Source organism: Afifella sp. YEN Y35, from assembly GCF_047553465.1.
In the GTDB taxonomy this organism is placed as follows: Bacteria; Pseudomonadota; Alphaproteobacteria; order Rhizobiales; family Afifellaceae; genus Afifella; species Afifella aestuarii.
This window is the reverse complement of sequence record NZ_CP180203.1, coordinates 2,487,882-2,710,538: the sequence shown is the minus strand read 5'-3', so window position 1 is coordinate 2,710,538 and position 222,657 is coordinate 2,487,882. Positions and strand designations below refer to the sequence as shown.

The 222,657-nt window shown below is 65.2% G+C and carries 207 protein-coding genes, 3 tRNA genes, 1 pseudogene and 1 riboswitch (2 of these 212 running past the window's edge); of the genes and pseudogenes, 101 read left to right on the top strand and 110 right to left on the bottom strand.

Annotated features, from left to right (window positions below):
* Positions 1 to 1,005: the 3' portion of a nicotinate phosphoribosyltransferase gene (gene pncB / locus ACK8CP_RS12900; protein WP_414832075.1), read on the top strand. 300 nt of this gene lie to the left of the window's left edge; 1,005 of the gene's 1,305 nt are visible here — the last part of the coding sequence; its start codon lies off the left edge, out of view; the stop codon is at positions 1,003 to 1,005.
* Between the two features lie 52 nt (positions 1,006 to 1,057).
* On the opposite strand, the gene ACK8CP_RS12895 is transcribed toward pncB, so the two are convergent.
* Positions 1,058 to 1,417: an HNH endonuclease gene (locus ACK8CP_RS12895; protein ID WP_414832074.1), complete on the bottom strand. Its 360-nt coding sequence runs from the start codon at positions 1,415 to 1,417 to the stop codon at positions 1,058 to 1,060.
* A 124-nt stretch (positions 1,418 to 1,541) separates the two neighbouring features.
* On the bottom strand, positions 1,542 to 3,020 hold the full coding sequence (locus ACK8CP_RS12890; RefSeq protein WP_414834257.1) for an alanine/glycine:cation symporter family protein: 1,479 nt from the start codon (positions 3,018 to 3,020) through the stop codon (positions 1,542 to 1,544).
* 311 nt (positions 3,021 to 3,331) lie between these two features.
* Here ACK8CP_RS12890 and ACK8CP_RS12885 point away from each other — a divergent pair, with 311 nt between their 5' ends.
* Positions 3,332 to 4,012 carry an HAD family hydrolase gene (locus ACK8CP_RS12885; protein ID WP_414832073.1) on the top strand — a complete coding sequence of 227 codons (681 nt, stop codon included), beginning with the start codon at positions 3,332 to 3,334 and terminating at the stop codon, positions 4,010 to 4,012.
* 42 nt (positions 4,013 to 4,054) lie between these two features.
* On the opposite strand, the gene ACK8CP_RS12880 is transcribed toward ACK8CP_RS12885, so the two are convergent.
* The 3 genes from ACK8CP_RS12880 to ACK8CP_RS12870 form a co-directional block, all read right to left on the bottom strand.
* The gene (locus ACK8CP_RS12880; RefSeq protein ID WP_128292162.1) at positions 4,055 to 4,282 is read right to left on the bottom strand and encodes a sulfurtransferase TusA family protein; all 228 of its coding nucleotides are present in this window, start codon (positions 4,280 to 4,282) and stop codon (positions 4,055 to 4,057) included.
* Between the two features lie 210 nt (positions 4,283 to 4,492).
* A complete protein-coding gene (locus ACK8CP_RS12875) occupies positions 4,493 to 5,215 on the bottom strand; it encodes an endonuclease/exonuclease/phosphatase family protein (RefSeq protein ID WP_414832072.1) in 723 nt (240 codons plus the stop codon).
* A 111-nt stretch (positions 5,216 to 5,326) separates the two neighbouring features.
* On the bottom strand, positions 5,327 to 6,850 hold the full coding sequence (locus tag ACK8CP_RS12870; RefSeq protein ID WP_414832071.1) for a phospholipase D-like domain-containing protein: 1,524 nt from the start codon (positions 6,848 to 6,850) through the stop codon (positions 5,327 to 5,329).
* A 294-nt stretch (positions 6,851 to 7,144) separates the two neighbouring features.
* On the opposite strand from ACK8CP_RS12870, the gene ACK8CP_RS12865 reads away from it, so the two are divergent.
* The 9 genes from ACK8CP_RS12865 (at position 7,145) to ACK8CP_RS12825 (ending at position 17,620) form a co-directional block, all read left to right on the top strand.
* Entirely contained in the window at positions 7,145 to 8,716 is a 1,572-nt protein-coding gene (locus ACK8CP_RS12865) for an ABC transporter substrate-binding protein (protein ID WP_414832070.1), read from the top strand.
* A 373-nt stretch (positions 8,717 to 9,089) separates the two neighbouring features.
* The gene (locus ACK8CP_RS12860; protein WP_414832069.1) at positions 9,090 to 10,037 is read left to right on the top strand and encodes an ABC transporter permease; all 948 of its coding nucleotides are present in this window, start codon (positions 9,090 to 9,092) and stop codon (positions 10,035 to 10,037) included.
* On the top strand, positions 10,034 to 12,019 hold the full coding sequence (locus tag ACK8CP_RS12855; protein ID WP_414832068.1) for a dipeptide/oligopeptide/nickel ABC transporter permease/ATP-binding protein: 1,986 nt from the start codon (positions 10,034 to 10,036) through the stop codon (positions 12,017 to 12,019). Before ACK8CP_RS12860 ends, ACK8CP_RS12855 begins: the two co-directional genes overlap by 4 nt.
* Complete coding sequence (locus ACK8CP_RS12850; RefSeq protein ID WP_414832067.1) at positions 12,016 to 13,005, top strand: ABC transporter ATP-binding protein; 990 nt, start codon at positions 12,016 to 12,018, stop codon at positions 13,003 to 13,005. The genes ACK8CP_RS12855 and ACK8CP_RS12850 overlap by 4 nt, the downstream gene beginning before the upstream one ends.
* Before the next feature lie 222 nt (positions 13,006 to 13,227).
* Positions 13,228 to 13,539 (top strand): hypothetical protein, encoded by a 312-nt coding sequence (locus ACK8CP_RS12845; protein WP_414832066.1) that lies wholly within the window; start codon positions 13,228 to 13,230, stop codon positions 13,537 to 13,539.
* A gap of 22 nt (positions 13,540 to 13,561) precedes the next feature.
* Positions 13,562 to 14,350: a DUF4198 domain-containing protein gene (locus ACK8CP_RS12840; RefSeq protein ID WP_414832065.1), complete on the top strand. Its 789-nt coding sequence runs from the start codon at positions 13,562 to 13,564 to the stop codon at positions 14,348 to 14,350.
* A 172-nt stretch (positions 14,351 to 14,522) separates the two neighbouring features.
* On the top strand, positions 14,523 to 14,786 hold the full coding sequence (locus ACK8CP_RS12835) for a FeoA family protein (protein ID WP_414832064.1): 264 nt from the start codon (positions 14,523 to 14,525) through the stop codon (positions 14,784 to 14,786).
* Positions 14,779 to 17,334, top strand: coding sequence for a ferrous iron transport protein B (gene feoB / locus ACK8CP_RS12830; protein ID WP_414832063.1), 2,556 nt, complete (start codon positions 14,779 to 14,781; stop codon positions 17,332 to 17,334). The genes ACK8CP_RS12835 and feoB overlap by 8 nt, the downstream gene beginning before the upstream one ends.
* A 13-nt stretch (positions 17,335 to 17,347) precedes the next feature.
* Positions 17,348 to 17,620, top strand: a complete 273-nt coding sequence (locus tag ACK8CP_RS12825; protein WP_234629669.1) for a hypothetical protein — start codon at positions 17,348 to 17,350, stop codon at positions 17,618 to 17,620.
* Here the strand turns inward: ACK8CP_RS12825 and ACK8CP_RS12820 are convergent.
* The 5 genes from ACK8CP_RS12820 to ACK8CP_RS12800 form a co-directional block, all read right to left on the bottom strand.
* The gene (locus ACK8CP_RS12820) at positions 17,604 to 18,308 is read right to left on the bottom strand and encodes an SDR family oxidoreductase (RefSeq protein WP_414832062.1); all 705 of its coding nucleotides are present in this window, start codon (positions 18,306 to 18,308) and stop codon (positions 17,604 to 17,606) included. The two genes, ACK8CP_RS12825 and ACK8CP_RS12820, sit on opposite strands and share 17 nt — an antisense overlap.
* Positions 18,309 to 18,407: 99 nt before the next feature.
* The gene (locus tag ACK8CP_RS12815) at positions 18,408 to 19,979 is read right to left on the bottom strand and encodes a putative bifunctional diguanylate cyclase/phosphodiesterase (RefSeq protein WP_414832061.1); all 1,572 of its coding nucleotides are present in this window, start codon (positions 19,977 to 19,979) and stop codon (positions 18,408 to 18,410) included.
* Positions 19,980 to 20,149: 170 nt separating this feature from the next.
* Positions 20,150 to 20,935 (bottom strand): heme ABC transporter ATP-binding protein, encoded by a 786-nt coding sequence (locus ACK8CP_RS12810; protein WP_414832060.1) that lies wholly within the window; start codon positions 20,933 to 20,935, stop codon positions 20,150 to 20,152.
* A gap of 8 nt (positions 20,936 to 20,943) precedes the next feature.
* Entirely contained in the window at positions 20,944 to 22,035 is a 1,092-nt protein-coding gene (locus ACK8CP_RS12805; RefSeq protein ID WP_234629665.1) for a FecCD family ABC transporter permease, read from the bottom strand.
* 11 nt (positions 22,036 to 22,046) lie between these two features.
* A complete protein-coding gene (locus tag ACK8CP_RS12800) occupies positions 22,047 to 22,919 on the bottom strand; it encodes a heme/hemin ABC transporter substrate-binding protein (RefSeq protein ID WP_414832059.1) in 873 nt (290 codons plus the stop codon).
* On the opposite strand from ACK8CP_RS12800, the gene ACK8CP_RS12795 reads away from it, so the two are divergent.
* From ACK8CP_RS12795 to hutW, 3 genes are all read left to right on the top strand, one after another.
* Entirely contained in the window at positions 22,918 to 23,100 is a 183-nt protein-coding gene (locus ACK8CP_RS12795) for a hypothetical protein (protein WP_414832058.1), read from the top strand. The genes ACK8CP_RS12800 and ACK8CP_RS12795 overlap by 2 nt on opposite strands.
* Before the next feature lie 112 nt (positions 23,101 to 23,212).
* Positions 23,213 to 25,405: a TonB-dependent hemoglobin/transferrin/lactoferrin family receptor gene (locus tag ACK8CP_RS12790; RefSeq protein ID WP_414832057.1), complete on the top strand. Its 2,193-nt coding sequence runs from the start codon at positions 23,213 to 23,215 to the stop codon at positions 25,403 to 25,405.
* Between the two features lie 112 nt (positions 25,406 to 25,517).
* The gene (gene hutW, locus ACK8CP_RS12785; RefSeq protein ID WP_414832056.1) at positions 25,518 to 26,900 is read left to right on the top strand and encodes a heme anaerobic degradation radical SAM methyltransferase ChuW/HutW; all 1,383 of its coding nucleotides are present in this window, start codon (positions 25,518 to 25,520) and stop codon (positions 26,898 to 26,900) included.
* 30 nt (positions 26,901 to 26,930) lie between these two features.
* Here hutW and ACK8CP_RS12780 read toward each other — a convergent pair whose 3' ends face one another.
* Positions 26,931 to 28,304 (bottom strand): glutamine synthetase family protein, encoded by a 1,374-nt coding sequence (locus ACK8CP_RS12780; protein WP_414832055.1) that lies wholly within the window; start codon positions 28,302 to 28,304, stop codon positions 26,931 to 26,933.
* A 211-nt stretch (positions 28,305 to 28,515) separates the two neighbouring features.
* On the opposite strand from ACK8CP_RS12780, the gene ybaK reads away from it, so the two are divergent.
* From ybaK to ACK8CP_RS12765, 3 genes are all read left to right on the top strand, one after another.
* Positions 28,516 to 28,989 (top strand): Cys-tRNA(Pro) deacylase, encoded by a 474-nt coding sequence (gene ybaK, locus ACK8CP_RS12775; RefSeq protein ID WP_414832054.1) that lies wholly within the window; start codon positions 28,516 to 28,518, stop codon positions 28,987 to 28,989.
* Positions 28,990 to 29,076: 87 nt separating this feature from the next.
* Complete coding sequence (locus ACK8CP_RS12770) at positions 29,077 to 30,501, top strand: DUF763 domain-containing protein (RefSeq protein ID WP_414832053.1); 1,425 nt, start codon at positions 29,077 to 29,079, stop codon at positions 30,499 to 30,501.
* Positions 30,502 to 30,611: 110 nt separating this feature from the next.
* Positions 30,612 to 30,959: an ArsC family reductase gene (locus tag ACK8CP_RS12765; protein WP_414834256.1), complete on the top strand. Its 348-nt coding sequence runs from the start codon at positions 30,612 to 30,614 to the stop codon at positions 30,957 to 30,959.
* Between the two features lie 21 nt (positions 30,960 to 30,980).
* On the opposite strand, the gene ACK8CP_RS12760 is transcribed toward ACK8CP_RS12765, so the two are convergent.
* Together ACK8CP_RS12760 and ACK8CP_RS12755 are read right to left on the bottom strand one after the other, a co-directional pair.
* The gene (locus ACK8CP_RS12760; protein WP_414832052.1) at positions 30,981 to 31,379 is read right to left on the bottom strand and encodes a hypothetical protein; all 399 of its coding nucleotides are present in this window, start codon (positions 31,377 to 31,379) and stop codon (positions 30,981 to 30,983) included.
* Between the two features lie 1,064 nt (positions 31,380 to 32,443).
* Positions 32,444 to 32,519, bottom strand: a tRNA-Phe gene (locus ACK8CP_RS12755).
* 219 nt (positions 32,520 to 32,738) lie between these two features.
* On the opposite strand from ACK8CP_RS12755, the gene ACK8CP_RS12750 reads away from it, so the two are divergent.
* Both ACK8CP_RS12750 and ACK8CP_RS12745 read left to right on the top strand, forming a co-directional pair.
* The gene (locus ACK8CP_RS12750; RefSeq protein WP_414832051.1) at positions 32,739 to 32,975 is read left to right on the top strand and encodes a hypothetical protein; all 237 of its coding nucleotides are present in this window, start codon (positions 32,739 to 32,741) and stop codon (positions 32,973 to 32,975) included.
* 325 nt (positions 32,976 to 33,300) lie between these two features.
* Positions 33,301 to 33,744 (top strand): hypothetical protein, encoded by a 444-nt coding sequence (locus tag ACK8CP_RS12745; RefSeq protein ID WP_414832050.1) that lies wholly within the window; start codon positions 33,301 to 33,303, stop codon positions 33,742 to 33,744.
* Positions 33,745 to 33,808: 64 nt separating this feature from the next.
* Here ACK8CP_RS12745 and yacG read toward each other — a convergent pair whose 3' ends face one another.
* From yacG to ACK8CP_RS12700, 9 genes are all read right to left on the bottom strand, one after another.
* Positions 33,809 to 34,009: a DNA gyrase inhibitor YacG gene (yacG, locus tag ACK8CP_RS12740; RefSeq protein WP_234629655.1), complete on the bottom strand. Its 201-nt coding sequence runs from the start codon at positions 34,007 to 34,009 to the stop codon at positions 33,809 to 33,811.
* Positions 34,006 to 34,644: a Maf-like protein gene (locus ACK8CP_RS12735; RefSeq protein ID WP_128292190.1), complete on the bottom strand. Its 639-nt coding sequence runs from the start codon at positions 34,642 to 34,644 to the stop codon at positions 34,006 to 34,008. The genes yacG and ACK8CP_RS12735 overlap by 4 nt, the downstream gene beginning before the upstream one ends.
* 55 nt (positions 34,645 to 34,699) lie before the next feature.
* Complete coding sequence (infA, locus tag ACK8CP_RS12730) at positions 34,700 to 34,918, bottom strand: translation initiation factor IF-1 (protein WP_028482718.1); 219 nt, start codon at positions 34,916 to 34,918, stop codon at positions 34,700 to 34,702.
* Between the two features lie 87 nt (positions 34,919 to 35,005).
* Positions 35,006 to 35,464 (bottom strand): low molecular weight phosphatase family protein, encoded by a 459-nt coding sequence (locus ACK8CP_RS12725; RefSeq protein WP_414834255.1) that lies wholly within the window; start codon positions 35,462 to 35,464, stop codon positions 35,006 to 35,008.
* Positions 35,461 to 35,940, bottom strand: coding sequence for a UPF0262 family protein (locus tag ACK8CP_RS12720; RefSeq protein ID WP_234629653.1), 480 nt, complete (start codon positions 35,938 to 35,940; stop codon positions 35,461 to 35,463). The genes ACK8CP_RS12725 and ACK8CP_RS12720 overlap by 4 nt, the downstream gene beginning before the upstream one ends.
* A 12-nt stretch (positions 35,941 to 35,952) precedes the next feature.
* Positions 35,953 to 37,245, bottom strand: coding sequence for a histidinol dehydrogenase (gene hisD / locus ACK8CP_RS12715; protein WP_414832049.1), 1,293 nt, complete (start codon positions 37,243 to 37,245; stop codon positions 35,953 to 35,955).
* A 19-nt stretch (positions 37,246 to 37,264) separates the two neighbouring features.
* Positions 37,265 to 37,717 (bottom strand): DUF2948 family protein, encoded by a 453-nt coding sequence (locus ACK8CP_RS12710; RefSeq protein ID WP_128292194.1) that lies wholly within the window; start codon positions 37,715 to 37,717, stop codon positions 37,265 to 37,267.
* Positions 37,718 to 37,890: 173 nt separating this feature from the next.
* Complete coding sequence (gene murA, locus ACK8CP_RS12705) at positions 37,891 to 39,180, bottom strand: UDP-N-acetylglucosamine 1-carboxyvinyltransferase (protein WP_414832048.1); 1,290 nt, start codon at positions 39,178 to 39,180, stop codon at positions 37,891 to 37,893.
* A 48-nt stretch (positions 39,181 to 39,228) separates the two neighbouring features.
* Positions 39,229 to 39,432 carry a hypothetical protein gene (locus tag ACK8CP_RS12700; protein ID WP_128292196.1) on the bottom strand — a complete coding sequence of 68 codons (204 nt, stop codon included), beginning with the start codon at positions 39,430 to 39,432 and terminating at the stop codon, positions 39,229 to 39,231.
* 368 nt (positions 39,433 to 39,800) lie between these two features.
* Here ACK8CP_RS12700 and ACK8CP_RS12695 point away from each other — a divergent pair.
* A tRNA-Thr gene (locus ACK8CP_RS12695) sits at positions 39,801 to 39,875 on the top strand.
* A gap of 96 nt (positions 39,876 to 39,971) precedes the next feature.
* Here the strand turns inward: ACK8CP_RS12695 and ACK8CP_RS12690 are convergent.
* From ACK8CP_RS12690 to puuE, 3 genes are all read right to left on the bottom strand, one after another.
* Positions 39,972 to 40,265 carry a 4a-hydroxytetrahydrobiopterin dehydratase gene (locus tag ACK8CP_RS12690; RefSeq protein ID WP_414832047.1) on the bottom strand — a complete coding sequence of 98 codons (294 nt, stop codon included), beginning with the start codon at positions 40,263 to 40,265 and terminating at the stop codon, positions 39,972 to 39,974.
* A gap of 39 nt (positions 40,266 to 40,304) precedes the next feature.
* Positions 40,305 to 40,721, bottom strand: coding sequence for a dihydroneopterin aldolase (locus ACK8CP_RS12685; RefSeq protein ID WP_414832046.1), 417 nt, complete (start codon positions 40,719 to 40,721; stop codon positions 40,305 to 40,307).
* Between the two features lie 167 nt (positions 40,722 to 40,888).
* Positions 40,889 to 42,325, bottom strand: a complete 1,437-nt coding sequence (gene puuE / locus ACK8CP_RS12680; protein WP_414832045.1) for an allantoinase PuuE — start codon at positions 42,323 to 42,325, stop codon at positions 40,889 to 40,891.
* Positions 42,326 to 42,619: 294 nt separating this feature from the next.
* On the opposite strand from puuE, the gene uraH reads away from it, so the two are divergent.
* The 10 genes from uraH to guaD all read left to right on the top strand — a co-directional run bounded on the left by uraH (position 42,620) and on the right by guaD (position 55,247).
* Complete coding sequence (gene uraH / locus ACK8CP_RS12675) at positions 42,620 to 42,970, top strand: hydroxyisourate hydrolase (protein WP_414832044.1); 351 nt, start codon at positions 42,620 to 42,622, stop codon at positions 42,968 to 42,970.
* Positions 42,970 to 44,448 (top strand): xanthine dehydrogenase small subunit, encoded by a 1,479-nt coding sequence (gene xdhA, locus ACK8CP_RS12670; protein WP_414832043.1) that lies wholly within the window; start codon positions 42,970 to 42,972, stop codon positions 44,446 to 44,448. The genes uraH and xdhA overlap by 1 nt, the downstream gene beginning before the upstream one ends.
* Positions 44,448 to 46,853: a xanthine dehydrogenase molybdopterin binding subunit gene (xdhB, locus tag ACK8CP_RS12665; protein ID WP_414832042.1), complete on the top strand. Its 2,406-nt coding sequence runs from the start codon at positions 44,448 to 44,450 to the stop codon at positions 46,851 to 46,853. The genes xdhA and xdhB overlap by 1 nt, the downstream gene beginning before the upstream one ends.
* Entirely contained in the window at positions 46,850 to 47,743 is an 894-nt protein-coding gene (gene xdhC / locus ACK8CP_RS12660; protein WP_414832041.1) for a xanthine dehydrogenase accessory protein XdhC, read from the top strand. The genes xdhB and xdhC overlap by 4 nt, the downstream gene beginning before the upstream one ends.
* Entirely contained in the window at positions 47,706 to 49,298 is a 1,593-nt protein-coding gene (locus ACK8CP_RS12655; protein ID WP_414832040.1) for an ABC transporter ATP-binding protein, read from the top strand. The genes xdhC and ACK8CP_RS12655 overlap by 38 nt, the downstream gene beginning before the upstream one ends.
* A complete protein-coding gene (locus tag ACK8CP_RS12650; RefSeq protein WP_414832039.1) occupies positions 49,288 to 50,460 on the top strand; it encodes an ABC transporter permease in 1,173 nt (390 codons plus the stop codon). The genes ACK8CP_RS12655 and ACK8CP_RS12650 overlap by 11 nt, the downstream gene beginning before the upstream one ends.
* A gap of 26 nt (positions 50,461 to 50,486) precedes the next feature.
* Positions 50,487 to 51,383, top strand: a complete 897-nt coding sequence (locus tag ACK8CP_RS12645; RefSeq protein WP_092810003.1) for an ABC transporter permease — start codon at positions 50,487 to 50,489, stop codon at positions 51,381 to 51,383.
* Positions 51,384 to 51,440: 57 nt separating this feature from the next.
* Positions 51,441 to 52,511 carry a BMP family ABC transporter substrate-binding protein gene (locus ACK8CP_RS12640; RefSeq protein WP_234630342.1) on the top strand — a complete coding sequence of 357 codons (1,071 nt, stop codon included), beginning with the start codon at positions 51,441 to 51,443 and terminating at the stop codon, positions 52,509 to 52,511.
* A 175-nt stretch (positions 52,512 to 52,686) separates the two neighbouring features.
* Positions 52,687 to 53,913 (top strand): urate hydroxylase PuuD, encoded by a 1,227-nt coding sequence (locus tag ACK8CP_RS12635; RefSeq protein WP_414832038.1) that lies wholly within the window; start codon positions 52,687 to 52,689, stop codon positions 53,911 to 53,913.
* Positions 53,907 to 55,247, top strand: a complete 1,341-nt coding sequence (gene guaD, locus ACK8CP_RS12630; protein WP_414832037.1) for a guanine deaminase — start codon at positions 53,907 to 53,909, stop codon at positions 55,245 to 55,247. The genes ACK8CP_RS12635 and guaD overlap by 7 nt, the downstream gene beginning before the upstream one ends.
* Here the strand turns inward: guaD and ACK8CP_RS12625 are convergent.
* From ACK8CP_RS12625 to ACK8CP_RS12590, 8 genes are all read right to left on the bottom strand, one after another.
* The gene (locus ACK8CP_RS12625; RefSeq protein WP_414832036.1) at positions 55,244 to 55,729 is read right to left on the bottom strand and encodes a DUF4112 domain-containing protein; all 486 of its coding nucleotides are present in this window, start codon (positions 55,727 to 55,729) and stop codon (positions 55,244 to 55,246) included. The genes guaD and ACK8CP_RS12625 overlap by 4 nt on opposite strands.
* A 60-nt stretch (positions 55,730 to 55,789) precedes the next feature.
* A complete protein-coding gene (locus tag ACK8CP_RS12620; protein WP_414832035.1) occupies positions 55,790 to 57,064 on the bottom strand; it encodes an NAD(P)/FAD-dependent oxidoreductase in 1,275 nt (424 codons plus the stop codon).
* A 23-nt stretch (positions 57,065 to 57,087) separates the two neighbouring features.
* Entirely contained in the window at positions 57,088 to 58,503 is a 1,416-nt protein-coding gene (locus tag ACK8CP_RS12615) for a glutamine synthetase family protein (protein WP_128292212.1), read from the bottom strand.
* Positions 58,504 to 58,585: 82 nt separating this feature from the next.
* The gene (locus ACK8CP_RS12610; RefSeq protein WP_414832034.1) at positions 58,586 to 59,473 is read right to left on the bottom strand and encodes a MipA/OmpV family protein; all 888 of its coding nucleotides are present in this window, start codon (positions 59,471 to 59,473) and stop codon (positions 58,586 to 58,588) included.
* 122 nt (positions 59,474 to 59,595) lie between these two features.
* Positions 59,596 to 60,729, bottom strand: a complete 1,134-nt coding sequence (locus tag ACK8CP_RS12605; protein WP_414832033.1) for an ABC transporter permease — start codon at positions 60,727 to 60,729, stop codon at positions 59,596 to 59,598.
* Position 60,730: 1 nt separating this feature from the next.
* Positions 60,731 to 61,678 carry an ATP-binding cassette domain-containing protein gene (locus ACK8CP_RS12600; protein ID WP_414832032.1) on the bottom strand — a complete coding sequence of 316 codons (948 nt, stop codon included), beginning with the start codon at positions 61,676 to 61,678 and terminating at the stop codon, positions 60,731 to 60,733.
* A complete protein-coding gene (locus ACK8CP_RS12595; RefSeq protein WP_414832031.1) occupies positions 61,675 to 62,655 on the bottom strand; it encodes an HlyD family secretion protein in 981 nt (326 codons plus the stop codon). The genes ACK8CP_RS12600 and ACK8CP_RS12595 overlap by 4 nt, the downstream gene beginning before the upstream one ends.
* 1 nt (position 62,656) lies before the next feature.
* Positions 62,657 to 63,415 (bottom strand): CerR family C-terminal domain-containing protein, encoded by a 759-nt coding sequence (locus ACK8CP_RS12590; RefSeq protein WP_414832030.1) that lies wholly within the window; start codon positions 63,413 to 63,415, stop codon positions 62,657 to 62,659.
* Positions 63,416 to 63,659: 244 nt separating this feature from the next.
* Between ACK8CP_RS12590 and ACK8CP_RS12585 the strand changes: the two genes are divergently transcribed.
* Positions 63,660 to 64,025 (top strand): MmcQ/YjbR family DNA-binding protein, encoded by a 366-nt coding sequence (locus ACK8CP_RS12585; RefSeq protein WP_414832029.1) that lies wholly within the window; start codon positions 63,660 to 63,662, stop codon positions 64,023 to 64,025.
* Positions 64,026 to 64,149: 124 nt separating this feature from the next.
* Here ACK8CP_RS12585 and ACK8CP_RS12580 read toward each other — a convergent pair whose 3' ends face one another.
* Positions 64,150 to 65,172, bottom strand: a complete 1,023-nt coding sequence (locus ACK8CP_RS12580; RefSeq protein ID WP_414832028.1) for an AraC family transcriptional regulator — start codon at positions 65,170 to 65,172, stop codon at positions 64,150 to 64,152.
* A gap of 142 nt (positions 65,173 to 65,314) precedes the next feature.
* On the opposite strand from ACK8CP_RS12580, the gene ACK8CP_RS12575 reads away from it, so the two are divergent.
* Positions 65,315 to 66,130: a class I SAM-dependent methyltransferase gene (locus ACK8CP_RS12575; protein ID WP_414832027.1), complete on the top strand. Its 816-nt coding sequence runs from the start codon at positions 65,315 to 65,317 to the stop codon at positions 66,128 to 66,130.
* 216 nt (positions 66,131 to 66,346) lie between these two features.
* Here ACK8CP_RS12575 and katG read toward each other — a convergent pair whose 3' ends face one another.
* The 3 genes from katG to aceA form a co-directional block, all read right to left on the bottom strand.
* The gene (katG, locus tag ACK8CP_RS12570; protein ID WP_414832026.1) at positions 66,347 to 68,536 is read right to left on the bottom strand and encodes a catalase/peroxidase HPI; all 2,190 of its coding nucleotides are present in this window, start codon (positions 68,534 to 68,536) and stop codon (positions 66,347 to 66,349) included.
* Positions 68,537 to 68,883: 347 nt separating this feature from the next.
* Positions 68,884 to 69,117 carry a hypothetical protein gene (locus ACK8CP_RS12565; RefSeq protein WP_092809024.1) on the bottom strand — a complete coding sequence of 78 codons (234 nt, stop codon included), beginning with the start codon at positions 69,115 to 69,117 and terminating at the stop codon, positions 68,884 to 68,886.
* 117 nt (positions 69,118 to 69,234) lie between these two features.
* Positions 69,235 to 70,542 carry an isocitrate lyase gene (gene aceA / locus ACK8CP_RS12560; RefSeq protein ID WP_414832025.1) on the bottom strand — a complete coding sequence of 436 codons (1,308 nt, stop codon included), beginning with the start codon at positions 70,540 to 70,542 and terminating at the stop codon, positions 69,235 to 69,237.
* Positions 70,543 to 70,764: 222 nt separating this feature from the next.
* Between aceA and ACK8CP_RS12555 the strand changes: the two genes are divergently transcribed.
* From ACK8CP_RS12555 to ACK8CP_RS12535, 5 genes are all read left to right on the top strand, one after another.
* On the top strand, positions 70,765 to 72,180 hold the full coding sequence (locus ACK8CP_RS12555; RefSeq protein WP_234629623.1) for a short-chain fatty acyl-CoA regulator family protein: 1,416 nt from the start codon (positions 70,765 to 70,767) through the stop codon (positions 72,178 to 72,180).
* Between the two features lie 153 nt (positions 72,181 to 72,333).
* Positions 72,334 to 73,428, top strand: coding sequence for a polyamine ABC transporter substrate-binding protein (locus ACK8CP_RS12550; protein WP_234629622.1), 1,095 nt, complete (start codon positions 72,334 to 72,336; stop codon positions 73,426 to 73,428).
* A 60-nt stretch (positions 73,429 to 73,488) separates the two neighbouring features.
* The gene (locus ACK8CP_RS12545) at positions 73,489 to 74,646 is read left to right on the top strand and encodes an ABC transporter ATP-binding protein (protein WP_234629621.1); all 1,158 of its coding nucleotides are present in this window, start codon (positions 73,489 to 73,491) and stop codon (positions 74,644 to 74,646) included.
* A gap of 9 nt (positions 74,647 to 74,655) precedes the next feature.
* Positions 74,656 to 75,549, top strand: coding sequence for an ABC transporter permease subunit (locus ACK8CP_RS12540; RefSeq protein ID WP_414832024.1), 894 nt, complete (start codon positions 74,656 to 74,658; stop codon positions 75,547 to 75,549).
* A complete protein-coding gene (locus ACK8CP_RS12535; RefSeq protein ID WP_414832023.1) occupies positions 75,549 to 76,340 on the top strand; it encodes an ABC transporter permease in 792 nt (263 codons plus the stop codon). Before ACK8CP_RS12540 ends, ACK8CP_RS12535 begins: the two co-directional genes overlap by 1 nt.
* A 68-nt stretch (positions 76,341 to 76,408) precedes the next feature.
* Here ACK8CP_RS12535 and ACK8CP_RS12530 read toward each other — a convergent pair whose 3' ends face one another.
* Positions 76,409 to 78,154, bottom strand: a complete 1,746-nt coding sequence (locus ACK8CP_RS12530; protein WP_414832022.1) for an AsmA family protein — start codon at positions 78,152 to 78,154, stop codon at positions 76,409 to 76,411.
* A gap of 128 nt (positions 78,155 to 78,282) precedes the next feature.
* Between ACK8CP_RS12530 and ACK8CP_RS12525 the strand changes: the two genes are divergently transcribed.
* Positions 78,283 to 80,241 (top strand): acetoacetate--CoA ligase, encoded by a 1,959-nt coding sequence (locus ACK8CP_RS12525; RefSeq protein WP_414832021.1) that lies wholly within the window; start codon positions 78,283 to 78,285, stop codon positions 80,239 to 80,241.
* A 31-nt stretch (positions 80,242 to 80,272) separates the two neighbouring features.
* On the opposite strand, the gene ACK8CP_RS12520 is transcribed toward ACK8CP_RS12525, so the two are convergent.
* The 4 genes from ACK8CP_RS12520 to ACK8CP_RS12505 all read right to left on the bottom strand — a co-directional run bounded on the left by ACK8CP_RS12520 (position 80,273) and on the right by ACK8CP_RS12505 (position 83,557).
* The gene (locus tag ACK8CP_RS12520; protein WP_414832020.1) at positions 80,273 to 80,941 is read right to left on the bottom strand and encodes a hypothetical protein; all 669 of its coding nucleotides are present in this window, start codon (positions 80,939 to 80,941) and stop codon (positions 80,273 to 80,275) included.
* A 40-nt stretch (positions 80,942 to 80,981) separates the two neighbouring features.
* On the bottom strand, positions 80,982 to 82,388 hold the full coding sequence (locus ACK8CP_RS12515) for a radical SAM protein (protein WP_414832019.1): 1,407 nt from the start codon (positions 82,386 to 82,388) through the stop codon (positions 80,982 to 80,984).
* A gap of 104 nt (positions 82,389 to 82,492) precedes the next feature.
* Positions 82,493 to 82,678 carry a hypothetical protein gene (locus ACK8CP_RS12510; protein WP_092809035.1) on the bottom strand — a complete coding sequence of 62 codons (186 nt, stop codon included), beginning with the start codon at positions 82,676 to 82,678 and terminating at the stop codon, positions 82,493 to 82,495.
* A 285-nt stretch (positions 82,679 to 82,963) separates the two neighbouring features.
* Complete coding sequence (locus tag ACK8CP_RS12505; RefSeq protein WP_414832018.1) at positions 82,964 to 83,557, bottom strand: exopolysaccharide biosynthesis protein; 594 nt, start codon at positions 83,555 to 83,557, stop codon at positions 82,964 to 82,966.
* A gap of 241 nt (positions 83,558 to 83,798) precedes the next feature.
* Between ACK8CP_RS12505 and ACK8CP_RS12500 the strand changes: the two genes are divergently transcribed.
* The 4 genes from ACK8CP_RS12500 (at position 83,799) to ACK8CP_RS12485 (ending at position 87,788) form a co-directional block, all read left to right on the top strand.
* Positions 83,799 to 84,008 (top strand): hypothetical protein, encoded by a 210-nt coding sequence (locus ACK8CP_RS12500; protein WP_128292231.1) that lies wholly within the window; start codon positions 83,799 to 83,801, stop codon positions 84,006 to 84,008.
* Positions 84,009 to 84,219: 211 nt separating this feature from the next.
* Positions 84,220 to 85,713, top strand: a complete 1,494-nt coding sequence (gene glpK / locus ACK8CP_RS12495; protein WP_414832017.1) for a glycerol kinase GlpK — start codon at positions 84,220 to 84,222, stop codon at positions 85,711 to 85,713.
* A gap of 165 nt (positions 85,714 to 85,878) precedes the next feature.
* On the top strand, positions 85,879 to 86,313 hold the full coding sequence (locus ACK8CP_RS12490; RefSeq protein WP_414832016.1) for a hypothetical protein: 435 nt from the start codon (positions 85,879 to 85,881) through the stop codon (positions 86,311 to 86,313).
* 197 nt (positions 86,314 to 86,510) lie between these two features.
* Positions 86,511 to 87,788, top strand: a complete 1,278-nt coding sequence (locus tag ACK8CP_RS12485) for a nucleotide sugar dehydrogenase (RefSeq protein ID WP_414832015.1) — start codon at positions 86,511 to 86,513, stop codon at positions 87,786 to 87,788.
* Here ACK8CP_RS12485 and ACK8CP_RS12480 read toward each other — a convergent pair.
* A complete protein-coding gene (locus ACK8CP_RS12480) occupies positions 87,709 to 89,238 on the bottom strand; it encodes a mannose-1-phosphate guanylyltransferase/mannose-6-phosphate isomerase (protein WP_414832014.1) in 1,530 nt (509 codons plus the stop codon). The genes ACK8CP_RS12485 and ACK8CP_RS12480 overlap by 80 nt on opposite strands.
* Positions 89,239 to 89,324: 86 nt before the next feature.
* Complete coding sequence (locus ACK8CP_RS12475) at positions 89,325 to 90,473, bottom strand: diguanylate cyclase domain-containing protein (protein WP_414832013.1); 1,149 nt, start codon at positions 90,471 to 90,473, stop codon at positions 89,325 to 89,327.
* 410 nt (positions 90,474 to 90,883) lie between these two features.
* Here ACK8CP_RS12475 and ACK8CP_RS12470 point away from each other — a divergent pair, with 410 nt between their 5' ends.
* The 3 genes from ACK8CP_RS12470 to ACK8CP_RS12460 all read left to right on the top strand — a co-directional run bounded on the left by ACK8CP_RS12470 (position 90,884) and on the right by ACK8CP_RS12460 (position 94,608).
* The gene (locus tag ACK8CP_RS12470) at positions 90,884 to 91,855 is read left to right on the top strand and encodes a TAXI family TRAP transporter solute-binding subunit (protein WP_414832012.1); all 972 of its coding nucleotides are present in this window, start codon (positions 90,884 to 90,886) and stop codon (positions 91,853 to 91,855) included.
* A gap of 53 nt (positions 91,856 to 91,908) precedes the next feature.
* On the top strand, positions 91,909 to 93,678 hold the full coding sequence (locus ACK8CP_RS12465; RefSeq protein WP_414832011.1) for a TRAP transporter permease: 1,770 nt from the start codon (positions 91,909 to 91,911) through the stop codon (positions 93,676 to 93,678).
* A gap of 126 nt (positions 93,679 to 93,804) precedes the next feature.
* Complete coding sequence (locus ACK8CP_RS12460) at positions 93,805 to 94,608, top strand: DUF1206 domain-containing protein (protein WP_414832010.1); 804 nt, start codon at positions 93,805 to 93,807, stop codon at positions 94,606 to 94,608.
* 104 nt (positions 94,609 to 94,712) lie between these two features.
* Here ACK8CP_RS12460 and ACK8CP_RS12455 read toward each other — a convergent pair whose 3' ends face one another.
* The 3 genes from ACK8CP_RS12455 to ACK8CP_RS12445 form a co-directional block, all read right to left on the bottom strand.
* Positions 94,713 to 95,159: a BA14K family protein gene (locus ACK8CP_RS12455; protein WP_414832009.1), complete on the bottom strand. Its 447-nt coding sequence runs from the start codon at positions 95,157 to 95,159 to the stop codon at positions 94,713 to 94,715.
* 151 nt (positions 95,160 to 95,310) lie between these two features.
* Positions 95,311 to 96,501, bottom strand: coding sequence for an acetyl-CoA C-acyltransferase (locus tag ACK8CP_RS12450; RefSeq protein ID WP_414832008.1), 1,191 nt, complete (start codon positions 96,499 to 96,501; stop codon positions 95,311 to 95,313).
* A 116-nt stretch (positions 96,502 to 96,617) separates the two neighbouring features.
* Positions 96,618 to 98,294, bottom strand: coding sequence for an acyl-CoA synthetase (locus tag ACK8CP_RS12445; RefSeq protein WP_414832007.1), 1,677 nt, complete (start codon positions 98,292 to 98,294; stop codon positions 96,618 to 96,620).
* A gap of 149 nt (positions 98,295 to 98,443) precedes the next feature.
* Between ACK8CP_RS12445 and ACK8CP_RS12440 the strand changes: the two genes are divergently transcribed.
* The 6 genes from ACK8CP_RS12440 to ACK8CP_RS12415 all read left to right on the top strand — a co-directional run bounded on the left by ACK8CP_RS12440 (position 98,444) and on the right by ACK8CP_RS12415 (position 104,950).
* Positions 98,444 to 99,484 (top strand): AraC family transcriptional regulator, encoded by a 1,041-nt coding sequence (locus ACK8CP_RS12440; RefSeq protein ID WP_414832006.1) that lies wholly within the window; start codon positions 98,444 to 98,446, stop codon positions 99,482 to 99,484.
* Between the two features lie 226 nt (positions 99,485 to 99,710).
* A complete protein-coding gene (locus ACK8CP_RS12435; protein ID WP_414832005.1) occupies positions 99,711 to 100,619 on the top strand; it encodes an ABC transporter substrate-binding protein in 909 nt (302 codons plus the stop codon).
* A complete protein-coding gene (locus tag ACK8CP_RS12430) occupies positions 100,582 to 101,778 on the top strand; it encodes an ABC transporter permease (protein ID WP_414832004.1) in 1,197 nt (398 codons plus the stop codon). Before ACK8CP_RS12435 ends, ACK8CP_RS12430 begins: the two co-directional genes overlap by 38 nt.
* Positions 101,775 to 102,713, top strand: a complete 939-nt coding sequence (locus ACK8CP_RS12425) for an ABC transporter ATP-binding protein (protein WP_414832003.1) — start codon at positions 101,775 to 101,777, stop codon at positions 102,711 to 102,713. Before ACK8CP_RS12430 ends, ACK8CP_RS12425 begins: the two co-directional genes overlap by 4 nt.
* Positions 102,710 to 103,444 carry an ABC transporter permease gene (locus tag ACK8CP_RS12420; protein WP_234629600.1) on the top strand — a complete coding sequence of 245 codons (735 nt, stop codon included), beginning with the start codon at positions 102,710 to 102,712 and terminating at the stop codon, positions 103,442 to 103,444. Before ACK8CP_RS12425 ends, ACK8CP_RS12420 begins: the two co-directional genes overlap by 4 nt.
* 45 nt (positions 103,445 to 103,489) lie before the next feature.
* Positions 103,490 to 104,950 carry an AMP nucleosidase gene (locus ACK8CP_RS12415; protein ID WP_414832002.1) on the top strand — a complete coding sequence of 487 codons (1,461 nt, stop codon included), beginning with the start codon at positions 103,490 to 103,492 and terminating at the stop codon, positions 104,948 to 104,950.
* An 88-nt stretch (positions 104,951 to 105,038) separates the two neighbouring features.
* Here ACK8CP_RS12415 and ACK8CP_RS12410 read toward each other — a convergent pair whose 3' ends face one another.
* The 10 genes from ACK8CP_RS12410 to ACK8CP_RS12365 all read right to left on the bottom strand — a co-directional run bounded on the left by ACK8CP_RS12410 (position 105,039) and on the right by ACK8CP_RS12365 (position 116,094).
* Positions 105,039 to 105,752 (bottom strand): HAD-IA family hydrolase, encoded by a 714-nt coding sequence (locus ACK8CP_RS12410; protein ID WP_414832001.1) that lies wholly within the window; start codon positions 105,750 to 105,752, stop codon positions 105,039 to 105,041.
* 46 nt (positions 105,753 to 105,798) lie between these two features.
* Positions 105,799 to 107,865 carry an FAD-dependent oxidoreductase gene (locus ACK8CP_RS12405; RefSeq protein ID WP_414832000.1) on the bottom strand — a complete coding sequence of 689 codons (2,067 nt, stop codon included), beginning with the start codon at positions 107,863 to 107,865 and terminating at the stop codon, positions 105,799 to 105,801.
* A gap of 90 nt (positions 107,866 to 107,955) precedes the next feature.
* Complete coding sequence (locus ACK8CP_RS12400) at positions 107,956 to 108,744, bottom strand: amino acid ABC transporter ATP-binding protein (protein ID WP_128292250.1); 789 nt, start codon at positions 108,742 to 108,744, stop codon at positions 107,956 to 107,958.
* Complete coding sequence (locus ACK8CP_RS12395; RefSeq protein ID WP_414831999.1) at positions 108,728 to 109,570, bottom strand: amino acid ABC transporter permease; 843 nt, start codon at positions 109,568 to 109,570, stop codon at positions 108,728 to 108,730. Before ACK8CP_RS12395 ends, ACK8CP_RS12400 begins: the two co-directional genes overlap by 17 nt.
* Positions 109,567 to 110,313 carry an amino acid ABC transporter permease gene (locus ACK8CP_RS12390; RefSeq protein ID WP_414831998.1) on the bottom strand — a complete coding sequence of 249 codons (747 nt, stop codon included), beginning with the start codon at positions 110,311 to 110,313 and terminating at the stop codon, positions 109,567 to 109,569. The genes ACK8CP_RS12395 and ACK8CP_RS12390 overlap by 4 nt, the downstream gene beginning before the upstream one ends.
* 50 nt (positions 110,314 to 110,363) lie before the next feature.
* Positions 110,364 to 111,221 carry a transporter substrate-binding domain-containing protein gene (locus ACK8CP_RS12385; RefSeq protein WP_414831997.1) on the bottom strand — a complete coding sequence of 286 codons (858 nt, stop codon included), beginning with the start codon at positions 111,219 to 111,221 and terminating at the stop codon, positions 110,364 to 110,366.
* Positions 111,218 to 112,849 (bottom strand): FAD-dependent oxidoreductase, encoded by a 1,632-nt coding sequence (locus tag ACK8CP_RS12380; protein WP_414831996.1) that lies wholly within the window; start codon positions 112,847 to 112,849, stop codon positions 111,218 to 111,220. The genes ACK8CP_RS12385 and ACK8CP_RS12380 overlap by 4 nt, the downstream gene beginning before the upstream one ends.
* Before the next feature lie 122 nt (positions 112,850 to 112,971).
* Positions 112,972 to 113,874 (bottom strand): LysR substrate-binding domain-containing protein, encoded by a 903-nt coding sequence (locus ACK8CP_RS12375; RefSeq protein WP_234629592.1) that lies wholly within the window; start codon positions 113,872 to 113,874, stop codon positions 112,972 to 112,974.
* A 175-nt stretch (positions 113,875 to 114,049) separates the two neighbouring features.
* Complete coding sequence (locus tag ACK8CP_RS12370) at positions 114,050 to 115,438, bottom strand: sensor histidine kinase (RefSeq protein ID WP_414831995.1); 1,389 nt, start codon at positions 115,436 to 115,438, stop codon at positions 114,050 to 114,052.
* Positions 115,435 to 116,094 (bottom strand): response regulator transcription factor, encoded by a 660-nt coding sequence (locus ACK8CP_RS12365; protein WP_234629590.1) that lies wholly within the window; start codon positions 116,092 to 116,094, stop codon positions 115,435 to 115,437. The genes ACK8CP_RS12370 and ACK8CP_RS12365 overlap by 4 nt, the downstream gene beginning before the upstream one ends.
* Positions 116,095 to 116,234: 140 nt before the next feature.
* On the opposite strand from ACK8CP_RS12365, the gene ACK8CP_RS12360 reads away from it, so the two are divergent.
* Positions 116,235 to 116,735 (top strand): hypothetical protein, encoded by a 501-nt coding sequence (locus tag ACK8CP_RS12360; protein ID WP_414831994.1) that lies wholly within the window; start codon positions 116,235 to 116,237, stop codon positions 116,733 to 116,735.
* A gap of 86 nt (positions 116,736 to 116,821) precedes the next feature.
* Here ACK8CP_RS12360 and ACK8CP_RS12355 read toward each other — a convergent pair whose 3' ends face one another.
* The 6 genes from ACK8CP_RS12355 to ACK8CP_RS12330 all read right to left on the bottom strand — a co-directional run bounded on the left by ACK8CP_RS12355 (position 116,822) and on the right by ACK8CP_RS12330 (position 123,208).
* Positions 116,822 to 117,322 carry a DUF4405 domain-containing protein gene (locus tag ACK8CP_RS12355; protein ID WP_414831993.1) on the bottom strand — a complete coding sequence of 167 codons (501 nt, stop codon included), beginning with the start codon at positions 117,320 to 117,322 and terminating at the stop codon, positions 116,822 to 116,824.
* Positions 117,323 to 117,552: 230 nt separating this feature from the next.
* A complete protein-coding gene (locus ACK8CP_RS12350; protein WP_414831992.1) occupies positions 117,553 to 118,458 on the bottom strand; it encodes a DUF1289 domain-containing protein in 906 nt (301 codons plus the stop codon).
* 37 nt (positions 118,459 to 118,495) lie between these two features.
* The gene (locus ACK8CP_RS12345) at positions 118,496 to 119,383 is read right to left on the bottom strand and encodes an ABC transporter ATP-binding protein (protein ID WP_414831991.1); all 888 of its coding nucleotides are present in this window, start codon (positions 119,381 to 119,383) and stop codon (positions 118,496 to 118,498) included.
* Complete coding sequence (locus ACK8CP_RS12340; RefSeq protein WP_414831990.1) at positions 119,380 to 120,405, bottom strand: FecCD family ABC transporter permease; 1,026 nt, start codon at positions 120,403 to 120,405, stop codon at positions 119,380 to 119,382. Before ACK8CP_RS12340 ends, ACK8CP_RS12345 begins: the two co-directional genes overlap by 4 nt.
* Entirely contained in the window at positions 120,402 to 121,247 is an 846-nt protein-coding gene (locus tag ACK8CP_RS12335) for an ABC transporter substrate-binding protein (protein ID WP_414831989.1), read from the bottom strand. Before ACK8CP_RS12335 ends, ACK8CP_RS12340 begins: the two co-directional genes overlap by 4 nt.
* Entirely contained in the window at positions 121,247 to 123,208 is a 1,962-nt protein-coding gene (locus tag ACK8CP_RS12330; RefSeq protein ID WP_414831988.1) for a TonB-dependent receptor plug domain-containing protein, read from the bottom strand. The genes ACK8CP_RS12335 and ACK8CP_RS12330 overlap by 1 nt, the downstream gene beginning before the upstream one ends.
* 116 nt (positions 123,209 to 123,324) lie before the next feature.
* A riboswitch (cobalamin riboswitch) is annotated at positions 123,325 to 123,524 on the bottom strand.
* A 449-nt stretch (positions 123,525 to 123,973) separates the two neighbouring features.
* Here ACK8CP_RS12330 and ACK8CP_RS12325 point away from each other — a divergent pair.
* On the top strand, positions 123,974 to 124,768 hold the full coding sequence (locus ACK8CP_RS12325; protein WP_414831987.1) for an acyl-CoA thioesterase: 795 nt from the start codon (positions 123,974 to 123,976) through the stop codon (positions 124,766 to 124,768).
* 57 nt (positions 124,769 to 124,825) lie between these two features.
* Here the strand turns inward: ACK8CP_RS12325 and ACK8CP_RS12320 are convergent, their stop codons facing one another.
* The gene (locus tag ACK8CP_RS12320) at positions 124,826 to 125,905 is read right to left on the bottom strand and encodes a DUF2218 domain-containing protein (protein WP_414831986.1); all 1,080 of its coding nucleotides are present in this window, start codon (positions 125,903 to 125,905) and stop codon (positions 124,826 to 124,828) included.
* Positions 125,906 to 126,309: 404 nt separating this feature from the next.
* Between ACK8CP_RS12320 and nikR the strand changes: the two genes are divergently transcribed.
* The 6 genes from nikR (at position 126,310) to nikE (ending at position 132,002) form a co-directional block, all read left to right on the top strand.
* On the top strand, positions 126,310 to 126,813 hold the full coding sequence (nikR, locus tag ACK8CP_RS12315; protein ID WP_414831985.1) for a nickel-responsive transcriptional regulator NikR: 504 nt from the start codon (positions 126,310 to 126,312) through the stop codon (positions 126,811 to 126,813).
* Positions 126,814 to 127,029: 216 nt separating this feature from the next.
* On the top strand, positions 127,030 to 128,610 hold the full coding sequence (gene nikA, locus ACK8CP_RS12310; protein ID WP_414831984.1) for a nickel ABC transporter substrate-binding protein: 1,581 nt from the start codon (positions 127,030 to 127,032) through the stop codon (positions 128,608 to 128,610).
* A gap of 5 nt (positions 128,611 to 128,615) precedes the next feature.
* The gene (nikB, locus tag ACK8CP_RS12305; protein ID WP_414831983.1) at positions 128,616 to 129,560 is read left to right on the top strand and encodes a nickel ABC transporter permease subunit NikB; all 945 of its coding nucleotides are present in this window, start codon (positions 128,616 to 128,618) and stop codon (positions 129,558 to 129,560) included.
* A 5-nt stretch (positions 129,561 to 129,565) separates the two neighbouring features.
* Positions 129,566 to 130,423: a nickel ABC transporter permease subunit NikC gene (nikC, locus tag ACK8CP_RS12300; protein ID WP_414834254.1), complete on the top strand. Its 858-nt coding sequence runs from the start codon at positions 129,566 to 129,568 to the stop codon at positions 130,421 to 130,423.
* Entirely contained in the window at positions 130,420 to 131,205 is a 786-nt protein-coding gene (nikD, locus tag ACK8CP_RS12295; protein WP_414834253.1) for a nickel import ATP-binding protein NikD, read from the top strand. Before nikC ends, nikD begins: the two co-directional genes overlap by 4 nt.
* The gene (gene nikE, locus ACK8CP_RS12290; protein WP_414831982.1) at positions 131,202 to 132,002 is read left to right on the top strand and encodes a nickel import ATP-binding protein NikE; all 801 of its coding nucleotides are present in this window, start codon (positions 131,202 to 131,204) and stop codon (positions 132,000 to 132,002) included. Before nikD ends, nikE begins: the two co-directional genes overlap by 4 nt.
* A gap of 34 nt (positions 132,003 to 132,036) precedes the next feature.
* On the opposite strand, the gene ACK8CP_RS12285 is transcribed toward nikE, so the two are convergent.
* From ACK8CP_RS12285 to ACK8CP_RS12265, 5 genes are all read right to left on the bottom strand, one after another.
* Positions 132,037 to 133,170 (bottom strand): Gfo/Idh/MocA family protein, encoded by a 1,134-nt coding sequence (locus tag ACK8CP_RS12285; protein ID WP_414831981.1) that lies wholly within the window; start codon positions 133,168 to 133,170, stop codon positions 132,037 to 132,039.
* 10 nt (positions 133,171 to 133,180) lie between these two features.
* The gene (locus ACK8CP_RS12280; protein WP_414831980.1) at positions 133,181 to 134,233 is read right to left on the bottom strand and encodes a sugar phosphate isomerase/epimerase family protein; all 1,053 of its coding nucleotides are present in this window, start codon (positions 134,231 to 134,233) and stop codon (positions 133,181 to 133,183) included.
* A 107-nt stretch (positions 134,234 to 134,340) separates the two neighbouring features.
* Positions 134,341 to 135,327, bottom strand: a complete 987-nt coding sequence (locus ACK8CP_RS12275) for a substrate-binding domain-containing protein (RefSeq protein ID WP_414831979.1) — start codon at positions 135,325 to 135,327, stop codon at positions 134,341 to 134,343.
* An 84-nt stretch (positions 135,328 to 135,411) separates the two neighbouring features.
* Positions 135,412 to 136,440, bottom strand: coding sequence for an ABC transporter permease (locus tag ACK8CP_RS12270; RefSeq protein WP_414831978.1), 1,029 nt, complete (start codon positions 136,438 to 136,440; stop codon positions 135,412 to 135,414).
* The gene (locus tag ACK8CP_RS12265) at positions 136,409 to 137,908 is read right to left on the bottom strand and encodes a sugar ABC transporter ATP-binding protein (protein WP_414831977.1); all 1,500 of its coding nucleotides are present in this window, start codon (positions 137,906 to 137,908) and stop codon (positions 136,409 to 136,411) included. The genes ACK8CP_RS12270 and ACK8CP_RS12265 overlap by 32 nt, the downstream gene beginning before the upstream one ends.
* A 219-nt stretch (positions 137,909 to 138,127) precedes the next feature.
* Between ACK8CP_RS12265 and ACK8CP_RS12260 the strand changes: the two genes are divergently transcribed.
* Positions 138,128 to 139,309 carry an ROK family transcriptional regulator gene (locus ACK8CP_RS12260; RefSeq protein WP_414831976.1) on the top strand — a complete coding sequence of 394 codons (1,182 nt, stop codon included), beginning with the start codon at positions 138,128 to 138,130 and terminating at the stop codon, positions 139,307 to 139,309.
* 29 nt (positions 139,310 to 139,338) lie between these two features.
* Here the strand turns inward: ACK8CP_RS12260 and ACK8CP_RS12255 are convergent, their stop codons facing one another.
* The gene (locus ACK8CP_RS12255) at positions 139,339 to 139,953 is read right to left on the bottom strand and encodes a helix-turn-helix domain-containing protein (protein WP_414831975.1); all 615 of its coding nucleotides are present in this window, start codon (positions 139,951 to 139,953) and stop codon (positions 139,339 to 139,341) included.
* Positions 139,954 to 140,008: 55 nt separating this feature from the next.
* Here ACK8CP_RS12255 and ACK8CP_RS12250 point away from each other — a divergent pair, with 55 nt between their 5' ends.
* Positions 140,009 to 141,247, top strand: a complete 1,239-nt coding sequence (locus ACK8CP_RS12250) for a benzoate/H(+) symporter BenE family transporter (RefSeq protein WP_414831974.1) — start codon at positions 140,009 to 140,011, stop codon at positions 141,245 to 141,247.
* 283 nt (positions 141,248 to 141,530) lie between these two features.
* On the top strand, positions 141,531 to 143,168 hold the full coding sequence (locus ACK8CP_RS12245; RefSeq protein WP_414831973.1) for an alpha/beta hydrolase: 1,638 nt from the start codon (positions 141,531 to 141,533) through the stop codon (positions 143,166 to 143,168).
* A 116-nt stretch (positions 143,169 to 143,284) separates the two neighbouring features.
* Here ACK8CP_RS12245 and ACK8CP_RS12240 read toward each other — a convergent pair.
* The 5 genes and pseudogenes from ACK8CP_RS12240 to ACK8CP_RS12220 all read right to left on the bottom strand — a co-directional run.
* Positions 143,285 to 143,395, bottom strand: a pseudogene (locus ACK8CP_RS12240) (transposase); the annotation flags it as partial.
* Positions 143,396 to 143,535: 140 nt separating this feature from the next.
* Positions 143,536 to 143,612: transfer RNA gene (locus ACK8CP_RS12235), tRNA-His, on the bottom strand.
* Between the two features lie 341 nt (positions 143,613 to 143,953).
* Positions 143,954 to 144,496, bottom strand: coding sequence for a phasin family protein (locus ACK8CP_RS12230; RefSeq protein ID WP_234629568.1), 543 nt, complete (start codon positions 144,494 to 144,496; stop codon positions 143,954 to 143,956).
* A 195-nt stretch (positions 144,497 to 144,691) separates the two neighbouring features.
* A complete protein-coding gene (locus ACK8CP_RS12225; protein WP_414831972.1) occupies positions 144,692 to 145,177 on the bottom strand; it encodes a hypothetical protein in 486 nt (161 codons plus the stop codon).
* A 243-nt stretch (positions 145,178 to 145,420) separates the two neighbouring features.
* Positions 145,421 to 145,675: a hypothetical protein gene (locus tag ACK8CP_RS12220; RefSeq protein WP_414831971.1), complete on the bottom strand. Its 255-nt coding sequence runs from the start codon at positions 145,673 to 145,675 to the stop codon at positions 145,421 to 145,423.
* Between ACK8CP_RS12220 and ACK8CP_RS12215 the strand changes: the two genes are divergently transcribed.
* Positions 145,613 to 148,132, top strand: coding sequence for a histidine kinase dimerization/phospho-acceptor domain-containing protein (locus ACK8CP_RS12215; protein ID WP_414831970.1), 2,520 nt, complete (start codon positions 145,613 to 145,615; stop codon positions 148,130 to 148,132). The genes ACK8CP_RS12220 and ACK8CP_RS12215 overlap by 63 nt on opposite strands.
* Before the next feature lie 41 nt (positions 148,133 to 148,173).
* On the opposite strand, the gene ACK8CP_RS12210 is transcribed toward ACK8CP_RS12215, so the two are convergent.
* Both ACK8CP_RS12210 and ACK8CP_RS12205 read right to left on the bottom strand, forming a co-directional pair.
* A complete protein-coding gene (locus ACK8CP_RS12210) occupies positions 148,174 to 149,352 on the bottom strand; it encodes a GGDEF domain-containing protein (protein ID WP_234629566.1) in 1,179 nt (392 codons plus the stop codon).
* Between the two features lie 303 nt (positions 149,353 to 149,655).
* Positions 149,656 to 151,029 carry a glutamate--cysteine ligase gene (locus tag ACK8CP_RS12205; RefSeq protein ID WP_414831969.1) on the bottom strand — a complete coding sequence of 458 codons (1,374 nt, stop codon included), beginning with the start codon at positions 151,027 to 151,029 and terminating at the stop codon, positions 149,656 to 149,658.
* A gap of 177 nt (positions 151,030 to 151,206) precedes the next feature.
* Here ACK8CP_RS12205 and ACK8CP_RS12200 point away from each other — a divergent pair, with 177 nt between their 5' ends.
* Positions 151,207 to 151,761: a hypothetical protein gene (locus tag ACK8CP_RS12200; RefSeq protein WP_414831968.1), complete on the top strand. Its 555-nt coding sequence runs from the start codon at positions 151,207 to 151,209 to the stop codon at positions 151,759 to 151,761.
* Between the two features lie 37 nt (positions 151,762 to 151,798).
* Here the strand turns inward: ACK8CP_RS12200 and ACK8CP_RS12195 are convergent, their stop codons facing one another.
* Complete coding sequence (locus ACK8CP_RS12195) at positions 151,799 to 152,551, bottom strand: 16S rRNA (uracil(1498)-N(3))-methyltransferase (protein WP_414831967.1); 753 nt, start codon at positions 152,549 to 152,551, stop codon at positions 151,799 to 151,801.
* A gap of 68 nt (positions 152,552 to 152,619) precedes the next feature.
* Here ACK8CP_RS12195 and xseA point away from each other — a divergent pair, with 68 nt between their 5' ends.
* Positions 152,620 to 154,227, top strand: a complete 1,608-nt coding sequence (gene xseA, locus ACK8CP_RS12190; protein WP_414831966.1) for an exodeoxyribonuclease VII large subunit — start codon at positions 152,620 to 152,622, stop codon at positions 154,225 to 154,227.
* 107 nt (positions 154,228 to 154,334) lie between these two features.
* A complete protein-coding gene (locus ACK8CP_RS12185; RefSeq protein ID WP_414831965.1) occupies positions 154,335 to 154,913 on the top strand; it encodes a hypothetical protein in 579 nt (192 codons plus the stop codon).
* 11 nt (positions 154,914 to 154,924) lie between these two features.
* Here the strand turns inward: ACK8CP_RS12185 and ACK8CP_RS12180 are convergent, their stop codons facing one another.
* From ACK8CP_RS12180 to ACK8CP_RS12165, 4 genes are all read right to left on the bottom strand, one after another.
* Entirely contained in the window at positions 154,925 to 155,602 is a 678-nt protein-coding gene (locus ACK8CP_RS12180; RefSeq protein WP_414831964.1) for a LutC/YkgG family protein, read from the bottom strand.
* A gap of 19 nt (positions 155,603 to 155,621) precedes the next feature.
* Complete coding sequence (locus ACK8CP_RS12175) at positions 155,622 to 157,040, bottom strand: LutB/LldF family L-lactate oxidation iron-sulfur protein (protein WP_414831963.1); 1,419 nt, start codon at positions 157,038 to 157,040, stop codon at positions 155,622 to 155,624.
* Entirely contained in the window at positions 157,037 to 157,822 is a 786-nt protein-coding gene (locus ACK8CP_RS12170; RefSeq protein ID WP_414831962.1) for a (Fe-S)-binding protein, read from the bottom strand. Before ACK8CP_RS12170 ends, ACK8CP_RS12175 begins: the two co-directional genes overlap by 4 nt.
* Before the next feature lie 410 nt (positions 157,823 to 158,232).
* The gene (locus ACK8CP_RS12165) at positions 158,233 to 158,670 is read right to left on the bottom strand and encodes a c-type cytochrome (RefSeq protein ID WP_234629558.1); all 438 of its coding nucleotides are present in this window, start codon (positions 158,668 to 158,670) and stop codon (positions 158,233 to 158,235) included.
* A gap of 194 nt (positions 158,671 to 158,864) precedes the next feature.
* Between ACK8CP_RS12165 and ACK8CP_RS12160 the strand changes: the two genes are divergently transcribed.
* From ACK8CP_RS12160 to ACK8CP_RS12140, 5 genes are all read left to right on the top strand, one after another.
* On the top strand, positions 158,865 to 160,358 hold the full coding sequence (locus ACK8CP_RS12160; protein ID WP_234629557.1) for an FAD-linked oxidase C-terminal domain-containing protein: 1,494 nt from the start codon (positions 158,865 to 158,867) through the stop codon (positions 160,356 to 160,358).
* Positions 160,359 to 160,372: 14 nt separating this feature from the next.
* On the top strand, positions 160,373 to 161,578 hold the full coding sequence (gene glcE, locus ACK8CP_RS12155) for a glycolate oxidase subunit GlcE (RefSeq protein WP_414831961.1): 1,206 nt from the start codon (positions 160,373 to 160,375) through the stop codon (positions 161,576 to 161,578).
* Between the two features lie 3 nt (positions 161,579 to 161,581).
* Positions 161,582 to 162,955 (top strand): heterodisulfide reductase-related iron-sulfur binding cluster, encoded by a 1,374-nt coding sequence (locus ACK8CP_RS12150; protein ID WP_414831960.1) that lies wholly within the window; start codon positions 161,582 to 161,584, stop codon positions 162,953 to 162,955.
* A 22-nt stretch (positions 162,956 to 162,977) separates the two neighbouring features.
* A complete protein-coding gene (locus ACK8CP_RS12145; protein WP_414831959.1) occupies positions 162,978 to 163,505 on the top strand; it encodes a hypothetical protein in 528 nt (175 codons plus the stop codon).
* A 129-nt stretch (positions 163,506 to 163,634) separates the two neighbouring features.
* Positions 163,635 to 164,432: an SDR family NAD(P)-dependent oxidoreductase gene (locus ACK8CP_RS12140; RefSeq protein WP_414831958.1), complete on the top strand. Its 798-nt coding sequence runs from the start codon at positions 163,635 to 163,637 to the stop codon at positions 164,430 to 164,432.
* A 7-nt stretch (positions 164,433 to 164,439) separates the two neighbouring features.
* Here ACK8CP_RS12140 and ACK8CP_RS12135 read toward each other — a convergent pair whose 3' ends face one another.
* Entirely contained in the window at positions 164,440 to 164,847 is a 408-nt protein-coding gene (locus tag ACK8CP_RS12135) for a helix-turn-helix domain-containing protein (RefSeq protein WP_128292317.1), read from the bottom strand.
* A gap of 160 nt (positions 164,848 to 165,007) precedes the next feature.
* Between ACK8CP_RS12135 and ACK8CP_RS12130 the strand changes: the two genes are divergently transcribed.
* Complete coding sequence (locus ACK8CP_RS12130) at positions 165,008 to 166,072, top strand: AI-2E family transporter (RefSeq protein WP_414831957.1); 1,065 nt, start codon at positions 165,008 to 165,010, stop codon at positions 166,070 to 166,072.
* A 131-nt stretch (positions 166,073 to 166,203) separates the two neighbouring features.
* Here the strand turns inward: ACK8CP_RS12130 and ACK8CP_RS12125 are convergent, their stop codons facing one another.
* The 3 genes from ACK8CP_RS12125 to ACK8CP_RS12115 form a co-directional block, all read right to left on the bottom strand.
* Positions 166,204 to 166,833 carry a L,D-transpeptidase gene (locus ACK8CP_RS12125; RefSeq protein ID WP_414831956.1) on the bottom strand — a complete coding sequence of 210 codons (630 nt, stop codon included), beginning with the start codon at positions 166,831 to 166,833 and terminating at the stop codon, positions 166,204 to 166,206.
* Between the two features lie 144 nt (positions 166,834 to 166,977).
* Positions 166,978 to 167,595: a L,D-transpeptidase gene (locus tag ACK8CP_RS12120; protein ID WP_234629550.1), complete on the bottom strand. Its 618-nt coding sequence runs from the start codon at positions 167,593 to 167,595 to the stop codon at positions 166,978 to 166,980.
* A gap of 208 nt (positions 167,596 to 167,803) precedes the next feature.
* A complete protein-coding gene (locus tag ACK8CP_RS12115; RefSeq protein WP_414834252.1) occupies positions 167,804 to 168,658 on the bottom strand; it encodes a L,D-transpeptidase family protein in 855 nt (284 codons plus the stop codon).
* 400 nt (positions 168,659 to 169,058) lie between these two features.
* Between ACK8CP_RS12115 and ACK8CP_RS12110 the strand changes: the two genes are divergently transcribed.
* From ACK8CP_RS12110 to ACK8CP_RS12090, 5 genes are all read left to right on the top strand, one after another.
* Entirely contained in the window at positions 169,059 to 169,724 is a 666-nt protein-coding gene (locus ACK8CP_RS12110; protein ID WP_414831955.1) for a DNA-3-methyladenine glycosylase I, read from the top strand.
* A 155-nt stretch (positions 169,725 to 169,879) separates the two neighbouring features.
* Positions 169,880 to 171,499, top strand: coding sequence for a histidine--tRNA ligase (gene hisS, locus ACK8CP_RS12105; protein WP_414834251.1), 1,620 nt, complete (start codon positions 169,880 to 169,882; stop codon positions 171,497 to 171,499).
* A 73-nt stretch (positions 171,500 to 171,572) separates the two neighbouring features.
* Complete coding sequence (locus ACK8CP_RS12100) at positions 171,573 to 172,688, top strand: ATP phosphoribosyltransferase regulatory subunit (protein WP_414831954.1); 1,116 nt, start codon at positions 171,573 to 171,575, stop codon at positions 172,686 to 172,688.
* 41 nt (positions 172,689 to 172,729) lie between these two features.
* Positions 172,730 to 173,425, top strand: a complete 696-nt coding sequence (gene hisG / locus ACK8CP_RS12095; protein ID WP_414834250.1) for an ATP phosphoribosyltransferase — start codon at positions 172,730 to 172,732, stop codon at positions 173,423 to 173,425.
* A gap of 69 nt (positions 173,426 to 173,494) precedes the next feature.
* Complete coding sequence (locus ACK8CP_RS12090) at positions 173,495 to 173,869, top strand: hypothetical protein (RefSeq protein ID WP_414831953.1); 375 nt, start codon at positions 173,495 to 173,497, stop codon at positions 173,867 to 173,869.
* Positions 173,870 to 173,984: 115 nt separating this feature from the next.
* On the opposite strand, the gene groL is transcribed toward ACK8CP_RS12090, so the two are convergent.
* Entirely contained in the window at positions 173,985 to 175,631 is a 1,647-nt protein-coding gene (gene groL, locus ACK8CP_RS12085) for a chaperonin GroEL (RefSeq protein ID WP_128292325.1), read from the bottom strand.
* A 53-nt stretch (positions 175,632 to 175,684) separates the two neighbouring features.
* The gene (gene groES / locus ACK8CP_RS12080; RefSeq protein WP_092809112.1) at positions 175,685 to 175,996 is read right to left on the bottom strand and encodes a co-chaperone GroES; all 312 of its coding nucleotides are present in this window, start codon (positions 175,994 to 175,996) and stop codon (positions 175,685 to 175,687) included.
* A gap of 307 nt (positions 175,997 to 176,303) precedes the next feature.
* Between groES and wrbA the strand changes: the two genes are divergently transcribed.
* Together wrbA and ACK8CP_RS12070 are read left to right on the top strand one after the other, a co-directional pair.
* Positions 176,304 to 176,903, top strand: coding sequence for an NAD(P)H:quinone oxidoreductase (gene wrbA, locus ACK8CP_RS12075; RefSeq protein WP_414831952.1), 600 nt, complete (start codon positions 176,304 to 176,306; stop codon positions 176,901 to 176,903).
* 164 nt (positions 176,904 to 177,067) lie between these two features.
* Positions 177,068 to 177,466, top strand: coding sequence for a DUF427 domain-containing protein (locus ACK8CP_RS12070; protein ID WP_234629545.1), 399 nt, complete (start codon positions 177,068 to 177,070; stop codon positions 177,464 to 177,466).
* On the opposite strand, the gene ACK8CP_RS12065 is transcribed toward ACK8CP_RS12070, so the two are convergent.
* The 4 genes from ACK8CP_RS12065 to ACK8CP_RS12050 all read right to left on the bottom strand — a co-directional run bounded on the left by ACK8CP_RS12065 (position 177,440) and on the right by ACK8CP_RS12050 (position 181,665).
* Positions 177,440 to 178,132: an SDR family oxidoreductase gene (locus tag ACK8CP_RS12065; RefSeq protein ID WP_414831951.1), complete on the bottom strand. Its 693-nt coding sequence runs from the start codon at positions 178,130 to 178,132 to the stop codon at positions 177,440 to 177,442. The genes ACK8CP_RS12070 and ACK8CP_RS12065 overlap by 27 nt on opposite strands.
* Before the next feature lie 95 nt (positions 178,133 to 178,227).
* Positions 178,228 to 178,749 carry a hypothetical protein gene (locus ACK8CP_RS12060; RefSeq protein ID WP_414831950.1) on the bottom strand — a complete coding sequence of 174 codons (522 nt, stop codon included), beginning with the start codon at positions 178,747 to 178,749 and terminating at the stop codon, positions 178,228 to 178,230.
* A gap of 142 nt (positions 178,750 to 178,891) precedes the next feature.
* Positions 178,892 to 180,163 carry a M16 family metallopeptidase gene (locus tag ACK8CP_RS12055; RefSeq protein ID WP_414831949.1) on the bottom strand — a complete coding sequence of 424 codons (1,272 nt, stop codon included), beginning with the start codon at positions 180,161 to 180,163 and terminating at the stop codon, positions 178,892 to 178,894.
* Between the two features lie 41 nt (positions 180,164 to 180,204).
* Positions 180,205 to 181,665 carry a M16 family metallopeptidase gene (locus ACK8CP_RS12050; protein WP_414831948.1) on the bottom strand — a complete coding sequence of 487 codons (1,461 nt, stop codon included), beginning with the start codon at positions 181,663 to 181,665 and terminating at the stop codon, positions 180,205 to 180,207.
* A gap of 249 nt (positions 181,666 to 181,914) precedes the next feature.
* Between ACK8CP_RS12050 and ACK8CP_RS12045 the strand changes: the two genes are divergently transcribed.
* The 7 genes from ACK8CP_RS12045 (at position 181,915) to mutL (ending at position 191,269) form a co-directional block, all read left to right on the top strand.
* Positions 181,915 to 182,805, top strand: a complete 891-nt coding sequence (locus ACK8CP_RS12045) for a TIGR01459 family HAD-type hydrolase (protein WP_414831947.1) — start codon at positions 181,915 to 181,917, stop codon at positions 182,803 to 182,805.
* An 11-nt stretch (positions 182,806 to 182,816) separates the two neighbouring features.
* Positions 182,817 to 183,836, top strand: coding sequence for a bifunctional riboflavin kinase/FAD synthetase (locus tag ACK8CP_RS12040; RefSeq protein WP_414831946.1), 1,020 nt, complete (start codon positions 182,817 to 182,819; stop codon positions 183,834 to 183,836).
* A gap of 116 nt (positions 183,837 to 183,952) precedes the next feature.
* The gene (locus tag ACK8CP_RS12035; protein ID WP_414831945.1) at positions 183,953 to 184,813 is read left to right on the top strand and encodes a DUF2066 domain-containing protein; all 861 of its coding nucleotides are present in this window, start codon (positions 183,953 to 183,955) and stop codon (positions 184,811 to 184,813) included.
* Positions 184,814 to 185,054: 241 nt separating this feature from the next.
* On the top strand, positions 185,055 to 187,973 hold the full coding sequence (gene ileS / locus ACK8CP_RS12030; protein ID WP_414831944.1) for an isoleucine--tRNA ligase: 2,919 nt from the start codon (positions 185,055 to 185,057) through the stop codon (positions 187,971 to 187,973).
* Between the two features lie 100 nt (positions 187,974 to 188,073).
* Positions 188,074 to 188,559 (top strand): signal peptidase II, encoded by a 486-nt coding sequence (lspA, locus tag ACK8CP_RS12025; RefSeq protein ID WP_234629536.1) that lies wholly within the window; start codon positions 188,074 to 188,076, stop codon positions 188,557 to 188,559.
* A gap of 101 nt (positions 188,560 to 188,660) precedes the next feature.
* Complete coding sequence (locus ACK8CP_RS12020; protein WP_234629535.1) at positions 188,661 to 189,314, top strand: hypothetical protein; 654 nt, start codon at positions 188,661 to 188,663, stop codon at positions 189,312 to 189,314.
* An 80-nt stretch (positions 189,315 to 189,394) separates the two neighbouring features.
* Positions 189,395 to 191,269, top strand: a complete 1,875-nt coding sequence (gene mutL, locus ACK8CP_RS12015) for a DNA mismatch repair endonuclease MutL (protein WP_414831943.1) — start codon at positions 189,395 to 189,397, stop codon at positions 191,267 to 191,269.
* Between the two features lie 9 nt (positions 191,270 to 191,278).
* Here the strand turns inward: mutL and rsmD are convergent, their stop codons facing one another.
* Both rsmD and ACK8CP_RS12005 read right to left on the bottom strand, forming a co-directional pair.
* On the bottom strand, positions 191,279 to 191,863 hold the full coding sequence (rsmD, locus tag ACK8CP_RS12010) for a 16S rRNA (guanine(966)-N(2))-methyltransferase RsmD (RefSeq protein WP_414831942.1): 585 nt from the start codon (positions 191,861 to 191,863) through the stop codon (positions 191,279 to 191,281).
* Positions 191,838 to 193,127 carry a pseudouridine synthase gene (locus tag ACK8CP_RS12005; RefSeq protein WP_414831941.1) on the bottom strand — a complete coding sequence of 430 codons (1,290 nt, stop codon included), beginning with the start codon at positions 193,125 to 193,127 and terminating at the stop codon, positions 191,838 to 191,840. Before ACK8CP_RS12005 ends, rsmD begins: the two co-directional genes overlap by 26 nt.
* A 37-nt stretch (positions 193,128 to 193,164) precedes the next feature.
* On the opposite strand from ACK8CP_RS12005, the gene ACK8CP_RS12000 reads away from it, so the two are divergent.
* Positions 193,165 to 193,617, top strand: a complete 453-nt coding sequence (locus ACK8CP_RS12000) for a nucleoside deaminase (RefSeq protein WP_414831940.1) — start codon at positions 193,165 to 193,167, stop codon at positions 193,615 to 193,617.
* A 4-nt stretch (positions 193,618 to 193,621) separates the two neighbouring features.
* On the opposite strand, the gene ACK8CP_RS11995 is transcribed toward ACK8CP_RS12000, so the two are convergent.
* Together ACK8CP_RS11995 and purD are read right to left on the bottom strand one after the other, a co-directional pair.
* The gene (locus ACK8CP_RS11995; protein WP_234629531.1) at positions 193,622 to 194,518 is read right to left on the bottom strand and encodes a patatin-like phospholipase family protein; all 897 of its coding nucleotides are present in this window, start codon (positions 194,516 to 194,518) and stop codon (positions 193,622 to 193,624) included.
* Positions 194,519 to 194,756: 238 nt separating this feature from the next.
* Positions 194,757 to 196,016, bottom strand: coding sequence for a phosphoribosylamine--glycine ligase (gene purD / locus ACK8CP_RS11990; protein WP_414831939.1), 1,260 nt, complete (start codon positions 196,014 to 196,016; stop codon positions 194,757 to 194,759).
* Positions 196,017 to 196,133: 117 nt separating this feature from the next.
* On the opposite strand from purD, the gene ubiA reads away from it, so the two are divergent.
* On the top strand, positions 196,134 to 197,084 hold the full coding sequence (ubiA, locus tag ACK8CP_RS11985) for a 4-hydroxybenzoate octaprenyltransferase (RefSeq protein ID WP_414831938.1): 951 nt from the start codon (positions 196,134 to 196,136) through the stop codon (positions 197,082 to 197,084).
* Positions 197,085 to 197,160: 76 nt separating this feature from the next.
* Here ubiA and ACK8CP_RS11980 read toward each other — a convergent pair whose 3' ends face one another.
* Positions 197,161 to 197,637: a hypothetical protein gene (locus ACK8CP_RS11980; protein ID WP_414831937.1), complete on the bottom strand. Its 477-nt coding sequence runs from the start codon at positions 197,635 to 197,637 to the stop codon at positions 197,161 to 197,163.
* Between the two features lie 230 nt (positions 197,638 to 197,867).
* Here ACK8CP_RS11980 and ACK8CP_RS11975 point away from each other — a divergent pair, with 230 nt between their 5' ends.
* The 6 genes from ACK8CP_RS11975 (at position 197,868) to lpxK (ending at position 203,854) form a co-directional block, all read left to right on the top strand.
* On the top strand, positions 197,868 to 198,719 hold the full coding sequence (locus ACK8CP_RS11975) for a 3'(2'),5'-bisphosphate nucleotidase CysQ (protein WP_414831936.1): 852 nt from the start codon (positions 197,868 to 197,870) through the stop codon (positions 198,717 to 198,719).
* A gap of 13 nt (positions 198,720 to 198,732) precedes the next feature.
* A complete protein-coding gene (locus tag ACK8CP_RS11970; RefSeq protein WP_092810027.1) occupies positions 198,733 to 198,987 on the top strand; it encodes a DUF4170 domain-containing protein in 255 nt (84 codons plus the stop codon).
* Complete coding sequence (locus ACK8CP_RS11965; RefSeq protein WP_234629526.1) at positions 198,971 to 200,803, top strand: ABC transporter ATP-binding protein; 1,833 nt, start codon at positions 198,971 to 198,973, stop codon at positions 200,801 to 200,803. Before ACK8CP_RS11970 ends, ACK8CP_RS11965 begins: the two co-directional genes overlap by 17 nt.
* 32 nt (positions 200,804 to 200,835) lie before the next feature.
* The gene (locus ACK8CP_RS11960) at positions 200,836 to 201,504 is read left to right on the top strand and encodes a lysophospholipid acyltransferase family protein (protein WP_205649890.1); all 669 of its coding nucleotides are present in this window, start codon (positions 200,836 to 200,838) and stop codon (positions 201,502 to 201,504) included.
* The gene (locus ACK8CP_RS11955; RefSeq protein ID WP_414831935.1) at positions 201,497 to 202,846 is read left to right on the top strand and encodes a 3-deoxy-D-manno-octulosonic acid transferase; all 1,350 of its coding nucleotides are present in this window, start codon (positions 201,497 to 201,499) and stop codon (positions 202,844 to 202,846) included. Before ACK8CP_RS11960 ends, ACK8CP_RS11955 begins: the two co-directional genes overlap by 8 nt.
* A 99-nt stretch (positions 202,847 to 202,945) precedes the next feature.
* On the top strand, positions 202,946 to 203,854 hold the full coding sequence (gene lpxK / locus ACK8CP_RS11950) for a tetraacyldisaccharide 4'-kinase (RefSeq protein WP_414831934.1): 909 nt from the start codon (positions 202,946 to 202,948) through the stop codon (positions 203,852 to 203,854).
* A gap of 19 nt (positions 203,855 to 203,873) precedes the next feature.
* Here the strand turns inward: lpxK and ACK8CP_RS11945 are convergent, their stop codons facing one another.
* From ACK8CP_RS11945 to ACK8CP_RS11930, 4 genes are all read right to left on the bottom strand, one after another.
* Entirely contained in the window at positions 203,874 to 204,107 is a 234-nt protein-coding gene (locus ACK8CP_RS11945; protein WP_234630333.1) for a DUF2093 domain-containing protein, read from the bottom strand.
* Between the two features lie 38 nt (positions 204,108 to 204,145).
* Positions 204,146 to 206,014 (bottom strand): monovalent cation:proton antiporter-2 (CPA2) family protein, encoded by a 1,869-nt coding sequence (locus tag ACK8CP_RS11940; RefSeq protein ID WP_234629523.1) that lies wholly within the window; start codon positions 206,012 to 206,014, stop codon positions 204,146 to 204,148.
* A 257-nt stretch (positions 206,015 to 206,271) separates the two neighbouring features.
* Complete coding sequence (locus ACK8CP_RS11935) at positions 206,272 to 206,757, bottom strand: peroxiredoxin (RefSeq protein ID WP_234629522.1); 486 nt, start codon at positions 206,755 to 206,757, stop codon at positions 206,272 to 206,274.
* 123 nt (positions 206,758 to 206,880) lie between these two features.
* Entirely contained in the window at positions 206,881 to 207,711 is an 831-nt protein-coding gene (locus ACK8CP_RS11930; RefSeq protein WP_414831933.1) for a protein-disulfide reductase DsbD domain-containing protein, read from the bottom strand.
* 124 nt (positions 207,712 to 207,835) lie between these two features.
* On the opposite strand from ACK8CP_RS11930, the gene ACK8CP_RS11925 reads away from it, so the two are divergent.
* A complete protein-coding gene (locus tag ACK8CP_RS11925) occupies positions 207,836 to 208,438 on the top strand; it encodes a YqgE/AlgH family protein (RefSeq protein WP_234629520.1) in 603 nt (200 codons plus the stop codon).
* Between the two features lie 7 nt (positions 208,439 to 208,445).
* On the opposite strand, the gene ACK8CP_RS11920 is transcribed toward ACK8CP_RS11925, so the two are convergent.
* The 4 genes from ACK8CP_RS11920 to thrC all read right to left on the bottom strand — a co-directional run bounded on the left by ACK8CP_RS11920 (position 208,446) and on the right by thrC (position 214,712).
* On the bottom strand, positions 208,446 to 211,355 hold the full coding sequence (locus tag ACK8CP_RS11920) for an EAL domain-containing protein (protein ID WP_414831932.1): 2,910 nt from the start codon (positions 211,353 to 211,355) through the stop codon (positions 208,446 to 208,448).
* 91 nt (positions 211,356 to 211,446) lie between these two features.
* Entirely contained in the window at positions 211,447 to 212,025 is a 579-nt protein-coding gene (locus ACK8CP_RS11915; RefSeq protein WP_234629518.1) for a GNAT family N-acetyltransferase, read from the bottom strand.
* A gap of 12 nt (positions 212,026 to 212,037) precedes the next feature.
* The gene (locus ACK8CP_RS11910) at positions 212,038 to 213,300 is read right to left on the bottom strand and encodes a M16 family metallopeptidase (protein ID WP_414831931.1); all 1,263 of its coding nucleotides are present in this window, start codon (positions 213,298 to 213,300) and stop codon (positions 212,038 to 212,040) included.
* Between the two features lie 2 nt (positions 213,301 to 213,302).
* Entirely contained in the window at positions 213,303 to 214,712 is a 1,410-nt protein-coding gene (gene thrC, locus ACK8CP_RS11905) for a threonine synthase (protein WP_414831930.1), read from the bottom strand.
* A gap of 107 nt (positions 214,713 to 214,819) precedes the next feature.
* Between thrC and ACK8CP_RS11900 the strand changes: the two genes are divergently transcribed.
* Positions 214,820 to 215,494, top strand: a complete 675-nt coding sequence (locus ACK8CP_RS11900; RefSeq protein ID WP_234629515.1) for an HAD family hydrolase — start codon at positions 214,820 to 214,822, stop codon at positions 215,492 to 215,494.
* Positions 215,495 to 215,518: 24 nt separating this feature from the next.
* Complete coding sequence (locus tag ACK8CP_RS11895; protein ID WP_414831929.1) at positions 215,519 to 216,025, top strand: 2'-5' RNA ligase family protein; 507 nt, start codon at positions 215,519 to 215,521, stop codon at positions 216,023 to 216,025.
* 133 nt (positions 216,026 to 216,158) lie between these two features.
* On the opposite strand, the gene ACK8CP_RS11890 is transcribed toward ACK8CP_RS11895, so the two are convergent.
* The 4 genes from ACK8CP_RS11890 to ACK8CP_RS11875 all read right to left on the bottom strand — a co-directional run bounded on the left by ACK8CP_RS11890 (position 216,159) and on the right by ACK8CP_RS11875 (position 219,468).
* Positions 216,159 to 216,650: a BA14K family protein gene (locus ACK8CP_RS11890; RefSeq protein WP_414831928.1), complete on the bottom strand. Its 492-nt coding sequence runs from the start codon at positions 216,648 to 216,650 to the stop codon at positions 216,159 to 216,161.
* A 102-nt stretch (positions 216,651 to 216,752) separates the two neighbouring features.
* Positions 216,753 to 217,082: a hypothetical protein gene (locus tag ACK8CP_RS11885; protein WP_414831927.1), complete on the bottom strand. Its 330-nt coding sequence runs from the start codon at positions 217,080 to 217,082 to the stop codon at positions 216,753 to 216,755.
* Positions 217,083 to 217,279: 197 nt separating this feature from the next.
* Complete coding sequence (locus tag ACK8CP_RS11880; RefSeq protein ID WP_414831926.1) at positions 217,280 to 218,206, bottom strand: cation diffusion facilitator family transporter; 927 nt, start codon at positions 218,204 to 218,206, stop codon at positions 217,280 to 217,282.
* Positions 218,207 to 218,217: 11 nt separating this feature from the next.
* A complete protein-coding gene (locus ACK8CP_RS11875) occupies positions 218,218 to 219,468 on the bottom strand; it encodes a lytic murein transglycosylase (protein WP_414831925.1) in 1,251 nt (416 codons plus the stop codon).
* 129 nt (positions 219,469 to 219,597) lie between these two features.
* On the opposite strand from ACK8CP_RS11875, the gene ACK8CP_RS11870 reads away from it, so the two are divergent.
* From ACK8CP_RS11870 to ACK8CP_RS11860, 3 genes are all read left to right on the top strand, one after another.
* Positions 219,598 to 220,428 carry an SOUL family heme-binding protein gene (locus ACK8CP_RS11870; RefSeq protein ID WP_414831924.1) on the top strand — a complete coding sequence of 277 codons (831 nt, stop codon included), beginning with the start codon at positions 219,598 to 219,600 and terminating at the stop codon, positions 220,426 to 220,428.
* Positions 220,429 to 220,469: 41 nt separating this feature from the next.
* On the top strand, positions 220,470 to 221,105 hold the full coding sequence (locus ACK8CP_RS11865; protein WP_414831923.1) for a heme-binding protein: 636 nt from the start codon (positions 220,470 to 220,472) through the stop codon (positions 221,103 to 221,105).
* Positions 221,106 to 221,269: 164 nt separating this feature from the next.
* Positions 221,270 to 221,878 carry a cell wall hydrolase gene (locus ACK8CP_RS11860; protein ID WP_414831922.1) on the top strand — a complete coding sequence of 203 codons (609 nt, stop codon included), beginning with the start codon at positions 221,270 to 221,272 and terminating at the stop codon, positions 221,876 to 221,878.
* Positions 221,879 to 221,885: 7 nt separating this feature from the next.
* Here the strand turns inward: ACK8CP_RS11860 and pdxH are convergent, their stop codons facing one another.
* Entirely contained in the window at positions 221,886 to 222,518 is a 633-nt protein-coding gene (pdxH, locus tag ACK8CP_RS11855) for a pyridoxamine 5'-phosphate oxidase (RefSeq protein ID WP_414831921.1), read from the bottom strand.
* Positions 222,519 to 222,589: 71 nt separating this feature from the next.
* Between pdxH and ACK8CP_RS11850 the strand changes: the two genes are divergently transcribed.
* Positions 222,590 to 222,657, top strand: partial view of an RT0821/Lpp0805 family surface protein gene (locus ACK8CP_RS11850; RefSeq protein ID WP_234629505.1) — the start only. The gene runs 355 nt beyond the window's last position; 68 of the gene's 423 nt are visible here — the first part of the coding sequence; it begins with the start codon at positions 222,590 to 222,592; the stop codon falls past the right edge of the window.

The window sequence follows — 222,657 nt, the reverse complement described above, 5'->3', positions numbered from 1 at the left end:
TTCGAGCCGGAATTTCTCGCCTGGCTCGCCAAATTCCGCCTGCCGGAATACGAGCTGAAGCGCGTCGACGGGCAGTTCGAGCTCGATTTCCACGGCCCCTGGACGCACACCACGATGTGGGAGATCCCGGCGCTCGCGATCGTCAACGAGCTCCGGTCGCGCGCCGCCATGCGCCCGATGGGACGCTTCGCGCTCGATGTTCTCTATGCGCGGGCGAAGGCAAAACTCTGGGACAAGGTGGAGCGGCTGCGCCAGCTGCCGAATTTGCGGCTCTCCGATTTCGGCACGAGACGGCGGCATTCCTTTCTGTGGCAACGCTGGTGCGTGGAGGCGTTGAAGGAGGGGCTGGGCGACGCCTTCATCGGCTCCTCGAACGTGCTTCTGGCGATGGATGCGGATCTGGAGGCGATCGGCACCAACGCGCACGAGCTGCCGATGGTGGAGGCGGCGCTGTCGCCCGACGACGCGGCGCTTCGGGGCGCGCCCTACCGGGTGCTGCGCGAATGGGAGACGCTCTACGGCGGCAATCTCCTGATCGTCCTGCCCGACGCCTACGGCACGACGGCGTTCTTGAAGAACGCGCCCGACTGGGTCGCCGACTGGACCGGCTTTCGCCCCGATTCCGCCCCGCCCATTCCCGCCGGCGAGGAGATCATCGCCTGGTGGCGGTCGAAAGGGCGCGATCCCTCAGAAAAGCTTCTGATCTTCTCCGACGGCATGGACGTCGACACGATCGAGGAAACCTACCGGCATTTTTCCGGCAGGGCGCGCATGTCCTTCGGCTGGGGCACCAATCTCACCAACGATTTCCGCGGCTGCGCGCCGGAGCCCTGCGGGGCGCTCGATCCGATCTCGCTCGTCTGCAAGGTGAGCAGCGCCAACGGCCATCCGGTCGTCAAGCTCTCCGACAATCCGCGAAAGGCGAGCGGGCCGGAAGAGGAGATCGAGCGCTATCTGAAGGTCTTCGGCTCCAAGGGCCGCATCGACCGCGAGGTTTTCGTCTGAGCTTTTGTGAGACGATGCGGGTCTGCGTGGCTGACGCGCTGAGCGGGCGCAATCAGCGCCGGCGATGCGTCGGGGCGTGAAAATCCGGCGGCTTGTTGGCGATCCAGGCGAGAAATTTGGCGATCTTCGGATGGGCGGAGACGGACGTTCCCTCCGCTTCAAAGCGGGCAAGATCCGCATTCGAGAAGACGGCATGGAGCGTGCGGTGGCAGATCGGGTGGATCGGCACCGTTTCCCGCCCGCCGCGGCTTTTGGGCACCGGATGATGCCATTCGACGCGCCGCCCGAGCGGGCGCCCGCACAGCCAGCAGATGTCGGTCGAGGGATCGCTTGAGACCATGTGGCAGGCGAGATAGGCGCTCCGAGCCGCAGAATAAAGCGATCCGTGCCTCGAGACTGGGGGCGCCGACACGGATCCGACGCCCCCAGGGTGATTATGGCCGCCCAGACATGACTGCCCAGACATGGCCGGCCCAGACATGGCCGGCCCAGACATGGCCGGCCCAGACATGACCGGCCCAGATATGACCGGGTGGTCAGGCGCGGCCGGACCCGAGCTCTTGGTCGGACGGTGCCGTGTCGCGCTTGGCGAGATCGCCATGTCGCGTCCAGATCGTGCCGTCGATCTTGCCGGCGAGCTCCGGATAGAAGTCGTTGTCGAAGATCGGCTCCTGGCCCGCTTTCTTCTGCTTGAAGTAATCGTGCGTGAGCTTGGTGACCGTCCCGGACAGGGCGACGATGGCGATGAGGTTGATGGTGGCCATCAATCCCATGGACGCATCGGCCGTGTGGAAGACGGTGCGCACCGATTGCAGCGATCCCCAGATCACCATCAGGAGCGCGGCGACGCGCAGCACGGTGAGCCCTCCCTTGCCGCCGAAACCGAGGAAGGTCATGGCGTTTTCGGCATAGGAGTAATTGCCGATGATGGAGGTGAAGGCGAAGAAGAAGATCGCCACGGCGACGAAATAGACGCCCCAATCGCCGATATGGGCGGAGAGCGCGTTCTGCGTCAGCTCCGTCCCCGTCACCTCCTGGCCGGGCGTGTAGACGCCGGACAAGAGGATCATCAACGCGGTCGCCGAACAGATGAGGAGCGTGTCGATGAAGACACCGAGCGCCTGCACCATGCCCTGGCTGGAGGGATGGTGCGGGTCGGGCGTGGCGACGGCGGCGATGTTCGGCGCCGAGCCCATGCCCGCCTCGTTGGAGAAGAGGCCGCGTTTGACGCCGTTGAGCATGGCTGCGGCGATGCCACCGGTGACGCCGCCCGCCACTTCCTCGAGCCCGAAGGCGCTTTTGACGATGAGCGCGAAGACCCCCGGCAATTCGGCATAGTGCACGATGAGCACATAGAAGGCGACGATGAGATAGGCGATCGCCATGAAGGGCACGACGATCTCGGCCACCCGCGCCACCTGCCGGATGCCGCCGAAGATGACGATGCCGGACAGAAGGGCGAGGCCGAGCCCGATCCAGAGTTTCGGAACACCGAAGGCCGCCTCCACCGCATCGGCGATCGAATTCGCCTGCACGGCATTGAAGACGAGGCCGAAGGAGAGGATCAGGAAGACCGAGAAAAGCCCGCCGAGCCAGGGCAGGCGCAGGCCGCGGGCGATGTAGAAGGCGGGTCCGCCGCGATAATCGCCGTCTTCGTTGCGCACCTTGTAGAGCTGGGCGAGCGTCGATTCCGCATAGGCCGTCGCCATTCCGACGAGCGCCACCATCCACATCCAGAAAATGGCCCCCGGTCCCCCGAGGGTCAAAGCGACGGCAACGCCGGCGAGGTTGCCGGTCCCGACGCGCGAGGCGAGCGACACGGTGAGCGCCTGCAAAGGCGAAATGCCGGATTTGTCGCTGGAGCGCGAGCCGCGCACGACACGCAGAAACTCCGGAAAATGACGAAACTGAATGAAGCCGAGCCTGAGCGTGAAGAACACTCCGACGGCCAAAAGGCCGTAAATGAGGACGTAGCTCCACAAAATGTCGTTGGTGAAATCGATAACAGCGTCCAGCATCCCATCCCCTCGCTGAGTGAGCCTGTTGTCGAGCCCGAGAAATCTGCGTGACGCAAAATTTCTTAGTCCGCAAAGAAGGTAAGTTTCGACAGCGGCGTGAGTTGCTTGGAGAAAGCTATAATGATGATAAAAACTGCCGAGGCGCCGCGGACGACGGCTTTTCAAGCCCCTTCTGGCAGCCAATACTGCATAGCCAAGTGACTGATCCGCAAAGGGTCGGTCGTGGACAGTCGGCCCAAGATCCGGCGCGAGAACGGTCCCGTTCGTGAGGCCGTGAAACGGCGAAAGAATCGTCCTAGTTTGCCGCCATGTCCTACCGCATCGTTCTCATCGATTTCGACGGCACGCTCGCCGACACCCGCCGATCGGTCGTTGCCTGTATGGGCCGGACGCTCGCCGAGTCGGGCTTTGCGATGCCGGAGGAGGAGAAGATCCAAGAGGTGATCGCGGCCGGCCTGCCGCTCGATGAGGCCGTGGCGGTCCTGGTGCCGCAACTGACGCCGGAGGAGATCCCTCGCTGCGTTGAAACCTATCGCGACAGGTATCCGGCGATCGACGCCGAACATACGCAGCTTTTTGAGGGGGCGCACGAGACGCTCGCCGCCTTAGAAGAGGCGGGCATGGCGGTCGTGGTCTTGTCCAACAAGGGCGTGAGAGCCATCGAGGCGACGCTCGACCGCTTTGAGATCGAGGTGAGCGCCATCATCGCGGCCGAGCCCGGCGCGCCGATGAAGCCCGATCCGGCGGTCTTTCATGAGCGGGTCGCGCCGTGTTTCGGCGCGCGGCCCCTCGGCGATTATCTGATGGTCGGCGATACGCGGGCCGACCTCGCCTTTGCCAAAGCGGCCGGCATCGCCGCCTGTTTCGCCCGCTACGGCTATGGCGACGCGTCAGACTGCCTGGCGCTCGCGCCCGAGCATGTCATTGCAACGCTCGGCGAGCTCAAGGCGCTCGTCTGCGGTCCGCCTGCGGTGACGGAAGAGGCTTGAATGAGGTCTGCCCGCCCCGCAGGCCGTGCAAGTCAGTTCAAATCAGTTGCAGCGTTTGATGACGAAGGTGAAGACGTCGCCCTCCGTGCGCGATTCCATCAGTTCGTGACCGCTCGTCTGGCAGAAATCCTGAAAGTTTCTGACGGTGCCGGGATCCGTCGCGACGACTTCGAGCGTGCTGCCGGAGGGCAGCTCTTCCAGGACTTTCCTGGCGCGCAAGAGCGGCAGCGGGCAATTGAGCCCTTTCGCGTCGAGAACCTGATCAGCCATGTTTTCCTCCCGCCGTCCGGGCGCAATACCGGCCAGGCGCAATGCCGGCCGGGCGCTTTGCCGGTAGGAATCAAATGGCCCCCGGCAAGGGGGTTGCCGACGTGACGCAATGGCACAGCGTGCCGTTTTCGCGGCTTGGACGCGGGTGCGGCGGAGGCCCGGCAGACGGCGGAGAGCGCCGGTTTTCTTGACGTGGCGGCGCAGACGGCGTCAGGCGCGGGCGGCGGCGGCCAGATCGAGATCGGCGATCAAAGGTAGGTGATCGGAGGCGCGCCGCCCGGCGGGGTCGATGAAGCTCTTCACGATGAGGCCGGCGGGGCGCCCATAGATCCGGTCGAGCGACAGGAGCGGCAGATGCGCCGGAAAGGTTCGCTCCGGCGTGCGCTCGGGCAGGGCCTGAAGGAGAACCTGCCGCACGGCGCCGCGCCACTGCCATTCGTTGAAATCGCCGAGCATGATGGCGGCCGCCGCGTCCGGGCGGGTGAGTTCGGCGGCGAAGCGCGCCTGATGGCGCCTTTCGGCGAAGCCGAGACCGAAATGCGCGGCGACGACATGCAGCTTCCCGCCGGGCGTGTCGACAAGCGCGTCGATGACGGCCCGCCTCTCGCGGCCTTTGATGGAGATGTCATGGGTGTGGGTGCCGGCGAAGGGAAATCGGCTGATCAGCATGTGGCCGAATTCGCCGTCGGGCGCGATGATCGTCTTCGCATGCGTCGCATGGGCGCCGAGCCCTTTGCCGAGCCCGGCGCCGAGCCCATCGCTGAGGCCGGCGGCAAGGTCGTCGAAGGCGGAGATCGCCTCGGCGGCGCTGCGGCGGGAATCGACCTCCTGCAGCGCGACGATGTCGGGATCGTGCGCCGCGACGATTTCCTTGACGCGCTCGAGGTTGCGCCGGCCGCCCCAGGGGGCGCCGCCATGAATGTTCCAGGTCATGACGCGCAGCCGCGTCTTGGGCCCCGGCGTTTCTGTCGTTTCGGAAGGCTCTCGTGTCTGCACCTGGGCATACGCGGGGCCGGGCGCTGTGGTTCCGGGCGAGACTGCGGGCTAGCCGCTTTTGCGGCGCCGATGCGGACTGCCCTTGCGCCGGATGCGCCCGAAGAGAGCGATCGGGCCGCGCGGATCGAACAGGCGGGTGCCGGGCATCAGCTTCTTGGCGCCGTGCGTCGTCACCTCGGGAAAATCGATGAGGCGCTTGTTGTGGGTGTTGAGCCGGTCGATCACCTTCACCAGCGTGCCTTCTTCCGCGCTCACCTGGGCGAGCGTGTCCGGCGTGCAATCGAGATGCTCGGCAAGCAGCCGGTCGCGCAATCGGCGGATGACCTTTTGGCAATCCTCGTCGCGGGCTTCGATGGCGAGATCGCATTCCTTGTCGAGGCCGGTGGAGCGCCGGTTGAGATTGGAGGAGCCCACCCGCAGCAGCCGGTCGTCGATGATGAGAACCTTGGCATGCACCATGATTTCCAGATGCGGATCGACGGAGGCCACCGGATGGTAGATGCCGAACCGGCCATAGCGGTCGCACTGGCGCATGCGGCGGATCATGCGGTTCAGATTGCCGCCCATGAACCAGCCTTCGATCATGCCCTGATTGGCGCGCGTGATGACGGCGACGACCTCCGGCCCGTCCTTTTCGGCGAGCCGCGCTTCGAGGATATCGCCGACCTTGTCGTCTGAGAGATACTGGTTCTCGATATAGATCGTATCGCGTGCCGATTTGAGCGCGTCGAAGGTGAGGCTCTCGATTTCGCGCACCTCGCGCTCTTTCTCGATGGCGGGCACGGTGCGGGCAATGCCGATATCGATATCGCTGAAATCCGGATCGAGATCCTCCGGCCAGAGATCTTCGATGCCGCCTGCTTTGCCGTCTTCTGGCAGGTTTTCCGCCGACGGAATCGCCGCTTTCTCCTCCGTCGCCGCCTCCCAATGACCGCGGGCGAGCTCTGCGATCGAGCGGGCGACGGGGCCGTCGACCATCATCACCATGTCGTGGATCGGTTCGTAGGAATTGCCGGAGGTGGTGCGCCTGGCCGGCTCCTCCGGTCTATGGTGGCTCGTATCCCAGCGGTTGATGGTGAGGTCGATGCCGCCGACGAAGGCGAGCACGCCGTCGATGACGACGATCTTGCGGTGCTGCACGCCGTAGGCCGGGTGATGGTTGTCGAGATGCAGCGCAATGCGCGGATGCTCTTCCCAGTCGGCGCCGACGATGAGCGGCAGGGTCGCGCTCGGCGTGTGCACCGGCGACAGGTTCCAGATCAGGATCTGGACCTGAAGGTCGTCCTTTTCCTCCACCAGCGAGCGCAGCAGCGTGCCGAGCGTTTCGGAGCCTTCCTTGTCGGGGCGCAATTGCGCGCTCGCGTCGAAGTCCCAGCCGATGATGAGGATCGAGTGCTGTGCCTTGCGCAGCGCTTCGTCGAGACGGCGGAAATACGCGGCACCGTCGATGAGGAGGCTCGCGCGCCGCGCCTTGTCGATGCGCCAGCAATTGTGCCCGGGCTCCAGGATGGGTGCGAACGAGCTTGCGGACTGCCTGGCCTCGTCATCCGGAGATGGGCGGGCACGGGACATGTCGGTTTTGGTCGAGCTTTGCGGCAAAGGCATCCTCGAAAGCTTGAAAAATTGTGCTGATACGCACCTCATCTGCGGCGCCAAGAGATGAACGCAAGGGGGGCGCGGTTCGATCCTGGCGACTTTGCCGCGGTCTTGTTGGCTGCAGAAATCTCCTCGCCCTGCCGAAGCGCCTGCAATGTCTCGGCAAATTGCGGTTGCTGGGTTTTGGCCGCGAGGTTTGGAGGCGGGCGGGTTTGCTTTCCCTGTGTGCCTCATGATGGAATAGGCGAACAGAAATAGAGGAGAATGCCGATGCGAGGTCTCTGGCGAACCGCCCTGTTCGGGCTTTGCGCGCTTGCTCTGGCCGCCGGTTTCGTGCCGAGCGCCGAGGCGCAGACGCCCCCGAATGTTCTCATCGTCGGGCAGATCGCCGAGCCGAAATCGCTCGATCCGCACGCCGTTACCGCGTCGAACGATTTCCGCATTCTCGTCAATCTCTATGACGGGCTGGTGCGCACCAAGGACGGCACGCTGGAGCCCGAACCGGCGCTGGCGAAATCCTGGGAGGTGAGCGAGGACGGGCTCACCTACACCTTCCATCTGCGCGAAGGCGTGAGCTTTCACGACGGCACGCCGTTCAATGCCGAGGCGGTGAAGTTCAATTTCGAGAGGATGCTCGACGAGGACCATCCCTATCACGACACGGGACCCTTCCCGCTCGCCTTCTTCTTCTCCTCCGTCGACGAGATCTCCACGCCCGACGACATGACGGTGGTCTTCAAGCTGAAGGAGCCTTATGCGCCCTTCCTCTCCAATCTCGCCTATCCGACGGGGCTCATCGTCTCGCCCGAGGCGGTGAAGGAATACGGCAAGGATGTCGGCCGCCATCCGGTCGGCACGGGGCCCTTCAAGTTCGAGACCTGGGATTCCAACACCCGCGTCGTGCTCTCCCACAACGACGATTACTGGGACGGCGCGCCCTCGCTCGAGGCCGTCGTCTTCCGCCCGATCACGGATGCCAATACGCGCATCGCCGAGATGCTGTCGGGCGGCATCGACGTGATGGTGGAAGTGCCGCCGGACAATCTCAAGACGTTTGCCGACGATCCGACCTTCAAGGTCTATGAGCAGGCGGGGCCGCATCTCTGGTACGTCATCTTGAACACCAAAGAGGGGCCGTTTGCCGATAAGCGCGTCCGCCAGGCGGTGAATTACGCCATCAACAAGCGTTCGCTCGTCGATAATGTGCTGCAGGGGACCGCCGAGGTCGCCGCCGGCCCGGTGCCGCCGGCTTTCGCCTGGGCGCACAATGACGACGTGAAGCCCTATCCCTACGATCCGGAAAAGGCGAAGGCGCTCCTGAAGGAGGCCGGCGTGGAGAAGGCTGAGCTCACCTTCTACGTGACGGAAGGCGGCTCCGGCATGCTCGATCCCGTGCCGATGGGCACCGCCATTCAGGCCGATCTCGCGAAAGTGGGGCTCGATGCGAAGATCGAAAGCTATGAGTGGAACACGTTCCTGGCGCAGGTGAATCCGGGATTGGAAGGCAAGGCCGACATGGCCGAGATGGCCTGGATGACCAACGATCCCGATACGCTGCCTTATCTCACCTTGCGCTCCGACGCGCTGCCGGACGAGGGCGGCTTCAACTCCGGCTATTATTCCAACGAGAAGGTCGACGAGCTTCTGGAGAAGGCGCGCCGTGCCACCGATCAGGACGAACGTGCCGAGCTCTACAAGGAGGCGCAGGTGATCATCCACGACGACGCGCCGTGGATCTTCATCGCCAATTGGAAACAGAACGCCGTGACGACGGAAAGGGTCGGAGGCTTTTCGCTGCAGCCCTCCTTCCTGTTGCATCTGAAGGACGTGACGAAGCAGTGAGGCGCGTGGGAGCTCGCGGCTCGGCGTCGACATCGCCGGATCGGCCGACGGCCGGCCGGACGGGGTCGTGTGTTGCGTCGGGCGTGCTTCTTACGCCGTTCCTCTCCCCGTCGGGGAGAGGTGCCCGCGCAGCGGGCGGTGAGGGGGCGGGCTCGGAGCGTCCCAACCTCTCTCAATCTCGTCGAAACGCCGCGCCCTCACCCGCCAGCCCTCGCTCTGCTCGGTCTGCCGACCTCTCCCTGCAAGGGAGAGGAAGGACGCCGTGCCATCGGGCCGCGCCGATGCATCATGTCCTCACCGTATCCGGTAGCCGCCCGGAGCAGCCCTTCGCTCAAAGGCGAGAAGAGCGCTCGGGCAATGGGGGAGGGGGGCGATGACTGCCTATATCGGCCGGCGGCTTCTGGCCGCTATTCCCGTCCTCTTCGGCCTGTCGATCATCGTCTTTCTGATCATCGCGGCGATCCCGGGCGATCCGGCGACGGCGATCCTCGGCTCCTATGCGACGCCTGAAAATGTCGAGCGATTGAACCGTCAGCTCGGCCTCGATCGTTCGCTGCCGGAACAATATCTCGTCTGGATCGGCAATGTGCTGCAGGGCGATTTCGGGCGCTCCTATTCGCTCAACCGGCCGGTCATCGACGAGGTGCTGGAGCGCTTTCGCGCCACGCTGATCCTCGCCGGCACCTCGCTCGTTCTGTGCTCGATCTTCGGGCTTCTCGCCGGCATCGTTTCGGCCGTGCGCCAGTTCGGCTGGGCCGATCGCATCATCACCTTTCTGGTGCTGATCGGCATTTCCATTCCCTCCTTCTGGCTCGGGCTTCTTCTCATTCTCGTCTTCGCCGTCGATCTCCGCTGGCTGCCGGCAAGCGGCATGGAGGCGATCTATGGCGGCGGCGGGCCGCTCGATCTCGCCAAGCATTTGATCCTGCCGGCGACGACGCTCGCGGTCGTGGCGACGGGCGTCATCGCGCGCATGACGCGCGCCTCGATGCTGGAGGTTCTGCGCCAGGATTATATCCGCACCGCCCGCGCCAAGGGCCTGTCGGAGCGGCGGGTGATCTATCGTCACGCCTTCAAGGCGGCGCTCGTCTCCGTCATTCCGGTGATCGGCATTCAGGCGGGCTTCGTGCTCGGCGGCGCCGTCTACATCGAGACGGTGTTCCAGTGGCCGGGGATCGGCGACATGCTGGTGAAGGCGATTTCGACCCGCGACGTCCTCCTCGTCCAGGGCGGGGTGTTCGTCGTGGCGGCGAGCTACGTGCTCTTCAATCTCGCCGCCGACGTCGTGCAGGCGATGCTCGATCCGAGGCTGAAGCCATGAGCGTGGCGGAAGAGACCGGCGAAGAGGCCGAGCCCGCGGCAGCCGCACGCTCGTCCAGGCCCGCCTCCTGGCGGCTCCTCGCCAACAACCGGCTCGCGGCTCTGGGCCTCGTGCTTCTCAGCCTCGTCGTTCTGGTGGCGCTGGCGGCTCCGCTTCTGCCGCTTGCCCCGCCCGATGCGACGGCGCCGGCGGAGCGGCTGCAGCGGCCGCTCTCAGAAGGCCATCTTCTCGGCACCGACCATCTCGGCCGCGATATTCTTTCGCGCCTCGTCTGGGGGACGCGGATCTCGCTGGCCGTCGGCATCTCCGCCTCGCTGATCGCCGCCTTCTTCGGGTCTCTCATCGGGCTCGTCGCCGGCTATGCGGGCGGGCGCACCGACCATCTGATGATGCGTGGCATCGATATGCTGATGGCGTTTCCGTACATTCTCCTGGCGCTCGCGATCGTCGCGGTCCTGGGGCCGGGGCTGTTGAACGCGCTTTATGCGATCGCCGTCGTCAACATCCCCTTCTTCGCCCGCAACATTCGCGGCATCACGCTGGGGCTCGCGCGCCGCGATTTCGTCGAGGCGGCGAAGCTTTCCGGCAAGGGACCGATCCGGCTCGTCGCGACGGAGATCTTTCCGAACGTGCTGCCGACGATCGTCATCGCGCTCTCGACGACGGTCGGCTGGATGATCCTGGAGACCGCGGGGCTCTCCTTTCTGGGGCTCGGGGCGCAGCCGCCGCAGGCCGATCTCGGCTCCATGCTGGGCGAGGGAAGGAAGCTCCTCTTCACCGCGCCTTACGTGTCGATCATTCCGGGCGTGATGATCTTCATCATTGTGATGAGCATCAATCTTCTGGGCGACGGCATTCGCGACGTGCTCGATCCGCGCCTGCGCTCCGGCGCGCTCGCCCACCCTTCGGCGCGCACGCAGGTGAAGCGGCGAAACGTGCCGGAGATGCCGGCGGAGCAGGACGGTGCGCTCGATGTCGTCGGGCTTCAGACCGAGTTTTCGATCGGGCGCGACGTCTTTCGTGCCGTCGGCGGGGTCGATCTGAGGCTCGGCAAGGAGGAATGCCTGGGGCTCGTCGGCGAATCCGGCTCCGGCAAATCGGTGACGGCGCTGTCGATCGCAAGCCTCGTTCCCTCGCCGCCGGGCGCCATCGTCGGCGGACGGGTGATGCGCGAGGGACGCGACGTGCTCGAAATGCGCAACGGCGAGCTCCGGCGCCTGCGCGGCGGCGAGATCTCGATGATCTTTCAGGACCCGCTGTCGAGCCTGCATCCGCTTTTCACCGTCGGCGACCAGATCGCCGAGGCGGTGCGCGCGCACCAGCCAGTGAGCCGTGCCGAGGCCTGGGCGAAGGCGGTCGATCTTCTCGGCGCCGTGCAGATCCCGAACCCGAAAGAGCGGGCGAAGAGCTATCCGCACGAGCTGTCGGGCGGCATGCGCCAGCGTGTGGCGATCGCGATCGCCCTCGTCAACGAGCCGGAGGTCTTGATTGCCGACGAGCCGACGACGGCGCTCGATGTCACCGTGCAGGCGCAGGTTCTGAAGCTGCTCGATGATCTCCGCCACGAGAAGCACACCGCCGTGCTCTTCATCACCCATGATTTCGGTGTCGTGTCGGAGATCTGCGAGAGGGTGGCGGTGATGTATGCCGGGCGCATCGTGGAGATGGGGCGGACCGAGGACGTGCTCGACGCGCCGGCGCATCCCTATACGCGCAAACTCATCGATTGCGTGCCGCTTCTCGACGATCCCGACCGGCGGCTCGACGCGATCGAGGGCCTGCCGCCGCCGCTCAACCGGCTGCCGGAGGGCTGCGCCTTCGCACCGCGCTGCCCGCGGGCGCAACCCGACTGCCGGGCCGGCGACATCCCGCTCGGCGAGGTGGCGCCGGGGCGCATGGCGCGCTGTCTTTATCCGCTCGTCGACGATGCGGACGCCTCTGCAGACGCCCCTACGGACGCCCCTTCGGAGGCGGGGCAATGAGCGCGCTTTTGGAAATGACGGGCGTCAAGCGCTTCTTCGGGGGCGGCCGCACCCTGTTCGGCGCCGCACGCCCGCGCGTGCATGCGGTTCAGGGCGTCGATCTCACCGTGAAGGAGGGCGAAACGCTCGGCATCGTCGGCGAATCCGGCTGCGGGAAGTCGACGCTCGCGCGCATGCTCGTCGGCCTCGACCGGCCGTCGGAAGGCGAGATCACGCTCAAAGGCACGCCGCTCACCGGCTCTTTGGAGACGGCCCGCAAGATCCAGTATCTCTTCCAGGATCCGGTGGCCGCCCTCAATCCGCGCAAGACCATCCGCGCCATTCTGGAGGCGCCGATGATCCATCTTCTCGGCATGAAGAAGGAGACGCGCAAGGCGCGGATGGACGAGCTGATGGAGGCGGTCAAACTCGCCTCCGATTTCCTCGACCGCTATCCGCACGAATTCTCCGGCGGCCAGGCCCAGAGGATCGGCATCGCCCGCGCGCTCGCGGCGGAAGCGGAGATCATCGTTCTCGACGAGCCGGTCTCGGCGCTTGATGTCTCGGTGCAGGCGCAGGTGCTCAATCTTCTGGAGGATCTGAAGGGGCGGCTCGGCCTCACCTATGTCTTCATCAGCCACGACCTCTCCGTCGTCGGCAATGTCTCGGACCGGGTGGCGGTCATGTATTTCGGCCGCATCGTGGAGATCGCCGAAACCCGCGAACTCTTTCGGCGCCCACGCCACCCCTATACGAAGCTCCTCTTCGATGCCGCCCCGGTGCCGGGGCAAAGGCGCATCCGCCGCGAGGTGGAGCTGGCCGAACTGCCCGACCCTTTGAACCCGCCGCCGGGCTGTGCCTTCGCGCCTCGCTGCCCCCATGCGCAGGCGAAATGCCGGGAAGAGCGGCCGACGCTCGAGGCCGACCGGCCGTCGGAGACGCAGGCGGCAGCCTGCTTCTTTCCGATCTCCGAGACACCCGCCGAGGCGGCGCGCGAAACCGCCTGAGCGGGCGGTCTTCCGACCCAGTTTTTAACGCTTCTGCAAATGCGTGGCGAAAGCGCGCATCAGCCCTCCGTCGCATTGGAGGGCCTCTCAGATCATAATATGAGAATAAGAGTCAGGATGAGGTCGGGCGGCCGAGCTGGCCTGCGCATGCGCATCGTCAGCCTGCCGCCATCGTTGCAAAGCCCTTTCGGAAAGGACGCAATCGTGAAGGTTCGCCACGAGATGACAGTCGGAGCCGTTATCGCCGCCGCGATCGGTTTCAGTTTCACGCCGGCTCTGGCGCATACGCCGCTTTTCTCCTGCTACGACAATGGTGACGGGACCGTCCTCTGCGAGGGTGGTTTCTCCGACGGTGCCTCGGCCGCCAACGTGCCGGTCAAGGTCCAGAATGGCGACGGCGAGACCGTCAGCGAGGGCAAGATGGACGAGAACTCGGAGTTCGAGTTCGACAAGCCGGACGGCGCCTATTCCGTTCTCTTCGACGGCGGCGAGGGCCACCAGATCGAAGTCCCGGGCGACGAGATCGTCGAATAGCGAAGCAATGCGGAGAACGACGATGAAGGCGACCTTATTCGCTCTTGCCGCCTCTGCGGTTTTTTTGGCGAGCCCGGCGCTGGCGCATTTCCAGCTCGTCTACACGCCCGAGGTGAACCTGGAAAAGCCCGGAGATCTGCCGCTCAAGATGATCTTCTGGCATCCGATGGAAAACGGCCATGCCATGGATATGGGCGACCCGGAGGAGTTTTTCGTGGTCTTCAAGGGCGAGAGGCAGGACCTCGCCCCGACGCTGGAGCCGATCACCTTCCACGGTGCCGGCAACGAGGCGAAGGCCTTCGAGGCGACCGTGCCGGTGAAGCGCAACGGCGATTACATCTTCGCCCTGGTGCCGGCGCCCTATTACGAGCAGAGCGAAGACATCTACATCCAGCAGCTGACGAAATCCTTCGTCAACAAGGGCGGCATTCCGACCGGCTGGAACGAGCCGATCGGCCTGGCGACCGAGATCGTGCCCCTGAACAAGCCGACCAATATCGTCGCCGGGTCGACCTTCTCCGGCGTGCTTCTTTCCGAGGGAAAGCCGGTGCCGGGTGCGGAGATCGAGATCGAGTACATGGCGGCGGAGCCTGATATCGATGCCGACAGGCCGGGCGAGCCGACCGCTTCGCCGATGCCGGGCGGCGCCCTCGTCGCGGTGACCGATGCGGACGGCGAATTCACCTTCGGCGTTCCGAAGGCCGGCTTCTGGGGCTTCGCGGCGCTCGGTTCCGGCCCCGTCACCGAGCATGAGGGCAAGGAATTGAGCCAGGACGCGGTCATCTGGGTGCGCGCCTACGACCTCAACTGAAAATGAGGTCCTCCCCGCCGCTTTGCCGGCGGGGAGGACTGTTCTGAGGGAAAACGGGTCGAGGATCGATATGAAAGGCCAGTTCTTCGGGATGCGCCGACTGCGCCGACGCCAGCGCCGACATGGCTCCGGATTGGGCCACGGATTGGGCCAGGGGGCAGGCCGGGGCGGGATGCCCCGAGACGAGGCGCCATGCGGCCGGGACGGCTTTTGCTCGCTCAACGATCTCGTGCCCGGAACCCATTGCCGGGTCGCCCGGCTGAAAGGCTGTGGCGCCATCCGCCAGCGGCTTCTCGACCTCGGCCTCGTCAACGGCGCCGAGGTGACGGTGATCAGGGCCGCGCCCTTGAACGATCCGATCGCGATCCGCGTCGGCAATGCGGTCTTGACGGTGCGTCGCGCCGAAGCGGCGACGATCGAGGTGGAACGTGACTGAGAAATCGCCCGCCGCTGAGGGGGCCACGGGGCGGCGCCTGCGCGTGGCGCTCGCCGGACAGCAGAATGCCGGCAAATCGACGCTCTTCAATGCGCTGACCGGCGTGGCCCAGCACATCGCCAATTATCCGGGCGTCACCGTCGACAAGAAGAGCGGCTTTTATCTCGACCACGGCCGGCGGGTGGAGGTGGTGGACCTTCCCGGCACCTACAGCCTGACGTCGTTTTCTCTGGAAGAGCGCGTCGTGCGCCGCTTTCTCTACGAGGAGCGGCCCGACGTCGTGGTCAACGTGCTCGATGCCTCCAATCTGCGCCGCGGGCTTTATCTGACGGCGCAGCTCATCGAGCTCGGCCATCCGCTCATCGTCGTCGTCAACATGATGGATGTCGCCGAGCGGCGCGGCCTCAAGATCGATTTGAATGCGCTGGCGCGGAAGCTGAAGGTGCCGGTCGTGGCCTCGATCGGGCGCAAGGGCGTCGGCCGCGAGGAGCTGCGCGCCGCGATCCGCCGCATCGCCGACGAGCCGGATACCTCTCCCGCGATTTCCGATGCGCGGCTCGATTATGGCGCGCTCGAAGAGACGATCGGCTGGGTGGAGGAGCGGCTTGCCGATTCCTCCGGTCTCGATGCCGGCGCCGCCGTGCGGGGGCTCGCCGTCAAGCTCGTCGAAGGCGATGCCGAGGCGGTCCGGCTCGTGCGCGAAGATCCGCGTCAGGCCGTGTTCCTGGAGGACGTCGCCGAGGCGCGCAAGAGTTTCGAGACGGCGCATGATCTCTCGACCGGCGACCATGTCGCGGCCATCCGCGACCGCTTTGCGGGCGAGATCGTCACCGCCTCTGTGAGGGAGAGCCGCAAGGGTGCGGTCTCCGCCTCGGAGCGTGTCGATCGGCTGCTTCTGCACCGGATTCTGGCACCGATCTTCCTCGTTCTGGTCGTCTGGGGGATCTACGAGATCTCCATCGTCCAGGGCTACGAGCTCACCAAGGTGACCTGGCCGTTTCTCGCCTCCCTGCGCAATTTCGCGGCGCAATGGCTGCCGGAGGCGGGTTTCCTCTACGATCCGCAGATCCGCTCGCTCGGTCTGTGGATGGTCGATTCCGCGAACACGCTTTTGAACTATGTGCCGATCTTCCTGATCCTCTTCGCGCTGATCGCGATTTTGGAGGATTCGGGCTACATGGCGCGGATCGCCTTCATTCTCGACCGGATCCTGCACCGCTTCGGCCTGCACGGGCAATCGACGCTGCCCTTCATTTTGGCGGGCGTCTTTGCCGGCGGCTGCGCCGTGCCGGGCGTGATGGCGACGAAGGGCATCCCGGACGAGCGGGCGCGGCTTGCGACGATCCTCACCGTGCCGTTCATGAACTGTCTGGCGAAGATCCCGCTCTATACGCTTCTCATCAACATCTACTTCGTCGAGGCGAAGGGGCTCGTCCTCTTCTATCTGTCGACGATCACCATCTTTGCCGCCCTGCTCGTCGCCAAGCTCCTCTCCGTCTCCGTGCTGCGCCACAAGGAGACGGCACCCTTCGTGATGGAGCTGCCGCATTACCATCTGCCGACTTTAACGGGGGTGGTGCGCCGCTCGATCGACCGCACCTGGCTCTACATCAAGAAGGTCGGCACGGTGGTCGTCGCGGTTTCCGTCGTCGTCTATGTGCTGTTGCAGTTTCCGGGCCTCAGTGCCGACCAGGAAGCCGTCTATGAGGGGCGGGCCGAGGCCGCGATCGCCGAATTCTACGACGAGATGGCGGGCAATCCCTATCTTGCCGCCGTGCCCGATCAGGCGGCGCTCACCGGCCTCGTCAACGTCTACACCGATTACCGGACCGAGAAGCTGATGGCGCAGGGGGCGGAGGCCTCGAGGGCCGTCGATGCGCGCTACGAAACCCGTTATCCCGACTTCTATCCGTTCCTGAAACGCTCCTCCGACAAAGAGGCGCGCGCGGCGGAGCGCGCGTTGAAGACGCTTGCGACGACGCGCAAGACGCTGAGGCGCGAGATGAAGGAAGAGCGGATCGTCAATTCGCTCCTCGGCCAGGTCGGGCGCAGTCTCGAACCGGTGACGCAGTTCGCGGGCTTCGACTGGAAGATCAACGTGGCGCTGCTCTCGTCTTTCGCGGCGCGCGAGAGCTCGGTCGCGACGCTCGGCGTTCTTTTCCAGCCGTCGGATGGCGAGAACGACACGCTCGAAGAGCGCATGGGAACGGAGCAGCGCGCCGCCGGCTATTCGGCGCTCGGAGCCGTCGCGCTCATGCTCTTCTTCGCGCTCTATCCGCCCTGCCTCGCCACGACGATCATGGTGCGCGTGCAGACGCAATCCTATCGCTGGATGATCTTTTCGATCGTCTTTCCGACTTTTCTCGGCCTGAGCGTCGCGAGCGCCGTCTTCACGCTCGGCGGCATGTTTGCGCTGTCGGGGCTTGAGACGCTGACGATCACTTACTTCACGGCGTTCGCGGCGGTGATCCTCGTCGGGCTCTTCAAGCGCCCCTTCGGCCGGGTCCTGCCGCCACCGGGCTATTCGCCGCGAGGCGCCGTGTCATGAGGGGAGAGAGCCGATGAACGCCGAAACGCAGCCGGCGATCGATCTGAGCCGCGAGGCGGCGACGGGGGGCTTCGAATGGCTCGCCGTTGCAGCGATCGTGCTTCTGGCCGTCGTCTTTCTGAAGAAAAAGCTCTTCCGGCGGCGGCCGTCCTGTGTCGATTGCGTCGGCCGCGGCAGCTGCAAGGAGGCCTGTTTCGCCCCGCTTGCCGTGCCGGAGGCGGAGGCCAGTCGCGACGGCGGACATCATTCCGCGCATTCGCGCCCGGACCTCACACCGAACGGGTGATGCCGCCGTCGATGCGGATGTTCTGGCCGGTGATGTAGCCGGCCCCGTCGGAGGCGAGGAAGGCGATCGTCGCGGCGACTTCCTCCGCATGGCCGTAACGCCCCATCGGGATGCGCGCCCGCCGGTCTTCCTTTTCCGGCAGGCTGTCGATGAAGCCCGGCAGGACGTTGTTCATGCGCAGATTGTCGGCCGCATATTTGTCGGAGAAGAGCTTGGTGAAGGCGGCGAGCCCCGCCCGGAAGACGCCGGAGGTCGGAAACAGAGGATCCGGCTCGAAGACGGCGTAGGTCGAGATGTTGATGATCGTGCCGCCGCCAGATTTCAGCATGTGCGGCGTGACGAGGCGCGTCGGGCGGATGACGTTCATCAGATAGACGTCGAGGCCGGCGTGCCAGTCGTCGTCGGAGATGTCGAGGATCGGCCCCTTCGGCCCGTGCCCGGCGCTGTTGACGAGGACGTCGATGCGGCCGAAGCGCTCGATCGTGCCGGCGACGAGGCGCTCGAGATCTTTGGGCGACTGGTTGGAGCCCGTGACGCCGAAGCCGCCAAGCTCTTCTGCGAGCTTTTCGCCCTTGCCGGAGGAGGAGAGGATCGCGACGGAAAAACCGTCTTCAGCGAGCTTGCGTGCCGCCGCGGCGCCCATGCCGCTGCCGCCGGCGGTGATGATCGCGACTTTTCGCTCTGCCATGTCGGCCTCCTCGAGATTTGTCCCGCCGCTTATGGCATTGCGGCGTTGGCGACGAAACGGTGTTCGGCAGGCGGGCGCGCCGCGAGCCGATCCGGAGCTTCAGGCGCTTCGGCGGGCTTTCTCGATCGAGGCGAAGAGGTCGAGCGCCTCCTGGGCTCCGAGCGCCTCGGAATAGAAGAAGCCCTGCGCCTGGTTGCAGCCCTGCTCGGCGAGAAGAAGGCGCTGCTCTTCGGTTTCCACGCCCTCCGCCGTGACTTCGAGGCCGAGGCCTGCGCCGAGGCCGACGAGCGCTTTGACGATCGCGGCACTTTCCGGATCCGTCGCCATCGAATGGATGAAGCTGCGGTCGATCTTGATGCTGTCGAGCTTGAAATTGCGCAGGTGATAGAGGCTCGAATAGCCGGTGCCGAAATCGTCGAGCGCGATGCGCACCCCGGCCTGGCGGAGCGTTCCGAGCGTCGCCTGCGCCGCGGCGAGGTCGCGCACGAGCGCGCTCTCGGTGATCTCCAGTTCGAGCCTTTCGGCCGGAAAGCCGGTGCGGCCGAGAAGCGCGATGACCTTGATGCCGAAATTCGGATCGCGCAGGAGAAGCGGCGAGACGTTGAAGGAGAGCATGGTCTTGTCAGGCCAGGTGGCGGCGTCGCGGCAGGCCTTGCTGAGAAGGAGGTCGGTCAAGGCGGCGATGAGGCCGCTGTCTTCGGCGACGGGGATGAAACGATCCGGCCCGATCTTGCCGAGCTCGGGGTCGTCCCAACGCGCCAGGGCCTCGAAGCCTTTGACGGTGCCCGTCTTCATATCGACGAGCGGCTGATAGCTCGGCGTGATCTCCTGCTTTTGGATGGCCACGCGCAACGCCGCCTCGATGCGGCTGCGCTCGCGCACATGCTGATCCATTTCCTCTTCGAAGAAGCGCATGGCCGAATGACCCTGGCCCTTCGCGCGGTAGAGCGCGATGTCGGCCTTGCGCAAGAGTTCGGCCGGCACGCCGCCGTCCTGAGGCGTGAGGGAAATGCCGATCGCCGTGCCGACCGCGTGTTCCCCGCCGCCCGCGCGGATCGGCGGGGTGAGCGCGTCGATGATGCGCAGGGCGAGCCCGGTCGCCGCTTCGGCGCCCGAAATATGCGTGGCGAGCACGGCGAATTCGTCGCCGCCGAGACGCGCCACGAGATCGTTGCCGCGCACCGCGCGGCGCAGCCGGGCCGCCACCTGCATCAGGACTTCGTCGCCGGCCGCATGCCCGAAGACGTCGTTGACGCGCTTGAAGCTGTTGAGATCGAGCATCATCACGGCATGGCTCGCATCGCTTCCGGGCGGCGAGGCCGCGGCCTCTTTCAGCGCGGCGTCGAACTGGCGCCGGTTGGGCAGGCCGGTCAGCGCGTCATGAAAGGCGAGGCGCTGGATTTCCCGCGCCGTGCGGGCCTTTCGGGCGGCTTCCTGGCGCTCGCGGATCATGCGGCGGACGGCCCAGACGAGCCCGAGCAGGAAAACGACCGAGACGGCGATCAATTCGTCGCGCTCGATGCTCATCTCCGCCGGCGTGTTGCCCGCCGCGTTCGCAAAGATGTCGATGACGATGCCGACATAGAGCATCGCAAGCGTGGCGATCAGGACGATCGGAAAATCGATGAAGCGGAATTTATGGCGGAGCACGAAGGCGATGGTCCTCTTCACGGATGGTCCGGACATGAAAGGTTTCAACCCGCAATGTTCTTTTTCGCTCCATACGGACAATCGATGAACGGGGTCTAAAAGGCGCGCGCACCACGTGCCTTCAACGGAGCTGAACGGGAATTCTAGCCGGGAATCGCTTGTGGGGGCCTTGTCGCCCTGTGCCAGCTCGGCTAGCGCGCCGCGGATTGCGGCAGCACGAAGGGGCCGGGCGGAACGACGCCGACGCCGAGCCGGCATTCGAAGACATCTTCCAGAAGGTCGTCGGTCATGACCTCGGCCGGTGAGCCGATGGCGCGCGCCCGCCCGTCATGCATCATCACCACCTTGTCGGCGAACATGGCCGTGAGGTTGAGGTCGTGGAGAACGGCGAGGACGCCGCCGCCCGCGGCTGCGAACTGGGCGGCAAGGCGCATGATCACGAGCTGGTGGCGGATATCGAGGGAGGAGACGGGTTCGTCGAGGAAGAGCCAGCGCGGTTCGCCGTCGGCGATCGGCGCCCAAACCTGGCAGAGGACGCGGGCGAGCTGCACGCGCTGCTGCTCGCCGCCCGAGAGCTCCTGATAGAAACGCCCGGCAAAGCCTGCAAGATCGACGCGCCGCAAGGCTTCCTCCGGCAGCCGCCTGACCTCTTCGGGCGGCAGTCTGGCCGAGGCGCCGTTGAGACCGAGGCCGACGACCTCGCGCACCGTGAACGGGAAGGAAAGGGCCGTCGCCTGGGGCAGCACGCCGCGCAGGGCGGCGAGCTCGAAGGGTTTCAGGGCACGGCTGTCGCGGCCGTTGATGCGGATCGTTCCCGTCGAGGCGAGCTCGCCGGAGATGGCGCGCAAGAGCGTCGTCTTGCCCGAGCCGTTCGGCCCGACGATGACGGTCATGGCGCCGGCCGAGGCGGTGAAGCCGACATCGCTCAGGATCTGGCGCCGGCCGAGGCTGACGCAAAGCTCCTCCACTTCGATCATCTTGGCCCTCACAGATCGAGCACGCCGCGCCGGCGCAGCAGGATCCACAGGAAGAAGGGTGCGCCGACCGCGGCGGTGACGATGCCGATCGGAAATTCGGCCGGGGCCACGATGGTGCGGCTGATCGCGTCGGCGAGAAGCAGCATGACGGCGCCGAGAAGCGCCGAGGCCGGCAGCAGGTAGCGGTTGTCCGGCCCGATCAGAAGCCGCAGGAGATGCGGCACGACGATGCCGACGAAGCCGATGCCGCCGGAGACGGCGACGGAGGCGCCGGTCGCGGCCGAGACCGTGACGATGGCGATGAGTTTCATGCGCTGCACGGGAATGCCGAGATGATGGGCCGCCGCCTCGCCGAGCGCCATGGCGTTGAGCGAGCGGGCGAGAAACGGTGCGGCAAGAAGGGCCGCGACGATGATCGGGCCAGCGGCGGCGATCTTGACCCAGCTGGCGCCGGCAAGCGAGCCGAGCCCCCAGAAGGTGAGGTCGCGCAGCTGCGCGTCGTTGGCGAGAAAGACGAGGATGCCGGAGACGGCGCCGGCGAGCGCCCCGAGCGCGATACCGGCCAGGAGCATGGTGGCGATCGACGTCTGCCCGCGGCGGGTCGCCACCTGATAGAGGATCCAGGTGGTGAGGAGCCCGCCGAAGAAGGCCGCAAACGGCAGCGCGTAGATACCGAGAGGCGCAATCACCGGAGCGAGCACGCCCGAGCCGAGAACGATGATGACGATCGCTCCGAGACCGGCCCCGGCGGAGACGCCGACAAGGCCCGGATCGGCAAGAGGATTGCGGAAAAGCCCCTGCATGACGGCGCCGGAGACGGCGAGCGACGCGCCGACGAGGCTGCCGAGAACGGCGCGGGGCAGGCGGATATCGCCGATGATGAGCCGGTCGCGCGCCGACACCTCGCCGCCGCCGAAGACGAGATCGCGCAGAAGCGGCAGGGGAGAGACGTCGGAGGCGCCGGCCGTCAGGCTGAAGAGGAAAGTGGCGCCGAGAAGAAACGCCAGAAGAACGATCGTCGCCCTCGCCACGAAGGAGCGATCCCCGACGGGCAGCGACCGGCGCTTCGCCGCCGCCGGCAGAAGGATGTCGAGCGTCATGGGAGGCGCCCTCAGTTGGAGGCCGGCGCGCCGTAGAGCGCCCGGTGGAGCTCGCGGGCGGCGGATGCCGCGCGCGGACCGAAGCCGAGAAGATAGAGCCCGTCCATGCGGATGAGGTTTTTCGCCTCGCCCGCCGGTGTCGCGGCGAGGGCCGGATTGGCGAAGACCTGATCGGCGCCGATGCCGTGGCTTGCGCCTTGCGCCATCATCAAGATCGCATCGGGCGCCGCATCGAGGACGGCTTCCTCGGAGAGCGCTTTGTAGCCTTGGTAGCCGGAGATGGCGTTTTCGCCGCCGGAAAGCCGGATCATCGCGTCGGCGGCCGTGCCGGTGCCGGCCGCGAGGAGTTTTCCGCCCTGCATGGAGAGGAGGAAAAGGACGCGCTTGGGCGAGGAAACGGCGGCGGTCTCCTTTTCAAGCGCGTCGAACTCGCCGCCGACCTCATCGGAAAGCGCCTGAGCCTCTTCTTCGGCGCCGAGCGCTTTCCCCACCTCACGGATCTTGGCGAGCACGCTGTCGCGGTCATAGCCCTCGTCGATGGTGACGAAGGGCACGCCGGATTCCTTCAAGACGTGTACGGCGTCGGGCGGGCCGCTGCCTTCGATGGCGAGGATGCCGCCCGGATTGACGGAGAGAACGCCTTCCGGGGCGAGCTGGCGCATATAGCCGACATCGGGGAGGGCTTTCGCTGCCTCCGGATAGGTGCTGGTCGTGTCGCGGGCGACGAGCCTGTCCTCCTCGCCGAGCGCATAGACGATCTCGGTGATCGATCCGCCGATGGCGACGAGCGAGGCTTTTGGCGCAAAGGCTGCCTGCGTCTGTGCGCTCGCCGTATCCTCTGCCGCGGCCGGGGCGGCAAAGAGGGCGAAGCCGAGAAGCGCCATGGCAAGCGCGCGAGCTTTGACGCGTCCCGCCTTCAGTCCGCGCGCGTCCCGACCTGGCGATCCGCATCTTGGCGATCCGCGTCTTGGCGATCCGCACCTTGCCGATCCGGTCCCTGTCCTGTCCGTCATGGCCGTCCTCAATCCGTTCGATGTCGTCGGTTCGATGTTGGGGGCATCCTAACTTCCTTGCCAAAGAATGTTGACAAAAAAAATCAGACTTTCTACGCAGCTCATATATGACGTGAAAAGTCAGGTTTTAACGCGGGCGTCACCGACCGCAAGAGGAGTAGGGCATGGGCTGGGGCAGGCGTGAGGACGAGGGCGGAAGGCGCGGCTGGGGTTATCGGCCGAAATGGCATGGCGCATTGTTGGCCAGTGCCGCGTCGCTGGCGCTGTCCGCTCCGGGCTTTGCGCAGGAGGCGGCGGTCGCAGAGCGTGACGCGTCCGAGGCTGCGCAGGAGGCCCAGCCGAAGGTGACGACGCTCGACGAGATCACCGTCATCAGCCGCACCCGCGAAAGCGCCATCGAGACTATGGCATCGGTGAGCCGGCTCGGCCAGGAAGAGCTCGATCGCAAGATGGCGACGACGCCGCTCGAAATGCTGCAGGGCGTGCCGGGTGTTGCCGTCCAGGCCGATTCGAGCCGCCTGAGCTCCTCCGTCAACATTCGCGGCCTGCAGGATTTCGGCCGCGTCGCCGTCATCGTCGATGGGGCGCGCCAGGATTTCCAGCGCTCAGGACACGGCACGCAGAGCACCTTTTGGATCGACCCGATGCTGGTGAAGCAGGTCGATGTCATCCGCGGTCCCGTCGCCAACACCTATGGCTCCGGCGCGATCGGCGGCGTCGTCATGTTCGAGACCAAGGATGCGCGCGATTTTCTGAAGGAATGGGAGCGATACGCCATTTCCTTCACCGGTCAGTACGAGACCAACGGCAATGGCTGGACGATGAGCGGGACGGGGGCCGCCCGCATCAACGACAATATCGACGTTCTCGGCAATCTCGTCTGGCGCGACTATTCCGAATATGACGACGGCCATGGCGACGAGGTGTCGGGCACCGGCTTCGACGTCTTGAGCGGCATGCTGAAGACGAGCATCCGCCCGAACGATTACAGCGAGCTGCGTCTCGGCTGGATCGGCACCGACGACGGCTGGGAGGAACGATCGGGTGCCTCCGATCTCGATCTGACGCAGAACACGCTGACGGCGCGCTACGCGCTCGACGATCCGGACAATCCCTGGATCGACCTCCACATCAACGGCTCCTGGAACCAGGCGAAGCTCGACCAGGAATATCTGACGGATGTGCGCCAGTTCGACCCCGTGACGGGCGAGGTGATCAACGTTCCGGCGGGCTCCAAGACCAGCTACGATCTCGACACCTACGGGATCGATCTGTGGAACACGTCGCGCTTCGACACCGGCGCGCTGGCGCACGAGCTCACCTATGGCGGCGACTGGCTGAAAGACGAGGTGACGACATCGAGCCCGCTCGGCGGCAGCGATGTCTATACGCCCTCCGGCGATCGCAAGGTGTGGGGCGCCTATGTCCAGGACAAGCTCACCTGGCACTGGTTCGAGGTCATCGGGGCCCTGCGCTACGACAGCTATGAACTCGACGGCACGGATGTCGACAGCGACGGCGACCGGCTGTCGCCGCGCCTGACCGTCGGCGTCTCGCCCTTCGAAGGGCCGGTCCTCGGCGGGCTGCAGGTCTACGGCACCTACGCGGAAGGCTACCGCTCGCCGACGACGACGGAGACCCTGATCAGCGGTCTGCATCCTTCGGGCGTCGCCTTTCCCTTCCTGCCCAATGCCGATCTGCGCCCGGAGACCGGCAAGACCTGGGAATTCGGCGTCAATTACCGGCGCGATTCGCTCTTCGTCGCCGACGATCGGCTGCGCCTGAAGGCCGCCTATTTCAACAACGACGTCGACGATTTCATCGACGGGCAGACGCTGTCGGCCTTCGATCCGACGAGCGGCTGTCCGCTGCGGCCGGATTTGTTGGGCAGCCCGACCTATGCGCCGATCTGCTTCCAGTATCAGAACTTCGCCGAGGCGCGGCTGCACGGCTTCGAGCTCGAAGCCGCCTACGATGCCGGCTGGATTTTCGGCGGCCTGACGGCCTCCATCATCGACGGCTGGCGCAAGGCGGACGGGGTCAAGGAGGATATCGTCTCCATTCCGGCGTCGCAGCTCGGCGGGTCTCTCGGCTTTCGCCTCCTCGAACAGCGCCTCAGCTTCGGTGGCGAGGTGGAGCACAACATCGCCCCGGACGGGGCGGAATACGCCAAGGATTACACGCTCGTGAACGCTTTTGCGCGCTACGACGTGAACGAGAATTTCCGCGCCAGCCTGCGTGCGGAGAACCTTTTCGATGTGCGCTACGCCAATCCGCTCAACGCGACCACGACGTCGGTCGTCTACGAGCCCGGCTTGAGCGTGAAGCTCGGCGCCACATTGCGTTTCGGTGGCTGACTCGGACGGCCAGCCGCCGGACAGAGGAGGCCCGCGGGGACGGTGAGGCTCATCCCCGCGGGCCTTCCGCATGCGCCTTGGGAGATTTAGACGGACGAGGGGGGACCTCGATATGGAGAGCGTTCAGATCACGGCGCCGGCCGCGCGGCGCATGCAGGAATTCTTCGCCGCCGAAGACGGCACGCCGCTGCGCAACGCCTTTGGTGCAAAGCGCGTGGTGCATCCCTCCTTCGGCGCGCAGATGGTGCCGGAGGAGAGCCGGGAGGCCACGTGGCGGGAGCTCACCCGCCGGCCGCGCGCCCGCAACGGCGTCGCCTATCTGCACGTGCCGTTCTGCGAAAACCATTGCCTGTTCTGCGGCTTCTATCAGAACGCCTGGAGACCGGAGGCGGGCCCAGCCTATGTCGACGCGCTGATCGCGCATCTGAAACGCGATGCCGGTCTGCCCTATCAGGCGGAAGGCGCGCTCGACGCCGTCTATTTCGGTGGTGGCACGCCGACCGTCCTCTCGGCGCCCGATCTTGCCCGGCTCATCACGGCGGTGCGCACATATCTGCCGCTCGCGCCCGATTGCGAGATCACGGTGGAGGGGCGGCCGCGCAGCTTCGATGACGACAAGATCGCGGCGATTTTCGATGCGGGCGCCAACCGCGTCTCGCTCGGTGTCCAGACCTTCGACACGCGCCTTCGCCGCTCACTCGGCCGGCGCGCCTCGCGCGAGGAGCTGATCGCGTTTCTCGACCGGCTGGTGAAAGCCGATGGCGGCGCGATCGTCGTCGATCTCATCTACGGCCTGCCCGGTCAGACGCTCGAGGCCTTTCGCAACGACGTGGAGACGGCGATCGCCATCGGTCTCGACGGGGCGGATGTCTATTCCTTGAAGCTCATCCCGCACGCGCCGCTGCGGGCCGCGATCGACAAGGGCAAGTTCCCGCCGATGGACCGCGCCGAATTCGGCCTCTTTTATGCCGAAGCGAGCGAGGTGTTTGAACGGGCGGGCTGGCATTCGATCTCCACGACGCATTGGCGGCAGGGGGAACGCGAGCGCAACATCTACAACCACGCCGTCAAATCGGGCGCGGAATGCCTCGCGTTCGGGGCGGGCGCCGGAGGCTCTCTCGGCGGGTATTCCTATGGTATCGGCGATGATCTGCGCGCCTATCAGGAGGCGATCTCCGCGGGCCATTGCGTCGTCGGCCGGCTGACGCGGCAGCCGGAGAACCACGACCTCTTCAGTCTGATCAAGAGCGAGATGGAGCTCGGGCGGCTCAACGTCGCCTGGCTGTCGGCGCAGCTCGAACGCCGCGCCGGGCTTCAAGGCGACGTCGTGCTCGCGCCCCTCTTCGCGCAATGGCAGCGGGCGGGGCTGGTCGAGGCGGACAAGAGCCGGCTCCGCCTGACGCTCGCCGGCCGCTTCTGGCAGGTGACGTTGACGCAGAACCTGCTGGAATGGCTTCAGGCGCAATTGTGCGAGGCCGAGACGGCGGGCGGATGACGCGCCGGCCGCCGAAAGGCCGGCACGCCCTCAGGCGCGTTCGAAGCCGCGGCGGCGGTCGAAATCCGTAACGATGCGGTCGGCCTCGTGCTGCTCCCAGCGCGCGCTATGGAGGTAATGCTCGATCACCTCCTCGCCAAAAGCTTCGCGCAGCATTGTGGAGCCTTCGAGCGCGGTGATCGCCTCGCGCAGCGTCTTCGGGACGTCGCGATCCGCGCGGTCGTCGGCGCTGTAGGCGTCGCCCAGAAACACCTCTTCGAGCGGCATGTTCTTTTCGATGCCGTCGATCCCGGCGGCGATCAGGGCCGCGAAGGCGAGATGCGGGTTGAGATCGGCCCCGCCGATCCGGCATTCGATGCGGATCGCCTTGCCGTTTTCGCCGCACAGACGGTAGCCGGCCGTGCGGTTGTCGAGTGACCACAAGACCCGCGTCGGCGCGAACGTGCCGGCCGTGAAGCGCTTGTAGGAATTGACGTAGGGCGCGAGGAAATAGGTGATCTCGCGGGTATGGGCGAGGAGGCCCGCCACATAGGCGCGCATCGTCTTCGACATGCCGTGTTCGCCGTCCGGGTCGAAGAAGACCGGTTCGCCCGACAAACTCGTCAGCGATTGATGGATGTGGGAGGAATTGCCGGCATGATCGGTGTCCCATTTCGCCATGAAGGTGATGGCGCGGCCCTTCTGCCAGGCGATCTCCTTGACCGCATTCTTGATGATGGCGTGGCGGTCGGCCATCGTCAGCGCATCCGAATAGCGGACGTTGATTTCGCCCTGGCCGGCATCCGCCTCGCCCTTGGTCGCTTCCACCGGCACGTCGGTGCCGGCGAGGCCGTTGCGGATGGCGCGCATGACATCTTCCTCTTTGGAGCTCTGGAAGATGTTGTAGTCGCCGTTATAGGCGCTGAAGGTGTTGAGCTTCTGGAAGGCGGACGCTTCCGCCTCTTCATAGCTCTCCCTGAACATGAAGAATTCGAGCTCCGAGGCGGTCATGGCGCGAAGGCCCATCGCTTCCAGACGCTTCAGCTGCTTCTTCAACAGCGCGCGCGGCGAATGCGGCACCTCCTCCAAGGTTTGCGGATCGAGGACGTCGCAGATGACGAGCGCCGTCGCTTCGAGCCAGGGGACCCGCCTCAGCGTCGCGAGATCCGGCCTCATGACGTAATCGCCGTAGCCGGTCACCCAGTTCACCGACCGGTAGCCCTCGACGGTGGTCATTTCGAGATCGGTCGCCTGCAGATAGCTGCAGGAGCGGCTCTCCTTCCAGGCGTGGTCGAGGAAGAAATCGACATGAAAGCGCTTGCCCATGAGGCGCCCCTGCATGTCGATCTGCGCGGAGAGGACCGTATCGATCTCGCCGGCCGCAGCAAGGGCCCTCAATTCCTCCAAAGTGAGCCTGCCGCTCATGCCGGTTTCCTCTGTGTTATCTGTGCCGTGGCGGGAATCATCCGCCGCGCGGACCTGAAAGCGTCGCCTGTGTGCCCCGCGGGACGATTGACGATGCCGCGGACCACGCCCTATCCACCAGCCAGCCGCCTCCCGCAAGCCTTGCAGGCACGTCCCTTCGTAGGGCCTTTGCGGTGCTGGCCGGGCCGCACGAAGGAGGCAGAGAAGGCGCATGTCCAAGACCACCCAGGCGACGCTGGCTCTGAAGCGGGCGGGTGTCGCTTTCGCCGTGCATCTTTACGAGTACCATCCCGACGCGGCCCGCATCGGCCTGCAGGCGGCCGAGGCGATCGGCGCCGCGCCGGAGCGCGTGCTGAAGACGCTGATGGTGGAGGTCGATGGCAAGCCCGTCTGCACCGTCATTCCCTCCGACCGCGAGCTCAGCATGAAGAAGGTCGCGGCGGCCTTCGGCGGCAAGCATGCGGAGATGATGAAGCCGGAGGCGGCGGAGCGGCTGACCGGCTTCCATGTCGGCGGCATCAGCCCCTTCGGGCAGAAGCGCAAGGTGCCGGCCGCGATCGAAGAGGCGGCGATGGCGCATGAACAGGTCATCATCAATGGCGGCCAGCGCGGCGTCATGGTGGAGCTCGCACCGGCCGATGCGCTCAAAGCCCTCGGCGCCAAGGCGGCGGCGCTGATTGCCTGACCGCGCTCCGATTGCGGGATGAGGCGGTAGGCAGGCCGCGGCCGGCATGCTAGACAAGTTCCTCTTTCGTTCCTGACGGAGCCTTTGATGGTCCGACGCGCCGGCAGTGCCGATCTGCCGCTTCACAATGGCCGTGTCCCGGCCTGGCTCGGGCAGAGGATGACGGCGCTCGGCACGGTGATGACGGAGGCGATCGTCCACCATTACGGCCGCGACGAGTTTCTGCGCCGGCTCTCCCATCCCTTCTGGTTTCAGTCCTTCGGCGCCGTCATGGGGATGGACTGGCATTCCTCCGGCATCACCACCTCCGTCATCGGTGCCTTGAAGCGCGGGCTCGCGCCGCTTTCGGGCGAGCTCGGGCTGCATGTCTGCGGCGGGCGCGGCCGGCATTCGCGCAAGACCCCCGACGAGCTTGTGGCGATCGGTGGGCGTGTCGGCTTCGATGGGACGGCGCTTTCGCGCGCGAGCCGCCTCGTCGCCAAGGTCGACTGTGCCGCGCTACAGGACGGGTTCGACCTCTATCTGCACGGCTTCATCGTCACCGACGACGGCAAATGGGTGGTCATTCAGCAGGGGATGAACGGTGAGACGCGGCTTGCCCGCCGCTATCACTGGCTGTCGGAAGATCTGACAAGTTTCGTCGATGCGCCGCATGCGGCGATCGAAGGCCGCAATCAGGGCAGAATCGTCAATCTCGCCGACCACCGCGCGGCCGCCTCGCGCGAGCGCCAGATCGATCTTCTGCGCGATGTCGGCGTCACCGGCATCGTCCGCGAATATGCCGCCCTCGAGGGCAGGCCCGAGCCTGCGGCGGCCGAGGAAGAGGCGCCGCTTCTGCCGCATCTCATAATGCCCGCGCACCACGATGTGCGCCCGAAAGACGTGGTGAGCCGGCGGCTTCATGGGGCGCTCGCCGCCGCCGCCGAATGCGGGCCGCAGGATTTTTCCGAGCTGCTCCTGACGCCGGGCGTCGGCGCCCGCACGGTGCGCTCGCTCGCCATGGTGGCGGAGGTGGTGCATGGCGCGCCCTGCCGCTTCACCGACCCGGCCCGCTTCTCGCTCGCCCATGGCGGCAAGGACCAGCATCCCTTTCCGGTGCCCACAAAAGTCTATGACGAGACGATCCGCGTCATGCGGCGGGCCGTCGATCGGGCAAAGCTCGGCCAGGACGACAAGCTCGATGCCATCAAACGCCTCGACCGGGAGGCAAGGCGGCTCGAAACCGTGGCGGACGGCCCGACGCTTGCCGAATATACCGGCGAAGAGATGCGCCATGCGGCAGCCTATGGCGGGCGCAGCGTCTTCGGCTGGGAAAGCGAGGTGCAGGCGGCGGCGCGGCGGCCGGGGAAGGCCAGGAGCGAAGGCGCGCCCGCGGCCAAGCCCGTGCGCGGCCAAAAATCGGCGCCTCCGACGGACGATCTCTTTACGGGCGATCTTTTCTCCGCTGATTCTTCTGGGGCTGATCTTTCGAGCGCCGCGCCCGCGCGAGGCCGGCAAAGGCGCTCTGGCTGAGCGTGACCCTTGCGCGAGGGACGGAGGCTGCCGGCGCGACACCGATGCGCTATGGAACGATGCGCTATGGAACGGGGCGCTCTCAAAGGCGCAGGCAAGCGGAGAGAACGATTTTGACCACCATCTACGGCATCAAGAACTGCACGACGATGAAGAAGGCGCGCGCCTGGCTCGACGAGCATCAGGTCGATTACGCCTTCCACGATTACAAGACGGCGGGCATCGAGGAGCCGCGGCTTCAGGGCTGGGCGGATGCGGCCGGCTGGGAGAAGCTTCTGAACCGCGCCGGCACGACGTTTCGCAAGCTGCCGGACGAGAAGAAGGCGGATCTCGACCGCGACAAGGCGATCGCGCTGATGCTGGAGCAGCCCTCGATGATCAAACGCCCGGTTCTGGAGGCGCCGACAGGGCTTCTCGTCGGCTTCAAGCCGGAGGAATATGAAAAAGCGCTCGGGTGAGGCGCGAGCGCATTTGGGCGCTCATCCCTGCGGATGTGGGTGTGATTGCGGAGCGCCCCGCGTCTCGGCGGCTTGAAATCCCGTGAGATCAGGGCGGGCATGGACACTCGCCGATTGCGTATGCCGGAGCACCCAGACGCCGAAGCAGAGCGCGTAGAGATAGGCCGCGAATTCGAGCATTTCCTCCACCCCCTCGTGGTGGAAGTCCTCGCCGGCTTCGCCGATGAACAGCAGGAGCGCAGCGATGCCGAGCGGCCAGAAGGCGAGGAACCAGCGCGGCCTGATCATCTCCGCGATGTCATCGCGCCGCCAGAAGAGGCCGATGAGAGCGACGGCGGCGCCGCCGCTGAAGAGGACGGCCTTCCACGATCTTTCGATGCACGCGCCGCCATCAAAAGTGTGGCTTTCGCAGGCGGCCATTCCACAGGGCCGTTTTCGGCAAACCAGGCTGCGGCATGAGACGTCTGAGTCTCGACGAACCAGCCGATTGCGATGCCGATCACCGACAAAGCGACGCCGAAGCCGAGCCAGCGCGGAACAGAAGGATATGTTTGGGAGGGAATCATGGGACTGCGAATGTCTCATGACGGTCCGATGACAGAGTGTCAATCAAGCTGAACGGTCGCTGCGGATCGGCGTTAAGATCCTGAGCGGGTGGGGTGAGCATAGAGACGCTGCTTGCAGCGCCCACAGAGCTTCTCGTCGGCTCAAGTCGGAGGAATACGAAAAGCGCTCAGGAGCGAAATGGGGGGCTATGAGTGCCGAGGCGGAGCGCTCTCTGCAGCTTGCCTCGATCGGATCGCAATCCGAGGATTTCACGACGAAATCTATCTGTTCAAAGGTCGTTTGAAGAAGGCGCTGGAGACCACGCTCGCGGCGCTTCAGGCCAAACGTTTCGAGCGCCTTACCTGGGAGAGGGCTATGGCGATGACGGACAGGGCCGCCCCGATACGCCTGGCTGGTGGCATTGGACGGACAACGCGGCTGCGCTTCTTTTCCTCAAAACGCGTCTCGCCGAAGATCATGGTCGTCGCGAGATCCACCTGTGTTCGAGGCCTCTGGCCGATGTGTCTTCGGGGACGTTTTGCAGTTTTGACTGGGTTGTTTTGTTGAGGTTTAGTCAATCCGACAGTTGCACAGCCTAGGTCATTTGGATGCGACGGTAATGAGTAAATTTCTGCAATTTTTTATGTATTACTTGATAATAATCGTCGTTGGGGTCGTTATAGAATTAAACCTACCATTCGGTCATTGGGTTAACATGGCAATAGTAGCCGTATGTGGCTTCGCGGCGGGCGGGGGTATTGCTTGGCTTCTCCGTGCGGAAGAGTGAACCATAGAGCGCGAATTTGAGCGGTTGCGCAGTCTCAACGCGGATGCGGACCGGATCCCGCAGCCAGCCAGACATGCGATTCGTGCAGCTCACGCTACAGACATCCAGGGTCGTCTCTAGGCGAACAGTCGCGGAAAGTTCTTCGGGAGAATGGTGCCCAGGGGCGGATTCGAACCACCGACACGCGGATTTTCAGTCCGCTGCTCTACCAACTGAGCTACCTGGGCATGGCCGGCGAGGCGAAGAGCCTCCGGCGGCTCGGGCGATCAGCCCGAAGCGATCGGCCTTATAGGAGACGTCGCCGCCGCTGTCCAGCCGTCTGGCGCGTTAAGGCGTGGATCGTTGTCGCGTCGCCGTCGGCGCGCTTTTGGCGGCGCGGCGGGGGCCGCCCTTAAAGCTAATTTTACGCCGCTGCGTCCAAGGAGAGTGCGGGGGGCAGCGAAGCGATGGGCGATCTCGCAAAGCCGAAAGACGTGGGAGCCGGGGGGGCCGAGAGGGCCAACCCGATCGAGGCGAGCCGGAAGGGACCGGAGGCCGAGGCGCGAAGGCCGCAAAGCCTCCTCGTCGCTCTGCCGGGTGTCGATCTCCGTACGGTCATCGAAACCATCGCGCTTCTGCGGTCGCTCGACGGCCAGCCGGGCCTTGATCCCTTCAATCGCCGGCCGGAGCAGGCCCTGAGCTGAGCCGCGCGACCCGCGCCTCTTTTGCGGGCGGCAACGAAATTTGCGGCGATCCCCACAGAAAAATCGGGTTCGCAGGAAAATTCGTCACACCCTGTGATCGTCTGCGGGTTCCCTCCGAGGGGGCGAGCGCGGGCGCCACGGCCGAACGAGACCGTGCGCTTTTTCAACGAACTGCCCTTTGTTTCAGATCACTTCTAAGATCTGCCTGCCGCGTCCGCAGTCGCCTCTTGCGGGAGGTCAGAGAACGCTCGCGCGGCGGATGACGTTGAAATTGCCGCCAAAGCCCCGCATAACCTTAACAAATTCTTGAGCGGAAGACGGGGCAATGGCGGCGCATCTATTCGCTGTACCAAAAGAAGTTGAAGATACAGAGCGGTCCGTCTTCAGCGTCACGGCCGACGCCTTCTCCGTGAAGGTCACCGCGGATGGCGATGCGTTCTTCTTCGTCCGTCTTGAAAAGACTGGCCGCGGCGAGGTGGTGGTCTCCGACTTCTTGGGGGGATCGCAGGCGGAAGAGGATTTGATCCTCGCGCTCGACTACGCCCTCAGCGAATTGCGCGCCGAGGAGCTGGAGCGGCTGATTTTCCGCGACCTCGTGCCCTGCGGCATGGAGGACGGGCGTTTCGGCTACAAGCTGGAGCGGGCGAGCGAGCTTGCCAAACGCGCCAGCGATCGCCTCGCGAAGCGGCACGGCTGCACGGTCCGCTCCTTCGCGGTCGAACCGCGCGCCGGCAAAATGGACGCACATGTGGGCTTTGCCGCCGCCTGAGCGGCGCAACCGACCCGTTCATCCGAAAGAGCCCCGATATCGGGCCTGAGGCGAGGCCCCGGCCTCAATCCTCGTCGTCGCTGCCGCCAGGCTCCCGAACGGCCTCGCCCGGAATGCGATAGGCGCCGCCGAGCCAGCGGTTGAGATCGACCTCGCGACAGCGGGTCGAGCAGAAGGGCGCCTCCTCGGCGCTCGCCGGCTTGCCGCAGATCGGGCAGCGTTCGACGGCAGGGCCGCGACGAGGCCGCGTCGGGCGTGCGCTCATGCCGCAGGCTCCGTCCAGCGTTCGTAGACGTCGAAATGCTCGCCGGCGAGAAGGTTCATGGTTTCAAACAGCGGCAGTCCGACGACGTTGGAATAAGAGCCGATGAGTTTCACGACGAAAGCCCCGGCACGGCCCTGGATGGCGTAGCCGCCGGCCTTCCCCTGCCATTCGCCCGAAGCGAGATAGATCTCGATCTCGCTGCGCGACAGACGTTTGAAGCGCACGCGGCTTTCTACGAGCTTCTGCCGCGTCGCGCCCTTCGGCGTCAGCAGACAGATCGCCGTATAGACGCGATGCGCCCGCCCCGAGAGGAGCCTGAGGCAGGCTGCGGCTTCGTCCGTCACTTCCGGCTTCGGCAGAATCCGCCGACCGACCGCCACCACCGTATCGGCGGCGAGCACATAGGCGCCTTCGAGCGCCGGGTCGCGTCTGGCGGCCCGGGCCGCCACCTCCGCCTTGGTCCGGGCGAGCCGCCGTGCCATCGAACGCGGCAATTCCTTGCGCTCCGGCGTTTCCTCGATGCCGGCGGGGAGAAGGCGATCGGGGATGATGCCGATCTGGTCCAACAGCGCCAGGCGTCGCGGCGAGCCGGAGGCGAGCACAAGGGGGGCGGGGGGTTGCTTGTGGCGGTTCATTGGCCGTGGCGGCTTAAATCCTGCGCGCGGAGGCCCAAAGGCCGTCCGCAGCGGGCTATTTGTAGCGGTATGTGATGCGCCCCTTGGTCAGATCGTAGGGCGTCATCTCGACAAGCACCTTGTCACCGGCGAGCACGCGAATGCGGTTTTTGCGCATACGCCCGGCGGTGTGGGCAATAATCTCGTGGTCGTTTTCCAGCTTCACTCGGAAGGTGGCGTTGGGCAAAAGCTCAGTGACGACACCGGGAAATTCCAAAACCTCTTCTTTGGCCATCAATCACCTTGGGTTAGATTGGCGAGGATACGTACCCCAAACGTTTCAGCGTGTGAACCGGTTCTTAAGGGGTCGAGGCCGCTTTCGTCAGCCCTTTCGGGGCTGAACCAGCCTCTGCTCGATGTTTCGGGCAAGCCTGTCCCGCAGTTCGCGGTAGGCGGTGAGGATCTGTTCGCGGCTGCCTGTCGCCTGTGTCGGATCGGGCGTCGGCCAGTATTCGACGTCGATCGCGAGCGTGCGCGTCAGCTCCAGAGCCTGGTGATGCGCTTCCGGCGACAGCGTGATGGCAAGATCGAAATTGAGATCTTCCAGCTCCGCCAGGCTTTTCGGCCGCGACTGGCTGAGCGCCAGCCCCTTTTCGGCGAGAACGGCATCCACGAAAGGATCTCGCCTTCCGGGCATGACCCCGGCAGACGCGACATAGATATGGGGTCCGAGGGCCTCGCGTGCCAGGGTCTCCGCGATCGGCGAGCGCACCGCATTGCGTCCGCACAGAAAAAGGATCGAAGCCGGCTGTCTCGAAGCCTGCGCCGCCACGGGGGTCAGCCCCGCCAGTGCAGCACGCAGACCAGCGTGAACAGGCGGCGTGCCGTGTCGAAATCGACCTCGATCTTGCCTTTCAGGCGCTCCTGCAGGAGGCGGGAGCCTTCGTCATGCACTCCGCGACGACCCATATCGATCGCCTCGATGCGCCGCGGCGAGCCGCTCTTGATGGCGTCGTAATAGCTTTCGCAGATGACGAAATAGTCTTTGACGATCTTGCGGAACGGCGACAGCGACAGAATGTGCGTCATCACCGGCGTGTCGTCTTCCTTGCGGATGTCGAAGACGAGGCGCCGTTCGGCGATCGCCAGATTGAGCTTGTAGGGGCCTTCCTCCTTGCAGACGGGGGCGAACGAATTCTCGTCGATCAGATCGAAGATGGCGACGGCGCGCTCGTGCTCGATATCGGGCGGGCCACGCCCGATCGATTCATCCAGATGGACAGCGACGAGCCGGTTCTTCTGCCCCGCATTCGCCATCACCCGGCCGCCTCACCGATTCATTCGGATGGTGAGGGCGCGCGCATGCGCCTCCAGACCCTCCGCACGCGCCAGCGCGATCGCGGCCGGGCCGAGATCGGAAAGCGCCGAAGGCGGGCAGGAGAGGATGGAGCTGCGCTTCATGAAATCGAGCACCGACAGGCCCGAGGAGAAGCGCGCCGAGCGCCCGGTCGGCAGGACGTGGTTGGAACCGCCGACATAATCGCCGATCACTTCCGGCGTGAAGCGCCCGAGGAAGATCGCGCCGGCATGGCGGATCTTTGGCAGAAGCCGCTCCGGATCGTCGATGGCGATCTCCAGATGCTCCGCCGCGATGCGGTCGGCGAGCTCTGCCGCTTCGTCGAAATGCTTGACCGTGATGACGGCGCCGAAATCGCGCCAGCTCGCCTCGGCGATTTCGCGGCGCGGCAGGAGCGCCGCCTGGCGATCGACTTCTTTCGCGACGGCTTCGCCGAAGGCCTGATCGTCCGTGACGAGGATCGACTGCGCCACCTTGTCGTGCTCGGCCTGCGACAAAAGGTCGGCGGCGAGCCAGGCCGGATCGTTTTCGGCATCGGCGATGACGAGGATTTCGGACGGCCCGGCGATCATGTCGATGCCGACCGTGCCGAAGACACGCCTCTTGGCGGCGGCCACATAGGCATTGCCGGGGCCGACGATGATGGAGACGGGCTTGATCGTCTCCGTGCCGTAGGCAAGCGCGGCGATCGCCTGCGCCCCGCCGACGCGGTAGATTTCATCGACGCCGGCAAGCTCGGCCGCGACGAGAACGAGCGGGTTGAAGACGCCGTCGGGCGTCGGCACCGTCATGGCGAGCCGTTCGACGCCGGCGACCTTCGCCGGCACCGCGTTCATGATCACCGAGCTCGGATAGGCGGCGGTGCCGCCGGGCACGTAGAGGCCGGCGGAATCGACCGCCGTCCAGCGCGTGCCGAGCGTGACGCCCAGCGCATCTTCATGGCGCGTATCCTCCGGCATCAGCCGCTCCTGGCCGGCTTTGAGTCGGTCGCGAGCGAGCGTCAGCGCCTCGAGCACGTCTTTCGGGCAGTCCTCGACCGCGCGCTCGATCTCCGCCCGGCCGATCGCGGTGCCGCGGGCCTCGAGATCGACCTTGTCGAAGCGCGCCGTCAGCTCGGCGAGCGCGTCGTCGCCGCGGGCGCGCACATCGGCGATGATGTCGCGCACGGCCTCGTCGACCTCTGCGGCCATCTCGCGCTTGGTGGCGAGAAACGCCGCGAAGCGTGTCTCGAAATCTTCATCCGTCGTGGAAAGTCTGAGCGCCATGGATCAAGCCCCGCGATCTTCAGGATGTCATGTGACGCGGCTGGCGCGGCGTCGACCAGGCGGGGCCAAGATCGGCAAGCCGCGCTTCGCAGCATTCGACCTTGAGCTTGATGGCCGCATCTCCGGCAAAGACGAGGGTCACCTCGCCGGCCGGAGCCGCGGTCGGAGCGAATTGCACGGCAAGCAGCGACAGAACGCGTTCGCCATCGTTGCGATCGATGCCGAAGCTTTTCGCCTCTTCCACGCGCTCGAAATGCAGGACGGCGCGCCGCCGTTCGAAGACGCGCGAAAGGGCCCGCCGCTCGGGCGCCGCCTCCCAGGCAAACCGGTTCATCGGGAGGAGGAGGCGCTTTTCCTGCGGCAGCCATTTGATGTCGCCGACCTTCACCACCGCATCCTGAACATACGCGGAGATGATCTGCAGATCTTCCTCGTCCATTGCCATGAGACGCAGACGACCGCTCGAAGCCATGAACCCCTTCCCGATCTGACCTTATTGGCCGCTTCCGTTGTGGCCGCACCGATCTTGGCGAAGCCGCAGGCTCGCGCCTGCCGCTCCGCCATCGCGATACCGGCCCAAATCTCCCTTTTAGGCTCTAGGGCCTCGCCGCGGTGAGGGCAAGGCGCGAACCGGTCCAGGATGCCTCAGGCGCGGACGCGCTCGATCTCGGCGCCGCAGGCGGAGAGCTTCTCTTCGAGGCGCTCAAAGCCGCGGTCGAGATGGTAGACGCGGTTGACCGTCGTCTCGCCTTCGGCCGCAAGACCGCCGATGACGAGCGAGACGGAGGCGCGCAGATCCGTCGCCATGACCTGTGCCCCCGTCAGCTTCTCCACGCCGCGGATGGTCGCCGTCTGCCCGTCGAGACGGATATCGGCGCCGAGACGCGACAATTCCTGCACATGCATGAAGCGGTTTTCGAAGATCGTCTCGGTGATGTGGGAGGTGCCGTCCGCCCGCGCCATCAAGGCCATCAACTGCGCCTGCAGGTCGGTCGGGAAGCCGGGAAAAGGCTGGGTGGTGACTTCGACGGCCTTGAGCGGTCCGCCATTGCGCGCCACGCGGATGCCTTCGTTGGTCTCCGCGATCTCGATGCCGGCGTCGACGAGGGTGTCGAGGGCGGCACGCAGGAGATCGGGCCGCGCGCCGGTCAAGGTGACCTCGCCGCCGGTCGCCGCCACCGCCATCGCATAGGTGCCGGTTTCGATGCGGTCGGGAAGCACGGAATGCTCCGCCGCGGAGAGCGACGGCACGCCCTCGATGTGGATTTCGCGGGTGCCGGCGCCTTCGATCTGAGCGCCCATCTTCATGAGGCATTCGGCGACATCGACGACTTCCGGCTCGCGCGCGGCGTTTTCGATGACGGTTTCGCCCTTGGCGAGGGCGGCTGCCATCATCACCGTATGCGTCGCGCCGACCGAGACGCGCGGAAAGATCACGCGTCCGCCGACGAGACCTTTCGGCGCGCGCGCCTCCACATAGCCGCCTTCGACGGACAGCTCCGCACCGAGCGCCTGAAGCCCGTGCAGATAGAAATCGACCGGGCGCGTGCCGATGGCGCAGCCGCCCGGCAGCGACACGCGCGCTTCGCCCATGCGGGCCAAGAGCGGGCCGATGACCCAGAACGAGGCGCGCATACGCGACACGAGTTCATAGGGCGCCGTGGTATCGACGATCTCGCGGGCGGAAAGCTCCACCGTCTCGCCGGCCACGACCTCGTGCGTGGAGCGTTTGCCGCGCACCGTGTGATCGACGCCGTGATTGCCGAGAATGCGCTTCAGCAGGGACACGTCGGCGAGATTCGGCACATTCTTGAGCGTCAGCGTCTCCCGGGAGAGGAGGCTTGCGATCATCAAGGGCAGGGTGGCGTTCTTGGCGCCTGAAATCGGGATCGTCCCGTTCAGGCGATTGCCGCCACGAATGCGAATACAATCCATCAATGCTCCTCTTGCGGCGTCTCGCCCGGGTTCGTCCCGCTTTGCCGCTTACGTCTTGTCGGAAACCGCGTCCGCGGATCGATCCGCCGCAGACCCGTCGCTTGCCGCGCGGGCCTTTTCCTTGCGTCGTTTCAGATTCGCCCTCAGCGCCTCGGCGAGCCTTTGCTCGCGCGCCTTGCGCGCCGCGTCTCGCGCCTCGTTCTTGTCCGGTTTTGCGCCCCGCATCGATCCTTCATAGACGAGCTGCCGCATGCAAGGAAGTCCAGTTGCAATCGGGCGAAAACGAGGCTCGGGCGGGGTGGATAGAGAGGATGCGGTCCTGCGTGTCCTTGTCGCAACAGGGGGCGTGCCAGACGCCTGTAACAGGGGCAGGCGACACCGATGCTGCAGAGACGGACCCGTTGAACCGGTGCTCGGAAGGAGGAGCAGGGGGCGTTGCCTCGGGTCGAAATCGCCCAGGCAGGGCGGCTGGCCTGTGTCGAGCTTGCCTCAGGCGTGAGATTGCGCGCCTCGGCAGTTGCATGGCGCGGGCGCTTGTGGCATGGACCGGGCGCCTGAGGAACGGTTGCGCCGGTCCGGGACGCCCCGCGGGCGCCTTTTGGACGGCACGGTCACGGAAAGCCGCAGTAGCTCAGTGGTAGAGCGCACCCTTGGTAAGGGTGAGGTCGGGAGTTCAATCCTCCCCTGCGGCACCATTTTTCGGTTTTCAGAAAAGAGATGACGGTTTGGCCCCGTGCCAGCGGCCGATGGCCGCCGACACGCGTCCGCCGAGATGTCGGCGTCGAGGCAGACTACCCCATCACTCCCTCAATCTTCTCTGCGAGTGCAAAGTCTTTTTCCGTCAGGGAATCGGCGTCGTGGGTGCGCAGCGCGACGTCGAGGGTGCCGTATTTGACGGTGAGGTCCGGATGGTGGTCGGCGGCTTCGGCGAAATGGCCGATGGCGTTTGCGGCCAGCAGGCTTTTGGCGAAATTCTTGGTTTTGTAGCTGCGGCAAAGATAGCCGTCTTCGACGCGCCATTCCGGCAGACGGGTCTTGGCTTGTGCGGTGGCGTCGTGATCTGAGAAGTGGCGGGTTTCGGCCATGAAAGGCTCCCTCGGCTGGCCGCGGGGGCCCTCAGCGTCCTATGCGCCGAGCGCCTCCTTGCGGCGGATGATCGTGGTGCCGGCGCGCGCCTTTTCCAGTTCGAGCTTTTCCACCCGAAGCGCGACGATCGCGGCAAGCGGCTCTTCCAGGATCCGGGCGGCGATTTTCTCCGCCAGGGTCTCTACAAGGTCGAAATGCCCTTCGGCGACGATGGTTTCGATCGCATCCGTCAAAGCGTCATAAGAGAGAACGTCTTCGAGCTTCACCGGTTCGCCGGCAGGAGGGGCCGCGCGCGGCTGCGTCGCGACCGTCATGTCGAAGCGCACCTGTTGGGGCCCGTGCCTCTCACGCTGATAGGCGCCGATGCGCACCGGCAGAACGAATTCCGACACGAAGACGAGGTCGGCGCCTTCTTGCGCGGCAAGCCGCAACATGTCTTCGGCTTTGGCCAACATCGTCATCGGTCCTCAGGAGATTGCTGTGAGGTTGCTGCTGAGATTGCGGCGGCTGCGAGGACGCCCGCCCAGGCAGGTTTGTAACCGCTGGATGCTTGAAAGGCTCCACGGAACGCGCCGCCCGATGGCGCTGTGGACAAAGGTGGACGAGCGACCGGCGGCGATGCTCATGCCTGCCGCTCCGGCAGCATGTCCTGAAGGCGCAGAAGGGCGATCTTTTCGACCTCGTGGCAGGCGGTCGCAAATTCCGTCTCCCGGTCATGCGCGAGGCGGTCTTCGAAGGCGGTGCGGATCTCGTCCTTGTTGCGCCCCTTGACCGCCATGATGAAGGGAAAACCGAATTTCTCCCGGTAGCGCCGGTTGAGATCGCGGAAATGCTCGCGTTCTCCGGCATCGAGCTGGTCGAGCCCGGCGGATGCCTGTTCGGCGGTGGAGGCATCGGTGAGGGCATGCGCCTCGGCGAGTTTGCCGGCGAGGTCGGGATGGGCTTCGAGCACAGAGAGGCGTTTTTCTTCGCTGGCCGAACGGAAGGCGGCCGCCATTGCGCCGAAGAGACCGCGTGCCGTGTCATGCGCCGGCCCGAGCTCGCTCTTATAGGTGCGCTTGGCGACCCAGGGCGAGGATTCGAAGACGCTGCCGAAGCGCATCATGAAGGCCTCGCGGCCCATCTGGCTCGGCCGCACGAAACCATGCGGCGGGTGGTGGGCATGCCAGTGGCGGGCGATGTCGATGCGCCGTGCGATCCACACATCGTCGAGGCTCTGGATGTAGCCGAGGAAGCGCTTCAGCGCGGCGAAGCGGCCGGGGCGCCCGGCAAGGCGGCAATGCAGCCCGATCGACAGCATTTTGGGCTCGCCCGCGAGCCCTTCCGCACGCAAGGTGTCGAAGGCGTCCTTGAGATAGGTGAAGAAATCGGTGCCCGAGCCGAAGCCCTGCGCGGCGACGAAGCGCATGTCGTTGGCTTCGAGCGTGTAGGGGACGATGAGATGCGGGCCCGTCTCCCCTTCCACCCAATAGGGGAGGTCGTCGGCATAGGAATCGGAGGAATAGACGAAACCGCCTTCCTCCATCGCGAGCCGCGCCGAATGTTCAGACGAGCGGCCCGTATACCAGCCGAGGGGGCGTTCGCCGGTTGCCGCCTGATGCAGCGCGATCGCCTTTTCCATATGGGCGCGCTCGTCGGCGGCGGAGAAATCCTTGTAGTCGATCCATTTGTAGCCGTGCGAGGCGATCTCCCAATCGGCCTCCTGCATGGCGGCGACGGCTTCGGGATTGCGGGCGAGCGCGGTCGCGACACCGAAGACGGTGACCGGCACCTGGCGCTGGCTGAACAGCCGCCACAGCCGCCAGAAGCCGGCGCGCGAGCCGTATTCGTAATGCGATTCCATGTTCATGTGGCGCTGGCCGGGCCAGGGCTGTGCGCCGACGATGTCGGAGAGGAAGGCTTCCGAGGCCTCGTCGCCGTGGAGAAGCGCGTTTTCGCCGCCCTCTTCGTAATTGACCACGAACTGGACCGCGATCGCGGCCTCTTGAGGCCAGTTCGCCTTGGGGGGCGTGCGTCCGTAACCGAGGAGATCGCGAGGGTAACGGTTGGAACTGGTCATGATGTCAAATCCGTAGGCTCTTGCCTGAGATGGCCTGCCGCCGGCGAAGGGCTTGCCGCGCGGGCCTTTGCGTTTGCACCCCCGGGCGCTGGCCCGTCAATCCGCTCGCGACGGCACGTGGCGGTCGCGCGAGAGCCTGCCGCGGGGTCGAGGCGGGTTTTTCGGACCCTGCGCCTCGCCTCGGCAAGCCTCTCGCACGCGGAAACGGGCGAGGCGTTGCGCGAAGGGGTTGTGCAAAGAATGGCTGTGGCGCACCTTTGGGCAGAGGGGCAGACAAGATCGCGCGGAGTGTGCATGAGCCAAGGCCGTTTGACCACGCATGTCCTGGATACGGCCGCCGGCCGTCCCGCATCTGGTCTCAGGATCGAGCTCTTCGACGCGGCCGGCGAAAAGCTCCGCGAGGTTTCCACGAACGCCGACGGGCGCTGCGATGCGCCGCTTCTCGAAGGCTCCGATTTCAAGGCGGGGCGCTACGAGCTTCTTTTCCATGTGGGCGATTATTTTCGCGGGAGCGGCGTGGATCTGCCCGATCCGGCCTTTCTCGACGTGGTGCCCGTGCGCTTCGGCATCGCCGATCCCGGCACGCATTACCATGTGCCACTTCTCGTCTCGCCCTACGGCTATTCCACCTATCGGGGGAGCTGATGGGCAAGGCGATCTGCTTTCTTCTCGGCGACGAGCCGCGCCGCGTCACGGATCGCCCGCCGACGGAGACGATCCTCGAATATCTGCGCCGGGAGGAACGTCTGCCGGGCACCAAGGAAGGCTGCGCGGAGGGCGATTGCGGCGCCTGCACGGTGGTTCTGGGCGAACCGGACGAGACGGGTGGCATGGCCTATCGCAGCGTCAATTCCTGCATCCAGTTTCTGCCCTCTTTGCATGGGCGCCAGCTTCTCACCGTGGAACATCTGAAACGTGACGATGGCAGCCTCCATCCGGTGCAGCAGGCGATGGTCGCGCATCACGGCTCGCAATGCGGCTTCTGCACGCCGGGCTTCGTCATGCAGCTCTATGCTGGCTTTCTGACCGGTGAGGCGACGACCCGGCAGGAGGTGAAAGACTGGATCGCCGGCAATCTCTGCCGCTGCACCGGTTATGGGCCGATCATCGACGCCGGCGTCGCCGCGCTGAAGGATGGCGGGCATGGCCGCGGCGTGGGACGGCCCGAGGCGGCGGAGACGGCCGCAAAGCTCCGCGCGCTCGACAACGGCGCCATGCTGCGCATTTCGCACCGCGACGAGACGGGCCGCGAGCAGCGCTGGTTCACGCCGCGCTCCATCGAGGAACTCGCCGTCACCTATTCCGGCTATCCCGACGCCGTGCTCGTCGCCGGCGCCACCGATGTCGGGCTCTGGGTGACGAAGAAACGGCGGTTCCTGCAGACGGTGATCGACGTCACCCGCGTCGAAGAGCTCCAGGAGATTTCCGAGACCGAGGAGACGCTGTCGTTCGGCGCGGCCGTGTCGCATCGCCGGGCGGCGGAGCGGCTCGGGGTGATCCATGCGGATCTCGGCGAGCTGATGCGCCGCTTCGCTTCCGTGCAGATCCGCAATACCGGCACGGTCGGCGGTAACATCGCCAATGGTTCGCCGATCGGCGATCTGCCGCCCGCGTTGATGGCGCTTGGGAGCCATCTTCATCTGCGCCGGCGCGACGAAGAGCGGAACTTGCCGCTTGAAGATTTCTTCCTCGCCTATGGCCGCCAGGACCGCAGGCGCGGCGAATTCGTGGAAAAGGTGGTGATCGACAAGCTGCCGGAGAATGCACACTTCGGCTGCTACAAGATCTCCAAACGCTTCGACCAGGATATTTCCGCCGTGATGGGCGCCTTCCGCGTCGACCTCGACGGCGAGAAGATTTTGGCGGCAAGGCTCGCCTTCGGCGGCATGGCGGCGACACCGAAGCGGGCGGCGAAGGCCGAGGCGGCCCTCATCGGCGAGACTTTCGGCGAGGCGGCGTTCCGGAAGGCTGCGGCGGCGCTTGCGGAGGATTTCACCCCGCTCGACGATATGCGCGCCTCCGCCGCCTACCGGTTGAAAGTGGCGCAGAATTTGCTCCTTCGGTTTTCCATGGATCGAACCGATGACGGAGAGCGCGTGCACAGCGTCCTGGAGCTTGCCTGATGGATGAAAACCTCATCCAGGACCGCGGTGTCGCCGGCACCGCGCGGCAGGCGAGGCCGCATGCGGCGGCGCGGCACGAGAGCCGGGAGAGGATCGCGGGCGGCGTTGCCCGGCCCGAGCCGCATGACAGCGGCGCAAGGCATGTCTCGGGCGAGGCCCGCTACATTGACGACATGGCCGAATTGCCGGGCACGTTGCACATCTATGTGGCGATGAGCGACCGCGCCCATGCCGAGATCAAGAAGCTGGATCTTGAAAACGTGCGCGCCGCCCATGGCGTCGCCTGCGTGCTGACGGCCGCCGACATTCCGGGTGAAAACGATGCAAGCCCGGTCTTCGGCGACGATCCGGTGTTTGCCGACAAGATCGTCGAGTATCACGGCCAGTCGATTTTTGCGGTGGCGGCCGAGACGCTGGCGCTGGCGCGCGCGGCGGCCGACAGAGCGGAGATCGTCTACGAGGACCGCGATGCGGTGATCACGCTCGACGAGGCGCTCGAAGCCGGTGCCGATCTTCTGCCGCCGCACGAAATGCGGCTCGGCGATTGCGATGGGGTGCTCGCGCAAGCGCCGCACAAAGTTTCAGGCCGGGTGCGCATCGGCGGCCAGGATCATTTCTATCTCGAAGGCCAGATCGCCTATGCGCTGCCGGGCGAGGATGGCGACATCATCGTGCATTCCTCCACCCAGCATCCGAGCGAGGTGCAGCACAACGTGGCGAAGGTGCTGGGTCTGCCTGACCATGCCGTGACGATCGAGGTCCGGCGCATGGGCGGCGGCTTCGGCGGCAAGGAAAGCCAGCCCGCACTCTTTGCCGCGATCGCAGCACTCGTCGCGGCGAAGACGGGAAGGCCCGCCAAACTCCGCCTCGACCGCGACGACGACATGGTGATGACCGGCAAAAGGCACGATTTTCTCATCGATTACGAGGCGGGGTTCGACGGCGAGGGGCGCATTGCCGGCGCGGCCTTCGACCAGGCGATGCGCTGCGGCTATTCCGCGGATCTTTCAGGCGCGATTGCCGATCGGGCGATGTTTCACGCCGACAACGCCTATACCTTGAACGCGGCGCGCATCCGCTCGCGGCGCCTGAAGACGCATACGGTGTCGAACACCGCCTTTCGCGGCTTCGGCGGGCCGCAGGGCATGGTGGCGACGGAGCGCATGATCGAGAAGATCGCCTTCGCGCTCGGCAAGGACCCGCTCGATATCCGCAAGGCGAATTTCTATCCGGCGGCGGGTGGTGCGCTGACGCCCTATCATATGGAGGTGACGGACAGTGTCATCGCCGAGATGGTGGAGGAGTTGGAGATAAGCTCCGACTACCGCGCGCGGCGCGCGGCGGTCCGCGCCTTCAACGCCACGAGCCCGGTGGTGAAGAAGGGGCTCGCTCTGACGCCGGTGAAATTCGGCATTTCCTTCACGACCCGGCATCTCAATCAGGCCGGCGCCCTCGTCCATGTCTACAAGGACGGCTCCGTCATGCTCAATCACGGCGGCACGGAGATGGGGCAGGGGCTCTTCGTCAAGGTCGCGCAGGTGGTGGCGGAGGAGTTCCAGATCGACCTCGCCAGGGTGAAGATCACTTCAACGCGCACCGACAAGGTGCCGAATACCTCGGCGACGGCGGCCTCCTCCGGCTCCGACATCAACGGCATGGCGGCGCGGGCGGCGGCGCGCACCATCAAGGAGCGGCTCATTGCCTTTGCGGCCGAAGCTTACGGGGTGCCGCCCGAAAAAATCGTCTTTCGGCCGAACCGGGTTGAGATCGGCGACGAGGAGATGAGCTTCGCCGAACTCGTGGAGGAGGCCTATCTCGCCCGCATCTCGCTGTCGGCCACGGGCTTCTACGCGACGCCCGGCATCACCTATGACCGTGAGACGGCGACGGGCCATCCCTTCTTCTATTTCGCCTATGGCGCCGCCTGTTCGGAGGTCGCGATCGACACGTTGACCGGCGAGAACAAGGTCTTGCGCGTCGATATCCTTCATGAGGTCGGCCGCTCGCTCAATCCGGCCGTCGATATGGGCCAGATCGAGGGCGGCTTCATTCAAGGCATGGGCTGGCTGACGACGGAGGAGCTCTGCTGGAACGGCAAAGGCGAGCTCACCACGCATGCGCCCTCGACCTACAAGATCCCGACGGCGAACGATCGCCCGGACGATATGCGCATCAAGATCTGGGAGAAGGGCGAGAGCCAGGCGGAGACGATCTATCGCTCCAAGGCCGTCGGCGAGCCGCCCTTGATGCTGGCGATCTCCGTTTTCTCGGCGCTCGCGGACGCGGTTTCGGCGGTCTCCGATTACAAGGTCTTCCCCGATCTCGACGCGCCGGCGACGCCCGAACGCATACTCTTTGCCGTGGACGACGTGCGCCGGCAGGCGGCGGGAGAGACGGCCGCATGAGCGGTCTCGCCGCCAAGATGCGCGCCGCGCTCGACGAAGGCCGGCCGGCGATTCTCGTCGAAGTCGGCGAGGCGAAAGGCTCCACGCCGCGCGAGGCGGGGGCGGCGATGCTGGTGACGGAGACGGATTTCGCCGGCACGATCGGTGGCGGCATGCTCGAATACGAGGCGCTGGCCGAGGCCCGCCGGATGCTGGCGGGTGAGCGAAGCTCGGACGCGCGCGAGGTGCCGCTCGGCCCCGATCTCGGTCAATGCTGCGGCGGCCGTGTCGGCCTCTCCTTCCGGCGCGTCGATCGGGCGCTGGCGGCGGAGATGGAGGCCCGTGAGGCGGCCGAGCGCGAGATCTCTCCGAGCGTCGTCGTCTTCGGGGCGGGCCATGTCGGCCGGGCGCTCGCGATGGCTCTGGCACCACTCCCCTTCCGCACGACCATCGTCGATCCGCGCGCGGAAATGCTCAGCGATTTGCCGGAGGGCGTGGAGACGGTCTGGACGGCGCTGCCGGAGGCTGTCATCGCCGAGGCGGCGCCGGGTTCGGCCGCGATCATCGCCACGCACAGCCATGCGCTCGACTTCGCCGTCGCCTATGCCGCACTGAAACGCAGCGATTTTGCCTATACCGGGATGATCGGATCGAAAACGAAACGGGCACAGTTCGAGCGCTGGGCTTGCGGGGAAGGGCTCGCGCGCGCCAATGTGGACCGGCTGATCCTGCCGATCGGAAGCAGAACCTTGAAGGACAAGAGGCCGCCTGTGATTGCCGCGCTCGTCGCGGCGGAGGTGGCGGTCTGCTTGTTGGAAAAACGGCCATCCGTGCAGGCGGATGCGATAGCCACACGGACATGCAGGGAAAGACATGGCGACGGAAGGCACACCGCCACGGCTCGCGCTTGAAGGTATTACCAAGCGTTTTCCGGGCGTTCTCGCCAATGATGATGTGAGCTTCTCCGTCGCGCCGGGCGAGATCCACGCGCTTCTCGGCGAGAACGGGGCGGGCAAATCGACGCTCGTCAAGATCATCTACGGCGTCCTGCAGGCCGACGAAGGCCGGGTGCTGTGGGACGGCGAGCCGGTGTCGATCGCCAATCCGAAGGCCGCGCGGCGCCTCGGCATCGGCATGGTCTTTCAGCATTTCTCGCTGTTCGAGGCGATGACGGTTCTGGAAAACATCGCCCTCGGCCTCGACCATTCTTTCAGCTGGCGCGAGTTGCAGCAGCGCGTCGGCGACATCCTCAAGACCTACGATCTGCCGCTCGATCCGAACCGCGAGGTGCACACTCTGTCGGTGGGCGAGCGGCAGCGCATCGAGATCGTGCGCTCGCTCCTGCAATCGCCGAAACTTCTGATCATGGACGAGCCGACCTCCGTGTTGACGCCGCAGGAGGTGGAACGGCTTTTCGAGACCTTGCGCCGGCTGGCCGCGGAAGGCTGCTCGATCCTCTATATCTCGCACAAGCTCAACGAGATTCAGGCGCTCTGCGACACCGCCACGATCCTGCGGGGCGGGCAGGTCGTCGCCACCTGCGACCCGCGCGAGGAATCGGCGAGATCGATGGCCGAGATGATGATCGGCGCCTCGCTGCGCGACGTGAGCCGCAAGCCCGGCACCGACTTCGGCCCGGAACGGCTGCGCGTCACGCATCTTTCGGCGCCGGGCGAGGGGCCCTTCGGCGTGCCCCTCAAAGACATCAATCTTTCCGTGCGTGCCGGCGAGGTCGTGGGCATCGCGGGCGTCGCCGGCAACGGCCAGAACGAATTGCTGGCGGCTCTCGTCGGCGAGATCGAGGGCGCGGAAAGCGGCAACATCTTTCTCGACGGGGTGCCCTCGATCGCCGCCCATGTCGGCGACAGGCGGCGCGACGGCATGTGCTCCGTGCCGGAAGAGCGCAACGGCCATGGCGCCGTTCCGGCCTGCTCTCTCACCGACAATGCCGTGTTGACGGCGCGCCACCGCATGGAACTGGCGAGCCACGGCTTCATCCGCTATGGGGCGGCGGAGAAATACGCCGAACAGGTGATTGCGGCCTTCGACGTGAAGGCGACGGGGCCGCGCGCGCCGGCGGCGAGCCTGTCCGGCGGCAATCTGCAGAAATTCATCATGGGCCGCGAGATCCTGCAAAAGCCGGACGTCCTCATCGTCTCGCAGCCGACCTGGGGCGTCGATGCGGGCGCGGCGGCTGCCATCCACCAGGCACTCGTCGATCTTGCCGCCGCCGGTTCGGCGATTCTTCTCATCAGCCAGGATCTCGACGAGCTTCTGGCGTTGTGCGATCGCATCGCCGTCATCAATGGCGGCGTCTTGTCGGACATGCTCGACGTGGAAGGGATTTCGATCGAAAGAGTGGGCCTGTTGATGGGCGGCATGCATGGCGAGGATGCCGCCGGGAGTGGCGGCGACGGCGGCGGGCCGCGCCATGGGCCCCGCGAGGAGCAAGTTCATGCGGCTTAGGCTGGAGCCGCGCCGCGAGGCGAGCCGGACGATGCTCTACGGGACGCCGGTTCTGGCCGTCGCGCTCACCGTCCTTGCGGGTATCCTGATCTTTTCGCTCATGGGCTATGACGGGCTGGCGGCGATCTATCAGATTTTCGTCGCGCCGATCGCCGATCCCTATCGCTGGCAGGACCTCTTCGTGAAGGCGGCGCCGCTCATCACCATCGCGCTCGGGCTTGCCATCGGCTTTCGGGCCAATGTCTGGAACATCGGCGCGGAGGGCCAGTATATCGTCGGCGCGCTCGCCGGCACGGGTGTGGCGCTCGCCACCTGGGATATGGAAGGCTACTGGATCCTGCCGGCGATGGTCGCCGCGGGCATTCTCGGCGGTCTCCTCTGGGCCGCGATCCCGGCGTTTCTGAAGACGCGCTTCAACGTCAACGAGATCCTGACCAGCCTGATGCTGACCTATGTGGCGGTGCAGCTTCTCTATTATCTGATGCGCGGCCCCTGGCGCGACCCGGAAGGCTACGGCTTTCCGCAGACGCGCCTGTTCTCCGAATGGCAGACGCTGCCGACCGTCGTGCAGGGCACGCTCGTGCATCTGGGCGTCCCCGTCGCCTTCTTTCTGGCGATCGCCGTCTGGATCGTCCTGTCGCGCACGGTGACGGGCTTTCAGGTGCGCGTCGTCGGCCTTGCTCCGCAGGCGGCGCGTTATGGCGGCTTTTCCGCCCGCGGCACGGTCTGGCTGACGCTTCTCACCTCCGGCGCCTTTGCGGGTCTTGCCGGCATTTTCGAAGCGGCCGGTCCGTTTCAGCAGATGACGCCGCAGTTTTCCGTCAATTACGGCTTCACGGCGATCATCGTCGCCTTTCTCGGGCGCCTGCATCCGCTCGGCATCGTGCTTGCGGGCATGGTCCTGGCCGTGTCCTATGTGGGCGGCGAGAACGCCCAGACGGCGCTCGGCCTTCCCTATGCGGCGACCGGCATGTTTCAGGCGATGATGCTGTTCTTCCTGCTCGCGGTCGACATTCTCGTGCGCTACCGCCTGCGGGTGGTGGTGCCGGCCGATCTCAGCCGGCCGGTGGAAGCGCGCCATCCGCACATAAGGCAGGCGGACGAAGGCTCCCGGACGTCATCCACTCCCCTCGACAAGCAAAGAGAAAGTCTCAGCGCGTGACGACGGCGATCTTCATTTCGATCATCATGACGCTTGTCGGCGCGGCGACGCCGATCCTTCTGGCGGCGCTCGGCGAGCTCGTCGTGGAAAAGAGCGGCGTGCTCAATCTCGGCCTCGAAGGCATGATGCTGATCGGCGCCGTCACCGCCTTCGGCGTGACCTTTACGACCGGCAGCGCCTCGCTCGGTCTCGTCGCCGCGATGGCGGCGGGGGCCGCCGCCTCGATGATTTTCGCGTTCCTGACGCTGACCCTGACCGCCAATCAGGTGGCGACCGGGCTCGCGCTGACGATCTTCGGCATCGGTCTTTCCTCCCTCATCGGGCAGAATTTCGTCGGCCGCACGGTGAGCGGGCTCGAGCATATCTTCCCCGCCGCGCTCGCCGACGATCCGATCGGGCGCGTCGTCTTCGGCTATTCGCCGCTCGTCTATCTTTCGCTCGTCATGACGGCGTTCGTCGCCTGGTTCCTCACGCGCTCGCGCGCCGGTCTCATCCTGCGGGCGATCGGGGAAAGCGACGAGGCGGCGCATTCGATCGGCTATTCGGTCATCCGCGTGCGCTATCTCGCGGTCGCCTTCGGCGGGGCGATGGCCGGGCTCGGTGGCGCCTATTACTCGCTGGTGATGACGCCGATGTGGGCCGACCGGCTGACGGCGGGGCGCGGTTGGATCGCGCTGGCGCTCGTCGTCTTCGCCTCCTGGCGGCCGCTCCGGCTTTTGGGCGGCGCCTATCTCTTCGGCGCGGTGATGACGCTCGAGCTGCACGCCAAGGCCGCCGGCATCAATATCGTGCCGCCGGAATTTCTGGCGATGCTGCCCTATCTTGCGACCATCGTGGTCCTGACCTTGATTTCGATCGCGCCGTCCGGCCGTCGCAATGCGGCCCCGGCCTGTCTCGGCAAACCCTTCCGCGCCACCGGTTGAGCGCGGTTTTCTGATCCCGCACCTCGTGAACACCAGGGAGTTTTGTCAATGAGTAGAATGAACAGGCGCCAGATCTTGGTCGGCAGCGCCGCGACCCTCGCTCTTCCCGCTCTGATCGGCCGGGCCGCCGCCCAGGACGGGCCGCTCAATGTCGGTTTCGTCTATGTCGGGCCGATCGGCGATTACGGCTGGAGCCACGCCCATGACGAGGCGCGCAAGAAGGCGGAAGAGCATTTCGGCGACAAGATCAAGACGAACTACGTCGAGAACGTCGCCGAGGGCCCGGATGCGGAACGCGTCATCCGCCAGCTCGCGCAGCAGGGCAACAAGCTCATCTTCACGACCTCCTTCGGTTTCATGAACCCGACGATCAAGGTCGCGAAGCAGTTCCCGGACGTGCATTTCGAGCATGCGACCGGCTACAAGACGGCCGACAATGTCGGCATCTACAATGCCCGCTTCTATGAAGGCCGCGCCGTCATCGGCACGATCGCCGGCATGATGTCGAAATCCGGCAAGGCGGGCTATGTCGGCTCCGTGCCGATCCCGGAGGTGGTACGCGGCATCAACTCCTTCACGCTCGCCGCGCAGAAGATCAATCCGGACTTCACCACGCAGGTCGTGTGGGTGAACTCCTGGTACGACCCGGCCAAGGAAGCCGATGCGGCCAAGGCGCTGATCGACCAGGGCTGCGATATCATTTCCCAGCACACCGATTCCCCGGCGCCGCTGCAGGCCGCCGAGCAGCGCGGCGTCTACGCCTTCGGCCAGGCCTCCAACATGATCGACTTCGCCCCGAAGGCACATCTGACGGCGATCACCGACAATTGGGGCCCCTATTACATCGACCAGATCCAGAAGGAGCTCGACGGCGAATGGGCGCCGGGCAACATCTGGTGGGGCATCGAGAAGGGTCTCGTCGGCATCGCGCCGTACAACGACATCATGCCGGCCGATGTGAAGGAAGCCGCCGACAAGGTGAAGAACGGCATCGCCTCGGGCGAGATCCATCCCTTCTCCGGCCCGATCACCGACCAGTCCGGCGAAGTGAAGGTGCCGGAAGGCGACACGATCCCGGACGAGCAGCTCCTGGGGCTCGACTGGTACGTGAAGGGCGTTCAGAGCTAAGCGACATTGCCGGGCGGAGGCGGTTTCCGGCCGCCTTCGCCAGCAGGCGACGCCTGCAGCTTTTAAATGAGGACGGAGCGCTCTCCTGCGCTCCGTTGAGTCTCCCCCTTGGGAGGCGGTGACGGATGGGGACGGGGTTCGCATCGAGCCCATCCGTGCGCAATTGGGAGACGGAATGGGCGCGATCGTCTGGGAATGGCTGAGCCTTGCCGTGCGCTTCGTGCACGTGATCACCGGGATCGCCTGGATCGGCTCGTCGTTCTATTTCATCGCGCTCGATCTCGGCCTCAGGCGCCGTGACGGGCTGCCGGACGGCGTCACCGGCGAGGCCTGGCAGGTGCATGGCGGCGGCTTCTACCACATGCAGAAATATGCCGTGGCGCCGCATTTCATGCCGGACGAGCTCACCTGGTTCAAATGGGAGAGCTATTTCACCTTCCTCTCCGGCTTCGTGCTTCTCTTTATCGTCTATTATTTCGGCGCCGAGCTCTTCCTGATCGATCCGTCGGTCGCCGATATTCCCGAATGGGGCGCGGTTCTGATCGGCCTTGCCGGTCTCGGCTCCGGCTGGCTCGCCTATGACCGGCTCTGCCGCTCGCCGCTCGGGCGCCACGACACGCTTCTCTTTGTCGTGCTCTTCGTCTTTCTGGTCGTGGCCTTCTTCCTCTTCTGCCACGTCTTTTCCGGGCGCGGCGCCTTCATCCATTGCGGCGCGCTCATCGCCACGATCATGACGGCGAACGTCTTCTTCGTGATCATTCCGAACCAGAAGATCGTGGTCGCCGATCTGAAGGCCGGGCGGGAGCCGGCCGCGCATCTCGGCAAGGCGGCGAAGCAGCGCTCGCTGCACAACAATTATCTTACGCTGCCCGTCCTCTTCTTCATGCTGTCGAACCATTATCCGCTCGCCTTCGCGACGGAGTGGAACTGGCTGATCGCCATTCTGGTGCTGCCGACGGGCGCGCTCATCCGGCATTTCTTCAACACGATGCATCGGACGGGCCGGAAGCTCTGGTGGCCCTGGGTCGTGGTGGCCGTGCTTGTTGCTGCGATCGTGGCGCTGTCGCGCTTTCCGGGCTACGGGCCGCAGGAGGCGGCGGATGCCAGGATCGACAAGGATCCCGAGCTCGCTCTGATGGCCTCGATGCATTTCGACGACGCGCAGGCGATCGTCATGGGGCATTGCTCCATGTGCCATGCCGCCGAGCCGCTGTTTGAAGGGGTTCACACGGCGCCGAAGGGCGTGCTTCTCGACACGCCGGAAGAGGTCGCCCGCAACTGGCAGAGGATCGACATGCAGGCGGTGCGCTCGACCGCCATGCCGCCGCCGGGGGTTGCGGTGATCAGCCCCGAGGAGCGGCAGACGCTCGCCGCCTGGATCGGAAGCCGGACGACATGGTGAGCACGGAATCTCCCGCGCCGGGCCGGTTGGACGCGATCCGCGGCCGGCTTCTGTGGTTTGAGGCCGATCCCTATCTCGCCGGCGAGCGCGAGGCCGTGCGCTATCTCGAGGACGGGCTTCTCGTTCTGAAGGACGGGCGGATCGCGGCCGTGGGTGAAGCGGGCGTGCTCGCGACGACGCTGCCCGAAAATGCCGTCATTGCCGATCACCGCCCGCATCTCGTCATGCCGGGCTTCATCGACCCGCATCTCCATATGCCGCAGACGCAGGTGATCGCCTCCTACGGCGCGCATCTTCTGGAATGGCTGGAGAAATACACGTTTGTCGAGGAGCAGAAATATGCCGATCCCGGCATTTGCGCGGCGGCCTCGACCTTCCTTCTCGACGAGCTCCTGCGCTCCGGCACGACCTCGGCGGCGGTCTATGGCTCGGTGCATCCAGAATCCGCCGACGCGCTCTTCGCCGAGGCGTTCAAGCGGGACATGCGGCTTGTCGCCGGCAAGGTGATGATGGACCGGGCCGCACCGGACGCGCTCCTCGATACGCCGGAGACGGGATACGAGGATTCAAAGGCGCTGATCGAGAAATGGCACGGGCGCGGCCGGCTCTCCTATGCGATCACGCCACGCTTTGCCGTCACCTCCTCGGAGGCGCAGCTCGAGGCGGCCGGCGCGCTCGCCGCGGAATATCCTCAGATGCACATCCAGACGCATCTGTCGGAAAACACGCTGGAGATCGAAACCGTCGCCCGCGATTTTCCATGGTCTGAGGATTATACCGCCGTCTACGAACGCTACGGGCTGGTGCGGAAGAAGGCGCTGTTCGGCCATTGCATCCATCTCTCTAAGCGTGAACGCCAGGCGCTGGCGCAGGCCGGGGCCTCCGCGATCTCGTGTCCGACCTCGAACCTTTTCCTGGGCTCCGGTCTCTTCGATCTGGCGGCCATGCGCGCGGCCGAACCGGCGGTGAAGATCGGGGTCGCAACCGATATCGGCGGCGGCACCTCCTATTCGATGCTCCAGACGGTCTCGGAATTCTACAAGGTGCTGGCGCTCAAGGGGCAGAGACTGACGCCGTTCGAGGCCTTTCACATGCTGACGCTCGGCAATGCCGAGGCGCTCTGCCTCGATGACCGCATCGGCACGTTTCGGCCGGGAATGGAGGCCGATGTCGTGGTCCTCGACAGCGCCGCGACCCCGGCCATGCGCTGGCGCATGGAGACGGTGGAGACGCTGTTTGAAGAGCTCTTCGTGCTGATGATGCTGGGCGACGATCGGGCGGTCGCGGCGACCTATCTGATGGGTGCGCCCGCTTACAGTTCCGACAACGCTTAGCGGCGCTTCTTCGCCGTCGCATTCTTCGGGGTCACGTCGCGCAGGCGGGCATCGCCGGTCACATCGACCATGCCGATGCCGTGCTTTTCCCGAAGATGCTCGGTCAGAAGCCGGACATTGCGCAGATTGGCCTTGAAGTAGACGTCGCCGAGATCGCCGACGAGGGGCACGAGGCCGAGCGCGAAGTCGAAGCCGGCATTGCGCACCATCTTCGCCTTCACATCCGTGTCGGCGCCGAGCTGGTGGGCACGGTAGATGAGATAGGCGGAGATGACGCCGCCCGCCGCATCGCCGATGCCGGGGATGAGGCCGATCACGGAATCGAAGCCGAAACGGAAGCCCGGCACGCCGAAGCGCGCGTCCATGAGCCGTGCCAGCGATTCAAGCTGCTTGAGCTCGCGCTCCATCTCGACCGCGCTCCGGTTGCGCGACGAGGCGTGGTCGAAGCCGGTGTCGAAACGAGATGAAGCGGTGTGGTCCATGAAGCCGTAACGCGCTCGCCTTCTGCGTGTTCCCGCAAGCGTCTTCGCTTTGCGCCGTGCTCAGAACCGGTCGACGAGCTGGCCGTGCCAGATGGCGAGGCTCACCATGGCGCGGCGGAGCGCGGTGATGCCGGGCACGCGGCCGACCTTCAAGTCGGTGTAGAGGGCGAGTTCCTGCGGTGCGCGGCCGAGCGCCTCTTCGGCGAGGAGCTTGCCGACATAGGGCGCGAGCGCCACGCCCTGGCCGGAAAAGCCGGCGGCCGTCATGACGCCCGGCGCGATCTCGCGGATGAAGGGCATGCGCGCCGGCGTGATCGAGACGACGCCGCCCCAGCCATGGGCGATCTTGACGTCTTTCAGCTGCGGATAGACGCGCAGGAAATGCGGCCGTACGAAGCTGCCGATGTCGGAGGGGATGCGCCCGGCGCTGCTTTCGCCGCCGCCGAAGAGGAGACGACCGTCCGCCGATTTTCGCCAGTAGCAGATGACGAAATAGCTGTCGGAGGCACATTCGCCGCCGGGCAGAACGGTGTTTTCGAGATCTCCGAGCGGTTCCGTTGCCACCATGAAGCTGTTGACGCCGACGGTGCGCCCGCGGGTGACGGCCTCGAACGGACCTGAACGGCCGTTGGTGGTGACGATGAGGCGCTCTGCCGTCACCTCGCCGGACGGTGTTTGGACGCGAAACCGCCCGTTCTCTTTCCTGTGGGAGAGGGCGGGGCTGTCTTCGTAAAGGCGGGCGCCTGCGGCCTCGGTCGCGCCGGCGAGGCCGAGAAGAAAGGCGTAAGGGTCGAGATGGCCGGCGCCTGTGTCGCGACAGCCGCCGTAATAGGAGGGCGAGCCGACGGCCGCTGCCGCTTCCTCACGGCTCAAGACCTCGATGTCGGGATAATCGTAGCGCTCCCGCAGCGTCTCGACGAAATGGGCGTTTTCCTTTTCGTCGTCCGGCCGGTGGAAGACGTCGATGAGGCCGTTGGTGATCTTGCAGCCGAAGCGGGCGGCAAGGCTGCGCACGAGCGCTTTTGCCTCTTCGCCGACCTGCCAGAGTGCCTTGGCGCGCTCGAAGCCGTAATGCTTTTCGAGCCAGAGAATGTCGCGGCGCTGGCCGGAATGGATCTGTCCGCCATTGCGCCCCGACGCGCCGTAGCCGAGGCGGTCCGCCTCCAGCAGCACGACCCGCGTCCCCGCTTCGGCGAGATGCAGGGCCGCGGAAAGGCCCGCGAAGCCGCCGCCGACGATGCAGACATCGGCGTCCGTCTGCCCCGAGAGCGTCGGCCTTTCGGGGCGGTCACCTGCTGTCAGATGGTACCAGGAGGGCGGGAAAGGCCGCGGCACGGCTCGCTCGAAGGTTGGAGGGGTTAGACGCTGAGAAGGAGGTATTCACGCTCCCAGGGGCTGATCACCCCCATGAAGGTTTCGTATTCGGTTTCCTTGATGCCGCGATAGATGCTGACGAAGGGGCTGCCGAAGATTTCCACCAGTTCCGGCGTGTTCTCCAGAAGCTGGACGGCATCGAGGATGGAGCGCGGCAGGGTGAAGGGCGCGTCATAGCCCGTGCCGGCCGCAGGTTCGTCCGGCTCGAGCTTGTTGACGAGACCGAGATAGCCGCAGGCGAGTGAGGCCGCGATCGCGAGATAGGGATTGGCGTCGGAGGATGGGACACGGTTTTCCACGCGACGCGCCGCAGGATCGGAGAGGGGTACGCGCAGCCCGACGGTGCGGTTGTCGTAGCCCCAGCGCATGTTGATCGGCGCCGAGGTGTGCGGCGTGATGCGGCGATAGGAATTCACGAACGGCGCCATCATCGCCATGGCGCGCGGAATGTAGGTCTGCAGGCCGGCGATATAATAGAGGAATTCCTTGCTGGCCCCGCCGTCGGGCGTGGAGAAGATGTTGTCGCCCGTCTTAAGGCTCACCACCGAATGGTGGATGTGCATCGCCGAGCCGGGTTCGGCGGCAATCGGCTTCGCCATGAAGGTCGCGTACATCTCGTGGCGCAGCGCCGCCTCGCGGATCGTGCGTTTGAACAGAAACACCTGGTCGGCGAGTTCGACGGGATCGCCGTGGCGCAGATTGATCTCCATCTGCGCCGTCCCCGCCTCGTGGGCGAGCGTATCGATCTCGAGCCCCTGGGCTTCTGAGAATTCGTAGATGTCGTCGAAGAGGGCCTCGAACTCGTTGACCGCGGAGATCGAATAGGCCTGGCGGGCGCGCTCCGTGCGCCCGGATCGTCCGACCGGCGGCTCGAGCGGATAGTCCGGATCGAGATTGGGTTTGACGAGATAGAATTCGAGCTCGGGCGCCACCACCGGCTGGATGCCGGCGTCGTTGTAGAGCTGGATGACCTGCTGCAGCACCCGGCGCGGCGAGACTTCCACCGGGCGCCCGTCGCGGTGATAGGCGTTGTGGATGACATGCGCGGTCGGGTCGGACGCCCAGGGCACGACGGCGAGGGTGGAGAAATCCGGGCGGAAGATGAGATCGCCGTCCGTGATCGATTCGGCGTATTCCTCTTCGTCGCGGTCCGGATAATCGCCGGTGATGGTCTGGGTGAAGATCGCCGCGGGCAGCGTCATCGGCTTGTCGTCGAAGAACTTTCCGGTCGGCATCAGTTTGCCGCGGGCGACACCGGCCTGATCCGGCACGATGCATTCGATGTCTTCGATGGCCCGTTCCCGGCACCAGCGCCGGGCTTCTTCACTGTTGGCGACGCCGCGTCGGAGAGAGGTTTCCGGGTCCGTCGGCGTGGCCGTGGCTTTGTGCGATTCGGTCATGATCACCTCGCCCCCTTCATACCCGATGATGAGGCGAAGGCGAAGCTCGACGAATGGGCGGTCAAACGGCCGCCGGCGCAGCTCAGTCGAAGAGGTCGAGACCGAATTTGTAGGTGAGGCCGAGAGCCGCCGTGAACTGGTTCTCGCTGCCGACATCGGTGATCGGCGAATCCGCAGCATCGCCGACGAGGCGCTCGTAGCTGGCCTGCCCGACGACCGACCAATTCTCGGTGAAGGCGTAACGCGCTTCGAGCGAGGCTCCGACACCTTTGATGCCGCCGTCGGGATCGAAGACCGCAAGCCCCGAGGCCGCCGCCTGCTCCGGCGTGATGCCGAGATAGGTCTGCAGATATTCCGCATCGGCGAAGGAAAGCCGGGGACCGGCCGTGATTTCGAGCTTGTTGGTCGGATGCGTCACGAGATTGACGCCCGTCTCGCCGACGAAGCCGTCATGGCCCGTCACGCCGCGGCGCAGCGCGAGATAGGCTTCGAGATCGTTCCACCGGTATTTGACGGCACCGCCGAGCTCGACCGCCGTATCGACGTCGCCGATGCCGCGCAGCTTGGAATAATCGCTGTCGTCACGCTCGCGCACGACGCGGAAGGACGGGCTCACCGAAAGCCCCTGTTCCGGCTTGCCGCCGAACTCGCCGAAGACCGGCAGGCTGAGATAATGCAAGGCGACGAAGGGCTGGGGCTGGACCGTATAATCGTCCGCGCCCTCATAGGCGGGCTGGACCGAGGCGCCGGCGCCGAGCTCCAGAATGAGATCGTGGCTGCTCTTTTCGGCGGGAATGGGCGTTTCCTGCGCGGCAACGGGCGAGGTGGCCGACGAGGCGGCGATGAACGCCGCCAGGACACTGCCTGCGAACGCACGGATCGCGGCGCGCGGGTGAACCCGCCGCGTTTTCCCGGATCTGTCGGCTGGTCTGTCGGCCGAATTCTCGATGATGTCGCCAAGCTCTTGCATGGAACAATCGCTACCGGCTCCACGCTGCACAGCAAAGAAACGAATCGTCCGGCGATGGGCTTTTTCGGAAACCGTGGCGGTGCGGCCACGCCTCATGCCGCAGAGCCTGGTCGCGCCCGGGGTCAGTCGAGGGTGTTGCGGAAGCGGATGAGGGCGAGCGTGGCGATGACGCCGAGGAAGGCGAGGATCGGCCAGATTTCCGGCCAGACGAAGGAGAGGTCGCTGCCCTTCAGCATGATGCCGCGCACGACGCGCAGGAAATGCGTGAGCGGCAGGACATTGCCGAGGATCTGCGCCCATTCCGGCATGCCGCGGAAGGGGAACATGAAGCCCGAAAGAAGGATCGACGGCAGAAAGAAGAAGAACGTCATCTGCATCGCCTGGAGCTGCGTGCGGGCGAGCGTGGAGAAGGTGTAGCCGAGCGTCACATTGGCGGCGAGGAAGATGGTGACGGCGACGAGAAGGGCGAGATAATTGCCGAGCATCGGCACGTTGAAGAGCATGAGCGCAGCGGCGAGGATGACGACGACCTGGATGAGGCCGAGGCCGATATAGGGCACGATCTTGCCGATCATGATCTCCACCGGTTTGACCGGCATGGAGAGGAGGTTCTCCATCGTGCCGCGCTCGATCTCGCGGGTGAGGGCGAGCGCCGTCATCAAAGTCGTGGTCATGGTGAGGATGGTGCCGAGAAGGCCCGGTACGATGTTGTACTGGCTGATGCCCTCCGGATTGTAGAGCCGGTGGATGATGACGTCGGCGCCGCGCGCCTGTGCGCCTTTTGAACCGAGCGGGCCGCTCAGGACATGGGCGATGGCGCGGCTGACGATCTCCGGCATGGCGGCGAGCGCGTTGGCGGAGGCGGCGGGATCCGTCGCGTCGGCTTCCACGACGACTTCGGGGGAAAGCCCGCGCACGAGATCGCGCTCGAAATTCTGCGGAATGGTGAGAACGAAGGAGAGCGAGCCGTCTTCGAGGGCTGCCCGCGCGTCCGCCTCGCGAGCGAGCGGGGCGGCGATGTCGAAATAGCCGGAGGTTTCCATGCCCGCGACGATGGCGCGTGACACCGGCCCGCCGTCGAGGACGAGAACGCCCGTCGGCAGCATCTTCGGATCGGTGTTGATGGCATAGCCGAAGAGGATGAGCTGCAGGATCGGGATGCCGATGATCATCGCGAAGGTGAGCCGGTCGCGGCGCATCTGGATGACTTCTTTGAGGAGCACCGCCTTGATGCGGGAGAGCGAGATCAGGCCCATCTCACCCCTCCAGCGCCTGGGCCTGGCTCATCAGGCGGATGAAGACGTCTTCGAGTGTCGTCTCGCCCTGGCGCACGGCGATGTCGTGGTCGCTCTTGACGGCATCGATCGCGGTTTTGAGCGCTTGCGCATCGGAGCCGACGACATGCACCTCGCTGCCGAAGGGCGCCACCTGTTCGACGCCCTTTGCCCCCGTCAGCGCTTTGGCGGCCGCCGGGGCGCCTTTGCCGCTCAAGATGAAGGTGGTGAGCTTCGACTGGTCGATGATCTCTGAGACCGTGCCGCGCGCCACGATGGTACCGTAGGCGATATAGACGATGCGGTGGCAGCGCTCCGCCTCGTCCATGTAATGCGTGGAGACGAGGACGGTGAGGCCCGTTTCTGCGAGCTCGTGGATCTCGTCCCAGAATTCGCGCCGTGCCTTCGGATCGACGCCAGCCGTCGGCTCGTCGAGGAGAAGGAGCTCGGGCGTGTGCATGGTGCAGGCGGCAAGCGCGAGGCGCTGCTTCCAGCCGCCGGACAACGTGCCCGCGAGCTGGTCGCGCCTCGAGGCGAGGCCGAGACGGTCGAGCGTGTCTTTGGCCGCCTTGCGCACGTTTGTCATGCCGTAGAGGCGGGCGACGAAGACGAGATTTTCCTCGATCGTCAGGTCTTCGTAGAGCGAGAAGCGCTGCGTCATGTAGCCGACGCGCCGCTTGATCTCTTCGGCTTGGGTCAGGATGTCGTAGCCAAGGCAGGTGCCGCTGCCGCCGTCGGGATGCAAAAGCCCGCAGATCATGCGGATGGTCGTGGTCTTGCCGGAGCCGTTCGGGCCGAGAAAGCCGACGATCTCGCCGCGCGCGATCTCAAGGTCGATGTCCTTGACGACCGCCTTGCCGCCGAAGCGCTTGGTGAGATCCTCGACCTCGATGACGGGGGCGCGATCGCTTTGGCTGGTGCCCGACCTCATGATCCGGGCTCCGCAGCGACGAGGCGCACATCGACCGGCTGCCCGACGCGCAGGCGTGCCGTGTCTCCGACCGGCCGCGCCTCGGCGCGGAAGAGGAGCTTGCCGCGGCGTTTTTCCGAAAAGATCACCGGCGGGGTGAATTCCGCTTCCGCCGAGACGCGCGTCACCCGTGCCGTGAGGCCCGCCGGGCAATTGTCGCAGGAGATGGCGATTTTGGCATTGTGCGGCAGCTGCGCGAGCTGCGGTTCCGGCACGAAGAAGACGATCTTGCGCTCGCTCTCCGGCAGAAGCGAGAGCACGGGCTCGCCCGCTGCGACCACCTCGCCCGGGCGGTAATAGACATCGTCGATGAGGCCCGCCTCCGGCGCGCGAACATTCGTCTTCGCAAGCTTGGTCTTCGCCTGAGTGACGCCGGCGCGCGCCGCCTCGACCTGGCGCTCCGCCGCCTCGATCTGAGCTTTGCGGGCGGGCAGCGTGGCGACGTCCTTCTGACGCCGGGCCTCGGCAAGCTGGGCTTCGGCGACGGACAGGGTTTCGCTCGCCTGGTCGAGGCGCGCCTTGGCGATGACGCCGCGCTGGAAGAGATCCTGCTGGCGCTGAAACTCCTTTTCCGCCTGATCGCGCGAGGCGCGGGCCTTGTCGATCTGCGCCTCGATGACGGAGAGTTCGACGGGCCGCTGCCCCTCGCGGCGGTCGGCGAGCTCGGCCTCGGCGGCGGCGAGTTCCGCCTCCGACTGGCGCAACTCGGCCTCGATCGTCTGCCGGTCGAGCGTGAAGAGGAGGGCCCCGGCCTCAACCTGCGCCCCTTCCCGAACCTCTATGTCGGCGATGCGCCCGGCGATTTCCGGCGCCGCATAGACGAAGTCGCCTTCGACATAGCCTTGCAGGGACGGCGCATCGGCTTCGCCGGCACGCCCGCAGGCGGACAGGGTCGCGACAGCTGCAAGGACGACGAAAAGGGCACCGGCGACACGCATCTCATGCCTCCCCCTTCCGGCCGCGCAACTCCGTCACGACGAGATGAAGATGCGTCCGGAGCATCGCCTTGATCTCGTCGAGCAGCGATGGGGTATACCGGTCGGCCCCGAGCCGGCGCAGAACCACAGCCTCGGCGACGCGCAGAAAGATGCCCTGGCCGATGAGGAGAAAGGTTCTGAGGCGCACGGTCTCGCTGTCGGGATCGAGCCCGGTGGCGACGCCGAAATTGAGGCACACCGTGCGGTGCATGCGCTCCATCACCTGCGCGTAGATGATGTCGAAGGCCGCCGTCGGGCTCATCTGTTCGCGCAGGATGAAACGGGAGACGCGGCGCATGTCCTCGTGGCCGACGATGACGTCGACGATCGTGTCGAACGCGAGCTCCAGATGGGCAAGCGCCTCCTGCGGGTTCGCGGGCGGGGCGGCGTCGACGATCTGCGGCGCGCGTTCCGCGATCCGGCTTCCCATGATCGCGGCGACATGGCCGGCGACGGCGAGATAGAGCTCCTCCTTGCCGCCGAAATGGTAGGAGATCGCGGCGACATTGGCCTTGGCGAGCTTGGCGACATCGCGCACCGAGGCGGCATGCAGGCCGCGCTCGCCAAAAAGCTCCAGGGCCGCATCGAGAATGCGCTCGCGCGTCGTGTCGCCCGGAACGTTGGCCGGGCTCGCCGGCGCCCTGGATGCGCCGGCGGCATTCTCCGAGGATTTCGGCCGGCGAACGCCTTCCTTGGGCTGCAGCATGGGGGGCTGCAGCATGGGAGGCTGCGACACGGGGTTTCTGCTCATGGATAGGACTTTCCGGCCTTTGATCTAGGGGTAATCATCCATCAAACGATCGTTTAAGTCAAACGTTCGTTTGAATACGTCATGTCGTGGCTGCGCAGGCCCGCGGAACATGCTAGCCGGGGCCCAGGAAGGGCGGTCGCCGCCACCGGGGAGCCGGACGGCAGTGGCACCTGCGAGCAGAGACGGCGGTTGCCGCCACCAGAGGAGGCGGGATGTGACCTACGAGGAATTCAACGCCTTCTGCAGGGCGCTGCCGGCCACGACCCATGTCGTGCAATGGGGCGGGGCGGATGTCTGGAAGGTCGGCGGCAAGGTCTTTGCGATCGGCGGCTGGCACGAGGAGCGGCCGGCCTTCACCTTCAAGACGACGGAGATCTCGTTCGAGATGTTGAAGGAGGAGCCGGGACTGCGCCCGGCGCCTTATCTCGCCTCGCGCGGCCTCACCTGGATCCAGGATTTTGCGCGAGGCCTCTCCGACGAAGACCTCCGCGCCTATCTCCGCGCCTCTCACCGCCTGGTGGCCAACGGGCTTTCGAAGAAAAAGCAGAAGGAGCTCGGCCTCGATCTGCAGGAGACGTGACGGTTGGATCCCCACTCAGAGGATTGAACGCGCAGAATTTCGGGTGCGGTCGGCTGGCCGGCGAGGCCGGCGGAAATCGATCCAGAGTGCGAGCTCGGCATTTGCGGGAGGGCGGGACGGTGCATCACGCCGGGCGCTTCGACGCCTTCCGCCAATCGGCCGGTGTCGTCCCCATCACCCGCTTGAAGGCGCGGCTGAAGGCTTCCACGGAATCGTAGCCGACGTCGTAGGCGATCTGACTGATGCCAGGACGCCCCTCGCGCAGCTGCTGACAGGCGAGCTGCATGCGCCATTGCCTCTGGTAGCGCATCGGGGGGACGCCGAGGAGGTCGGTAAAACGTTCGACGAAGGTGCTGCGTGACATGCCGACGGCGCGGGCGAGATCGGCCGTCAGCCATTCGGTGCGGACATCTCGGTGAATCAGGGCGAGCGCTTGAGCGATGTGCGGATCCTGGAAGCCCCGCAGCCACCCGGCATGATCTTCGCGGCGCTCCAGGAAATGGCGCACCGCCTCCACGAACAGCACCTCGGAGAGGTGGGACATGACGCCGGAGGAGGCGAGGCGGCCCTCGACGAGCTCGGCGACCGCGAAGCGCACGGAACTCTCCACCCATTCGCGTGAGGCCGCCTGCCGGAGGTCGAGCTTGAGGGCGCGGGGCAGGAGCGCGAAGACAGGGTTGATCGCCTCCGAACTGCCGAGGAAGCCGCAAATGAGATGCGTTTCTTCGCCTCCGCCGCCATGCACGATGCGGGTCAGGCCGCCGCCTTCGGACAGGCGCATGAGGCTCTGCCCGTCGATGGGGGCAAGCCCGGGAGCGCTGGAAAGCGTATGCACGTCGTTGTGGGTGAGAAGCACGACCTCGCCGCCCTCCACCTCCAGCGGCGGTTCACCCTCGATCTGCAGGAGCATGTATCCGGCGAGGACGACGTGGAAGAAGATCAGCTGCAGCGGATCCTGCAGGATCGAGCGGCAATCCTCCGCCATCAGTGTCGTGACGACACTGTAGGGCGCCGTCAGGCGCACATCGAGAAACACGCCGCCCGTCAGCCGGACTGCACGAAGAACATCCGACAGCGGGTCCGGGGTTGGCGGCCCCTTTTGTTCGGACGGACAGTCGGAAGAGGCGGACGCGCGATCATTCTGCAACCGGGTCTCCGCATCTACCACTCCGCCCGGATCTGTCGGGCAGAGCGTACTCGGAAGAGCAGTCCATCCCTTGGCAGAAAAACTGTCAAGGGAGTGTCGAGAGGCCCGGCGGCTCCTGTTCTAGGGATGAGGAAACCAGAAAATGACAGTTCTTGCTGCGGCGTCCGATCTCGGCGCCATCAAACAGCGTCAGCAGGCCATATGGGCGACCGGCGATTATTCGGTGATCGGCACGACCTTGCAGATTGTCGGTGAAGATCTTTGCGAGGCGCTCGATCTGCGCGCCGGCGAGCGCGTGCTCGACGTGGCTGCCGGCAACGGCAACGCGACGCTCGCGGCCGCCCGCCGCTTCGCCTTGGTCACCTCCACCGACTATGTGCCGCGCCTGCTGGAGCGCGGGCGCGAGCGCGCGGAGGCGGAGCGCCAGACCGTCTCCTTCACGGAGGCCGACGCGGAGGAGCTTCCGTTCCCGGACGAAAGCTTCGACGTCGCCGTCTCCACTTTCGGTGTCATGTTTTCGCCCGATCAGGAGAAGGCGGCGCGCGAGATGCGGCGCGTCGTGCGCCGGGGCGGGCGCATCGGCCTCGCCAACTGGACGCCGGATGGCTTCATCGGCCGGCTCTTCAAGGTGATCGGCCGGCATGTGCCGCCGCCGGCGGGGCTGAGATCACCCTCCCTCTGGGGAACGGAAGAGCGGCTCGCGGAGCTCTTTCCGGCGTGTCGGATCACGGTGAAGCCGCGCATCTACACGTTCCGTTATCGCTCCGCCGAGCATTGGGTGGACGTTTTCCGCACCTGGTATGGGCCGACCAATCGCGCCTTTGCGGCGCTCGACCCCGCCGGTCAGGCGGCGCTGGCGGCGGATATCGTGACACTCCTTCAGGACCTCAACCGCGGCGGCGAGGCCGCGCTGATCGTGCCGAGCGAGTATCTGGAAGTCGTGATCGACCGCAGCTGATGCGGCCGGCGTGTGGTCTTCCGGCATGCCTGCCGTGGATGGCCCCTCTTTCGACCGTCTCCTGGAGAGAGACGATTGCTCAAGGCGGGGGCGAGACCTGTCTGTCAGGCGCAAATCAAAGGGGCACGGCCTTTCGGCCGTGCCCCAAGCTGTTTCGCTTGTCCCATGCGCCGGATTTCGGATTGGCATCCGGCGCATGCGACGCGATGGTTGGCCTCAGTGGCGCGGGGCCTGGAGGTCGAAGCGGTCGGCCTCCATCACCTTCGTCCATGCGGCGACGAAGTCCTTCACGAACTTCTCCTGGCTGTCGGCGCAGGCGTAGACCTCGGCGAGCGCACGCAGCTGCGAGTGCGAGCCGAACATGAGGTCGACGCGCGTCGCCTGCCATTTGACCTCGCCGGTCTTGCGGTCGCGCCCCTCATAGGTGCCGTCGGCAACGGGCTGCCATTGCGTCGCCATGGTGAGGAGGTTGACGAAGAAATCGTTCGTCAACGTGCCCGGCCGGTGGGTGAAGACGCCGTGCGGCGCGTTCTGATAGTTCGCGCCGAGGACGCGCATGCCGCCGAGAAGCGCCGTCATCTCCGGGGCGGTGAGCGTCAAGAGCTCCGCCCGGTCGACCATCGCTTCCTCCGGCCGCATGAACTGCCGACCGCTCAGATAATTGCGGAAGGCATCGGCGCGCGGCTCGAGGGCGCGGAAGGAATCGACGTCCGTTTCCTCCTGGCTCGCATCCATACGGCCCGGCGTGAACGGCACGGCGACATCGACGCCGGCATCCTTCGCCGCCTTTTCCACGGCTGCGGTGCCACCGAGCACGATGAGATCGGCAAGCGAGACCTTCTTGCCGCCGGTCTGGGCGGCGTTGAAGTCCGCCTGGATCGTTTCGAGTGCCTGCAGCGCCTTGGCGAGTTTTTCGGGCTCGTTCGCCTCCCAATCCTTCTGCGGGGCGAGACGCACGCGTGCGCCATTGGCACCACCGCGCTTGTCGGAGCCGCGGAAGGTCGAGGCCGAGGCCCAGGCCGTCGAGACGAGCTCGGAGACCGACAGGCCGGAGGCGAGGATTCTCGCCTTGAGATCGGTGATGTCCGCAGCATTCACCAGCTCGTGGTCGGCCGCCGGGATCGGGTCCTGCCAGAGCAGCGTTTCCTGCGGCACGAGCGGGCCGAGATAGCGGACTTTCGGGCCCATATCGCGGTGGGTGAGCTTGAACCAGGCGCGCGCGAAGGCATCGGCGAATGCGTCGAAATCCTCGTGGAAGCGCCGCGAGATCTTCTCGTAGTCCGGGTCGAAGCGGAGCGCGAGATCGGTCGTCAGCATCGTCGGCTTGCGGAAGCGGCTCGGGTCATGCGCATACGGGATTTCCGCCGGCGCATCCTTCGCCACCCATTGATAAGCACCGGCCGGGCTCTTTTCGAGCTCCCATTCGAAGCCGAAGAGATTGTCGAAGAAGTAGTTGCTCCACTTGGTCGGCGTCTGCGTCCAGGTGACCTCCGGGCCGCCGGTGATGGCATCGTCGCCGAAGCCCGTGCCGTGGCCGCTCTTCCAGCCGAGGCCCTGATCCTCGACCGCCGAGCCTTCCGGGTCCGGCCCGAGAAGCGAGGGATCGCCCGCGCCGTGCGTCTTGCCGAAGGAATGGCCGCCGGCGATGAGCGCCACGGTCTCTTCGTCGTTCATCGCCATCCGGTAGAAGGTTTCGCGGATGTCCTTCGCCGCCGCGACGGGATCGGGCTTGCCGTTCGGACCTTCCGGATTGACGTAGATGAGGCCCATCTGCACGGCCGCGAGCGGCTCTTCGAGCTGGCGCTCGCCGGAATAGCGTTCGTCGCCGAGCCAGGTGCCTTCGGGGCCCCAGTAGAGCTCTTCCGGCTCCCAGACATCGGCGCGGCCGCCGGCATAGCCGAACGTCTTGAAGCCCATGGTCTCGAGCGCGACGTTGCCCGCGAGCACCATCAGATCGGCCCAGGAGATCTTGCGGCCGTATTTCTGCTTCACCGGCCAGAGAAGCCGGCGCGCCTTGTCGAGATTGGCGTTGTCGGGCCAGGAATTCAAAGGCGCGAAGCGCTGCTGTCCTGCCCCGGCGCCGCCGCGCCCGTCGGTGATGCGGTAGGTGCCGGCCGAGTGCCAGGCCATGCGGATCATCAAGCCACCGTAATGGCCGAAATCGGCTGGCCACCACTCCTGCGAATCCGTCATGAGCTGTTTCAGGTCCTCGATGACGGCGTTGAGGTCGAGGCTCTGAAATTCTTTCGCGTAATCGAAATCCTTGTCCATCGGATCGGACAAGTCGGAGTTGCGGTGCAGCGTCGAGATGTCGAGCTGCTCGGGCCACCATTCGCTGTTGCGGGCCCCGCGTTTCCCGCCACTGAACGGGCAGCCGCCGGAACCGTCGTCTACTTTCGCATCCATGTGCGCCTCCTTGGACGTTTCTATCAGGAGCAGAAATTATCTGCCGCCGGGCGATAGGTGAAGCCTTCTTTTTATAATCGCTCTAATAAGAAACGCTGATGACGTGCGTGCGCAGCGCGCGCGTGTGGTGTTCGGGGCGGTTTTGGGGGAGCGGACGAGGACCGCATGCGGCGGCTGAGGCGTGCGCCAAAGGAAACGGCCGCCGCGGTGCGCCGCGACGGCCGTCTAAAAAAGATGGATCCGGCCGAGGGCCAGGATTGGCGTTGCGCCTTCGCCCTGTGAGGGCCCGGCCACGCCTCTCCGCAGGCTCCGGCCTGCGTGCAGAACGCGTTGCCCGAAAAGCCCGTCTAGCGCTGCTTCACCACGATCGGTACGAGCAGGTCGCCCCAGAAGCCGTCTTCGGAATGGTGGCGGGCGGTGCGCTGCAATTCGACCGAAAGGCCGGCATCGACGCAGCCGATCACGGCCTGATTCAGCCGGTGCAGTTCGTTGGCGAGCACGCGGATGGCTGCCTGCTGCGCGTCAGTCATTTCGGACGAAAGCGCTTCGGCGCGCTCCTTCACCGGCGGTTTGGTCAACATCGTCTCCACTTTCTTTGCGCGCCCAGTTCGGTCGCCGGGCTCAATTGCGACCGCGGGAGAGGATCGCTCTCCCGCGGCCTTTAGGTTGCGCGTCTTCTGACCGGAAAATCAACCCGGTCACGCCGCGCGCGTTTGGGCTTTCTCCTCCCCGGAGTGGAACTGAGCGGATTCCGTCGATTCGCCCATGGCCGTGGTCGACGACAGGCCGCCCGTGATCGCCATCGACACGGCATCGAAATAGCCGGTGCCGACTTCGCGCTGGTGGCGGGTCGCCGTGTAGCCGACGGATTCCGCCGCAAATTCGGCCTGCTGCAGCTCCGAATAGGCCGCCATCTGGCGATCCTTGTAGCCGCGGGCGAGCTCGAACATGCCGAAGTTCAGCTGGTGGAAGCCGGCGAGCGTGATGAACTGGAATTTGTAGCCCATCGCACCGAGCTCGCGCTGGAACTTGGCGATGGTCTCTTTGTCGAGATTCTTTTCCCAGTTGAACGAGGGCGAGCAATTGTAGGCGAGCATCTTGCCCGGATGCGCCTTGTGGACGCCTTCGGCGAAGCGTTTCGCCTGTTCGAGGTCGGGCTTCGACGTCTCGCACCAGATGAGGTCGCAGTAAGGGGCGTAGGCGACGGCGCGGGCGATGCAGGGCTCGAGCCCGTTCTGCACCCGGTAGAAGCCTTCCGCCGTACGTCCGGCGTCGTAATCGACGAAGGGACGATCGCGCTCGTCGATGTCGGAGGTCAGAAGCTTCGCCGCTTCCGCATCGGTGCGGGCGATGACGAGGCTCGGCACGCCGCAGACATCGGCCGCAAGACGCGCCGCCGTCAGGTTGCGGATATGGGCCGCCGTCGGGATCAGGACCTTGCCGCCGAGATGGCCGCACTTCTTTTCAGACGCGAGCTGATCTTCGAAATGCACGCCGGCCGCGCCGGCCTCGATATAGGCCTTCATGATCTCGAAGGCGTTGAGCGGGCCGCCGAAACCGGCTTCCGCGTCGGCGACGATCGGGGCGTACCAGGTGTCGACCGACTGCTTGCCTTCCGACGTCTCGATCTGGTCGGCGCGCTGGAAGGTGCGGTTGATCTTGCGGGCGAGCTCCGGGCCGGAATTGGCCGGGTAGAGCGACTGGTCGGGATACATGGCGCCGGCGACGTTGGCGTCGGCCGCGACCTGCCAGCCGGAAAGGTAGATGGCTTTCAGGCCTGCACGCACCATCTGCATGGCCTGGTTGCCGGAGAGCGCGCCGAGAGCATTGACGAAGTCGTCTTCATGGAGAAGCTTCCACAACCGGTTGGCGCCGTGCTCGGCCACCGAATACTCGATCTTCAGAGATCCGCGCAGCCGCTTCACATCTCCTGCGGTATAGGGCCGCTCGATCCCCTCGTAGCGATCGGCCGGAGCGTTCGGAAGAAGGCTCTGAAAATCGGTCATGTCAATCTCCTTACTAGACTTCTTGTGTCTGTTCCCGTCTTTGTGAGGCTCATTTACAATGCGGCGCACAAAATGCCAGGGCGAAAAGCCGGAAAATCGCGTGAAACGGGTGAACTTGTAAGTCTTGCACGCGCGTTTTTGTCGAAGTTGTAAGGAATTTACAAAGTCTCGCGGCGGCCGTAAGTTGGCAGACGTTGCAACGACGCGGTGGGGGAGGCGATCGTGGCGGAACGCAAGATATTCGCAGGTCCGCGCATCAGGCGCGTCAGAAACGGCCTCGGCCTCACCCAGGCCGACATGGCCGAAGCCCTCGGCATCTCTTCAAGCTACCTGAATCTCATCGAGCGCAACCAGCGGCCTCTGACCGTGCAGGTGCTGTTGAAGCTGCAGGCGGCGTTCAAGATCAGCGCGAGCGAGCTCAAGCTCGACGAGGAGGGGGTCGATCTCGACGCTCTCAAGGCGGTGTTCGCCGATCCGCTTCTGGCCGCGGAAGTGCCGAGCCCGTCGGAGCTGGAAGAGGTGGCGGAGGCGGCCCCCAACGTGGTGCGCGGCATCTCGCGTCTCTACGAAGCCTATATGGAAGGGGCCGGGCGGCTCTCGGAACTGTCGCAGCTTCTGGCCGAAGGCGGCGAAATCCGCACCGAGATGGGCGCGCGGCTGCCCTTCGACCGGGTCGCGACCTGGTTCGAAGAGGCGGGGCCGTGGTTTCCCGAACTGGAAGACACCGCCGCGGCTTTGGCGGAAGAGCTGACCCCGCGCGACGATCCGTTTGCGGCGCTCAAGGCGCATCTGCGCGAGCGCCATGGCATCGATCTCAGGATCCTGCCCGCTCATGCGCTGCCGGACGAGCGTGCCCGCTTCGATCGCCATTCGATGCGCTTCTTCATTGCCGAATCCGTGCCGCTCGTCGATCGCGCCTGGCTCGTCGCGCTGCAGGTCGCCTATTCCGGCCATGCGCCGCTTTTGAACAAGCTCGCGGCCCAGGCCGCGCCGAAGGATACGGAATCGCAGCGTCTCCTGCGGGCGGGCTTCGCGCGTCGTCTCGCCGACGCGATCCTGATCCCGGCCCCGCGCCTTGCCGCGGCGGCGCGCGAATTCCGCTTCGATCTCGCCGGGCTCAGCCAGCGCTTCCAGACCCGCAATGCCCGCATCATGGCGCGGCTTGCGGCCCTTGCCGGCAATCCGGAAGGCGACGTCGACGAGGCCGCTCTCGTCGTTCTCGACGGCGCCGGCACCGTGATCACCCGCATCCGAGGCGCGGGTTTTCCGTTTGCCCGGTTTGGCGCCGCCTGCGGGCGCCTGCCGATTTTCGACCGGCGGACGGAAAGCGGAGTGCTCGCGGCGCGCCTGTCCTTTCCCGACGGGGCGACCTTCTTCGCGCTCGCCATGCGGGAATCCGAAGCGCTCGCCGACAAGACGCTGCCGCCGCCTTTGCGGGCGACGCTTCTCGTCTTCCCCGAGCGTTTTGCCGAGGCGACCGTCTATGATTTCGTTCGCTCCGCCCCGGCGCGGCCCGTCGGCGTGACCTGCCGGCTGTGCGAGCGGGAAGGCTGTGCCCATCGCGCCCAGCCGCCGGCGACGCGGCCGGCGAGCCTGCACGATTACCGCATCGGCAAATCCGACCGGGAGATCCCCTGAGCGCCACGGCGCCGGCGCACCTGCGACTTTCGTTATGCCAAAACGCGGCGTTTTTGGTCTCGCGACGATTGAAGCTTGCCGCGGCTTGCCCCTATGTTGCCGGGGAATGGCCGCTATGCGTGCAGTGAAAGCCCACCAACAGGGGAGGTGCTCTTGTTCAGAGCTCTTTGTCTCGTCTCCACCCTGGCGATCGTCGCTGCCTCCGGCAGTCCGGCCTTGGCCCAGGACGAGGAGAAGGTCGTCAACGTCTACAATTGGTCGGACTATATCGACGAATCCATCCTTGAAGATTTCACCAAGGAAACCGGCATCAAGGTCGTCTACGACGTCTACGATTCCAACGAGATCCTGGAAACGAAGCTTCTCTCCGGCGGCACGGGCTATGATGTCGTCCTGCCGTCCGCCTCGCCGTTTCTCGCCCGCGAGATCCAGGCCGGCGCCATGCAGAAGCTCGACAAGTCGAAACTCCCCAACCTCAGCCATGTCTGGGACACGATTGCCGAGCGGGTATCGAAATACGATCCCGACAACGAATACTCGGTCAATTACATGTGGGGCACGACCGGCATCGGCTACAATGTCGATATGATCAACGAGCGCATGCCCGATGCGCCGGTGAAGTCCTGGGATATGGTCTTCGACCCTGACGTCATCTCGAAGTTTCAAGATTGCGGCGTCTACATGCTCGACGCGCCGACGGAGATGATCCCGGCCGCCCTCAACTATCTCGGCCTCGATCCGAATTCGACGAATCCGGACGACATCGACAAGGCGGAAGAGCTGTTGAAGTCCGTGCGCCCCTACATTCAGAAGTTCCACTCCTCCGCCTATATCGATTCTCTCGCCAACGGCGATATCTGCATGGCGGTCGGCTGGTCGGGCGATGTCTTTCAGGCGATCGATGCGGAGGCCGAAGGGATCAACGTCAAATACGTGATCCCGAAGGAGGGCGCGCAGATGTGGTTCGACCAGATGTCGATCCCGGCCGACGCCCCGCATCCCGCCAACGCTCACGCCTTCATCAACTACATCCTGCGTCCCGATGTCATCGCCAAGGCGTCGAACTATGTCTTCTATGCCAACGGCAACAAGGATTCGCAGCAATATCTCGATGAAGAGATCATCGGCGATCCGGCGATCTATCCGCCGAAGGACGTGATGGACAAGCTCTACACGGTCGACCCGTACGACCCGAAGGCGCAGCGGCTCATCACGCGCGCCTGGACGAGCGTCAAGACCGGGCAGTAAGAGGCCGCAAAATGGCCGGGCAGGCATTCTGCCCGGCCTCCAACGAGGGAAGGGTTACGTATGGCCAAAATGCTCGGGCCCGTGAGGCGCGCTTTTCAGCCGTGGAACGATCCGAGTCAGCCGCCCTTCATCGAATTCAGGAACGTCACCAAACGCTTCGGCGATTTCACCGCCGTCGACAATCAGTCGATCACCGTCTACGAGCGCGAATTCTATGCCCTGCTCGGGCCATCCGGTTGCGGCAAGACCACCTTGTTGCGGATGCTGGCCGGCTTCGAGGAGCCGAGCGAGGGCGAGATTTTTCTGGATGGCCGGCCTTTGACGGGCGTGCCGCCGCACAAGCGGCCCGTCAACATGATGTTCCAGTCCTACGCGCTCTTCCCGCATATGAACGTCGCCGACAACATCGCCTTCGGCTTGAAGCAGGAGGGGATGGCGAAGGCCGATATCGCCGTGCGCGTCGACGAGATGCTGCGCCTCGTCAAATTGCAGGATTTCGCCCGCCGCAAGCCGGCGCAATTGTCCGGCGGCCAGCAGCAGCGCGTGGCGCTCGCCCGAGCGCTCGCCAAGCGTCCGAAAGTGCTGCTTCTCGACGAGCCGCTCGGCGCGCTCGACAAGAAGCTGCGCGAGGAGACGCAGTTCGAGCTGACCGACCTGCAGGAGAGCCTGGGCCTCACCTTCCTCATCGTCACGCATGACCAGGAAGAGGCGATGACCATGGCCGACCGCATCGCCGTCATGGATCATGGCCGCGTCATCCAGGTGGCGACGCCGGCCGTCATCTATGAGGCGCCAGCCTCGCGCTACATCGCCGATTTCGTCGGCGACGTGAACATTTTCGAAGGCCGCATCGCGCATCTGGAAAACGGCGGCCTGACCATGACGACGGCGGCCGGCTTCACCGTCGAGGTGGCGGAGATGCCGCAAGGCGTGGCCCGCCCGCAGGCCGGCGAGACGATCTGGTTCGCCATCCGCCCCGAAAAGATGGTGATCAGCCACGAGCGGCCGCCAAACGCCACCACCAATCTCATCGAAGGCGAAGTCTGGGACATCGGCTACCTGGGCGATGTCTCGATCTACAACGTCAAGCTCGATTCCGGCGACGTGGTGCGCGCGACGCGCCTCAACGCCTCGCGGGAAGTGGAGCGGCCGATCACCTGGGAGGACCGGGTCTTCCTCTCCTGGCGGCCGGACGCCGGCACCGTCCTGGTACGATAGGGGGTCGGCGTGCACGCTTTGCGCATCTTTCTCGCCCGCCGCGTCGTCATCGCCATTCCGTATCTGTGGCTTGCCGTCTTTTTTCTGGCGCCGTTCCTGATCGTCCTGAAGATCTCGTTTTCGGCGACTGCGATCGCCATGCCGCCCTATACGCCGGTCTTCGACGGGCTGGCGACGCTTTGGGAGAGGGCGAAGGATCTCTCCTTCGACAATTACGTCTGGCTGACGGAGGATGCGCTTTACATCAAAGCCTATCTCTCCTCGGTCAAGATCGCGCTCATTTCGACGGCGATCACGCTCCTCATCGGCTATCCTCTGGCGCTTGCCATGGCGCGCGCGCCGGACCGCATCCGCCCGATGCTGCTGATGGCGATCATCCTGCCGTTTTGGACCTCGTTTCTGATCCGCGTCTATGCCTGGATCGGCATCCTGAAGCCCGAGGGTCTGTTGAACCAGCTGCTTCTGTCGCTCGGCGTCATCGACCAGCCCCTCACCATCATCAACACGGATTGGGCCGTCTATATCGGCATCGTCTATTCCTATCTGCCCTTCATGGTGCTGCCGCTCTACGCCACCTTGGAGAAGATGGACTACCGGCTGATCGAGGCCGCGAACGATCTCGGCGCGACGCCGCTCGGGGCTTTTTGGAAGATCACCGTGCCTTTGTCTGTGCCGGGCATTCTGGCGGGCTCGCTCCTCGTCTTCATTCCGGCCGTCGGCGAATTCGTCATCCCGGATCTTCTCGGCGGCTCCGACACGTTGATGATCGGGCGCACGCTCTGGGTCGAGTTCTTCTACAATCGCGACTGGCCGGTCGCGAGCGCGGTTGCGATCGTGCTCCTGCTACTCCTCGTCGTGCCGATCGTCATTTTCCAGAAGATGCAGCAGAGGGCGTCGAGCTGATGCGCCGCTTCACCTCTTTCAATCTGGTCGCGCTCGTCTTCGGCCTCGCCTTCCTCTATCTGCCGATCCTCATTCTGATCATCTATTCCTTCAACGCCTCGCGCATCGTCACCGTCTGGGGCGGGTTTTCGACGCGCTGGTATGTCGAGCTCATGCACAACGAGAGCATTCTCGACGCGGCCTGGGTGACCTTGCGCGTGGGGCTTTTGTCCGCGACGCTCGCCACCTTCCTCGGCACGCTCGCGGCGATCGCGCTCGTGCGCGGGGGGCGGTTTTGGGGGCGCACGCTCTTTTCCGGCATGGTCTTCGCGCCCCTCGTCATGCCGGAGGTGATCACCGGCCTGTCGCTCCTGCTTCTCTTCGTGGCGGTCAATTTCGACCGCGGCTTCTGGACGGTGACGATCGCGCATATCACCTTCTCGATGTGCTTCGTGGCCGTCGTCGTGCAGTCGCGGCTTCTCTCCTTCGACCGCTCCTTGGAAGAGGCGGCGCTCGATCTCGGGGCGACACCGGTGAAGACCTTCTTTGCCGTCACGCTGCCGTTGATTGCGCCTGCCGTCGTCGCCGGCTGGATGCTCGCCTTCTCGCTCTCGCTCGACGATCTCGTCATTGCGAGTTTCACGACGGGCCCGGGCGCCACCACCCTGCCGATGAAGATCTACAGCCAGGTCCGCCGCGGCGTGACGCCCGAGATCAACGCGGTGTGCACCATCCTCGTGGCGCTGGTGACGCTGGGCGTGCTGACGGCCTCGATCCTCGGCAAGGCCCGCTCTCCGGCGCGGGCCCCGTAGCTGCGGCAACCTTAAGCCGGGGGAAAGCGTCGTCGCGGGCAACCCATAGACGCGATCAGCGCTGCGCCTCAGTTCGAGGCGGGCGCGCTCGAGGTCAGTTCCGGGCTTGCCAGCGTGCCGATGATGTCGACCGGGATCGCCGGCTGATCCGTCTTCGGCGTGAGCGTTCCGGACAGGTCGAGGCGACGGTCATGAAGACCGATCTCTCCTGCAAGCGAGGCGGTGTAGCGCGACGTCTCCACCAGGCCGTCGGTGAGTTCACACTGCCCGTCGGCGAAGGTGAGGCCCGCCTTGAGCAGCGTGAAGGGCGTGCTTGCGGTCGCGTTGAGGAGCGGCTGTGCCCCGCCTTCAGGCGCTTTGGCTGCGGCTTCGAGGTCGAGATACGGCAGGCGGCCGTTCTTGGCGTCGACGGTCAGGCGCCCGGTCGCGGTCTGCAGCATGGCGCCGACATCTTCGCCGGAGCCGGCAAGTTCGACCATGATATCGGCCGTCCCCTCGATCGGCGCGGTGCCGAGCATGGAGGTGAGGCCCGCGGTCTTGAGCTCGTGGGCGCGCAAGGCGGTCTGCAGACGTGGCAGGCCTTCATCCACATCGAGGGTGATGTTGCCGCTGAGGCGCCCCCCATAAAGCTCCGCCTCGCCGATCGTCAGAAGGGCGTGGCCGTTCTGGACGAGAAGCGATGCCCCGACCCGCTGCAGGCGGGCCGCATCGACCCGAACTTCGCCGGCCGAGACGCGAAGATCGGCCTTGAAATCGTCGAGCCAGCCGGTGGTGAGGCGCGTCTTGAGGATCGCCGGCGCCTCGCCGTCGTCGACGCGGAAGAGATGATGCAGGACCGGCGTCGTATCGAAGGAGGGGAAGGCGAGGGTTCCGGACATGGACGGCGTGCCGGTGAAATCGAGCCGCAGGGCGCCCTTGCCCGAAACGCCGTTCAGATTGAGGGTGGCGTCGGAAAACGTCGCCATATTGCCGGCGATGTCGGCGTCACTGTCGAGGCGAATGGTTTGGAACGGCGAGGCTTCGGCAAAACGGCCGCTGAACCAGGAGAGCACTGTGGGTGCATCTTCGAGGTTGAGGGCGAGCCGGCCGAGGAGATGCGGATCGCGCGGGTCGCGCACGGTCCCGCTGAAGGAGGCGTTGAGACTTTTCGCCTGCACATCGAGATTGAGCGTCGTTTCGCCGGCCCGGATGAAGCGGTAGGGCTGCTGGGCGGAGGCGGTGATGCGCATCTCCTCGCCATGCCGCACGAAGCGGCCGGAGACTTCGATCGGCTTTCTGACGCTGTCCCATTGCAGATTGAGGTTGACCTTGGAGAAGACCTCGCGGCGTCCGCTCTGTTCGTCGCTGTAGACGATGCGCCCGTTCTGGATGACGAATGAGCCGAGGCGCACATCGCCGGCAAAGGCCAGTTGCAGCGCGGCGGCACTCGTGTCGAAATCCCAGCTCTCGGCCCCGTCGGCGGCACGGCGCAACGAAATCACGGGAGAGACGATGGTGAAATCCTCGATTTCGACCTCACCGATGAGAAGCGGCAGGAGGCGCACCGAGGCTTTGAGGAAGGCCATCTGGACGAAAGGCGTGTCGTCGCCCGGAGGTCCGGCGATCTCCACGTCCTTGAGCTTGACGCTGAGGCGCGGCAGGAGCGTGATGACGGCTTCGCCCTCGAGCGAGACTTCCCGCCCGGTCCAGGCCGATATCTGCTCGGCGACCCGACGCTTGACGTCTTCGGGCGAGACGAGTTGGCTAGCGAGGAATGCCAGCCCGCCCACGAGAACGACCAGGAGGCCGAGGGCGATAAGCAGCCGCCGCATCATGGGGACCTATCTCCGTTGTCATCGCGATAGGGGCTTTGCCGCCCGAAGGCAAGGCGCTTGGGGCTTTCTGCACGCCTTCCTTCAAGAGGCAAGACCGCCCTCACAGAACACGAGCCGAGGAAACGCTGATGAACGATACGCCTTTGTGGAAACCCGATCCGGCCAAAGCCGAGGCGACGCCCATGGCGCGCTTCCGCAAAACCGCTGCCGAGGCGGCGGCGGGCGAAGAACTCGGTGATTATCACGCTTTGCACGCCTGGTCGGTGCGTGATCCTGCCGCTTTCTGGAACGCGATCTGGGATCATTGCGGCGTCATCGGCGAAAAGGGCGAGCGGATCCTGGAAAGCGCCGAGGCGATGCCGGGGGCGGCCTTCTTCCCGGATGCGCGGCTGAATTTCGCCGAGAACCTCCTGACGCGCAAAGGCGCCGAGGATGCCCTCGTCTTCCGCGGCGAGGACAAGGTGAAGCGGCGGCTCTCCTGGGACGATCTTCGCGGCCTCGTCTCGCGCCTGCAGCAGGCGATGCGGGACGCCGGCATCGGCAAGGGCGACCCGGTGGCGGCGATGATGCCGAACATGCCGGAAACGATCGCGGCCATGCTGGCGGCAAGTTCGCTCGGAGCGATCTGGTCGTCCTGCTCGCCGGATTTCGGCGAGGGCGGCGTTCTCGACCGCTTCGGGCAAATCGAGCCGAAGCTCCTGATCGCCTGCGACGGCTATTGGTACAACGGCAAGAAGATCGAGGTGGCCGACAAGCTCGCCAAGATCGCCGAGAAACTTCCAACGGCCGCAAAGGTCGTCATCGTGCCCTATCTCGATCAGGCCGAGGAGGTGGCGAAACGTGTGCCGCGGGGCGTCGCGCTCGATGATTTCATCGCCTCGTTCGAGGCGCAGGAGCCGACCTTCGAGCGCCTGCCCTTCAACCATCCGCTCTATGTGCTCTTTTCCTCCGGCACGACGGGCATTCCGAAATGCATCGTCCACGGGGCGGGCGGCACGCTTCTGCAGCATCTGAAGGAGCATCGGCTGCATTGTTCGATCACACCGGGCGAGAAGCTTTTTTACTTCACCACCTGCGGCTGGATGATGTGGAACTGGCTCGTCTCGGGGCTCGCCTGCGAGGCGACGCTCCTGCTCTACGACGGCTCGCCCTTCTATCCCGACGGCAACGCACTCTTCGATTATGCCGCCGAAGAGAAAATGGCGATCTTCGGCACCTCGGCGAAATTCATCGATGCGGTGCGCAAGGCGGGGCTCAAGCCTGCAACCTCGCACGATCTGTCGGCCCTGCGCATGATGACCTCGACCGGCTCGCCGCTCGCGCCGGAGAATTTCGACTTCGTCTACGAGGCGATCAAAAAGGATATGCATCTCGCCTCGATTTCCGGCGGCACCGACATCGTCTCCTGCTTCGTGCTCGGCATTCCGACCGAGTCCGTCTGGCGCGGCGAGATCCAGGGGCCGGGTCTCGGCATGGCGGTCGATGTGTGGGACGAGGACGGCCAGCCCGTGACGGGAGCCAAGGGCGAACTCGTCTGCACGAAGCCCTTTCCGTCGATGCCGGTGATGTTCTGGAACGATCCCGACGGGATCAAATACCAGTCCGCCTATTTCGATCGCTTTCCGGGCGTGTGGTGCCATGGCGACTTTGCCGAATGGACCGAGCATGGCGGCATCATCATCCATGGCCGCTCCGATGCGACGCTCAATCCGGGCGGCGTCCGGATCGGCACGGCGGAGATCTACAATCAGGTCGAAAAGCTGCCGGAGATCCTGGAGGCGCTCGCCATCGGTCAGACCTATGACGACGATGTGCGCATCGTTCTCTTCGTCAGGCTCGCGGAGGGCGTCGAGCTCGATGCGGAGATGACGAAGCGCATCAAGCAGCAGATCCGCGACGGGGCCTCGCCCCGCCATGTGCCGCAGAAGATCGTCCAGGTCGCTGACATTCCGCGCACGAAATCGGGAAAGATCACCGAGCTTGCCGTGCGCGACATCGTTCACGGCCGCGACGTGAAGAACCTCGAGGCGCTCGCCAATCCCGAAGCGCTCGATCTCTTCCGCGATATCGAGGAACTTCGAAAGTAGGAGCGTTCGATAGTTCGGAAATTGGCGAACGTCAGAAGACGCGGCGCAATTCGGCGTTCGCCTTTATCATGTGCATCAACGTCTCGCCTTCGGTGCGTACCGCGCGCAGATCGGCCGTTGCCAGTTTGACCGTCTTGAAGCGGGCGTACTGCACCTTGGTGGCCGACAGCGCGGTCGCATAGGCAAGCTCGAACAGGCTCTTGCCCTTGTTGGGGCCGCTGTCAACGATTTTGCTTCCTTCCGTCGAACTCGGGCTGTCCTTGTTGAGCTGGCTGTGGCTCGGTGCGTTCGGTCCGCACAGTTTCGGCGAGCCGAGCGCCCAGGTGCCGCTGACGATAGCTGCGGGCAAGGTCGCGAGCGTCTGGTCCCAGACAGGGATCGGCGCGTCGTCCACATGCAGTTCGATCCAGTTCGAATGCGCGTAGAAGTCCTGCGTCGTATGAAGGAGCGCGCCGAAAGCGGCGAGCGCGGGATCCCCGTACTTGTCGCCGACCGTGTCGATGAGATTCCATTCATCGGCGATATGCTGGATCCCGCCTGGGAAATCGCAATTGTCGAAGTGCACGCAGCTTTGGGTCTGCAGCAGGTCTTGCGCCATATTGGCGAGAACCACGTAGCCGAGCTGTTGCTGATCGAGGACGCCGTCATTGGCCTCTTGGGTCAGCTCTGCATGATAGTTGATATCGAACTTTACGGACATGGGCTTGGCCTTTCCCGGGTGGGGGGTCCTGGAAGATTGCTCAGGAGAAAAACGGGCCGCCGCAATGCGGATCCTTGGCGTAGTAGCTGCCGGTGGCGTTGAACGAATCCACGAAACACGAGGTGCGGCAGGCATAGAGCTTGGAGCAGCGCGCGCATTCCGGATCGATCAGAGCGGGTGCCACCGTGCGCTCACGCAGCGCCGCGAACGCGTCCCCGTTCCAGATCGCTTTCAGTCCGGCCTCGAAGACGTTGCCGTAGGTGAAGTCCTTCACGCCATGCATCTTGTCGCAGACGGAGACATCGCCGGTCGGAAAGATCGACATGCCCATATTGATGCCGCCGCAGGGATACCAGTCGTCCTCGCTCCATTTGCGGCTCGTGTCCTTGGGGGGATGAATGCGGCAGAGAGCGGCGTAATCGTCGCGTTTCTTCGCCACCTTCTGGCGCACCTGCGCGAGCTCTTCGTCCGTGACGTTCGTCTCTGAATTGGCGCCGGAATGGAGGGCGCCGGTCTCCATGTAGGAGATGCCGATCTCCGCAACGCCGAGCGTGACGAGAAGGTCGATCATCGCTTCGACGCCGTGTTGTGTCCTGGGTGTGAGCACGCTCTTCACGACGACCTTGATGCCGGCGTCGGTCAGATAGTGGATGGCGTTGAGCACGCGCTGGAATTGACCGCGGGAGCGCGTCACCGCGTCGTGAAGTTCTGCCGTGGGCGCGTCGAAGGAAATCGTGATCTCCTCCATCCCCGCTTTGGCGAGACGTTGCGCGATCCTCTGATCCGAGCCGATCACCGTGCCGTTGCTGGTGATCGTCGGAATCATGCCGCGGCTGAGGCCGCGCTCGATGACCTCCAGCCAGCCCTTGAAGAGCGTGGGTTCGCCGCCCGTGAGGCCCAGGAACACGACACCCCAATCCGCCGCCTCGTCGACCACCTCCAGACACTTCGTCAGGTCCCAGCGCGGGTCTCCCTTTTGCCGGAGGTCCTGGTAGCAATAGGTGCAGTCAAAATTGCATTTGAAGGTCAGCGTGATGTTGATGCCTGCGGGCACCGGCCATTGCCCGTGCATGGCGCTCGCGATGACCGCGTCGTTTCCGGGATAGAGAAAGCTCTTCGGTTCAAAGCGCGGTCTGACGTGCAGATCAGGCCCCGGCTCTTTGACCGGCACATCATCTTCCGTCAGGAACATCCGGTTCTGCTCGATGAGCCGGAGCACCTGCGATCGCGCGTTCGCCGGAGAAAGCCCGAAGGTCTCTCCGTACAGAAAGGCGATCTCGGTGGAGGTCATCTGGCCGTGGCAGAGCGACAGAAAAAACGCGTGTGAGGGATGGATCATCCGAATGAGCGAAGGATGATAGCCATGTGCCAGCGCGTAGCCTTGCATCGGCTTCAGCCGCACATTGTCCTTCAGGACAGGAATGGAGTGTTTCGCTTCAACGCCCATTGTGGCCTCCTCCCGGCATGCGAATTGGGCCCGTCTTCGCCGCACGGAAGGCGGCGTGGCGGAGAAGATCCGGCGTCCGGGGAACGGACGCCGGACGCTTCATGTCAAAGCGGTTGCACCTGGATGCAGGTGGAAAGGACGTTCCAGCAGCCGGGATCGCACCCGACGGCTTCCTTTCCGGTCTCCAGGTTCTTGGCGCGGGCCTCCGCCCGGTCCGCTTCCTCGCGCAACTGCTTGGCGAGGCCACGCAAATAGTCGGGCTGATGCAGATGTCCGGCTTCAGTTGCCATAATGACTTCCTCCTCGTGTGCGTGACGCAACACGAGAATAACGGGCGAAATCCAAAAAAGAGTCAAGTAGAAATACTCAAGAGTAAATACTGCAAAAGAATATCACCAAGCTCTTATTGGAAATAAATGTACAATAATTCTTTATTTACATTTTTATACAAAACCAGTGTGGCGGCGGAGATGCTGATCGGCGCTGGTTTCAGTCGCGTGGATGTGTGGCTGCTATTTGGACAGCGAGATCAGGCGACCAGGCCGCCGGCCAGCACCCGTGCATGGCCGTGCCCGTTACAGGGCCGGCGTGAAGATGCTCGCCGTGACCACGAGGGCGACGGCGGCGAGGCCTGTAGCGGCGATCATCAGGGCGCCGTCGCAGACGAGGAGCGCGAGCCCGATGAGCGCGATGGCGCCCATCGGCGCGCTGCTCGCAAACGGGATGAGTTCCAGGGGCGGCACGGTCAGCGTCATCACAATGCAGATGAAGGCCGCGACCCGCACGAAGGGGCCGCTGGCGTAGCGGGTGAGCCGGCCGTGGAACAGGCGGTCGAGGCGGTGCGCGAAGGCGCGCATGGATTGTGTCGCCTCGCCCAGTTTCCTGGCGGAGACGCTTTGGCGCGAGACGAATTCCGGGATCCAGAAATGGTCGCGGCCGAGCAGCATCTGGCCTGCGAAGAGGGCAACGATGGCGGCGAGGAAGGTGGGGACGCCCGGTATCCCGCCGATCGGCGAAAGCTCGATCAAGGCGGGGACCAGGAGGAAGGGGCCGTAGCTGCGGTGGCCGAACGTGTCCATCATCTGTCCAATGGAGACGCGCTCGTGCCGGCGTGCCGTTTCGGCGAGGCGATCGACGACCTCGGTGGTGTTGCGGGGACTGGATTCCATGAACGCCGAACGGCGGAGGAGAGGGTGGGTTCCACGCCGCGCCCGACTGCGCCGGCCTGCCCGCGCCGCGCCTCGAAGCCCGGCTCAGGCGGACTTCAAAGGGGTTAACGGAATTTCCGCTATCTCCAGCCGGAGCCTCCCGAATTCGCGATGGCAGCTATCGCGTAAGGTACGTTGTGCAGTGCCGCAGGCGGGCGTAGGGCAGCGGCAAGAATAGAAGGGTCAAAGCAGGAGTGATCCGATGCGCACATCCCCCTCAACCCCCCAACCCCATCTCGCTGGAGCGCACTGGCACGACGCGCTCGCACGTCAGGGCCGTTCGTTCGCTCAGATGATGTCGACCTTCGCCACCGCCTGCGATCTCGCGGCCGAAGCGGAAGCGACCGGGCACGCCCCGGCCGACGCGTTCGAGCGTCTGTGCGGCAACAAGAAAATGGCCGCGCGCCACTGACCGCCTTTCAGCACTGACTGACCTCGCAAGATGCCGGTTCCGGGTTGTCGGGGCCGGCATATTGCATTCAGAAGATGAGGATTTCCGGGCTTTTGCCCGCCGCATCCCGCCCGAGTGCCGATTTCCTTCCCTCGATCCTGCCTTCGCCCTTGAGCATGGCGGACGCCCGCCCCAATAAGGGACGAGACGAAAAAATAAGGAAGGGTAGGATATGGGCGGTTACGTCCTCGCCATCGATCAGGGCACGACATCGACACGAGCGATCGTCTTCGACGATCGCGCCCACGTCATGGGCGTCGGGCAGCTGGAATTCCAGCAGCATTTCCCGCGTTCCGGCTGGGTGGAGCACAATCCGGAAGACCTTTGGCGCACCACGGTGGAGACCGTGCGTCGCGCCTTGGCCGAAGCCCGGCTTTCCGCGCCGGATCTTGCCGGCATCGGCATCACCAATCAGCGCGAGACGACGCTCGTCTGGGATCGCAACACAGGCGAGCCGGTCCACAACGCCATCGTCTGGCAGGATCGCCGGACGGCACGACTTTGCGAGCGCCTCATCAAAGAGGGGCATGCCGAGCCGGTCGCCGAGAAGACCGGTCTTCTGATCGACAGCTATTTCTCCGGCACCAAGGTCAACTGGATTCTCGACAATGTCGAAGGCGCGAGGGCGCGCGCGGAGGCGGGCGACCTTCTCTTCGGAACGGTCGACACCTGGCTCATCTGGAAGCTGACGGGCGGGCGCGTCCACGCGACCGACGCGACCAATGCGGCGCGGACGCTGATGTTCGACATTCGCCGCAACGAATGGGACGACGAGCTTCTCGCCATGCTCGGCGTGCCGCGCTCCATGCTGCCGGAGGTGAAGGACAGCGCCGCGGAATTCGGCGAGACGGATCCTGCGATCTTCGGCACGGCGATCCCGATCCGCGGCGTTGCCGGCGACCAGCACGCCGCCACCCTCGGCCAGGCCTGTTTCACGCCCGGCATGGTGAAGTCGACCTACGGGACCGGCTGCTTTGCCGTCCTCAATACGGGTGACGAATTCGTCCGCTCCAAGAACAAGCTTCTGACCACGATCGCCTACCGCCTCGACGGGCGCACCACTTACGCGATCGAGGGCTCGATCTTCGTCGCCGGTGCCTCCGTGCAGTGGCTGCGCGACGGGCTCAAAATGATCGACCGCGCCGAAGAATCGGGTGAGCTCGCGGGCCGCGCCGATGACGGCCAGGACGTCTATCTCGTGCCGGCCTTCACCGGCCTTGGTGCGCCCTGGTGGGATTCCGATGCGCGTGGCGCGCTGTTCGGCCTGACGCGTTCGACGGGCCCGGCGGAACTTGCCCGTGCGGCGCTCGAATCGGTGTGTTTCCAGACGGCCGATCTCGTGTCCGCCATGCAGGGCGACTGGCAGGGCGCCGACAATCCGGTTCTGCGCGTCGATGGCGGCATGGTGGCGAGCGACTGGACGATGCAGCGTCTCGCCGATCTTCTCGATGCGCCGGTCGATCGCCCGGTGGTGTTGGAGACGACCGCTCTTGGCGCGGCATGGCTCGCAGGCCGGCAGGCCGGCGTGTGGCCGCAGGAAGAGGAGTTCGCCAAGGCCTGGCGCCCCGAACGCCGCTTCACGCCGCAGATTTCCGAAGACGTGCGGACCGCCAAGCTCGCCGGCTGGCGCGATGCCGTGCGCCGCACGCTGACCCGGCAGGACTGACGCCACGATCTCTGCCAAATGATCTCTGACGAAGACGGCCGCCGCGCGACAGCGTGGCGGCCGGTCTCGTTGTGGGCGCGGCGAAGGGGCGCGGCATTCGGGCTTTACAGACCTCATCACAATCATATTCTTGAAAGTGAATGTGATGATTTGCGGAGAACCCTGATGCGCAAGATCCTTGCCCTCGCGAGCCTCGTCCTGGTTTTCGCTACGCCCGCCGTGGCGCAGGAAAAGCCGTCGCTCGTGACCGTCGTGACATCGCCCGAGCCGCAGACGCAGCTGATGGCGATGGTGCTCACCATGCAATCCGTGCAGCAGGGGGCGAAGGCGCAGGTGCTTCTGTGCGGGCCGGCGGCCGATATCGCCCTCAAGAATGCGCCGGCGAGCGCGATGGCGTTGCAGAAGCCGAAAGGCATGAGCCCGAAGGGGCTGATGCAGACCATGCTGCAAAAGACGGACACGGCCGTCGACGTCTGCGCCCTCTATCTGCCCAACAAGGGGCTGAACGAGGATGCGCTGATCGAGGGCGTCGGCGTCGCTGAGCCGCCGCAGATGGCCGAGCATCTCCTGGCGGAGAACACGCGCATTCTGAGTTTTTGAGAAGTCCCCGCGGCGCATCGTGGCGTCCCGGCGTGTCGTTCGGGTGCGCCATCTGCAACTGGGGAGGCCACAACCGAGAGCATGCCCCGCCGTTGACCGGAAAACCCGCCGCTTGTAGGCGTGTCGCGTAGCATTTGGAGGACGGTTGCCGACACATCGCCCCCGTGCCTGATCGTGACCATCGCATGAGGGGATCTTTGGATCGACATCGTCTCTCCGTCCTGGGGCTCGGATATGTCGGGCTCCCGGTCGCCGCAGCTTTTGCGCGCGCGGGCTATGAGGTGGTCGCCTTCGACATCGATGCGGCCCGCGTGGCGGAATTGCGCGCCGGGCGCGATCGCAATGCCGAGGTGACGCCGCAGGATCTCGCCTGTCCAAGGCTTCACATCACGTCCGACGCGCAAGAGCTCGCCCGGGCCGATATTCACATCGTCACGGTGCCGACACCGATCACACCGGCCCGAAGGCCGGATCTGCGGCCGCTTCAGAGCGCCTCGGTGACCGTGGGGCGCGTGCTGAAGGCGGGCGACATCGTCGTCTACGAATCCACCGTCTATCCGGGCGCCACGGAGGAAGTCTGCGTGCCGATCCTCGAAGCCGAGAGCGGCTTGAGGTTCGGGCAGGACTTTGCCGTCGGCTATTCGCCGGAGCGCATCAATCCCGGAGACGACCGCCATCGTTTCGAGACCATCGCCAAGGTGGTTTCAGGCTCCGATGAAAAGACGCTCGATCGTCTCGCCGGGCTTTACGGCTCGGTGCTCGAGGCGGAGGTGCATCGCGCGCCCTCGATCCGCGTGGCGGAAGCCGCAAAAGTGATCGAGAACACGCAGCGCGACCTCAACATCGCGTTGATGAACGAGCTTGCCCTCATCTTCGACCGCCTCGGCCTGCGCACCGCCGACGTGCTGGCGGCCGCGCGTACGAAGTGGAACTTCGTCGATTTCACGCCGGGCCTCGTCGGCGGTCACTGCATCGGCGTCGATCCCTATTATCTGACCGCCAAGGCCGAGGAGATGGGCCACCATCCGGAGGTCATTCTGGCGGGGCGCCGCACCAATGACGGGATGGGCGCCTTCATCGCGCGCAAGGCCGTCAAGTTGATGATCGGGCAGGGGCTGCGCGTGAAGGGCAGCCGAGTCGGCATTTTCGGGCTCACCTTCAAGGAGAACGTGTCCGATCTCCGCAACAGCCGCGTGCCCGACATCGTCGAGGAGCTGCGCGACTATGGCATCACGCCGCTCGTGCACGATCCGCTCGCGGAGAAGAGCGCAGCCTTTCGTGCCTATGGCATCGAGCTCAAGGCGCTCGAGGCGATCGACGATCTCGATGCGGCCATCATGGCCGTTCCGCATGCGGCCTATCTTGCCGATGCGGGGCGAGATCTTTTCGAGCGCGTCAGAGATGGCGGCGTGGTTGTGGATGTGAAGTCGCGCTTTTCGGAGTGCCCGCCGCACCTCCATTACTGGAGCCTCTGACCGGTTCGCTCGCATAGGCGCGGCGCTCCCACTCGCCGTCGCGAAGCCGGTCGTAATCGTCGTCGAGCCGCACCACATCGTCTTCGGCGAGATAGGTGCCCGATTGCACCTCGATCAGCTCGAGTGGGATCTTTCCGGGGTTTTCGAGCCGGTGCACGGCGCCGATCGGGATGAACGTCGATTCATTCTCGTAGAGGAGCTTTTCGGTGTCCCCGATCGTGACGAGAGCGGTGCCGCGGACAACGATCCAGTGCTCGGCGCGGTGAAAATGCCGTTGCAGGGAGAGCCGGCCGCCGGGCTTCACCTCGATGCGCTTGACCTGGAAACGCTCGCCGCGATCGATCGCCTGATAGCTTCCCCAAGGGCGATAGACATAGGCCGGCTCTTCGATCTGCGGCCGGCCGCTTTCCTTGAGCATGGCAACGAGCGGTTTGAGCGCCTCGGCTTTCGATCGATCGGTGACGAGCGTCGCATCCCGCGTCTGAACGACCGCGAGGCCCGAAAGGCCGACGATGGCGACGAGGTTGTCGCCGAGGACGTAATTGTCCTGCGCCTCGACGAAAAGGGCCTCGCCCCGCGCGGCATTGCCGGCGCCGTCCTTTTCGGTGAGCGACCAGAGCGCGTCCCAGGAACCGATGTCCTGCCAGCCGATGGAGACGGGAAGAACGCGTGTGGTCTTCGTTCTCTCCAAGACGGCGACATCGATGGAGGCGGGCGTCGTGCGGGCGAAACTCGTCTCTTCGAGCCGCAGGAAGCCGAACTCGCAACTCGCGCCGGCCACGGCTTCGGCGGCGGCCGTGACCGTCTCGGGATCGAAGCGAGCATATTCGGCAAGCAGCTGATCGGCGCGAAAGACGAGGTTGCCGGAGTTCCAGAGATAGCCGGCAGCGACATAATCCTGCGCCGCCGCAGCGTCCGGCTTTTCGATGAAGGCGGCGACGGCGCGGATGGCCGACGTCTCGCCGGCGCCGTCGGGGCGGATGTAGCCATAGCCGGTGGCGGCATGGTCGGGGCGCACGCCGAAGGTCACGATATGGCCGTGCTGCGCACTGGCGGCGGCCTCCTGCGCGGCCGCCTGGAAGCTTGCCACATCCTCCACCATGTGGTCGGCGGCGAGCATCATGACGACCGCCTGAGGGTCGTTCCCGGCGATGAAATGGGCTCCGGCCGCGACCGCCGGCCCGGAATCCCGACTTTCCGGTTCGAGGAGAATGGTGGCGGTCAAGCCGAGTGCCGCCAATTGCTCCGCCACCATGTGGCGATAGCGGGCGGCCGTGACGATCACCGGCGGCGCGAAGATATCCGGCGCGCTGATGCGATGGATCGTCTCTTGGAAGGTCGAGCGTTTGCCCAGGAAGTTGATGAATTGCTTTGGCGCGGATTCGCGCGAGGCCGGCCAAAGGCGCGTGCCTGATCCTCCACACAAAATGAGCGGAACGATTGCCCCCATCGGCTCATCCCCCTGAACCCCAGGTAGCGATCGCAGGTTTTCGCAACTTATGCAAGGACGGGCGCGCCGCCCTTCGTGGCCTGCGCTCAAGCGGCGCGCTGTGCGACGAACGAGCTCTCCGCATAGACGCAGATATTGGCGCGCCCCTGGCGTTTCGCCTGGTAGAGGGCCTGATCCGCCATGGTGTAGAGCTGCTTTGCGCCGAGCTCGCCGGAGACGAAGGTCGCAAGTCCGGCGCTCGCGCCGATGCGGATATCCTCGTGCCCGAGAGCGAAAGGCTGCGCGACGGCCGCGAGGATCGCTTTGCCGCGCGCGAAGGCTTCGGCGCCCCCCATGCCGACCGGCATGATGACGGCGAATTCGTCGCCGCCGATCCGCGCGGCGAAAGCCTCCAAAGGCAGAGCGGTGCGGATACGGTCCGCCGAGGCGCAAAGAAGCTGATCGCCGATGACGTGGCCGAACGTGTCGTTGACCGGCTTGAAGCCGTCGAGGTCGAGGACGATGAGCGCGAAGCCTTCGCCCCGGGCGCCCGCCTCGCAGATCGCCATCGCCATTTTCTCTTCGAAATAGGCGCGGTTCGGCAGCTTCGTGAGATGATCGTGGCGTGCGAGCAGGCTCAAGGAGCGCTCCGCCTGAAGGCGCGCGACCATGGTCTGTGAATTGTAGACGATGAGCTGTATGGCGCCGACCGCGAACATCGCCTCGATGAAGGCGAGGGCGATGTAGCTCGAGCCGCCGAGCGTCAGCGACATGGCGATCACTGGCAGCAGCACGAGGAGGAGCTGCGCGATGGCGATCCGCGGCCGTACGACCCGCACGACAATGCCGGTGAAATAGGCCATCGTGAGCGTCATCACGAGGACATCGGCCATGTGGTTCTGGAAGACGAGGGTGCGCGCCGCCAGGGCCCCGAGACAGGCGGAAAAGATCCATCCGCCGATCATGTAGGCACGCTCCCAGCGGCGCCATTCGCCGACCAGGCGGGGAGCGCTTCGGCGCCAGCGCCGGTAATGCAGGCAAATGGCGATACGTGCCAGTCCGACGACAAACCCGACGATCGTGATGGCAGCGAGGAACGGGTCGCCCGTGTCCATCGCGGCGATCGTTCCGGCAACGGCGAAGCCGATCAGGATGAGGGTGATGGAGGGCAAGGCGCCGTAAACGAGATCGAGCAGCTCGGGGAGGATCGCCTCCTCGCCATCGCTCCGCGATATGAGCATTGTCTTTGCCGTCATGGCTCCGCCCCACCTGTACGGCGAATGGGCTACAGGAGTTGAGAAGTCCTGAATCCATCCGTGAGAATGCGCTCGTCTTGAGCGGAAAGAGACGGTGGTGGATTGCGTTTCGTTTGTCCGCTCAAAGACATGCCCAGATTGTCGCAGGCGCTGGCCCGGAGAAAGCCGCCTGAGCGAGGCGCCGGTCGTCATAAAGAGGTCGGCGCTGTGCGCCCGTGGAGAACGGAGTGAGAGCACAGTGAGGGGAAGTGAGGGCAGAGGCGGATTGTCCGTTCTCTCGACCTCAAGACACGCCCGCATCGGGCTTGCGAAGCTTGCCGCGGCAGAAGGGATCGAATAGGCCTTTGCCGTCAGCCGGTTCGGCATTGTCCAGAGCCGCATCAAGGGGAATTTGAAGGGGAGGATCGGACATGAGGAACAGAGCTGGATGGCGCGCATGGGCGGCCGGCGGAGCGCTGATCGCGGCGGCCGTGATCGCTGGCGGAGCGCAGGCGGAAACGCGCATCACCTATAAATCGGCGAAGGCCGGCACCTCCTACTACCAGATGGGCGTGGAGCTCTCCGAGGCGATCAAGCAGGGCACGGACGGCGATGTGATCCTGACGGTCGAGGAGAGCCAGGGCTCGGTCCAGAACGTCATGGAAGCAGCGGTTCGTCCGGGAAGCTTCATCTTCACCACGCCGCCGGCGCTGGTGGGCCTCGCCCAGGCCGGCAAGGGCGCCTTCGAGAAACGCCCGAGCGAAAAGTTCAAGGACGTTCGCGCCCTCTTTCCTATCCCCTCGCTCACCATGCATTTCGTCATCGCCGGCGACGAGGCGGTGCTGCCTCTGAGTGCGCTTGAAGGCAAGTCGGTGCTGCTCGGCAAAGGCTCGTTCGGCGCACGCGAGGGTGAGAAATATCTCGAGCTCTTCGATCTCAAGGACAAGGTGACGATCGCCAATGCCGAGCTCGGCAATGCCGCCGATGCCCTGAAGAACGGGCAGATCGACGCCTTCGTGACCTCCGGCTCGTTTCCGGCGCCGAACGTCGTGGAAACGGCCGCGAGCGCCGATATCGGCCTCGTCTCCATGACGGATGAGGAAGTCGAGAAGACCGGCCGCACCCGCGCCGTCATTCCCGCCGGCACCTATGCGGGCGTCGATGAGGACGTGGTGACGACCTCGCTTCCGGTCATCGCCTATACGACGACGGCGATGGACGCCGACACGGCCTATCTGGTGACGAAGACGTTCTGGGAAGAGAAGGCACGCCTGTCCGAGACGGCGCCGTGGTGGAAGGCGGTGTCGCCCGAGCTTCTGTCGGAGGTCGAAGGCAAGCTCCACGAGGGCGCTGTGCGCTATTACGAGGAAGCGGGCATCGACGTGCCGGAGCAGCTGAAATAGCGGCCCGGCTGAAACTCTCTCATTTTTCCGGCGATTGACCGAAAGGCGAGCCCGTGGACGATCCGCCGGCGAAGCATTGGCCATGGGTGGCGCTCGGGCTCGTCTCGATCGCCTTCCATATCGGCCTGATCTTTTACGGACTTGCGCCGGCGCTGGCAGCGCGTCCGATCCATATGGCGCTTCTTCTGCCGTGGATGCTGATCCTGCCCGCGAAGACGCCCTGGCAGCGTTGGAGCGGCTGGGCGCTCAGCCTCTTGGGCATCGGCGGCTGTCTCTATATCGCCTTGAACGCCTCCGACATCGCCGACCAGTATGGCTTCATCGACGGGCCCTTTCAGATGGGGCTCGCCGTGCTCCTCATCGCCGTGGCGCTCGAAACAGCGCGCCGCGCCATCGGCTGGCCGCTGCCGCTCGTGGCCCTGGCGACGCTCGCCTATGGGCTCTTCGGGCAATATGTGCCGGGCGAATTCGGCCATCCCGGCCTGCCGCTCGAGAGTTTTCTGGGGACCATGACCCTTGCCGAAGGCGGCCTGTGGGGGCAGCTCACCGGCGTCTCCGTCAATGTCGTCGCGATCTTCGTCATTCTGGGTGCGGTGTTGAATGCGGGCGAGGCCGGCAAGGGTTTCATGAATGTCGCGACGGTGGTCGCGGGCCGGCTGAAGGGCGGCGCGGCAAAGGTCGCAACCTTGTCGTCCGCGCTGTTCGGTTCGATTTCCGGTTCCGCCTCCGCCAATGTCGCCTCGACGGGGGCGATCACCATTCCGGCGATGACGAAGCTCGGCTATCCGAAATCGCTCGCCGGCGCGGTGGAGGCCGTCGCCTCCTCGGGCGGCCAGATCATGCCGCCTTTGATGGGCGCGGGCGCCTTCGTCATGGTGGAGCTGACCGGCACGCCCTACACGCAGATCATGGCGGCCGCGCTGCCGCCCGCGATCCTCTATTTTCTGACCGTGTGGGTGGGCGTCGACGCCTTTGCGACGCGTTACGATCTGCGCCCGGTGGAATCTGCCGACCAGCCGGGGCGGCGCGAGGCGCTGATCACCTCGATGTTCTTCGCCGTGCCGTTTCTGGCTCTGCTGGCTGCGATTTTCGGCGCGGGCTTCACGCCGCAATATGCCGCCTCCGTCGCCATCCTGACGGCCACGATCCTGCTCTTCTTCGATGTCCGCCTGCGCTTTTCCTTCCGCCATTTCGGCGACAGGTTCGCGATTGCCGCCGTGACGGCCGGCCGCCAGGTGGCGATGATCGGCTCCATCATCATCTGCGCCTCGATCGTCATCGGGGTTCTGTCCTTGACCGGGCTCGGCGTGAAGGTGACGTCGACCATCCTCTCCGTCGCCAACGATTCCCTGTGGCCGGCGCTTCTCCTGACGGCGCTCGCCTGCCTCATCCTCGGCATGGAGGTGCCGACGACGGCGGCCTATGTCATCTGCATTTCGGTCGCCGGTCCGGCCCTTGCCGCTCTCGGGCTGAAGCCGCTCGTCGCGCATCTCTTCGTCTTCTGGTTTGCGCTGTTGTCGACGATCACGCCGCCTGTCTGCGGCGCCGTCTTCATCGCCGCCGGCATGATCGGCGAGAACTGGCTGAAGGTGGCGGGAAAGGCGATGCTGCTCGGCATCGGGCTCTACGTGATCCCGCTCGGCATGATCGCCAATCCGTCGCTTCTCGCGCTCGGGGTGAGCCCGCTTGCGGCCCTTCTCGCCTTCGTGAAGGTGGGGGTGGGGCTGTCCATGCTCTCCTATGGCATCATCGCGGCCCGCCCGCTGACGCTGCGCGCCCCTTTGGTCCTTGCGGGCGTTCTCTTCGTTTTCGTCAGCGTGTGAGGGCCAAAGGGCCGGTCGCTGCCCCTGGAAGGTCGAGATGCCCTTCTCTCGGAACCCGCCCCGCCATCTGACGTTGTCGAGGCGAAACCGAGGGGGGCGACCATCGCAGCGGAAATCTCGCAACAGTTGAAATGGGGCACGCGCGGCGGCTATGCGGCCCGTGGCGTCGTCTATCTGGTGGTCGGCATCCTGGCGGTCCTCGCGGCGGTCGGGTCCACGCAGGCGGAGAACACGCGTGGCGCGCTCCGCGAAATCCTCACGCAGCCGCTTGGAGATGTGCTGCTCGGCGTCGTCGGCATTGGCCTTGCCGCCTTCGGGCTCTGGCGTTTCGCCCAGTCGTTTGGCGATCTCGACGATCATGGCAATGATGCCAAGGGTCTGCTTCTGCGCTTTTTCCTGTTCTGCAGCGGCGTCATCCATATGGGGCTCGCCGCCTTCGTGGTGAGTCTGCTCTTTGCCATTGGCGGCGGGGGCGGTGGCTCCGGCGATCCGACGTCCGGCTGGCTGACCTGGCTTTTCGGGCAGGCCTGGGGACGCTGGGTGGCCCTTGCCCTCTGTCTCGTGCCGATCGGTATCGGCCTCGCCCATCTCTACAAGGGCTGGTGCGCCGGCTATGAAAAATACCTCGATCTCGACCGCGACAAGATGAAGATGGTGAAACCCGTCTGTTCGCTGGGGCTGATGGCGCGCGGCGTCATCTTCATCGTGATCGGCGTCCTCGCCTTCTATGCGGGCGGCATCTACGACGCCTCGAGCGCGCCGGGTCTCGAAGACGCGCTGAGCTATATTCAGGGGCTGCCCTTCGGCACCGTCCTCTTGTTGCTCGTGGCGCTCGGGCTCGTCGCCTTCGCCGGCTATTGCTTCGTGGAAGCCGCCTTCCGCCGCATCCGCATGGGCTCCGTCACCGTCTCCGACCCGATGCCGCAATAGAGCCGGCGTCGAGCACGCCGGCTTCCATCTCACATCCCGGAGGCCTGCCAGAGCGGGGTGGCACATCCGGGCGGATCAGATCCGCCCGAACCTTGCCGTTCGCCTCAGCGGCAGAGCCTGCGCGGCCCGTTATAAGGGCGGTAGGTGCCCGTGCGCGGGTCGAAGCTGCGGTATTTCGACGAACAATAGGCATACCATTCCCGCGTCCACGGGCGCGGTGCGCCGTAGCGAACCGGCGGCGGCCCGTAATAAGGCCGGCGCGGACCCCATCCCGGCGGAGGCGGTCGGCGCCAACGCGGCGGCGGGCCATAGCGCGGCGGCCCGTAACGGGGAGGGCCGTAGCGAGGCGGGCCATAAGGAGGGGGGCCATATCGAGGCGGGCCGTAGCGTGGGGGAGGCGGCGGTCCCCATTGCACCGGCTGAACGATTTGTGCGGCGTCAGGCGGCACGACCGCTGGGGCTGAAACCGATGCCGCGGAGGCCGAGGGGACGCTCCAGGCAAGGCCGATGGCAAGACAGCAAATTTTGACCGTGAGGCTCTTCAATCGCATTGTTCACTCCCAGGCCGTGGGCCGGCATTATACGCCGTCTGCCGAGAGTGTTCCCGAGGTATGTCAAAGCGAAGGCGCTTTTGCCGCGCGCGGGGCCTGCACACCATTTTTTTCTGACCCGTCGGAAAGAGGCCGATGCGGGCTGTCGCGCTCAGACTGGCCGTTCGATCGCCATCGCCGTCGCCTCGCCGCCGCCGATGCACAAGGAGGCGATGCCCCGCCTCACATCGTATTGGCGCATCGCGGCCAGAAGCGTCACCAACACCCGCGCACCGGACGCGCCGATCGGATGGCCGAGCGCGCAGGCGCCGCCATGCACGTTCACCTTCTCCTGCGGCAGATCGAGATCGCGCATCGCCGCCATCGCGACGACGGCAAAAGCTTCGTTGATCTCGAAGAGGTCGACGTCGCGCAGATTCCAGCCCGTGCGTTGGACGAGTTTTTCGATCGCGCCGATCGGGGCGGTCGGAAAGAGATTGGGCGCCTGGGCATGGGTGGCGTGCCCGGCGATCATGGCAAGTGGCGTGAGCCCGCGCCTGTCCGCTTCCGAACGCCGCATGAGAACGAGTGAGGCCGCGCCGTCTGAAATCGAGGACGAATTGGCGGCCGTCACCGTGCCGCCCTCCCGGAAGGCGGGCTTCAGGCTCGGGATCTTGTCGATCCTCGCTTTGGGCGGCTGCTCGTCCTGGCGCACGGTGTCCTCGCCCTTGCGGGTCTTCACCGTGACCGGCACGATCTCGTCTTCAAAGCTGCCGTCGGCGATCGCCTTTTGCGCTTTTTCCAGCGAGGCGATGGCAAAGGCATCCTGGGCGGCGCGGGTGAACTGATAGGCCTCGGCGCAATCCTCCGCGAAGGTGCCCATGAGCCGGCCCCTGTCATAGGCGTCTTCCAGGCCGTCGAGGAACATGTGGTCGATGACCTTCTGGTGGCCCATGCGGTAGCCGGAGCGCGCCCGGTCGAGGAGATAGGGAGCGTTCGTCATGCTCTCCATGCCGCCGGCCGCCGCCACTTCGGCGGAGCCGGCGAGGAGCGCGTCGTGGGCGAGCATCGCCGCCTTCATGCCGGAGCCGCACATCTTGTTGACGGTGGTCGCCCCGGTGGCGAGCGGCAGGCCGGCAGCGAGCGCCGCCTGGCGCGCGGGCGCCTGGCCCTGACCGGCGCTGAGGACGCAGCCGAAGATCACCTCGTCGATGGTCTCCGGCGTGACCCCGGCCCGCTCCAGAGAAGCTTTAAGGGCGGCTGCGCCGAGCTCTGGAGCCGTGGCATCCTTGAGATCGCCCTGAAAGCCGCCCATGGGCGTGCGGGCGGCACCGACGATGACGACAGGATCGGGATTTTGCATGGCATGTCTCGCTTTCTGACGCGGGCGGCAAGAATGCCGTGCGCCGAAGCGCACGGGCTGAGTTCGGACAAGAGGCCAGAAGGCCGGGAGTGGGCGGCCAGCTCGGAGCCGCTGGCTCAGGCGGCGTCGCTCTCGGTCTTCGCCTTCTCGCGGTTGCGCAGCATGAAGCGCTGCAGCTTGCCGCTCGGCGTCTTCGGCAGAGCCTCGGTGAACTCGATCTCGCGCGGATAGGCATGCGCGGAGAGCCGCTCCTTGACGTAGAGCCGCAGCTCTTCGGCGAGCTCCGTCGAGGCTTCCGTCCCCTCGCGCAGCACCACATAGGCTTTGACGATCTCGGTGCGCTCCGGATCGGGCTTGCCGATGACTGCCACCTCGATGACGGCCGGATGCTCGATGAGCGCGCTTTCCACGTCGAAGGGGCCGATGCGATAGCCCGACGAGGTGATCACGTCGTCGGCGCGTCCGACGAAGCTGATGCGCCCGTCCTCTTCCATCTCCACCGTATCGCCGGTGCGGTAATAGCCCTCGGCGATCGCCGGGGTCGGCTGCTGCCAGTAGCCGGAGAACCAGAGAAGCGGTGATTTCGCGATGTCGACGGCAAGGATGCCGGGCTTGTGCGCCGGCAGTTCGCGGCCGGCATCGTCGAGGACGGCGACGCGGTAGCCGGGCATGGCATGGCCGGCGGAGCCCGGATGCACATGGTGGCGGAGGCGGTGGTGGTTGTTCACCACCATGCCCAGTTCCGTCTGCCCGTAATGATCGTGGATCGGGGCATCGAGATGCTCGGCGAACCAGCGAATGACCTCCGGGTTGAGCGGCTCGCCGGCGCTCGAGACGGCGCGGAGCTGGCCTTTGACCTCGGCGGCGGCCTCGGGTCCGGCGGCAATCAGAAGCCGGAAGGCCGTCGGCGAGCCGGCGAGATTGGTGATGCCGTAGCGCTTGATGATGTCGTAGGTGCTCGCCGCCGTGAACGGCCCGTCATAGAAGGTGGTCGCATGGCCGAGGACGAGCGGGCCGGTGACGGCGTAATAAAGGCCGTAAGCCCAGCCCGGATCGGCGATGTTCCAGAAGACGTCGTCCGCCCGCAATTCCACGGCATCGCGCATATAGACGAGGAAGGCGGCAAGCGCCTTGAGCGGCACCGGCACGCCCTTGGGAAGACCCGTCGTGCCGGACGTCGACATCATCAGGAAGAGATCGTCGCCGCGGCGCATCACCGGCGCAAATTCCTCCGACTGGCGCGCCATGGCGCTGTCGAAGTCGATGTCGCCCGATGACGAGGCCGTGCTGTCCCCACCACCGACGAGGACGACGCGGGGAAGAGCCGCGATCCCCTCGAGCTTGCCGCGATTGGCCGTGTCGGTCACGACGAGGCGGGCGTCCGACATCTGGAGCCGGTGCTCGATCGCTTTCGGGCCGAAGGCCGTGAAGAGCGGCTGGTAGACGGCGCCTGCCCGCCAGGTTCCGAGAATGATGGCAAGGAGTGCCGGCGTGCGCGGCAGCATGCCCGCGACGACATCGCCCGGCTTGACGCCTTCCTCGGCGAGAAGATTGGCAAAGCGCGCCGAGAGCTTTTGCATCTGCGCGAAGCTGTAGGTCTCCTGACGGCCGTCGGCGCTGATATAGTGAAGCGCCGTGCCGCCGCCGGCCACATGCCGGTCGCAGCATTCGACGCAGGCGTTGATCCCAGTTTCGAGATCGCCCGAGAGAAGCTTCGTAATGTCGTCGAGACGAAAGTTCGCGATCGCGTCGGCATAATCGTCGCGGTCTTCGCTGCCAGAAGGCGCGGCCATGTCTGTCCTCCCTGAGTTCCTTATCCGCGGCGGCGGAGGAACCGTGTTCTTTTGTGAAGGCAGGTTAGCGATGAAGAGATATGGCGTGCGATGACCGAATTGCTCTAATTTCGTGATCGGTTTTGCCACTTTTTGGGGAGCGGGTTCGCTTGGAACGGCGCATGATCGCCCCGTGTTTCGTCGAAGACGCGCTCGCCTGTCTGGACCGGTGCGGCATCGCGCGCGAGCCGCTCCTGCGCCAGGCCGGCATGCCGGCCATCGTGGTGGAGCCGGTGTCGGCAGAGCAATATGGCGCGCTCTGGCTGGCGGTGGCGCTTGCGGTCGATGACGAGTTCTTCGGCGAGGCGGCAAGGCCGATGCCGCGCGGCAGTTTCACGCTTCTGTGCCATGCGATCCTGTCGGCCAAAAGCCTGGAGCAGGCCCTGCGGCGGGCGCTGCGGTTTCTGCGGGTCGTTCTGGAAGACCCGTATGGCGAGCTCTGCGTCTCAGACGGGCTTGCCGAAATCGTCCTCAAGGACAAAGCCGGCCCGCGTTCCGCCTTCGCCTACCGCACCTTTTGGATCATGGTGCACGGGCTCTCCTGCTGGCTGATCGGGCGGCGCATACCGCTCCGCCGGGTCGACTTTCGCGGACCTCCGCCACCATATGAGGCTGAATACCGCTTGTTCTTCGGCGCGCCGGTGCGTTTCGATCAGCCGGAGAGCGGGCTCGTCTTCGATGCCGATTTTCTGAAGCTTTCACCGATCCGCGACGAGCGGGCGCTGCGCGAATTTCTGCGTCAGGCACCCGCCAACATCCTGGTGCGCTACCGCCACGATGCCGGACAGGCGGCGCGGCTGCGCGAGCGCCTGCGGGCGATGCCGCCCTCGGCCTGGCCGGGCTTTGAAGAGCTTGCCGCGCAGATGCGTCTGCCCGCCTCCACCTTGCGGCGGAAGCTGCGTCTCGAAGGCCAGACCTACAACGACATCAAGGACGAGCTGCGCATGGCGGTGGCGACGCAGGAGCTTCTTCACGGCCATTCGAAGGTCGGAGAGCTTGCCGCCGATCTCGGCTTTTCCGAGCCGAGCGCCTTTCATCGCGCCTTTCGCCGATGGACCGGCAAGAGCCCGGGCGAGTTCCGCCGCGAGGCGAGAAAGCCTGAGCCCCGATCGCCCTGCGAGACAGGTTCGGCGCCGAAGAAGACGCTCTGAAGGCGCGACGAATCCGCCGCAATCGCGGCTTCCGGCACGACTTTTGGAGCTTCCATCATGGACAAGGCGTTCACCTGCGGTACCTAGCTGATGGTCGACCGTTGATCGAGCTGCGGGGGGAAAGGATGCAATCTGGGGAGCTTGCCTCGATGCTTCGGATTTTCCGGCGTTCGCACCGCGTGCCGATGGTCGCGTCACCCATCGTCGGAGATTTTGGAGATCGTCCATGAAAATTCTCATCGCCCTGGCTGTCGCGGCCGGAACGTTCGCCGCCAGTAGTGCCTCCGCCCAGGTGGTCGTCTCCTCCAAGATCGACACCGAAGGCGGCGTCATCGGCAACATCATTCTGGAAGTTCTGAACGATGCCGGCATCGAGACGGAAAACCGTCTGCAGCTCGGTGCGACGCCCGTGGTGCGCAAGGCGATCACCGCCGGCGAGATCGACATCTATCCGGAATATACCGGCAATGCGGCCTTCTTCTTCAACCGCGCCGACGAGCCGGTCTGGACGGATGCCGAGAAGGCCTACGATATGGCCAAGAAGCTCGACGGAGAGGAAAACGACATCGTCTGGCTGACGCCGGCGCCGGCCAACAACACCTGGGCCGTGGCGCTTCGAAGCGATGTGGCAGAGGAGAACGGCATCACGACGTTCTCCGAGTTCGGCAAGTGGGTGAAGGATGGCGGCGAGGTCAAGCTGGTCGCCTCCTCGGAATTCGTGAACTCCGCCGCGGCTCTGCCGGCCTTCCAGAAGGCCTATGACTTCAAGCTCAATTCCGATCAGCTCATCGTGCTCTCGGGTGGCGATACGGCGGCGACGATCCGCGCGGCGGCGCGCCAGACGAACGGCGCCAATGCGGCGATGGTCTACGGCACCGACGGCGCGATCCAGGCGGCCGGCCTGCAGGTTCTGGAAGACGACAAGGGCGTCCAGCCCGTCTATCAGCCGACGGCGATCATCAGAAAGCCCGTTCTCGACGAGCATCCGGAGATCGCCGATCTCTTGAAGCCCGTGTTTGAGGCCTTGACGCTCGAGACGCTGCAGAAGCTCAATGGCCAGGTGCAGGTCGAGGGCCAGCCGGCGGGCGATGTGGCGCATGAATTCCTCGTCTCGCACGATTTCATCGACGGCTGAGCCGGGCTTTGTGATCCCGCGTCCTGACAAGCTCGGCGCGCCCATGGGCGCGCTGCTGGCGGTTGCGCTCGCTCTGCCGCTTTCGAGTTACCGGGCGAACCGGATCGCGCTCGCCGAGGCGCGCGGGCTTTTCGAGGCGCTGCCCGCCGTCTGGGCCGCGGCGCTGCTCGCCTGCGCGGTCGCCACCATTGCGGTCGCGCTCTTCGTGCGCCCGCCGGCGATCCGGCTCGCCGCCCCGGCGCTGACCCTGCTTCTCCTCCTGATCGCGATCGGCGTGTCGGCGCGCATGCTGATGGCGGACGGAGCCGATTATGCGCGCGTGGCGCCGGGAGCGGGCTTCTGGCTCGCGGGCTTTGCGCTGTCGATCCTGATCACCGATGCGATCGTCAGGCTGAAGCCCGGGCCGCTCCTGAGGCTCGGCGTGTTTGCGCTCGCCGCGGCCGCGATCGGCGCGATCCTCATGACCGGGGAATGGGACGCCTTGTCGATCCTCGCCGAATATCGCGGGCACGCGGCGACCTTCTGGCGGGAGGGCGCGCATCATCTGCAGCTCGCCTTCGGCTCGCTCGCCGTCGCCATCGCGGCCGGTGTGCCGATCGGCATTCTGATCCATCGCTCCGAACGCTTGAAAGGCCCGGTCCTCAGCACCTTGAGCCTCATCCAGACGATCCCGTCGATCGCGCTCTTCGGCATGCTGATCGTGCCTTTGAGCTGGGTGGCGGCGAACGTGCCGGGCGCCTCCGAAATCGGCATTCGCGGCATCGGCATGGCGCCGGCCTTCGTGGCGCTGTTTCTCTATTCGCTCTTGCCGATGGTGGCCAACACGGCCGCCGGGCTTTCCGGCGTGTCGCCGAGCGTCACGGAAGCGGCCGCCGGTATGGGGCTGACGAGCCGCCAGCGGCTCATCTCCGTCGAACTCCCGCTCGCTTTGCCGGTCATTCTGACGGGCGTGCGCATCGTGCTCGTGCAGAATATCGGCCTCACCACCATCGCCGCGCTCATCGGCGGGGGCGGTTTCGGCACCTTCGTCTTCCAGGGGCTCGGCCAGACGGCGACCGACCTCATCCTTCTCGGCGCGCTGCCGACGGTGGCGCTGGCATTTGCCGCCGCCGTCGTCCTCGACGCCGTCATCGACGTTCTCCCCGGAGCAAAGGCATGATCCGCATCGAAGGCCTCACCAAGGAATATGCCGGCAATGCCGTCGTTCGCGACGTGTCGATGGAGATCGAGGCGGCGACGATCACGGTGATCGTCGGCACCTCCGGTTCGGGCAAATCGACGTTCCTGCGGATGATCAACCGGCTCGTCGAGCCGACACGGGGGCTGGTGGAGATCGACGGCACCGATACGCGGCAGATGAAGGCCTATGAGCTCCGCCGCCGCATCGGCTATGCGATCCAGGATCACGGACTTTTTCCGCATTGGACGGTCGCCCGCAACATCGCCACCGTGCCGAAGCTTCTCGGCTGGGATCGCAAGAAGATCGATGCGCGCGTGCATGAGCTTCTGGAACTCCTGCAGCTCGATCCCGACGAGATCGCGCCGCGCTATCCGCACCAGCTCTCGGGCGGTCAGGCGCAGCGCGTCGGCGTCGCCCGCGCACTTGCGGCCCGTCCCGACATGCTTCTGATGGACGAGCCCTTCGGCGCGCTCGATCCGGTCATCCGTGCGAAGGCGCAGACCGATCTCAAGAGCATCCAGGACCGCCTCGGCTCCACCATCCTGCTCGTCACCCACGATATGGCCGAGGCGATCAGGCTCGGCGACCGTATTGCCGTGATGAGCGAGGGGCGGGTGGAACAGCTCGCCCCGCCGGCCGAGATCCTGACCCATCCGGCGAGCGACAATGTCCGCAACCTCGTCGGCGACGACGACCGGCCGTTCCGCTATCTCTCGCTCATCCCGGTGAGCGAACGGACCGAGGAAGGAACCGCGGAAGGCACGCCGATTGCCGCCGATCGCTCGCTCTATGATGCGCTGGCGGAAATGATCTGGAGCGGCCGCGAGGTCCTGCCGGTGGTCGGTGCGGACGGGTCGGCGCGCGGTCTCGTGCGGCGAGGGGCGCTTCTCGATGCGGCGCGATCGGTGGCATGAGCCGGCCTTTCGTCCTTCTCCTGCGGCTTGCGCTCGTCGCGCTGGTGCTCGCCTTCCTCTTCGTCCCGGAGGCGTTCAGGCCGCTGCTCGAGCCCTTCGCACCGGTGGGCGCGCCGGCGATCTATGACCGCGCGAGCCTTCTCGACCTCACCATCTCGCATCTTCTGATCGTGGTGGCGGCGATCGTGCCGGCGACGCTCATCAGCGTGGCGCTCGCGATCCTGGTGAGCCGGCCGATCGGCGCGGAATTTCTGCCGCTGTCGCGCGCCATCGTGAATATCGGCCAGACCTTTCCGCCGGTGGCGGTGCTGGCGCTTGCCGTGCCGGTCGTGGGCTTCGGCACCTGGCCGACATTGATCGCCCTCTTTCTCTACGGGCTTTTGCCGATCTTCGAGAACACGCTGGCGGGCCTCACCGGTCTGCAGCCGGCGGTCGCCGAGGCGGCCAAGGGGACGGGAATGACGGGGCGTCAGAGGCTCTTTCAGGTGGAGCTGCCGCTCGCTCTGCCGGTGATCCTGGAAGGTGTACGCATTTCGCTCGTGATTGCGCTTTCAACGGCGACGATCGGCTCCACGGTCGCCGCCAAAGGCTTAGGCGAGGTGATCATCGCCGGGCTCAATTCCAACAATCTCGCCTTCGTGCTGCAGGGCGGTCTTTTGACGGGCGCGCTCGCCGTCATCCTTTATGACGGTCTTGGCGAGATCTCCCGCATGACGGCCGCCCGTAGCTAAACAGAGGCGTCTTGCGATATGGCCTTCCGGGCGGAAGGAAGTGTGATGAAAGACGACAGAACAACCGACATAGCCGGCGTCGAAGACGCGCTGAACCGCCTCGAACAGCTTTACGAGGCCGCCGTCCAGGAGCTGCGGGACGCCATTGCGCTCTTTGCCAAGGACGGAACGCCGCCCGATCCGGCGGCCCGCGAGGCGGGCCTTTTCTGTTATCCGGAGCTTCGCGTCAGCTGGGACGGGGCGCCGCCGCGCAGCTTCAAGCCGCGCGCCTATGGGCGTTTCACGCGGCCTGGCGGCTACACGACCACGATCACGCGGCCGGCGCTCTTTCGCAACTACCTCGCCGATCAACTCGCCATTCTGGCCGAAGATCACCGCGTGCATCTGAGCGTGCGTCCGTCGTCCCAGGAAATCCCCTTTCCCTATGTCCTCGAGGATGGGGATCTCGTGCTCGACCGGGCGACGACGCTCGAAATGATCCGGCATTTTCCGACGACGGAACTCGCTCTGATCGGCGATGAGGTTTCCGACGGGCTGTTTGCCTCCGCCCAGGAGATCCCGCTGTCGCATTTCGATGCGCTGCGCACGGATTTTTCGCTGGCGCGGCTGAAGCATTACATGGGCACGCCCGCCGACCACGTTCAGCCCTTCGTTCTCTTCACCAATTACAGCCGCTACGTCGACGAGTTCATTCGGTGGGCGTGTGAGCAGGTGCGCGATCCGGAGAGCCCCTATGAGGCGCTCTCCTGCGCCGGCGGAAGCCTGGTGACGAAGGAGACGGAGGATCCGGAGCGGGCGATTTCCGAGCTCGCCTGGAAGAAGCACCAGATGCCGGCCTATCACCTGATGGGGTCGGGTCGTTCCGGGATCACGCTCGTCAATATCGGCGTCGGGCCGTCGAATGCGAAGACGATCTGCGATCATCTGGCGGTGCTACGCCCGCATGCGTGGCTGATGATCGGCCATTGCGCCGGCGTGCGCGAAAGCCAGTCGATCGGCGATTACGTGCTCGCCCACGCCTATCTGCGCGACGACCATGTTCTCGATGCCGTCTTGCCGCCGGATATCCCGATCCCGAGCCTCGCCGAGGTGCAGCGGGCGCTTTACGACGCGACCAAGCAGGTGAGCGGCATGCATGGCGAAGAGGTGAAGCTGCGGCTGAGAACCGGCACCGTCGTCACCACGGACGACCGCAATTGGGAGCTGCGCTACACCGCCTCGGCGCATCGCCTCAATCAGAGCCGGGCCGTCGCCGTCGATATGGAGAGTGCGACGATCGCCGCGCAGGGCTACCGTTTCCGCGTGCCCTACGGCACGCTTCTCTGCGTCTCCGACAAGCCGCTGCACGGCGAGATCAAGCTGCCGGGGCAGGCGAACCGGTTCTATGAGGGGGCAATCTCAGAGCATCTGCAGATCGGCATCCGCGCCGTCGAGCTTTTGCGCCGCGAGGGCGACAGGCTGCATTCGCGCAAGCTGCGCGCCTTCGACGAGCCGCCCTTCCGCTGAGCGCCCGAGATCCGGTGAGCGCCCGAGATCTTACTGGAGACAGGCCGGCCGGAGCCGGCCTGCGGCATCGAAACGCGCGCGGCGGCCTTCAGCGGTTTGCGGCGAAATCCTCGTCGATCGCATCGGCGAGTGCGGCGAGCGTCGGGAAATGGAAGTCCGGCTTCGTCACTTCCTTCGGCACCGGCGTGCCGCCGAAGCCTTCCTGGCCCTGCCGACGCTCGATCCAGCAGACGGAATAGCCGAGTTCGCGGGCCACGCCGATGTCGTGATACTGGCTCTGCGCGACATGCAGAATTTCCTCCTGCTTGTAGCCGAAGGCCGACTGGCGGCCGCGGTTGAAGTCGAAGAAGCGCGGATCGGGCTTGGGGATGCCCACCTCGTCGACCGTCACGCCGTCATGGAAGGGATGGCCGAGCGTGTGCGCGTAGCTCGTGAAGACGACGCGGTCGGTGTTGGTCATCGCGACGAGCCGGAAACGGGTGCGCAGGCGCTTCAGTGCCTCGGCTGAATCCGGGAAGGCCGGCCAGTTCAGGACGTGTGCCTGGAACGCGGTGGCTGCGCCCTTGCTGGTGTCGAGCCCGAGCTTGCCGGCAACGTGCTGATAGACGTCTTCCATCACCTGACTGGAGCGGCCCGGATAAATGTGGCGGGCCTCGATGTAGGGGACGAAGAGGTCGTCGTCGCTCAGGTCGCGGGCCGCCGGTCCGCCGAACGAACGAAATCCGTCGAGCAGACCTTTCTCGAAATCGATGAGCGTTCCAACGACGTCGAATGTGAGAACCTTGAAGTGGGAAAATCGCATGGCGTGGCCTTTCTTGGGGGAAATTGCAGAAGCTGGTGCTGCCCGCTCAAAGCGGGCTGCAGATGCGCACCGCATCGAGCATGGCCGCGTGGATGTTGCGGCTTGAGACGGCATCGCCGATGCGGTGGACCTCGAAGCCGGCATCCTCCCGGAAGGGCTGCGCTTGCAGGCGGATGAAGGTCTCGATGTCGGTGATGCCGTTATTCTTGGAGGTCGTGCGCAGCTCTTCGAAGAGTTCGTTCATCGGGATGCTGCCCTGCTCGACGATCACCTGGTCGACGAGAACGGAGGTCTCCTCCCGCGACAGCTCGTTGAGGAGGACGGCTTCAAGGCGGTTGTCCTTGCGGGTGACGGCGACGAGGCGGGTCTCCGAAATGGGCGTGACGCCGAGGGCGAGGAAGCGCTTCTTCCAGCGCAGCCGTTCTGCATAGGTGAGCTCTTCGCAGATCGTCACATCGATCGTGGCATAGGTGACGTTCGCCCCGGCCTCTTTCGCCTTCTCGGCGGCAAGGGGCCCCGGATGGCGGCCGGTGCCGTCATAGACGAGGACGTCGCGCCCGATCGGCACCTGGCCTGAAAGGATGTCCCAGGTGCTGACGCAGAGATCGTCGCCTTCAAGAAGATCGATCTGCGGCAGGCCGCCGGTGGCGAGAATGACGACGTCGGGGGCGAGCGCCTTGATGTCGTCGGCCTCCATATAGGCGTTGGTGTGGATCTCGACGCCGAGGCGCGAAAGCTCGGCGACACGCCATTCCACGATGCCGATGAGATCGCGGCGCCAGGAGCCGGTCGAGCCGAGAAGGACCTGCCCGCCGACATCGGCGGCGGCTTCGTAGAGCGATACGTCATGGCCGCGTTCGGCCGCGATGCGCGCCGCTTCGAGCCCCGCCGGGCCGCCGCCGATGACGACGATTTTGCGTTTCGGCCCCGACGTCGGGCGGATGACATGGCTCAGCTTCGTTTCCCGGCCGGTGACGGGATTGTGCAGGCAGGAGGGGCGGTAGGGCGACTGGCAATGCGTGGCGCCGACGCAGGGGCGGACTTCCTCCTCGCGACCGGCGGCAAGCTTGGCGACGAGATGCGGATCGGCGATCTGCGCGCGCGTCATCCCGGCCATGTCGAGCTTGCCTTCGGCAACGGCAAAGCGCGCCGAAGAGATGTCTGCGATGCGGGCGGCATGGAAGACCGGGAGACCGATCTCGGCCTTGAAGGCGCCGACCGGCTCGACCCAGGGCGCGAGCTTGGAGCCCATGCCCGGCATGTTCTCTTCCGCGAGCGCGCGCGTCGTGTCCATCGTGCCGTAGATGGCGTTGAAGAAATCGACGACGCCTTCGCGCTTCAGAAGCAGCGCCGCCTCGACGCAATCGTCGAAGCTGAGGCCGCCCTTGGTCGCTTCGTCGACCACGTAGCGAATGCCGATCAGGAAATCGTCGCCGACCGCCTCGCGCATCGCCGCATGCACCATCACGGCAAAGCGGCAGCGGTTTTCCAGGCTGCCGCCGAAACGGTCGGTGCGGCGGTTGGTGAGAGGCGAGAGGAACTGGCCGATCAGATGCCCGGCGGCGAGCGTTTCGATGCCGTCGAGCCCGCCCTCCTTGCAGCGGCGCGCGGCGGCGGCATAGGCCTTCACGACACGCGCGATGTCGTGTTCGTCCATCTCCTTCGGGATGCTGCGGTGCAGGGTTTCGCGCAGCGGCGAGGGGGCGATCGTCGGCAGCCAGTCGCCGGCATAGGGATCGCCACGGCGGCCGAGATGCGTGATCTGGCACATGAGCGCCGCGCCTTCCCCGTGCATGCGTTCGCTGAAGCGCCGCAGATGCGGAATGATTGCGTCGTCGCCGACATTGAGCTGACGAAAAATGTTCGGGGAATCGCGGTCGACGTTGGACGAACCGCCGAACATGGACAGCCCGATGCCGCCCTTGGCCTTTTCCAGATGATAGAGCTGGTAGGCCTCCTGAGGCATGCCGCCGGATTCAAGCCCGCAGGCGTGGCTCGTGCTCATGATGCGGTTGCGGAATTCGACATGCTTGATGCGCAAAGGGCGCAGGAGCGGGTCCTTGTGGGCGGGATCCCCTTGCAGCGGCGTTTGGCTGAGTGCTGGTGCGGACATCGGTTTCTCTCTCTCTGACGAAGGCACGACGATCCCTTCGGCGCGACACGGGGTGTCACGCCGTTGCGACCGCGGCCGAGGGCGACGCGGCTAGACGACTTGGCTAAGGAAGCGCTGAGTGCGCTCGTCCTTGGCGCGGGTGAACAATTCTTCCGGCGGACCGTGCTCGACGATCACGCCTCGGTCGGTGAAATACACGTGGTCCGCCACCTCCCGGGCAAAGCCCATTTCGTGGGTCACGAGGATGCAGGTCATGCCTTCGGCCGCGAGCTCCTTGATGGTGAGGAGCACTTCCTTGACCGTTTCCGGATCGAGCGCCGCCGTCACTTCGTCGAAGAGCATGACGTCGGGGCGCATGGCGAGGCTGCGGGCGATCGCCACGCGCTGCTGCTGGCCACCAGAAAGATGACCGGGATAGACGTCTTCCTTGCCGCTCAGGCGCACTTTCGCGATGAGGGCGCGGGCGCGCTCCTCCACCTCTTTCTTCGGCTCTTTGAGAACCTTCACCGGCGCCATCATGACGTTTTCGAGCGCCGTCTTGTGCGGGAAGAGATTGTACTGCTGGAAGACGATGCCGACCTTCTTGCGCAGTTCCAGGAGGTTGAGGTTGGGGTCGTTGACCTCCTGGCCCTCGACCTTGATCGAGCCCTGCTGGATGTTGTTGAGGCCGTTGATGCAGCGGATCAGCGTCGACTTGCCGGAACCCGACGGGCCGATGATGCACACGACCTCGCCCTGGCGGACGTCGAAGCTGACGCCCTTCAGCACTTCGAGCTCGCCGAAGGATTTGTGAACGTCGTGCACCTCGACGAGCGGCATGTCCGGCGTCCAGGCCGGCGTATCTGCGCCAGACGCAGTTTTCTTAGGTCTCGACAGCATATTTTCGCTCGATCGCTCGGGTCCAAATCGAAATCGGGTAGATGTAGGCGAAGAAGAGAAGCAGCAGGAACAGATAGAACGGCACGAGGAGTTCCGGCCGCGCGCCCGCCGCTTCCATCGCCGCCTGCGCATTTCCGACGGCTTCGCGCACGCCGAGAATGGAGGCCATCGGCGTCGCCATGGCGAGAAGCGCGTACCAGTTCATCCACGGCGGGATCGCCCGCTTCACGCATTGCGGCAGGATGATCCAGCGCAGCGTCTGACCGCGGGTGAAGGCGAGGCTTTCCGCCGATTCCCACTGCCCGCGCGGGATGGAAACGATGGCGCCGCGCACGATCTCGCTGACATTCGCCATCACCGGCAGCGAGAAGGCGATCGTCGCCTTGATCCAGTCGGAGAGGATCAGGTTTCGCCCGCCCGGCAGCTCCACCTCGAAGGGGACGAGGAGCATGACGACGAAGAGGATGACGAGCCAGGGGGAATTGCGGAAGAGATGCGTGATGATCCAGGCCGGCGCGCGCAGGAGGCGGCTGTGGCTGAGCTGCAGCATGCCGAGCGCGATCCCGAGAACCGTCGCGATCCCCATCGCCAGGAAGCTCATGACGAGGTTGAGGACGAAGCCTTTCAGAATGAAGGGCATCCACTCGATGAGCGTGGCGATTGCCGAGGGTGTCTGCGGCGCCGCGACGCCCTGAGCCTGTGCGGCGGCGAGGCTCGCGAGAAAGATGCCGAGAAGCAGGAGGCCTTGCCAGCCTCGGATCGAGCGGCTGGGCAGGAAGGCCGAGAGCGTTTCGGCGTCGATGCGGAAGGGGCGGACTGTCTTCATTGTCCATATCCCGGCAGCGCCAGACGTTTTTCGAGCCAGTGCAGGCCGGCGGCGATCAGGCTGACGATGATGACGTAGAAGAGGAACAGGACGAGCATCATCTCCGGCACGTTGATGTTGTCCGACCAGACCTGATTGAGCGTGTAGGTCATCTCCGGAACCGAGATCACGTAGGCGAGCGAGGTCGTCTTCGCGAGGCTGACGAGGTTGTTGGTGAGCGCCGGCAGGCTGATGCGGAAGGCGAGAGGCAGGGTGACGTAGGCGTAGGTCTGCCAGCGGGAGAAGCACAGGCTTTCCGCGGCTTCCGCCGTCGATTTCGGCACCGCCTCGATGCCGGAGCGGAAGATCTCCACGTTGAAGGCGCCGCCGAAAATGCCGAGCGACAGGATCGCCCAGCTGAAGGAGGAGATGAGCGGCTCGTAATAGCCGCCCATATCGACCTGCGGCGTGAAGGCGCCGAGGCCGAAATAGAAAAACAGGAGCTGGATGAGGGGCGGCGTGTTGCGGAAGAGCTGGATGTAGCCGTTGACGACGCCCCTCAGGAGCCGTGAGCGCGAGGTTTGCACCCACGCGCCCAGAACCCCGATGACCAGGGAAAGCAGAATGGACCAGAAGATGAGCTGCAGCGAAATCGCGATTCCGGAGACGAAACGGTCGTATTCATAGCGATCGTAGAAGACGATGAAGTTGAGGCCGGTCTCGTCGTAGAGCCGCTGGAACAAAGGCGCGATGAGGCTGAACAAGCTTATGCCCTGCAATTAAAACTGACTTCCCCTGGTTTCGTTACGGGCGCTTATTGGCCGTCGAGGTAGCTTTCGTCCCATTCGAGACGCTTGTGCTGTTCGGCGAGCCAATCGGACGGCTTCACGCCCCATTTCTTTTCAAGCTCGAGGAGCTTGCCGTCGGCCTGCCAGCGATAGGCCATGCCGGTCATGAAGACGCCCCAGGGCTTGTCGAGTTCTTCGATCGGCACGGCGGAGGCCCAGGGATTGTTGAAGAGGACGGAGACGGGCATTTCGTAGCCGTCCCATTCGCCGGAGGCGAGGTCGGCCATGATGGAGGCGTCGTCATAGAGCCAGGCGACGCATTTGCCGGCTCGAAGGGCGGCCTTGCCTTCCGTATTGCCGGTGAAGGCGACGAGACGCGGCCCGTATTCGCGCTGGACCTGCTTGTTGTAATTGGCGCCCTGCTTGGCGCAGACCGGCTTGTCCTTGATGTCTTCCCAGCTCGCAATCGCGCCTTCCTTGGCCATCAAGGTCGGGCCGGAGGTCCAGTAGGCCGGCTCGATGATGCCGATGATCTTGCGGCGCTCGGCGGTGTCGTACATGCCGCCGATGATCACATCGATCTTGCCCTGCTGCAGGAACTGCATGCGGTTCGCGGAGGTCACGACGACCGGTTCGAGATCGACGCCGAGCGTATCGGCCACGCTCTTCGCGAGATCGATTTCGATGCCTTCCTGCGTGCCGTCGGTCGAAGGGAACGACCAGGGCTTGAACGCCCCGAGCACGCCGACGCGGACCGTGCCGCGATCGAGGATTTCCTGCAGGCGGCCGTCAGCCGCCTGGGCCGGGGCCGTGGCGGCGAGGAAGGTCGCGCCCGCCAATGCGGCGAGGACGGGGAGGCTTAGGACTTTCGCTATCGATTTCATGGCTGCATGTCTCCGGTTGAGGCTGGCATTGCGGTCGATCGATCGTTCGGGCGCAAACCGGTGCGAAACACCGTCCGCTGGTAGTTGAGGAAGCCCTCGACTTCTTCGGCTGTTCGTTCGGGCGTCCAATCGAGGAGATCGGCCACCGACCGGGCGGCCTCCTCCACATCTTCGCGTGCGAGATGGCGGCGCCAGGCAAGGGCCGTGCGCGTATAGAGAATGCCCTTGAGGTCGCGCGCATGTTCGTGCGTGACGGCGTGACGGAAGGCGGCGCGCCGGGCGTTGCCGGCGGGCTCCGGCTTCGAGAGCCGCGGCGACGTCTCAGAAATCCGCCAGGGCGATTGCGCCTTGCCGTTGGCGTGCGGAGCCGGGCCGAGAGCGGCTTCGGCACGTTCGCGCAGCACCCGGCCGGCGCTGCGATGCGACATCACCGGCCCCGCGGTCATGGCGAAGACGTTCGGCATGCCTTTCCGCGAAAGATCGTGGATCTCGCGCGAGCGGCGGCCCATCGGCAGCTCTTCGTCGAAGGTGAGGGGCCTGACCCCCGCCCAGGTGAAGGCGATGTCGGCACGGGTGAGGTTCAGTCCTGACAGAAGATGATTGGCTTCGCCGAGAAGGAAATCGATCTCGTCGTCGGTTGCGGCGACATCCTTGGCGTCGCCGTCGAAGGGCGTCTCCGTCGGCCCGAAATAGAAGAAATCCTCATGTGAGGGCATGGCGTAGAAGGGCATGCCCTGCCGGTGCATGGTGGCGATGCCGTAGCCTTGATACCTCTCGGGCAGGCGCACCATCATATGCGCCCCCTTGGTGCCGCGGATCAGACGCTCGGGCCCTTCGCGTGGGTCGTCATGCGTTCCCTCGTGCGAGCCGTCGCCGGCTTCCGCATTGACCTCGTCGATCCAGGTTCCCGCCATGTTGAAGACGAGGCGGGCCTTTGCCGTCGCGACCGAGCCGTCCTTGGCTTCGAGCCGCAGGATCCAGCGTTTTGCGGCATCCCGCTCGACGAGCTCCGCGCGGCAGAAGTTTTTCACGACGGCGCCCTCCGCTTCCGCCTCGAGCGCGGCATCGACGCAGAAGCGTTCCGGCCAGTCGAAGACGTATTCGCGGTAGGTCGCCACGGCCTTGAGGCGGTCGAGATCGCGCAGATCGCCGGCAAAGGGCAGGTGCCGTTCGAAATCGCCGGTGATCTTGCGGTATTCGAGAGGCGGCGCGCCGGGGCCGATCCGCTCCAGGAGCCTGAGCCCGACATCGAGATGCCAGCTCTTCACCGGACTTTCGGGATAGACCGGGAAGCACATCGTGAACGGTTTCACGCCGTCGGCCGCGGTCGCGGCGATCTCGTGGCGCGCCTCCATGCCGGCGCGCGCCATCTTCAAGGCCTGCAGAAACCGCTGCGGATGCAGACCGAAGGCCGCGACCGGGTTTTCGGCCTCGAAGTAACGCAGCCCGCAATGCAGCATCCGCGAAGAGCGGCTGCTCGCGCCGGCGGCGAAATCTTCCTTGTCGCAGAGAAGGACAGAATAACCCGCTTCGCTCAGTTCGCGGGCGGCACTTGCTCCGTTGATCCCGGCTCCGATGACGGCCACATCGCATTCCAGCCCGTCAAGGTTCGCAAGGGTGCTCGGCATATACTTCCCGGTGAGGCGACTTTCTGTCGCGACTATGTCGATAGCCTCGAAATGTTCAAAATTAAAAATACGTCGATAGTTATGCGCAAAAGGCATACCGAGAGCGGGATGCTGCGCCTGGGTCAGGACGGGACCTCGGCAAGCAATTTGTCCCGCTCCGCTTTTGCCAGTGCGAGCATGCGCTCGACCGCCGGGCTCGCCGCACGAAATTGCGGCCGAAGCAGTGCCACGCTGAAAGGAATGGCCGGGCGGAAGGGAATGAGGCGGATGCGATCGTCGTGCTGCAGGATCGCCGTGTAGGGATCGATGACGGCGATCCCGAGGCCCTGCTTCACCATCTCATAGGCGGCGCCCGAGAGGCTCGTTTCGCACAGCGCCTCCACGCGCACTCCCGAGGTGATGAGCGCCTGATCGAGAAGATGGCGCGCCGCGACGAAGGGCGTCCAGTAGATGAGAGGCCCTTTGGCGAGATCGGTCGGCCCAAGACAGGAGCGATCCGCCAGATCGTGGTCGCTCGGCACCGCCGCCACATAAGGGGAATCGGAAAAGATCTCGGTATCGAAGCCGGTTCGGCGAACCGGCATCTCGGCAAAACCGAAATCGACCTGCTGGCCGGCCGCCCATTCCTCCACGGTGGGGGACATGCGGATGGCGAGGCTGACGCGGGTGCCGGGCCGCTCCTCGCGGAATTTCGCGATGACGCGCGGCATGAAGCTGAGGCCGAGAGCGGGCAGGATGGCGAGGTTGACCTGATCGCCCTGGCCCTTGGCGAGCCGCGTTGCCAGTGCCTGGAGGGAATCGAGCGAGACATAGGCCCGCTCGACCTCGTCGAGCAGCCGGCGCGCCTGCGGCATCGGCATGATCAGGCCCTTGCGACGCTCGAAGAGGGTGAGGCCGAGATCCGCCTCCAGCCGGTCCAGCATGCGGCTCACCGCCGGCTGGCTGCGCCCCAGAACTTCGGCGGCACCGCTGACGGTGCCGGTCATCATGACGGCGCGGAACGCTGCGAGCTGTTGAAGGTTCAAGGCTGCCTCGCTTCAGGTGACGTCGATCCGGCAAAACAGGGACGCCGCAATCGTCGCATCATCGAGCCCGGTCCTCGCCCCTGTGCGCCGAGGCGGACAGTGTCGGTCGTGACTGCCCGTTTGGCCAGTCTCTTAATCAGCTAAAAGAACAATCGATACGCCGGCGCCCTGAGCCTCATGCCGCGCTGTCGGCCGCATGGGGCAGGGTGAAGCGAACCTCGAAACCCTCGGTCTTGCCGGGGATCGGCGAGGCGAAGGCGAGCTCGCCGCCGCCGCGCTCGGCGATGGTGCGCACGATGGCAAGGCCGAGACCGCTGCCATCCTTCTTGTCGTTGGCGCGCGCAAAGCGGGTCGTGAGACGGGCGAGATCCTCCTCCGCCACCGGCGGGCAGGCATTTGCGACCGTCAGGATGCCGGCCTGCGACAGCGCGATATCGACCGGTTCGCCCGGACGCCCGTGCTTCAGAGCGTTTTCGATGAGATTGCGGCAGAGAATGCCGAAGGCGTCGCGTTCCAGATCGGAGAGGACGGGTGCGTCCGGCATCTCGAGGTGCAGGCGGGGGGCCGCGCCGATACGGGCGAAATCATCCGCGACGAGCTTCAGGATCGGCCGCATGTCGGCGGGCGTGTCGGTGCGCAGCCTGGCGCCTTCCGCGCGTGCGAGCTGCATGAGTTTTTCCGACAGGAGATTGAGCCGCTTCAGCGTCGTCTCGATCTCTTTCGCGCGCTCGGCAGCACTTGCGTCCGTCGTTTCGGCGCGCAGCCTTTGGGCCTGCGCGATCGCGCCGGCGACCGGGGTGCGCAATTCATGCGCCGCGTTGGCGGCGAAACTCCGTTCCGCCTCGAAGGCGGCACGCAGTCTGTCGAGAAGCTGGTTCATGCCCTGAACGATCGGCTCGAGCTCGCTCGGCAGGCCGCGATCCGAAAGCGCTGCAAGATTGCGGGCGCCGCGTTGCGCGAGATCGGCGCGCAACCGCCGGACAGGCCGCAGGCTGGTGCGCACGGCAAAGAAGATCGCCGCAAGGCTGAGCGGGATGACGACGAGGAGCGGCAGCCCGAGCGAGAGAAGCATCTCGCGCGCCATGGAGGTTCGGTGGGAGAGGGGCTCGGCAACCGCGATCGTCAGCCCGTCGCGACCGGCCGCATCGTAGTAAAGGCGGTGCGTCGCCGTCTGTCGGAACCCCTCGCGGGTGAAGGGAGGAAAGGCCTCCTTGTCGGCATTGGCCGAGCGCAGCACCGTCTCGCCCTTCCGATCGCGCACCACCCAGGTGAAGAAGCGGTCGTCCTTGTGCAGCCGGGCGATCCGTTCCCCTCGCGCCGGTCCGCCACGGCGGTCACGACGCTCGTCCTCGCGGGATTCCTCGTCGCGCCGATGTTCGCGGCGGCTGTGCATGGCGAGCGGCAGAATGCGCTGGGCCGCGTCCCTGAGCGCCGCGTCGAAGAGCCCGTCCATTTCGTGACGGAGCTTTTCGGCCGTGAAGCTCGCCGCCGTGAGCCACAGGATCGTGACGGCGAGACCGAGCGCGAGCGCGAGGCGAAGCTGAAGGGAGCGCGGCGCGGTCATGGATGGCCGAGACGGTAGCCGAGGCCGCGTTCGGTCTCGATGATGTCGCGGCCGAGTTTCTTGCGCAGGCGGCTGACATGCACCTCGATGGCGTTGCTGTCGACCGTATCGTCGAAGGAATAAAGCCGCTCTTCCAGCTGGGCCTTGGACAGGAGCTGGCCCGGACGCTGCACAAAGGCTTCAAACAGGGCCCATTCGCGGGCCGTCAGCGCCACCGCCTTGCCGTCGCGGTGGATGCTGCGGGCGGCGAGGTCGATGTCGAGCGGCCCGAGCGTCACGATGGGATTGGGATTTCCCGAATAGCGGCGGGCGACGGAGCCGATCCGCGCGGAGAGTTCGTCGAGATCGAACGGTTTGACGATGTAATCGTCGGCGCCGGCATTGAGCCCGTCGATGCGGTCGGAAATCTGGTCGAGCGCCGTCAGGATGATGACGGGCGTGACGGCCCCGCTCGTGCGCAGGTTCTTGAGAAACGGCACGCCGCGCCCGTCCGGCAGCATGAGGTCGAGGAGGATGAGATCGAAGACGCCGGCGGAGAGCGTGTCGCGGGCGTCGTCGAGGCGTGTGACCCAGTCGACGGAATGGCCGTCGGCCTTGATCTGATCTCGCACCGCCGCCCCGAGAACCGTGTCGTCCTCGATGAGAAGGACGCGCATTCCAATCCACCTTCTGTTTTGCTTCCGACGTTCTGCGTGATCTGCCTGACAGGAAGCTGACAGCATTTTCGCTGCGCCGTCAGCGCGTGATCAGACGGCGCGCCGATCTTCATGACATCAACAACGTCATGGAGAAAGAAATGACATCCAGAAAGACCCTTCTCGCCGGCGTCCTCTTGGCCGCCACCTTGTTCGTCCCCGCGGCAAGCATGGCCGCATCGCCAGACGGCGCCTCGCCGGTCGCGATGCAGCAGACGGCCAACCGCAACGGCGACTGCAGCCCGCGTTCGGATTGGGGCCGCTCCAACCAGCAATATCGCTCCCACGCCTATCAGAAGCACGGAAAGCACGGCGGACAGGCCCGCCCGCGCAACGATGCCCGCAATGGCATGTGCGACGGCAGCGTCTGCAGCCGCAACTTCGATCGCGCGAGGCCAGGCAATTCTCAGCAGAGCATGAACGGTCGCAACAATGACCAGCGGCCCCGCTTCGATCGCCGTGATGACCGCCGCGGCGACCAGCGGCAGGGCTACGACCGCCGGGACGATCGCCGCTTCGAGCGCTGGGACGACCGCCGGCCGTCCGCTCCGCAGGCCCCGAACGGTGGCGCATCGCCGAGCAGCTATTTCGGCAAGATCTGACCCGCTTCACTGAAGGCGGATTGAAAAAGGGCCCGGCGCGGATTGCGTCGGGCCCTCATCGTTTGAGGGGTGAGGCGAAAGCGGCGTCAGCTCGCCGGCGTCAGGAGCGCGCCGATCGCCTGCATTTCGTTGGCCCCGCTCTTGGAAATCGCCTCGGCAATCGGCTGGTCGGGATCTGAGATCTCGACGCCGGCCGCGCGCAACCGGGCCGCCACGTCGTCGCCCGTCATGCCAAGGAGCGGCGCGACGGCATCGGCCGAATTCGTCAGGATCTGATGCGAAAAGGCGAAGGGCGGAGGGCCTTTGCGCGTCTCGCCGCTCGTCGGCATGAGGAAGGGCAGCGACATGAGAAGTGAGACGGCAAGGGCGATCACCATGGGCGAGCGCTTGAAGTAATTCGTCAGCGGCCGCCAGTTTTTCCAGAGGTGCAGGACGAAGGGCAGGATGAGCACCATGCTCAGCCATTCGTGCATGCCGTGAAAGCCGCTCGGGCCGACATGGAAGAAGAGGGCGATGCCTGAAACCAGGGACACGATGAAAAGGCCCGTGATGAAGGGCGTCGCGTAACGGTTGATGAGGGAGGGCATTGAAATCTCCTGACAGGACCGGGCCGGCTTGGGCCCATGTCTCTCGTTTGGGTGTCTTCGCTTCGGCGCCGCGCTGCGGTGTCCCGCGCGGGCGTCTGTCAGGAGCGATGCGCCCCCTGCCTTACGATGAGCTGACGGAGGCAGGCGGAGGCTGTCAGGAAGCGATCAGTCGGGGCGCGGCAAATTGCCGGCCATGGCAGCGCCGAGACACTCGGCGCTGACCGTGTCGCCTAGCGGGCCGGATAGAAGATGGCGCAGGGCGCATAGGCTTTCGGAAGCTCGATCTCTCCCGGCATCTCCCGCCCGCCTGCGATCGCCTCTGCCTGAAGCTCCGTGCGGGGGCCTTGCGGCTGGCGGATGTCCGACGCGGTGGAGCGAGCATAGACTTCCATGCGGCCGACCGTTGTCAGGATGATGCGGTCGGCGGAGCCTTCCCGGATCTCTTGGCCGGCCTCGGCGAGGACCCGCTGCCACGGCTCTCCTTCCAGCTCCTGAAGCCGCTTTTGCAGTGCCTGATCCTTCGTGCGGAGGAAGACGCGGGCGACGGGGCTGCCGAAACCGAGCTCGAAAGCGAGCGCGTCGCGATCGCCTTCGCGAATGGCGCCCTGGTCGGGTCCGGCGGCATTGAGCGTCACGCCCGCGGGCGGCTGCAGCCTGCCGCGGGGCAGCGCCATCACGATGGCTTTGCCTTCCTCAAAGGCGAAGGCGCGCAGTTTTTCCGGCAGCCGCAGGCGCATCGCGCCCGCCTGTGTGGCGACGGTGAGGGCGTTCTTGACCTCGGGCTGTTCGCCGGCTCCGATCGCGAATTCGCCGAAGGCGCCATCGATGCCGAAGACCCAGCGCCCCTTTCCCGGACGCAGCGTGTCGCGCATGAACCGTGCGATCTCCTCCTCGTCCCAGTCGAGACGGGCGATCCTGATGCCGAGATGGGCGCGACGCGCCGGCAGAACCGCGGTGATCTTGCGCAAGAGATCGTCGGGCGCACGGCTCCAGATGGCGATCTCGTCGCTCGTCCGCGCGCAGCCACGACAAAAGCCGCTGTCTGAATCGATCTCGCAGACCCCGGTGCACGGGCTGACCGGGCGCCGCGAGGAGGCGCTGGGTGAAAGGTCGGAAATTCCTTGAGGGTTGTTCATTCTTGTCCTTCGTCAAACGGCCTGGGGGGAATGGCCTTCAGGAATCGAGGGTCCGCCGTTGCGGTGCGCCATCGAGGGGCACGATATGGCCGTGCCCGTTGGCGATCAGGGGCGGGGCGAGGCGGTCCGTCTTCAAATCATGCGATGGGTGTGAGGCTTTCTGCCAGGGCACGATGAAACGCCCACCCGCATGGATGCCGGTCAAGGCACGCACGCCGTAGCATTGGGCGAGGATGTCGTCGGTGAGAACATCCTGCGGCGCGCCTTCGGCGGCGACCCGGCCGCGATCGAGGAGCACGAGACGGTCGCAGAACCGCGAGGCGAGGGTGAGGTCGTGCAGCACGACGACGATGCCGGTGCCGCGGTCTCTGGTTCTGCGCAGGAGCTCCATGACATTGAGCTGATGCATGGGGTCGAGCGCATCGACGGGTTCGTCGGCGAGAAGCGTCTCCGCCTCGACGGCGAGCGCGCGGGCGAGGAGAACCCGGGCGCGTTCGCCGCCGGAGAGCGTCTGCACGTTGCGCTCTGCGAACTGGGCGATGCCGGCGGTCTCCATTGCGGCGCGGGTGGCTCTGTCATCGGCGCGCCTGTCGTGCGCGGCGAAGAGGCCGGAATAGGGCAGGCGGCCGAGAGCGACGACCTTTTCGACGGAGAGAGGCCAGTCGACGGTGGCATCCTGCTTCAGATAGGCGAGGCGGCGCGCCAGGCTGCGTCGCGGCACGGATGTGGCGGGCTTGCCGTCGTAGAAGACCTGGCCGAGTTCCGGTTTGCGCAGACCGGCGATGACCTCGAGCAAGGTCGATTTGCCGGCGCCGTTCGGGCCGATGAGCCCGACCACTTCGCCGGCGCGCGCGACGAAGTCGACACTCTGCAGGATCGTCGCCTCGCCTCTTTTCACGCCGATGCCGGAGGCTGAGATGATCATCTGAGGTCTCCACGCATGCGCCAGACGAGCGAGAACAGGAAGGGTGCTCCGATAACGGCCGTGACGACGCCGAGTTTCAGTTCCGGCTGTGTTGGCAGGAGACGGACGGCGATGTCGGCGGAAAGCGTCAGGATTGCGCCGCCGAGCGCGCTTGCCGGCAGAAGCAGGCTCGGGCGGTAGGCGACGAAGGGGCGCAAGAGATGCGGCACGACGAGGCCGACGAAGCCGATCGTGCCGCTGACGGCGACGGCGCCGCCGACTGCAAGCGCGACGCCGCCGACGAGGAGGGCGCGGGTGATGCGCAGATCGAAGCCGAGGCTCGTGGCCGTATCCTCGCCGAGCGCCAGGGCATCGAGCGCGCGCGAGGTCAAGAAGAGCGCGATGCAGCCGGCGAGGATCGGCGGGAGCGCGATGGCGACATGCGTCAGGCTGCGATCGGCGAACGAGCCCATCAGCCAGAACATGATTTCGGTGGCCGCGAAGGGATTGGGCGACAGGTTGAGAACGAGCGAGACCAGGGCGCCGGCAAGACTGTTCACCGCAATGCCGGCGAGGATGAGCGTCGCCGTGTTGGCGTTCCGCCCGGCGACGGCGAAGAGGAGAAGGCCGGCGGCAAGGGCCGCCGCGATCCCGCCGATGGGCAGAAGCAGCGAGGAGACGGCCGCAAGTCCGGAATAGAAGATGACGACGGCGCCGAAGGCGGCCGCCCCCGAAATGCCGATGATGCCGGGCTCGGCGAGCGGATTGCGCAAGAACGCCTGCATCACGGCGCCGGCAAGGCCGAGCGCGAAGCCGACGAAGAGCCCGAGAAGGGCCCGCGGCAGCCGGATTTCGATGAGGACGAGGGCGCCGAGATCGTCCTTTCCGGAGAGCGCGCTGTTGAGCGCGGCACCGAAATCGAAGGGACCGTAGCCGATGGCAAGCGACAGGACGAAGGCGACGAGAAGCATGAGCGACAGGACGCCGAGAAGCCTGCGGTAACCGGCCGCCGACCCGGTGGCTTGAAGCGCGATCTCACTCATTGCCGCGCCCTCGCTTTGTCGGCCGCCTGGCGCAAGACCTCGACCGCCTTGAAGATGTCCGGTCCTCCGCACATCCACAGACGCTGCGGGACGGAGACGATCTCCATCGGCCGCGGCATGCGCGAGAGGACCGGATGGTGCAGGATCTCGTTGGCGACGGCCGGCGCGTCGCGATAATCGCCGACGACGAGCACGTCGGGCGACAGGGCCACGAGTTTTTCGAGCGGCAACCGGCTGTAGCTTTCAAGCCCTTTCTCGGCGGCGAGATTTTCAAGGCCGGCGAGCGAGATGAGGACGTTGATGATCGAGCCGGCGCCGACCGTATAGCCGTTCGGTTCGTAGACGATCGCCGACGGACGCTCGGAGGCCGGCACCTCTTCGGTCGCAAGCCGCGCCTCCATCTCCCGCACCAAGGCCTCCGCCCGCGCCTCCTGGCCGAGCTTTGCGCCGACGCGGCGGATCTGGGCTTCGACGTCGGGAAGCGAGCGGGGCACGTCGAGTTCCACGACATCGACGCCGATCCGCTTCAACAGATCGACGGTGACGCGCTTCGTGTAGCGCCCGGCAAAGACCATGTCGGGTTTGTAGCGCATCACCTCCTCGGCGAGGCCGCGATTGCGCGGAAACGCGCGCGCCTCCTCAGACAGGTTCGACATGGAGGCGTCGCGCGAGAAGTAGCTGAGCGAGGCGATCTGATCGGGATCTGCAAGCCGCATCAGAAGCTGGTCGGCACACAGATTGATCGAGACGATGTGCTGCGGCCTCGCCGCCGCCGGAGGAGCATCGGCGACGGCGAGGACTGCAACGGCTGCCAGACAATACGTGAGCCAACGCCCAGGCATTAGAATGTCAGCCGAACTCCGGCATAGGCGCTGACGCCTTCCCGGTCATAACCCCACTGATCATAGGCCTTTTCGTCGAGGAGGTTTTCGACCCGGCCGTAGATCTGGGTGTTGTCGGTGATGTCGTAGGAGGCGGCGACATCGACGAGCGTGTAGGGATCGAGGGTGATCGTTTCGCGGTTCACGTAGAAGGCGTCGGTCCACACCCAGTCCTTCTGCTCGCCGTTGTAATCGACCGAGACGTTGACGTTGGCGCGCCCCTGAAGGAACGCGTAGTTGACGACGAGGCTGGCGACGTTCTGCGGCCGGCGGATCAATTCGTCGCCGGTCGGGTCCTCGCCGTCCGTATAGGTGTAGGAGCCTGTCACCGTCAGATTGTCGATCGGCTCGACCGTCAGGGCGACTTCCACGCCATCGATCTTGGATTCTCCCGGCTGGTTGATCGAGGACTGGCCCGAGCCGGTGATGAGGTTGGAGATCTCCTGATTGAAATAGGTGACGTCGAGCGAGGCCCGGTTTGCCCAGAAGGCCTGCGCGACGCCGACGTCGAAGCCTTTCGCCTCTTCCGGCTCGAGATCCGGATTGCCGCGATAGGTGTTGGTGTAGCCGTAGAGTTCGAAGAGCGTCGGGTTCTTCACGCCGGTGCCGTAGGAGGCGTGGAGCTTGGTGCCGGTCTGGCGGAAATTGTAGGCGCCGGTCAGCCGGTAGGTTGTGGCATCCTCGAAGACGTCGTTCAGGTCGTGGCGAAGGCCCGCCGTCAGCGACAGGTCCTCAAACAGGCTCAACTGATACTGGCCGATGAAGCCCGTCGAGGTGATGGAGCGATCGAAGGACGACCAGGCGCTGTCGGAGACGGCGCTGTCTTCACCCCGCTCGACCCCAAAGGTGAGCGTATGCCCGGCATTGGCGATGGCGGGCGTATCGAACATGAAGGTCGAGCGGTAATCGAACTGCAGCCGCTCGCCTTCGTAAGTGCTGGTGACCGTGGTCGGGTCGAGATCGCGATAATCGCGGGTCTGATCGGTGTAGGAGATGCCGGCGAGCTGCTCCCAATGCCCGTCGAGGAGCGTCACCTTCGCCTGAGCGCGGGTGAAAAGCTGGTCGCCCTTCATGTCCTGATTGGAATCGAGCGGGCCGGTATGGCCGACGGAGGGCAGAAACCCTTCCGAATCGAGATCGGTGCGCAGGCGCGTGTAACGCGCGACGCCTGAAAGATTGAGCCAGTCGGTGACGTCGACGCCGCCCTTGGCGAAGAGGGTGCCGTTTTCGTAGCCGTCGTCTTCCCTGTTGCCGAGGCGTTCATCGGCGACCGAGATTCCATCCGTGCGCACGCCGGATGCGCCGGCGATGAAATCGTAGTTGGTGCCGGCCGTCCCGATCGTGGCGTTGCCGCTCAACGTCTTGTGCGAACCGGCTTCGAGGCGGCCCGTCAGATGCGTGCCGGGTTCGGCGCGCCGGGTGATGATGTTGACGACGCCGCCGATCGCATCGGAGCCGTAGAGCGCGCTCTGCGGCCCGCGCAGCACCTCGATGCGCTCGATGTTGTCGGCAAGAAGATGGGCGAAATCGAACTCCGAGCCGCGCGCCGGGTCGTTGACGGGGATGCCGTCGACGAAGATCTTGGTCTGGTTGCCTTCCGAGCCGCGGATGCGAAGCTGCGTGAACTGGCCGCGCGGGCCGGCCGCATTGACGATGACGCCCGGCACCTGGCGCAGCGCTTCCGTCGCGTCGTGGATGTTCTGCTGTTTCAGCTCTTCGCCGGTGATGACGGTCACGGCGCTGCCGACCTCCGTGAGGGGCGTCGCCGTCAGGTTCGCCGTGACGGAGAGTTCGGGGAGTTCGACGACGTCATCGTCCTGCGCGGCGGCCGGAGACATGCCGGCGGCGACGAAAAAGCCGGCACAAACGGCGACGAAGCGTTGCGGCGGAACGCCTTCACGCGAGGGGCGGGAGAAAAACACGGGACGACCTCAAGGGCGGCGCACGGCCGGTTGGCACATCACCGCGATCGAGGACGCTTCATGCGCAAGGGCTCATGAAGTCTATCCCATCGGCACATCCCCGACCGACGTGACCGCGCGTGACCACGGTTGACGGCAGGTCTCCTGACTTGCGGGTCATGATCGCGTCGCCGCCTTCCCGGTACCCTCGGGGCCAGTGGCATTGTGACGAGCGATTCGCCGCTCACAGTTGCGGGGACAGTCGCGGATTTGAGCATCGCCCGCACCGCGTTCCCTTTTGAGCCTCCAAAGAGGCACCGTCGAAAGGACGGGACCACGATCGCGGCCGTCGCGTCAAGATGAATCGCAGGCGCATGAGCTTGATTGGAAGTCGTTTTCGCTTTCGGCCGCGACGGATGAAGCTTGCCGATGGCGCCCGGCGGCGCGGCCTCCTGCGAGAATGGATGGCTATGGGAGAGGGGGCAAAAGGCCGCAGAGGCGGAGCGCGCACGGCGCCTTTGCCGGGTTTCGTTGGGCTTCCCAAAGGTCGGGCGGATAGATTGGGCCTCAGAGGTTGCGCCTGGGCGATCGGCAGAAAGTCCGCCTTGACGGTGTGCGCTGCGGTACGCTTGAGGCGGGAAGGCGTTCAGGCTCTGCGCCCCTGGGATGAGGTTCGCAGGCCTTCTGCGGTGGCGATACAGAGCAGCTTGAGCGCTTGGGATGGGGAGGTCTCGACATGGTCATGGCAGCAGAACATTTGCGTGCTGAAGCGGCGGAGAGCGCGCAATGAACGCGCCGGAGACAAGCCCGGAGAACGCGTTGGGGCGTCCCGCCAACGGCTTTACCCGACTGATCGACTTCGTCTTTCCCGGCGATGCCAATCACCATGGCACGCTCTTCGGCGGCATCGGCCTTGCGCATATGGACAAGGTCGCCTTCCTCGTCGCCTCGCGTTACGCGCATGTCGACTTCGTCACCGCCTCCTGCGAACGCATCGATTTTCACGTCCCGGCGCATGTCGGGGAAATCGTCGAGCTGACGGGAAAGGTCGTTCGCGTCGGCCGCCGTTCGCTCGGCGTCGAGGTCGATCTCGTCGCCGAGGCGCCGCTGTCCGGCGAACGGCGCCTGTCGACGCGGGGCATCTTCAACATGGTGGCCGCCGATACGCTGGAGCGGTATGGCGGAGCATTGCCGCCCCTGTCGGACGAACCCGAGATGGCGGTGTCTGAAAGCGGCTCCTGCGAAATCGTCTTTCCCGATCAGACGAGCCATTACGGCAGTCTCTATGGTGGCCACGTCCTTGCCGCGATGGGCAAATCCGCGTTCGTCGCAGCGACCCGCCATTGCCGAAAAATCGTCGTCATGGCCGCCTCGCAACGCGTCGATTTCATGGATCAGGTCGTCGCCGGCGAGATGATCGAGCTCAACCCTTCGATCGTGGCGACCGGGCGCTCCTCGATGACCGTCGAGGTGACGATGATTGCCGAGGCGCTCCTGTCGGAAAACCGCCGGCTGTGCGGCAAGGGGACGTTCGTGATGGTCGCCGTCGACGAGACCCACCGCCCGGTCGCGATCGCCTGAGCGCTTTTTGAAGCAAGGAGATTCCGCTGGTCGGATGCGGCGCGGCGGGCGCGAGCGTCACTCGTTTCCCGGCGCCCGATCCACGAACTCACCCTGCCGCCAATAGGCGACGACGAGGTGATCTTCCTTTTTCAGTCCGCGCTCGGTGCGCAGATGGTTGCGGATTGCCTTGAAGGCGTTGAACTCGCAAGCCGCCCAGACATAAGGCGAAGAGGCAGATGGCGGGAATTCGACGGCACGGACGGCCTCGCTCAGGCGAAGGCCCGCCCTGTCCCCGCCGCGGTGGATCCACTCGACCGTGATCGCGCCGTTGCCGATCGGCTGCTCCTCCTGAGGTCCGGCGACCTCGATCAAGGCGCGACCCGGCGTGTCGGCGGGAAGGATCTCCAGAAATCGGCTGATGGCCGGAAGCGCCGTTTCGTCGCCGGCGAGGAGATACCAGTCGCGACCGCGCACGATGCTGCCTCCGACCGGGCCGGCAAGGCCCGCCATCACGCCTGGCTGTGCGCGCAGGGCGAATGCCGTGCCGGGACCAGCGTCGTCATGGAGAACGAAATCGATGTCGAGGGTTCCGGCGGCGGGGTCGCAGCTTCGCACCGTATAGCGCCGCAGCGCGGGCGTCGGCCTCTCCGGATCCCATTTCAGGAGACCGTCGCGGCCGACTGTCGGCCAGACCAGTTCGCCGCCCTCGGGCGGAATGATCAGACCGAGATGCAGGTTCTCGTCATCGGCGAAGCGGTCGAGGCCCTCGCCCGCAAAGGTGATCCGGCGCATATGCGGAGTGATGTCGCGCACCGTGCGGACGCTGACCGGGCGGAAGTTCGGTGGGGTTTCGATGTCGTCGCCGTCGCCCGCCCAGACGATCTCGGGCGAGGGCGCGCCGGCGAATTCCTTGAGATGGGCGGCAAGCGCCATGCGCATGTAAAAGAGACCCGAGATGTCCCGCGCCTCTGCTTCAAGCTCGATGGCTTCAGACAAAGCGCGCAGCGAGCCGCTCCCGAAGTCGTAGAAGATCCGATGGGTGCCCCCGTCTCGGCGAATGTCGGTGTCGTATTCGGCAAGATGGGCACAGACCGCCTCGACGATCGGTTCGGGGTCGGCGATGGAGACGACGGCTCTCGCACTCAGATGGCGCATGTGAACCTTTCCTCTTGCGGCAAAGGCGCAGCCGGCGGGGAGACCGGCAGCGTCGGAGAGAGTGCGCCGGCCGTCCCAGTTTGCGTGTCGGAGAGACGGCCGGCGCAGGGTTCACGCTCCCGCATCCGTCGAAACGGTCGCTGGCGATGCGCGCGGGATCGCGATCTCCTCACCATATCACCGCAGGCCGCATAAGCAAATAAAATATGCGTTTTTAAATCATATTATTTGGCGTGATGGTGCGACGGCCTTTTGGGTGCGCGCGATCTGCGCCACGTGAGGAGGGCTTTCCCTAGCCCCCGCATCGCATGGGTGGACGGACCCCGTTGCGGGCTCGTTTTCCGATGCGGTCGCGGCTATTCCTGGGCCATAGTGTCGGACAGACGGCGCCAATGGCAGGCGGTATGGAACGGATCACCATCACTCTCGAAGAAGACCTCCTCAAGGAGATCGATGCTTTGAGCGAAGAGCGCGGCTATCAAAGCCGCTCCGAGGCGTTGCGCGACATGGCCCGCGAGGTTCTGGCGCGCGAGGCGACCGAATCGGGAGAGCCACTCGGCAACGACCAGCTCTGCTACGGCTCACTCACCTATGTGTACGATCACGCGATCCGCGACCTGCCGAACCGGCTCACGGACAATCATCACGCGCATCATGCGCTGTCGATCGCCACGACGCATGTGCACATCAATGCACAGAACTGCCTCGAGGTATCGCTTCTCGCCGGCACTGCGGGCGATTTGCGCAAATTTGCCGACAGTGTCAGCAGCCAGCGGGGCGTGCGCTATGGCAAACTCCACATCATCCCGCTGATTGGCCGGCTGAGCGGCCCCCTGACCGGAGCCCTGGCGGCTGGAGGGGATGCTCCCCCGCATTCCGGCGGATCTCACGATGACCACGAGCATTGAGCGGCCTTTTCGCCGCTAACACCATTCCATCCATGTGAAGACTGAGATCGAAACGGTTGAGGCCGGAAGCCGCATGGGCGGTCGTTTGACCCTGCGAAACGCCACGCGTTTTTTCGGGGACCCGCAGGGCAGGGTCCCTGCCGGCGGGGTTGACACGTAGGGGAAGTGTGAGGGTACTGAAATAGTTCATACTCCGTCCTTCTCCCCTCAAGGCCGATGTTTAAAACTCTCCGCGTGATCGCGTTCTGTGTGGGCGCAGCCCTTTCACTCGTGCCGCATGCGTCGGCCTCAGCCGGTGCGACCCTCACCTTTTCGTGGCCGGTCAATGTCGGCTGGCTCAACCCGCATCTTTATTCGCCGAACCAGATGTTCGCGCAGAACATGGTCTACGAGCCGCTGGTGCGCTACCGCGCCGACGGCACGCTGGAGCCGTGCCTGGCGCAATCCTGGCAATCTTCGGACGACGGCAAGACCTATACGTTCAAGCTGCGCAAGGGCGTGACTTTTTCTAACGGAGAGGTGTTCGATGCAGCGGCGGCCAAGGCCAATTTCGACGCCATTCTGGCCAATCGATCGCGCCATGCCTGGCTCGAACTCGCCAACCAGATCGTTTCCGTCGAGGCCGTCGACAGCGACACGCTCAAACTGACGTTGAAGGACAGCTATTACCCGCTTCTCCAGGAGCTCGCGCTTCCGCGTCCGTTCCGTTTCATCGCGCCCTCCATGTTCAAGGACGGCGGCACGAAGGACGGCATTCTCGAGCCTATCGGAACCGGTCCCTGGAAGCTTCAGGAAACCCGCCTCGGCGAGCGGGACGTTTTTGTCCGGAACGACAGCTATTGGGGCGAAAAACCGGCTTACGAGAAAATCGTCGTGAAGGTGATCTCCGATCCGAACACGCGCGCGATCGCCTTCGAGACGGGCGAGATCGATCTGATCTACGGCGTCGATGGGCCGATCACACCCGATACCTTCGAGCGCTTTCGGCAGATGGGCATCTACACGACGGAGCTCTCCGAGCCCTACGAAACCAAGATGCTGGCGCTCAACACCAATCGCGGCGCGACGCGCGACCTCGCCGTGCGCAGGGCGATCAATCATGCCGTCGACAAGGACAAGATGATCGCGACCGTCCTTTACGACACGCAGCGCCGCGCCGACACGCTCTTCGCCCCCAACGTCCCCTATGCCGATATCGGCCTGAAGCCGTACCTCTACGATCCGGAAGAGGCGAAAAGGCTGCTCGAAGAGGATGGCTGGCACGCCGGCAGCGACAAGGCGATCCGCGAGAAGGACGGCGAGCCCCTGGCGATCGAGCTCTGCTTTCCGGGGACGGATGCGGTGGCGAAATCCATGGCGGAAATCATCCAGGGCGACCTTCGCAAGGTCGGCATCGACGTCAAACTGACGGGCGAGGAAGAAAGCAGCATCTATGCGCGTCAGCGCGACGGCCGCTTCGGGATGATCTTCAACATGACCTGGGGTGCGCCCTACGATCCGCATGCGTTCGTGAGCTCCATGCGCATCCCCTCGCATGCCGATTACGAGGCGCAGCAAGGCCTCGCCGATAAGGCGAAGATCGACGCCGAAATCGGCGAGGTCCTGGTCTCGACGGATGAAAAAGCCCGCCAGGAGCTTTATCGCGACATCTTCACCCGTCTGCACGAAGAGGCCGTCTATCTGCCCCTGACCTATGTCACGGCGATTGCCGTGGCGAAGCCGGAAGTCGGCGACGTGCCTTTCGGCGCCTTGTCGAGCGAGATCCCGTTCGACCGTCTCACGCCGCAGGAGAATTGATCTCTATGGCGGGTTTCATTCTGAAGCGGGTTCTGCTGCTCGTCCCGATGCTGTTCGGCGCCTCGCTCGTCATCTTCCTGCTCTTGAGGCTCGGGCCGAGCGATCCGGCGATGGATTATCTGCGGCTTTCGAAAGTGCCGCCGACGCCGCAGGCGCTCGAAGACGCGCGCCAGATGCTGGGTCTCGATCAGCCGATGTTCGTTCAGTATTTCGACTGGCTGAACAACGCCCTGCACCTCGATTTCGGCGTCTCCTTCGCGACGCAGCGCCCGGTTCTGCCGGACCTTCTGCACTACCTGCCGGCGACGCTTCAGCTTGCCGGCGTGGCGCTCGCCCTGACCCTCGTCATCTCGATCCCCCTCGGTGTCTGGGCGGCGCGCTACCGCGAGCGCTGGCCCGACCAGGCCGTGAGGCTTCTCGCCTTCGTCGGCGTCTCGATGCCGAATTTCTGGCTCGGCTTCCTGCTGGTGCTCTTGTTTTCGGTGGAGCTCGGCTGGCTGCCGTCCATGGGCCGCGGCGGTCTCTCGCACATCGTCATGCCGGCCATCGCCATTTCCTTCATGTCGCTCGCAATCAACGCGCGCTTGCTGCGTGCGAGCATGCTGGAGGTCGCGGGCCAGAGGCATGTGCGCTACGCAAGGCTGCGGGGGCTTTCTGAGCGCAAGGTCGAGCGCTCGCACATCCTCCGCAACGCCTGGCTGCCGATCATCACGGCGATCGGCATGCATATCGGCGAGATGCTCGGCGGCACCTTGATCATCGAGAGCATTTTTGGCTGGCCGGGTGTCGGGCGCTATGCCGTGTCCGCCGTCCTCAACCGGGATTATCCGGTCATCCAGTGCTTTACGCTGATGATGGTGGTGATTTTCGTCGTCTGCAATCTGATCGTCGACATCGTCTATGCCGTCGCCGATCCGCGCATCCGGCTGTCCTCCGAGGGCGTCAAATGACCGACATGGCTCTTCCCATGAAGGCCGCGCGCTGGCGCGCCTGGGGCGGACGGACGACGGTGCGTCTCGCCCTCGCCATCGTCGTGGTGCTTGTCTTTGCGGCCGTCTTCGGCCCGTGGATTTCGCCTTACGATCCGAACCAGGTGGAGCTGGGCGACCGGCTGATGTCGCCGGACATGGCCCATTGGCTCGGAACCGACCATCTCGGCCGGGACATTCTTTCCAGACTGATCGCGGGCACGCGCGTCTCGCTCGGATCGGTCGCGGTGTCGCTTGCCATCATCCTCGTCCTCGGCATCACGATCGGCGGCGCCTCCGGCTTCATCGGCGGCCGCATCGATCAGGTGATCATGCGCATCACCGACGTTTTTCTGACGTTTCCGACGCTCGTCCTGGCGCTGTTCATGATCGGCATGCTGGGCACCGGTCTCGTTAACGTCATCATCGCCATCGCGCTCTCGCATTGGGCCTGGTATGCGCGCATCGTCCGCGGCATCGTGCTGTCGCTGCGCCACCGCGAGTTCCTCATGGCCGCGCGCCTCGCCGGGGCGAGCCGCACGCGCAGCTTCGTCGAGCATCTCTTGCCGGCGACGCTGTCGCAGCTCCTCGTGCTCGCGACCTTGGATATCGGCCACATGATGCTGCACGTCGCGGGCCTGTCGTTTCTGGGCCTCGGCGTGACGGCACCCACTGCCGAATGGGGCGTGATGATCAGCGATGCCCGCCAGTTCGTGTGGACCGCGCCGATGCTGATCTTCTGGCCGGGATTTGCGCTTTTCATCAGCGTCATGGCCTTCAACATTCTGGGCGATGTCTTGCGCGACCGTCTCGATCCGCATTTGAGGGCCGAGCATTGTCACTGACACCGAAGCATTTCACGCTCGAAAATCTGACGATCGCGACCGGCGCCGAAAACTTCCGCCTGCTCGTCGACGACCTCTCCTTGCAGATGACGCGCGGGCGCGTGCTTGCGCTCGTCGGCGCGAGCGGTTCCGGAAAATCACTGAGCTGCTCGGCAGCACTCGGGGTTCTGCCGCCGGGCGTCGCACGGATCGGCGGGCGCATCTTGGTCGATGGCGAGGTTCGCCCAGCCGAGATGTTGCGGGGGCGAACGGTCGCCACGATCATGCAGAACCCGCGCAGTGCCTTCAATCCGGTCAAGACCATGCGCGAGCATGTCATGGAGACGCTGACCGCGATCGGCCGATCGCGCCGCGACGCCGAGGGAAAGATCGAAGCCGCCTTGCGCGAGGTGGGGCTCGACGAGCCGGAGGCCGTTCTCGGCCTCTACCCGTTCGAGATGAGCGGCGGCATGTTGCAGCGGATGATGATCGCCATCGCGCTTTTGAGCGAGGCGCCGTTTCTCGTCGCCGACGAGCCGACGACCGATCTCGACGTGGTCGTGCAGATGCGCATCCTCGCTCTGCTGGAAGGGCTCGTGCGCGAGCACGATCTCGGCGTTCTCCTCGTCACGCACGATATGGGCGTCGTCGCCCGGCTTGCCGACGATGTCGCCGTGCTCGACCATGGCCGCCTGGTCGAGACGGCCTCCGTCGATGAGATCTTTCACCGGCCGAAGCATCCCGTGACGCGCATGCTCGTCGGGGCGCATCTCGCGCGCTACGGAATGGAGCTGGCCGAATGAGCCTTCTGCGCGCCGAGAATGTCGCAAAGCATTACCAGACCTACTCGCTCGTCGGAGCGAGCGCCTCGCGCATGGCGCTCGACGGCGTCTCGCTGTCGATCGAGGAGGGCGAGACCGTCGGCCTCCTCGGGCGCAGCGGCTGCGGCAAGAGCACGCTCGCCCGTCTCTTGTGCGGGCTGGAGCAGCCCGGTCGCGGCCAGGTCTTCTACCGCGGCGATGATCTGCGGCATCTCACGCGGGCGCAAAGGCGCGCCTTTCGCCGCGACGTTCAGATGGTCTTTCAGGATTCCGTCAGTGCCGTCGATCCGCGCTTCGACATGCGCGCCATCATCGCCGAGCCGCTTCGCCATCTGACGGATCTCGACGGGCGGGCGCGCGAGGCACGCATCGGCGAATTGCTGGAGATGGTGGAGCTTCCGGCCTCCATCGCCGGCATGCTGCCGTCCCAAGTGAGCGGCGGGCAGTTGCAGCGCGTCTGCATCGCACGTGCGCTGGCGCCGCGGCCGAAGCTGATCGTCCTCGACGAGGCCGTCTCCGATCTCGACGTCCATCTCCAGGCCTCGGCCATCGCGCTCCTTGCAAAGCTCCAGAAAAGCGAGGGGATCGCCTATCTCTTCGTCACCCATGATCTGCGGCTGACGGAGAGATTTGCCGAACGCGTCGTCGTCATGGACGAGGGCCGGGTCGTCGAAGAGGTGCCGACCGGCTCGCTCGCCGCGCTCACGCATCCGGCGTCGCTGCTTCTGAAGGACGCCGTGCTGCCGCCTTTGCCGGAACGGCGCGCCGCCGCGCAATGACGGCCGGCCCGATCGCGCGGGCCGGCCTCAACGCCTAATCTTCGATTTTCGTCCAGACGTTGCCTGCACGGTCGGAGGCGAGGCAGGCGGCGACGAAGGCGAGGCCGCGCACGCCGTCATTGGCGTTCGGAATGAACTCAGAGCCCGGCGGTGACCGAAGTGCGTCGGCGGCGTCGCGGTAGATGTTGGCGAAAGCCTCCAGATAGCCTTCGGGATGGGCGGCCGGCACCCGGCTGCCGGCGATCGCGGCCGCGGTCGCGCCCGCCCCGTTGCGGCGCAGGAGCTGGCGCGGCTCGCCGAGACGCGTGAACCACAATTCCTCCGGCCGCTCCTGCCACCATTCGAGCCCGCCCTTGTCGCCATAGATGCGGATCGAGAGATTGTTGCCGTTGCCGGGCAGGACCTGGCTCGCCAGGATCGCGCCCTTGGCGCCCGAGGCGTAGCGCATCATGATCATCGCATCGTCGTCGACGGAGCGGCCGGAAACGAGGGAGGCAAGCTCGGCGAGGAGATGCGTCGGCTCTTCGCCGGCCACGAAGGCGGCGAGGTTGTAGGCATGGGTGCCGACATCGCCGATGGCGCCGCCCTGGCCGGCCTTGGCGGGATCGGTGCGCCAGACCGCGCCTTCGGAGCCTGTGTTTTCGACGGCCGTGGCGAGCCAGTCCTGGAGATATTCGACCTCCACGCGGCGAAGGGTGCCGATTTCGCCCGCCGCCACCATTTCGCGCGCCTGCCGCACCATCGGATAGCCGGTATAGGTGTGGGTGAGGACGAAGCTCTTGCCGGTCTCCTCCACGAGCGCGGCGAGACTTCTCGCTTCCTCCAAAGTGGTCGTCATCGGCTTCTCGCAGATGACGTGGAACCCGGCTTCCAGTGCCGCCTTGGCGACCGGGAAATGCAGGAAGTTCGGCGTCACGATGACGACGGCGTCGATCTTATCGTCGCGGGCCGCTTCGACTTCGAGCATCTCTTCGTACGTGCCGTAGGCGCGCTCGGGCGCCAGCCTCAGCGTTTCGGCGAACTCCCGGCCGCGCGCCGGATCGCTGTCGAAGGCGCCGGCCACGAGCTCGAACCGATCGTCCATGCGCGCGGCGATGCGGTGGACCGGCCCGATGAGGGCGGTGGTGCCGCCGCCGACCATGCCGAGACGGATGCGGGGTTGGCTCATAATATCGTCCTTATGTGAGGCCGAGCAGGCGGCGGTTGGTGGCCGCGTCGGCGCCGCTTTGGGCAAAATCGTCGAAGGCGTGCTCGGTGACGCGGATGATGTGGTCGCGGATGAAGGGGGCGCCTTCGCGGGCTCCGTCCTCGGGATGTTTCAAGGCACATTCCCATTCCAGAACCGCCCAGCCGTCGAAATCGTACTGGGCGAGCTTGGAGAAGATCGCCTTGAAATCGACCATGCCGTCGCCGAGCGAACGGAAGCGGCCGGGCCGGTCGATCCAGCCCTGATAGCCGCCATAGACGCCGGAGCGTCCGTTCGGGCGAAGCTCCGCGTCCTTCACGTGAAAGGCGCGCACGCGCTCGTGATAGATGTCGAGAAAATCGAGATAATCGAGCGCCTGCAGCACGAAATGCGACGGGTCGTAGAGGATCGAGGCGCGCGGGTGATCGCCGACTTCGGCGAGGAAGCGCTCGAAGGTCGCGCCGTCATGGAGATCCTCGCCCGGATGGAGCTCGTAGCAGAGATCGACGCCGGCCTCGTCATAGGCGTCGAGGATCGGCTTCCAGCGTCGGCCGAGTTCGGCAAAAGCCTCGTCGACGAGACCCGCCGGGCGCTGCGGCCAGGGATAGATGAAGGGCCAGGCGAGGGCGCCGGAGAAGGTGGCGTGGGCGGTCAGGCCGAGATTGACGGAGGCCTTTGCGGCCAGGCGCAATTGCTCGTCCGCCCATTCCCTGCGCGCTTGCGGGTTGCCGCGCACGGCTTCCGGCGCGAAGCCGTCGAAGAGCTCGTCATAGGCCGGATGGACGGCGATGAGCTGGCCCTGGATATGCGTGGAGAGCTCCGTGATTTCCACGCCCTCCTCGGCAAGGCGCCCCTTCAGCTCGTCCGCATAGGTCTTCGAGGCTGCCGCTTTTTCAAGATCGAAGAGGCCCGCCGTCGTCGGCAGTTGCAGGCCGAGATAGCCGAGATCCGCAGCCCATCGCGCCATGGAGAAAAGGTCGTCGAAAGGCGGCGTGTCGCCGACGAATTGGGCGAGAAAGATCGCCGGTCCTCGCAGGGTCTTCATCGCGGGCTCCCAGTCTTGGTGTCGGTTGCCGTCCGCCGTGACGGCGGAGGCGGGGGCAGGGTGGGGCGGCCTCGTCGCAGGGCCGCCCCGATGTGGCGTTCAAACGATCAGAACGGCGAATCCGGGAAGTAGAAGTCTTCCGCGTTCGACTTGTCGATCAGCTCGGAGGGAAGGATCGTCGTCTCGGGCAAGGCCTCGCCCTTGAGGCGTGCCTCGGCCGTCCGCTTGATCGCCTCGTAGATGAATTTCGGCGAATAGGAGACGTCGGCTTTGATGAGCGGGTTGCTGTCGTCCATGATCATCTTGACCATGCCCTTGGCGCCGGCACCGCCGAACACTTCCTTGATGTCGCCTTCGCGGCCCGCCTGACGGATCGCCTGGAGAACGCCGATCGCCATGTCGTCGTCGGCCGCCCAGACGAGGTCGATGTCTTTGAAGCGGGTCAGGAAGTCCTGCATGACCTTGAAGGCGTCGTCGCGGTTCCAGTTGCCGTACTGGGCGTCGAGGATCTTCATGTCGGGATGTTCGTCGATGACGCTGGTAAAGGCTTCCCAGCGCTCGTTGTCGAGCGTGGTCGGGATGCCGCGCAGCGCCACGATATTGGCCTTGCCGTCATACTTCTTGGCAAAATACTCCGCCGGGATCTTGCCGAAGGCCGTGTTGTCCCCGGCCATATAGGCGTCCTGGGCGCTCGGATCGGTCAGGCCGCGATCGACCACGGTGACATAGACGCCCTTGTTCTTCGCCTGAGCGACGGGTTGGGTGAGGGCGGCGGATTCAAACGGGAAGATGACGAGGGTGTTGATGCCGGTGACGGTGACGAGATCCTGAAGCTGGTTCGCCTGTTCCGGCGCGCCGCTCGAGGTCTTGACGGTGATCTGGAGGTCGTCAGGATGGGCGGCTTCGAGGTCTTTCTTGGCCTCGTTCGCCCACCACACGATGCCGGCGGTGAAGCTGTGGGTCGCGGCGGGAATGGAAACGCCGAGATTGACCTTTTCCTGGGCTGCCGAGATGCCGGGCAGGGCGATCAGCGCCGAGGTGCCGAGCGCCAGGGCGAGAGCCGAGCGGCGCGTTAGAGACGCAAGGACGGACATTCTATAGTTCTCCCATCGATAACAATCGTTGCTTTCGTGTCGATGCCGCTTGTCGGCGGTCTTGTCCTTGGGGAGCGGCCCGTATCAGGGCCGCCGCCTTTGCAAAAACGCCACGGAAATGATCACGATACCCTGCACGGCTGCGTTGAGATGAACGCTGATGATGCTCGTCAGGTTGAGGATATTGCCGATGACGGAAAGAAGGATGGCGCCGATCACCGTGCCGGTGACGCGGCCGGAGCCGCCCTTGAAGGAGGTGCCGCCGACGATCACCGCGGCGATCGCTTCGAGCTCCCACAAGAGGCCGGTCGTGGGGGAGGCGGAGCCGAGGCGCGGCACGTAGAGGAGGGTGGCGATGCCGACGCAGAGACCGAGAAACGCGTAGGTGAGGATTTTGACGCGGTCGACGTCGACCGCCGCATAGCGCGCCACCTGCTCGTTGGAGCCGATCGCCTGCACGTAGCGGCCGAAGGCGGTGCGCCGCAAAAGCACGGTGCCGATGACGGCGACGCCGAGGAACACCCAGACCGGGATCGGGATGCCCAGAACCGTGCCGTAATAGACCGGGCCATAGGTCTGCGAGAGGCCGAAATCGAGAGTGATGGCGCCACCATCGGCAAGCCAGGTGAGGACGGCGCGAAACGTGCCGAGCGTGCCGAGCGTGACGATGAAGGGTTCGATCCGCCCCTTGGTGATGAGGAGGCCATGCATGGTGCCGAAGGCGGCACCCATGAGGAGCGAAACGGCCATTCCGACGATGACCACCAGGACCGGCGCATCGATATGCATGGCAAGGCTGTTCATCACCAGGATGATGCTGCCGGCGATCAGCGCCACCATGGAGCCGACCGAGAGGTCGATGCCGCCGGAGATGATGACGAAGGTCATGCCGACGGCGATGATGCCGATGAAGGAGGTTCGCGTCAGCACGTTCATCCAGTTGGCGAGGCTGGCGAAATCGGAATTGAGCGCGGTGCCGACGATGGCGAGCAGGATGAGGCCGAGGATCGGCCCCTGGCTGCTTAAATCGAATTTTCCGAGCCGGCGGCGCGCCGAGACGCGGGCGCTTTGGCCCTCAGCCTCATTCGGCTGCGGTTCTTGTGCCGATGGCATGGCTGAGTAGCTCCTCTTCGCTGAGGCGGTCTGCGGGCACTTCGGCCGTCACGCGCCCGTCGCGCATGACGATGACCCGGTGACAGAGACCGATCAGCTCCACCAATTCCGATGAGATGACGATGATGCCCCGCCCTTCGGCGGCGAGGCGGTCGATGAGAAAATAGATGTCCCGCTTGGCGCCCACATCGACACCACGCGTCGGCTCGTCGAGGACGAAGATCTGCGGCTCCGGGGCGAGATATTTGGCGATCGCGAGTTTCTGCTGGTTGCCACCCGATAAAGACGAGGCGAGACCGTCACGGTCGCCGACGCGGATGCCGAATTCGTCGACGGCGCGGTCGAGGGCTGCCCGTTCCTCCCGGGGGGAGAGGAAGGGATGGGTGTAGGTCTTGAGATCGAGGAGCGTGAGATTGTCGGAAAGGACGCGTCCGACATGCAGCCCCTTCCCCTTGCGATCCTCGGAGAGATAGGTGAGCCCGAGCCGGGCGGCGGCGCGTGGATCGCCCATGCGCACCTCCTTGCCGCCCATGAAGATGCGCCCCGAGGAGCGGGGGCGAAGCCCGAGAAGACCTTCGAAAAGCTCGGTGCGGCCGGCGCCGACGAGGCCGGCAAAACCCAGGATCTCGCCCGGCATCAGGGAGAAGGAGACGTTCTGCGCCCAGCCCGGGACGGAAAGATCTTCAACGCGCAGGAGCGGTTCGCCGGCCGAGGCGACAGGACGTTTGGGCGGATACATGTCGGCAAGTTCGCGCCCCACCATCAGCGCCGCCATGCGGGCGCGCGAGGTCTCGGCGGTCTTCGCCTGTGAGATGAAATGCCCGTCGCGCATGACGATCACCTCGTCGGTGACGCGCTCCACCTCGTCGAGCTTGTGGGAGATGTAGAGGACGATGATGCCCTCTTCGCGCAGCTGGCCGATGAGGCTGAAGAGATGCTCGCATTCGTTGGGCGTGAGGCTCGCCGTCGGCTCGTCGAGGATGAGGACGCGGGTGTGGCGGACCTGCGCCTTGGCGATCTCCACGAGCTGCTTTTCGGCCACGATCAGATCGCCGACGCGGTCGTCCGGATGGCTGTGCGCCCCGACGCTTTCGAGCGCCGCCTCGGCCTGGCGTGCCATCGTCTTCTCGTCGAGGAGGAAGCCTTTGCGGACCTCGTGGCCGAGAAACATGTTCTGCACGACAGTGAGCGCATCGGCGAGGTTGAGCTCCTGGTGCACCATGACGATGCCCCGCTCTTCCGCCTCGCGCGAGCTTGCAAAGGAGACGGGTTCGCCGTCGATCACGACGGTCCCGGCGCTCGGCTCGTGGTAGCCGGCGAGGATCTTCATCAAGGTGGATTTGCCGGCGCCGTTTTCGCCGATGAGGCCGTAGACGCGCCCGGCCTCCAGCCGGAAGCTGACGTCGTGGAGCACGCGCACGGAGCCGAAATCCTTGGCGATCCCGTGAAACTCGACGACGAGGCCCATGACGGCCTTCCTCCCTTCGCCTGAGGGGCGGGAGCGGGCCGGATTGTCTCGCCGAGCCCTGTCTCGACGCCCTTTTTTATTCTCGGGAAAACTCGCTTCCGGATGCCTTCGACATCCAGGGGTCCTCCTCATTGCAGCGAAAATTACGCTCAGCAATTTGATTGAGCAATGGTCAAGTTCGGTCTATTTACGGTCAAAGCGCGTCCAATGAGGTCAAACATGCGCGGCTTTTCGCAATTGTCGCCGACCGAGCGCCGGCTGCTGCTCGAGGTCTTTTGGGCGCGCACCAGTGCCCGCAGCGATCTGGCCGGCCGGCTCGATTTCTCCAAGAGCAAGATCAATGCGGCGATCACCGATCTGATCGGCGCCGGGCTGATCACCGAGATCGGGCCGCAACCCTCATCCGGCGGGCGCCGCGCCGAAGGTCTGCGCGTCACGCTGCGCGACGGTCTGATCGCCGGCGTCGACATCCGCGCCACCCATATGGACGTCGCCCTTCTGTCGCCGGACATGAGCATCATGGCCCGGCACTGCGAGCCGATCTCCGTGCGCGGCGAGCCGGAGCCGTTGTTTGCCCGCCTGCGCGATGTGCTCGATCTTCTCTTGCGGCAGATGGGCCAGGAGCGAGAGCGCATCCGCATGATCGGCATCGGCGTGCCGGGACCGGTCGATTTCGAGAGCGCCTGTCTCGCCACCCCGCCCTTGATGCCGCTCTGGGAGGGCTTTTCGCCGCGCCAGGCGCTGGCGGCCGATTTCGACGTGCCGATCTTCGTCGACAACGACGTCAACATCCTCGCCCTCGGCACGCTGTGGCATCTGTCGCGCAGCGCCGACGATTTCCTCGTCGTCAAGGTCGCGACCGGGATCGGCTGCGGCATCATTTGCCGCGGCCAGGTCTATCGCGGCGTCGACGGGGCGGCAGGCGACGTCGGCCATATCTGCATCGATCCGAAAGGTCCCGTCTGCCATTGCGGCAATGTCGGCTGTGTGGAGGCGATGGCGGCGGCCCCGGCGATCGCCCGCGCCGGCGCGGCGGCCGCCCGCTCAGGCGAGAGCCCGCGTCTCCTGGAGCTGTTGCAGGCGCATGGCGCCTTGAGCCCGGAGGATGTCGGTCTCGCGAGCCGCGAAGGCGATCCGGCGGCCAATGCCATCATCCGCGGTGCTGGCGCCGATGTCGGGCGGATGCTCGCCACCCTCGTCAATTTCTTCAATCCGAGCCATGTCTTCATCTGCGGCGGCGTTGCCGCCATCGGCCCGGCCTTCCTCGCCTCGATCCGCCAGAGCGTCTATCAGCGCTCGCTGGCGCTTTCGACGCGCCATCTCGCCATTCGGCCGATCCCGCACCCCGATGATGCCGGCATCGTCGGAGCCGGCGTCCTCGGATTTTTGGAGGCGATCTGACGCGACGCAGACGGAGCCGGTCGCAGCTGTCACGTCTTCTCGTCGGCCTTGTTCGTCTTGACGGGTGTGGTGTTCCGGTCGGTCGTCTCGAACAGAGCGGTTTTCGGGTAGTGGATCGTGTTGTGGAAGTGCGCGATCTCTGGGCTCATGTTGCGATAGCCGTGCGGCTGGTCGGCGGGAAAGCGAAGGCCATCGCCATAGCGGCAGCTCTTCCATTCTCCGGCGATCAAGACCTCCATCGCGCCGCGGGTGACGAAGACGTCTTCGACGACGCCCGTGTCATGCGCGTTCGACATATGCACCTGGCCCGGCTCGAGCACGATCAAGAACGTCTCCGAGCCGAAGATGGGGTCGAACGGGAAGACGGTGTGAAAGCCGATGCTGCCCTGAAACTGGACCGGTCGGGCCTTTGCGGGCGCGAAGCTGCCCGTGGTTTGGATGAGGTCCTCGATCAACGCGGTCAGCGGCAGTTGGAAGCCTTTGGCGAGTTTCCAGAGCGTCGCGATCGTGGGGCTCGACTCCCCGCGCTCGATCTGCCCGAGCATGGCCTTGCTGACGCCGGTGAGCTCGGCCGCCTGCGTCAGGCTGAGGCCCGCACGGCTGCGCGCGGCCTTGAGATTGATCCGGATTTTTGCCTCGGTCATTCACATGGCCTGTTGTGCGCTATAGCGCACGGACGTTATAACGCCCGGCGCGGAATTGCACGCACTCCTAACGCGCGGGAACTGGAAAGGCACGGTTGAAATGCTGGCGGGGCTGAAACTATCGCACATCGTTGCGGGCTGCATCGCCGTGCTTCTCGGCTATACGAGCAGCGTCGCGATCATCTTTCAGGCGATCGATGTCCTGGGCGCCTCGCAGGCGGAGGCCAACAGCTGGATGCTGGCGCTCGGCCTCGGCATGGGGATCAGCGGTCTCATCCTCTCCTTGCGCTACCGGATGCCGATCCTGACGGCCTGGTCGACGCCCGGCGCGGCCCTCCTCGTCATCAGCCTCAACGGCGTGCCGATGAGCGAGGCGATCGGCGCCTTTCTCTTCTGCGGCCTCTTGTTGACCCTGACCGGCATCACCGGATGGTTCGAGAGATTGTCGCATCTCATTCCCGACACCATCGGCAACGCCCTGCTTGCGGGAATCCTGTTCCAGTTCGGGCTCGGGATTTTTTCCTCCATGGAGGACAATCTGCCCCTCGTGGCGGTGATGTGCGCGGTCTATCTCGCCGGCCGGCGCTGGTTCCCGCGCTTTGCCATTCCTGCCGTGCTCTTCGCGGGGTGCGCCTTCTGCGCCGCGACCGGGGCGTTCCAGGCCGGGGAGGGGATCGATTTTTCGATCGCTCAGCCGGTCTTCACCATGCCGGCCTTCTCGCTGCCGGTGTTGCTCGGCGTCGGGCTGCCGCTTTTCATCGTCACCATGGCCTCGCAGAACACGCCCGGCATCGTCACGCTGAAAGCCTCGGGATACGAGCCACCGGTGTCCGCCTGTCTCACCGTCACCGGTCTGACGACGCTCCTCCTCGCGCCCTTCGGAGGTTATGCCTTCAATCTCGCCGCCATCACCGCGGCGATCTGCGCCGGGCCGGAGGCCGATGAGAACCCGAAGACCCGCTACAAGGCCGTCGTCGTGACGGGCGTCATCTATTGCGTGGTGGGGCTTCTGGGCGCGGCCGTCATCAGTCTGTTTCTGATCGCCCCAAAAGCCCTGGTGGTGACGGTCGCGGGTCTCGCCTTGCTGAACACGATCGGTGCGAGCCTGAGCGCCGCGCTGGGGCAGCCGGAAAAACGGGAAGCGGCCCTGGTGACGTTTATGACCACCGTCTCGGGCATCACCTTTCTCGGCATCGGCGCGCCGCTCTGGGCGCTGCTTCTGGGGATCGCCACAGGCGTTATTCTCTCCCCGCGCGGCCGGCGGTCTTTTAGGCCGATTTTTGCCCGGCGGTAGGGTTCGCCACGCCGATGCGCACGTGGCCCCTCCGACAAATGATACGCTGGTATCTGAAGGCGGCGCGCGATGAGATCCGCGATGAATTTCATGAAGACAAGCTCGGGCGTTGCCGACAGCGATTTCGTCGAGAGCGCGCTTTTCAGGGTTAGGGGCTGCGAGGGGCTGCGCCGTCGCAGGACAGGCTCTGCATCGACACCGCGGACCCGATCCGCTACCCGACCTCCGATGATCAGGGCTTTGAAGGTGGCGGAGGCCGCATAGGCAAGCGGGGGCGATATCGATGATCCGGTGGGTGTTCGCGGCAAAGCTCGATTCCACGATCGGCTTGCTCCTAGGGACGATGATGTTCTGCCTGTCGCTGACGCCGTCTCTCGTGCCGCGCGAGGCGCCGGCGCAGGGCTTGCTGGCAGGCTTCTGTTTCGTTCTTGGATACGGGCTCGGCCTCGCCGCCGTTTCGCTCTGGCGTTACCTTGAACTGCCGTCGAGGCTCGATGCCGGGCCGATGCTGCAGAAAGTGTCGGCCGTGCTCTGTCTCGGCGCGTCATCGTATTTTCTTTGGTGCTCGATCGGCTGGCAGAACTCCGTGCGGGCTTTGATGGGCCTGCCGCCTGTCGATATCACCTATACGGTGATGGTTGTGGCCATTGCGCTCCCTGTGGCGGGGGTGATGCTGGTGCTGATCGGCATCGTCAGGCTCGTCGCCAGATCCGTCTTTCGACTGAGCAGCCGCTTCATCCCGCGCCGTGCAGCCATCGTGCTGACCGCGGTTCTCAGCACGTTCATCATCTGGGTGGTCGCGAACGATCTTCTGGTCCGCTCCGTCTTCCGTGTGCTCGACGCCTCCTACAGCCAGCTCGACTCGCTGCTGGAACCAGAGCGTGCCCAGCCTGTGGACTCAGACGGGACAGGTGGAGCCCGTTCCCTCGTGCAGTGGGACGAACTCGGCCGTGCCGGCCGCGAGTTCGTTGCCTCGGTGCCGCAGGCGAATGAAATCAGCGCGCTAACGGGCAGGCCCGCACGGGAGCCGATCCGGGTTTATGTCGGGCTTCCCAGCGCGGAGACGCCGGAGGAGCGAGCCAGGCTCGCCCTCGACGAGTTGATCCGCCGGGGCGGTTTCGATCGAAGCGTCCTTGTTGTCATGACGCCGACCGGCACGGGTTGGCTCGATCCCGCCGCCTCCGATCCGCTGGAGTTCATGACCGATGGCGATGTCGCCAGCGTGGCGGTCCAGTATTCCTATCTCGCCAGCCCGATCTCGCTTCTGGCGCAGGCGGAATACGGCGTCGACACGGCGCAGGCCCTTTTCAGGGCGGTCTACGGATACTGGACGAACTTGCCGCGAGGAGAGCGCCCGCGCCTCTATCTGCACGGTCTCAGCCTCGGCGCCTTGAACTCGCAGATTTCGGCGAGCCTGTTCGAGATGATCGGCGATCCGATTCAGGGCGCGCTCTGGAGCGGCCCTCCCTTCAGAAGCGGCTTGTGGCGCCAGATTACGGCGGCAAGAGACGCTGGCTCGCTTGCGCGACTCCCGGTCTTCCGTGGTGGACACCTCGTGCGCTTCATGGACCAGGATGGATCGTCGACACCGCCAGGCACGGAGTGGGGCGAACTGCGCGTTGTGTACCTGCAATATCCCAGCGATCCGATCGTGTTCTTCTCACCGGCCGATTTCTATCGCCGGCCGCAATGGCTGCAAGAGCCACTGGGCAGCGATGTTTCCGACGATCTTCGCTGGTTTCCGATCGTCACGGGCTTTCAGCTCGGACTCGACATGCTGGTGGCCGCCGATGCACCCATTGGCCATGGGCATCTCTACTCGCCTGCCCACTACGTCCCGGCCTGGGCTGATCTTCTGGACATCGACTGGTGGACCCCGGAGATGACCGAGGCGCTTCAAGCTCGCTCGGCTGATCGTTGAGCCCATATCGAACGGGCTTTCTCGTCGCGTGGACTTTCTCCGGGAGGGTGGAGAGCGGTTTCGGTTTCACGCCGCTCCCGGCGCTTTTCCAGCCAGGGCCGCACCGGCGATAGCCCGATCACGACCCCATCGGCGCGGCGCTCGATCTCCCGCTTGAGGCGCGCGATCGGATTCGTCGCCGCGATCTGCGACCAGGGCTCGCGTGGAAAGGCCATGTAGGCCAGGATCTAGCACGATCCTACCAAACGTCCGTGGAATCTGGCCTCGTCAGCATTTTAGGGTTTGGTAGGAATTGCAGCTTTGGGCGAGCCGCCGCCGCCGCGCGGTTTTCGGCGTTCGATCAAGTCGCTGACTTTATAGAGAAAACTGGTACGAACGGGTGGATTCGAACCACCGACCTTCGGAGCCACAATCCGACGCTCTAACCAACTGAGCTACGTTCGCATGTCCTGCTGAGGCGGTGCGGACCCTAGTGTTCCGCGCCGGAGATTTCAAGCGCCGGCGGGCCATATCCTGGCGCCCGGGCCTGCGATTCCTCGCCTCTGCGGCACCGCTTAGCCGAGGAGCGGCGCCAAGGGAAGGGGGCGGAGAAGAAACTCCTCCGCGGCGGCGTCGCATGCGGGCTCGGATGGCCTCGTTCACGCCCCCATTCAGCGTCGGCACAAACCTCTACCGGCCCACGCCCATCGCGGGCGCTGTGCCAAAAAAAAGCCCGGCAAAATGCCGGGCTCGTTCATGGTGCGCGCCGCCTCTGCGGGTGGCGTCGCAGATCGTGTCACAGAGGCTTAGTGGCTCGTGACCTTGTCGAGGTTCTTCTTCGCCGCGGTGCGGGCCGGGCGAGACGTGTCCTCGGTGACCTTGGTGAGAAGGTCGCGCATGCCGTTGCCTTGATCCATCAGCGCTTCGAAGCGTGACCGCATGAAGGCGCTCTGAAGCTGGATCGCGTCGGCGAACGAGGTGACGCCGAGCATCTGACGGGCGTGGTCGAACGCCGCATCGGTGTTCGCCTTGGCGTTGTCGAGCGCCTTGAACTGCACCTGCAGGAGACCCTCGCGGGCGTTTTCCACAGTATCTTCCATCACGTCCGTGGACTCTTCTGCAGCGGCTTTGAGGCGGGCGTAATTCTCACGCGCGCTCGCCAAAGAACGCTCCGTCATTGCCCGGAAAGCTTCGGGCATCTGCATCTGCGTCATGCCGAACATTTCCGACAGCTTCTCGGTGGCGTCCTGAAACGCGCGATCGGCAGTATTGGCTGCATCCTGCGCGGCCGAAGCCGCCTCGTCAAAAGCCTTTTCACCAGCCTGATTGAATTCGTGCTCACTGGACATCTAAGATCTCCTTCCGTTTCTGCCTGGGTTGCTCCCCCCTCAGGCTTCTGGAGAGTATATAGGAAAAGTTTTGTGCGACGCAACAAATTATTGCGCTGCAGCATGCGAGGCCCTGCCGGCGGTTGAAGTTTTCAACCGTTAACCATCCTTGAGAAAAACGGACTTTGCGACGCGCTCCAGGCCTGCGATTCTTTTTCAACTCCGGTTACCTATTTTTAACCAAGGCGAGTCGCGGAGATTACGGAAATCATGCAATCGGAGGGCAGGGGCCTGGTGGAGGCGATGGCGGACGAGCGCCTGGCGGCGCTCGTGAGCGACGCGCGTCCTGCCATGTTCTTCCGTCTCGACGACAACCGGCTCGGCTGGCTCAATCCGGCCGCGGCCGAGCGGCTCGGCTGCGGCACCGCCAAAGACGCGCTCGCCCTCGGCCTCGGATCGGCCGAGCCCCTGAAGCGCGACATTCGCATGCTGGCGAAGACCGCGGGCGAGACGGGCTCCCTCGGGCGGCTGCGTCTCGGGCGTGGCTTCGGCGCCGTTCCGGTCGTCTGCCAGTGCCAGCGTGTGGTGATCGGCGGTGAACGCGGCCTCCTGGCGGTCGCGATCGCAGCAGGGCAGGCGCCCAATCCCGCGCGGATGCCGGCGTTCTTCTCCTGCGACAAGGTTGCGGCGCGCCTCCTCCAAGCCTCGGAGCTGCCCTCAGACCTGCAGGGGCGGGCGCTCGCCGGCAAACCGAAGCTTGTCGCCGACTGGCCCCATGCGGCGCGGCTCCGCCGGGCGAGCCTCGTGCCGGTCGCAAGCGAGACCTGTCTCGCCATCATCGATGTCGAGAGCGATTTCGGACCTGTCCGAGGCGAAGAGTCCGCCGCCCCGCGGCCGCAGAGCTCCGACGATCTCTCAAGGGACGATCTCTCAAAGGACGGGCTCTCAGGGGGAGAAAGCGACCCCAAACGCCTCGAGAAGCCGGAGACGCATGTTCAGGCCACCGAGCTCCCAGCTCCCGACACTCAGGCTTCCGATATTCAAGCGCCCGATATTCAGGCGCCCGATGTTCAGGCTTCCGATGTTCCGGCGCCCGATGTTCCGGCGAACGACGACGATCACGACGAGATCGCGGAGATGAGCGACCGCGAAGGGCCTGTTTCCGACGATGATGCGCCCGATGACGGCGCGCACGCCCATGACGAAGAGACGGATCTGACGGAAGCGGTGCGACGCGCGCTGCCGGCCTGGATTGCCGATCGTCTCACCACCTACGATCCCGAGAAGCATGGGGCCGGCGAGGCGCCCCGGAAAATCTCCGCCTCTGACGAGGACGGGGAGAAGGCCGCCGGAGAACCCCCTGCGTCCGACGTTTCGTCTGAAGCGGACGCGGACGACCCGCGGGCGGTTGTCGCTCCCGACCAGGAAACTGACGGGTCGGGTGAAGCTGCCGAAGCCGCTGCAGACGATCTGCCCGAGCAGGAACCTGGCGATGAAGAGGCGGCCCGGGACGCGGCGAGCGAGGAGACCGCGGTCGCGGATGAGGGCGAGGCACCCGAACCGGCCCCCGAGCCGGCGCCCGTTGCCACGCTCACCCGGCCGGTCTCTGTGCGGTTCCTGTGGCAGAGCGATGCCTCGCACCGCATTCTTTTCGTTTCGCAGGGCCTGACCCAGCTCGTCGGCCGCAACTCCGAGGTCGTGGGCGAAACCTGGGACGATGTGGCTGCGCGCCTGCGGCTGGATCCGACCGGGCGGGTGGCCAAAGCCTTTCATGCGCGCGACACCTGGAGCGGGCTCACCGCCTGGTGGCCGTCGGAGGCCGGCGACATTCGCATTCCGACCGAGCTCACCGCCCTTCCGGTCTTCGATGCCGACCGGGCGTTTCAGGGCTTTCGCGGTTTTGGCGTTCTGCGCCCGGCCGAGGCCTTGAAGGCGGAAGCCTTCGACTTGCGTTTTCCGGAGGGAGCCGAAATGGATGAGGCGCCAACGGGTCGGCATGAGCGCGAAGGCGAGGCTCCGCCCAGCGACAATGTCGTGCCGATCCGCTCAGACGTCGAACGCCTGCCGGAATGGTCGCGCCTGTCGACGCAGGAAAAGCGCGCCTTCGAGACGATCGCCTCCGCGCTCGGCGCCCGTGTGACGGATCTGCAGCCTTCGAGCGGCTCGCCGATCGAAGAGCGCCGCGACGGCGTCAAGGAGCGGCAGCAAGAGGCCGCTGATGAGGCTGAAGCAAGGGCTTCGGAATTCGAGACGTCCGAAGAGGTCGCACCGGCCGAGGGGGCGGCCGAGGGGGCGACCGAGGTGCCGGCCGAGGGGGCGACCGAGGTGCCGGCCGAGGACGGCGGCGAAGGGCAGGACAACGATTTCGCGCCCCCCGAAGCGAGGCAGGATTCGGAAAGCCTGTCGGACGAAGCGTCCGGGACGGTTCCTGAGGAGGCGGCCAAAGACACGGGGGCCGAAGACACTGCGCCCGAAGATGGGGCGGCCGAAGACACCGGTCCCGTCGAGGCGCCCGTCACGCTTTCCAATGCGGTGCTCTCCTCCAAGGTCGGGGAGCTTCAGGCAATCCTCGACACGGCGCTCGACGGCGTCATCGTGCTCGATGCGGAGGGCCGCGTCGAAAGCCTCAACCGCAGCGCCGAGGCGCTTTTCGGCATCGAAGCCGATGCGGTGGTCGGCAATTCCTTTACCGAGCTTCTGGAGGAAGAAAGCCGGGTGGAGGCCGAAGCCTATCTGGAGAGCCTGAGGATGGCGGGCATCAAGAGCCTCCTCAACGAGGGCCGCGAGGTTCTGGGCCGCACCAAGGGCGGGCCGATCCCGCTCTTCATGACGTTTGGCCAGGTGGGCAGCGGCGAGCGCCCCCGCTTCTGCGCGGTTCTGCGCGACATCACACAGTGGAAGGAGACGGAGACGCGGCTCCAGGAAGCGCGCGCCGAAGCGGAGCGGGCCTCGAGCCAGAAATCCGATTTCCTCGCCCGCATCAGCCATGAGATCCGCACGCCGCTCAACGCCATCATCGGCTTTGCCGAATTGATGGTGGAGGAGCGTTTTGGTCCGATCGAGAACCAGCGCTACCGGGAATATCTGCGCGATATCCGCTCCTCGTCGGAGCATGTCGTCAGCCTCGTCAACGATCTCCTCGACATCGCGCGGGTCGAGGCGGGCAAGCTCGATCTCGATTTTTCCGCCGTCGATCTCAACACGTTGGCGCGCGAGACCGTGTCGCTGATGCAGCCGCAGGCCGGCCGCCACCGGGTGATCATCCGCACGAGCCTGGCGCCCGACCTGCCGTCCGTCGTCGCCGATGCTCGCACGCTGCGCCAGATCCTTTTGAACCTTCTGTCCAATTCGGTGAAGTACACCGATGCGGGCGGGCAGGTGATCCTCTCCACCCGGCTGGAGGAGAATGGCGAGGTGGTCTTGCGCATGCGCGACAATGGCGGCGGCATGAGCGAGAGCGAGCTGGCGCGGGCGATGGAGCCGTTCCGGCAGATCATCACCTCGGCGATCGGCACGGGCACCGGCTCCGGTCTCGGCCTGCCGCTGACGAAGGCGCTGGTGGAGGCGAACCGCGCTCAGTTCGTTTTGAAGAGCGCGCGCGGCGAGGGCACGATCGCGGAAGTGGCCTTCCCGGCGACCCGCGTTCTCTTCGAGTAGGTGCCTCTCTCCCGAGGAGGGCGAGAGGATCGGCTCAAAGCTCAGGCGAGACAGGTCTGTGAGGTCGGCGGCGCGGGCTTGTCGTTTGCCGCGAGCTCGATGCGGTTGCGCCCGGCTTTCTTCGCCAGATAAAGCCCCTGATCGGCGAGAGCCAGAAGCTCTTCCAGGGACTGGTCGTCGCGAAGCGCCACGACACCCCCGCTCATCGTGCTGTTGACGTCGCGCCCGTCGATCTCGCGCCCCACCCGGACCCAGCTTTGCCGGACCCGATCGGCGAGCGAGAGGGCCGCGGGCGCATCGGCCCCAGGAAAGAGAGCCGCGAATTCCTCGCCGCCGACGCGGCCGAAGAGGTCGTTGGCGCGCATGGAGCGCTGCGCCGTCTTGATGAAGGCCTTGAGCGCGTTGTCGCCCATGGCATGGCCGTAGGTGTCGTTGATCTCTTTGAAGTAGTCGAGATCGAAGAGGGCGACGGCACAGGGCGTGCCGTCTTTCCGACAGCGCTTCAGGGTGCGCTCGGCCCGCTCCAGAAAACCGCGGCGGTTGAGAATGCCGGTGAGCTCGTCCGTCTCCGCCTTCACCCTCTGACAGGCCTCGCGCCTTTCCCGCATCGCCGCGGTCACGAAGATCGTGCTGCCGAGAATGAAGAGCAGCGCCTCGAATTGCAGCATTTCGGCGACCGCGTGAACGGTCGATGGGGGAGCGTCGGAGAGACGCGAAAGAACCGGTAACAAAAATGCCAGCGCCAAGGCATGCAGGACGCACAGTCCGGCAAGCGGCCAGCGAGCAGGCACTTTTGGCTGAGCCGGATGAGAAATCATCGAATAGGCGGTCACGAACAGATAGGCGCTGCCGACGAAGGCATGGGCGGTGCCGCTCATGAGCAGGCGGCCCTCCGTGGCGGCGAAGGCCGCAAGCGTGACGAAGGCCGGGCCCGCGAAGATGACGAGCGAGGTGACGAAATGTGCGCCGTTCATCCGCGTCGAAGCCCAGATCAACGCGGGATGAAAAGTCATCATTGCAAAGGAGATCGGATGGAGGAGGCCGTGGTCGTGGCAGTGCGCGAGAAGCAGCGAGGCCACGACGAAGGCAAGGTTCGAGGCAATCCACCACCAGACGAATTTCGCCTCGGGGTACTGGCAGCGCGCGAGCATCAAAAAGACGCTACATATCGCTGCGCAGAACGCCGAGACGACGGAGATCGTGGTGAGATCGAGCTGCATGACAGCGGCTTTCGCCTTTATGCCTTTCTTTCGGGCTGGTGCCTGCGTCCTGGATGTTGTCGCCCGCTGAAACGGGATGAGCCTCTGAGATATCCCGTCTAACAAGCCGAAGAGCCCGCACGGGATGACCCCCGACGAGGTGCGATTTCGCTCTTCTAGTTTTGAATGATCCCAGACAAACCTTGCTCCTGCCTTGCCTTTGGGCAGGGCGGCAGACGGTCTATGCCTTAGGTTCGGGCCTCGATGCGGAGGCGAGGCGGGACGCGCGCGAGCCGCTCATCGCATGCGCGGCAACCGGCCACCTCAGTAGGCGTATTCCGAGAAGAGGGGCTCGACCGAATTGCCCCAGCGCGTGCGATATTGCGCGAGCAGCTCCTCGGCCGGCGTCCGCTTCAGGGCGAGCGTTTCTTCAAGTGGCGCCAGATATTCCGCCTCGTTGAAGCCGCCGGCGCTGATCTGGTTGCGGTGTTTCAGGCCTGTTCGGGAGATGGCGACGGCGCGTTTGGCGATGTCGAGGACCGTCTCGCGGCGGAAGGGGGTCGCAAGGCCGGTCTTCGGCACATGGTTGCGCAGGGCTTCCCGTTCCGCCTCGCTCCAGTCGTAGGTGAGAGATTCGGCGGCCGCGAGTGCGTCGTCATCGTAGAGAATGCCCGTCCAGAAGGCCGGCAGGGCGCAGATGCGCCGCGTCGGGCCGCCATCGGCGCCGCGCATTTCGAGAAACGTCTTCAGCCGGACATCGGGGAAAAGCGTCGAGAGGTGATTGAACCAATCGCCCATCGAGGGGATGACCTCGCCGATGTCGTCGACTTTCGGTTCCTTCAGGAACTGCCGGAAGGTCGTGTGGGTCATGTCGACGTAACGGCCGCCGCGGATGATGAAATACATCGGCACGTCGAGCGCCCAATCGACATAACGCTCGAAGCCGAAGCCTTTTTCGAACGCGAAAGGCAGGAGGCCCGTCCGGTTGCGGTCCGTGTCGCGCCAGATTTCGGCGCGGTAGGAGAGGAAGCCGTTGGGCCGGCCCTCGGTGAAGGGCGAATTGGCGAACAGTGCGGTGGCGATGGGCTGCAGCGCGAGGCCGACGCGCATCTTGCGCACCATGTCGGCTTCCGACGAGAAGTCGAGATTGACCTGGATGGTGGTCGTTCTCAGCATCATGTCGAGGCCCTTGCCGCCCACCTTCGGCATGTAATCGGCCATGATGCGGTAGCGCTGCTTGGGCATGATCGGGGTCGCGGCGCGCGACCATTTCGGGCTCATGCCGATGCCGAGAAAGCCGATGCCGAGGGGTTCCGCCACTTCGCGCACCTGGGCGAGATGCGCGTGCGTTTCCCGGCAGGTGCGATGGATGTTGGGAAGCGGCGCCCCGGAGAGCTCGAACTGGCCGCCCGGCTCCAGCGAGATCGCCCCGCCGCCGGTCGGATCACCAAGCCCAATGATATTCTCGCCGTCGTAGATGGGCTCCCAGCCGAGCAGGGTTTCCATCCCCTTGAGGACCGCCTCGATGCCCTTTTCGCCGTGATAGGGCACCGGCCGGTTGCCGTCGCGGTAGAACGGCACCTTCTCGTGTTCGGTGCCGATCTTCCATTGCTGGCGCGGCTTGACGCCCTTTTCGATCGAGGAGACCAGCTGGTCGCGGTTTTCAATCGGGTTGTCGTTCGCTGTGTCGCGGGCCATCGGATCTTTCTTTGAGTGCGGCCGTCAGGCTTTCGGCGGCGCGACCATAGTAAGGCCAAAGGCGCCTTTCAAAGCCTTTTCCGCATGTCGGGCGAGAGCGTGCTTTTGCCAATGGCGAAAGCATTCTAAAGTGAGACGAAGGGGCGCATGACTGCCATGCCAGGCCGGAGTTTGACGATGACCCAGCTGATTGACCGCCTCGTTGTCGGCGCCGCCCCAATTGGAGCTGCGTTGATGGGTGCCGCGCTGATTGCCACCTCTTTCGCTGCTTCGGCGGCCCAAGCGGCCGAGGCCGATTTCATCGAACGTTTCGGCGGCGCCTGGAAGGGCGGCGGCGTGGTCATCCGCAACGAGACGGCCGGCCCGACCAATATCCGCTGCTCGCTGAGCGGCGAGGGGGTGGAAAACACCATCAGCATCGCAGGCAAATGCCGGGCCTTTGCGATTTTCACCCGCGATGTCCGCGTCAACGTCGTCTACGAACCCGAGAGTGGGCTTTATCGCGGCACCTATCAGGGCTCCAAGGTCGGCACCGCGGTTTTGAGCGGCAAGCGCAGCGGCGACACGATCAAATTCGCGCTCGTCTGGCCGAAGGACGTAATGGGCGACACCGAGGCCGCGATGACCATCACCAACAATGGGGCGGGCGAGTTGCGCGTGCTCGTCAACGACAAGGTCGGCGCCGGTGGTCCGGTGCAGCCGGTCACGGATCTCGCGCTCATCGCCAATTGAGCGCTCTCGTCGACAATTCAGGGATGAGGGCGGCCGCTTATCGATCTGGTGAGGCCTGGCGCCAGTCGCCGGCCGCGGCCTGAACGAGTGCCAGGGCTGCGACCGCCGCGGTGTCGGCGCGCAGAATGCGCGGTCCGAGCGAGATCGTCAGCGTCTGCGGCCTCGCTGAAATGGCGCTTCGCTCCGCGTCCGAAAACCCGCCTTCCGGCCCAATGAGAAGCGCCAGCCTCTCGCCCTTGAGGGCGGCGAGCGCAGCAAGCGGATCGCCCTCGTGGCGCTCGTCGCAGAAGATCAGCCGGCGGTCGGGTTCCAGCGCTTCGATGGCCTCCGCCAGGCCTTTCGCCTCGTCCACCTCAGGCAGATTGAGGATGCCGCATTGTTCGGCGGCTTCCAGCGCGTTGGCGGCAACCCGCGCGGTCTTGACCTGCCGCACCTGCGTGAACTGCGTGATCACCGGCACGAGCCGGCCGACGCCCATCTCCACGGCCTTCTGCGCCAGGTAATCGAGCCGCGCCTGTTTCAGCGGCGCGAAGAGATAGGTGAGGTCGCTTTTGGGCGTTTGCGGCCGCGTCTGCTCCTCCACCGTGAGATGGCCCTTTTTCTTGCCGTCCTTGACGACCTTCGAACGCCATTCGCCGTCCTTGCCGTTGAAGAGGAGCACGGGCGCCCCGTTGTCGAGGCGCAGGACGTTGAGGAGGTAATTGGCCTGCTCGGGGGAAAGAGAGATCGATCCGCCGGCTTGAAGCGGCTCTTCCACGAACAGTCGCTTCGTGATGAAATCGTAGGCCATCGTCGCTCTCCCGGCGTTCTTTCTAAAACGCGCTTGAAGCGCGGCTCTCGCTCCGTCAAGACTGCGTCATGCCCGCATCCCCCGTCGAAGTCTCCAACGTCGCCGAATATACGGTCGCCGATCTCGCTTTCGCCCTGAAGCGCACGCTCGAAGAAAATTACGAGCATGTGCGCGTGCGCGGCGAAGTCTCCGGTTACCGTGGCCCGCACGGCTCGGGCCATTGCTATTTCACACTCAAGGATCAAAGCGCTTCTCTCGACGTCGTCGTCTGGCGCACGACCTTCCAGCGGCTGAAGTTCAAGCCGGAGGAAGGCCTGGAAATGGTGGCGACCGGCAAGATCACCACCTATCCGCGCCGCTCCAATTACCAGCTCGTGGTGGAGAGCCTGGAGCCCGCCGGCGCCGGCGCGCTGATGGCGCTTCTGGAGGAGCGCAGGAAGGCGCTCGCCGCCGAAGGCCTTTTCGACGAGGCGAAGAAGCGCCCGCTCCCCTATCTGCCGAAGGTGATCGGCGTCGTCACCTCGCCGACGGGCGCCGTCATCCGCGATATCCTGCACCGTCTGCGCGAGCGCTTTCCGCGCCAGGTCCTCGTCTGGCCGGTGCGCGTTCAAGGCGAGGGCGCGGCCGAGGAAGTGGCGGCGGCCGTGCGCGGCTTCAACCGCATCGAAAAGGGAGGTGCGGTTCCGCGGCCGGATCTCTTGATCGTCGCCCGCGGTGGCGGCTCGATCGAGGATCTGTGGGCCTTCAACGAGGAAATCGCCGTGCGGGCCGTTGCCGAGAGCGGCATCCCGGTGATTTCCGCCGTCGGCCATGAGACCGACTGGACGCTCATCGATCTCGCCTCCGACCGGCGCGCGCCGACGCCGACGGGTGCCGCCGAGATCGCCGTGCCCGTGCGTGCCGAACTCGTCGCCTGTGTCGCCGATTTCACAGCCCGCCAGGAAGGCGCCTGGCAGCGCCTCGCGGCCTCCCTCAGGCGCGATCTGACGGGCGCTGCCCGTGCCATGCCGTCGCTCAACGAGCTCCTCGCTCTGCCGCGCCACCGGCTCGACGAGACAGGCGGGCGTCTGCTGCGGGGACTCGCCCAGCATCGCCGCTTCAAGGAGCAGGCTTATCTGCGTGTCGGTGCGCGCCTGACCGGCGACAGCCTGCGCGCCGATCTGCGCCGCCGGCGCGAACGGCTTGCCGATCTCGCGGGCCGTATGGAGCGCTCGGCGAGCGCCCTTCGCGCCTCGGCGCGGCGCGATCTCGTGCGTGCCGCGCGCCTCCGGCCCGAAACGCTCCAGCGCATGCTGCGGGTGGAGCGGGAGCGCCTCGCGGCGACCGCCCGCCACGCGGAGGTGTTCCGCCGAGCGGCAACGGCGCGCCAGGAGCGCTACGACAATGCCTGCCGGCTGCTCGAGACGCTTTCCTACAAATCCGTTCTCGGGCGCGGCTATGCCGTCATCCATGAGGCTTCCGGTCAGACGGTGACGCGGGCCGACGCGATGCGGACGGGCATGTCCTACGAGGTGGAGTTCCAGGATGGACGCCGCCCGGTCGTCGCCGGCGAAGGTGGCACGCCGACGCCTGCGACGGGGAGCCCCTCCGAGAGCCCGCGGAGCGAGAAGCCGGCGGCAGCGAGGAAACCGGCGAAGGCGAAGCCCGCTCCCAAGGCGCAGGGGAGCCTCTTTTAGGCCGCGATATGGGGGGAGACAGGCGGCGTCGCCGGAACCGATCGGCCGCGGCGCCATTTTAGCCGTGAAACGAGCCGCAACGTCCCGCGGCGAACCTCCCGAGACCCATGCGCTTCTTTCTCGTTCTTGTCGTCATCCTTCTCGCCGTCGCCGCCTATTTCATGGTCGACATCCGCCAGACACAGGAAGGCCGGCTGCCTTCCGTGCAGGTCGAAGAAGGCCAGGCGCCCAAGTACGAGTTCAATCTCGGCGGTTTCGAACTCGTCTGGAAACAGGCGACGTTCTCATATCCGACCATTCGCTTCCGTTCCCCGGACGAGAAGGGGAGCACGCCGGCCCCAGAGCCGGTTTCTGAGCCGGCCTCGGAGCAACCGGGCGAGGAGGAGGCACCCGCGCAATCTCCTGCGACCTCTCCCGCACCCGCTCCGGAGACGTCGCCGGAGATGAACGCGCCGTCCTCGACCGAGCCGGAGACCGCGCCTCCCGGGCCGGCTCCGTCCGAGACCGCGCCGGAGAATCCGGCAGACGGTTCGGTCGAGCCGCTGCCGGTTCCGGGTGATCTCGATACGGGGCCAGATGCGCGCGCGCCCCGCGACCAGCAGGGCGAACCCCAAAACTCAGAGCCCGACCGAAATCCTGGCGAGCCGGAGCCCGCCGAAATCATCAATCCCGACGTCTCGCGGTAAGGTGGAGGCGCTCAGGCGTCTTCGACGATGAGGATGTGGAGGGCGCGCGGCCCGTGGGCGCCGAGAAGCAGGGTCTGTTCGATGTCGGCCGAGCGTGAGGGGCCGGTGATGAGATTGACCGTGCGCGGCAGAACGCCGTCGCCGGAGTGTTCCCGCAGGCGGTTCCACAAGGTTTCGTAGTCGCCGACGATGTCGGAAGCGCGCACCACGACGAGATGGTGATCCGGCAGGAAGTTGAGCGTCGTCGGATTGTCGGGCCCCGAGAGCAGGAAGAGCGTCCCGGTCTCCGCCGCCCCGCCGAAAGCGTGGCTGAGACCGACATGATCGCGCCCATCGGAGGGCCCGTGTTTCACTTCAAGCTGCGGGACCTTGTCCCAGGGAAGATCGGCAAGGCGCCGGTCGGCACCCATCCGGAGGTCCGAGGGCAGGTTGCGGGCGCGCAGATATTCCGCGACCGTCTCCGGAAGATCGGAGGCCGAAGCGACCCGCTCCACGGTGGCGGAGACTTTTTCCGCCATCTTCGCAAAGAGATCGAGGCGCGCCTTCTGGTCGACATGGCCACGGGCCGGCACGGTGTTCGCCGGGTGCTGGCCGAGGCGCTGGGCGACGGCCTCGCGGCGCGCTTCCGCCGTCTTGCCGGAGGCAAGGCCACGCCGGATCTTGCCGAGCACGGTTTCGCGCTGGCTCATGATGTCTCTCCCGCCGCCGTCACGAGCGGGCCTTCCACTGATCGATGAAGCTTTTTTTCGCCGGCGCCGGCATGTCGCGATGGCTGGTCCAGCCGCCGGCGAGCGGCAGCGACGAGAAGCGCCCGCGCCGCCGCCCGAAGGGGTGAAGCGCCGTGAGCCCGATGCGGGTGGCGAGCCGGTAGAGTTTCGGCCGCCGGGCAAGAAAGGCCCAGATGCGCAGGCCGTTTCGCTCCGTCGCCGGCTTCAGATGCCGCTCATATTCGCGCTCGCGCCAATGCCGCATCAGTTTCGGCAAGGGGATCTCGACCGGGCAGACGCTCTCGCAGCGCCCGCAGAAGGTCGAGGCATTGGGCAGGTTCGCCGTGTTTTCGAGCCCGAAGAGGCCCGGCGCCAGCACCGCGCCCATCGGGCCGACATAGGTCGCGCCATAAGCGTGGCCGCCGATCGCATGATAGATCGGGCAATGGTTCATGCAGGCGCCGCAGCGGATGCAGCGCAGCATCTCGCGGAACTCGTTGGCGAGCATTTCGGAGCGGCCATTGTCGAGGAGGATGACATGCGTCTCCTCCGGGCCGTCCTCGTCGCCCGGCCGCTTCCGGCCGGTGGAGAACGTCGTGTAGACCGAGAGTTCCTGACCCGTGGCGGAGCGCGCCAGAACGCGCAGCAGCGTCGAGACGTCTTCGAGCGTCGGCACCACCTTCTCGATCGAGGCGAGCACGATATGCACCCGCGGCAGGATCTGGGTGAGGTCGCCATTGCCCTCATTGGTGACGATGATGGAGCTGCCCGTTTCCGCCACCAGGAAATTGGCCCCGGTGATGCCGACATCGGCGGCGAGGAACATGTCGCGCAAGGTGGCGCGCGCCTCAGAGAGCAGCGACACCGGATCGGCGAGATCGCGCTTCGGATCGAGATGCGTGTGCACGCGGCGGAAATCGGCCTCCACCTGGTCGCGATTGACATGCACGGCGGGGGCGATGATGTGGGAAGGCGGCTCGCCGCGCAGCTGAATGATGTATTCGCCGAGATCGGTCTCGATCGGCTTGATCTCGCTCTTCTCCAGGAAGGCGTTGAGGCCGATCTCCTCGGAGATCATCGACTTGCCCTTGGTGACGGTCTTGGCGCCCACCCGGCGGCAGATGGAAAGCACCGCCTCGCGGGCGTCTGCGGCCGTCTCCGCCCAATGCACCTCCGCCCCGGCCTGCCGCGCTTTGCCCTCAAACGCCTCCAGATAGAGGTCGAGATGTGAAAGCGTGTGGTCCTTGATGGCGCGCGCTTCATGGCGCAGCGCATCGAATTCCGGCAGGGCGTCGACCGCCTTCTGACGCTTCTGAATGAAGCCGCGTTCGACATGCCCGAGCGCGCGCTGCAGCTCGACATTGGCGAGCGCGTCGACGGCGTTCTCCTTGAACGCCCGGGAAAGGAAAGGCGCGCTCATTCGGCCTCGCCGATCGCCGGGCCGTCGGCCATGCCGGCGAGCACTTCGGCCACATGGCGCGCATGCACATGCTTGCCCTCGCGCTGCAGCTTGCCGGCCATGTTCATGAGGCAGCCGAGATCGCCGGCCACCAGCGTGTCGGCTTCCGATCCCGCGATCGCGGCCGTCTTTTTCGTCACGATGGCGTTGGAGATCTCCGGATATTTGACGCAGAAGGTGCCGCCGAAGCCGCAGCACACATCGGCGTCCTTGAGCTCGGTGAAGGCGAGGCCGTCGACGGATTTCAACAGCTCACGCGGCTGGTCGCGCACATTGAGTTCGCGCAGGCCCGAGCAGGCGTCGTGATAGGTGACGTTGCCTGCGAATGCCGCCTCGACGTCGCGCAGCCCCATGACGTCATAGAGGAAGGCCGTGAGCTCAAACGTCTTGGCAGAAAGCGCGGTCGCGCGCCGCGCCCAATCGGTGTCGTCGAAGAGCTCCGGATAATGGCGGGCGATCATCGCGGCGCAGGACCCGGACGGAACGACGACGTAATCGTAATCCTCGAAGGTCGCGATGACCTGTTGGGCGATGGCGGCGGCATCGCCGCGGTCGCCGGAATTGTAGGCGGGCTGGCCGCAGCAGGTCTGGTTCTCCGGGACTTCGACGCGGCAGCCGGACGCCTCGATCAGCTTGATCGCGGCAAAGCCCACTTGCGGGCGGAAGAGATCGACGAGGCAGGTGGCGAAGAGACCGACGCGCGGCTTCGAAGCTGTCGTATGTTCGGTGTTTTCTGGCGACAAGCGCTCAATCCTCTGCGGCCGAGCGTTATGCGTCATGCCCTCGGCTGGCTCCGATGGCTCCAGGTCTGGCGGCAGGGGCCGGTCAGTCGGGAGCCCGGACACGCAACTTAGGTCCGCCGCTGCGGCGAGATCAACAACCTTGTGGCGCAGGCTTCTGGTGTCAGCAGCACAACTTCATGCCGAGCGCGCAGGCTTTGCCGAACTCCCCCGCGCTGCCGTGATCTGCCACGAGCCGGGAAAAAGCCGACGAGCCTCCCGGCGATGCGCGGGTTGCCGTGTGCCCGCCGCTCAAGCCGCAACAAAAAACGGCCGCTGCACGGAAACCTCCGCGAGCGGCAAACGGACCACACGGAAAACTCCCGCCGCCCTTTCGAGCGGCGGGCCGTCACGAAACAGGCGCTCGCGCCCGATTAGCCGTTGGGCGGCGTGTACGTGCTGGCGTCCGGATCCGGCATGCCGTCCGTATCGAACGTCTTCAGATAGGCAACCACCGCGTCGATGTCTTCGGGCTTCTTGAGGCCGGCGAAGATCATCTTGGTCTTCGGCACATAAGCGCGCGGGTTTTTCAGGTACTCGTGCAGGGACTTTTCGGTCCAGACGAGACCATTCTCGCCGGCGCTCTTCATGGCGTCGGAATAACGGAAGTCAGGCAAAGAGCCAGCGACACGACCGAACAGGTTGTTCTGCTCGGGGCCGACGCGGTTTTTGGCGCCTTCACCGACCGAGTGGCAGGCGTGGCACTGCTTGTAGACCTTCTCACCGGCCGCGACGAGGTCGTCCTGAGCATACGCACTGCCCGCGGCAAGGATGGCAGCAACGCCAAGGGCAGCAGCCGAAATCCTAATCATTGGACACTCCTTGTTATGTCAAAGCTTGACTCATTCCAAGGTAGCGGAATGGAGCACAGGGCTTCGATGCGCACAAGGGGGAGGAATTTCTGGTTTGGCAATGCGACATCGCGCTATGGTTGCTTGAGATGAAACGCTGAACGATAATCGGCGGGCCTCGGAAGAAGGCCAAGACAAAAGAGCAGGGAGGCTCAATGAGTGTGGCGATGCCCGGCCCGAAGGCCGAAATTCTGGCGCGCCGTGAGGAAATCGCGAAGGCGCTTTCGGCCATCGTTCCGGGTGAGGGGGTCATCACGGATCCTGATGGCATGCGGCCGTTTGAGACAGATGGTCTCACCGCCTATCGCCAGCTGCCGATGATCGTCGTCCTGCCGGAGACGGTGGAGCAGGTGCAGCGCGTGCTGCGCTATTGTTACGACAACGAGATCCGCGTCGTGCCCCGCGGCTCGGGCACCTCGCTCTCCGGCGGCGCCCTGCCGCTGGCCGACGGCGTCCTTCTCGTCATGTCGAAGTTCAACAAGGTTCTCGACGTCGATTTCGACAACCGCGCGGCGATCGTGCAGCCGGGCGTCACCAATCTCGCCGTCACCCGGGCCGTGGAACATCGCGGGTTTTATTACGCACCCGACCCGTCCTCGCAGATCGCCTGCTCCATCGGCGGCAATGTCGCGGAAAATTCCGGCGGCGTGCATTGCCTGAAATACGGGCTGACCACGAACAACGTGCTCGGGCTGGAGATGGTGCTGATCACCGGCGAGGTCATTCGGCTCGGAGGCAAGCATCTCGACAGCGAAGGCTACGACTTCCTCGGCCTGATGACGGGCTCGGAAGGTCTTCTCGGTGTCGTCACGGAGGTGACGGTCCGGATTCTGCGCTCGCCGGAAACGGCGCGGGCGCTTCTCCTCGGCTTTCCGACGAACGAGGATGCCGGGCGCTGCGTCGGCGATATCATCGGCGCCGGGATCATTCCGGGCGGCATGGAGATGATGGACAGCCTGGCGATCCAGGCGGCGGAAGATTTCGTCCATGCCGGCTATCCCCTCGACGTCGAGGCGCTCCTGATCGTCGAGCTCGACGGCCCGGGCGAGGAGGTGCACGAGCTGATCGAGCGGGTCGAGGCGATCGCGCGCGACAACAATGCCGCCAATATCCGCGTTTCGCAGTCCGAAGAGGAGCGCGCCAATTTCTGGGCGGGACGCAAGGCGGCCTTTCCCGCCGTCGGCCGTATCTCGCCAGACTATTACTGCATGGACGGCACGATCCCGCGCAAAGCCCTGCCGAAGGTTCTGCACCGCATGAAGGAGATGGAGACGGAGTTCGATCTGCGGGTCGCCAATGTCTTCCATGCCGGCGACGGCAATCTCCATCCGCTCATTCTCTATGATGCCAACGATACCGATCAGCTGGAACGAGCCGAGGCGTTCGGCTCGGCGATCCTGAAGCTCTGCGTGGAGGTGGGCGGCGTTCTGACCGGCGAGCACGGCGTCGGCGTGGAAAAGCGCGACCTCATGGGCGAGATGTTCAGCGAGGACGATCTCGCTCAGCAGGAGCGGGTGAAATGCGCCTTCGATGCCCGTCAGCTCCTCAATCCCGGCAAGGTGTTCCCGGAACTGCACCAATGCGCCGAGCTCAGCCGCATGCATGTGCATAAGGGCCAGCTTCCCTTTCCCGACATTCCCCGCTTCTGAGATTTTCTCGCCCCATGGCCGAAACGCTTCGCCCCGAGACTGCCGAATCCGTGCTCGATGTCGTCCGCTGGGCGGCCGCCGAACAGGTGCCGCTGGAAATCCTGGGACACGGGTCGAAGCGCGGCATCGGCCGCCCGGTTCAGGCGGAATACACGCTCAATCTCTCCGCTTTGTCCGGCGTCACCCTGTACGAGCCGGACGAGCTCGTCTTCTCCGCCAAGGCCGGCACGCCGCTTGCCGAAATCGAAAAGCTCCTGGCGGATGCCAATCAGGAACTCGCCTTCGAGCCGATGGATTACGGCCCGATTTTCGGGTTGGAGCCCGGGACGGGGACGCTGGGCGGTGTGCTCGCGGCCAATCTCGCCGGCCCGCGCCGCATCAAGGCGGGCGCTGCCCGCGACCATATTCTCGGGCTGTCCGCCGTGTCGGGCCGCGGCGAGGCCTTCAAGGCGGGAGGGCGCGTGGTGAAGAACGTGACGGGCTATGATCTTTCCAAGGGGCTCGCCGGCTCCTGGGGGACGCTCGCGGTCGTCACCGATCTCACTTTCAAGGTGCTGCCACGGCCGGAGCGCATCGCCACCGTGCTCGTCCTCGGTCTCTCCGACGACATGGCCTGCGCCGCGATGGCCGAAGCCATGGGCTCTTCGCACGAAGTCTCGGGCGCGGCGCATCTGCCGAAAGGGATGGCGCGGTCCTGTGGTCTTAGCGTCGAAAGCTCCGTCACCGCGCTCAGGCTGGAAGGCTTTCCCTCATCCGTCTCTTATCGCAGCGAGGCGCTCAACGGCATGATGCACGATCGCGGCGCGGTGGAGATCCTCGACGTGCCGCAATCGGAGAGTTTCTGGCGCGCGATCCGCGATTGTCTGCCCTTTGCCGGCCGCACCGATCCGCTCTGGCGCGTCAGCATTGCGCCCCGCGCCGGGGCCGCGCTGATGGCGAGGCTCGCGAACGAGCCTCTCAACTATTTTTTCGATTGGGCCGGCGGGCGCGTCTGGATCGAGGTTGCGAGCGGCGCGGAAGACGCTGCCGAAGGCGCCATCCGGCGGGCGATCAGGGCGGTCGGCGGCGGCCATGCGACGCTCATCCGCGGCTCGGCGGCCTTGCGCACCGGCCTCTCGCCCTTCGAACCGCAGCCGGCCCCGCTCGCCGCCTTGTCGCGGCGGCTGAAAGAGAATTTCGATCCGCAGGGGATATTGAATCCCGGTCGGATGGGGAGCTGACCTTTGCAAACCTCCTTCACCCTTCAGCAGCTTGCCGATCCGCGCATCGAGGAAGCCGATGCCATTCTGCGCAAATGCGTGCATTGCGGCTTCTGCCTCGCCACCTGCCCGACCTATGTCGAACTCGGCAACGAGCTCGATAGTCCGCGCGGGCGCATCTATCTCATCAAGGATATGCTGGAGGCGGAGAAGTCGGCGACGGCGGAGGTCGCGCTCCATATCGATCGTTGTCTCTCCTGCTTTTCCTGCATGACGACCTGTCCGTCCGGGGTCGATTACATGCACCTCCTCGATCAGGGGCGGCGGCATATCGAAGAGACCTATCGCCGGCCCTGGCACGACCGGGCGCTGCGGGCGGTTCTGGCGCATGTCATGCCTTATCCGGCGAGGATGCGGGTAGCTCTCGTCACCGCCCGATACGGCCGGCCTCTGGCGCCGTTGCTCGCCCGCATGGGGCGGCCATTCGACCGGCTTGCCATGATGCTGCGCCTGGCGCCCAAGCGGCTGCCGGCGAAAATCCAGGCATCGGAGACGGGTCACTCTTTTCCGGCTCATGGTGCCAGAAAAGGCCGCGTGGCGCTTTTGACGGGCTGCGCGCAATCGGTGCTCGATCCGGGCATCAACGCCGCCACGATCCGGCTTCTCACCCGCCTTGGCATCGAAGTCGTGCTGCCGAAGGGCGAGGGCTGCTGCGGCGGGCTCGTCCACCATATGGGGCAGGACGAAAAGGCCCTGCCGATGGCGCGCGCCAATATCGACGCCTGGCTGGAAGAGATCGACGGCGAGGGGCTCGATGCCATCCTCGTGACGACCTCGGGCTGCGGCACGACGATCAAGGATTACGCGCATCTCTTGAAGGGGGAGCACGCCTATCGCGAGAAGGCGGAGCGCGTGTCGGCGCTTGCCCTAGACATCAGCGAATATCTCGCTCGTCTCGATCTGCCCGCACCCCGCCGCCGAACCGGCCTCAAGGTCGCCTACCACGCCGCCTGCTCGCTTCAGCATGGCCAGAAGGTGGTGAAGGAGCCGCGCACGCTCCTGGCGGAGGCGGGATTTGAGGTGCTGGGCATCCCCGAAGGTCATCTCTGCTGCGGCTCGGCCGGCACCTACAACATTCTGGAGCCGGAGATCGCGGCGAGGCTGCGCGACCGCAAGACGGCGAATATCGAGAGCGTTGCGCCGGAGGTGGTGGCGACCGGCAATATTGGCTGCATCACGCAGATCGGCTCGGCGATGGAGATTCCGGTCCTCCATACCGTCGAACTCCTCGACTGGGCGCATGGTGGCCCGCCGCCGGAAGCCTTTGCCGGGCACGCGCTGGAACCAACGCGGAGCAAAGCCGCTTCGTCTTCTGAAAGGCCGCTTGCCGTCTCCTGACGGCGGTCGCAAGGAGGGCGCAATGACGTTCCACCGAAAAGCCGCGGGCGCCACGCTTGCTCTCGGTCTCGTGCTCGCTCTGCCGCTTCTGCCGACAGGGGCAGCCCATGGGCAGGGCGCGCCGACGCAGCCGGATGCGAGGGGTCCGGGGCAGGACATACCTGCGCCGACGCGTCCCGAACAAGCCGTTCCGGAGGCTCTGCCTTCGCTTCAGGGCGAGACGAACGATCCCGAGCGGGCGATGAGCCTGCTCATGCGGCTGACCGGCCGCTGGGCGCCGACCGACGAGAGCTGTCGGGCGCAGGACGGCGCCGACGTGCCTTTGCGCATCGAGCGGGGCGGCCTGAAGGATGGAGGCCGCTCCTGCCGGTTCCTCGATCTTAGAAGTCCTTCCGAGGATCGTCTCGACGTGACGGCGGCCTGCGGCGAAGCGGAGGGGGCGGAGAGTTCCGAGGAATTCGGGCTGGAGCTCGATGGGACGGGAGCGCTGACCCTGACGCGTCCCGACGGTGAGACGGCACGCTTTTTCCGCTGTCTCGACGAGGCCTAGCCGCCGCGTCGTCGCGTGTGAGCCCTGCATCCCTCTGCCGGCTGATATGTGCCGCGAAACCAAAGGAAGCCTGGGCCCGTTCCCCGAGTGAATTCCATGAACACTCGGCGGAAGGGAGGAAGCATCCCGATGGATCTTCAAATCTCAGATCGTGTCGCCCTGATCACCGGCGCAAGTGGCGGCATCGGCTTTGAAACGGCGCGGCTCCTGGCGGAGGAGGGCGCAAAGCTCGTTCTTTCCGACCTTCGCATCGACGAGCTCGAAGAAGAGGCGAAGCGCCTGCCGACCGACGCCCTGTGCATGGCAGCCGACGTCACCGACCAGGAGGCCGTGGATGCGGTCGCGGCCGCCGGGCGCGAGCGCTTCGGAAGGATCGATATCGTCGTGCATGCTGAAGGCGTGACGGGGGCCAAGGGTGATCCCCTTGACATGAGCGATGAGGATTACCGGGAGGCCTGGGACGTCGATTTCATGTCGGCGGTGCGCGTGGCGCGGGCGACTTTGCCCGGCATGCGCGAAGTGAAATGGGGGCGCTTCATCTGTGTGACCTCGGAAAACGCCGTGCAGCCCTATTGGGAAGAAGCCACGTACAATGCCGCGAAGGCCGCGCTTTCCGCATTCGTCAAGAACATCTCGTATCGGGAGGCGAAGAACGGCATCCTCTGCAACACCGTCGCGCCCGCCTTCATCGAGACGCCGATGACCGACGGCATGATGAAGCAGCGTGCCGAGAAGCTCGGCGTCTCTTTCGAGGACGCGATCCAGAGCTTCCTCGATGAGGAACGGCCAGGGATTGCCTTGAAACGGCGCGGGCAGGCTTCGGAGGTGGCCGCCGCGATCGCGCTGCTTGCCTCCGAGCGGAGCTCGTTCATCAACGGAGCGAACCTGCGCGTCGACGGCGGTTCGGTGCAATCCGTGCAGACGTGAGGCGGCGCTATTCGCTGCGGCTGGCGCTGTCGTGCAGCCGGCCGAGACGCTCTGCGGCCTCCGACAGGCGGCGCGACAGGAGGAGAGCTTCGCTCGAGAGATGCGCAATCTCCGTGCGCAGCATCGCCGCTTCCTGAGCCATCGGATCCTCGTCGGCAGGCGCCACGCCGCGGCCGATCAGAAGCCACATCGGGCTGACGCCGAGGATGCCGGCGAGCATGTTGAGGCGGTTCGCCCGCGGCTCGGCGCGATCGTTTTCCCACTGCGACAGCGTCGAGGTCTTGACGCCGAGCCGGCGGGCGAGCTGCGCCGTGGAGAGGCCGATGGCGTCACGGGCGCGGACGATGCGGCCGCCGAGCGTGTCGCCGTCATCGGCATCAAAATCGGTCGGGCTGCTTGTCGTGGCGGCTTCCATGCTTAATTCCCCCAGGGACTGGCGCGGTAGAGCATGCCGGGCGGCACACTATTGATCATCTGATCGAACGATCACACGGGGCCTGCGATCGCAACGGGTGCGTAGTCGCGCGGCAGCGCTCGCGTTTTGCCCCGAATTCTCATCGTTTGGAGAAAACATATTGCACGAAGACGGCAAAGAATCCACCGGCCGCATCGTCTCCCGCACCGCGATTTTCCTCGCCGGCGTCGTGGTTCTCTTCGTTTTATGGAAGGCGACGTCGGCTCTTCTTCTGGTTTTCGCCGGTCTCGTGCTGGCCGCCGCTTTGAGCTTTGCCTCCGACGGCCTGCACCGGCTGACGCGGTTGCCGACGCGCCTTGCGAAGATTTTCATCTATCTGGCGGCTTTCGGCGCGATCTTCGCGGTGATCGGCTGGGGCGGAGCGACGCTCGCGGCGCAGGCGAGCGATCTCCTGGCGCGGACCGATACGTTGATGCGCAATTGGGGCGATCAGCTCTCGCAGCTCGGTTTCAGCTTCATCAAGCCGAACGGCGACGTTCAGCTCTCTCAGATGATGCCGAACCTGAAGGCGATGATGGGCGATGTCGGCCGTGTCGTCAGCCTTATGTTCGGCAGCCTCGCCAACGCGGTCATCGTCGTGTTCTTAGGCATTTTTGTATCCTGGTCGCCGAGAACCTATCGCGACGGGTTTTTGCATCTCGTCCCCGTCAAGCGGCGCGAACGGTTTCGTGAGGTGATCGAGGGAGCTGCGGAAAATCTCGGCTGGTGGATGGCTGGCCAGGCGATCAGCATGACGATCATCTTTTCGGCGAGTTGGATCGTGCTCTGGCTGATCGACATGCCCTATGCCTTCCTGCTGGCGTTGCAGGCGGGCCTTCTCGCCTTCATTCCGACGCTCGGTCCCGCGATCGCAGGTGTGGTGATCATCCTGGCGGGCCTGTCGGTGTCGGCGACGATGGCCCTTTGGGGGGTGGGCGCCTACGTGCTCATCCAGGGGCTCGAGAGCAACATCACGCAGCCTCTGGTGCAGCAGCGCACGACCTCGCTGCCACCGGCGCTGACCCTTTCCACGCAGCTCGTCTTTGCCGCCGTTCTGGGCGGGCTCGGGATGGCGCTCGCCGTGCCTCTCCTGGCCGTCGGCATCGTCTTCGTGCGCGAACTCTACATCAAGGACGAGCTCGAAGGCGGAGAACGGCTCGCAGATGATGAGCGGAGTGCGGTTTAGGGGCGATCCTGGCGTCGCCCCTGTCCCGAAGTCTGCCGCTCAGAAAGCGTGGCCCGCGCCGGCATAAAAAAACGCCCCGGTCCGCGGAAAGCGGGCCGGGGCGTTTCGGCGCAGCGTTCGAGGGTAAACGCTTAGCGAACGATAACCTTGGTGCCGACCTTGGCGAGATAGTGCAGCTCGATCACGTCATGGTTCATCATGCGGATGCAGCCGGAGGAAACGTTGTACCCGATGGTCCACGGCTCGTTGGTGCCATGGATGCGGTACATCGTGTCCTTGTTGCCATCGAAGAGATAAAGCGCACGCGCACCGAGCGGGTTGTCCGGGCCGCCGGGCATGCCGCCGGAATATTCGACGAGCCGCGGCTCGCGCTCGATCATCTCCTTGGGAGGTGTCCAGGTCGGCCAGTCGGCCTTGGCGCCGACACGCACCTCGCCGGTCCAGCCGAAGCCTTCGCGCCCGACACCGACGCCGTAGCGGATCGCCTCGCCGTCGGGCAGCGTGTAGTAGAGAAACTTGTTCTGGGAATCGATGATGATCGTGCCCGGCGCTTCCGGTCCGTCATACGCCACAATGTGGCGGCGATACTCGGGCGCCGGCCCACGCTGATGGCTTTGATGCGGCTGAATCGTGACGAGCTGCCGCTGCACGGGATCGAAGTAGCGCAGCGTCTGCGCCTGGGCCGTGACTGGCGTGAGCGTGGCGAGGACCACCGCCAGAGCGGCCGATGAAGCAAGGGGTCGGGCAAGAACGTTGCGCATGAGTGCCTCCGATTTCGCAGGGCGGGGAAGGTGGGGCGCTCCCCGCCGCTGCGTCATTTCGGCACATAAATGCGCGACACATTCGAATCGTTCCATGCGGACGAAAAGTGACGCGAATGCGTCACCTTTGCGTCGATGGACACCTCAAAGGACGATGACTTTCGCCCCCGGCTGCACGCGGTTGTAGAGGTCGATGATGTCGTCGTTGACGAGACGGATGCAGCCTGACGAGACGTTGAGACCGATCGTCCAGGGCTCGTTGGTGCCGTGGATGCGGTAGAGCGTGTCGCGGCCGCCGTCGAAGAGATAAAGCGCGCGGGCGCCGAGCGGATTGCTCGGGCCGCCGGGCATGCCGTCGGCGTATTTCTTCAGGCGCGGCTCCCGCGCGATCATTTCCTGCGGCGGAAACCAGCGCGGCCACTCGCTCTTGCGCGCGACATGCACTTCGCCGTCCCAGCCGAAGCCCTCGCGTCCGACGCCGATGCCGTAGCGCACGGCCCGATTGTGCGACAGGACGTAATAGAGGAAGTGCTTGTTGGTATCGATGATGATCGTGCCGGGCGCCTCCCTCGTGGAGAAGCGCACCGTCTGCCGGTGATACTTGGCCGGCGGCTTGCGGTTCTTCGAGTAGCGCTGATCGACTTCCACGAAGCCGCCGCTCACGGGATCGAAAAATGTGAGCGCCTGGGCGCTGCCGAAAAGTCCCAGCACGAGAATGGCGATGGCCGGCAGGCCCGTGCGGATCAGTCTGCGATGAAACATGCGATCAACCTCTTACTCCTTGCAAATTCTCTAGAAAGCGGTTGACGCGGCGACAAGCCGCGCCTGGCGGCGCAATGCATATGCGCGCGAAGGTGTGGCGCATCTGCCATTGTCACACGCCGCTCTCTGCGTGCTCCGAGACAGGCTCGGAGCACCATGGCAGACAACTCACTTGCGGGATTTGAGACGGGTGGTCGGGTGTGCTCGGTTAAAGCACGACGACTTCGGTGCCGACGCCGACCTGATTGTAGAGCTCGATCACATCCTCGTTGCGCATGCGGATGCAGCCGGAGGAGACGGCATGGCCGATCGTCCAGGGCTGGTTCGACCCGTGGATGCGGTAAAGTGTGGAGCCGAGATAAAGCGCACGGGCGCCGAGCGGATTGTCCGGCCCGCCTTCCATATGGTCGGGAAGCCCCGGCTGGCGCGCTTTCATCTCTTCAGGCGGATACCAGGACGGCCATTCCGCCTTGCGCGTCACCCTGTGGGTGCCGGCCCATTGGAAGCCAGGCCGGCCGACGCCGACGCCATAGCGTTTCGCCTTGCCGCCCGCCTGGACGAGATAGAGGTAGCGATTGTTGGTATCGATGACGATCGTGCCGGGCGCCTGGCTCGTGTCGTAATCGACGATCGTCGGAAGATAGGCGGGGTCGATCAAACGCGCGGCCGGACGGGCCGCAACCTGCGGCGCGGCAGGGGCGACACGCGGTGCATTCACCGGGGTGGCGGGGCGCATCTGACGTGGCGCGGGGCGCGCGACGGCGCGCGGCTCCTGGCGCAGATAGACGGGCGTCGGATAGCCCGCGGTATTGGCGCGCGCCGGCATCTGCCGTTGCGAAGGGGGCGGTGCGATAAAGCGGGCCGGTTGATTGCGCGAACGATAGACCGCACGCGGCTGAGGCTGCGGCGCCTGCGGTCCGGCATAGAGGCGGCGCTGCGGCTGCGCATAGAGCTGGCGCTGCGGCTGCGCGTAATACTGCGCCCGCGGCTGCGGATCGAAGAGAACCTGGAGAAGGCCGCGCTTTTCGACGACGGCCTGAGGGCGGCGGGAATCGGCCAGCATGATCGGACGCGCAGCCGCTCCCTGGGCCGGTCCGGCCGCCAATTGCGACAGCCATTCCTGCTGCAATTCGGCCTTGAGCGGCACGGCCGGTTTGCCGCCCGAACCCGCCATCGTCGCCTGAGGCGTGAGCGCACCAAGGCTCAGCACTGCAAGCGTGAGAAGAACCTGCTTCATCGAAACCCTCGTCACCCAGCGTCGCAGTCAGTTGAGATTGCGGCAGTTTTTAAGAGATACAGACGACGCTAGTGCGGGGCTGACAAATGCGGGTAAACGCCACCCTGAAACCCGAAATCGCAGTGAATTTCGGGTTGCCGAAGAGGCTTAAGGAAGCGTGAATGGCCTGCGGGGCGCCGACACGACGGCGGAGCGATGATGATGGCGAGACGAGGAGCGGCTGCCTGTGAGCGAAAGTGACGAGACCGGCGCAACGAAGGGCCTGGTGCACGAGGATGACGGCCAGAGCCGCTGTTTCTGGTGTGCGGGCGATCCGCTCTACCGCACCTATCACGACCGCGAATGGGGTCGGCCGGTCGAGGACGATATCCGGCTTTTCGAAAAGATCTGTCTGGAAGGCTTTCAGTCCGGCCTCTCGTGGCTGACGATCTTGCGGAAGCGGGAGAATTTCCGCGCCGCCTTCGCCGGGTTCGATTTTCGCGAAGTCGCGCGCTTCGGCGAGCCGGAGGTCGAGCGTCTTGTCAAGGATGCCGGCATCATCCGCCATCGCGGCAAGATCGTCTCCACGATCAACAATGCCAAACGGGCGATCGAGATCGTGGAAGAGACGGGCTCTCTCGCGGCGTTCTTCTGGAGTTTCGAACCTCATGAGCACGCAAGGCCCGAACGCCTCGACCATGCAACGCTCGTGAAACTCGCCCACACGGAGGAATCGGCCGCCCTCTCCAAAACGCTGAAGAAGCGCGGCTGGTCGTTTGTCGGGCCGACGACCGTCTATGCCTTCATGCAGGCGATGGGCCTCGTCAACGACCACATCGAAGGCTGTTTCTGCCGCGACGAGGTGGAAGAGGCGCGCAGGGCTTTCACGCGGCCACTTCCGAAAGGGGCGTAGGACATCCAAGTGAAAGGGGCGCCGTCTTCCCATTTAGCCGAAAAGCCTAGGCGCCCCGTGTCGAGCCGACGCTGCCCGCCCGGTTGCCGCTCCATCCTGCTTCGGCTAGGAGAAGCCCGGCTCTGATGCCGAAAACCCAAGCGAAACGATCTGAAATGGCCTCCAAGGACAAGAAGAACAGGCTCCCCGCGCGCCTGCCGCGCGGCTTTGTCGACCGCGAGGCCGGCGATATCCGCGCGACCGAAGAGATGCTCGCCGCGATCAAGCGCGTCTATGAGCGTTACGGCTTCGAGCCGGTCGAGACACCCTTCTTTGAATACACCGAAGCGCTCGGCAAATTCCTGCCCGACCAGGACCGCCCGAACGAAGGTGTCTTCTCGCTGCAGGATGACGACGAGGCCTGGCTGTCGCTGCGCTACGACCTGACGGCGCCCTTGGCGCGCTACGTGGCGGAGAATTACGAGCGGCTTCCCAAGCCCTATCGCAGCTATCGCGCCGGCTGGGTGTTCCGCAACGAAAAGCCGGGGCCGGGCCGGTTCCGGCAGTTCATGCAGTTCGACGCCGATACGGTCGGCGCGCCCTCCGTCGCGGCGGATGCGGAAATCTGCATGATGGCCGCCGATGTGATGGAGGCGCTCGGCGTTGCGCGCGGCGACTACGTGATCAAGGTCAACAACCGCAAGGTTCTCGACGGCGTCATGGAGGCGATCGGCCTCGGCGGCGAGGAGAATGCCGGAAGGCGCCTGACCGTGTTGCGGGCGATCGACAAGCTCGACCGTCTCGGCCTCGATGGCGTGCGCGAGCTGCTCGGCGAAGGCCGCGAGGACGAGAGCGGCGATTTTACGAAAGGCGCGGGGCTTTCGGCTTCCCAAATCGAACGGCTTGAGAAACTCTACGCGCCTCAGCAGGAGCGCTCGAATGGCTTCTTCATGTCGATGCCCGTCGATGAAGTGCTAGATTCTGATCTTCAGATCCATTCAGAAAGCCCTTTGCCTCTCGTTGTTGGAAATCCCCGTTTTATCAAAGAGTACATTAAGCTCTTTTCTGACAGCGATCTCGCCCGCGAGGGCTTTGAAGAGCTTTTGCAGCTGAGCGAGCTGGTTCGGTCGGCAGGATACGGAACACAGAAGATACGGCTTGATGTATCAATCGTCCGAGGCCTGGAATATTACACCGGGCCGGTCTTCGAGGCGCAGCTCACCTTCGAGGTGCCGAACGAAAAGGGCGAAAAGGTCGTCTTCGGCTCCGTCGGCGGTGGCGGGCGCTATGACGGACTCGTCGGCCGCTTCCGCGGCGAGGACGTGCCCTCGACCGGCTTTTCGATCGGCGTGTCGCGCCTTGCCGCGGCCCTGAAAAATCTCGGCAAGCTCGGCTCCGAGGACGAGACCGGACCGGTCGTCGTCACGGTCATGGATAAGTCGCGTCTCGCCGATTATCAGGCGATCACCGCGGAGCTTCGCGCCGGCCTCAACGCCGACCTCGGCCCTGCCGAGCGCCCGGTTCCGGTCGAGATGTATCTCGGCGGCTCCGGCATGAAGGCGCAGCTCAAATACGCCGATCGCCGCAACGCGCCCTGCGCCATCATCGCCGGTTCCGACGAATTCGACAGCGGTCGCCTGCAGGTGAAGGACCTTCTGGAAGGCAAGCGTCAGGCCGCCGCGATCGCAAGCCATGACGAATACAAGGAAGAGCGGCCGGGCCAGTTCGACGTGGTGCGCACCAACCTCGTCGAAGAGGTGAAGGCGCTCCTGAAGCGGCAGTGCGGCGAGGCCTGAGATGCGGGTGACGCCGGCAGGGAAAGGCGCGGGGAGTGTCAGCCGATGAGCCTTTCCTTATGAGTGTCTCCCTATGAGCTTGCGGCCGCTTTTCGAAGGGGCGGGCGGGCGCCTGCTCGACCTGCCGGTGCTGCATGCCGCCGATCCGTTTCTGGAGACGGCGGGCGAGGACATTCGCCGGCGCATGTTCGTGACGGAAGGGCCGAGCGGCGAGCGCCTCGCGCTGCGTCCGGATTTTACGATCCCCGTCTGCCTGCATCATCTGCGCTCCGGCGTTGAGGCGGGGCGATACTTCTATGAAGGCGTCGTCTTCCGCCGCCACGACCGCGGTTCGGCGGAACGCGCCGAGACCGGGTTCGAGGTGATCGGCGAGGCGGAGCGCGCCAATGTCGATGCCGAGCTCCTGGCGCTTGCCGTCGAAGGGGTCAGGCGCACGGGCCTTGCCGGGATGCGCCTCAGGATTGGCGATATCGGCCTCTTCACGGCACTTCTCGCCGCCCTCGAATTGCCGCAGGCCTGGCGCCAGCGTTTCCGCCGCGCCTTCGGGGCCGACCGTCGCATCGAAGGGCTGATTGCGCGTTTCGAAGAGACAGCTTCGGCGAGTGCGCCTTCAAGGCTCGAACCGGATCTGGAGAAGGCTGTCGGCGATCAGGACCAGGAGGCATTGACGACGCTTCTTGCCGAGCGCTTCGAAGCGCAGGGCTATCAGGCCTATGCGAGCCGGGCGCCGGAAGAGATCGCCGCGCGCTTTCTGGAACAGCGCGCCCTCTACGAGACCGAGATCCCGCCAGAAAAAGTGGCGGTCCTGAAGGCGTTCTTGGCGATCGAGGCCACGCCGCAGGACTTGCCCGGGCGTCTCGCCGAATTCGGTCGGCGTTTCGGCATCGATCTTAAAGAGCCGGGCGCACGTCTCGAACGGCGCATGCAAAAGCTCGAGCGCCGCAGCTCGGGCCTCGAAGTCGTCTTCGAAGCAGGCTTCGGCCGCTCGCTCGATTATTACACCGGCCTCGTCTTCGAGATCCGCGATGCCGCGACGGGACGCACGGCCGCCGGCGGCGGGCGCTACGACCGGCTTCTGGAAATGCTCGGCGCCGACCGGCCGATCCCGGCCGCCGGATTCACCATCGATCTCGGCGAGGCGAGAACCTTCGCTGGCGCGCTCGGCAGTGGGCTCGGAGGTGTGTCGTGAGCGAGACCATCACTCTGGCGATCCCCTCCAAGGGCCGGCTGATGGAGGAGACGGAGCGGCGTCTGGCGGCGGCCGGCTATAAGGTCGCGCGCATCGGCGGGGCACGGCGTTACCGTGGCGAGGTCGAAGGCTGCCCGGAAATCGAGATCGCCTTTTTGTCCGCATCCGAGATTTCGCGCGAGCTCGGCCTCGGCCGGGTCCATGTCGGCGTCACCGGGCTCGATCTCATTCAGGAGACGGTGCCGGCCTGGCAGGAGAAGATCGGCCGCATCCTGCCGCTCGGCTTCGGCCATGCCGATGTCGTCATCGCTGTGCCGGAATTGTGGATCGACGTCGCCACGATGGAAGATCTCGACGATGTGGCGGCGGGCTTTCTGCAGCGCCACGGAAGGCGCCTGCGCATCGCCACCAAATACTGGAACCTGACGCAGCGCTTCCTGGAAAGCCACGGCATTGCGCTCTACCGGATCGTGGAAAGTCTCGGCGCCACCGAAGGCGCGCCCGCCGGCGGCATGGCGGATGTCATCGTCGACATCACCTCGACCGGATCGACCTTGAAGGCGAACCACCTGAAGATCTTGGACGACGGCGTCATCCTGCGCTCGGAGGCGTGCCTCGTCATGTCGCGCCGCGCTCCCTGGTCGGATACGACGCGCCGTGTGGCCGAGAAACTGGTCGATGCCGTTGCGCAAGAGCTTGACCGCAATCCTGCCGCCGAGGCCGCCGGAAGCCGGTAACCCTTTGGGAACGCATCTTCTTTAGGGTTCGTCCGGTTTCACTCTCGAAGACCGGGCGGGCCCGCGATCATGGCTGCCAAGGCCGAAGACGCCGACGACCGGCGCACACGCGCCGTCGCGCTGCAAGGCAAGGTGATGGGCGCGATCGCCATCGCCTGTTCCCTCGGTCTGATATTCGGCCTCTACGTCCTGTTCAAATCCGACGCCGTGGAAACGTTTCGCAAGATCGATGCGGCGACTGCGAGCTTTCCAGGGGCGTTCGAGAGGCCCCGGCCGAATGGCGACCTGCCCGTCTCCGCGCCTCGCGCAGTCGTCGCCGGGCCTCTCCGCTCGGGTGATGCGGAGGAGCGGCGGATCGCGCCAGAGGTCGCGCCGCGCGAGCGGATGCCGGAGCCGGCGGGCGATCCGCTGGCCTCGGAGGTGAGCCTGCGGCCAGGGCTTTGAGCCAAGGCTTTTGGCGGCCGGGCGTCCGCGGCAAGGCGCGAAACGAACGCTTCATGGCAGGCAAAAAGAAAGGGCGGCCGAAGCCGCCCTTTCCGAAAAGCGAGGGTCGTGGACCTTAGAAGTCCATGCCGCCCATGCCGCCCATACCGCCGCCCGGCATGGCCGGAGCAGCGCCTTCCTTCTTCGGAAGCTCGGCGATCATGGCCTCGGTGGTGACCAGAAGGCCGCCGATCGACGCCGCGTCCTGGAGAGCGGTGCGAACGACCTTGGTCGGGTCGATGATGCCGGCCTGGACGAGGTTCTTGTACTCTTCCATCTGGGCATCGAAGCCCCAATCGGCCTCACCCTTGTCGAGAATGCGGCCAACGACCACGGAAGCATCGACACCGGCGTTCGAGGCGATCTGGCGGATCGGAGCCTCAAGCGCCTTGAGGATGATCTTGATGCCGGCCTGGACGTCCGGATTGTCGGAGCTGAGGCCGGTGACGGCCTGCTTGGCGTGCAGGAGAGCGACGCCGCCGCCCGGAACGATGCCTTCTTCAACCGCCGCACGGGTGGCGTTGAGGGCGTCGTCGACGCGGTCCTTCTTCTCCTTCACCTCGGTCTCGGTCGCACCGCCGACGCGGATGACCGCAACACCGCCGGCGAGCTTCGCCAGGCGTTCCTGCAGCTTCTCACGGTCGTAATCGGAGGTGGTCTCCTCGACCTGCGCCTTGATCTGGGAAACGCGAGCTTCGATGTCGGCCTTGTCGCCAGCACCGTCGACGATCGTGGTCTCTTCCTTCGTGATCGTCACCTTCTTGGCGGTGCCGAGCTCGTTGAGGGTGATGTTCTCGAGCTTGATGCCGAGATCTTCAGAGATGACCGTGCCGCCCGTGAGCGTCGCGATGTCCTGCAGCATGGCCTTGCGGCGATCGCCGAAGCCAGGCGCCTTGACGGCCGCGACCTTGAGGCCGCCGCGCAGCTTGTTGACGACGAGCGTGGCAAGAGCCTCGCCTTCGACGTCTTCAGCGATGATCAGGAGCGGACGGGAAGACTGAACCACGGCCTCGAGGACCGGCAGCATTGCCTGCAGGTTCGAGAGCTTCTTCTCGTGCAGGAGGATGTACGGATCCTCAAGCTCGGTGACCATCTTCTCGGGGTTGGTGATGAAGTACGGCGAGAGATAGCCGCGGTCGAACTGCATGCCTTCGACGACTTCGAGCTCGGTCTCGAGGCTCTTCGCCTCTTCGACCGTAATGACGCCCTCGTTGCCGACCTTCTGCATCGCCTCGGCGATCATCTGGCCGACTTCCTTGTCGCCATTGGCCGAGATCGTGCCGACCTGAGCGACTTCCGCAGACGTGTCGATCGTCTTGGAACGGCTCTCGAGATCCTTGATGACCGCGGCGACGGCCATGTCGATGCCGCGCTTCAGGTCCATCGGGTTCATGCCGGCGGCAACCGACTTGGCGCCTTCCTTGACGATGGACTGGGCGAGAACGGTCGCGGTCGTGGTGCCGTCACCGGCGATGTCGTTCGTCTTCGAAGCGACTTCGCGCACCATCTGCGCGCCCATGTTCTCGAACTTGTCATCAAGCTCGATTTCCTTGGCGACGGTAACGCCGTCCTTGGTGATGCGCGGAGCGCCGAACGACTTCTCGATCACCACATTGCGGCCCTTCGGGCCGAGCGTTACGCGCACGGCGTTGGCGAGAATATCGACGCCACGCAGCATTTTCTCACGCGCATCGGCGGAGAATTTCACGTCCTTGGCTGCCATATTGCGAACCTCTGTTTGTTGAATTGCGGGAAATTAGAAAGCGCGATCGGCGATTAGGCCGCCTGCGCCACACTCTCGCTGTCGATGACGCCCATAATGTCGGACTCCTTCATGATGAGGAGATCTTCGCCATCGATTTTGACTTCCGTGCCGGACCACTTACCGAACAGGATCCGGTCGCCGACCTTCACGTCGAGGGCCTGCACCTGGCCGTTATCGTCACGCGCGCCAGGGCCGACGGCGATGACTTCGCCTTCCTGCGGCTTTTCCTTGGCGGTGTCCGGAATGATGATGCCACCCTTGGTCTTTTCTTCAGACTCAAGCCGGCGGACCACAACACGGTCATGCAGAGGGCGGAACTTCATGTTTCTTCCTCGCGTCCTTTATGCGGGCGCGCTGCGCCCAATGAGGGGATTTGCTGGTGTTAGCACTCTCTAGGTGTGAGTGCTAAGCGAGCGGGAGATAGGTGCTGGCCTCGGGCTTGTCAACTGGCGAGAACGCATCGAAGTGCGAAAGCCTTTTGCCTCAAATCCGGCGCACATCCGGTGCGGATGCGAGGCCAGATATCGTTCGACGCAGAGGCGCTATGCGGGCCAGAAATCGTGTCTGGCGAAAGGAGCGTCGCCCCCTAGTTAGGGGCCTACCGTGCAATTGCCAAACGGAGATTGAGATATGGCGAAGATTCTCGTGCTTTATTATTCGAGCTGGGGCCACGTGATGCAGATGGCCGAGGCGGTTGCCGAGGGCGCCACGAGCGCCGGCGCCAACGTGACCGTCAAGCGTGTGCCGGAGCTCGTGCCGCAGGAGATCGCGGAAAAGTCCGGTTATCTTCTGGATCAGCCGTATCCGATCGCCGAACCCGGCGAGCTTGCCGACTACGATGCGGTCATCGTCGGCACGCCGACCCGTTTTGGCGTCATGTGCTCGCAGATGAAAAATTTCTGGGACCAGACCGGAGGGCTGTGGGCCTCGGGCGCGCTCGTCGGCAAGGTCGGCGCCGTCTTCACCTCCACGGGCACCCAGCATGGCGGCCAGGAGACGACCATCACCTCCACGCAGGTGATGCTGCTGCATCAGGGCTTCGTCATCGTCGGCCTGCCTTATTCGTTCCAGGGCCTGACGAAAATGGACGAGATCACCGGCGGTTCGCCCTATGGCGCCTCGACCTTGTCCGATGCGGACGGCTCGCGCCAGCCGAGCGCCAACGAGCTCGACGGCGCCCGCTTCCAGGGCCGTCACGTGGCTGAGATCGCAGCCAAGCTTTTCGCCTGACGCACGGGCCCGCCTGTGCGGGCCGGATCTTCGTGCCCAAGATGTCTGGCAGGCGGTGACGCGTCACCGCCTGCCAAGTTTTTATGCAAGCGCCAAAATTCGCTAAGATTCTACTTGAATTTGCATGGTTGAACGGATTACGAGCCCGGCTCGGGGGAATGCCGATGCCGCACAAAGAGCATCCGATCAGCTTCAGCGTCTATTCTGGCCTCGTGAGGGTTCGCCTCGGTGATCTCCTGCTCGCGCGCTCGTCTCGTGCAGTCGTCGTGTCCGAGAGAGACCGCGCGGACGTCATCTATATTCCGCGCCACAACGTCCGCATGGCGCATATGCAGCGTTCGGACAAACTCACGACTTGCCCGCATAAGGGCGCCGCGAGCTATTATTCGCTCATGACGGACAAAACGTTCGTGTCGGATATCGCCTGGTCTTACGAGAATCCCTATCCCGCCATCTCGCGCATTGCGCATTATCTCGCTTTCGATCCCACGAAAGTCGACATCGAGCTGAGTGAATCCCCGGCGGGAGAGGCGGATTCAGAAGCTCTCAAGCCAGGGCCGTAGCTCCACCTCGAAGCTCCAGGCGGAGCGCTCCTGATCGAGAACGCCGAGATAGGAGCGGGCGATCGCATCCGGATCGAGCAGCGCTTGCGGCTTGTCGTCGGCTTCGCTGCGCCCCGGCGTGCGGATGGCACCGTCGATGATGAAATGCGCCACATGAATGTTCTGCGGCTGCAATTCGCGGGCGATCGACTGCGCAAGGCCTCGGAGGGCGAATTTGCCCATGGCGAAGGGCGCCGATCGGGCAAAACCTTTGACGCTCGCCGACGCGCCGGTGAAGAAAATGGCGCCGCCGCCGGCCTCGATCATCCGCTTCGCCGCCTGCTGCGCGACGAGGAAACCGCCGTAGGCCGTGACTTTCAGGGACGTTTCCACGTCGTGAGGTTTGAGTTCGACGAGCGGTCCCTTGCTGCGATAGCTCGGATTGAAGAGCACGAAATCGGGTGCCGCGAGATCCCGCTCCACTGCCTCAAAGAGGTCGGCCACCTGGTCTTCTTCGGCGACGTCGCAGCGATAGGCGCGCCCGCCGAGTTCGCTTGCGAGCGCCTGGTTGGCTTCCATCGTGCGCGAAGCGAGGGCGATCCTGGTGCCGCGTTCGGCAAGACGGCGCGCGACCGCCGCCGACAATCCCGGCCCTGCACCGACGATGAGCGCTGTTTTCGGTGTCATTGCGGGGTCTCCTGGTCGGTTTCGATGATTTCGAGCGGGATCGAGAACCCCGCCGTCTTGGCGTTCTTCGTGTCGTGAAACGTGAACTCGGCCCGTTAGTTGCCGGCCTGCAGCGCAGGGACGGGGCAGGACAGAACGACGTTGAACTCCCGCTTCGGCGCCGTCACGGTCGTCTTGACCGAAAACACCTTCGAGCCTTCGGCGATCACCTGTCCCGTCAGATTGCTGATCGTGAGATCGACATCCATCGCCACGAGATACGCGCCGTCCTGCGGCACGTAGCTGAAGGCGACGGGTTCGGCATAGACGCGCATCGTCTCGCCGGGGCGGTAGCGATCGTCGGGACGGGGAACATAATCGCCGAAACCTTCGGCAGAGCTCACCGCAAGCGCCTTGCGGAAGGCGAGCGGGCCCTCGCGCCAGACGATGTCTGACGCCTCTCCGAGCAGATCGAGCGCCGCGATGGTCTCGCCCTTTTCAAGCGCTGCGGTGGCTTTCTCGCCGAGAGTGGTGAGGCGCGGATCCTGCGCCAGCGCCGCATTCTGGGCCGCTCCCACAAAGACGGCTGCGGCCAGCAGCATCAAGCCCGCACTGTGACGGAGCTCTCTCCAAGACATGACGCCCCCCCTTTCTCTGCGAGGCTGAGATTCGCAGAGGGGCTCTGGCGGGGCAAGGGAGGGGAGTGGCGCGGGTGAAAGGCGGAGGAGGAGAGGGCCGGGGCGAAGCCAGATCGCCCCGGCGGAGGTTACGAAAGGAGTATCAGCTCGCGGCCGGCCCGACGGTGATCACCGAAGGAGGCTCGCCATAAACCCGCTTGGCGGCCCGCTGCACGTCCTCGCGCGCCACGGCATTGATGAGCTCGTTGCGCTTGTCGACGTAATCGATGCCGAGATGGTCGAGCTGGATGGCGAGAAGCTGCTTGGCGATCTTGCCGGAGGAATCAAAGCGCAGGGCGTAATTGCCGGCGAGGTAGGACTTCGCATCGGCGAGCTCCTCGTCCGTCGGCCCGTTCTCCGCCATGTCTTTGACTTCCTTCACCATCAAATCGACGGCCTCCTGGGCGGCATCGGCACGCGTCGCGGCAGCTCCCACCCAGACGCCCGCATGATCGAAGGGCACGAGGCTCGTGCCGACCGAATAGGCCAGTCCGCGCTCCTCGCGGATTTCGCGATAAAACCTGGAGGAAAAGGTCCCGCCGCCGAGGATGTGGTCGGCGATATAGGCCGGGATGAAATCCGGATCGTCGCGCTTGATGCCGGGTCCGCCGAGGCGGATGGAGGTCTGCGGCACGGGAAGATCGACATGCGCCGTCTTGCCTGCGGCCGCGGTGACGTCGGCGATCGGCTTGAGGTCGGCTTTCTCCGGCAGATCGCCGAAGACTTCGTCGAGCCGACCTTTCAGCGTTTCCGCATCGATCGCGCCCACGACGGCGACGACGAGGTTGTCGCGCGCGAGGTTCCGCTCGGCAAAGCCTTTGAGGTCGGCGGCCGTCAGCTCTTCCACGCTTTCCTCTGTCCCCTCGCCGTTGCGCGCATAGGGATGGTCGCCGAACAGGGTCTTCGCCCAGGCGCGACGGGCGAGCTCATTCGGATCGGTCTCATCGCTTCTGAGTTTCGACAGGATCTGCGCCTTGATGCGGGCGACCGGCTCGTCGTCGAAGCGCGGCTCTGTCAAAGCGAGTTTCGTCAGATTGAAAGCATCGTCGGCATTGGCGGCGAGCGTTTTCAAGGAGCCGTAAAAGGCGTCGCGGCCGGTGTCGAAGGAGAGCTTGATATTGAGATTGTCGAGGCGCGTCTGGAACGCCTTGGAATCGAGGTCGCCGGCGCCTTCGTCGAGAAGCCCGGAGGCGAGATTGGCGAGACCGGATTTGTTCTCCGGATCCTGCACCGAGCCGCCGCGGAAGGCGAACTGCATGTTCACGATCGGCACCGTGTCGTCTTCGACGAGCCAGGCGGTGATCCCCTTGGGCGAGGTCACTTCCTGGATTTCGATCGCGCGGGCGCGGCTCGGCATGGCAACGGCAAGGCTCATTATGGCTCCGAAGGATAAGGCAAGCGAGAGGGTGCGCAGCATCAGTTCTGCTCCATCGCTGCGGCCGGATCGGCGGTCTCCGGCGCGGGTGAGGCGGCGGGCGTGTTGCCGGGAGCCTCAGACATGTCGGCCTGATGGTCGACCTTGGGCTTGAGATAGCCGGTCGCGGCTTTCTCGGGATCGAGATAGCGCTGCGCCACCTCCTGCACGTCCTTTGCCGTCACTTTCTGGATGCGCGCCGGCCAGGTCTGAACGTCTTCCAGCGTGCGACCGACCGCGAGCGCCGAGCCGATGATGCGGGCGAGCGATTGCTGGCTGTCCTGCGAATAGACGGCATCGGCGACGACGGAGTTCTTGGCCCGTGTCAGCTCCTCATCGCTCACGCCCTCTTCGGCGAGCTTGCGGATGGAGGCTTCCATATCGGCCTGCAGCGTCTCCAGATCGACACCGTCGCGCGGGATGCCGACGACGATCAGGCGGGAATCGTCGACCGCTGTCGGGCTGTAATAGGCCCCGGCATAGGTCGCGGGTCCGTTGTCGCGCACGAGCTCGTCATAAAAACGGCTCGTCGCGCCGGTGCCGAGAATGTCGGCGAGAACCGAAAGCGCTTCCGCCTCGCCGGGCTTGGCGGTGACGGCCGAAGGAACGGCATAAAACTGCATCAGATTGGGCTCGCGCACCTTCTCGTCGCGCACAGTGATGGTGCGCGCACCGGGCGAGGGCGGCTCGGCCGGCCGCGCGGGCCGCGCGCTGTCGGGCTTCGATTCAATCTGACCGTAGGTTTCCTCGGCGAGCTCCTTCACCTCGTCCGGCGTGACGTCGCCGGCGACGACCAGGATCGCATTCGAGGGCGTGTAGAACTCATGGTAGAAATCGAGCGCCGTCTTGGCGTTGAGCGCCTTGATCTCGTTCTCCCAGCCGATCGTCGGCCGACCATAGGGATGATTGAGATAGAAGATCCGGTTGAGCGCCTCGTTCATGAGAGAGCCAGGATCGTTGTCGACCCGCATGCGCCGCTCTTCCAGGATGACGTCGCGTTCCGGTGCGACGACCTCGTCGGTGAGGACGAGATTGCTCATCCGGTCCGCTTCGAGAGCCATCACGTCTTTGAGGTGGTCTTTCGAGACGCGCTGGTAATAGGCGGTGTAATCGTTGCTGGTGAAGGCGTTCTCCTCACCGCCGATCTTCGACACATAGGTGGAGAACTCGCCGTCCGGGTGCTTCTTCGTGCCCTTGAACATCAGGTGTTCGAGGAAATGCGCATTGCCCGACTGACCGGGCCGCTCATCGGCGGAACCGACGCGGTACCAGACCATATGCGTGACGACAGGGGCGCGCTTGTCGGGAATGACCACCACGTCCATGCCGTTCTTGAGCGTGAAATGTTCGGCATTGGGGGCGATGCGTGCGACTTGTGGGGTGCTCTGCACCTCGTCGGGTGTCGCATCTTCTGCATAAGCAGGCGCCCGATCGAGGGCTGGAGAAAGGATAAGGCTGACCATGAACGCTCCGACTAGGGTCGGCACTTTGAACGGGAAATGCTTCAAGGTGAAGTCTCCGATTTGGAGTCTCTCGCAACCGGCTGCGGTTTAGGTGCTGGACATAGCCGCACATATAGGGCGGCAGAGATGATGCCCAATGAACATCTCTTCATGTTGGCCACATGTTGGCGGACCGGCCAATTGACGTTCTGCGCGCAAGCCTTTACCCGCGGCTCGTGCCGGTTTTCCGGTCCCAGCATAAATGAGCTCATGCAAGCGGAAGAGATATCAGGTCTGGCTGAGATCGCCGCCGATTACGAGGCGATCTTGTGCGACGTCTGGGGCGTCATCCATAACGGTGTCGCCGCGCATCCCGGCGCCGTGGAGGCGCTGTGCCGTTTCCGCGAGAAGGGCGGACGCGTGGCGCTCATCACCAATGCGCCGCGCCCGAACGGTCCGGTTCGCGAGCAGCTTCTGGCGCTCGGCTGCCCCGATGAGGCCTATGACGCGATCGTCACCTCCGGCGACGTGACCCGCCAGGCGATCTCCGGTTACGCCAAGAAGGGCGGCATCTGCCATATCGGTCCTGACCGGGATTTGTCGCTCTATGACGGGCTCGACGTGACCTTGGTGGGTCCCGACGAGGCGGTCGCCATAAGCTGCACGGGCCTGTCGGAAGACGACGTCGAAACGCCCGACGATTATCGCCCGCTCCTGGAAAGACTCGCCGGGCGTGGCATTCCGATGGTCTGCGCCAATCCCGACGTCGTCGTCGAACGCGGCGGCACCCTCGTCTGGTGCGCCGGTGCGCTCGCCGAGCTTTACGAAGAACTCGGCTGCGAGGTGATCCTCGTCGGCAAGCCCTTTGCGCCGATGTACGATGCGGCCTTGGCGACCCTCGGCCATCCGTCCCGCGAAAAGGTTCTGGCGATCGGCGACGCCTTCAACACCGATATCCGCGGGGCCAACCAGGCGGGCATCGACTGCCTGATGGTGACGGCCGGTATTCATGCCCATGAATTCGGCCATCCCGAAAAGCCGGATCTCGACAAGGTGCGCAGCCGCCTCATCGAGGAAGAGCGCCATGTCGTGGCGTTCCTGCCGCGCCTCGTCTGGTCCGCCGGCGGTGCAGGCGCGACTTCGTCCGATCCTCTCCGCTGATCTCTCGTCCGATGCCGTCTTCGCCCGTTTCCATTGCGACCTTCGATTGCCTGCCAGACGAATGGCGAAATGCCGTCGTCGCAATCGGCAATTTCGATGGCATGCATCGCGGTCACCAGGCCGTGCTCGCAGCGGCCCAGGCGGAAGCGGAGCATCTCGGCGCGCCCTGCATCCTTCTTACCTTCGAGCCGCATCCGCGCTCCTTCTTCGCGCCCGACAAGCCGCTCTTCCGTCTGACCGAGCCGGTGATGCGGGCAAGTGTCGCCTCCGCCCTCGGCCTTAACGGTGTCGTCGTCGCGCATTTCGATGCGGCCTTCGCCGAAACCTCGGCAGAAGATTTCGTGCGCCGCTTCCTCATCGAGAAGCTTCAGCTGCGCCATGCCGTCACCGGCTACGACTTTCATTTCGGCCATCGCCGCCAGGGCACGCCGGAATTCCTCCAGCGTCAGGGTGTGCTTTCCTCTTTCGGCGTGACCGTCGTCGACAAGCACGGCGATGAAGAGGGGGCGGTCTCATCGAGCCGGATCCGCGCCGCTCTCGAGGAAGGTCGGGTCGAGGAGGCGCGTCAGCTTCTGGGCTGGACCTGGTCGGTGGCGGCGAAAGTCGTCCACGGCGACCGCCGTGGCCGAGATCTGGGCTTTCCGACCGCCAATATGGTCCTGCCGACCTCCTGCGAACTGCGTCAGGGCATCTACGCGGTCCGCTACACCCGGCCGGACGGCCGGGTGCACGATGGCGTCGCGAGTTTCGGCCGCCGCCCGACCTTCGACGACGGCGCCCCGAAGCTCGAGACGTTCCTGTTCGATTTCGAAGGCGATCTCTATGGCGAGATGGGCCTCGTCTCGCTCGTCGATTGGATCCGCGCCGAGGAGCGCTTCGATTCCATCGAGGCTCTGGTCGAGCAGATGAACGAGGACGCGGCGACCGCGCGCAGGATTCTGGCAAGCCACCCCCTCGCGGACTTCGATCGCCGCATTGCCGCCGACTGGCCGCGCATCGAGGGGGAGGCCGAAGCGCTCGGCCTCGCCTGACACTTATTCCCTGAGCCCGTCTTCCCTCAGCAAATCTTCGACGCGTCATAATCCTCGCAATCGGCTGGGCGGACCTTATGGTGAACCGCTCAGATGCCTGCCGTTGCGGAGGTTTGATGATGCGTTTCTGGCGTTTTGTCCTCGTGACCGCGTCGCTCCTTCTGGCTCCGCTGGCCGCCGGCGCCGGTCCTGCGGACGCCGGCCCCTCGAGAGAGCCGGATCTCTATGAGGCGCAAACGATCGTCACCGGCGAGCGCGAGGAGACGCGGCTTCCGGCGTTCGAGGAGTGCCTTCTGAAGGTTCTCGTCAAAGTCTCCGGCGCGCCCATCGCGCGCAGCGATCCCGGCATTCCGAAACTCATCGCCACAGCGCCCTCCTTCGTCCGTGCTTATCGCTATCACGACCGCATGGAAGGAATCCCGCATCACGACGAGCAGGGCTCGCGCGACCGCCCCTATGATCTCACAGTCAGCTTCGATGCGGCAAAGATCGACGCCGCGCTCGACGGCCTTGGCTATGAAGCGTGGCTCGACCGGCCGACGCTTGCGGTTCTGGTCGCGGTTCTCACCGAAGGCCGCCGGTATCTTCTGACGCGCGACGGCAAGCGAGGCATCGATCAGAAGGACGCGCTGGAGGCTGCGGCACGCCAATACGGGCTTGTGATCCTCCTGCCGGCGCAATCGATCCTGGAGGAGAGGGACGATGTTACCGTGCCTTCGGGGGAGGGCGAGATGGAAGACCTTCGCCCGTTTGCGAGCGCGCTCGAGACGGAGGTCGCCCTTGGCGGGTCGATCGCCTGGGATGCGACGGCGCTCGGGTGGAAGGCCAGATGGCATCTCCAAACTGCCGACGGCGAGACGGCCGACTGGCAGGTGGCCGGCGTGAGCTTCGACGATGCATTTCGCAATGCCATGGCGGGAGCCACCGCGATGCTGTCCGGCCATGCCACCGCAGCGGCGGGCCTGAAAAGGAAGTGAAATCCCGCTCCGGCGCAAGCGTCTCCGCCTCTCATTCTTCGGCCGACTTGCGCAGGCGACGTCAGCGGCTTTTCATCGCCGCGGCTCTCGGTTACAAGCCGCCCCATGCGAGCCGAGATCATAGCCCTTCTGCGAATTAGCCGCCCGGCCTCTGTCTGAGAGGTCGGGGAACGCATTGCCGGGCCGCGATCGCATTCGATCGACGCGCTTTTTCATAGAATTCTGAGCTCAGGATATGACGATGAGCGACCAAAAAGCCGCCGCGAACGAGGCGGAGCGAGACTATTCGAAGACCCTGTTTCTGCCGAAGACCGATTTTCCCATGCGCGCCGGCCTGCCCAAGAAGGAGCCGGAAATCCTCGCGCGCTGGGAGAAGATGGATCTCTATAAGCGCCAGCGCGAGGAGGCTTCGGGGCGGGAGAAATACGTCCTGCATGACGGCCCTCCCTACGCCAACGGCAACATCCATATCGGCACGGGTCTCAACAAGATCCTGAAGGACGTCATCGTGCGCTCGCACCAGATGATGGGCTTCGACGCCAATTACGTGCCGGGCTGGGACTGCCACGGCCTGCCGATCGAATGGAAGGTCGAGGAAAACCTGCGCGCCAAGGGTCAGTCGAAGGATTCCGTCGACAAGGTCGAGTTGCGCCGGATGTGCCGCGACTTCGCCACCCACTGGGTCGGCGTTCAGTCGGAGGAGTTCCAGCGGCTCGGTGTCATCGGCGATTTCAAAGACCCGTATCTGACGATGAGCTTCGACGCCGAGGCGGTGATCGCCGGGGAATTGATGAAGTTCGCCGCCTCCGGTCAGCTTTACCGTGGCTCCAAGCCGGTGATGTGGTCGGTGGTGGAGAAGACGGCGCTCGCCGAGGCCGAGGTCGAGTATCACGATTACGAATCCGACACGATCTGGGTAAAATTCCCGGTGCTCGGCGACGGGCCGCTTGCCGGCGCTTCCGTCGTCATCTGGACGACGACGCCCTGGACAATGCCCGGCAACCGCGCCGTCGCCTATTCGCCGCGCATCTCCTATGGCCTCTATGAGGTGACGCAGGCACCGGAAGAGAACTGGGCGAAGGTCGGCGACCGCCTGGTGCTCGCCGACGTTCTGGCGGCCGACGTCTTCAAGAATGCGCGCGTCGAGGCCTATGAGCGCCGCGGCGATGTCGACCCGGCGTCGATCGCGCGCTGCGCCCATCCGTTCCGCGATGCCGGCCTCGGCGGCTATCAGTTCGACGTGCCGATGATGGCCGGCGAGCATGTGACGGAGGATACGGGTACGGGCTTCGTCCACACCGCGCCCGGTCACGGCCGCGAAGACTTCGACGTGTGGATGGAAAAGGCGAGCGAGCTCCGCCGCGAGGGCATCGACACGACGATCCCCTACACGGTCGACGAGAACGGCGCCTTCACGCCCGATGCGCCGGGTTTCGTGGGCGTGCGCGTCATCGACGACAAGGGCAAGAAGGGCGACGCCAACAAGCTTGTCATCGAGGCGCTCGTAAAGGCGGGACGGCTTCTCGCCCGCGGCCGGCTGAAGCACCAATATCCGCATTCCTGGCGCTCCAAGAAGCCGGTCATCTTCCGCAACACGCCGCAATGGTTCGTCTATATGGACGAGCCGATCGAGGGCAGCGACACCCTGCGTGCGCGCGCTCTCGAGGCGATCGAGGCGACGCGCTTCTATCCGGCCGCCGGCAAGAACCGCCTCAAGGGCATGATCGAGCATCGCCCGGACTGGGTCCTGTCGCGTCAGCGTGCCTGGGGCGTGCCGATCGCCGTCTTCGTGAACAAGGAGACGGGTGCCCTGTTGCGCAACGACGAGGTCGATGCGCGCATCGTCTCCGTCTTCCGCGAGGAAGGGGCCGACGCCTGGTTCAAGGACGGGGCAAAAGCACGCTTCCTCGACGGCCTGGTGGAGGATGCCGAGGCCTGGGAGAAGGTCGACGACATTCTCGACGTGTGGTTCGATTCCGGCTCCACCCATGCTTTCGTCCTGCGCAAGCGGGCGGATCTCAAATGGCCGGCGGATGTCTATCTCGAAGGCTCCGACCAGCATCGCGGCTGGTTCCATTCCTCGCTCCTGGAGAGCTGCGGCACCAATGGCCGTGCGCCCTACGACGCCGTGGTGACGCATGGCTTTGTCATGGCCGAGGACGGCCGCAAAATGTCGAAGTCTCTCGGCAATCAGGTGACGCCGCAGCAGGTGATCGAGCAATCGGGCGCCGACATTCTGCGCCTGTGGGTCGTCTCCTCGGATTATTCGGAGGATTTGAGGATCGGTCCGGAAATCCTGAAGACGAACGCCGATTCCTACCGCAAGCTCCGCAACACCATCCGCTGGATGCTGGGCTCGCTCGCCCATTTCCGCCCGGAGGAGCGGGTTGAGCCCGCCGACATGCCGGAGCTGGAGCGGCTCATCCTGTCGGAACTCGTGCGTCTGGAGAAGACGGTGACGAGCGCCTACGAGGTCTTCGACTTCAAGCGCGCCTTCTTCGCCATCTTCAACTTCATGACCATCGACCTGTCGTCGGAATATTTCGATATCCGCAAGGACGCGCTCTATTGCGATCCGGCGTCGTCGCTGCGCCGCCGCGCGGCGCTGACGGTCATCGACCGGCTCTTCGATGCGCTCGTCAAATGGCTGGCGCCGCTGCTGCCGTTCACGGCGGAGGAGGCCTGGATGGCCCGCTTCGGCGAGGATGCCTGCGTCCATCTCGAACTCTTCCCGCAGATCCCGGCCCAATGGCGCAACGAGGCGCTCGAAGAGCGCTGGGAGCGGATCTGGACGGTGCGTCGCGTCGTCATGGGTGCGCTCGAAGTGGAGCGGCGCGAGAAGCGCATCGGCTCGTCTCTGGAGGCGGCACCGATCGTCCATATCGCCGACGAGGAGCTGCTTGCGATCTTGAAGGAGATCGATCTCGCCGAGATCGCCATCACCTCGGGAGCCGTCCTGGAACTCGGAGACGGACCGGCGGACGCCTTCCGGCTCGCCGATATTCCGGGTGTCGCCGTCGTCCCGGCGAAGGCGGAAGGGCGCAAATGCGCCCGCTCCTGGAAGATCACGCCGGAGGTCGGCGCCGATCCCGAATATCCCGACATCACGCCGCGCGATGCGGCGGCGATGCGCGAATGGGAAAAGGCACAGGCCGCGTGACGCTTGCACAGCCGATCACGGCGGCGGCGACGGGACTTGGCGTCTCGATCGCCGCCGAAAGCCCGATTGCCGAAGGTCCGGTTGCGGGAAGGAAGGACGCATGACGCCCTTCCGCTTCGGCGTTGCCGTTGCCGTGCTCGCGGCCATTCTCGACCAGGCTCACAAGGCCTACATGCTCGGGCCCTACGCCATTGCCGAGAAGGGGCGTGTCGCATTGACGCCGTTCCTCGACCTCATCCTCGTCTGGAACCGCGGCGTCAGCTACGGCCTCTTCACGCAGGAAAGCGACATCGGGCGCTGGCTGCTCGTCGGTGTCGGATTGATCGGGGCGGCGGTGTTTTTCTACTGGCTGACGAAACTCGACCGGTTTCTTTCCGCGATTTCCGTGGGCCTCATCATTGGCGGCGCGATCGGCAACGTCATCGACCGCCTGCGCTTCGGCGCGGTGGCCGATTTCTTCCTGTTCCATATCGGCAGTTTTCAGTGGTACGTCTTCAACCTCGCCGATGTGTGGATCGTCGCGGGGGTGATCGGCATGCTTCTCGCCTGGGCGACCGAGCGCCCTGAAAATGCCAAACAAACGTGAAAGGCGGGCTCCTGTCGACGCATAGGGGGCTTGTGCTATAAGCCGCGTCCATCTTGGCCGGCAAAGATTCCTGTCGAGCGATGGGGCAAGGGGTAGAGTTGATGGCGAATTCAGCGGCGGAAACCGCAAAGCGGCTCGTGCCGGCATCCATCGCCCTGGCAATGGGCGCGATGCTTCTGGGCGGCTGTCCGGGCAGGACCTACGGCACCGGCGAGGCGCCCGAAATGGCGATCTTCTCCGAAGTGGCCGCCGTCGGGGGCGTGGGCGGCAAGGACAAGAAGCCGATCGATTATCGGCCGCGTTCGCCGCTCGTCATGCCGCCGAGCGCTGAGCTGCGGCCACCCGAGCCCGAGGCCGGGGTGCGCACGGCCAATTGGCCGACGGGCCCGCAGCCCAATGCTTCGGCGGTCGCCCTCAATCCGGCCGATCCCGACAACAACATCGCCCGGGACGACATGTCTCCGGAATATGTGTCGAGCCTGAAGCCGTTGAGCGGGATGGCCCGCAAGCGTCAGCCGGGTGAGCGCGAAGACGATGCCGAGATCGGCGTCAAATATGATCTCGTCCGCAACCGCCAGGCCGCCAAGGACGTCAAGGAAAAGATGGCCGAGGCCAAAGGCGTCGGCATCACCGAGCGGCGCTATCTGACGGATCCGCCCGAGGCCTATCGCGAGCCCGCCGAGACCGCCCCGGTCGATCCGGAGGCGACGGGCGGAAAGAAGAAGGGCAACTTCTTCACCCGGATGTTCAAGTAGCGCCATTCCGGCCTCATCCGCCTTTTCAAACCGGACGGCCTTCGTCAGACTCGCTTTGGATTCGAAAGCGGAAACAGATCTTGGCCGTTCGCGCTCTTCCTGAGCATATCGTCAACCGCATCGCTGCCGGCGAGGTGATCGAGCGTCCTGCGAGCGTCGTCAAAGAGCTCGTGGAGAACGCCATCGACGCCGGCGCGCGGGCCGTCGAGGTGGTGACGAGCGCCGGCGGCAAGAGCCTCATCCGCGTCACCGACGACGGCGAGGGAATGTGCCGCGACGATCTCGTCGCCGCCGTCGACCGCCATTGCACCTCGAAGCTGCCGGACGACGACCTCGCCCACATCACCTCGCTCGGTTTTCGCGGCGAAGCGCTGGCCTCGATCGGCTCCGTGGCAAGGCTCTCCCTCGAAAGCCGGCACAAGAGCGAGGAGCATGGCTGGTCGATCCTCGTCGACGGGGGGCGCAAGGCCGAACCGGTGCCGGCCGCCCGTGCGGCGGGCACGCAGGTTGAGGTGCGCGAGCTCTTTTTCGCGACACCCGCGCGACTGAAATTCCTGCGCTCCGACCGCGCCGAGACCTCGGCCGTCACAGATCAGCTGCGCCGCATCGCGCTCGCCCATCCCGACATTCGCTTCACGCTCGCGGGCGGTGACCGCAAGACGCTCGACTGGGCGCCGCGCAAATCGCTGCTGCCGCGGCTTGGCGATATTCTGGGCGAGGAATTCGCCGACAACGCCGTCCCGGTCGCGGCCGAGAAGGAGGGTGTGCGCCTGTCGGGCTTCATCGCCCTGCCGACCTACAACCGCGCCAATTCCCTGTCGCAATTCGTCGTCGTCAACGGCCGCTCTCTGCGCGACCGGCTGCTCGCCGGTGCAATCCGTGCCGCTTATGCCGACGTTCTCGCACGCGACCGGCATGCGGTTCTGGCGCTCTTCCTGGAGCTGTCTCCGGAAGACCTCGACGTCAATGTGCATCCGGCGAAGGCCGAGGTGCGCTTCCGCGATTCAGGTCTCGTCCGGGGTCTCATCATCCGCGCCGTGCGCGAGGCTCTGGCAGAGCACGGCTTCCGTGCCGCTTCGACAGGCGGGGTTGAGACGCTCGAAGCGCTGCGCCGCTCGTCGGCGCGGCCGCAAGGCTGGTCGGGCGGCGCACAGCGTCCTTTCGGCTATGCGCCGAGTGCTCCCGCCGGCTGGCAGGGATGGGCCGCGCCGGATGCGAAGGGTGAGGCTGAGGCCGCTCATCCGACTTTCGCGATGGATGAGGCGGAGCAGCCCGCGACCTTCGCCTCGGGCTTTGGCGAAGGGACACAAGCCGCCTTCGTCGATGATCGTCCGAGCGCGGAATTCCGGCAGGTCGAGACAGGGGAGGCCGTGTCCTATCCGCTCGGGGCCGCGCGGGCGCAGATCCACGAGAATTACATCGTCACCCAGACGGAAGACGGTCTCGTCATCGTCGACCAGCATGCCGCCCATGAGCGCATCGTCTATGAGCGTTTGAAAGAGGCACTCGGCGGGCGTCAGATCCCGCGGCAGATGCTTCTCATCCCTGAAATCGTCGATCTGCCGCATGAGGATGTGGAGCGGCTTGCCAGCCGCGCCGATGAACTCGCCGAGCTCGGCCTGGTGGTGGAGCCGTTCGGGCCGGGCGCGATCTCCGTCACCGAAACGCCGGCGCTTCTGGGCGAGGTGGATGCGGCATCGCTCGTGCGCGACATCGCCGACGATCTGGCCGAATTCGACGCGTCGACGCGCCTGCGCGAAAAGCTCGACCATGTCGCCGCCACCATGGCGTGTCACGGCTCGGTCAGATCTGGCCGGCGGATGAAGCCCGACGAGATGAACGCGCTTCTGCGCCAGATGGAAAAGACGCCCAATTCCGGCCAGTGCAACCACGGCCGGCCGACCTATGTGGCTCTGAAGCTCTCCGATATTGAGCGGCTGTTCGGCCGGCGCTGAGACCGCTGTTCAGCTGGACGTCGGAACGTTCTCCGCTGCGTCGGCGGCCTGCAGGAAAATGAGCTGCGTGTCGCTGCTCTCGCGCTTGTCGACGAGCGCAAAACCTTCCGGCAGGGAAATCTCTGCCCGGTCGCTTTCTTCGAGCACGATGAGGGCATCGGGCTTCAGCCAGCCGCCCGCAAGGGCTGCGGCGAGCGCCTGTTCGCCGAGCCCCTTGCCGTAGGGTGGATCGCAGAGGACGAGGTCGAAGGGCGCCATCGTGCCGACGACCCCGAGCCTCGTCGCATCGCGACGGAAGATGCGGGTCGCACCGGTCAGCGCCAAGGTCTCGATATTCTTGCGAATGAGGCTGCGGCCTTCCACGCCCTGTTCGACGAAGAGCGCGTAGCCGGCGCCGCGGGAAATCGCCTCGAGCCCGAGCGCGCCCGTGCCGGCAAAAAGGTCGAGGACGCGGCTGCCCTTCGCCGGCAATCCGTGGCGATGCTCCAGGATGGAGAACAGGCTCTCGCGCAGGCGGTCCGTCGTCGGCCGCACCGCCTGGGTTTTCGGCGCCGCGAGCGGCCGCCCCTTAAGGCTTCCGCCGACGATGCGCATGGCCCCCCTTCCTGTCGCCGGTCTCCGCGTCGGCTGGCCTGGCGCGACCGGCCCCCTCGCTGCCGGACCCCCTTTTGCTGGAGCCCACATTGCCGGATCTCACATTGCCGGGTCCGGTGTTCCCAGACTTGGCGAGACTCGGCCGGTCCTTGCCGGAGGTCTTCTCTGTGGTTCGCTTCTCCGTTGCTCTCTTGTCGTCGCCCTTCCGGTCCCGGCTTTTCTTGTCGCTGCGGCCGGTGACCGCGCGTTCGCCGGACGTGGCCTGCCGGGCGGGATGCGACGGTTTGGCGCCGGAGCGCGGTGACCGCGCCTCGCTCTCGCTCGCGCCTCTGCCGGCCTTGGCCGCGCCCTTCCGGGGGGCCTGATCGGGGCCTGCCGAAGGCCCGGCGCCGCGTCGGCCGCCTTTGCGGCCCGCGGGTGCGCCCTCTTTGCCGCCCGCCTGCGACTTGTCGCCCGCTGGGTTTGTCGGGCGGGGAGGGGCGGTGAAATCCGCCCCGGAGGCCTCAGCCAGACGCTCGCCGAGCTGGTCGCGCAACGTCCGCCCTGGCACTTCCTTGACGGTGCCGACCGGCAGATCGCCGAGCTGGAACGGACCGTAGGAGACGCGGATGAGGCGGTTCACGACGAGGCCGAGATGTTCGAGCACCCGCTTCACCTCGCGGTTCTTGCCCTCGCGAAGCCCGAGCAGAAGCCAGACATTGTCGCCCTGCTGTCGTTCCAGGACGGCATCGATCGGCCCGTAGAGCATGCCGCCGACGGCGATGCCGCGCTTCAGCCGATCGAGCGTCTCCTGGTCGATGCGGCCATGCGCCCGCACCCGGTAGCGTCTCAGCCAGCCGGTCGACGGGAGCTCCAGCACACGCGCCAGCCCGCCATCGTTGGTGAGAAGGAGAAGACCTTCGGTGTTGATGTCGAGCCGGCCGACGCTCATCACCCGCGGCAGATCGGGCGGCAGGGCGGCGAAGACCGTCGGCCGCCCTTCCGGATCGCGCTGCGTGCATACGAGGCCTTTCGGCTTGTGATAGAGAAAAAGACGGCTTCTTTCGCGCGCCTGCAGCGGCTGGCCGTCGACGACGATCTTGTCGCGCTCGGTCACGGTGATGGCCGGCGTCGTCAAGACCCGGCCGTTGAGGCTGACGCGGCCTGCCGCAATCCAGCTTTCTGCTTCGCGGCGCGAGCATAGCCCGGCGCGCGCCATCACTTTCGCGATGCGCTCGCCCTTGTCCGGCCCGTCTTGCGCTTCTGAGGTTTTCTGCCCACTCATGCGGCAAGCTCTAGCAGAGGCGTCGCGGCCAGGCGAGATGAGACGAAGCCCCTTTATGACAGAAGCGCTTGCAGAGGCGGAAGCGGCCGCCGCACGCGGTGAGGTGCCGGTCGGTGCCGTGCTGGTTCTCGATGGCGAGATCATCGCGCGCGCCGGCAATCGCACGCTTGCCGACCGGGACCCGAGTGCGCACGCGGAAATGCTGGTTCTTCGGGCCGGTGCCGCGACGCTGAATTCCGAAAGGCTGACGGGCTGCGACCTCTATGTGACGCTTGAACCTTGCACGATGTGCGCGGCGGCAATCAGCTTCGCACGCATCCGCCGGCTCTATTATGCCGCGGAGGATGTGAAGGGCGGTGCGGTCGACAACGGCGTGCGCTTTTTTTCCGCGCCGACCTGCCATCATGCGCCCGAGGTCTATTCCGGCATCGCGGAGGGCGCGGCCTCCGAGCTTTTGCGCGGCTTTTTCAAGGATCGGCGCGGGTCTTAGCGCGTTAGTGCGCCAGGCCGATCTCCGCCTGAATCTTGGAAGCGGCGGGAGCATCGCTGCGCTCGAAGGGCGAATCGATGATGTGTTCGAGACGCCGCTTCAAATCGTCCTTGAGCGGCTCGTTGAGCGAGATGATCTGCTCGCTCTTCAGGAAATCCAGGATGAAGAAGCCATTGATTTCCGGCCTGAACAGGATGTCCGGCCGCCGCCGCTTCAGCTTTTCCGCCTGCACCGACTGCATGGAGATCTGGGCGGCGCCGATGATCGTCTCGAGCAGCCCCGGGACCTTGTCCGGGTCTCCGTTCGGCCCGCCCGCCACGTCGGAGGCGACGATCAGGGATTTGTCGAGACAGAGATCGATGGGCAGCGGATTGACGGCGCCGCCGTCGATCTGGATGCGCCCGTTGATCGAGACGGGCTTGAAGACGGAGGGAATGGCGATCGAGGCGGCGATCGCCGGCCGGAGTTCGCCCGTCTCCATCACCGTCTCGCACCAGCCGTAGAAGTCGCAGGAGACGACCTTGAGCGGGATCTTCAGCTCTTCGAAGGTTTCCGGCACCACTTCGATGCCGGGCACGAAGTTCTCCAGCACGCGCAGCGTATCGAACTGCGCCTGCAGCAGGCGGCCGCGGAGGATGTCGCCGAAGCCGATCGGGCGCGTCTGCCACAGGCGGGAATAGAGCTCTCGTCTCTGGCCGAAGAATTCGATCGCCCGCTCGCGCATCTCCCGACCGGACAGGCCGCTCGCATAACCGGCGCCGATGATGGCGCCGATCGAGGTGCCTGCGATCAAAGCGGGCTTCAGCCCGAGCTCGTCGAAGACTTCGCAGACGAGAATATGCGCCATGCCGCGGGCGCCGCCCCCGCCGAGCGCCAGACCGATATCGTGATTCAAGCTCATCCTTTAGCTCCCGGGCTTTCTCGCCCGCATCGGCCTCCCGCCTGCCTCTCCTCCCCGGTCTTTTTCGCTCCAACGGTTCGTGAGGAAGTTATCGTCTTCGTGAACCGTAGAGGCGCTGCATGAAGGTTTTACAACCAACGCGCGACAGCTGTTTTGGTGCCGCTTGTGGTCCTGCGGCCTGCAAAGCCATCATGACATCTTGTTCTTTGGCGCGCCTGAAGAGCACCTGAAAGCGCCTTCAGCCCCGACGGCTCGCCGCCTCTCCGATGTCGGAACGGCAGAAGCCCTCGGGCCAGTCGATGCGGCCGACGGCCTCATAGGCCCGCTTGCGCGCCTCAGTGAGATCGACCCCAATTGCGCCGACATTGAGGACGCGCCCGCCGGCGGCAAGAATGTCGTCATCGACGCGACGTGTGCCGGCGTGAAAGACTTTTGCGCCTTCGACCGCCGCGGCTTCCTCCAGCCCCTTGATGATGCTGCCCTTCTCGTAAGGGCCGGGATAACCCTTGGCGGCCATGACGACGGTGAGTGCCGGCTCCTTGCGCCAGGCGATGGAGGTGCGGTCGAGCGTGCCGGCGACCGCCGCATCGAGAAGCGCCAGGAGATCGCTTTCAAGCCGCATCATCAGAACCTGGCATTCCGGATCTCCGAAGCGGACATTGTATTCGATGAGTTTCGGGCCGTCGGCTGTGATCATCAGCCCGGCATAGAGAACGCCGCAGAACGGCATGTCCCGCTTCGCCATCGCGGCAAGCGTTGGCTCGATGATCTCTCGCATCGTCCGCGCCTGGGTGGCGACATCCATCACGGGAGCGGGCGAATAGGCACCCATGCCGCCGGTATTGGGGCCCTCGTCGCCATCATAGGCGCGCTTGAAATCCTGCGCCGTTGTCAGCGGACGTGCCGTCTTGCCGTCGCACAAGACGAAGAAGCTCGCCTCTTCCCCGACGAGATGCTCTTCGATGACGACCTGGGCGCCGTCCTCCAGAAAAATCGCTTCCACCGCCTTGCGCGCGTCTTCCGGCGTCGTGGCGATGGTGACGCCCTTGCCGGCGGCGAGACCGTCGGCCTTTACGACGACGGGCATGGCGTGTTTTTCCACATAGGCGAGCGCGCTCTTGCGGTCGCTGAAGGCCTCGTAGCCGGCGGTCGGGATACTCTCCTCCGCGCACAGAGCCTTGGTGAAGACCTTCGAGCCTTCGAGCTGTGCTGCCGCAGCACTGGGCCCGAAGGCGCGGATCTTCGCCTCCTTGAGCCGATCGACGAGGCCTGCGACGAGCGGGCCCTCCGGACCGACCACGACGAGGTCGATCGCTTCCTTGCGGCAGAAATCGACGACGGCGCGGTTGTCTGAAGAATCAAGTGGGACGCATTCCGCGACATTCGCGATGCCGGCATTCCCCGGCGCGGCAAACAGCTTGCTCAAGCGCGGCGATGCCGCCAGCGCTCCGGCGAGCGCATGCTCGCGGCCGCCTCCTCCGATCAACAAAACCCGCACGTTTCAAGCCTCCTGAAGCGCTAAACCCCTCGCGCCTTATAGGTCGGGGTGATAAGCCGCAGCAGCCCATTCTTAAAGGGGCTTGACCTTCTCTCCCACTTTCGGTGAGCAAACGTCATGACAGACAATGCCGCACAGGGCGGAGCGCTCCCGGATTCCGTCTCCCGCCATTGGCTCGACCGGTTCGCTCCGGACTGGTTGAAGCCCTACGGGCGGCTGGCCCGCTGGGACCGGCCGATCGGCTGGTGGCTGCTTCTGTGGCCGTGCTGGTGGTCGTCCGCGCTCGCATCGATTGCCGATGGCCGCGCATTCCCGCCGATCTGGCAGCTCATCCTGTTCCTCATCGGCGCCGTCGCCATGCGCGGGGCAGGCTGCACCTACAACGATCTCGTCGACCAGGATATCGACGCCAAGGTGGCGCGCACGCGCGCCCGCCCGATCCCGTCGGGGGCCGTCAGCCTCAAGCGCGCGCTTCTGTTTCTCTTCCTGCAATGCCTGGTGGGGCTTCTCGTCCTCATTCAGTTCAACGCCTTCACCATCGGCCTTGGCTTCGCCTCGCTCGTCTTCGTGGCGGTCTATCCGTTCATGAAGCGGGTCACGAACTGGCCGCAGGTCGTGCTCGGCATCTCGTTTTCCTGGGGTGCGCTCGTCGGCTGGGCGGCGATCTTCGGCTCGCTCGGCTGGGCGCCGGTGCTGCTTTATGCCGCCGCGATTTCCTGGACCGTCGCCTACGACACGATCTACGCGCATCAGGACAAGGAAGACGACGCCTTGATCGGCATCGGCTCGACGGCGCAGTTTTTCGGCGCCCGCACGCGTCCGGCTCTCGTCGGCTTCTTCGGGCTCGCCGTGGCTCTGCTTCTCGGAGCGGTGATGCTCGCCGGTGGCGGCTACTTCGCCTATCTCGGGCTCTTGGGCGTTGCCGCGCATTTTGCCTGGCAGGTGGCGACGCTCGACACCGAGGTGGCCGACAACTGCCTTCTGCGCTTCCGCTCAAACCGGGACGCGGGGGCCATCATCTTCGCGGGCCTCTGCCTGGACGCGCTGTTCAAGGCGGCCTTCGGCTGACATCCGGGGCCACCTGGCCGAGCCGCCCGGCCAAGGCCGGGCGCGGGGTTTTGGAAAAAAACTGCCGGTGGCCGGATCAGGTGCGCGCGATCAACTCGTGGCCCGTGATCGGCTCCTGCTCGTCCAGCCCGCCGATCCTGCGGCGCGCCAGAAAGCGCGGGCGTTTCGTGTTGCGCAGGGAGCGCCGGGTGCGCAGCTTCGAGCGGCCTCCGTCGAGACGCTTCGAGACGTGAACGTCGCCGGCAAAGCCGCTCTTCAAATGCGCGCTCAGGGCATCACGGAAGGTCTTGGCCTCCTCCAGTGGCAAGGTCTGCGCGAGGGTGAGCGTCAGCCCCGGATCGTCATGCTCGACGACGACGCAATAGCCCCCGATCTCGCGCACGAGGCGGACGCCTTTGAAGGCGCTGTGGGCGACATCGAGGAGGCAGCGCATGCCAGCGACGGTGCGCTCGATCACGACGCGTTCGCTGGCAAAAAGCGCCACCGCACGTCCGCCTTCAGCCGTCGTCGCCGCATACCATCCAAAGGTCTCGAAGACGGCGGGCCGCCGCATTGGGCAACCCGTTGTCTCGTCTTCGACCAGTTTCTGTTCTGTTTGACGCATGTTTTTTTGCCCGGCCTGTTTGGCTCTTTCCTCGGCTTTTGCCGATTTGATAGCCGAGAGGATCGCGCCTGGCATCTGCGGATTGCTTAAGGGGCGTGGTTAAGACTGTGTCTCTGTCTTTGAGGGTAAGCGAACTCTGAACATTGCGCTTTTGCGACGGCGCACGATATGGCAGTGCAATGGATCAATCTGACACTCAAATTCCGGCCGACGAGACGGAGCGCAATCGCGCCGATCGGACGCTCCTGGCAGACGCCGCGCGCCGCGCCGGCACGCTTGCGATGCGCCATTTCCGGCACGATCCGGAGAACTGGAGCAAGGCCGGCGGCTCGCCGGTCTGCGTGGCCGACATGGAGGTCGATGCCTTTCTGCGCGAGACGCTTCTCGCCGCCCGGCCGGATTATGGCTGGCTTTCCGAAGAGACGGCGGACAATCCGCGCCGGCTCGAATGTCGCAGCGTCTTCGTGGTCGATCCGATCGACGGAACCCGAGGTTTCCTCGCCGGCGATCCGCATTGGTGCATTTCGATCGCCGTCGTGCGCAACGGCCGCCCAGGCGCGGCGGTGCTTTTTGCCCCCGCCCTCGACCGTCTGATGACGGCCACGCTGGGCGAGGGGGCGAGCGAAGACGGTGAAAAAATCACGGTGGCGGACCGTCACACTTTGAGCGACTGCGCCATTGCCGGGCCGAACTCTTGGTTCAAAAGCGAGGTCTGGCGCGAGCATTCTGTGAGGCCTTCGCGGTATTTGCCCTCGCTCGCCTGGCGCTTTGCCAACGTGGCTGACGCATCTTTCGATGCGGCCTTCGCGCGCCCTCGGGCACATGACTGGGATCTTGCGGCGTGTGATCTTTTGGTGCACGAAGCCGGTGGCCGGCTGACCGCGTTGGACGGACGGCCGCCCGTCTACAACCGGGCGGAGCTGCGGCATGGAACGCTTGCTGCCGCCAATCCGGGACTGCAGGACAAATTGCTTGCCGTTCTGCGCCGGGTCGAAGAGGAGCGCGCGGCGCGCGCCGGGATCTCTCACTGATCAAGGGCCATATATGACCTCTGAACCTCGCGAAGCGAAAAGCGGACAGCTTCTCCACCTCGTTTTCGGTGGCGAGCTGAGCGATCTGCGCGGTCTTCATTTCACCGATCTCGAAGCGCTCGACATCGTCGGCGTCTATCCGAATTACGCCGAGGCCTACAAAGCCTGGAAGGAAAAGGCGCAGATGACGGTGGACAATGCGCATATGCGCTATTTCATCGTGCATCTGCACCGATTGCTCGATCCTGAACATGACCCAAAGCGGTAGTTCCGGCGAAATCAGCCGGGACGGTGGCAGCGATACTCTGACGGTCGAGGACATCTCGGCCTATGCCGTCATGCGGCGGCTTCTGGTCGACATTCTCTGGCCGCATCGTCGCGTCCTTTTCGTCGCGCTGATCAGCATGGTTGTCGGCGCGGCGACGTCCGGTGCCGTGCCCTTCCTGATTCAGGTCGTGGCGGACGAGGTGTTCGTCGCCAAGAACGAAGTGCTTCTCTACCTGCTGCCGGTGGCGATCATCCTCGTCATGGGGGTGCGCGGCGTTGCCGATTGGACGTCCAAGGTCACCGATGCGTGGCTCGGCAACAAGGTCGTCTCCGAACTGCGCATCCGCATGTTCGAGACGCTGACGAAGGCCGATCTCGCCTGGGTCGAGCGCACGCATTCGGGCCGCTTCGTCTCCGCTTTCGTCAACGACGCCGATATCGTCCAGCGCGCGGCCGCGAAGACCATGACGGCGCTCGTCAAGGATTCGCTGACGGTGCTCTTTTTGACGGCATCGATGTTCTACATGGACTGGCGGCTGGCGCTCCTCGTCTGCGCGGGCATGCCGTTCGCCTATTTGTATCTGACGCGCCAGCGCAAGCGCATTTCCGGCTCCGTGCGGCGCTCGCTCAAGGAAGCGGGCGATCTCGGCAGCATGCTGACGCAGACGCTGCAATCCCTGCGCGTCGTCAAGGCCTATCGCCAGGAGCAGCGTGAGGCCGAGCGCTTCCGCACCATCGTCGACAACATCGTCCGTTATCTGATGAAGACGGCGCGCTCGCGCGCTGCCGTCGGCCCGGTCACCGAGACGCTTTCGGGCGTCGGCATCGCTGCCGCGATCTTCTATGGCGGCTGGCAGGGGATTTACGGCAACGTTTCGCTTGGCCACTTCGCCGGCTTTTTGACGGCTGCGATGCTGACCTATCCGCCGATGCGCACTCTGGCCCAGACCCAGGCGCAGCTTTCCGAAGGCGTGACCGCGGCAAGCCGCATCTTCGCCGTCATCGATCATTCCGCGATCGTCGCGGAGAAGCCCGGCGCCAAGCCGCTCAATGTGCGCGAAGCACGCATCCGCTTCGAGCATGTCGATTTTTCCTATGACAACGGCACGCCGGTCCTGCGCGATTTCGATCTGTCGATCGAACCGGGCCAGAAAGTCGCCCTGGTCGGACCGAGCGGCGCCGGCAAGAGCACCGTTCTCAATCTCGCCTTGCGCTTTTTCGATCCGAGCGGCGGACGCATTCTCATCGACGGTCAGGATGTTCGCGACGTCACCTTGCCGAGCGTGCGCGGTGCATCTGCGCTCCTGACGCAGGACCCGGTTCTGTTCGACGAGACGATCCGGACCAACATCGCCTATGGGTCGGAAGAGGCGTCGCAAGAGCAGATCATCGAAGCCGCCAAAGCTGCGGCGGCGCATGATTTCATTTCCCGTCTGCCGAACGGCTATGAGACGCATGTGGGCGAAGCCGGGGGACGGTTGTCGGGCGGCGAACGGCAGCGCGTGGCTTTCGCGCGCGCCATGCTGCGCGATGCCCCGATCCTGCTTCTCGACGAGCCGACGAGCGCGCTCGATGCGGAAGCCGAAGCCAAGGTGCAGACCGCTCTCGACGGGTTGTTGAAAGGGCGCACGGTTCTGATGATCGCGCATCGCCTGTCGACGGTGAAACGGGCCGATCTCATCTGCGTCATGGTCGAAGGACGCATCGTCGAGCGTGGCAGCCACCACGAGCTGATAGCCAAGAACGGCGCCTATGCGCGCATGTTTCACACGCAGTTCGTTGGCGAGGCACCAGCCTTGGCGGCTGCCGGACGCTGAGCATGCTGAAGACACTTGCGCGGAACCCCAAAGTGTCCCGGTTCGTGGGACGCGCGGCCGGCGCCTATCTGAGATTCGTGCGCCGAACGACGCGTTTTGCGACCGACCCCGCGGAGCCTTATTCCAAGATCGAGGGCAAGCTGCCGATCATCGGTGCCTGCTGGCACGGGCAGCATTTCCTGGTGCCGCTGATGCGGCGCGAGGGCCACGACTTCGCCGTTCTCGTCTCCCGCTCTGCCGATGGGGCGATCAATGCCGCCGCGGTCGAGGCGATGGGGCTCAAGGTGGTGCGGGGCTCCGGCGGCCGCGACCGTCTGAAGGCTGCCAAGAAGGGCGGCGTCGCAGGATTTCTCGGAATGCTCGATGCTTTGGAGCATGGCCTGTCGGTTGCGCAGACCGCCGATGTGCCGCGGGGCACCCCGAGGCGTTGCGGTGAGGGCGTGGTCAAGCTCGCGCAGCATTCCGGACGTCCCATCGTGCCGCTTGGTGTCGCCACGAAGTGGCGCATCGATCTTGGCAGCTGGGACCGGGCCCGCATTCCGCTTCCCTTCGGTCGCGGCGGCTTTGCGCTCGGCGATCCGATCTTCGTTCCCGCAAAGGCGACGCCGGAAGAGCTGGAAGCCCTTCGGCTGTCGGCCGAGGAGGGCTTGAATCAAGTTCTGGCAAAGGCGGAAGAGCTCGCGGGGATCGCCCATGCGTGAAATCGACGGCCCCCCGATGCGGGAAATCGACGGTCGCGGTTTCTGGGACCGTGTCGCCTTCGCCGCCTGGCGCAGCGCCGGCCGGCTCGTCGAGCCCGCTGCGGCCCTGCTTCTGCGCGAGCGCGAGCGACGCGGCAAGGAAGAGGGCGAACGGCTGGCGGAGCGTCGCGGCATCCCCGGTCGCAAGCGGCCTGCGGGGCCGCTCGTCTGGGTGCATGCAGCGAGCGTCGGCGAGACGAATGCTGTCCTCGCTCTGATTGCAGCCATTCAGGAGCAGGGGCTCGGCGTGCTGTTGACGACCGGCACGGTGACCTCCGCAAAGATCGCCCGCGCCCGGCTGAAGGGCAACGCCATCCACCAATATGTGCCGCTCGACGTGCCGCGCTATTGCGCCCGCTTCGTCCAGCATTGGCGCCCCGGATTGGCGATCTTCGTGGAATCGGAGCTGTGGCCCGTCGCCATGGACGAGCTGTCGCGGCATGGCGTGCCGCTCGTCGTCGTCAATGGCCGCATGTCCCCGCGCTCTTTCCGCCGCTGGCGGCAAAGCGGCCCGCTCGGAAGGTCGATCATGCGGCGCATCTCGCTGTGTCTCGCGCAGACGGGCGATGACGCAGCCCGCTTCAAGGCGCTCGGCATGGACAAGGTCATGGTCAGCGGCAATCTCAAATTCGATGCGCCGAAACCGTCCGCGCCCGCGGCGGAGCTTGCCGCCTTCCGCGAAACCATCGAGGGACGGCCCGTCTTTCTGGGCGCGAGCCTGCATCCGGGAGAGGACGAGCAGGTTCTGGCCGCTGCGGAGAAGCTGCGCGCCGTGCGTCCCGATCTTCTGACGATCCTGGCCCCGCGCCACCCGGAACGCGCCCCAGCGCTTGCCGATCTTTGCCGCAATGCGGGGCTGACGCCCGCGTTGCGCTCGGCCGGCGATATGCCCGACATGACGAAACCCGTCTTCGTCGCCGATACGATCGGCGAGATGGGGCTGTGGTACCGGCTGGCGGACGTGACCTTTCTCGGCGGCACCCTCATTCCGCATGGCGGACAGAACCCGATCGAGCCGGCGAAACTCGCAGTGCCGATCCTGCACGGACCGCATACGGCGAATTTCGCCGAGATTTTCGCGGCGTTGCGCACGGCCGATGCCGTCGGCGAAGTGAGCGGGGCGGATGATCTCGCCGCCCAGGCCGAAGCGCTTTTCGCCAATCCCGAGCACCGGCGCCAGCGCGTCGACGCGGCCACGCATTGCATCGAAAGCCTGACGGGCGCGCTGGAGCGGAGCCTCGACGCGTTGCGTCCCTATCTGCCGCTAAAACCTGCCGTCGCCCGAGTCGACGAGGCGGGCTGAGCCATGCATGCGCCGTCCTTTTGGTGGCGGAAGGGCACAGCTCTCGGCCGGGCGCTCGCCCCGGCAGGCTGGTTATATGGCTGGTTCACGGCCCGGCGCATGCACCAATCCGGAGAGGCGGCGCCATGTCCGGTCCTGTGCGTGGGCAATTTCACCCTCGGCGGTTCCGGCAAGACCCCGCTCGCCCTGGCGCTCGGCCGCCTGGCGATCGAGAAGGGGCACAAGCCCGGATATCTGTCGCGCGGTTATGGCGGATCGGCCAAGGGTCCCGTCGAAGTCGATCGCAGCCGTCATTCGGCGGACGAGGTCGGCGACGAGCCGCTGCTTCTGGCTTCCGTCGCACGGACCGTCGTGGCGCGCGACCGTGTCGCCGGCGCGAGGCTTCTCGCAGAAAAAGGTGCGGATCTCGTCATCATGGATGACGGCTTTCAGAATCCGAGCCTCACGAAGACCGTCTCGCTCGTCGTCGTCGATGGGGCGAGGGGAACAGGCAACGGCTTCGTTTTTCCGGCGGGACCGCTGCGCGCGCCCATGAATTCGCAGCTTCCGTTCGCCGACGGCGTCTTCATCATGGGCGAAGGCGAGCCGGGCGATGCCGTGGCGGCGACGGCAAAGGCGCAAGGCCTGCCGGTCTTCCGCGGCATGCTGCGTCCAAGCGGCCGCGACGCATGGCAGAATGAAAGGTTTCTCGCTTTCGCGGGGATCGGCGCGCCGGAGCGCTTTTTTCGCTCGCTCGAAGATGTGGGGGCCGTGGTTGCGATACGGCAGCCATTTCCCGATCACCACCCCTACAGCGAGGAGGATTGCGGGAGGCTCGTCGCTGAGGCCGAGCGCGCCGGCCTGAAGCTCGTCACCACGGAAAAGGACGCCGCACGGCTCACAGGCCGGGGCGCAGATCGGGGAGGGGCCCGGCAGGCGCTCTATGAGCGGGTCACCGTGTTTCCGGTCGAGGCCGATATTCCCGAAGGGGAAGCTCTGTGGGCCTGGCTTGCCGAGCGTCTCTTCTGAGGCGGCACGTGCCGGTGGGCTATCCGGCGGCCTTGGCGTCGCGCAGCTCGAGCTCGCGCTTCAAGGACGCCGCCGCATCGGCATAGGGCTCCTGCCGGTCGACGCTCCAATAGCGCAGCTCCGAAAGCGGGATGCGCATGCCCGTGACGGCACATGTCACGAAGGTGCCGGGAACCGTCACCTGGAAATCTCCATCGAGATAGCGGATTTTGGCCTCGCCGCCGGGGCCTATGCCTTCATATCTGTTCATGATCTCTAACTAATGGCTTTTGGACGGGAATTGAAGCCGCATCAGGCCCGCTCGGTTTCACGCGCGGGCGGCGGCGGAACGTGGTCGTCGTCTTCTTCCTCGTCGCGCGCGCGGTGTTTTTCCGGCGGGACGAGAGGTTCGGGCTCGACCTTTTGCGGATGCATCAGGTGACGGCCGGAGGAGAAGTCGCCGCTCCTCTGCCAGGAGAGCCTCTCCGCATCGCGCCGCCGCACATCTTCCAGCGTCGCCTGGACTTCTTCGCGATCGAAGCCGATCGCCATCAGCGCTTCGCCGCCGAAGACGAGGCCCGATTCGTAGGTCTCTCGCAGCTCGTAATCGACGCCCTTTTCGATGAGTTCGAGCGTGTGCGCCCGGTCCCAGGCGCGCGCGTAGATCTCCGCCTGGTCGAACTCCGCGACGAGAATGTCGACGATCCGGTTTGTGGTTTCCCGCTGGTCGACGCAGACGCAAATGAGCTTGGCTTCCTCGGCGCCGGCGGCGCGCAACACGTCGATGCGGGTGCCGTCGCCAAAATAGATGCGGAAGCCGAAGCGGGCGGCCTGGCGGATGCGTTCCGCATTCGCCTCGATGATCGTCACATTGACGTTGCGGGCGAGCAGCACCTGACTGACGATCTGGCCGAAGCGGCCGAAGCCGATCACCAGCACCTCGCCGCCGGCCCCCTCGAAATCCTCTTCCATCGCGTCTTCGTCCTCTTCGATGAGGAGGAATTTGCTGAGCCAGAGCGACAGCGGAGTGAGCGCCATGGAAAAGGTGACGATCGCTGCGACGAAGGAGGTCTCGGACGGCCAGAGCGCCCGTGTGGCGGCCGCCGAGGCGAAGAGAACGAAGGCGAATTCACCGGCCTGCGGCAGCAGGGTGGCGGTGCGGACCGCATTGTTGTGGCTGGCACCGAAGAGCCGGTTGAGCCCGTAGAGGATCGCGCCCTTGAGAAGCATGACGATCGGCACGACGAGGAGGATGCGCCACCAGGCGACGAGCACGCTCGACAGATTGATCGACATGCCGACGGCGATGAAGAAAAGGCCGAGAAGGAGCCCGCGAAAGGGCTCGATATTGGCCTCCAGCTCGTGGCGAAACGAGGAATCGGCGAGCATCACCCCGGCGATGAAGGCGCCCATGGCCATCGACATGCCGGCCATGTCCATGATGGCCGCGGCCGCGAGCACGACGAGCAGCGCCGCAGCGGTCATGATCTCGCGCGCCTTGGTGGCGGCGAGGAGGCGGAACATCGGATTGAGCAGAAAGCGGCCGGCGAGAAGCAGGAGGCCGGTGGCCAGAACGAGCTTGATCACCTCCACCACGCCGCTCGAGGCGACATTGTCCGTATTGCCCGGCGACATCAGCGGCACCAGCGCCAGAAGCGGCACAATGGCGATGTCCTGAAAGAGCAGGATGGAAAAGCTCTTCTGCCCATAGGGCGTCTTCAGATCGTTCCTTTCGGCCAGATCCTGCATGCCGTAGGCGGTCGACGACATGGCGAGACCGAAGCCGATGATCAAGGCCGGCTCCAGACGCCAGCCGAACAGAAAAAAGCCGAGGCTGAGGACGATGCCGGTGACGCCGACCTGGGCGGCGCCCATGCCGAAAATATCGCGCCGCATCGTCCAGAGTTTCGAGGGCTTGAGCTCGAGGCCGATGATGAACAGAAACATGACGACGCCGAGTTCGGAGACGTGCAGGATCTGTTCCGGCTCGCTGATGAGGCGCGCCAGCGGGCCGATGATGACGCCGGCCGCCAGATAGCCGAGAACGGAGCCGAGGCCGAGACGCTTGGCAAGCGGCACCATCAGCACGGCTGCTCCAAGCAGGATCAGCGGCTCGGCAAAGAGCACAGCATTGGTGGCGCCGGCGGCTTCCGCGACGGCTTCCGCTGTTGAAGCGGCCATTCCAGTCAGCCTCGAAGGATTTGTCTGAGACGATACAGTCTTAATGCCGCCGCTTGAAGAGGGCGAAAGTGCAAGGGGGCCAAGACTTGCGGCGGTATCTTGAAAAAAGTGCCGCGATCGAGAGATGCCGTTCGCGCGGCTGCTCAAGGTGAGCGGGCGGGTTCCGCCCTCAAAGGCCCGCCGCGCGACGCACGCGCGGCAGGATCATCGTGTTGCAGGACGCGCGGCCCGAAACGACGGGCCGAGACAAACCTAGATCACAGAGCTTCCAGGACCGCCGCGGCCGTCGACTTTTCCGCCGTGGAGGGGGCGTCCTCGACGTAGATCGATTTCACCACGCCATCGTCGACAATGGCGGCAAAGCGTGCGAGCCGGGTCCCGAGGCCCGCGCCCGAACCGTCGATGGCAAGGCCGGTGGCTTTCGCGAATTCGGCATTTCCATCGGAAAGGAAGGGAATTTTGCCGGTGGCGCCGGTCGCCTCGGACCAGGCCTTGAGCACGAAGGGATCGTTGACGGCGACGAGCGCGATCGTGTCGACGCCGCGCTCCTTGATCGCGTCGTAATGCTCCAAAAAGCCGGGCAGATGCTTGTTCTGGCAGGTCGGCGTGAAGGCGCCGGGCACGCCGAACAGAACGACCTTCTTGCCGGGAAAGATCTCGTCCGTGGTGCGCTTTTCCGGGCCGTTTTCGCCGGAGACGAAGAAGGTGGTCCCTGGGATGCGATCGCCGGCGGAAAGGGTCATGAAGATCTCCTGATGGTAGAAACACGCAAAATCGAGGGGCGCCGCACTTTGTATGGGCGGCGTAGCTCCGATTTAGGGCGGAGCCGGAAGGTTTGAAGTCGTGGGCGCGAAGAGAGTGTGTCGTTAGGGAAGCTTCATCGACTGCTCGATCGCCTCTCCGCCGGAGACGAGGGTGAAGCGGAGCTCCTTGCCGGACAGGGCTGCAGCCTCCTGCGGGCTCGAAAAGCGCAAGCGATAGAGGAAGCTGCCGCCCTCATGCGAGCCAAGCTCGGGGACCGGGAGATAAGCTCCGTCCGGCGCCTCGGCGAAAAGAACGGGCGCTTGCTTTGGCGCGCGCTCCGCCGCTACGGGGATCGTCACGTCGCTGCCGTCGCGCTGCGGGCTCTCGATTGCAAGCCCGGCCGCTGGTCCTTGCTGCGGCAGTTCTGTGAGAGCCTCTTTGAGGGCGATGCGCGAGCGCGGGTCGTCCTGCGGCTGCGGATCGATGGTGAGCGTGGCCGCCCCGTCGGCGGGAATGCAGACGTCCTTGCACACGCCGTAGAAGGCCGAGAGCTTGAGGACGACGGGCTTGGCCGGATCATCCGCGGTCACGAGGACCGGAAGAGCCGCCCGATCGAAATAGACCGCCGATATGCTGGTGCCGTCGTCATAGCGTTCGGGCGCGGGATAAAGCACTTCGGCGGAGCGCAGGTTTTCGGATCCGGAAAAATCGAAACGCGGGGGAATGCCGACATCGCCGGGGCTGCGCCAATAGGTGTGCCAGCCGGGTTCGAGCTCGATTTCGATCCCCGCCATCACCTCGCCGTCGACGGGCGACGCGATCAGGCGGAGACGCGAGCGCTCCCCCTCCGACCAGTCGGATTGTGCGGCTGTGGCCTGACCGGCAAAGACGGCGAGGGCCAGGGACGCGAAAAGGGGGACGATCAGGGAGGGGAGAAAAAAACGTCGCTGCATACGACCACCTTGCATATGACCCGGACGGGCGGCCAATCTCTTCCGCGCTCTTATGGTCATTTCTTGGTGAGGCAAAACCCCGCCGAGCCTGTTCAAGCGCCACGGCGGTTGCTACCATCCGGGTATGACAACAGCGACGCCGGATAGCGGCTTCTTGGACGGCCAGTTTCTAATCGCGATGCCGACGATGGGCGACAAGCGGTTCGAAAGGACGGTCATCTATCTCTGCGCGCACTCCGATCAGGGCGCGATGGGGATCGTCATCAACAAGCTCGCGCCTGAAATCAATTTCCGCGATCTCCTCGCCCAGCTCGACATCGGCCATGAAGAGGACGTGGTGGTGGGCGATCCGCGCCATCTCGACGAGATCCGCGTGCATCGCGGCGGCCCCGTCGAAACGGGCCGCGGCTTCGTCCTGCATTCCTGCGATTTCTTCCTCGAAGAAGCGACGCTGCCGATTTCCGACGAAGTCTGCCTGACGGCGACGCTCGATGTCCTGCGGGCGATTGCAGACGGCGAGGGGCCGGCCGAAGCGCTTCTGGCGCTTGGCTACGCGGGCTGGGCCCCGGGCCAGCTCGAGCTCGAGATCCAGGCGAATGGCTGGCTGAACGGACCCGCCGACAGGGCGATCCTCTTCGATGCCGATCTGGAGACGAAATACGATCGCGCGTTGTCGAAGATCGGGGTCGCCCAGGACCGGCTGTCGTCCCTCTCAGGCCACGCCTGATCTCTTTTTAAGCGGAACGCGCCAGCGATTGCTCCGGCTGCTGGCGGCGGCGTGCCATCTGGTGCGCCATCTGCGACGACATCGGCCGTCCGTAGAGATATCCCTGCACGTATTCGCACCCGAGCTGCATGAGCTCCAGCGTATCGGATTCCGTCTCCGCACCCTCTGCCACGACATCCATGCCGAGATCATGCGCGAGCGTAATGATCGAGCGCAAAATGACGGGGCGCGCGGTGGAGCCGTTGTTGGCGACGAAGGACCGGTCGACCTTGATCGTGTCGAAGGGAAAGCGCTGCAGATAGGAGAGCGCCGAATAGCCGGTGCCGAAATCGTCGAGGGCCAGGCTGGCGCCGAGATTGCGGATTTCCTCCAGCATCTTGGCGGCGAATTCGGGGTTCTGCATCACCAGCGATTCGGTGATTTCGAGCTTCAGCGTTTCCGGCGCGACGCCGCTTCGTGCGAGCACCGCCTTGACGTCGTTGATGAGGTCGTAGCGCAGGAGCTGCTGACTTGAGACGTTGACGGAGACGAAAAGCGGCGGGCCTTCGCGCAGGGCTGCCTGCCAGAGAGCCAGATCCCGAGCCGCGCGCTCCAGCGTGAAGAGACCGAGCTGGACGATGAGGCCGCTTTCTTCCGCGACCGGAATGAATTCGCTCGGTGGCACGGAGCCTCGGCGCGGATGCTCCCAGCGCACCAAAGCTTCAAAGCCGGCGATCGTGTTGTCGGAAAGCCGGATGATCGGCTGATAGACGAGCTCGATCTCGCCGCCTTCGAGGGCCGCGGCAAGGTCGGCCTGCAGATCGTCGCTGTCGCGCCGCACGATTTCGCCCGGCCGGTAAAGGGAGGTGCGGTCGCCGCCCTGGCGCTTGGCGTGGAAGCTTGCCGTCTCGGCATCCTTCAGGGTTTCGGCGGTCGCCGCGCCCTTCGTGGCGATCGCCACGCCGGCCGAGGCGGTGACGCGAATGTCCTGGTCGCCGATCGGGATCGCCGCGCGCACGGCGATGCGCAGGGAATCGGCGAATTCCTGCACCACATCCACTTCGCCCGGCGCCCCGAGCAGGATTGCGAAACCGTCGCCGCCGATACGGGCGAGCGTGTCCGCCGGCGACAAAAGCCGGGAGAGGCGGCGGGCGATGGCGAGAAGCACCGAATCCCCGACGGAGATGCCGTTCTCGTCGTTGATGCGCTGGAAGCCGTCGAGGTCGAGATAGATGACCGACGGCATGACCGTCGCGGCGGCTTCCGCGCGCAGGAGCGCCTGTTCGAGCCGGTCGAGGAACAATTGCCGATTGGGCAGGCCGGTGAGGTTGTCGAAGATCGCGTCGTGCAGGAGACGGTCTTCAGCGGTGCGCGATTCCGTGACGTCCGCCAGCGTGCCGGAACAGCGCATCACCTCGCCGTCGGCACCGACGATCGGGCGTGCCTTGAGATTGAACCACAGGAAACGCCCGTCCGCGGCGCGCATGCGGAAGATCTGGTTGATGCGGCCGCGGCGCTGCACGATCACGGCGTCGAGCACGGCGCGGAAGCGGTCTCGATCGGTCGGATGCAGCGTGCCGAGCCAGTTGCGCGCCGGCCCTTCGAGAGCCCCGCGCTTCAACCCGAGCACGGTTTCGATTTCGTGGCCGATCTCGATGCGATCCCGCGCCACGTCCCAGTCCCAGATGGCGTGCCCGGCGCCGACGAGGGCCAGCGCCTTCTGCTCCGCATCGCTGACGATGCCCTGGGCAAGGCCGCCGCCGGCAAAGGCGTGCTGCATGATGGTGAAGGCGACCAGCATGACGAGGAGAACGAGGCCGCCGGCCAGGGCGGGCTGGATCGACGGATTGTCGATGCGTCCCGAGACGGCGAGCCAGGCCATGGCAAGCCAGAAGACGAGGATCGTCCAGGACGGCACCAGCATGATGGCGCGGTCGAAGCCCCGGAAGGCCAGATAGACGATGACGGCGAGCCCGAGCATCACAGTGATCGGCAGCGAGATGCGGGCAATGCCGGCAGCCGTCGTCGGATCGATGAGGATGATGCCGAAGAGGGCCGTCAGAACGACGAGCCAGATGCCGGTGAGGTGCGCGTAGCGAATGTGCCAGCGGTGCAGGTGCAGATAGGTCGCGAGAAAGACCGTCAGCGCCAGAGACAGGAGCACTTCCGTGGCCGCGCGCCAGGCCTGCAGCGCTTCTGGCCCGAGCCCGAAAACCTTGCCGATGATGCCGAAATCGATGGCGATATAGCCGAAGACGGCCCAGGCCAGGATCGCCGATGCCGGGAACATCGCCGTGCCGCGAACGACGAAGAGGACGGTGAGGAAGAGCGCAAGCAGCGCCGAAATGCCGAGGACGATGCCGCGGTAGAGCGTGAAGGAATTGACGCTCTCCTCATAGGCTTCCGGCTGCCAGAGATGCAGTTCCGTGAGTTTGGGCGAAGAGAGCTGCGCGATATACGTGACGATGGCGCCTGGATCGAGCGTGATGCGGAAGACGTCGGAGCCCGGCTCGTCGAGATGTTCGGGTGCGAAACCTTCCGATGGCGTGACGGCGACGATCCGCACCGAACCGAGGTCGGGGGTCAGAACACCGGAGCCGACCAGCCGGTAATGCGGGGCGACGAGGAGGCGGTCGATCTGCTCGTCGGAGGTGTTGGCGAGCGCGAAGACGACCCAGTCGGAGCTGCCGCCGTCGTTTTGTGCCCGCACCTCGATGCGGCGGACGATGCCGTCGGCGCCGGCCGCGGTCGAAACCTGCAAGCGGTCCGTATCGCTGGAATAACGTTCGACCGCGTCGGTGAGATCGAGGGTTGCGGCTCCGAGCGGCACCTCGATGGCTTCAAGCGCCGCAGCTGGCCGCACGAGCACGAAAAAGGCCGCCAGGACGAGCAGAATCCTCAGTGGGAAAGGCGATACGCGCAAGCCCTCAAGCCTCATCTTTTCCGGCAAATCGACGTCATCGTCTAACCCTCGTCTGGCTTGCACACAACCTTTGGCCGACGAGGGGTGGCGTTCATCCCCGGCCGGATCAGTCCTCGGCGAGCCGTGCAAAGCGGATATGGTCCTGCCAACGCCCGGCGATGCAGACGAGACCGCGGGCAAGACCTTCTCTCTGGAAGCCGCATCTTTCCAGGAGCGTGATCGACGCCCGGTTGTGCGGCAGGCAGGCTGCCTCGAGCCGGTGCAGACGCAGCGGACCGAAGGCGTAGGGAATAATCGCCCGCAAAGCGGCGCTCATATGGCCTTTGCCCGCAAAAGGTTCGCCCATCCAATATCCGATCGTCGCCGACTGGGTCATGCCGCGCGTGACGTTGGAAAGGGTGAGGCCGCCGACGAGGACGTTCCCCGACATCCGGAAGATGAAGAAGGGATAGGCCAGATCGTCCCGGATCTCGTTGCGGTATCGCCGGATGCGCCGCCGAAACGACATGCGCGTGAGATCGTCGGAAGGCCAGATCGGCTCCCATGGCGCCAGGAAGGCGCGGCTTTCCTCCCGCAAAGCCGCCCATTCCGCGAAGTCGGCGAATTGTGGCGCACGCAACAACACGCCCTCACCGGTGAGGCTCGGCCCGACTTCGGCGGATGAGACGGAGCGCAGGAACGCCATGGTCGTCGGCCGTTACACCATGCTGCCGCGCAGACGCTTGGTCATGCTCCCGGCATCGGGAAGGTTGCCCACCGGTCCGATCGCAGCGAGCGTCAGCGGCGAGGCCAGCGCATCCTTCGCCATTTCGGCGATGTCGTTCGAGGTGACGCTTTCGAGATCGGCGAGAAGCTCGTCGAGGGCGAGCGGGCGACCGAGGATCATGATCTGGCGGGCGAGCTGGCCGGCGCGCGCCGCCGGGCTTTCGAGCGCCATCAGGAGGCCCGCCTTGATCTGGGCGCGACCGCGGGAGATCTCCTCCTCGTTCGCGCCGTCGGTGATCCTCAAAAGCTCGTCGAGAATGAGAGCCGAGGCCGCCTTGACGTCCCCCTTCGAGGTGGCGCTGTGAATGCCGAGGACGCCGCTGTCGGCGAAAGCCCAGTGAAAGGCCGAGATCGAATAGCACAAGCCTTCTTCCTCGCGCACGCGCTGGAAGAGCCTGGAGGCCATGCCGTCGCCGAGGATGGTGCCGAGCATGCGCGCCGCGAAATAGCGGTCGGAACGCCGCGACGGGGCTTCGAAGCCGAAAATGATCTGCGCTTCCTGCAGACGCCGCTTTTGCCGATGGTCGCCGCCGAGATAGCGGGCCGGCGCAAGCTCGCCGTTGCCGTTCTTTTCGACGTCGCCGAACTTCTCTTTGGCGAGCGCCACCACCTCGTCGTGTTCGATGCCGCCGGCGGCCGCAAGAACCAAAGCATCGCCGCGGTAATGGCGGGCGAGATAGGCTTTGAGGTCGTCCGGGGTGATCCGCGTGATCGAGGCTTCCTCGCCGAGGATGGTGCGTCCGATCGGCTGATTGGGATAGGCCGCGGCCTGGAAGTAATCGAAGACGAGATCGTCGGGCGTATCCATCACCGCGCCGATCTCCTGCAGGATGACGTGACGCTCGCGCGCCAGTTCGACGGGATCGAAGGTGGAATGGATGACGATGTCGGAGAGGACGTCGATGGCGAGCGGCAGATCCTCGTTGAGTACCCGGGCGTAATAGGCCGTGTGATCGATCGACGTCGCGGCGTTGATCTCCCCGCCGACGGCTTCGATCGCCTCGGCGATGTCGCGCGCGCTCCGCCGCGTCGTCCCCTTGAAGGCCATATGCTCCAGAAGGTGCGAGATGCCGTGCTCGGCCTCGCTTTCCGAGCGTGTGCCGGCATTGACCCAAACGCCGATCGCGGCCGTCTTGAGATGCGGCATGGTTTCGGTGACGACCGTGAGGCCGTTTTCAAGTTTGCTGAGCTGCATGATTATAACGCCTCGACCTGCGCGGCGCGCGAGCGAGATCGTATCTGTCGTTCCACCGCTTCCAATTCTGCCGGCACCACCGTGAAGTGCTCCTTACGCTCCATCAGGCCGGCGAGCCGCTTCGGCAGTGCCGGGCGAATGCCGCTGGCCTTTTCCACCGCATCCGGAAATTTCGCCGGATGGGCGGTGGCGAGCGTCACCATCGGCGAGGACGGCCGCAGATGGCGCTCGGCGACGCTGACGGCGACGGCCGTGTGCGGGTCTATGACGAGCCCGGTCTGGGCGTGGACCCGCCGAATGGTGGCCGCCGTTTCCGCTTCGTCCGTCCGTCCTGACGCAAAATCCGTCTTGATGGCGCTCAGACTTTTTTCCTCCAGCGTGAACGAGCCGGATTGCTTCAAGCCCTGCATGTGCCGCCGTGTCGCCGTGTCGTCGCGCCCTTCGGCGGCGAAGAGAAGACGCTCGAAATTCGAGGAGACCTGAATGTCCATCGACGGGGATGCCGTCGGCACCACCTCGCCCACTTCATAGCGGCCGCTTTCGAGCGTGCGGTGCAGGATGTCGTTGACGTTGGTCGCGATGACCAGCTTGTCGATCGGCAGGCCCATTTGCGCGGCGACGTAGCCTGCAAAAATATTGCCGAAATTGCCGGTCGGCACAGTGAAAGACACTTTTCGGGCCGGCGCGCCGAGCGCCGTGGCGGCGACGAAATAGTAGACGGTCTGGGCGGCGATGCGGCCCCAGTTGATGGAATTGACGCCCGACAGCGACACCTCTTCGCGGAAGCCCTTGTCGGCGAACATGGCTTTGACGAGGGCCTGGGCATCGTCGAAATGGCCCTTGATGGCGATCGCCTGAACGTTGTCCTCCGACAGGGTCGTCATCTGCCGTCGCTGCACGTCGGAAACGCGCCCTTCGGGGAAGAGAACGGCGACATCGACGCGGGCGCGTCCGCGAAAAGCCTCAACCGCCGCGCCGCCCGTATCGCCCGAGGTGGCGCCGACGACGGTCGCCCGCTCCCCGCGTTCGGCCAGGATGTCGTCCATCAAGGCGGCGAGAAACTGCATCGCCACGTCCTTGAAGGCGAGGGTGGGGCCGTGGAAGAGCTCCAGAAGGAAATGGTTGGGCGCGATCTGCACGAGCGGTGTCACCGCCGGGTGCGGAAAACTGCGATAGGCGTCCGCGATGAGAGTTTTGAGCTTGGCCTCGCCGATCTCGTCGCCGACGAAGCGACGCAGGACGGCAAGGGCGACGTCCTGATAGGGGCGCCCCGCGAAGGCTGCGATCTCTGAGGGGGAGAAGGCCGGCCATTCTTCCGGCACGTAGAGGCCGCCATCAGAGGCGAGCCCGGTCAAAACGACGTCACGAAAGCCTAGAGCCGGAGCCTGGCCGCGCGTGGATACATAACGCAAAAGCGTCTCCTCATTTCCCGACCGAAGTCGGGCACATCATCTCGAACGGCCTTTTTGAGCCATCAAGCCCTTTGCCGCAAGCAGCCGGTGCCCTAAAGCCTCAGGGCATGCTAGTTATATTCGATTGCGATGGCGTCCTGGTCGATTCTGAGATCATCGCCTCGCGCGTCACGGCCCGCCTTCTCGGCGAAGCCGGGATGGAAATCACCCCCGAAGAGGTTTCACTGCGCTTCGCAGGCCTGACCGGAGATCAGATCTTCGCCGAGGCCGAGACCGAGCTCGGCAAGAACCTGCCCGACACCATCCGGGCGCGTTCGGAAAGTGAACTCGACAACGCCCTGGAGACGGAACTGCAAATGGTGCCGGGGGTGCACGAGATGCTCGACCGGCTCGATGCCGCCCGCTGCATCTGCTCCAATTCGACGTCTGAACGCCTGGAGATGGAGCTTCGCCGCACCGAGCTCTATGACCGCTTCCGCCCTTACATCTATTCGGCGGTCGAGGTGCGCCAGCACCGGCAGAAGCCGGCCCCGGACGTGTTTTTGCATGCTGCCGAGGAGTTCAGCGTCGAACCGGCGAACGTGCTCGTCATCGAGGATTCCGTTCATGGCGTCAGCGGGGCGGTCGCCGCCGGCATGCGCGTGATCGGTTTCACCGGCGCGTCGCACAGCTGGCCAGGCCATGCCGAAGCGCTGATGGATGCGGGTGCGACGACGGTCGTGAACCGGCTCCGCGATGTGCCGGCGACGGTCGAAGCGCTCGCAGATTGGAGCCTCGTCTAGGGCTCTCACATCCGGAGTTTCGTGGTGGCGCAGCCCCTCGTCCTGACGCTGAAACTCGATGATGCCACGTTCGCGCGCCTCGACGCGTTGCGGCGTGCGCATTATCCGCCGGAGCGCAATCAGGTTCCCGCGCATCTGACGCTGTTTCACGCTTTGCCGGGCGAGCGCAAAAGCCTGCTGCGTCCAGTGCTCGAGGAGGCGGCACGGCGGCAGCGGAAGATCCCGCTCGCCTTCAAAGGGGTGAAATCCCTCGGCGGCGGCGTTGCGCTTACCGTCGAGGCGCCGGCCTTGTCGGCCCTGCGCCGCGATCTCGCCGACGAATTCGCGCCCTTCCTGACGGCGCAGGACAGTGCCGGCTTTCGCCCGCACGTCACTCTGCAAAACAAGGTCACGACGGCGGAGGCGGAAACCTTGCGGCGCGAGTTGAACATCGCGCTGCGGCCCTTCGAGGGGCGCGGCGAGGGGCTCATCCTGTGGCGCTATCTGGGCGGGCCGTGGCAGCGTGAGGCGGTCTTTCCGTTTCGGGGCTAGATCGGGCCGAGGCTAGGTCGGGCCGGGGTTCGAGCGGGCCGAGGTTCAATCGGGCTCTCGGCCGGAAACGGATGAGATGAAAAACCCCCGGCCAAAGGCCGGGGGCAGGGTCATTTTTGAGCGTTTGCGGCGATCAATTGTAAGGGCTGTCGCAGCGATGCTTCCGTCCGTCATAGCCCGTATACGTGTCGGTCCGCGGATTGTAGGAGCGGTAGCGATCGTTGCACCAGGCGACGTGCGAACGCGCATTGGCGTTGCCGCTATTGCCCATCTTGCTGCCGATGATGGCGCCGACAGCGCCGGCAGCAGCCCACCACGGCGTCGAGTAGTAATATCCGTCATGGTAATGGCTGTAGCCGGGGCGGCGGTGCCGATAGCGCGGGCCGTCCCGGCGTTTGTCCCAATGGCGCCGCTCGTCGCGCCGATCGGCCCGGTGGTGGCGGCTGTCGCGCCGGTCCCAGCGTTGGTCGCGCCGATCCCACTGGACCTGCTGGATCTGGCTCGAACTCTGATCGGCAATGACGAGGCTCGGAAGCGCCGGCGCTGCGGTCGCGATTGGCGCGGCGGTCAAGGCGAAACTTGCCGCGACAATCGCGCATGTCGTGCGCATGCTCCTTTTAAACATTCAAACTCTCCTGGCTTACCCTAAGCCCCCTTCGCGGAGGGAAATTGGAAACTCCGGAATTTTGTTCCCGCCGCTGCAGTTTTGCTGCGCGGCAGGGCGCGCCTACCGCTTCCACCATTGCGTCATGTAATAAAAACCATCGTGGAAATACGGGTGGCTTGCACGCTTCTCGCGAAAGCGCGGCCCGTCATGCGCGCGATCGTATTTCCGCGCTTTGTGATGTGTCTTCTTGGCCGCTGGAGCCGGTTTAGTCTTGGGCTGGGTCAGGTTCGGCTTGGCTTTCTTCTGATAACTCTTCTTGGTCTCCTTCGCTTGTTTCGCCTTTTTCTCTCGCCTCAGCTCGTCTGGTGATTTTTTGGATAGGACCTGGATGGGGGTGGTTTGCGCGAACGCGGCATTGCCCGCCGGGAGCTGCGGTCCTGCTTGCGCCATGGATGCTGCACAAAGCCCAGCTGAGACAACCAAGGCCGCCACAGTGCCACGCCATGAGAGAGATTGAACGGGAGACATATTTGAACCTGTCTTATTTTTGAAACGATGCGGTGCTAAAAATTATCGGCACCGCTTTTCGTTCCCGTGCCGGCTCACTCTCGACGCAAAATGTCGACAGAATGTCGAAAACGCCACGCTCATTCCGAGGCGATAATCACCTCGGCCTCGGCTTTGGCCTTCTCGCTCGGTTCCACATGAATGGCGATATGGATGTCGCCGAGCCTGTGCCGGAGCCCGTCTTCGATCGCATCGCAGATCTTATGCGCTTCAGCGACCGTCATGGCGCGCGGAACGACGAGGTGGAACTCCAGGAACGTCCGCTGGCCCGCGACGCGCGTGCGCAGGTCATGGGCCTGCAGCGAGCCCGCCCCGTGTTCCTGGATGAGCTCCTGGATTTCGGCTCGGATCTCGGCAGGAGCGGCTTCGTCCATGAGGCCGCCGACGGAGCCGCGGACGAGATGCCAGCCCGACCACAAGACATTGATCGCGACCAGCGCGGCGAGGAGCGGGTCGAGAATGAGATAGCCGGTGAGGCCGGCTGCCAGCACGCCGCCGATGACGCCGACGGAGGTCGCCACATCGGCGAACAGGTGCTTCGCATCCGCGATGAGGGCGGGGGAGCGGAAATGGCGACCCTGACGCAAAAGATGCGTCGCCCAGGCGGCGTTGAGGACGCCGGCGAGAGCGTTGATGAAAAGGCCGATTCCGAGGTCTTCGAGGACGATGGGCTCGAAAAATGCCTTCCACGCCTCATTCAGGATGAGGAGAGCGGCGCCGATGATGAGGATGCCTTCGGCGACGGCCGAAAAATACTCCGCCTTATGGTGCCCGAAAGGGTGACCATCATCGGGCGGACGAGCCGCCTGCCGCAGCGCGATAAAGGCTCCGGCGGCCGCGGCGAGGTTTACGAGGCTCTCGAGCGCATCGGAAAAGAGGGCGACGGAGCCCGTCAGCCTCCAGGCGAGAAGCTTGAGGGCGATTCCGGCCAATGCGACGACGATGGAGCCGAGCGCATAGGTCGCCGGCGCAGCCTTCGGCGCAGTCTGCGGCGATGGATTTGGCACTGCTCGTGTACCTATTGCCGGCGAAGGCGCTCGAGGAGGGCGCGTGTCGGATAGCCGTCCGCCGGGAGGCCGAAGGCACGCTGGGCCGCACGCACGCCTGCGCGCGTCTTCTGGCCGAGCCGCCCGTCCGGCGGCCCCGCGTCATAGCCCAGGCGATTGAGACGCGTCTGCACTTCGAGAAGCTCCTTCGAGGAAAGCATGGCGGCCGGATTTCCCCGCCGCATCGGCGGTGCCCCTGCGAGGCGGGTGGCGAAATAGGCGGCCGCCAGCGAATAATTCGAGGAATTGTTCCATTCCCAGAAAATGTCGAAGTTGCGATAGGCGAGAAATGCCGGCCCGTCACGCCCCATCGGCAAAACAAGTGCGGCATCCACACGATCTACGGGCAGGCGATCGCCGCCGCGGCGCCTCACTCCGTCGCGCGCCCAGTCTGCGCGGCTGCGATAACGGCCCCGTCCCGCCTCGTCCCAGGGGACGTTCGGGCCGACCTCCACCTCCTCGAGCCAGGGCTCGTTCGCGCGCCAGCCGAGATGGCGCAGAAACTTCGCCGCCGAGGCGAGCGCGTCGGGCACGCTCTTGACGAGATCGCGGCGTCCGTCGCCGTCGTAATCGACGCCGAACTTCAGATAGTTCGAGGGCGTGAACTGCACCTGTCCGATCTCTCCCGCCCAGGCCCCGCGCATTTCCTCAGGCGTCAGGTCGCCGCGTTCCAGAAGCACGAGGGCTGCAAAGAGTTCTTCGCGAAAAAGCTCCGAACGCCGGCAATCATAGGCGAGGGTGGCGAGCGACCGGAGTGAGGAGAACTCGCCCATATAGCCGCCGAAATCCGTCTCAAGGCCCCAGAAGGCGGCGAGCACCGGACCCTGCACACCGAAATCGCGTTCGATGGCCGCAAAGGTCGAGGCATAGCGATCGAGCATGGCACGCCCGCGCGACAGCCGGTTCTGCGAGATGAGACGGTCGGCGAAATCCGTGAAACTCAAGGAAAGGCTCGGCTGGCCGCGGTCGCGTGCCAGCACTTTGCTGTCGAGGCTCAGCCCCTGGAGCTGCGAAAGGCTGCGGCGCGTCAGCCCCTTCCTGGCGCCTTCCGCAGCGACGTCCGTGAGCCAGGCGTCAAAACTCTGTCCCTGCCGGCAGGAGGTGTCGGCGGCGCTCTCTCCGGCAGAGAAACCGAGGCAGAGAATGGTCAGAAGCGCCAGCGGGATGGCCCGACGCGGCGCGTGGCCGCCGCGGGCGGCTTTGAGGATCGAGAGATTTCGCATGGCGCGATGAGATCATGTCCGCCGCGAAACGGAAACCCCTTCCTGCGGGCAACCGTAAGCCCGTCGACGCGTTCCCATTGCACGAACCGAGCGGCACGCGCTGCCGCTCGCCCGAACAAGGAGAATGCTATGCCGAACGCTCTTTCCCGCAGCTACGCCGAACTCCGCGATACGCTGGAAAAACTGCAGGACAACCTCGAAGAGCGGGGACGTTCGGTCGCCGATACGGGCCACGACGTCGCGCGCCGAGCACGCCGTGCCAATCCATGGCGCCGCCCCGAACCGAATTGGTATGATCGACCCGCGCAATGGTATCATCACGGCAGCGATTACGTGCGGGAGCGCCCGGGCGTCGCCGGGCTCGTCGCGGCCGGCGCGGCGCTCGTTCTGGTCGGCGGTGCGATCTATGCGGCGCGCCGCACGAGCCTTTACATCGAAGAGCCCGATTACGACGTCGTCGATCGCAAGAGCGAGTTCGAGGTTCGCGAATACGGCAAGCAGGTGGTGGCGGAGGCCCACGCTACGGGGCGCCGAGATCAGGCCTTGAAGGCCGGCTTCCACAAGCTCGCCGATTACATTTTCGCCCGCCAGCGGCCGGGTAATAAGATCGCCATGACCGCCCCCGTCGTGCAGGCGCCGGTCGTGGGCGAGAATGGCCGGCGGCGCGGCTGGGCCGTGCGCTTCATCATGCCGGCGAAATGGAGTTTGGCGGATCTGCCGAAGCCGGCGCAGGACGATGTCGTTTTGAAGGAGATGTCGCCGCGTCGCGTGGCCGCCGTCAGGTTCTCCGGCCAGATGAACGATCGGCTGGCGCTGGAGAACCTGGAGGCTCTTCGCCTCTTCATCGAAGATCACGGTTTGAAGGCGATCGGCGAGCCGATCTACGCCTATTACAATCCGCCGATGACCCCGGGCTTCATGCGCCGCAACGAGATCATGGTGGAGGTCAGCGAGGCGTGAGGACGGACCTCTCCCGCCGGGCTCGCAGCGAGCCTCCATCCGTGGAACGAGCAGGGTCCGGCAAGGCCGGGCCCGCTTTGATCTTGGGGGCGGCGCTGGTGGGGCTCGGCCTCGGCGCCTATGCGATCGAGCGCATCATCCCGCGGCGTCCGATGCTCCGCGGGCGCGTCATTTACCGCGACGGCGATTATGAAATCCGCGACTATCCGGCTTTTCATGCCTTGGAGATGTCTCTCTACGGTGGTCGCGAAGACGCGCTTCAGCGGGCCTTCGAACGTCTGAGCACGGTGGACAGAGACGGGCAGGAGCGGGCCGTGCTTCTCGACCCGGTGATGCAATCCCTGCGTTCAAACGGGGCCGATGGGGACGGTGCCGATTTCGCCCATGGGCGCTGGTCCGTCCGTCTGCCTCTCATTGCGGCGCGGGGAGGTGATTCCGGCTTCGAAAGCGCCGACCCGCGCCTGCGGGTCATCTCGGTGCCGGCGCAACGCGTCGCCGTTCTTCGTTTCTCTTCGACGGAGCCTGCCGCCTTCGGCATCAATCGCGTGATGCTGGAAGATTTCGTGGAGGATGAAGGACTTGAAGCCGATGGGGCGGTTTTCTTCGCCTATTACGGGCTTTCTCGCGCCCTTCCTTTCGGCCGTCAGCACGAGGTCATTCTCCCAATCTCCACCTGAGCCGGGGGCGCATTGCCCCAAAATCCGGATTCGCAAGCCTTGTCCGAAGCTTAAGCCCGTCCGGAAATCTCCCTATCCGTTCCGCATTGTCGCCCAACTTCTCCGCGAAGCGCACCTCCGGGAAGAGAGCGGGGCTTTGACCCCGCCCACGCGGCAAAGGGAAAATGATGGGATATATCGGGCGCGCCTTCGAAGGCGCGGCACGGGGTGCGGCTGCGCTTCTGTTTGGTGCAACGCTGCTCGCCGCGGGCCATGCGCATGCGGCGGAGATTTACGACGGCCCGTTGCCTCAACCGAGGCCGGTTTCTGTGGGCCCTGCGGGCAAGCATGCGGATGCGTCGGAGATGCCGTCAAAGTCGGCGAGCGAATGTCTCGCCAAGGCGCTCTATTTCGAAGCACGTGGCGAGACCGCCAAGGGACAGCTCGCGGTGGGGCGTGTGATCCTCAACCGGGTCAAGGACAAGCATTATCCCGACACGATCTGTGGCGTGGTCTTTCAGAATGCCGAAAAGCGCAATCGCTGCCAGTTCTCTTTCGCCTGTGACGGCAAGCCCGATCTTGTCGCCGACAAGAAGAGCTGGCGCGATGTCCGGCGCCGCGCCAAGTGGTTGCTGGCGTGCAGGAAGGGCTGTGGCTCCAAGGGGCTTTGGAAAGGGCCTCTCTGGCAGTCCACGCACTATCACGCCGATTACGTGGCACCCGGCTGGGCGAACCGGTTGAAGCAGACCGGCCAGATCGGCACGCATCTGTTCTATCTGGAGGCGCGTGCCTGAGGCGCGATCAGGGATAGAGCCGTTGCTTCTGCCAGCCATTCTCGTGCGGGGTGAACCGAATCCGGTCGTGCAGACGGAAGGCGCCGTTGTCCCAGAACTCGATCTGGACGGGCACCAGCCGAAAGCCGCTCCAGAAGGGCGGCCGCGGCACCTTGCCGGTGCCGAAGCGGGCGGTCTCGGTCGCCACGGCCTTTTCCAGCGCAAAGCGGCTTTCGAGAGGGCGCGACTGGCGGCTTGCCCAGGCACCGATCCGGCTCATTCGGGGCCGGCTGTCATAATAGGCGTCGGCCTCTTCGTCGGACACCGCCTCGACATTGCCGCGGATGCGGATCTGCCGGGCGAGCGACTTCCAATGGAAGCACATCGCCGCCTTGGGATTGGCCGCGAGCTGTTCGCCCTTGCGGCTTTCAAGGTTGGTGTAGAACACGAAACCGCGCTCGTCCCAGCTCTTGAGAAGCACCATGCGCACGTCCGGCAGCCCCGTCTCATCGGCGGTTGCCACGGCGACGGCATTGGGATCGTTCGGCTCCGAAGCGGTCGCCTCGCGCATCCAATCTCCGAAGAGGGAAAAGGGATCGCCGTAGGCGGTAAAGTCACCGCTTGTTAACTCTGAGGGGGCATCTTTTCGCGGAAGAGTCATTTTGGTGTCGGTTATCAGTGTCGCGTATCAGCCCCTACCACGGTGAAGGCCCGCTCCTCCAGAAGCAAACGGTGCTGGCTGCCTTGCTCTCGGTCAGCCTCGCAGGCTGCGGCTCCATTACGATACCCTTCGGCGGTCG

Excerpts from the sequence above, each read along its gene's own strand:
- ACK8CP_RS12885 (WP_414832073.1), top strand. The coding sequence starts at position 3,332 with ATGTCCTACCGCATCGTTCTCATCGATTTCGACGGCACGCTCGCCGAC.
- ACK8CP_RS12880 (WP_128292162.1), bottom strand. The coding sequence starts at position 4,282 with ATGGCTGATCAGGTTCTCGACGCGAAAGGGCTCAATTGCCCGCTGCCG.
- ACK8CP_RS12875 (WP_414832072.1), bottom strand. The coding sequence starts at position 5,215 with ATGACCTGGAACATTCATGGCGGCGCCCCCTGGGGCGGCCGGCGCAAC.
- ACK8CP_RS12870 (WP_414832071.1), bottom strand. The coding sequence starts at position 6,850 with ATGTCCCGTGCCCGCCCATCTCCGGATGACGAGGCCAGGCAGTCCGCA.
- ACK8CP_RS12865 (WP_414832070.1), top strand. The coding sequence starts at position 7,145 with ATGCGAGGTCTCTGGCGAACCGCCCTGTTCGGGCTTTGCGCGCTTGCT.
- ACK8CP_RS12860 (WP_414832069.1), top strand. The coding sequence starts at position 9,090 with ATGACTGCCTATATCGGCCGGCGGCTTCTGGCCGCTATTCCCGTCCTC.
- ACK8CP_RS12855 (WP_414832068.1), top strand. The coding sequence starts at position 10,034 with ATGAGCGTGGCGGAAGAGACCGGCGAAGAGGCCGAGCCCGCGGCAGCC.
- ACK8CP_RS12850 (WP_414832067.1), top strand. The coding sequence starts at position 12,016 with ATGAGCGCGCTTTTGGAAATGACGGGCGTCAAGCGCTTCTTCGGGGGC.
- ACK8CP_RS12845 (WP_414832066.1), top strand. The coding sequence starts at position 13,228 with ATGACAGTCGGAGCCGTTATCGCCGCCGCGATCGGTTTCAGTTTCACG.
- ACK8CP_RS12840 (WP_414832065.1), top strand. The coding sequence starts at position 13,562 with ATGAAGGCGACCTTATTCGCTCTTGCCGCCTCTGCGGTTTTTTTGGCG.
- ACK8CP_RS12835 (WP_414832064.1), top strand. The coding sequence starts at position 14,523 with ATGCCCCGAGACGAGGCGCCATGCGGCCGGGACGGCTTTTGCTCGCTC.
- ACK8CP_RS12825 (WP_234629669.1), top strand. The coding sequence starts at position 17,348 with ATGAACGCCGAAACGCAGCCGGCGATCGATCTGAGCCGCGAGGCGGCG.
- ACK8CP_RS12820 (WP_414832062.1), bottom strand. The coding sequence starts at position 18,308 with ATGGCAGAGCGAAAAGTCGCGATCATCACCGCCGGCGGCAGCGGCATG.
- ACK8CP_RS12810 (WP_414832060.1), bottom strand. The coding sequence starts at position 20,935 with ATGATCGAAGTGGAGGAGCTTTGCGTCAGCCTCGGCCGGCGCCAGATC.
- ACK8CP_RS12805 (WP_234629665.1), bottom strand. The coding sequence starts at position 22,035 with ATGACGCTCGACATCCTTCTGCCGGCGGCGGCGAAGCGCCGGTCGCTG.
- ACK8CP_RS12795 (WP_414832058.1), top strand. The coding sequence starts at position 22,918 with ATGGCAAGCGCGCGAGCTTTGACGCGTCCCGCCTTCAGTCCGCGCGCG.
- ACK8CP_RS12800 (WP_414832059.1), bottom strand. The coding sequence starts at position 22,919 with ATGGCGCTTCTCGGCTTCGCCCTCTTTGCCGCCCCGGCCGCGGCAGAG.
- ACK8CP_RS12790 (WP_414832057.1), top strand. The coding sequence starts at position 23,213 with ATGGGCTGGGGCAGGCGTGAGGACGAGGGCGGAAGGCGCGGCTGGGGT.
- hutW (WP_414832056.1), top strand. The coding sequence starts at position 25,518 with ATGGAGAGCGTTCAGATCACGGCGCCGGCCGCGCGGCGCATGCAGGAA.
- ACK8CP_RS12780 (WP_414832055.1), bottom strand. The coding sequence starts at position 28,304 with ATGAGCGGCAGGCTCACTTTGGAGGAATTGAGGGCCCTTGCTGCGGCC.
- ybaK (WP_414832054.1), top strand. The coding sequence starts at position 28,516 with ATGTCCAAGACCACCCAGGCGACGCTGGCTCTGAAGCGGGCGGGTGTC.
- ACK8CP_RS12770 (WP_414832053.1), top strand. The coding sequence starts at position 29,077 with ATGGTCCGACGCGCCGGCAGTGCCGATCTGCCGCTTCACAATGGCCGT.
- ACK8CP_RS12760 (WP_414832052.1), bottom strand. The coding sequence starts at position 31,379 with ATGGCCGCCTGCGAAAGCCACACTTTTGATGGCGGCGCGTGCATCGAA.
- ACK8CP_RS12750 (WP_414832051.1), top strand. The coding sequence starts at position 32,739 with ATGGGCGATCTCGCAAAGCCGAAAGACGTGGGAGCCGGGGGGGCCGAG.
- ACK8CP_RS12745 (WP_414832050.1), top strand. The coding sequence starts at position 33,301 with ATGGCGGCGCATCTATTCGCTGTACCAAAAGAAGTTGAAGATACAGAG.
- yacG (WP_234629655.1), bottom strand. The coding sequence starts at position 34,009 with ATGAGCGCACGCCCGACGCGGCCTCGTCGCGGCCCTGCCGTCGAACGC.
- ACK8CP_RS12735 (WP_128292190.1), bottom strand. The coding sequence starts at position 34,644 with ATGAACCGCCACAAGCAACCCCCCGCCCCCCTTGTGCTCGCCTCCGGC.
- infA (WP_028482718.1), bottom strand. The coding sequence starts at position 34,918 with ATGGCCAAAGAAGAGGTTTTGGAATTTCCCGGTGTCGTCACTGAGCTT.
- ACK8CP_RS12720 (WP_234629653.1), bottom strand. The coding sequence starts at position 35,940 with ATGGCGAATGCGGGGCAGAAGAACCGGCTCGTCGCTGTCCATCTGGAT.
- hisD (WP_414832049.1), bottom strand. The coding sequence starts at position 37,245 with ATGGCGCTCAGACTTTCCACGACGGATGAAGATTTCGAGACACGCTTC.
- ACK8CP_RS12710 (WP_128292194.1), bottom strand. The coding sequence starts at position 37,717 with ATGGCTTCGAGCGGTCGTCTGCGTCTCATGGCAATGGACGAGGAAGAT.
- murA (WP_414832048.1), bottom strand. The coding sequence starts at position 39,180 with ATGGATTGTATTCGCATTCGTGGCGGCAATCGCCTGAACGGGACGATC.
- ACK8CP_RS12700 (WP_128292196.1), bottom strand. The coding sequence starts at position 39,432 with ATGCGGCAGCTCGTCTATGAAGGATCGATGCGGGGCGCAAAACCGGAC.
- ACK8CP_RS12690 (WP_414832047.1), bottom strand. The coding sequence starts at position 40,265 with ATGGCCGAAACCCGCCACTTCTCAGATCACGACGCCACCGCACAAGCC.
- ACK8CP_RS12685 (WP_414832046.1), bottom strand. The coding sequence starts at position 40,721 with ATGTTGGCCAAAGCCGAAGACATGTTGCGGCTTGCCGCGCAAGAAGGC.
- puuE (WP_414832045.1), bottom strand. The coding sequence starts at position 42,325 with ATGACCAGTTCCAACCGTTACCCTCGCGATCTCCTCGGTTACGGACGC.
- uraH (WP_414832044.1), top strand. The coding sequence starts at position 42,620 with ATGAGCCAAGGCCGTTTGACCACGCATGTCCTGGATACGGCCGCCGGC.
- xdhA (WP_414832043.1), top strand. The coding sequence starts at position 42,970 with ATGGGCAAGGCGATCTGCTTTCTTCTCGGCGACGAGCCGCGCCGCGTC.
- xdhB (WP_414832042.1), top strand. The coding sequence starts at position 44,448 with ATGGATGAAAACCTCATCCAGGACCGCGGTGTCGCCGGCACCGCGCGG.
- xdhC (WP_414832041.1), top strand. The coding sequence starts at position 46,850 with ATGAGCGGTCTCGCCGCCAAGATGCGCGCCGCGCTCGACGAAGGCCGG.
- ACK8CP_RS12655 (WP_414832040.1), top strand. The coding sequence starts at position 47,706 with ATGGCGACGGAAGGCACACCGCCACGGCTCGCGCTTGAAGGTATTACC.
- ACK8CP_RS12650 (WP_414832039.1), top strand. The coding sequence starts at position 49,288 with ATGCGGCTTAGGCTGGAGCCGCGCCGCGAGGCGAGCCGGACGATGCTC.
- ACK8CP_RS12645 (WP_092810003.1), top strand. The coding sequence starts at position 50,487 with ATGACGCTTGTCGGCGCGGCGACGCCGATCCTTCTGGCGGCGCTCGGC.
- ACK8CP_RS12640 (WP_234630342.1), top strand. The coding sequence starts at position 51,441 with ATGAACAGGCGCCAGATCTTGGTCGGCAGCGCCGCGACCCTCGCTCTT.
- ACK8CP_RS12635 (WP_414832038.1), top strand. The coding sequence starts at position 52,687 with ATGGGCGCGATCGTCTGGGAATGGCTGAGCCTTGCCGTGCGCTTCGTG.
- guaD (WP_414832037.1), top strand. The coding sequence starts at position 53,907 with ATGGTGAGCACGGAATCTCCCGCGCCGGGCCGGTTGGACGCGATCCGC.
- ACK8CP_RS12625 (WP_414832036.1), bottom strand. The coding sequence starts at position 55,729 with ATGGACCACACCGCTTCATCTCGTTTCGACACCGGCTTCGACCACGCC.
- ACK8CP_RS12615 (WP_128292212.1), bottom strand. The coding sequence starts at position 58,503 with ATGACCGAATCGCACAAAGCCACGGCCACGCCGACGGACCCGGAAACC.
- ACK8CP_RS12610 (WP_414832034.1), bottom strand. The coding sequence starts at position 59,473 with ATGCAAGAGCTTGGCGACATCATCGAGAATTCGGCCGACAGACCAGCC.
- ACK8CP_RS12605 (WP_414832033.1), bottom strand. The coding sequence starts at position 60,729 with ATGGGCCTGATCTCGCTCTCCCGCATCAAGGCGGTGCTCCTCAAAGAA.
- ACK8CP_RS12600 (WP_414832032.1), bottom strand. The coding sequence starts at position 61,678 with ATGAGGTCGGGCACCAGCCAAAGCGATCGCGCCCCCGTCATCGAGGTC.
- ACK8CP_RS12595 (WP_414832031.1), bottom strand. The coding sequence starts at position 62,655 with ATGCGTGTCGCCGGTGCCCTTTTCGTCGTCCTTGCAGCTGTCGCGACC.
- ACK8CP_RS12590 (WP_414832030.1), bottom strand. The coding sequence starts at position 63,415 with ATGCTGCAGCCCCCCATGCTGCAGCCCAAGGAAGGCGTTCGCCGGCCG.
- ACK8CP_RS12575 (WP_414832027.1), top strand. The coding sequence starts at position 65,315 with ATGACAGTTCTTGCTGCGGCGTCCGATCTCGGCGCCATCAAACAGCGT.
- katG (WP_414832026.1), bottom strand. The coding sequence starts at position 68,536 with ATGGATGCGAAAGTAGACGACGGTTCCGGCGGCTGCCCGTTCAGTGGC.
- ACK8CP_RS12565 (WP_092809024.1), bottom strand. The coding sequence starts at position 69,117 with ATGTTGACCAAACCGCCGGTGAAGGAGCGCGCCGAAGCGCTTTCGTCC.
- aceA (WP_414832025.1), bottom strand. The coding sequence starts at position 70,542 with ATGACCGATTTTCAGAGCCTTCTTCCGAACGCTCCGGCCGATCGCTAC.
- ACK8CP_RS12545 (WP_234629621.1), top strand. The coding sequence starts at position 73,489 with ATGGCCAAAATGCTCGGGCCCGTGAGGCGCGCTTTTCAGCCGTGGAAC.
- ACK8CP_RS12535 (WP_414832023.1), top strand. The coding sequence starts at position 75,549 with ATGCGCCGCTTCACCTCTTTCAATCTGGTCGCGCTCGTCTTCGGCCTC.
- ACK8CP_RS12530 (WP_414832022.1), bottom strand. The coding sequence starts at position 78,154 with ATGATGCGGCGGCTGCTTATCGCCCTCGGCCTCCTGGTCGTTCTCGTG.
- ACK8CP_RS12525 (WP_414832021.1), top strand. The coding sequence starts at position 78,283 with ATGAACGATACGCCTTTGTGGAAACCCGATCCGGCCAAAGCCGAGGCG.
- ACK8CP_RS12520 (WP_414832020.1), bottom strand. The coding sequence starts at position 80,941 with ATGTCCGTAAAGTTCGATATCAACTATCATGCAGAGCTGACCCAAGAG.
- ACK8CP_RS12515 (WP_414832019.1), bottom strand. The coding sequence starts at position 82,388 with ATGGGCGTTGAAGCGAAACACTCCATTCCTGTCCTGAAGGACAATGTG.
- ACK8CP_RS12510 (WP_092809035.1), bottom strand. The coding sequence starts at position 82,678 with ATGGCAACTGAAGCCGGACATCTGCATCAGCCCGACTATTTGCGTGGC.
- ACK8CP_RS12505 (WP_414832018.1), bottom strand. The coding sequence starts at position 83,557 with ATGGAATCCAGTCCCCGCAACACCACCGAGGTCGTCGATCGCCTCGCC.
- ACK8CP_RS12500 (WP_128292231.1), top strand. The coding sequence starts at position 83,799 with ATGCGCACATCCCCCTCAACCCCCCAACCCCATCTCGCTGGAGCGCAC.
- glpK (WP_414832017.1), top strand. The coding sequence starts at position 84,220 with ATGGGCGGTTACGTCCTCGCCATCGATCAGGGCACGACATCGACACGA.
- ACK8CP_RS12490 (WP_414832016.1), top strand. The coding sequence starts at position 85,879 with ATGCGCAAGATCCTTGCCCTCGCGAGCCTCGTCCTGGTTTTCGCTACG.
- ACK8CP_RS12480 (WP_414832014.1), bottom strand. The coding sequence starts at position 89,238 with ATGGGGGCAATCGTTCCGCTCATTTTGTGTGGAGGATCAGGCACGCGC.
- ACK8CP_RS12475 (WP_414832013.1), bottom strand. The coding sequence starts at position 90,473 with ATGACGGCAAAGACAATGCTCATATCGCGGAGCGATGGCGAGGAGGCG.
- ACK8CP_RS12470 (WP_414832012.1), top strand. The coding sequence starts at position 90,884 with ATGAGGAACAGAGCTGGATGGCGCGCATGGGCGGCCGGCGGAGCGCTG.
- ACK8CP_RS12455 (WP_414832009.1), bottom strand. The coding sequence starts at position 95,159 with ATGCGATTGAAGAGCCTCACGGTCAAAATTTGCTGTCTTGCCATCGGC.
- ACK8CP_RS12450 (WP_414832008.1), bottom strand. The coding sequence starts at position 96,501 with ATGCAAAATCCCGATCCTGTCGTCATCGTCGGTGCCGCCCGCACGCCC.
- ACK8CP_RS12445 (WP_414832007.1), bottom strand. The coding sequence starts at position 98,294 with ATGGCCGCGCCTTCTGGCAGCGAAGACCGCGACGATTATGCCGACGCG.
- ACK8CP_RS12435 (WP_414832005.1), top strand. The coding sequence starts at position 99,711 with ATGAAAATTCTCATCGCCCTGGCTGTCGCGGCCGGAACGTTCGCCGCC.
- ACK8CP_RS12430 (WP_414832004.1), top strand. The coding sequence starts at position 100,582 with ATGAATTCCTCGTCTCGCACGATTTCATCGACGGCTGAGCCGGGCTTT.
- ACK8CP_RS12425 (WP_414832003.1), top strand. The coding sequence starts at position 101,775 with ATGATCCGCATCGAAGGCCTCACCAAGGAATATGCCGGCAATGCCGTC.
- ACK8CP_RS12420 (WP_234629600.1), top strand. The coding sequence starts at position 102,710 with ATGAGCCGGCCTTTCGTCCTTCTCCTGCGGCTTGCGCTCGTCGCGCTG.
- ACK8CP_RS12415 (WP_414832002.1), top strand. The coding sequence starts at position 103,490 with ATGAAAGACGACAGAACAACCGACATAGCCGGCGTCGAAGACGCGCTG.
- ACK8CP_RS12410 (WP_414832001.1), bottom strand. The coding sequence starts at position 105,752 with ATGCGATTTTCCCACTTCAAGGTTCTCACATTCGACGTCGTTGGAACG.
- ACK8CP_RS12405 (WP_414832000.1), bottom strand. The coding sequence starts at position 107,865 with ATGTCCGCACCAGCACTCAGCCAAACGCCGCTGCAAGGGGATCCCGCC.
- ACK8CP_RS12400 (WP_128292250.1), bottom strand. The coding sequence starts at position 108,744 with ATGCTGTCGAGACCTAAGAAAACTGCGTCTGGCGCAGATACGCCGGCC.
- ACK8CP_RS12395 (WP_414831999.1), bottom strand. The coding sequence starts at position 109,570 with ATGAAGACAGTCCGCCCCTTCCGCATCGACGCCGAAACGCTCTCGGCC.
- ACK8CP_RS12385 (WP_414831997.1), bottom strand. The coding sequence starts at position 111,221 with ATGAAATCGATAGCGAAAGTCCTAAGCCTCCCCGTCCTCGCCGCATTG.
- ACK8CP_RS12380 (WP_414831996.1), bottom strand. The coding sequence starts at position 112,849 with ATGCCGAGCACCCTTGCGAACCTTGACGGGCTGGAATGCGATGTGGCC.
- ACK8CP_RS12370 (WP_414831995.1), bottom strand. The coding sequence starts at position 115,438 with ATGACCGCGCCGCGCTCCCTTCAGCTTCGCCTCGCGCTCGCGCTCGGT.
- ACK8CP_RS12365 (WP_234629590.1), bottom strand. The coding sequence starts at position 116,094 with ATGCGCGTCCTTCTCATCGAGGACGACACGGTTCTCGGGGCGGCGGTG.
- ACK8CP_RS12360 (WP_414831994.1), top strand. The coding sequence starts at position 116,235 with ATGACATCCAGAAAGACCCTTCTCGCCGGCGTCCTCTTGGCCGCCACC.
- ACK8CP_RS12355 (WP_414831993.1), bottom strand. The coding sequence starts at position 117,322 with ATGCCCTCCCTCATCAACCGTTACGCGACGCCCTTCATCACGGGCCTT.
- ACK8CP_RS12350 (WP_414831992.1), bottom strand. The coding sequence starts at position 118,458 with ATGAACAACCCTCAAGGAATTTCCGACCTTTCACCCAGCGCCTCCTCG.
- ACK8CP_RS12345 (WP_414831991.1), bottom strand. The coding sequence starts at position 119,383 with ATGATCATCTCAGCCTCCGGCATCGGCGTGAAAAGAGGCGAGGCGACG.
- ACK8CP_RS12340 (WP_414831990.1), bottom strand. The coding sequence starts at position 120,405 with ATGAGTGAGATCGCGCTTCAAGCCACCGGGTCGGCGGCCGGTTACCGC.
- ACK8CP_RS12335 (WP_414831989.1), bottom strand. The coding sequence starts at position 121,247 with ATGCCTGGGCGTTGGCTCACGTATTGTCTGGCAGCCGTTGCAGTCCTC.
- ACK8CP_RS12325 (WP_414831987.1), top strand. The coding sequence starts at position 123,974 with ATGAACGCGCCGGAGACAAGCCCGGAGAACGCGTTGGGGCGTCCCGCC.
- ACK8CP_RS12320 (WP_414831986.1), bottom strand. The coding sequence starts at position 125,905 with ATGCGCCATCTGAGTGCGAGAGCCGTCGTCTCCATCGCCGACCCCGAA.
- nikR (WP_414831985.1), top strand. The coding sequence starts at position 126,310 with ATGGAACGGATCACCATCACTCTCGAAGAAGACCTCCTCAAGGAGATC.
- nikA (WP_414831984.1), top strand. The coding sequence starts at position 127,030 with ATGTTTAAAACTCTCCGCGTGATCGCGTTCTGTGTGGGCGCAGCCCTT.
- nikB (WP_414831983.1), top strand. The coding sequence starts at position 128,616 with ATGGCGGGTTTCATTCTGAAGCGGGTTCTGCTGCTCGTCCCGATGCTG.
- nikC (WP_414834254.1), top strand. The coding sequence starts at position 129,566 with ATGGCTCTTCCCATGAAGGCCGCGCGCTGGCGCGCCTGGGGCGGACGG.
- nikE (WP_414831982.1), top strand. The coding sequence starts at position 131,202 with ATGAGCCTTCTGCGCGCCGAGAATGTCGCAAAGCATTACCAGACCTAC.
- ACK8CP_RS12285 (WP_414831981.1), bottom strand. The coding sequence starts at position 133,170 with ATGAGCCAACCCCGCATCCGTCTCGGCATGGTCGGCGGCGGCACCACC.
- ACK8CP_RS12280 (WP_414831980.1), bottom strand. The coding sequence starts at position 134,233 with ATGAAGACCCTGCGAGGACCGGCGATCTTTCTCGCCCAATTCGTCGGC.
- ACK8CP_RS12275 (WP_414831979.1), bottom strand. The coding sequence starts at position 135,327 with ATGTCCGTCCTTGCGTCTCTAACGCGCCGCTCGGCTCTCGCCCTGGCG.
- ACK8CP_RS12270 (WP_414831978.1), bottom strand. The coding sequence starts at position 136,440 with ATGCCATCGGCACAAGAACCGCAGCCGAATGAGGCTGAGGGCCAAAGC.
- ACK8CP_RS12265 (WP_414831977.1), bottom strand. The coding sequence starts at position 137,908 with ATGGGCCTCGTCGTCGAGTTTCACGGGATCGCCAAGGATTTCGGCTCC.
- ACK8CP_RS12260 (WP_414831976.1), top strand. The coding sequence starts at position 138,128 with ATGCGCGGCTTTTCGCAATTGTCGCCGACCGAGCGCCGGCTGCTGCTC.
- ACK8CP_RS12255 (WP_414831975.1), bottom strand. The coding sequence starts at position 139,953 with ATGACCGAGGCAAAAATCCGGATCAATCTCAAGGCCGCGCGCAGCCGT.
- ACK8CP_RS12245 (WP_414831973.1), top strand. The coding sequence starts at position 141,531 with ATGATCCGGTGGGTGTTCGCGGCAAAGCTCGATTCCACGATCGGCTTG.
- ACK8CP_RS12230 (WP_234629568.1), bottom strand. The coding sequence starts at position 144,496 with ATGTCCAGTGAGCACGAATTCAATCAGGCTGGTGAAAAGGCTTTTGAC.
- ACK8CP_RS12215 (WP_414831970.1), top strand. The coding sequence starts at position 145,613 with ATGAGCGACCGCGAAGGGCCTGTTTCCGACGATGATGCGCCCGATGAC.
- ACK8CP_RS12220 (WP_414831971.1), bottom strand. The coding sequence starts at position 145,675 with ATGGGCGTGCGCGCCGTCATCGGGCGCATCATCGTCGGAAACAGGCCC.
- ACK8CP_RS12210 (WP_234629566.1), bottom strand. The coding sequence starts at position 149,352 with ATGCAGCTCGATCTCACCACGATCTCCGTCGTCTCGGCGTTCTGCGCA.
- ACK8CP_RS12205 (WP_414831969.1), bottom strand. The coding sequence starts at position 151,029 with ATGGCCCGCGACACAGCGAACGACAACCCGATTGAAAACCGCGACCAG.
- ACK8CP_RS12200 (WP_414831968.1), top strand. The coding sequence starts at position 151,207 with ATGACCCAGCTGATTGACCGCCTCGTTGTCGGCGCCGCCCCAATTGGA.
- ACK8CP_RS12195 (WP_414831967.1), bottom strand. The coding sequence starts at position 152,551 with ATGGCCTACGATTTCATCACGAAGCGACTGTTCGTGGAAGAGCCGCTT.
- xseA (WP_414831966.1), top strand. The coding sequence starts at position 152,620 with ATGCCCGCATCCCCCGTCGAAGTCTCCAACGTCGCCGAATATACGGTC.
- ACK8CP_RS12185 (WP_414831965.1), top strand. The coding sequence starts at position 154,335 with ATGCGCTTCTTTCTCGTTCTTGTCGTCATCCTTCTCGCCGTCGCCGCC.
- ACK8CP_RS12180 (WP_414831964.1), bottom strand. The coding sequence starts at position 155,602 with ATGAGCCAGCGCGAAACCGTGCTCGGCAAGATCCGGCGTGGCCTTGCC.
- ACK8CP_RS12175 (WP_414831963.1), bottom strand. The coding sequence starts at position 157,040 with ATGAGCGCGCCTTTCCTTTCCCGGGCGTTCAAGGAGAACGCCGTCGAC.
- ACK8CP_RS12165 (WP_234629558.1), bottom strand. The coding sequence starts at position 158,670 with ATGATTAGGATTTCGGCTGCTGCCCTTGGCGTTGCTGCCATCCTTGCC.
- ACK8CP_RS12160 (WP_234629557.1), top strand. The coding sequence starts at position 158,865 with ATGAGTGTGGCGATGCCCGGCCCGAAGGCCGAAATTCTGGCGCGCCGT.
- glcE (WP_414831961.1), top strand. The coding sequence starts at position 160,373 with ATGGCCGAAACGCTTCGCCCCGAGACTGCCGAATCCGTGCTCGATGTC.
- ACK8CP_RS12145 (WP_414831959.1), top strand. The coding sequence starts at position 162,978 with ATGACGTTCCACCGAAAAGCCGCGGGCGCCACGCTTGCTCTCGGTCTC.
- ACK8CP_RS12140 (WP_414831958.1), top strand. The coding sequence starts at position 163,635 with ATGGATCTTCAAATCTCAGATCGTGTCGCCCTGATCACCGGCGCAAGT.
- ACK8CP_RS12135 (WP_128292317.1), bottom strand. The coding sequence starts at position 164,847 with ATGGAAGCCGCCACGACAAGCAGCCCGACCGATTTTGATGCCGATGAC.
- ACK8CP_RS12125 (WP_414831956.1), bottom strand. The coding sequence starts at position 166,833 with ATGCGCAACGTTCTTGCCCGACCCCTTGCTTCATCGGCCGCTCTGGCG.
- ACK8CP_RS12120 (WP_234629550.1), bottom strand. The coding sequence starts at position 167,595 with ATGTTTCATCGCAGACTGATCCGCACGGGCCTGCCGGCCATCGCCATT.
- ACK8CP_RS12115 (WP_414834252.1), bottom strand. The coding sequence starts at position 168,658 with ATGCTGGCCGATTCCCGCCGCCCTCAGGCCGTCGTCGAAAAGCGCGGC.
- hisS (WP_414834251.1), top strand. The coding sequence starts at position 169,880 with ATGGCCTCCAAGGACAAGAAGAACAGGCTCCCCGCGCGCCTGCCGCGC.
- ACK8CP_RS12100 (WP_414831954.1), top strand. The coding sequence starts at position 171,573 with ATGAGCTTGCGGCCGCTTTTCGAAGGGGCGGGCGGGCGCCTGCTCGAC.
- hisG (WP_414834250.1), top strand. The coding sequence starts at position 172,730 with ATGGAGGAGACGGAGCGGCGTCTGGCGGCGGCCGGCTATAAGGTCGCG.
- ACK8CP_RS12090 (WP_414831953.1), top strand. The coding sequence starts at position 173,495 with ATGGCTGCCAAGGCCGAAGACGCCGACGACCGGCGCACACGCGCCGTC.
- groL (WP_128292325.1), bottom strand. The coding sequence starts at position 175,631 with ATGGCAGCCAAGGACGTGAAATTCTCCGCCGATGCGCGTGAGAAAATG.
- groES (WP_092809112.1), bottom strand. The coding sequence starts at position 175,996 with ATGAAGTTCCGCCCTCTGCATGACCGTGTTGTGGTCCGCCGGCTTGAG.
- wrbA (WP_414831952.1), top strand. The coding sequence starts at position 176,304 with ATGGCGAAGATTCTCGTGCTTTATTATTCGAGCTGGGGCCACGTGATG.
- ACK8CP_RS12070 (WP_234629545.1), top strand. The coding sequence starts at position 177,068 with ATGCCGCACAAAGAGCATCCGATCAGCTTCAGCGTCTATTCTGGCCTC.
- ACK8CP_RS12065 (WP_414831951.1), bottom strand. The coding sequence starts at position 178,132 with ATGACACCGAAAACAGCGCTCATCGTCGGTGCAGGGCCGGGATTGTCG.
- ACK8CP_RS12060 (WP_414831950.1), bottom strand. The coding sequence starts at position 178,749 with ATGTCTTGGAGAGAGCTCCGTCACAGTGCGGGCTTGATGCTGCTGGCC.
- ACK8CP_RS12055 (WP_414831949.1), bottom strand. The coding sequence starts at position 180,163 with ATGAGCCTTGCCGTTGCCATGCCGAGCCGCGCCCGCGCGATCGAAATC.
- ACK8CP_RS12050 (WP_414831948.1), bottom strand. The coding sequence starts at position 181,665 with ATGGTCAGCCTTATCCTTTCTCCAGCCCTCGATCGGGCGCCTGCTTAT.
- ACK8CP_RS12045 (WP_414831947.1), top strand. The coding sequence starts at position 181,915 with ATGCAAGCGGAAGAGATATCAGGTCTGGCTGAGATCGCCGCCGATTAC.
- ACK8CP_RS12040 (WP_414831946.1), top strand. The coding sequence starts at position 182,817 with ATGCCGTCTTCGCCCGTTTCCATTGCGACCTTCGATTGCCTGCCAGAC.
- ACK8CP_RS12035 (WP_414831945.1), top strand. The coding sequence starts at position 183,953 with ATGATGCGTTTCTGGCGTTTTGTCCTCGTGACCGCGTCGCTCCTTCTG.
- ileS (WP_414831944.1), top strand. The coding sequence starts at position 185,055 with ATGAGCGACCAAAAAGCCGCCGCGAACGAGGCGGAGCGAGACTATTCG.
- lspA (WP_234629536.1), top strand. The coding sequence starts at position 188,074 with ATGACGCCCTTCCGCTTCGGCGTTGCCGTTGCCGTGCTCGCGGCCATT.
- ACK8CP_RS12020 (WP_234629535.1), top strand. The coding sequence starts at position 188,661 with ATGGCGAATTCAGCGGCGGAAACCGCAAAGCGGCTCGTGCCGGCATCC.
- rsmD (WP_414831942.1), bottom strand. The coding sequence starts at position 191,863 with ATGCGCATCGTCGGCGGAAGCCTTAAGGGGCGGCCGCTCGCGGCGCCG.
- ACK8CP_RS12005 (WP_414831941.1), bottom strand. The coding sequence starts at position 193,127 with ATGAGTGGGCAGAAAACCTCAGAAGCGCAAGACGGGCCGGACAAGGGC.
- ACK8CP_RS12000 (WP_414831940.1), top strand. The coding sequence starts at position 193,165 with ATGAGACGAAGCCCCTTTATGACAGAAGCGCTTGCAGAGGCGGAAGCG.
- ACK8CP_RS11995 (WP_234629531.1), bottom strand. The coding sequence starts at position 194,518 with ATGAGCTTGAATCACGATATCGGTCTGGCGCTCGGCGGGGGCGGCGCC.
- ubiA (WP_414831938.1), top strand. The coding sequence starts at position 196,134 with ATGACAGACAATGCCGCACAGGGCGGAGCGCTCCCGGATTCCGTCTCC.
- ACK8CP_RS11980 (WP_414831937.1), bottom strand. The coding sequence starts at position 197,637 with ATGCGGCGGCCCGCCGTCTTCGAGACCTTTGGATGGTATGCGGCGACG.
- ACK8CP_RS11975 (WP_414831936.1), top strand. The coding sequence starts at position 197,868 with ATGGATCAATCTGACACTCAAATTCCGGCCGACGAGACGGAGCGCAAT.
- ACK8CP_RS11970 (WP_092810027.1), top strand. The coding sequence starts at position 198,733 with ATGACCTCTGAACCTCGCGAAGCGAAAAGCGGACAGCTTCTCCACCTC.
- ACK8CP_RS11965 (WP_234629526.1), top strand. The coding sequence starts at position 198,971 with ATGACCCAAAGCGGTAGTTCCGGCGAAATCAGCCGGGACGGTGGCAGC.
- ACK8CP_RS11955 (WP_414831935.1), top strand. The coding sequence starts at position 201,497 with ATGCGTGAAATCGACGGCCCCCCGATGCGGGAAATCGACGGTCGCGGT.
- lpxK (WP_414831934.1), top strand. The coding sequence starts at position 202,946 with ATGCACCAATCCGGAGAGGCGGCGCCATGTCCGGTCCTGTGCGTGGGC.
- ACK8CP_RS11940 (WP_234629523.1), bottom strand. The coding sequence starts at position 206,014 with ATGGCCGCTTCAACAGCGGAAGCCGTCGCGGAAGCCGCCGGCGCCACC.
- ACK8CP_RS11935 (WP_234629522.1), bottom strand. The coding sequence starts at position 206,757 with ATGACCCTTTCCGCCGGCGATCGCATCCCAGGGACCACCTTCTTCGTC.
- ACK8CP_RS11930 (WP_414831933.1), bottom strand. The coding sequence starts at position 207,711 with ATGCAGCGACGTTTTTTTCTCCCCTCCCTGATCGTCCCCCTTTTCGCG.
- ACK8CP_RS11925 (WP_234629520.1), top strand. The coding sequence starts at position 207,836 with ATGACAACAGCGACGCCGGATAGCGGCTTCTTGGACGGCCAGTTTCTA.
- ACK8CP_RS11920 (WP_414831932.1), bottom strand. The coding sequence starts at position 211,355 with ATGAGGCTTGAGGGCTTGCGCGTATCGCCTTTCCCACTGAGGATTCTG.
- ACK8CP_RS11915 (WP_234629518.1), bottom strand. The coding sequence starts at position 212,025 with ATGGCGTTCCTGCGCTCCGTCTCATCCGCCGAAGTCGGGCCGAGCCTC.
- ACK8CP_RS11910 (WP_414831931.1), bottom strand. The coding sequence starts at position 213,300 with ATGCAGCTCAGCAAACTTGAAAACGGCCTCACGGTCGTCACCGAAACC.
- ACK8CP_RS11900 (WP_234629515.1), top strand. The coding sequence starts at position 214,820 with ATGCTAGTTATATTCGATTGCGATGGCGTCCTGGTCGATTCTGAGATC.
- ACK8CP_RS11890 (WP_414831928.1), bottom strand. The coding sequence starts at position 216,650 with ATGTTTAAAAGGAGCATGCGCACGACATGCGCGATTGTCGCGGCAAGT.
- ACK8CP_RS11885 (WP_414831927.1), bottom strand. The coding sequence starts at position 217,082 with ATGGCGCAAGCAGGACCGCAGCTCCCGGCGGGCAATGCCGCGTTCGCG.
- ACK8CP_RS11875 (WP_414831925.1), bottom strand. The coding sequence starts at position 219,468 with ATGCGAAATCTCTCGATCCTCAAAGCCGCCCGCGGCGGCCACGCGCCG.
- ACK8CP_RS11870 (WP_414831924.1), top strand. The coding sequence starts at position 219,598 with ATGCCGAACGCTCTTTCCCGCAGCTACGCCGAACTCCGCGATACGCTG.
- ACK8CP_RS11860 (WP_414831922.1), top strand. The coding sequence starts at position 221,270 with ATGATGGGATATATCGGGCGCGCCTTCGAAGGCGCGGCACGGGGTGCG.
- pdxH (WP_414831921.1), bottom strand. The coding sequence starts at position 222,518 with ATGACTCTTCCGCGAAAAGATGCCCCCTCAGAGTTAACAAGCGGTGAC.